General features: G+C 55.6%; 215 protein-coding genes and 2 pseudogenes (1 of these 217 cut by a window edge). 101 read left to right on the forward strand and 116 right to left on the reverse strand.

Features of this window, described 5'->3' with window-relative positions:
- The first annotated feature begins 89 nt into the window (after nt 1–89).
- Nucleotides 90–6,929, forward strand: a complete 6,840-nt coding sequence (locus ACJAXR_RS08795; protein ID WP_415057895.1) for a hemagglutinin repeat-containing protein — start codon at nt 90–92, stop codon at nt 6,927–6,929.
- Nucleotides 6,930–7,276: 347 nt separating this feature from the next.
- On the opposite strand, the gene ACJAXR_RS08800 is transcribed toward ACJAXR_RS08795, so the two are convergent.
- On the reverse strand, nt 7,277–8,548 hold the full coding sequence (locus tag ACJAXR_RS08800) for a DUF2254 domain-containing protein (RefSeq protein WP_415057896.1): 1,272 nt from the start codon (nt 8,546–8,548) through the stop codon (nt 7,277–7,279).
- 108 nt (nt 8,549–8,656) lie between these two features.
- Here ACJAXR_RS08800 and gmk point away from each other — a divergent pair, with 108 nt between their 5' ends.
- From gmk to ACJAXR_RS08820, 4 genes are all read left to right on the forward strand, one after another.
- Nucleotides 8,657–9,277, forward strand: a complete 621-nt coding sequence (gene gmk, locus ACJAXR_RS08805) for a guanylate kinase (RefSeq protein ID WP_415057897.1) — start codon at nt 8,657–8,659, stop codon at nt 9,275–9,277.
- A gap of 87 nt (nt 9,278–9,364) precedes the next feature.
- Nucleotides 9,365–9,622, forward strand: coding sequence for a DNA-directed RNA polymerase subunit omega (gene rpoZ / locus ACJAXR_RS08810; RefSeq protein ID WP_339843943.1), 258 nt, complete (start codon nt 9,365–9,367; stop codon nt 9,620–9,622).
- Nucleotides 9,623–9,686: 64 nt separating this feature from the next.
- Complete coding sequence (gene spoT / locus ACJAXR_RS08815) at nt 9,687–11,870, forward strand: bifunctional GTP diphosphokinase/guanosine-3',5'-bis pyrophosphate 3'-pyrophosphohydrolase (RefSeq protein WP_415058203.1); 2,184 nt, start codon at nt 9,687–9,689, stop codon at nt 11,868–11,870.
- Between the two features lie 18 nt (nt 11,871–11,888).
- A complete protein-coding gene (locus ACJAXR_RS08820; RefSeq protein ID WP_415057898.1) occupies nt 11,889–12,269 on the forward strand; it encodes a RidA family protein in 381 nt (126 codons plus the stop codon).
- A gap of 38 nt (nt 12,270–12,307) precedes the next feature.
- Here the strand turns inward: ACJAXR_RS08820 and ACJAXR_RS08825 are convergent, their stop codons facing one another.
- A complete protein-coding gene (locus tag ACJAXR_RS08825; RefSeq protein WP_415057899.1) occupies nt 12,308–12,733 on the reverse strand; it encodes an OsmC family protein in 426 nt (141 codons plus the stop codon).
- Nucleotides 12,734–12,913: 180 nt separating this feature from the next.
- Here ACJAXR_RS08825 and ACJAXR_RS08830 point away from each other — a divergent pair, with 180 nt between their 5' ends.
- Nucleotides 12,914–14,236, forward strand: a complete 1,323-nt coding sequence (locus tag ACJAXR_RS08830) for a PQQ-dependent sugar dehydrogenase (protein WP_415058204.1) — start codon at nt 12,914–12,916, stop codon at nt 14,234–14,236.
- 10 nt (nt 14,237–14,246) lie between these two features.
- Here the strand turns inward: ACJAXR_RS08830 and ACJAXR_RS08835 are convergent, their stop codons facing one another.
- Entirely contained in the window at nt 14,247–15,089 is an 843-nt protein-coding gene (locus tag ACJAXR_RS08835; protein WP_415057900.1) for an NAD-dependent epimerase/dehydratase family protein, read from the reverse strand.
- A gap of 153 nt (nt 15,090–15,242) precedes the next feature.
- On the opposite strand from ACJAXR_RS08835, the gene ACJAXR_RS08840 reads away from it, so the two are divergent.
- From ACJAXR_RS08840 to ACJAXR_RS08850, 3 genes are all read left to right on the forward strand, one after another.
- Entirely contained in the window at nt 15,243–16,163 is a 921-nt protein-coding gene (locus ACJAXR_RS08840; protein ID WP_415057901.1) for a hydrogen peroxide-inducible genes activator, read from the forward strand.
- 16 nt (nt 16,164–16,179) lie between these two features.
- Entirely contained in the window at nt 16,180–18,261 is a 2,082-nt protein-coding gene (gene recG / locus ACJAXR_RS08845) for an ATP-dependent DNA helicase RecG (RefSeq protein WP_415058205.1), read from the forward strand.
- A 135-nt stretch (nt 18,262–18,396) separates the two neighbouring features.
- The gene (locus ACJAXR_RS08850) at nt 18,397–19,800 is read left to right on the forward strand and encodes an HDOD domain-containing protein (protein ID WP_415057902.1); all 1,404 of its coding nucleotides are present in this window, start codon (nt 18,397–18,399) and stop codon (nt 19,798–19,800) included.
- Nucleotides 19,801–19,893: 93 nt separating this feature from the next.
- Here ACJAXR_RS08850 and ACJAXR_RS08855 read toward each other — a convergent pair whose 3' ends face one another.
- From ACJAXR_RS08855 to ACJAXR_RS08865, 3 genes are all read right to left on the reverse strand, one after another.
- Nucleotides 19,894–20,166 carry an HU family DNA-binding protein gene (locus ACJAXR_RS08855; RefSeq protein WP_415057903.1) on the reverse strand — a complete coding sequence of 91 codons (273 nt, stop codon included), beginning with the start codon at nt 20,164–20,166 and terminating at the stop codon, nt 19,894–19,896.
- Nucleotides 20,167–20,375: 209 nt separating this feature from the next.
- Entirely contained in the window at nt 20,376–21,530 is a 1,155-nt protein-coding gene (locus ACJAXR_RS08860) for an FAD-dependent oxidoreductase (RefSeq protein WP_415057904.1), read from the reverse strand.
- A 22-nt stretch (nt 21,531–21,552) separates the two neighbouring features.
- Nucleotides 21,553–21,720: a rubredoxin gene (locus tag ACJAXR_RS08865; RefSeq protein WP_150276514.1), complete on the reverse strand. Its 168-nt coding sequence runs from the start codon at nt 21,718–21,720 to the stop codon at nt 21,553–21,555.
- 148 nt (nt 21,721–21,868) lie between these two features.
- Between ACJAXR_RS08865 and ACJAXR_RS08870 the strand changes: the two genes are divergently transcribed.
- From ACJAXR_RS08870 to phoR, 4 genes are all read left to right on the forward strand, one after another.
- Entirely contained in the window at nt 21,869–22,387 is a 519-nt protein-coding gene (locus ACJAXR_RS08870; RefSeq protein WP_415057905.1) for a chorismate--pyruvate lyase family protein, read from the forward strand.
- 38 nt (nt 22,388–22,425) lie between these two features.
- Nucleotides 22,426–23,304 carry a 4-hydroxybenzoate octaprenyltransferase gene (ubiA, locus tag ACJAXR_RS08875; RefSeq protein WP_415058206.1) on the forward strand — a complete coding sequence of 293 codons (879 nt, stop codon included), beginning with the start codon at nt 22,426–22,428 and terminating at the stop codon, nt 23,302–23,304.
- Nucleotides 23,305–23,394: 90 nt separating this feature from the next.
- Nucleotides 23,395–24,084: a phosphate regulon transcriptional regulator PhoB gene (gene phoB / locus ACJAXR_RS08880; RefSeq protein ID WP_415057906.1), complete on the forward strand. Its 690-nt coding sequence runs from the start codon at nt 23,395–23,397 to the stop codon at nt 24,082–24,084.
- Between the two features lie 74 nt (nt 24,085–24,158).
- Nucleotides 24,159–25,451 (forward strand): phosphate regulon sensor histidine kinase PhoR, encoded by a 1,293-nt coding sequence (gene phoR, locus ACJAXR_RS08885; RefSeq protein ID WP_415057907.1) that lies wholly within the window; start codon nt 24,159–24,161, stop codon nt 25,449–25,451.
- Nucleotides 25,452–25,486: 35 nt separating this feature from the next.
- Here phoR and ACJAXR_RS08890 read toward each other — a convergent pair whose 3' ends face one another.
- Complete coding sequence (locus ACJAXR_RS08890; RefSeq protein WP_415057908.1) at nt 25,487–26,404, reverse strand: response regulator; 918 nt, start codon at nt 26,402–26,404, stop codon at nt 25,487–25,489.
- A 394-nt stretch (nt 26,405–26,798) separates the two neighbouring features.
- Between ACJAXR_RS08890 and ACJAXR_RS08895 the strand changes: the two genes are divergently transcribed.
- From ACJAXR_RS08895 to ACJAXR_RS08905, 3 genes are read left to right on the forward strand one after another with little or no spacing between them, the layout of a single operon-like run.
- Nucleotides 26,799–27,191 carry an acyl-CoA thioesterase gene (locus ACJAXR_RS08895; RefSeq protein WP_415057909.1) on the forward strand — a complete coding sequence of 131 codons (393 nt, stop codon included), beginning with the start codon at nt 26,799–26,801 and terminating at the stop codon, nt 27,189–27,191.
- A 38-nt stretch (nt 27,192–27,229) separates the two neighbouring features.
- Nucleotides 27,230–27,790, forward strand: coding sequence for a TRAP transporter small permease subunit (locus ACJAXR_RS08900; protein ID WP_415057910.1), 561 nt, complete (start codon nt 27,230–27,232; stop codon nt 27,788–27,790).
- Nucleotides 27,790–29,157, forward strand: coding sequence for a TRAP transporter large permease (locus ACJAXR_RS08905; RefSeq protein ID WP_415057911.1), 1,368 nt, complete (start codon nt 27,790–27,792; stop codon nt 29,155–29,157). The genes ACJAXR_RS08900 and ACJAXR_RS08905 overlap by 1 nt, the downstream gene beginning before the upstream one ends.
- Here the strand turns inward: ACJAXR_RS08905 and ACJAXR_RS08910 are convergent, their stop codons facing one another.
- Nucleotides 29,158–30,258: a TRAP transporter substrate-binding protein gene (locus ACJAXR_RS08910; RefSeq protein WP_415057912.1), complete on the reverse strand. Its 1,101-nt coding sequence runs from the start codon at nt 30,256–30,258 to the stop codon at nt 29,158–29,160.
- A gap of 54 nt (nt 30,259–30,312) precedes the next feature.
- Entirely contained in the window at nt 30,313–32,487 is a 2,175-nt protein-coding gene (gene uvrD, locus ACJAXR_RS08915) for a DNA helicase II (RefSeq protein WP_415057913.1), read from the reverse strand.
- A 179-nt stretch (nt 32,488–32,666) separates the two neighbouring features.
- Between uvrD and ACJAXR_RS08920 the strand changes: the two genes are divergently transcribed.
- Nucleotides 32,667–35,525, forward strand: a complete 2,859-nt coding sequence (locus ACJAXR_RS08920; RefSeq protein WP_415057914.1) for an EAL domain-containing protein — start codon at nt 32,667–32,669, stop codon at nt 35,523–35,525.
- 17 nt (nt 35,526–35,542) lie between these two features.
- Here the strand turns inward: ACJAXR_RS08920 and zwf are convergent, their stop codons facing one another.
- A complete protein-coding gene (gene zwf / locus ACJAXR_RS08925; RefSeq protein WP_415057915.1) occupies nt 35,543–37,009 on the reverse strand; it encodes a glucose-6-phosphate dehydrogenase in 1,467 nt (488 codons plus the stop codon).
- Between the two features lie 109 nt (nt 37,010–37,118).
- Here zwf and hexR point away from each other — a divergent pair, with 109 nt between their 5' ends.
- The 4 genes from hexR to ACJAXR_RS08945 all read left to right on the forward strand — a co-directional run bounded on the left by hexR (nt 37,119) and on the right by ACJAXR_RS08945 (nt 41,657).
- Complete coding sequence (gene hexR / locus ACJAXR_RS08930; RefSeq protein ID WP_415057916.1) at nt 37,119–37,994, forward strand: transcriptional regulator HexR; 876 nt, start codon at nt 37,119–37,121, stop codon at nt 37,992–37,994.
- A 210-nt stretch (nt 37,995–38,204) separates the two neighbouring features.
- On the forward strand, nt 38,205–38,552 hold the full coding sequence (locus tag ACJAXR_RS08935; RefSeq protein WP_415057917.1) for a response regulator: 348 nt from the start codon (nt 38,205–38,207) through the stop codon (nt 38,550–38,552).
- 221 nt (nt 38,553–38,773) lie between these two features.
- A complete protein-coding gene (locus ACJAXR_RS08940; protein WP_415057918.1) occupies nt 38,774–39,907 on the forward strand; it encodes an ATP-binding protein in 1,134 nt (377 codons plus the stop codon).
- 160 nt (nt 39,908–40,067) lie between these two features.
- The gene (locus ACJAXR_RS08945; protein WP_415057919.1) at nt 40,068–41,657 is read left to right on the forward strand and encodes an ABC-F family ATPase; all 1,590 of its coding nucleotides are present in this window, start codon (nt 40,068–40,070) and stop codon (nt 41,655–41,657) included.
- A 3-nt stretch (nt 41,658–41,660) separates the two neighbouring features.
- Here the strand turns inward: ACJAXR_RS08945 and ACJAXR_RS08950 are convergent, their stop codons facing one another.
- Nucleotides 41,661–42,374 (reverse strand): DUF1294 domain-containing protein, encoded by a 714-nt coding sequence (locus ACJAXR_RS08950; RefSeq protein ID WP_415057920.1) that lies wholly within the window; start codon nt 42,372–42,374, stop codon nt 41,661–41,663.
- A 407-nt stretch (nt 42,375–42,781) separates the two neighbouring features.
- Here ACJAXR_RS08950 and ACJAXR_RS08955 point away from each other — a divergent pair, with 407 nt between their 5' ends.
- Entirely contained in the window at nt 42,782–43,165 is a 384-nt protein-coding gene (locus tag ACJAXR_RS08955) for a hypothetical protein (RefSeq protein ID WP_415057921.1), read from the forward strand.
- Nucleotides 43,166–43,235: 70 nt separating this feature from the next.
- Nucleotides 43,236–43,430 carry a PA3496 family putative envelope integrity protein gene (locus ACJAXR_RS08960; protein ID WP_415057922.1) on the forward strand — a complete coding sequence of 65 codons (195 nt, stop codon included), beginning with the start codon at nt 43,236–43,238 and terminating at the stop codon, nt 43,428–43,430.
- A gap of 22 nt (nt 43,431–43,452) precedes the next feature.
- On the opposite strand, the gene ACJAXR_RS08965 is transcribed toward ACJAXR_RS08960, so the two are convergent.
- Nucleotides 43,453–44,388 (reverse strand): LysR family transcriptional regulator, encoded by a 936-nt coding sequence (locus ACJAXR_RS08965; protein ID WP_415057923.1) that lies wholly within the window; start codon nt 44,386–44,388, stop codon nt 43,453–43,455.
- Nucleotides 44,389–44,528: 140 nt separating this feature from the next.
- Here ACJAXR_RS08965 and ACJAXR_RS08970 point away from each other — a divergent pair, with 140 nt between their 5' ends.
- The 15 genes from ACJAXR_RS08970 (at nt 44,529) to ACJAXR_RS09040 (ending at nt 58,008) form a co-directional block, all read left to right on the forward strand.
- Nucleotides 44,529–45,944, forward strand: coding sequence for an acetyl-CoA carboxylase biotin carboxylase subunit (locus ACJAXR_RS08970; protein ID WP_415057924.1), 1,416 nt, complete (start codon nt 44,529–44,531; stop codon nt 45,942–45,944).
- Nucleotides 45,945–46,019: 75 nt separating this feature from the next.
- Entirely contained in the window at nt 46,020–47,831 is a 1,812-nt protein-coding gene (gene oadA / locus ACJAXR_RS08975) for a sodium-extruding oxaloacetate decarboxylase subunit alpha (RefSeq protein WP_415057925.1), read from the forward strand.
- Nucleotides 47,832–47,860: 29 nt separating this feature from the next.
- Nucleotides 47,861–48,793 (forward strand): sodium-dependent bicarbonate transport family permease, encoded by a 933-nt coding sequence (locus ACJAXR_RS08980; protein ID WP_415057926.1) that lies wholly within the window; start codon nt 47,861–47,863, stop codon nt 48,791–48,793.
- A 9-nt stretch (nt 48,794–48,802) separates the two neighbouring features.
- On the forward strand, nt 48,803–49,105 hold the full coding sequence (locus ACJAXR_RS08985) for a P-II family nitrogen regulator (protein ID WP_415057927.1): 303 nt from the start codon (nt 48,803–48,805) through the stop codon (nt 49,103–49,105).
- A 163-nt stretch (nt 49,106–49,268) separates the two neighbouring features.
- Nucleotides 49,269–49,760, forward strand: a complete 492-nt coding sequence (gene purE, locus ACJAXR_RS08990; RefSeq protein WP_415057928.1) for a 5-(carboxyamino)imidazole ribonucleotide mutase — start codon at nt 49,269–49,271, stop codon at nt 49,758–49,760.
- An 11-nt stretch (nt 49,761–49,771) separates the two neighbouring features.
- Nucleotides 49,772–50,854 (forward strand): 5-(carboxyamino)imidazole ribonucleotide synthase, encoded by a 1,083-nt coding sequence (locus tag ACJAXR_RS08995; protein ID WP_415057929.1) that lies wholly within the window; start codon nt 49,772–49,774, stop codon nt 50,852–50,854.
- Nucleotides 50,855–51,001: 147 nt separating this feature from the next.
- Nucleotides 51,002–51,937 carry a curved DNA-binding protein gene (gene cbpA / locus ACJAXR_RS09000; protein WP_415057930.1) on the forward strand — a complete coding sequence of 312 codons (936 nt, stop codon included), beginning with the start codon at nt 51,002–51,004 and terminating at the stop codon, nt 51,935–51,937.
- Nucleotides 51,934–52,245 carry a chaperone modulator CbpM gene (locus ACJAXR_RS09005; protein WP_415057931.1) on the forward strand — a complete coding sequence of 104 codons (312 nt, stop codon included), beginning with the start codon at nt 51,934–51,936 and terminating at the stop codon, nt 52,243–52,245. The genes cbpA and ACJAXR_RS09005 overlap by 4 nt, the downstream gene beginning before the upstream one ends.
- Before the next feature lie 31 nt (nt 52,246–52,276).
- On the forward strand, nt 52,277–52,807 hold the full coding sequence (locus tag ACJAXR_RS09010; RefSeq protein ID WP_415057932.1) for a DUF3299 domain-containing protein: 531 nt from the start codon (nt 52,277–52,279) through the stop codon (nt 52,805–52,807).
- 106 nt (nt 52,808–52,913) lie between these two features.
- Nucleotides 52,914–53,849, forward strand: a complete 936-nt coding sequence (locus tag ACJAXR_RS09015; protein WP_415057933.1) for an alpha/beta fold hydrolase — start codon at nt 52,914–52,916, stop codon at nt 53,847–53,849.
- 3 nt (nt 53,850–53,852) lie between these two features.
- Complete coding sequence (gene tsaA / locus ACJAXR_RS09020; protein WP_415057934.1) at nt 53,853–54,560, forward strand: tRNA (N6-threonylcarbamoyladenosine(37)-N6)-methyltransferase TrmO; 708 nt, start codon at nt 53,853–53,855, stop codon at nt 54,558–54,560.
- Nucleotides 54,561–54,738: 178 nt separating this feature from the next.
- The gene (locus ACJAXR_RS09025) at nt 54,739–56,223 is read left to right on the forward strand and encodes a diguanylate cyclase (protein WP_415057935.1); all 1,485 of its coding nucleotides are present in this window, start codon (nt 54,739–54,741) and stop codon (nt 56,221–56,223) included.
- Complete coding sequence (locus ACJAXR_RS09030) at nt 56,216–56,569, forward strand: DUF3301 domain-containing protein (protein ID WP_415057936.1); 354 nt, start codon at nt 56,216–56,218, stop codon at nt 56,567–56,569. Before ACJAXR_RS09025 ends, ACJAXR_RS09030 begins: the two co-directional genes overlap by 8 nt.
- Nucleotides 56,570–56,638: 69 nt before the next feature.
- Nucleotides 56,639–57,646, forward strand: coding sequence for a CobW family GTP-binding protein (locus ACJAXR_RS09035; RefSeq protein WP_415057937.1), 1,008 nt, complete (start codon nt 56,639–56,641; stop codon nt 57,644–57,646).
- Nucleotides 57,643–58,008 carry an NADH:ubiquinone oxidoreductase gene (locus ACJAXR_RS09040; RefSeq protein WP_415057938.1) on the forward strand — a complete coding sequence of 122 codons (366 nt, stop codon included), beginning with the start codon at nt 57,643–57,645 and terminating at the stop codon, nt 58,006–58,008. The genes ACJAXR_RS09035 and ACJAXR_RS09040 overlap by 4 nt, the downstream gene beginning before the upstream one ends.
- Before the next feature lie 13 nt (nt 58,009–58,021).
- On the opposite strand, the gene ACJAXR_RS09045 is transcribed toward ACJAXR_RS09040, so the two are convergent.
- The 21 genes from ACJAXR_RS09045 to rpmH all read right to left on the reverse strand — a co-directional run bounded on the left by ACJAXR_RS09045 (nt 58,022) and on the right by rpmH (nt 77,616).
- Nucleotides 58,022–58,531, reverse strand: coding sequence for a DUF192 domain-containing protein (locus ACJAXR_RS09045; protein ID WP_415057939.1), 510 nt, complete (start codon nt 58,529–58,531; stop codon nt 58,022–58,024).
- 378 nt (nt 58,532–58,909) lie between these two features.
- A complete protein-coding gene (gene cfaB, locus ACJAXR_RS09050) occupies nt 58,910–60,094 on the reverse strand; it encodes a C17 cyclopropane fatty acid synthase CfaB (RefSeq protein WP_415057940.1) in 1,185 nt (394 codons plus the stop codon).
- 111 nt (nt 60,095–60,205) lie between these two features.
- On the reverse strand, nt 60,206–61,573 hold the full coding sequence (glmU, locus tag ACJAXR_RS09055) for a bifunctional UDP-N-acetylglucosamine diphosphorylase/glucosamine-1-phosphate N-acetyltransferase GlmU (protein ID WP_415057941.1): 1,368 nt from the start codon (nt 61,571–61,573) through the stop codon (nt 60,206–60,208).
- Nucleotides 61,574–61,698: 125 nt separating this feature from the next.
- The gene (locus tag ACJAXR_RS09060; RefSeq protein WP_415057942.1) at nt 61,699–62,145 is read right to left on the reverse strand and encodes a F0F1 ATP synthase subunit epsilon; all 447 of its coding nucleotides are present in this window, start codon (nt 62,143–62,145) and stop codon (nt 61,699–61,701) included.
- Between the two features lie 42 nt (nt 62,146–62,187).
- Nucleotides 62,188–63,564 (reverse strand): F0F1 ATP synthase subunit beta, encoded by a 1,377-nt coding sequence (gene atpD, locus ACJAXR_RS09065; protein WP_415057943.1) that lies wholly within the window; start codon nt 63,562–63,564, stop codon nt 62,188–62,190.
- A gap of 47 nt (nt 63,565–63,611) precedes the next feature.
- Complete coding sequence (atpG, locus tag ACJAXR_RS09070) at nt 63,612–64,475, reverse strand: F0F1 ATP synthase subunit gamma (protein WP_415057944.1); 864 nt, start codon at nt 64,473–64,475, stop codon at nt 63,612–63,614.
- A gap of 74 nt (nt 64,476–64,549) precedes the next feature.
- The gene (atpA, locus tag ACJAXR_RS09075) at nt 64,550–66,094 is read right to left on the reverse strand and encodes a F0F1 ATP synthase subunit alpha (RefSeq protein WP_415057945.1); all 1,545 of its coding nucleotides are present in this window, start codon (nt 66,092–66,094) and stop codon (nt 64,550–64,552) included.
- A 15-nt stretch (nt 66,095–66,109) separates the two neighbouring features.
- Nucleotides 66,110–66,646 carry a F0F1 ATP synthase subunit delta gene (locus ACJAXR_RS09080; RefSeq protein WP_415057946.1) on the reverse strand — a complete coding sequence of 179 codons (537 nt, stop codon included), beginning with the start codon at nt 66,644–66,646 and terminating at the stop codon, nt 66,110–66,112.
- A gap of 12 nt (nt 66,647–66,658) precedes the next feature.
- Nucleotides 66,659–67,129: a F0F1 ATP synthase subunit B gene (locus ACJAXR_RS09085; RefSeq protein WP_415057947.1), complete on the reverse strand. Its 471-nt coding sequence runs from the start codon at nt 67,127–67,129 to the stop codon at nt 66,659–66,661.
- Between the two features lie 103 nt (nt 67,130–67,232).
- A complete protein-coding gene (atpE, locus tag ACJAXR_RS09090) occupies nt 67,233–67,472 on the reverse strand; it encodes a F0F1 ATP synthase subunit C (protein WP_150276449.1) in 240 nt (79 codons plus the stop codon).
- A gap of 65 nt (nt 67,473–67,537) precedes the next feature.
- On the reverse strand, nt 67,538–68,392 hold the full coding sequence (gene atpB, locus ACJAXR_RS09095) for a F0F1 ATP synthase subunit A (protein WP_415057948.1): 855 nt from the start codon (nt 68,390–68,392) through the stop codon (nt 67,538–67,540).
- Nucleotides 68,393–68,405: 13 nt separating this feature from the next.
- Nucleotides 68,406–68,810 (reverse strand): F0F1 ATP synthase subunit I, encoded by a 405-nt coding sequence (locus ACJAXR_RS09100; RefSeq protein WP_415057949.1) that lies wholly within the window; start codon nt 68,808–68,810, stop codon nt 68,406–68,408.
- Between the two features lie 169 nt (nt 68,811–68,979).
- The gene (locus ACJAXR_RS09105) at nt 68,980–69,840 is read right to left on the reverse strand and encodes a ParB/RepB/Spo0J family partition protein (RefSeq protein ID WP_415057950.1); all 861 of its coding nucleotides are present in this window, start codon (nt 69,838–69,840) and stop codon (nt 68,980–68,982) included.
- Nucleotides 69,841–69,861: 21 nt separating this feature from the next.
- Nucleotides 69,862–70,665, reverse strand: coding sequence for a ParA family protein (locus tag ACJAXR_RS09110; RefSeq protein WP_415057951.1), 804 nt, complete (start codon nt 70,663–70,665; stop codon nt 69,862–69,864).
- A 9-nt stretch (nt 70,666–70,674) separates the two neighbouring features.
- Nucleotides 70,675–71,328, reverse strand: a complete 654-nt coding sequence (gene rsmG / locus ACJAXR_RS09115) for a 16S rRNA (guanine(527)-N(7))-methyltransferase RsmG (protein ID WP_415057952.1) — start codon at nt 71,326–71,328, stop codon at nt 70,675–70,677.
- Nucleotides 71,325–73,220, reverse strand: coding sequence for a tRNA uridine-5-carboxymethylaminomethyl(34) synthesis enzyme MnmG (gene mnmG, locus ACJAXR_RS09120; RefSeq protein WP_415057953.1), 1,896 nt, complete (start codon nt 73,218–73,220; stop codon nt 71,325–71,327). Before mnmG ends, rsmG begins: the two co-directional genes overlap by 4 nt.
- A 442-nt stretch (nt 73,221–73,662) precedes the next feature.
- Nucleotides 73,663–75,033 carry a tRNA uridine-5-carboxymethylaminomethyl(34) synthesis GTPase MnmE gene (gene mnmE / locus ACJAXR_RS09125; RefSeq protein WP_415057954.1) on the reverse strand — a complete coding sequence of 457 codons (1,371 nt, stop codon included), beginning with the start codon at nt 75,031–75,033 and terminating at the stop codon, nt 73,663–73,665.
- Between the two features lie 85 nt (nt 75,034–75,118).
- Nucleotides 75,119–76,831, reverse strand: a complete 1,713-nt coding sequence (yidC, locus tag ACJAXR_RS09130; RefSeq protein ID WP_415057955.1) for a membrane protein insertase YidC — start codon at nt 76,829–76,831, stop codon at nt 75,119–75,121.
- Nucleotides 76,828–77,076, reverse strand: coding sequence for a membrane protein insertion efficiency factor YidD (gene yidD, locus ACJAXR_RS09135; RefSeq protein WP_415057956.1), 249 nt, complete (start codon nt 77,074–77,076; stop codon nt 76,828–76,830). The genes yidC and yidD overlap by 4 nt, the downstream gene beginning before the upstream one ends.
- Nucleotides 77,069–77,467, reverse strand: a complete 399-nt coding sequence (rnpA, locus tag ACJAXR_RS09140) for a ribonuclease P protein component (RefSeq protein ID WP_415057957.1) — start codon at nt 77,465–77,467, stop codon at nt 77,069–77,071. Before rnpA ends, yidD begins: the two co-directional genes overlap by 8 nt.
- A gap of 14 nt (nt 77,468–77,481) precedes the next feature.
- Entirely contained in the window at nt 77,482–77,616 is a 135-nt protein-coding gene (rpmH, locus tag ACJAXR_RS09145) for a 50S ribosomal protein L34 (RefSeq protein WP_150276439.1), read from the reverse strand.
- A 575-nt stretch (nt 77,617–78,191) separates the two neighbouring features.
- Here rpmH and dnaA point away from each other — a divergent pair.
- From dnaA to gyrB, 4 genes are read left to right on the forward strand one after another with little or no spacing between them, the layout of a single operon-like run.
- Nucleotides 78,192–79,706, forward strand: coding sequence for a chromosomal replication initiator protein DnaA (gene dnaA, locus ACJAXR_RS09150; protein ID WP_415058207.1), 1,515 nt, complete (start codon nt 78,192–78,194; stop codon nt 79,704–79,706).
- A 52-nt stretch (nt 79,707–79,758) separates the two neighbouring features.
- Nucleotides 79,759–80,862, forward strand: coding sequence for a DNA polymerase III subunit beta (gene dnaN, locus ACJAXR_RS09155; protein WP_415057958.1), 1,104 nt, complete (start codon nt 79,759–79,761; stop codon nt 80,860–80,862).
- A 15-nt stretch (nt 80,863–80,877) separates the two neighbouring features.
- Nucleotides 80,878–81,984 carry a DNA replication/repair protein RecF gene (recF, locus tag ACJAXR_RS09160; protein ID WP_415057959.1) on the forward strand — a complete coding sequence of 369 codons (1,107 nt, stop codon included), beginning with the start codon at nt 80,878–80,880 and terminating at the stop codon, nt 81,982–81,984.
- A gap of 7 nt (nt 81,985–81,991) precedes the next feature.
- Nucleotides 81,992–84,406 carry a DNA topoisomerase (ATP-hydrolyzing) subunit B gene (gyrB, locus tag ACJAXR_RS09165; protein ID WP_415057960.1) on the forward strand — a complete coding sequence of 805 codons (2,415 nt, stop codon included), beginning with the start codon at nt 81,992–81,994 and terminating at the stop codon, nt 84,404–84,406.
- Between the two features lie 277 nt (nt 84,407–84,683).
- Here the strand turns inward: gyrB and ACJAXR_RS09170 are convergent, their stop codons facing one another.
- The 7 genes from ACJAXR_RS09170 to glyQ form a co-directional block, all read right to left on the reverse strand.
- Entirely contained in the window at nt 84,684–84,911 is a 228-nt protein-coding gene (locus ACJAXR_RS09170; protein WP_415058208.1) for a helix-turn-helix domain-containing protein, read from the reverse strand.
- Nucleotides 84,912–85,135: 224 nt separating this feature from the next.
- Nucleotides 85,136–85,723: a hypothetical protein gene (locus ACJAXR_RS09175; RefSeq protein WP_415057961.1), complete on the reverse strand. Its 588-nt coding sequence runs from the start codon at nt 85,721–85,723 to the stop codon at nt 85,136–85,138.
- Nucleotides 85,724–86,439: 716 nt separating this feature from the next.
- Nucleotides 86,440–87,615, reverse strand: a complete 1,176-nt coding sequence (locus ACJAXR_RS09180) for a PilT/PilU family type 4a pilus ATPase (protein WP_415057962.1) — start codon at nt 87,613–87,615, stop codon at nt 86,440–86,442.
- Nucleotides 87,616–87,654: 39 nt separating this feature from the next.
- The gene (locus tag ACJAXR_RS09185; RefSeq protein ID WP_415058209.1) at nt 87,655–88,389 is read right to left on the reverse strand and encodes a lysophospholipid acyltransferase family protein; all 735 of its coding nucleotides are present in this window, start codon (nt 88,387–88,389) and stop codon (nt 87,655–87,657) included.
- On the reverse strand, nt 88,390–88,926 hold the full coding sequence (gmhB, locus tag ACJAXR_RS09190; protein WP_415057963.1) for a D-glycero-beta-D-manno-heptose 1,7-bisphosphate 7-phosphatase: 537 nt from the start codon (nt 88,924–88,926) through the stop codon (nt 88,390–88,392). It lies immediately after the preceding gene.
- Nucleotides 88,927–88,945: 19 nt separating this feature from the next.
- Nucleotides 88,946–91,003: a glycine--tRNA ligase subunit beta gene (glyS, locus tag ACJAXR_RS09195; protein WP_415058210.1), complete on the reverse strand. Its 2,058-nt coding sequence runs from the start codon at nt 91,001–91,003 to the stop codon at nt 88,946–88,948.
- Nucleotides 91,000–91,947, reverse strand: coding sequence for a glycine--tRNA ligase subunit alpha (glyQ, locus tag ACJAXR_RS09200; protein WP_415057964.1), 948 nt, complete (start codon nt 91,945–91,947; stop codon nt 91,000–91,002). The genes glyS and glyQ overlap by 4 nt, the downstream gene beginning before the upstream one ends.
- A 107-nt stretch (nt 91,948–92,054) precedes the next feature.
- Here glyQ and ACJAXR_RS09205 point away from each other — a divergent pair, with 107 nt between their 5' ends.
- The 3 genes from ACJAXR_RS09205 (at nt 92,055) to ACJAXR_RS09215 (ending at nt 93,939) form a co-directional block, all read left to right on the forward strand.
- Nucleotides 92,055–92,651 carry a DNA-3-methyladenine glycosylase I gene (locus ACJAXR_RS09205; protein ID WP_415057965.1) on the forward strand — a complete coding sequence of 199 codons (597 nt, stop codon included), beginning with the start codon at nt 92,055–92,057 and terminating at the stop codon, nt 92,649–92,651.
- 89 nt (nt 92,652–92,740) lie between these two features.
- A complete protein-coding gene (locus ACJAXR_RS09210; RefSeq protein WP_415057966.1) occupies nt 92,741–93,628 on the forward strand; it encodes a lysophospholipid acyltransferase in 888 nt (295 codons plus the stop codon).
- A 32-nt stretch (nt 93,629–93,660) separates the two neighbouring features.
- Nucleotides 93,661–93,939, forward strand: a complete 279-nt coding sequence (locus ACJAXR_RS09215; protein ID WP_415057967.1) for a PilZ domain-containing protein — start codon at nt 93,661–93,663, stop codon at nt 93,937–93,939.
- A 19-nt stretch (nt 93,940–93,958) separates the two neighbouring features.
- Here ACJAXR_RS09215 and ACJAXR_RS09220 read toward each other — a convergent pair whose 3' ends face one another.
- The 5 genes from ACJAXR_RS09220 to def all read right to left on the reverse strand — a co-directional run bounded on the left by ACJAXR_RS09220 (nt 93,959) and on the right by def (nt 99,697).
- A complete protein-coding gene (locus ACJAXR_RS09220) occupies nt 93,959–95,407 on the reverse strand; it encodes a TrkH family potassium uptake protein (protein WP_415057968.1) in 1,449 nt (482 codons plus the stop codon).
- A gap of 38 nt (nt 95,408–95,445) precedes the next feature.
- Nucleotides 95,446–96,819 carry a Trk system potassium transporter TrkA gene (trkA, locus tag ACJAXR_RS09225; RefSeq protein WP_415057969.1) on the reverse strand — a complete coding sequence of 458 codons (1,374 nt, stop codon included), beginning with the start codon at nt 96,817–96,819 and terminating at the stop codon, nt 95,446–95,448.
- Nucleotides 96,816–98,168, reverse strand: coding sequence for a 16S rRNA (cytosine(967)-C(5))-methyltransferase RsmB (gene rsmB / locus ACJAXR_RS09230; protein ID WP_415057970.1), 1,353 nt, complete (start codon nt 98,166–98,168; stop codon nt 96,816–96,818). Before rsmB ends, trkA begins: the two co-directional genes overlap by 4 nt.
- A complete protein-coding gene (gene fmt, locus ACJAXR_RS09235) occupies nt 98,165–99,118 on the reverse strand; it encodes a methionyl-tRNA formyltransferase (protein ID WP_415057971.1) in 954 nt (317 codons plus the stop codon). The genes rsmB and fmt overlap by 4 nt, the downstream gene beginning before the upstream one ends.
- A gap of 66 nt (nt 99,119–99,184) precedes the next feature.
- The gene (def, locus tag ACJAXR_RS09240) at nt 99,185–99,697 is read right to left on the reverse strand and encodes a peptide deformylase (RefSeq protein WP_415057972.1); all 513 of its coding nucleotides are present in this window, start codon (nt 99,695–99,697) and stop codon (nt 99,185–99,187) included.
- A 139-nt stretch (nt 99,698–99,836) separates the two neighbouring features.
- On the opposite strand from def, the gene ACJAXR_RS09245 reads away from it, so the two are divergent.
- From ACJAXR_RS09245 to aroE, 5 genes are all read left to right on the forward strand, one after another.
- Nucleotides 99,837–100,862: a LysM peptidoglycan-binding domain-containing protein gene (locus ACJAXR_RS09245; RefSeq protein WP_415057973.1), complete on the forward strand. Its 1,026-nt coding sequence runs from the start codon at nt 99,837–99,839 to the stop codon at nt 100,860–100,862.
- Nucleotides 100,863–100,923: 61 nt separating this feature from the next.
- Nucleotides 100,924–102,045 carry a DNA-processing protein DprA gene (gene dprA / locus ACJAXR_RS09250; RefSeq protein ID WP_415057974.1) on the forward strand — a complete coding sequence of 374 codons (1,122 nt, stop codon included), beginning with the start codon at nt 100,924–100,926 and terminating at the stop codon, nt 102,043–102,045.
- Nucleotides 102,046–102,163: 118 nt separating this feature from the next.
- A complete protein-coding gene (locus ACJAXR_RS09255; protein ID WP_415057975.1) occupies nt 102,164–102,721 on the forward strand; it encodes an L-threonylcarbamoyladenylate synthase in 558 nt (185 codons plus the stop codon).
- A gap of 18 nt (nt 102,722–102,739) precedes the next feature.
- Nucleotides 102,740–103,663 (forward strand): oxygen-dependent coproporphyrinogen oxidase, encoded by a 924-nt coding sequence (gene hemF, locus ACJAXR_RS09260; RefSeq protein WP_415058211.1) that lies wholly within the window; start codon nt 102,740–102,742, stop codon nt 103,661–103,663.
- Nucleotides 103,663–104,469: a shikimate dehydrogenase gene (gene aroE / locus ACJAXR_RS09265; RefSeq protein WP_415057976.1), complete on the forward strand. Its 807-nt coding sequence runs from the start codon at nt 103,663–103,665 to the stop codon at nt 104,467–104,469. The genes hemF and aroE overlap by 1 nt, the downstream gene beginning before the upstream one ends.
- Nucleotides 104,470–104,571: 102 nt before the next feature.
- Here the strand turns inward: aroE and trpA are convergent, their stop codons facing one another.
- Together trpA and trpB are read right to left on the reverse strand one after the other, a co-directional pair.
- Nucleotides 104,572–105,387, reverse strand: coding sequence for a tryptophan synthase subunit alpha (gene trpA, locus ACJAXR_RS09270; protein WP_415057977.1), 816 nt, complete (start codon nt 105,385–105,387; stop codon nt 104,572–104,574).
- Nucleotides 105,384–106,595 (reverse strand): tryptophan synthase subunit beta, encoded by a 1,212-nt coding sequence (gene trpB, locus ACJAXR_RS09275; protein ID WP_415058212.1) that lies wholly within the window; start codon nt 106,593–106,595, stop codon nt 105,384–105,386. The genes trpA and trpB overlap by 4 nt, the downstream gene beginning before the upstream one ends.
- A 101-nt stretch (nt 106,596–106,696) precedes the next feature.
- On the opposite strand from trpB, the gene ACJAXR_RS09280 reads away from it, so the two are divergent.
- From ACJAXR_RS09280 to ACJAXR_RS09295, 4 genes are all read left to right on the forward strand, one after another.
- Entirely contained in the window at nt 106,697–107,578 is an 882-nt protein-coding gene (locus ACJAXR_RS09280) for a LysR family transcriptional regulator (RefSeq protein ID WP_415057978.1), read from the forward strand.
- Nucleotides 107,575–108,630, forward strand: coding sequence for an aminopeptidase (locus ACJAXR_RS09285; RefSeq protein WP_415057979.1), 1,056 nt, complete (start codon nt 107,575–107,577; stop codon nt 108,628–108,630). The genes ACJAXR_RS09280 and ACJAXR_RS09285 overlap by 4 nt, the downstream gene beginning before the upstream one ends.
- A 5-nt stretch (nt 108,631–108,635) precedes the next feature.
- Nucleotides 108,636–110,594, forward strand: coding sequence for an acetoacetate--CoA ligase (locus ACJAXR_RS09290; RefSeq protein WP_415057980.1), 1,959 nt, complete (start codon nt 108,636–108,638; stop codon nt 110,592–110,594).
- Nucleotides 110,595–110,737: 143 nt separating this feature from the next.
- Nucleotides 110,738–111,748 carry a zinc-binding alcohol dehydrogenase family protein gene (locus tag ACJAXR_RS09295; RefSeq protein WP_415057981.1) on the forward strand — a complete coding sequence of 337 codons (1,011 nt, stop codon included), beginning with the start codon at nt 110,738–110,740 and terminating at the stop codon, nt 111,746–111,748.
- A 48-nt stretch (nt 111,749–111,796) separates the two neighbouring features.
- Here ACJAXR_RS09295 and dkgB read toward each other — a convergent pair whose 3' ends face one another.
- Nucleotides 111,797–112,597: a 2,5-didehydrogluconate reductase DkgB gene (gene dkgB, locus ACJAXR_RS09300; RefSeq protein WP_415057982.1), complete on the reverse strand. Its 801-nt coding sequence runs from the start codon at nt 112,595–112,597 to the stop codon at nt 111,797–111,799.
- Between the two features lie 181 nt (nt 112,598–112,778).
- Here dkgB and ACJAXR_RS09305 point away from each other — a divergent pair, with 181 nt between their 5' ends.
- Nucleotides 112,779–113,822, forward strand: coding sequence for an NAD(P)H-dependent flavin oxidoreductase (locus ACJAXR_RS09305; RefSeq protein WP_415057983.1), 1,044 nt, complete (start codon nt 112,779–112,781; stop codon nt 113,820–113,822).
- A 5-nt stretch (nt 113,823–113,827) separates the two neighbouring features.
- Here ACJAXR_RS09305 and ACJAXR_RS09310 read toward each other — a convergent pair whose 3' ends face one another.
- Both ACJAXR_RS09310 and ACJAXR_RS09315 read right to left on the reverse strand, forming a co-directional pair.
- Nucleotides 113,828–114,001, reverse strand: coding sequence for a hypothetical protein (locus tag ACJAXR_RS09310; protein ID WP_415057984.1), 174 nt, complete (start codon nt 113,999–114,001; stop codon nt 113,828–113,830).
- The gene (locus ACJAXR_RS09315; protein ID WP_415057985.1) at nt 113,998–114,471 is read right to left on the reverse strand and encodes a hypothetical protein; all 474 of its coding nucleotides are present in this window, start codon (nt 114,469–114,471) and stop codon (nt 113,998–114,000) included. Before ACJAXR_RS09315 ends, ACJAXR_RS09310 begins: the two co-directional genes overlap by 4 nt.
- Before the next feature lie 371 nt (nt 114,472–114,842).
- On the opposite strand from ACJAXR_RS09315, the gene ACJAXR_RS09320 reads away from it, so the two are divergent.
- From ACJAXR_RS09320 to ACJAXR_RS09365, 10 genes and pseudogenes are all read left to right on the forward strand, one after another.
- Complete coding sequence (locus ACJAXR_RS09320; protein WP_415057986.1) at nt 114,843–115,967, forward strand: methyl-accepting chemotaxis protein; 1,125 nt, start codon at nt 114,843–114,845, stop codon at nt 115,965–115,967.
- Nucleotides 115,968–115,979: 12 nt separating this feature from the next.
- On the forward strand, nt 115,980–116,348 hold the full coding sequence (locus tag ACJAXR_RS09325; protein ID WP_415057987.1) for a response regulator: 369 nt from the start codon (nt 115,980–115,982) through the stop codon (nt 116,346–116,348).
- Nucleotides 116,349–116,369: 21 nt separating this feature from the next.
- Entirely contained in the window at nt 116,370–116,696 is a 327-nt protein-coding gene (locus ACJAXR_RS09330) for an STAS domain-containing protein (RefSeq protein ID WP_415057988.1), read from the forward strand.
- A gap of 23 nt (nt 116,697–116,719) precedes the next feature.
- Nucleotides 116,720–118,930: a chemotaxis protein CheA gene (locus ACJAXR_RS09335; protein WP_415057989.1), complete on the forward strand. Its 2,211-nt coding sequence runs from the start codon at nt 116,720–116,722 to the stop codon at nt 118,928–118,930.
- 28 nt (nt 118,931–118,958) lie between these two features.
- Nucleotides 118,959–120,617, forward strand: a complete 1,659-nt coding sequence (locus tag ACJAXR_RS09340; RefSeq protein WP_415057990.1) for a methyl-accepting chemotaxis protein — start codon at nt 118,959–118,961, stop codon at nt 120,615–120,617.
- Between the two features lie 12 nt (nt 120,618–120,629).
- Nucleotides 120,630–121,184, forward strand: coding sequence for a chemotaxis protein CheW (locus tag ACJAXR_RS09345; RefSeq protein WP_415057991.1), 555 nt, complete (start codon nt 120,630–120,632; stop codon nt 121,182–121,184).
- Nucleotides 121,185–121,297: 113 nt separating this feature from the next.
- Nucleotides 121,298–122,104, forward strand: a complete 807-nt coding sequence (locus tag ACJAXR_RS09350; RefSeq protein ID WP_415057992.1) for a CheR family methyltransferase — start codon at nt 121,298–121,300, stop codon at nt 122,102–122,104.
- Nucleotides 122,101–122,680, forward strand: a pseudogene (gene cheD / locus ACJAXR_RS09355) (chemoreceptor glutamine deamidase CheD). Before ACJAXR_RS09350 ends, cheD begins: the two are co-directional and overlap by 4 nt.
- Entirely contained in the window at nt 122,592–123,662 is a 1,071-nt protein-coding gene (locus ACJAXR_RS09360) for a protein-glutamate methylesterase/protein-glutamine glutaminase (RefSeq protein ID WP_415057993.1), read from the forward strand. The pseudogene cheD and the gene ACJAXR_RS09360 overlap by 89 nt, the downstream one beginning before the upstream one ends.
- Before the next feature lie 67 nt (nt 123,663–123,729).
- Nucleotides 123,730–123,897: a hypothetical protein gene (locus tag ACJAXR_RS09365; RefSeq protein WP_415057994.1), complete on the forward strand. Its 168-nt coding sequence runs from the start codon at nt 123,730–123,732 to the stop codon at nt 123,895–123,897.
- A gap of 1,153 nt (nt 123,898–125,050) precedes the next feature.
- Here ACJAXR_RS09365 and ACJAXR_RS09370 read toward each other — a convergent pair.
- The 11 genes from ACJAXR_RS09370 to ACJAXR_RS09420 all read right to left on the reverse strand — a co-directional run bounded on the left by ACJAXR_RS09370 (nt 125,051) and on the right by ACJAXR_RS09420 (nt 133,384).
- Nucleotides 125,051–125,365, reverse strand: a complete 315-nt coding sequence (locus ACJAXR_RS09370) for a hypothetical protein (protein WP_415057995.1) — start codon at nt 125,363–125,365, stop codon at nt 125,051–125,053.
- 57 nt (nt 125,366–125,422) lie between these two features.
- On the reverse strand, nt 125,423–125,827 hold the full coding sequence (locus tag ACJAXR_RS09375) for a hypothetical protein (protein WP_415057996.1): 405 nt from the start codon (nt 125,825–125,827) through the stop codon (nt 125,423–125,425).
- Nucleotides 125,802–126,158, reverse strand: coding sequence for a hypothetical protein (locus ACJAXR_RS09380; protein WP_415057997.1), 357 nt, complete (start codon nt 126,156–126,158; stop codon nt 125,802–125,804). The genes ACJAXR_RS09375 and ACJAXR_RS09380 overlap by 26 nt, the downstream gene beginning before the upstream one ends.
- Before the next feature lie 40 nt (nt 126,159–126,198).
- Entirely contained in the window at nt 126,199–126,972 is a 774-nt protein-coding gene (locus ACJAXR_RS09385; protein ID WP_415057998.1) for an SDR family NAD(P)-dependent oxidoreductase, read from the reverse strand.
- A gap of 86 nt (nt 126,973–127,058) precedes the next feature.
- The gene (locus ACJAXR_RS09390; RefSeq protein ID WP_415057999.1) at nt 127,059–128,426 is read right to left on the reverse strand and encodes an ATP-binding protein; all 1,368 of its coding nucleotides are present in this window, start codon (nt 128,424–128,426) and stop codon (nt 127,059–127,061) included.
- Complete coding sequence (locus ACJAXR_RS09395) at nt 128,423–129,085, reverse strand: response regulator (protein WP_415058000.1); 663 nt, start codon at nt 129,083–129,085, stop codon at nt 128,423–128,425. The genes ACJAXR_RS09390 and ACJAXR_RS09395 overlap by 4 nt, the downstream gene beginning before the upstream one ends.
- 9 nt (nt 129,086–129,094) lie before the next feature.
- A complete protein-coding gene (locus ACJAXR_RS09400) occupies nt 129,095–129,715 on the reverse strand; it encodes a hypothetical protein (RefSeq protein WP_415058001.1) in 621 nt (206 codons plus the stop codon).
- Nucleotides 129,712–130,578, reverse strand: coding sequence for an SDR family oxidoreductase (locus tag ACJAXR_RS09405; protein WP_415058002.1), 867 nt, complete (start codon nt 130,576–130,578; stop codon nt 129,712–129,714). Before ACJAXR_RS09405 ends, ACJAXR_RS09400 begins: the two co-directional genes overlap by 4 nt.
- Nucleotides 130,562–131,239: a TenA family transcriptional regulator gene (locus ACJAXR_RS09410; protein ID WP_415058003.1), complete on the reverse strand. Its 678-nt coding sequence runs from the start codon at nt 131,237–131,239 to the stop codon at nt 130,562–130,564. The genes ACJAXR_RS09405 and ACJAXR_RS09410 overlap by 17 nt, the downstream gene beginning before the upstream one ends.
- On the reverse strand, nt 131,236–132,714 hold the full coding sequence (locus ACJAXR_RS09415; protein ID WP_415058004.1) for an AMP-binding protein: 1,479 nt from the start codon (nt 132,712–132,714) through the stop codon (nt 131,236–131,238). Before ACJAXR_RS09415 ends, ACJAXR_RS09410 begins: the two co-directional genes overlap by 4 nt.
- On the reverse strand, nt 132,701–133,384 hold the full coding sequence (locus ACJAXR_RS09420) for a thermostable hemolysin (RefSeq protein WP_415058005.1): 684 nt from the start codon (nt 133,382–133,384) through the stop codon (nt 132,701–132,703). The genes ACJAXR_RS09415 and ACJAXR_RS09420 overlap by 14 nt, the downstream gene beginning before the upstream one ends.
- A gap of 153 nt (nt 133,385–133,537) precedes the next feature.
- Here ACJAXR_RS09420 and ACJAXR_RS09425 point away from each other — a divergent pair, with 153 nt between their 5' ends.
- The 4 genes from ACJAXR_RS09425 to ACJAXR_RS09440 are packed head-to-tail and all read left to right on the forward strand — an operon-like array spanning nt 133,538 to nt 136,462.
- Nucleotides 133,538–133,864, forward strand: coding sequence for an ArsR/SmtB family transcription factor (locus ACJAXR_RS09425; RefSeq protein WP_415058006.1), 327 nt, complete (start codon nt 133,538–133,540; stop codon nt 133,862–133,864).
- Nucleotides 133,861–134,295: a YeeE/YedE family protein gene (locus ACJAXR_RS09430; protein ID WP_415058007.1), complete on the forward strand. Its 435-nt coding sequence runs from the start codon at nt 133,861–133,863 to the stop codon at nt 134,293–134,295. The genes ACJAXR_RS09425 and ACJAXR_RS09430 overlap by 4 nt, the downstream gene beginning before the upstream one ends.
- Nucleotides 134,296–134,297: 2 nt before the next feature.
- Nucleotides 134,298–134,720 (forward strand): DUF6691 family protein, encoded by a 423-nt coding sequence (locus tag ACJAXR_RS09435; RefSeq protein ID WP_415058008.1) that lies wholly within the window; start codon nt 134,298–134,300, stop codon nt 134,718–134,720.
- Entirely contained in the window at nt 134,717–136,462 is a 1,746-nt protein-coding gene (locus ACJAXR_RS09440) for a SulP family inorganic anion transporter (protein ID WP_415058009.1), read from the forward strand. Before ACJAXR_RS09435 ends, ACJAXR_RS09440 begins: the two co-directional genes overlap by 4 nt.
- 15 nt (nt 136,463–136,477) lie before the next feature.
- Here the strand turns inward: ACJAXR_RS09440 and modC are convergent, their stop codons facing one another.
- The 4 genes from modC to ACJAXR_RS09460 form a co-directional block, all read right to left on the reverse strand.
- Nucleotides 136,478–137,554, reverse strand: coding sequence for a molybdenum ABC transporter ATP-binding protein (gene modC, locus ACJAXR_RS09445; RefSeq protein ID WP_415058010.1), 1,077 nt, complete (start codon nt 137,552–137,554; stop codon nt 136,478–136,480).
- Nucleotides 137,551–138,261 (reverse strand): molybdate ABC transporter permease subunit, encoded by a 711-nt coding sequence (gene modB / locus ACJAXR_RS09450; protein ID WP_415058011.1) that lies wholly within the window; start codon nt 138,259–138,261, stop codon nt 137,551–137,553. The genes modC and modB overlap by 4 nt, the downstream gene beginning before the upstream one ends.
- Nucleotides 138,258–139,052 (reverse strand): molybdate ABC transporter substrate-binding protein, encoded by a 795-nt coding sequence (modA, locus tag ACJAXR_RS09455; RefSeq protein WP_415058012.1) that lies wholly within the window; start codon nt 139,050–139,052, stop codon nt 138,258–138,260. The genes modB and modA overlap by 4 nt, the downstream gene beginning before the upstream one ends.
- 64 nt (nt 139,053–139,116) lie before the next feature.
- The gene (locus ACJAXR_RS09460) at nt 139,117–139,893 is read right to left on the reverse strand and encodes an SDR family oxidoreductase (protein ID WP_415058013.1); all 777 of its coding nucleotides are present in this window, start codon (nt 139,891–139,893) and stop codon (nt 139,117–139,119) included.
- Between the two features lie 208 nt (nt 139,894–140,101).
- Here ACJAXR_RS09460 and ACJAXR_RS09465 point away from each other — a divergent pair, with 208 nt between their 5' ends.
- Nucleotides 140,102–141,718, forward strand: a complete 1,617-nt coding sequence (locus ACJAXR_RS09465; RefSeq protein WP_415058014.1) for a methyl-accepting chemotaxis protein — start codon at nt 140,102–140,104, stop codon at nt 141,716–141,718.
- Between the two features lie 241 nt (nt 141,719–141,959).
- Here ACJAXR_RS09465 and ACJAXR_RS09470 read toward each other — a convergent pair whose 3' ends face one another.
- The 6 genes from ACJAXR_RS09470 to ACJAXR_RS09495 all read right to left on the reverse strand — a co-directional run bounded on the left by ACJAXR_RS09470 (nt 141,960) and on the right by ACJAXR_RS09495 (nt 147,098).
- A complete protein-coding gene (locus tag ACJAXR_RS09470; protein ID WP_415058015.1) occupies nt 141,960–142,283 on the reverse strand; it encodes a hypothetical protein in 324 nt (107 codons plus the stop codon).
- A 61-nt stretch (nt 142,284–142,344) separates the two neighbouring features.
- Nucleotides 142,345–143,085 (reverse strand): TSUP family transporter, encoded by a 741-nt coding sequence (locus ACJAXR_RS09475; RefSeq protein WP_415058016.1) that lies wholly within the window; start codon nt 143,083–143,085, stop codon nt 142,345–142,347.
- 66 nt (nt 143,086–143,151) lie between these two features.
- Nucleotides 143,152–143,937 carry an SDR family oxidoreductase gene (locus tag ACJAXR_RS09480; protein ID WP_415058017.1) on the reverse strand — a complete coding sequence of 262 codons (786 nt, stop codon included), beginning with the start codon at nt 143,935–143,937 and terminating at the stop codon, nt 143,152–143,154.
- Nucleotides 143,938–143,954: 17 nt separating this feature from the next.
- On the reverse strand, nt 143,955–144,887 hold the full coding sequence (locus ACJAXR_RS09485) for an SDR family oxidoreductase (RefSeq protein WP_415058018.1): 933 nt from the start codon (nt 144,885–144,887) through the stop codon (nt 143,955–143,957).
- Nucleotides 144,880–145,713, reverse strand: a complete 834-nt coding sequence (locus ACJAXR_RS09490; RefSeq protein WP_415058213.1) for a bile acid:sodium symporter family protein — start codon at nt 145,711–145,713, stop codon at nt 144,880–144,882. Before ACJAXR_RS09490 ends, ACJAXR_RS09485 begins: the two co-directional genes overlap by 8 nt.
- 56 nt (nt 145,714–145,769) lie before the next feature.
- The gene (locus ACJAXR_RS09495) at nt 145,770–147,098 is read right to left on the reverse strand and encodes a flavin-containing monooxygenase (protein ID WP_415058019.1); all 1,329 of its coding nucleotides are present in this window, start codon (nt 147,096–147,098) and stop codon (nt 145,770–145,772) included.
- 101 nt (nt 147,099–147,199) lie between these two features.
- On the opposite strand from ACJAXR_RS09495, the gene ACJAXR_RS09500 reads away from it, so the two are divergent.
- On the forward strand, nt 147,200–148,192 hold the full coding sequence (locus ACJAXR_RS09500; RefSeq protein ID WP_415058020.1) for an AraC family transcriptional regulator: 993 nt from the start codon (nt 147,200–147,202) through the stop codon (nt 148,190–148,192).
- Here the strand turns inward: ACJAXR_RS09500 and ACJAXR_RS09505 are convergent.
- The 3 genes from ACJAXR_RS09505 to ACJAXR_RS09515 are packed head-to-tail and all read right to left on the reverse strand — an operon-like array spanning nt 148,153 to nt 150,550.
- On the reverse strand, nt 148,153–149,097 hold the full coding sequence (locus ACJAXR_RS09505; RefSeq protein ID WP_415058021.1) for a biotin-dependent carboxyltransferase family protein: 945 nt from the start codon (nt 149,095–149,097) through the stop codon (nt 148,153–148,155). The two genes, ACJAXR_RS09500 and ACJAXR_RS09505, sit on opposite strands and share 40 nt — an antisense overlap.
- Nucleotides 149,094–149,801 carry a 5-oxoprolinase subunit PxpB gene (pxpB, locus tag ACJAXR_RS09510; RefSeq protein WP_415058022.1) on the reverse strand — a complete coding sequence of 236 codons (708 nt, stop codon included), beginning with the start codon at nt 149,799–149,801 and terminating at the stop codon, nt 149,094–149,096. Before pxpB ends, ACJAXR_RS09505 begins: the two co-directional genes overlap by 4 nt.
- Nucleotides 149,798–150,550 carry a 5-oxoprolinase subunit PxpA gene (locus ACJAXR_RS09515; RefSeq protein ID WP_415058023.1) on the reverse strand — a complete coding sequence of 251 codons (753 nt, stop codon included), beginning with the start codon at nt 150,548–150,550 and terminating at the stop codon, nt 149,798–149,800. Before ACJAXR_RS09515 ends, pxpB begins: the two co-directional genes overlap by 4 nt.
- 83 nt (nt 150,551–150,633) lie before the next feature.
- Between ACJAXR_RS09515 and ACJAXR_RS09520 the strand changes: the two genes are divergently transcribed.
- Complete coding sequence (locus tag ACJAXR_RS09520) at nt 150,634–151,320, forward strand: type 1 glutamine amidotransferase domain-containing protein (protein ID WP_415058024.1); 687 nt, start codon at nt 150,634–150,636, stop codon at nt 151,318–151,320.
- Nucleotides 151,321–151,394: 74 nt separating this feature from the next.
- On the opposite strand, the gene ACJAXR_RS09525 is transcribed toward ACJAXR_RS09520, so the two are convergent.
- Nucleotides 151,395–151,559: a DUF1328 domain-containing protein gene (locus ACJAXR_RS09525; RefSeq protein ID WP_415058214.1), complete on the reverse strand. Its 165-nt coding sequence runs from the start codon at nt 151,557–151,559 to the stop codon at nt 151,395–151,397.
- A 117-nt stretch (nt 151,560–151,676) separates the two neighbouring features.
- The gene (locus ACJAXR_RS09530; RefSeq protein ID WP_415058025.1) at nt 151,677–152,516 is read right to left on the reverse strand and encodes a BON domain-containing protein; all 840 of its coding nucleotides are present in this window, start codon (nt 152,514–152,516) and stop codon (nt 151,677–151,679) included.
- A 153-nt stretch (nt 152,517–152,669) separates the two neighbouring features.
- Here ACJAXR_RS09530 and ACJAXR_RS09535 point away from each other — a divergent pair, with 153 nt between their 5' ends.
- The 3 genes from ACJAXR_RS09535 (at nt 152,670) to ACJAXR_RS09545 (ending at nt 156,497) form a co-directional block, all read left to right on the forward strand.
- Complete coding sequence (locus tag ACJAXR_RS09535) at nt 152,670–154,016, forward strand: sigma-54-dependent transcriptional regulator (RefSeq protein WP_415058026.1); 1,347 nt, start codon at nt 152,670–152,672, stop codon at nt 154,014–154,016.
- Nucleotides 154,013–155,788, forward strand: a complete 1,776-nt coding sequence (locus tag ACJAXR_RS09540) for an ATP-binding protein (protein WP_415058027.1) — start codon at nt 154,013–154,015, stop codon at nt 155,786–155,788. Before ACJAXR_RS09535 ends, ACJAXR_RS09540 begins: the two co-directional genes overlap by 4 nt.
- A 91-nt stretch (nt 155,789–155,879) precedes the next feature.
- Nucleotides 155,880–156,497, forward strand: a complete 618-nt coding sequence (locus ACJAXR_RS09545) for a DUF4136 domain-containing protein (RefSeq protein ID WP_415058028.1) — start codon at nt 155,880–155,882, stop codon at nt 156,495–156,497.
- A gap of 12 nt (nt 156,498–156,509) precedes the next feature.
- Here the strand turns inward: ACJAXR_RS09545 and ACJAXR_RS09550 are convergent, their stop codons facing one another.
- The gene (locus ACJAXR_RS09550; protein ID WP_415058029.1) at nt 156,510–158,000 is read right to left on the reverse strand and encodes a helicase HerA-like domain-containing protein; all 1,491 of its coding nucleotides are present in this window, start codon (nt 157,998–158,000) and stop codon (nt 156,510–156,512) included.
- A 33-nt stretch (nt 158,001–158,033) separates the two neighbouring features.
- Nucleotides 158,034–158,582, reverse strand: coding sequence for a cupin domain-containing protein (locus ACJAXR_RS09555; protein ID WP_415058030.1), 549 nt, complete (start codon nt 158,580–158,582; stop codon nt 158,034–158,036).
- Between the two features lie 137 nt (nt 158,583–158,719).
- Here ACJAXR_RS09555 and ACJAXR_RS09560 point away from each other — a divergent pair, with 137 nt between their 5' ends.
- Nucleotides 158,720–160,261, forward strand: coding sequence for a GNAT family N-acetyltransferase (locus tag ACJAXR_RS09560; protein ID WP_415058031.1), 1,542 nt, complete (start codon nt 158,720–158,722; stop codon nt 160,259–160,261).
- Here ACJAXR_RS09560 and alr read toward each other — a convergent pair.
- Genes alr through ACJAXR_RS09575 form a run of 3 tightly spaced genes read right to left on the reverse strand, consistent with a single transcriptional unit; the run spans nt 160,230 to nt 163,026 of the window.
- A complete protein-coding gene (gene alr / locus ACJAXR_RS09565) occupies nt 160,230–161,321 on the reverse strand; it encodes an alanine racemase (protein WP_415058032.1) in 1,092 nt (363 codons plus the stop codon). The two genes, ACJAXR_RS09560 and alr, sit on opposite strands and share 32 nt — an antisense overlap.
- 57 nt (nt 161,322–161,378) lie before the next feature.
- Nucleotides 161,379–161,753 carry a RidA family protein gene (locus ACJAXR_RS09570; RefSeq protein ID WP_415058033.1) on the reverse strand — a complete coding sequence of 125 codons (375 nt, stop codon included), beginning with the start codon at nt 161,751–161,753 and terminating at the stop codon, nt 161,379–161,381.
- On the reverse strand, nt 161,728–163,026 hold the full coding sequence (locus ACJAXR_RS09575; protein WP_415058034.1) for a D-amino acid dehydrogenase: 1,299 nt from the start codon (nt 163,024–163,026) through the stop codon (nt 161,728–161,730). Before ACJAXR_RS09575 ends, ACJAXR_RS09570 begins: the two co-directional genes overlap by 26 nt.
- A 151-nt stretch (nt 163,027–163,177) precedes the next feature.
- On the opposite strand from ACJAXR_RS09575, the gene ACJAXR_RS09580 reads away from it, so the two are divergent.
- The 3 genes from ACJAXR_RS09580 (at nt 163,178) to ACJAXR_RS09590 (ending at nt 166,608) form a co-directional block, all read left to right on the forward strand.
- The gene (locus tag ACJAXR_RS09580) at nt 163,178–163,672 is read left to right on the forward strand and encodes an Lrp/AsnC ligand binding domain-containing protein (protein ID WP_415058035.1); all 495 of its coding nucleotides are present in this window, start codon (nt 163,178–163,180) and stop codon (nt 163,670–163,672) included.
- Between the two features lie 61 nt (nt 163,673–163,733).
- A complete protein-coding gene (locus tag ACJAXR_RS09585) occupies nt 163,734–165,035 on the forward strand; it encodes an NAD(P)/FAD-dependent oxidoreductase (RefSeq protein ID WP_415058036.1) in 1,302 nt (433 codons plus the stop codon).
- A 133-nt stretch (nt 165,036–165,168) separates the two neighbouring features.
- Nucleotides 165,169–166,608, forward strand: coding sequence for a methyl-accepting chemotaxis protein (locus ACJAXR_RS09590; protein ID WP_415058037.1), 1,440 nt, complete (start codon nt 165,169–165,171; stop codon nt 166,606–166,608).
- A 307-nt stretch (nt 166,609–166,915) separates the two neighbouring features.
- Here ACJAXR_RS09590 and ACJAXR_RS09595 read toward each other — a convergent pair whose 3' ends face one another.
- Entirely contained in the window at nt 166,916–168,250 is a 1,335-nt protein-coding gene (locus ACJAXR_RS09595) for a ribonuclease J (protein ID WP_415058038.1), read from the reverse strand.
- 64 nt (nt 168,251–168,314) lie between these two features.
- Nucleotides 168,315–169,187 carry an alpha/beta fold hydrolase gene (locus tag ACJAXR_RS09600; RefSeq protein ID WP_415058039.1) on the reverse strand — a complete coding sequence of 291 codons (873 nt, stop codon included), beginning with the start codon at nt 169,185–169,187 and terminating at the stop codon, nt 168,315–168,317.
- A 219-nt stretch (nt 169,188–169,406) separates the two neighbouring features.
- Between ACJAXR_RS09600 and katG the strand changes: the two genes are divergently transcribed.
- Nucleotides 169,407–171,602, forward strand: coding sequence for a catalase/peroxidase HPI (gene katG, locus ACJAXR_RS09605; protein WP_415058040.1), 2,196 nt, complete (start codon nt 169,407–169,409; stop codon nt 171,600–171,602).
- Between the two features lie 106 nt (nt 171,603–171,708).
- On the opposite strand, the pseudogene ACJAXR_RS09610 reads toward katG, so the two are convergent.
- From ACJAXR_RS09610 to ACJAXR_RS09670, 13 genes and pseudogenes are all read right to left on the reverse strand, one after another.
- Nucleotides 171,709–172,053 (reverse strand): annotated as a pseudogene (locus ACJAXR_RS09610) (PhzF family phenazine biosynthesis protein); the annotation flags it as partial.
- A 52-nt stretch (nt 172,054–172,105) separates the two neighbouring features.
- Complete coding sequence (locus tag ACJAXR_RS09615; protein ID WP_415058041.1) at nt 172,106–172,708, reverse strand: methylated-DNA--[protein]-cysteine S-methyltransferase; 603 nt, start codon at nt 172,706–172,708, stop codon at nt 172,106–172,108.
- 75 nt (nt 172,709–172,783) lie between these two features.
- Nucleotides 172,784–173,506 carry a phosphate signaling complex protein PhoU gene (gene phoU / locus ACJAXR_RS09620; RefSeq protein ID WP_415058042.1) on the reverse strand — a complete coding sequence of 241 codons (723 nt, stop codon included), beginning with the start codon at nt 173,504–173,506 and terminating at the stop codon, nt 172,784–172,786.
- A 30-nt stretch (nt 173,507–173,536) separates the two neighbouring features.
- On the reverse strand, nt 173,537–174,433 hold the full coding sequence (gene pstB, locus ACJAXR_RS09625) for a phosphate ABC transporter ATP-binding protein PstB (RefSeq protein ID WP_415058043.1): 897 nt from the start codon (nt 174,431–174,433) through the stop codon (nt 173,537–173,539).
- A gap of 11 nt (nt 174,434–174,444) precedes the next feature.
- Nucleotides 174,445–175,722 carry a phosphate ABC transporter permease PstA gene (gene pstA / locus ACJAXR_RS09630; RefSeq protein WP_415058044.1) on the reverse strand — a complete coding sequence of 426 codons (1,278 nt, stop codon included), beginning with the start codon at nt 175,720–175,722 and terminating at the stop codon, nt 174,445–174,447.
- On the reverse strand, nt 175,715–177,103 hold the full coding sequence (pstC, locus tag ACJAXR_RS09635) for a phosphate ABC transporter permease subunit PstC (RefSeq protein WP_415058045.1): 1,389 nt from the start codon (nt 177,101–177,103) through the stop codon (nt 175,715–175,717). Before pstC ends, pstA begins: the two co-directional genes overlap by 8 nt.
- A 151-nt stretch (nt 177,104–177,254) precedes the next feature.
- Entirely contained in the window at nt 177,255–178,301 is a 1,047-nt protein-coding gene (locus ACJAXR_RS09640) for a substrate-binding domain-containing protein (protein ID WP_415058046.1), read from the reverse strand.
- Between the two features lie 127 nt (nt 178,302–178,428).
- Nucleotides 178,429–179,658: a nucleoside recognition domain-containing protein gene (locus ACJAXR_RS09645; RefSeq protein ID WP_415058047.1), complete on the reverse strand. Its 1,230-nt coding sequence runs from the start codon at nt 179,656–179,658 to the stop codon at nt 178,429–178,431.
- 18 nt (nt 179,659–179,676) lie between these two features.
- Nucleotides 179,677–180,558, reverse strand: a complete 882-nt coding sequence (locus ACJAXR_RS09650) for an N-acetylmuramoyl-L-alanine amidase (RefSeq protein ID WP_415058048.1) — start codon at nt 180,556–180,558, stop codon at nt 179,677–179,679.
- Between the two features lie 83 nt (nt 180,559–180,641).
- Nucleotides 180,642–182,393: a GGDEF domain-containing protein gene (locus ACJAXR_RS09655; RefSeq protein ID WP_415058049.1), complete on the reverse strand. Its 1,752-nt coding sequence runs from the start codon at nt 182,391–182,393 to the stop codon at nt 180,642–180,644.
- Between the two features lie 65 nt (nt 182,394–182,458).
- Nucleotides 182,459–183,295 (reverse strand): endonuclease/exonuclease/phosphatase family protein, encoded by an 837-nt coding sequence (locus ACJAXR_RS09660; RefSeq protein WP_415058215.1) that lies wholly within the window; start codon nt 183,293–183,295, stop codon nt 182,459–182,461.
- Between the two features lie 57 nt (nt 183,296–183,352).
- Entirely contained in the window at nt 183,353–183,997 is a 645-nt protein-coding gene (locus tag ACJAXR_RS09665; RefSeq protein WP_415058050.1) for a thiol:disulfide interchange protein DsbA/DsbL, read from the reverse strand.
- 170 nt (nt 183,998–184,167) lie between these two features.
- Nucleotides 184,168–184,776: a c-type cytochrome gene (locus ACJAXR_RS09670; protein ID WP_415058051.1), complete on the reverse strand. Its 609-nt coding sequence runs from the start codon at nt 184,774–184,776 to the stop codon at nt 184,168–184,170.
- A gap of 272 nt (nt 184,777–185,048) precedes the next feature.
- On the opposite strand from ACJAXR_RS09670, the gene yihA reads away from it, so the two are divergent.
- On the forward strand, nt 185,049–185,711 hold the full coding sequence (gene yihA, locus ACJAXR_RS09675) for a ribosome biogenesis GTP-binding protein YihA/YsxC (RefSeq protein ID WP_415058052.1): 663 nt from the start codon (nt 185,049–185,051) through the stop codon (nt 185,709–185,711).
- A 224-nt stretch (nt 185,712–185,935) separates the two neighbouring features.
- Here yihA and polA read toward each other — a convergent pair whose 3' ends face one another.
- Nucleotides 185,936–188,677: a DNA polymerase I gene (polA, locus tag ACJAXR_RS09680; RefSeq protein ID WP_415058053.1), complete on the reverse strand. Its 2,742-nt coding sequence runs from the start codon at nt 188,675–188,677 to the stop codon at nt 185,936–185,938.
- A gap of 89 nt (nt 188,678–188,766) precedes the next feature.
- On the opposite strand from polA, the gene ACJAXR_RS09685 reads away from it, so the two are divergent.
- Together ACJAXR_RS09685 and ACJAXR_RS09690 are read left to right on the forward strand one after the other, a co-directional pair.
- The gene (locus ACJAXR_RS09685; RefSeq protein ID WP_415058216.1) at nt 188,767–189,054 is read left to right on the forward strand and encodes a DUF2782 domain-containing protein; all 288 of its coding nucleotides are present in this window, start codon (nt 188,767–188,769) and stop codon (nt 189,052–189,054) included.
- 9 nt (nt 189,055–189,063) lie between these two features.
- Entirely contained in the window at nt 189,064–190,017 is a 954-nt protein-coding gene (locus tag ACJAXR_RS09690; RefSeq protein WP_415058054.1) for a homoserine kinase, read from the forward strand.
- On the opposite strand, the gene znuA is transcribed toward ACJAXR_RS09690, so the two are convergent.
- Nucleotides 190,018–190,947, reverse strand: a complete 930-nt coding sequence (znuA, locus tag ACJAXR_RS09695; RefSeq protein ID WP_415058055.1) for a zinc ABC transporter substrate-binding protein ZnuA — start codon at nt 190,945–190,947, stop codon at nt 190,018–190,020.
- 82 nt (nt 190,948–191,029) lie between these two features.
- On the opposite strand from znuA, the gene ACJAXR_RS09700 reads away from it, so the two are divergent.
- The 9 genes from ACJAXR_RS09700 (at nt 191,030) to ACJAXR_RS09740 (ending at nt 201,091) form a co-directional block, all read left to right on the forward strand.
- Complete coding sequence (locus ACJAXR_RS09700) at nt 191,030–191,524, forward strand: Fur family transcriptional regulator (protein ID WP_415058056.1); 495 nt, start codon at nt 191,030–191,032, stop codon at nt 191,522–191,524.
- The gene (znuC, locus tag ACJAXR_RS09705) at nt 191,521–192,300 is read left to right on the forward strand and encodes a zinc ABC transporter ATP-binding protein ZnuC (RefSeq protein WP_415058057.1); all 780 of its coding nucleotides are present in this window, start codon (nt 191,521–191,523) and stop codon (nt 192,298–192,300) included. The genes ACJAXR_RS09700 and znuC overlap by 4 nt, the downstream gene beginning before the upstream one ends.
- Nucleotides 192,293–193,078, forward strand: a complete 786-nt coding sequence (znuB, locus tag ACJAXR_RS09710; RefSeq protein ID WP_415058058.1) for a zinc ABC transporter permease subunit ZnuB — start codon at nt 192,293–192,295, stop codon at nt 193,076–193,078. The genes znuC and znuB overlap by 8 nt, the downstream gene beginning before the upstream one ends.
- Before the next feature lie 119 nt (nt 193,079–193,197).
- Nucleotides 193,198–194,193 carry a ligase-associated DNA damage response exonuclease gene (locus ACJAXR_RS09715; RefSeq protein WP_415058059.1) on the forward strand — a complete coding sequence of 332 codons (996 nt, stop codon included), beginning with the start codon at nt 193,198–193,200 and terminating at the stop codon, nt 194,191–194,193.
- Complete coding sequence (locus tag ACJAXR_RS09720; protein ID WP_415058060.1) at nt 194,193–195,788, forward strand: ATP-dependent DNA ligase; 1,596 nt, start codon at nt 194,193–194,195, stop codon at nt 195,786–195,788. Before ACJAXR_RS09715 ends, ACJAXR_RS09720 begins: the two co-directional genes overlap by 1 nt.
- The gene (locus ACJAXR_RS09725; RefSeq protein WP_415058061.1) at nt 195,778–198,252 is read left to right on the forward strand and encodes a ligase-associated DNA damage response DEXH box helicase; all 2,475 of its coding nucleotides are present in this window, start codon (nt 195,778–195,780) and stop codon (nt 198,250–198,252) included. The genes ACJAXR_RS09720 and ACJAXR_RS09725 overlap by 11 nt, the downstream gene beginning before the upstream one ends.
- Nucleotides 198,249–198,896, forward strand: coding sequence for a ligase-associated DNA damage response endonuclease PdeM (pdeM, locus tag ACJAXR_RS09730; protein WP_415058062.1), 648 nt, complete (start codon nt 198,249–198,251; stop codon nt 198,894–198,896). Before ACJAXR_RS09725 ends, pdeM begins: the two co-directional genes overlap by 4 nt.
- Before the next feature lie 98 nt (nt 198,897–198,994).
- Nucleotides 198,995–200,209: a putative DNA modification/repair radical SAM protein gene (locus ACJAXR_RS09735; protein ID WP_415058063.1), complete on the forward strand. Its 1,215-nt coding sequence runs from the start codon at nt 198,995–198,997 to the stop codon at nt 200,207–200,209.
- Nucleotides 200,210–200,218: 9 nt separating this feature from the next.
- Nucleotides 200,219–201,091 (forward strand): TIGR03915 family putative DNA repair protein, encoded by an 873-nt coding sequence (locus ACJAXR_RS09740; protein WP_415058064.1) that lies wholly within the window; start codon nt 200,219–200,221, stop codon nt 201,089–201,091.
- A gap of 4 nt (nt 201,092–201,095) precedes the next feature.
- Here ACJAXR_RS09740 and ACJAXR_RS09745 read toward each other — a convergent pair whose 3' ends face one another.
- The 5 genes from ACJAXR_RS09745 to ACJAXR_RS09765 all read right to left on the reverse strand — a co-directional run bounded on the left by ACJAXR_RS09745 (nt 201,096) and on the right by ACJAXR_RS09765 (nt 205,035).
- Complete coding sequence (locus ACJAXR_RS09745) at nt 201,096–201,722, reverse strand: SCO family protein (RefSeq protein ID WP_415058065.1); 627 nt, start codon at nt 201,720–201,722, stop codon at nt 201,096–201,098.
- Complete coding sequence (cyoE, locus tag ACJAXR_RS09750) at nt 201,719–202,624, reverse strand: heme o synthase (protein WP_415058066.1); 906 nt, start codon at nt 202,622–202,624, stop codon at nt 201,719–201,721. The genes ACJAXR_RS09745 and cyoE overlap by 4 nt, the downstream gene beginning before the upstream one ends.
- Nucleotides 202,625–202,698: 74 nt before the next feature.
- Nucleotides 202,699–203,739: a COX15/CtaA family protein gene (locus ACJAXR_RS09755; protein ID WP_415058217.1), complete on the reverse strand. Its 1,041-nt coding sequence runs from the start codon at nt 203,737–203,739 to the stop codon at nt 202,699–202,701.
- Nucleotides 203,740–203,744: 5 nt separating this feature from the next.
- A complete protein-coding gene (locus tag ACJAXR_RS09760; RefSeq protein WP_415058067.1) occupies nt 203,745–204,347 on the reverse strand; it encodes a hypothetical protein in 603 nt (200 codons plus the stop codon).
- Nucleotides 204,340–205,035: an SURF1 family protein gene (locus ACJAXR_RS09765; protein ID WP_415058068.1), complete on the reverse strand. Its 696-nt coding sequence runs from the start codon at nt 205,033–205,035 to the stop codon at nt 204,340–204,342. The genes ACJAXR_RS09760 and ACJAXR_RS09765 overlap by 8 nt, the downstream gene beginning before the upstream one ends.
- Before the next feature lie 112 nt (nt 205,036–205,147).
- Here ACJAXR_RS09765 and ACJAXR_RS09770 point away from each other — a divergent pair, with 112 nt between their 5' ends.
- On the forward strand, nt 205,148–205,360 hold the full coding sequence (locus tag ACJAXR_RS09770; protein WP_415058069.1) for a DUF2909 domain-containing protein: 213 nt from the start codon (nt 205,148–205,150) through the stop codon (nt 205,358–205,360).
- A 46-nt stretch (nt 205,361–205,406) separates the two neighbouring features.
- On the opposite strand, the gene ACJAXR_RS09775 is transcribed toward ACJAXR_RS09770, so the two are convergent.
- The 4 genes from ACJAXR_RS09775 to coxB are packed head-to-tail and all read right to left on the reverse strand — an operon-like array spanning nt 205,407 to nt 209,621.
- A complete protein-coding gene (locus tag ACJAXR_RS09775) occupies nt 205,407–206,297 on the reverse strand; it encodes a cytochrome c oxidase subunit 3 (protein WP_415058070.1) in 891 nt (296 codons plus the stop codon).
- A gap of 29 nt (nt 206,298–206,326) precedes the next feature.
- On the reverse strand, nt 206,327–206,890 hold the full coding sequence (locus ACJAXR_RS09780; RefSeq protein WP_415058071.1) for a cytochrome c oxidase assembly protein: 564 nt from the start codon (nt 206,888–206,890) through the stop codon (nt 206,327–206,329).
- Nucleotides 206,891–206,903: 13 nt separating this feature from the next.
- Nucleotides 206,904–208,487, reverse strand: a complete 1,584-nt coding sequence (gene ctaD / locus ACJAXR_RS09785) for a cytochrome c oxidase subunit I (protein WP_415058072.1) — start codon at nt 208,485–208,487, stop codon at nt 206,904–206,906.
- 9 nt (nt 208,488–208,496) lie between these two features.
- Complete coding sequence (coxB, locus tag ACJAXR_RS09790; protein WP_415058073.1) at nt 208,497–209,621, reverse strand: cytochrome c oxidase subunit II; 1,125 nt, start codon at nt 209,619–209,621, stop codon at nt 208,497–208,499.
- Between the two features lie 430 nt (nt 209,622–210,051).
- Here coxB and ACJAXR_RS09795 point away from each other — a divergent pair, with 430 nt between their 5' ends.
- Nucleotides 210,052–210,699: a hypothetical protein gene (locus tag ACJAXR_RS09795; RefSeq protein ID WP_415058074.1), complete on the forward strand. Its 648-nt coding sequence runs from the start codon at nt 210,052–210,054 to the stop codon at nt 210,697–210,699.
- 3 nt (nt 210,700–210,702) lie between these two features.
- Here the strand turns inward: ACJAXR_RS09795 and ACJAXR_RS09800 are convergent, their stop codons facing one another.
- Nucleotides 210,703–210,969: a YheV family putative zinc ribbon protein gene (locus ACJAXR_RS09800; RefSeq protein WP_415058075.1), complete on the reverse strand. Its 267-nt coding sequence runs from the start codon at nt 210,967–210,969 to the stop codon at nt 210,703–210,705.
- The gene (gene prlC / locus ACJAXR_RS09805) at nt 210,966–213,008 is read right to left on the reverse strand and encodes an oligopeptidase A (RefSeq protein WP_415058076.1); all 2,043 of its coding nucleotides are present in this window, start codon (nt 213,006–213,008) and stop codon (nt 210,966–210,968) included. Before prlC ends, ACJAXR_RS09800 begins: the two co-directional genes overlap by 4 nt.
- 127 nt (nt 213,009–213,135) lie before the next feature.
- On the opposite strand from prlC, the gene ACJAXR_RS09810 reads away from it, so the two are divergent.
- The 4 genes from ACJAXR_RS09810 to amt all read left to right on the forward strand — a co-directional run bounded on the left by ACJAXR_RS09810 (nt 213,136) and on the right by amt (nt 219,570).
- On the forward strand, nt 213,136–213,678 hold the full coding sequence (locus tag ACJAXR_RS09810; protein WP_415058077.1) for a gamma carbonic anhydrase family protein: 543 nt from the start codon (nt 213,136–213,138) through the stop codon (nt 213,676–213,678).
- Nucleotides 213,679–213,749: 71 nt separating this feature from the next.
- Complete coding sequence (locus ACJAXR_RS09815; protein WP_415058078.1) at nt 213,750–214,814, forward strand: GGDEF domain-containing protein; 1,065 nt, start codon at nt 213,750–213,752, stop codon at nt 214,812–214,814.
- 159 nt (nt 214,815–214,973) lie between these two features.
- The gene (locus ACJAXR_RS09820; protein ID WP_415058079.1) at nt 214,974–215,996 is read left to right on the forward strand and encodes an NADP-dependent oxidoreductase; all 1,023 of its coding nucleotides are present in this window, start codon (nt 214,974–214,976) and stop codon (nt 215,994–215,996) included.
- A 187-nt stretch (nt 215,997–216,183) separates the two neighbouring features.
- On the forward strand, nt 216,184–219,570 hold the full coding sequence (gene amt, locus ACJAXR_RS09825; protein ID WP_415058080.1) for an ammonium transporter: 3,387 nt from the start codon (nt 216,184–216,186) through the stop codon (nt 219,568–219,570).
- Nucleotides 219,571–219,582: 12 nt separating this feature from the next.
- On the opposite strand, the gene ACJAXR_RS09830 is transcribed toward amt, so the two are convergent.
- The 4 genes from ACJAXR_RS09830 to ACJAXR_RS09845 all read right to left on the reverse strand — a co-directional run bounded on the left by ACJAXR_RS09830 (nt 219,583) and on the right by ACJAXR_RS09845 (nt 224,381).
- Complete coding sequence (locus ACJAXR_RS09830; protein WP_415058081.1) at nt 219,583–220,290, reverse strand: sensor histidine kinase; 708 nt, start codon at nt 220,288–220,290, stop codon at nt 219,583–219,585.
- Entirely contained in the window at nt 220,287–221,891 is a 1,605-nt protein-coding gene (locus ACJAXR_RS09835; RefSeq protein WP_415058082.1) for a tetratricopeptide repeat protein, read from the reverse strand. Before ACJAXR_RS09835 ends, ACJAXR_RS09830 begins: the two co-directional genes overlap by 4 nt.
- Before the next feature lie 90 nt (nt 221,892–221,981).
- On the reverse strand, nt 221,982–222,641 hold the full coding sequence (locus ACJAXR_RS09840) for an oxidoreductase (RefSeq protein WP_415058083.1): 660 nt from the start codon (nt 222,639–222,641) through the stop codon (nt 221,982–221,984).
- Nucleotides 222,642–222,719: 78 nt separating this feature from the next.
- A complete protein-coding gene (locus ACJAXR_RS09845; protein WP_415058084.1) occupies nt 222,720–224,381 on the reverse strand; it encodes a long-chain-fatty-acid--CoA ligase in 1,662 nt (553 codons plus the stop codon).
- 233 nt (nt 224,382–224,614) lie between these two features.
- On the opposite strand from ACJAXR_RS09845, the gene ACJAXR_RS09850 reads away from it, so the two are divergent.
- The 3 genes from ACJAXR_RS09850 (at nt 224,615) to ACJAXR_RS09860 (ending at nt 227,510) form a co-directional block, all read left to right on the forward strand.
- On the forward strand, nt 224,615–226,510 hold the full coding sequence (locus ACJAXR_RS09850; protein WP_415058085.1) for an alkaline phosphatase family protein: 1,896 nt from the start codon (nt 224,615–224,617) through the stop codon (nt 226,508–226,510).
- Between the two features lie 106 nt (nt 226,511–226,616).
- A complete protein-coding gene (locus ACJAXR_RS09855; protein ID WP_415058086.1) occupies nt 226,617–226,808 on the forward strand; it encodes a CsbD family protein in 192 nt (63 codons plus the stop codon).
- Nucleotides 226,809–227,084: 276 nt separating this feature from the next.
- Complete coding sequence (locus ACJAXR_RS09860) at nt 227,085–227,510, forward strand: DoxX family protein (protein WP_415058087.1); 426 nt, start codon at nt 227,085–227,087, stop codon at nt 227,508–227,510.
- Here the strand turns inward: ACJAXR_RS09860 and ACJAXR_RS09865 are convergent, their stop codons facing one another.
- The 3 genes from ACJAXR_RS09865 to ACJAXR_RS09875 all read right to left on the reverse strand — a co-directional run.
- On the reverse strand, nt 227,511–227,741 hold the full coding sequence (locus tag ACJAXR_RS09865; RefSeq protein ID WP_415058088.1) for an anti-sigma factor: 231 nt from the start codon (nt 227,739–227,741) through the stop codon (nt 227,511–227,513).
- Entirely contained in the window at nt 227,735–228,340 is a 606-nt protein-coding gene (locus ACJAXR_RS09870; RefSeq protein ID WP_415058089.1) for an RNA polymerase sigma factor, read from the reverse strand. The genes ACJAXR_RS09865 and ACJAXR_RS09870 overlap by 7 nt, the downstream gene beginning before the upstream one ends.
- A gap of 498 nt (nt 228,341–228,838) precedes the next feature.
- On the reverse strand, nt 228,839–230,686 hold the 3' portion of the coding sequence (locus ACJAXR_RS09875) for a sigma 54-interacting transcriptional regulator (protein WP_415058090.1). 75 nt of this gene lie beyond the right edge of the window; the window shows 1,848 of its 1,923 coding nt (coding positions 76–1,923); its start codon lies beyond the right edge, outside the window; it ends in the stop codon at nt 228,839–228,841.

Consider the following 230,686-nt stretch of genomic DNA (forward strand, 5'->3'; position numbering starts at 1 on the left):
ACTCTTCAATAATTAAAGGTAACACACTGCAGATTACCGCCGGCATACTAAGTATCGCAGGAGGCGGGCAACTTGATTCTGTCGGCACCATGTTAATTGATGTAAATACATTACTAATGCCTGTTAAATCTACCATTTTAACTGGGGGCATGAGTAGTTTCATTTTAGGCAACAATCTTATTAACAACGGGATAATTCATTCTAAAGATTCGCTAACAATAAGTTATAATACAGCGCCAGTGATATATTTTATACAAAATCGCCTAAGCAGTTCCATATCTGCAATCAACACATTGAATATCACAGGCGCTGATTTTTACAATTCGGGGATAGTTTATTCGGGGCTTGCCACATCAATTATTAGCCCTAATAACCTCGAAAACTATGCATCAGGAGAAATAATCTCTGGCGGCAATGTGACACTCACTAGCAGCTACTTTAATAACAATAATAAAATTGTGGCTGAGAAAAATATTATAATATCATCCACTGATTTTAATAATCAGATAGCAGGTGGAGATACTCGCATATTAATTAGTACTGAGGCGCAAGCAAATTTCGTTTATGACCCGTGGCCGACTCCTTGCCCTGATCCATGTGTACTTTTTGTTACATCAGAGGATGGCGTTAAATTAGAGCTGGGTATTAATCAGTCACGCAATTATTCCCGAAGCTGGACCGAAACACAGAGCTATAATGGTAATGTTCCTAATGATAAAAATCGCCCACAAATCACATCAACAACCGGCGATATTACTATATCTGACTTTACGAGAGGACTTAACCTAGCAGGCATAATTTCAGGTGTAAATGTAAAGCTTGAACCGGCTACAGTTTCTAACACGGGCTTTACACAGTTTAAACATGATGCTTATTCACTTAGAAGTATTACTAAAACAGAAACGTATACAGATACAATTACATGGAGCGGTACTTTTGGGGCGATATCCACGTTTTCGAATAAGTATCTGGGCATAGCTGACTCCAAACTTCAGTATACAACATTTCTTTCCAATTCTGGGATATATGCTAGAGATACATTTACATCTATCGCGCCTGGCCTTATTTTTTCTATAGAGAGTGACATTACTGGAAGCGATGACACAAACGTTGATACGACTTCTAACATTGACCCCGCATCAGCAACGTCAGCGAGCAACATAAATGTAAGTACAAATACAGCAGTATTTCCAATAACAATTGACCCATTATTTCTTGCGCTACCGTCCAGTCCCAATGGTTTTTTCATCACGAGTAAAAACCCTTCCTCAGGATACTTAATAGAAACTAACCCACTGTTCCAAGTAGGATCGACTTTCGGAGGATCCGACTTCTTCGTTCAACGTTACGGCTTTGATCCAGAAGTATTACAAAAACGTTTAGGTGACGCTAACTACGAAGCGTACTTAATTCGGCAACAACTAATTTCTCAAACCGGCAATAATATGCTGGCCGGCTATGAAACTGAAGCAGTCTTGCTGCAAAGCATGATGGAGCAAGGTGCTGACGAAGCATTACGGCTCGGATTTATTTGGGGTACAAATCCAACACTCAAACAATTAGCTGATTTAACTACTGACATAGTGTGGATGGTAGAGGTTACTATTAATGGTGAAAAGGTTCTGGCACCAAAAGTATTTCTGTCTCAAAATACAAAAGACAATATTTTAAGCGGTGCCGTCATTGCTGCAGGCAATATTGATATTAGCGTAGCATCCTTTAACAATACAGGCGGCACTGTTGCTGCCAACGAGAAACTGGCAATAACGGCGGTTAATAATGTTACTAACACCAGTGGCAAAATAATAGGAGGGGATGTATCACTCGTTTCGACTGAAGGTAGCATTATCAACCAAACGTGGTCTGAAACGACAGGGGGCGAAGGCAATACCAACACAATTATAGGCCGGACTGCCTCAATAGAATCCCGGAATACATTATTATTAAGTGCAGAAAAAGACATCAAAATCCTCGGTGCTACCCTTACATCCGGTGGCAAGGCAGCGTTAAAGGCAGGCAATGATATTATTGTCGATACCATTGTTGACAGGACCTCGACTAGTTCAAGTAGTGGCAGTAATAACTCTGCTACTTCTACTACAACAACTACTGTAAAAAATATTGGATCAGCATTAACGTTTGGAAGTGACTTAGCACTCGAGAGTGGAAACCAAACAACAATTGCCGGCAGTGTTCTAGAAGTGAATGGTAACCTTGATGTCGATGCTAACGGTGGCTTCAGCGTAATAGCACGGCAAGACAGTGTAACCACCAACACCATTGAATCTACAGCAGGCATGGGTGTAGGTGGAGGTGTCTTTGGAAGTGAAACAACTACAACTGATAATTTTGTTGGCACTAACGCAGGATCTACATTAGTGGTAAAAGGAAACGCCAATATTGACTCAGACGGTACATTTTTACTTCAAGGCTCCGATGTCAATATCGACGGCAATGCTGATATTAATGCAGTAGGCGGCATTAGTATTTTGGACGGTCTGGATGAAGTAAAAACTACGACCGTGACACAGACCACCGCATTCTTGAAAGGAGAAGGGAATGCTGTTTCAGATGTTATGAGTACAGCTAGCTCATCTGCAAAATCCTTAAACGCTGACGCGGCCACATCGGCTAATGCCATAGCTGAATCAGATCATGATTTTAAATTACAAGAAACAACTACAACCACAACCAATTCGGGTAGTAAAACCAGCGTTGCCAGCACACTCAATGTCAAAGGTAATTTAAAAGCAGAAACAGCTGGCGCGCTCACTGTTCAGGGCTCAGTTATCGATGTGGGGGGTGATGCCACATTAGCGGCTGACCGTGTAGAAGTGCTAACTGGCCGAAATGAAACCTGGGATGAGACTGTAACGGACAGAACCAGTGTTGGTTTTTTTGCAGAAAATGACGCTGCCGCAAATGCCGGTACTGAAACAGAAGCTAATGCTAACGGTGTACTAGCCACCAATGCTGGTGCATCAGCGACGGCTAATGCATCTGCGTCATCTGTCGGAACAATGGGCGTACTGATTGAGCAAGATACCTCAACAAACTATGCTTTAACTAACAGCAAATCGGTTATCAAGATCGGTGGTAGCGGGTCTATTACTGCCGCGAATACTGCAAGATTTGTTGGTGCTGAAATTGAAACAGGTAAGGCGTTAACTATTGTTGCCACCGATATTATCAACGAAGCGGCAATCGATGTTATAGAAACAACATCGACAAGTAATCGGGATCTAGTCGGGGTTTACCTCAGTGGCCAAGCGAGTGCTCAAGCAAGCGCTGAAGCCAATGCCCAAACAGGCTTAGTAACAGGCGTAGATGGAAGTGTTCAGGCGTCAGCCGAGGCTGAAGCTGGAGCAGGCCTCCGTTATAACAATCAGTCCAGCACTACATCGCAAGGCAGTACTACAGTTGTAGGCAATAGCTTCAAGGCAGGTACTGACTTTTCCAGAACAGCCACAAACTTAATTGTAGATCAGGCAACGGATATCGAAGCCACTCGCGATTTTAACCAATCGGCTAATGTAATTCGTGATGAAGCAGTTCAAGACACAACGTATTCAACCAGTGATACGAGCGAACATGATGCAAGAATTGGTGTTTATGCAGGCGCTAAGGTAGAGGCTGGCGCTGAAGCAGGCATGTCTAGTGTTGGAATGCAGGGTGGGTCATCTGACGCGGGTGCTGAAGCCGGCGCTGGCTTGCAAGCGCAGTATGAAAATGAATATTCGTATTCTTCATCAGAATCCACAACAGCTGTCACCAGTCGATTTAAAGCAGGTGGCAATATTAATTCGACTTCTAAAGAGGCAACAACGTTAGTCGGTGCCGAGCTTATAGCGGGCGGGGACATTAATATCAACGCTGGATCTTTTGATTTTCTAGCGGCAGAAGATACTTCAACCAGCACCAGAGATTCTAGCGAGGTGTCAGTGGATGGCAAAGTTTCTCTTGCTGGCTCGGTTGGAGCAAAGCTAGATGCATCGTATGGTGGTGGTTCTGATACGGAATCGTCTAGTAAAGCACGTGTTGGAACAGTGACAGCTAGTAATAATCTCAACATTACAACTAAAAAGGATGCAACCTTCGTTGGCACCAATATGGAAGCTGGTAATCAAGCAAATCTCGATGTGGGAGGAAGCTTAGATGTCCAAGCAGCGAGAGACACCACATCATCGTCGGGCAGTAAGGCTAACGTCAGTCTATCAGTAAGTTCGACAGTAAAAGATCAAAGCGTTGGCATCGGTGGCGGGTATGAAAACAATGAAAGTAGCAGCAGTACCGCTGTGGTCGGCATCATCAAGTCCGGCGCTGGTGGCACCCAAATTAAGTCAGCGGGCGATGCGACTTTCGAGGGAACTCAATTTGCTTCTGACGGCGATACGTCATTGTCTGCGGGCGGCGCTGTCAACCTCAATGCTGCAAAGAATACAACGTCAGACGTTAATTTTGAATTTTCTGGCGACGCGGGCAAGGGTAAAGGCGGAGATGTAGAAGGGGTTGTTGGCGGTGGTGTGAGCGTTGCGGATAGCACCGCCTCAACAACGGTTGGGATTCAGTCGCTCGGGTCAGTATCGATAGTCGCTAAAAATATTAATAATCAAGCTGCGGACATTAACTCTACTAACGGCACAGAAACTCTGACCGGCATAGTGACTAATACCGAAGCTGAAAATAGCGAGTTTACTTTTGGCGCTGAGGCGCGTATCAAATCAGGTGGGGATTCACCAAACAACACTGGAACCCCAGGAGCTACGCGTTCTGGCCCTGACGGCGCCGATATCAGTTCGGCAACACGTCCTCGTTCTGGTGGTGGCGAACTCAGTCCGGCAACGCGGCCTCGCTCTGACGGTGGCGAACTCAGTGCGGTAACGCGGCCTCGCTCTGACGGTGGTGAACTCAGTCCGGTAACGCGGCCTCGCTCTGACGGTGGTGAACTCAGTCCGGTAACGCGGCCTCGCTCTGAGGTCGTCACGGACCGCACAGCAAATACGATTCAAACCTCAACTCCTGTTTCACCGTCTAGTGATTCCATACCCTCTATTGCTAGCGCTTCTTCTAATCAATTACTCGCTAACAATTCGACTTCGGTTGATATCAATGTCGTTCCCAGCACGCCTTCTGCGCCAATAACGCCCAAAGCAGCTGATCCAGCGGTCCCCGCTGTTACGTCTACCGAGACAGTAAATCCCAATGTCGCTAATCAGATTGTCCCGGCTGTTACGTCTACTGAAACAATAACGCCCACAGTGGTTGATCCCGTGGCCCAGGTCGTTGGGTCTACCGAAACGGTTACACCAAATGCAGCTGATCCAGTTGTACCGGCTGTGACGCCTACTGAGGCAGTAAACCCCAATATAGATGCTCCAGTTGTCTCGGTTGTTACGTCTACCGAGACGATAACGCCTCCAGCAGTTGATCCAGTGGCCCCGGTCGTTGCGTCTACCGAAACGGTTACACCCAAAGCAGCTGATCCAGTTGTACCGGCTGTGACGTCTACCGAGACAGTAAATCCCAATGTCGCTAATCAGATTGTCCCGGCTGTTACGTCTACTGAAACAATAACGCCCACAGTAGTTGATCCCGTGGCCCAGGTCGTTGGGTCTACCGAAACGGTTACACCAAATGCAGCTGATCCAGTTGTACCGGCTGTGACGCCTACTGAGGCAGTAAACCCCAATATAGATGCTCCAGTTGTCTCAGTTGTTACGTCTACCGAGACGATAACGCCTCCAGCAGTTGATCCAGTGGCTCCGGTCGTTGCGTCTACCGAAACGGTTACACCCAAAGCAGCTGATCCAGTTGTACCGGCTGTGACGTCTACTGAAACAATAACGCCCACAGCAGTTGATCCCGTGGCCCAGGACGTTGCGTCTACCGCCACGGTTACACCCAAAGCAGCTGATCCAGTTATACCGGCTGTGACGCCTACTGAGACAGTAAACCCCAATATAGATGCTCCAGTTGTCTCAGTTGTTACGTCTACCGAGACGATAACGCCTCCAGCAGTAGATCCAGTGGCCCCGGTCGTTGCGTCTACCGAAACGGTTACACCCAAAGCAGCTGATCCAGTTGTACCGGCTGTGACGCCTACTGAGACAGTAAACCCTAATATAGATGCTCCAGTTGTCTCAGTTGTTACGTCCACTGAGACGATAACGCCCAAAGCAGCTGAACCCGCTGACACTGAAACGGTCCATGGTGTTTCTAAAAAGATTGTAGACACCGTTAGAGCCATTCCAAAGGGTCAGCGACCAGATCCTTCTACCTACCTAGCCAAAGAGACAATCGATAATCAATTGGCAGAATTTGACGGTGGTGCATCTTACCTTGTGTCTAAAGCAGCATTCGATCGTTTCAGTAAAGGCAAAGATAACGTTGGCCGTCCAGATGGCCAGTTCGTTATGTCAGGGAAACAACTGGACGCATTATTACTTAAAGCTGATGGGGATTTGGCGCTGATAGAAAAAGAGTTGGGCATCCCGGAAGGCTCATGGCAAGGTCAAGAATTCGTAAGGATCGACATTCCAGATCCACGGTCATTGTCACTACGCTTACCCGATGGCAACGAGAGCGGCGCTAATGACTTGTGGGTCCCAGGCGGCAAGTTACCAACGGGCCAGCTAGAGGCCGTCGTTAATCAGATACCGACGGGGTCTTATACTGAAACCTCATTAACCGCATCGGTACAAAAGCTGAAAGATAACGCTGCTGCTGCCACCGCGCCTACCAAATCGGTCACGCCTCAACCGGCTGATCCAACTGTCACTGAAACAGTCGCTAATGAATCGGGTACTCCAGATAGCGAGGGCACTGGATTGAGAGCGCGTGATCGGCTAAGAAAATCTGTACTAGCTGCCGAGGGATGTGTTGAACAAACTTTGGAGGATGGCCAAGTAATATGCATACAAGCTGAATAGCTTTTTCAGTCAAAGTGCTTTATTTGCTAATATTCAATCCAATCTGAAGTAAAAGGTATCGGCTAAATGAAAATCATATCAGAGCAAGCTTGGTCTTATGTGCTCTTCGATAATGGGACGCACTGGATATTAACGTTCTTACTGGGGGGCCCTGTTGAGATTGACGTCAGCGTCCGCCTCGAAGATGACGAAATCATGAAGATAAAACAGGATGGTTCGTTTTTATCTCAGCTACTGGAGAAGTTTAAAGCGAATCGTTCCCATTATCGTGACCGTGAGGTTAGACCGCCCGTATGGCCCTAGCAAGTCAAGTGAACACATAAAATAACCTCACCTACAGCACCGTTTCAATAGACACGGTGCCCGGCGACCAGATCACCCAACCGCTGACGATCATCCTCTAGCACCATTGCCAACTCGGCGTGCCTGAGCGCAAACAGCGCCTGCCGCCGAGCGCTACGCGCCAGTTCGACGCCCTGTCCGGCCAGCAGCAGCAATCCCTTTTGCAATCTCATCTGCACCTCGATTAGGCTGCCACCGTCACGTGCAATCGGCGCAAATATGTCATCGAACAGGTCATCGAGCTCCAATGTCGGTACGTGTACGCGCGGGTAAATGGGTGCAACCTGCATCTCGGCGACGCTCTGCTCTGAATAGCAGGAAAGAATCCTCACAGCACGCCCAAGCACATCGATCGCGGTACCAGGATCGTTGACTGCAGGTGAAAGCGCACGCGAGGCAATTTCTGCGAGAACGGAGAGACCAAAGCGCGGATCCTGCTTGAAGGACCGGTCATTGCCCAGAGTGAATGCGCCATATACTGCCTCGTTTGACTCGTCGGCCTTATCGCCCCCCACACCATCGATCCAGGCAAGCACCCGCGGCTGGCTGACGAAGGCTCCAGGCAAGCAGGAAACCCATATCCTCCAATCGTGCGCCTCCGCCAGACGCGACAACTCGACCATATCCAGATGCTGGATCAATCCGGTTGACTGCGCATAAACCGGCCGGGCAGAGTCCGGGGGTACGTCCTGAGCTCCTCTAATCGTCACCCCACCCAGTCCCGGATTACATATACGCTCCTTAAGAGCGGCAAGAGTGACTGTCTCGACCCGCCCAATGGTGTCGCCCACGCGCCCAAAATGCGACAGATGCTCAATCCAGCGCAAAATAGTGATTACTATAAGCAAGATAACCACTAGGGTGGCCAGAAAAAGGATGGCCCTACCGCTATCGTCATAGGTACCGGTACTCAGAGCCGTGATCCCCACCAGGCTGAACAGAAAGCTGCCGATGAAGGTGCCCAGCACATTCTGCGTAGTCGTATCCTGCATCAGCAAGAGGGTGGCCCTGGGCGAAGCTGTATTGGTTGCCGCGCCATAGGCCATCACCATAATACTGAGCGAAAAGGTGGTCACCGCCAGCATGCTCGAAGCAAGAATATTCAGGATGTCGCCGACAGCGTTCTGGCCCAGACTAAGATCGACCCAAGCAGGCAGAGCGCCTTCCAGCGCGGCAGCGGCCAGAGCCGCGCCGACACCGAGTAGGGCAAAAAGGGTAGCGCGCACCCAGAGCGTGCGCGTCCACTGCAAAGCCAACCACTGCCATTTGGAAATCATGTCTACTCCTCTCGCGGAACCGTCGGCAACGCCACATGACGGCAGGGATCAATGTCCCTATAATCGTGCCCATCATTCTAGCCGTTAATCTGCAGGACATCCTGACCAATGACTCACGCCACCGGCACCCTGTATATCGTCTCCGCTCCGTCCGGCGCCGGCAAAACCAGCCTGGTCAAGGCACTTATCGATCAACTCGACAGCTTGCGAGTGTCTGTTTCGCATACCACCAGAGCTATGCGCTCCGGGGAAATCGACGGCGTGAACTACCACTTCACCAGCCGCGAAAGCTTTCTTGCTCTCGTGACTCAGAGCGATTTCCTTGAGCACGCCGAAGTGTTTGGCAATTTGTACGGCACATCGCAGAGCGCTGTAGAAAAAACCTTGGCGCAGGGCAACGACCTGATCCTGGAGATCGACTGGCAGGGCGCACAGCAGGTCCGCAGGGCAATGCCCGATTCCAAATCAATATTCATCCTGCCCCCCTCGCGTACTACTCTGCGTGAGCGCCTAACAAACCGCGGCCAAGACGAGGAAAGCATCATAGACGGGCGCATGGCATTGGCCGTTGACGAAATCAGTCACTATGTCGAATACGACTATCTGGTGATCAATGATGATTTCAATACCGCCCTAGATGACCTTAAGTCGATACTGCGCAGCGCCCGACTCAATATCGGCCACCAGGAGGATCGATATCAGGAACTATTGACGGCGCTCTTGTCATAGTGCCTGTCAATTCAGTACACTGGCTGGTCCTGCGTTCCGTTCTTGGGCGCCTCTCGTTTAGATAGTCAAGCCGTTCCGGAGTACACCATGGCCCGCGTTACTGTAGAAGACTGCCTGGAAAATGTAGAAAACCGTTTTGAGCTGGTCATGTTGGCCACCAAGCGTTCGCGTCAGCTTGCCACGGGCGGCAAAGAGCCCAAGGTTGCGTGGGAGAATGACAAGCCCACAGTTGTCGCACTGCGCGAAATAGCAGCAGGTCTGATTTCCAACGAGATACTGGCGCAGGAAGCGATTCAGGATCAGCAGGAGCCGCTGTACTCGATGGAATCCGACCTCGAGGAGTAACTCCTTGGGCAGGTCGATGTCGGACCAGACCCGCACGTCAACGAAGGGCGTAAAAGCGCCCTCCATGCGGGCTCCGGAAGGTATAGACACTGATGTCCCTGCCGGCACATCGGGGATAGAGGCGTTTGTCGAGCGCTTGGCGAACTACCTCGAGCCGGACCAGATCAATCTGGTCCGTCGCGCCTATTACTACGCCGAACAAGCCCATGACGGACAGACACGACGCAGTGGCGAAGCTTATGTCACGCATCCTCTTGCAGTAGCCCATATTCTTGCCGACATGCACATGGACCATCAAAGCCTGATGGCTGCCATGTTGCACGACGTGATCGAAGACACCGGTATTCCCAAGGATGCTCTGGTCGCACAGTTTGGTGAAACAGTGGCCGAGCTAGTCGATGGCGTCAGCAAACTGACCCAGATGACCTTCGAAACCAAGGCTGAAGCCCAAGCAGAGAACTTCCAGAAAATGGCTCTGGCTATGGCTCGGGATATCCGCGTGATTCTGGTGAAATTGGCGGACAGACTGCATAACATGCGGACTTTGGATGCCCTAGGGGCCGAAAAACGTCGACGCATTGCCAAGGAAACCTTGGAAATATACGCCCCGATTGCGAACCGGCTCGGCATGCACAATCTGAGCACCGAATTCGAAGATTTGGGATTCAGGGCGATGTACCCGATGCGTTCGGACCTGATCCATCGTGCAGTACGTAGCGCCCGGGGCAACCGCAAGGAACTGCTGAACAAGATTCTCGACTCGCTGCAGAACTGCCTTGAGCGCGAGGGATTGCCCGGAAAGGTCATGGGTCGCGAAAAGCACCTGTTTGGCATCTACCAGAAGATGCGCGGCAAACGCAAAGCATTCCACGAAATAATGGACGTCTATGCCTTCCGTATTATCGTCGACAAGCCTGATACTTGCTACCGGGTGCTTGGCGCAATTCATAGCCTTTACAAGCCATTTCCAGGGCGCTTCAAGGACTATATAGCAATTCCCAAGGCAAATGGTTACCAGTCCTTGCACACCACCCTTTTCGGCATGCATGGGGTACCCATCGAGATCCAGATCCGTACCGAGGAAATGGAGGAGATGGCCAATAATGGCATCGCCGCGCATTGGGTTTACAAATCCAAGGATGAGGTCATCAACGGCCATCATGCGCGTACCCGGCAGTGGCTCAAGGATGTACTCGAACTTCAACAGAACGCGGGCAGCTCGCTGGAATTCATCGAGAATGTGAAGATCGACCTGTTTCCCGACGAGGTTTATATATTTACTCCCAAGGGCCGCATCATGGAGCTGCCTAAAGGCTCTACACCGGTTGATTTCGCCTATGCAGTGCATACCGACGTGGGCAATAGCTGCATCGCCTGTCGGGTAAATCGCCGGCTTGCACCCTTATCCGAGCCACTGGAAAGCGGTCAGACGGTAGAAGTGATTCGCGCGCCTGGCGCACGCCCCAACCCAGCCTGGTTGAGCTTTGTCATCACTGGCAAAGCGCGCAGCAATATTCGACATTTTCTCAAACATCAACGCCACTCCGAGTCCATCACACTGGGAGAGCGGCTACTGGATAAGGTTCTGGCAAGCTTCGACACCAGCCTGACGGCGATCCCTGAGAGCAACATCAAACAGGTCCTGAAGGACTGCAAGGTGGAGCTGATGGAAGATCTACTAGCCGATATAGGCCTGGGCAACCGCATGGCCTATGTGGTTGGGCGCCGTCTTCTCGCCAGCGAAGGTGCAATCGACCCCGAGTCGAAAAAACCCACCGCCGCGGAACCCGGCAGAACAACCGAAAAACCTCTGTCCATTCGCGGTACCGAAGGCCTTGTTGTCAGCTTTGCCCGCTGCTGTAATCCGATTCCGGGAGACCCTATAGTAGGTTACCTGTCCTCCGGCAAGGGCATGGTCATCCATCAGGAAAATTGCAGCAACCTGGCGGAGAATCGTCACAGTAATGAAAAAACCTTGCATCTCACATGGGATAAGGACGTGAGCGGCGAATTTACCGTCGAGCTTAAGGTCGAGCTGGAGAATGAGCGTGGCATCATCGCGCAGCTCGCGGCGGGTATCACCATGGCCGATGCAAGTATCGACAAAATCAGCGTCGACGAACGCGACGGACGTGTTAGCGTCGTCCAACTGGTAGTGCGTGTCCGCGACCGCCTCCACCTTTCAAAATTGATAAAGCGCATACGAACCTTGACCGGCGTGATGCGCATCACACGTCTCAAAAACTGATCCGACATCGGAGATTCAATGAACAAACAAGTCATCACGAGTGACCGGGCACCTGCTGCCATTGGTCCCTATTCCCAAGCCATGAAAGTGGGCAATACTGTTTACCTATCGGGTCAGATTCCTCTGGACCCGGATACCATGGAAGTGGTTGAAGGGATGGAGCGTCAGATCTGCCAGGTGTTCGATAACCTGACTGCGGTTGCTGAAGCCGCCGGTGGCAGCCTGCAGGATATCGTCAAGTTGAATATCTTCCTCACCGATCTTACCCACTTTGGTCTGGTCAACGACGTCATGACTCGCTATTTCAAACAGCCCTATCCTGCCCGCGCCGCCATCGGCGTCGCGTCTTTGCCCAAGGGTGTGCCAGTAGAAATGGACGGCATCATGGTCGTCAGCTAAACAGCCCTTCATCGACGAAAGGCTGTCGTCCTCGGATGTCAGCTTTTCAGCTTGGCATCAAGACTGATATCGGCCTTTAACAGCTTGGAAATCGGGCAGCCACTCTTGGCCTTGCCGGCAATCTCAGCAAACTCCTTCTGCTCAATCCCGGGAATCGCCGCGCTCATGCGCAATGCCACGGCGGTCACTGCAAAACCATCGGCCTGCTTGCTCAGCGTGACTACCGCTTGTGTATCAATACTGTCCGGCGTATAGCCTGCCTCGCCCAACAGCATGGAAAAAGCCATGGAGAAGCAACCTGCGTGGGCTGCACCGATCAGTTCTTCCGGATTGGTTCCTGGCTCATTCTCAAACCGGGTATTGAACCCATAGGGGTTGGCTTTAAGTGCCCCGCTTTCGGTAGAGATGGTGCCCTTGCCTTCTTTCAATAAACCCTGCCAATGGGCTGATGCTGACTTATTCATCTATTTCTCCTCGTATGGCGAGTGACCCGATGACCGATTGGCCAACTGACGTCTTGCAAAATGAGGCCTGCCGGGTGAATGTTGTCACCCTAGACAGGTCAGTTATAGAGGTTGCTGCGCCCCTCCAACAAGCTGAACCTTTTTTCCGGTCACCCTATATACCGACAAGGTAATCCCGTGATTAATTCCCCACGACTCACTCTTTCCCTTATCGGCATAGTGCTGACACTGACTGGCTGCGGCTCTCAACCAGCCCTGCCGATCAGCTCTGGCATGGGTCCCCACCCGGCTTTACCGGAGCCAGAGGGCGGCTTATTGCCAACGGTTAATATCGCTCCGGCAGTCGGCTGGCAGGGCGATGCAAAGCCGCAGACAGCGCCAGGGTTGCAGGTTCAGGCGTTTGCCAAAGGGCTGGACCATCCGCGCTGGCTGCATGTGCTACCCAACGGCGATATTCTGGTGGCGGAAACCAATGCACCAGCCAAGCCTGATGGCAGCGGCAGCGTCAAGGGCTGGGTGGCCAAGAAAATAATGACCAAAGCGGGCGCAGTGACGGTGAGCGCCGATCGCATCAGCTTGTTGCGCGACAGCGACGGCGATGGGCTGGCGGACCAACGCACGGTATTTCTCGACAACCTGCACTCGCCCTTCGGTATGGCCCTGGTGGGCAACAATCTCTATGTTGCCAATACCGACGGTATTATGCGATTTCCCTACCAGACCGATCAGACACAGATAACGACTCCAGGTGAGCTGGTGACCATGCTACCCGGCGGTCCGATAAATCATCACTGGACCAAGAACCTGATTGCCAGCCCCGACGGCAGAGTGTTGTACGCCGCCGTGGGTTCTAACAGTAATGTGGCAGAGAATGGGCTGGAAGCGGAGCAGGGACGCGCGGCCATCTGGGAAATCGATCCTGCCAAAGGCAGCAAGCGACTGTTCGCATCGGGTTTGCGTAACCCGGTTGGCATGGCCTGGGAGCCTTTCAGTGGCGCACTTTGGACCGTTGTAAACGAACGCGACGAACTGGGCAATGATTTGGTACCGGACTACATGACCTCGGTCCAGGACGGCGGTTTTTATGGCTGGCCTTGGAGTTACTTCGGCCAGAATATGGATGGCCGCGTCAAGCCGGCTAATCCATCTCAGGTCGCCAGCGCGCTGGTACCCGATTACGCTCTCGGCGCCCATACTGCGTCACTGGGCCTAAGCAACGCAGTCGGTAGTCGTCTGCCGGCCCCGTTTATCGAAGGGCTGTTCATTGGCCAGCACGGCTCATGGAATCGCAAACCGCACAGCGGCTATCAGGTGCTCTTTGTTCCCTTCAAGGAAGGCCGTCCGAATGATGCGCCCTATACTGTACTGGATGGCTTTCTCAATGGTCAGGGAGAGGCGCAGGGCCGCCCGGTCGGCGTGGTCATCGACGGGCAGGGTGCGCTACTGGTGGCTGACGATGTCGGTAATGTGATCTGGCGAGTCAGCGCCGCCACGCAACCCTGACTCCCAATCATCAGGTCTTGAGCAGCTCGGCGTAGCCTTCGCGAAAGCTCGGGTACTGCGGCTGCCAGCCTGACTCCCGGGCCAATTCGTTGCTGCAGCGCTTACTGCCGGAGCGGGTAGACACCGCACCGTCTGTCTGCAGGCTGGTACCCAACTGTTCGGCCAGCCACGTGGTGACATCAAACAACGCGGCCGGCTCATTATCGACCCCCAGATAACAGGGCGCCAACAGTTCCTGTTGATCAGCCTGCGCCAACAGATGCGCAAGTAAACCTGCGGCATCATCGCGGTGAATGCGGTTGGTGTACTGAGCAGGCTCCTCTGGCACATGCAGTCCGCCACGTACTTGCTCAATCAGCCTATTGCGGCCCGGTCCGTAAATACCTCCCAGACGCACAACACTCGCCGGCACGCCACTGCGCAGGGCCACATCTTCAGCGGCAAGCAACTTTATTGCGGTCGGCGAATCAGCCAATGCCCGGCTGTTCTCAGTAACCCATTCTCCTTCCGATTGCGCATAGACGCCGGTACTGGAAACCTGCAGCAGAAAGTTCAATTGCTGACTACTACTCTGAGTCCACGCCAGCACGTGCTCCAGCCCCTCGACATACAGCTGCTGATACAGTTCTGCATCGCGATTACCAGCCGCTGGGCAGTAAACCAGGTAATCGACCTTGGCGGGCCAATCGGCAGGTTTCTGCGCCTGGGTCAGATCAGCCGCAATCGGCATAATACCTGCCGGTAACTGCGAAGGATCACGTCGTAACCCGTACACCTGCCAGCCGCGCGCTAAAAGCTGTTGACCCAGCGCTGTGCCCAGATCACCACAGCCAGCAATAACGACATGCTTCATAACCACCTCTCCCATGATTTCCAGTACCACACTTTACCAGCCTGAGCCGTGCAAACTACCTCACATACAGAGCCATCTGATTGTTTTACTCTATCGATCAAAGAGCTATGCTAGAGATCATCTTTCCAAGCTCCCAGCGCAGGCCGCGACGTCATGACCTTGACCGAATTACGCTATATAGTGACCCTTGCCCAGGAACAGCATTTTGGCCACGCCGCCGAGCGCTGTCATGTGTCTCAGCCGACGTTAAGCGTGGGCGTCAAGAAGCTGGAAGACGAACTCGGCGTCATGATATTCGAGCGCAGCAAAAGCGCCGTGCGGGTCACTCCAGTAGGCGAGCGTATCGTTGCCCAGGCGCAAAAGGTACTGGAAGAATCGCTGGCAATACGCGAACTGGCCACCGCCGGCAAAAATCAACTGTCGGCTCCGCTGAAAGTCGGTGCGATCTATACCATTGGACCTTACATGTTTCCGCATTTGGTTCCGCAACTGCACAATGTTGCACCCGAGATGCCACTCTACATCGAAGAAAACTTCACCCATGTATTGCGCGACAAGCTGCGCAATGGCGATCTGGATGCGATTATTATTGCATTGCCATTCAACGAGCCTGACGTCCTGACCAGACCCCTCTATGACGAACCGTTCAGCCTCCTCATTCCGGCGAATCATCCCTGGGCCAACCGCGAACACGTAAGTCTTGAAGAGCTAGACGACAACAAACTGCTGCTGCTGGGTGAGGGCCACTGCTTCCGTGATCAGGTACTCGAAGCCTGTCCGACCCTGCGTAAAAGCGACGAACAAATGCGCCAGACCACAATCGAGTCGAGCTCGCTGGAAACCATCAGGCATATGGTGGCGTCCGGTATCGGCATGACGGTTCTGCCCATGTCCGCCGCCGACGATCGTTATTACAGTTCCGACCTGCTGGTGACCAAGGCATTCAAGACACCCGCGCCCTATCGAACCGTTGCGATCGCCTGGCGGGCCAGCTTTCCTCGCCCCAAGGCCATAGAAATACTCAGCGATTCGATCAGGCTGTGCTCTGTCGGTCAGCCGCAGGCGCGTAAATAGCCGTGTGCCCTTCCCTGTGACTGTTCTGGAAAGGACCTCTCTGACGGTGTTCAAGGGCGTCGGCCCGGCGCTGGCAGAAAAACTGACCAAGCTCGGATTGAGCTCGGTACAGGATGTCCTGTTTCACCTGCCACTGCGGTATCAGGATCGCACCTGCGTCACACCGATCGGCGCCTTGCGACCTGGTATGGATGCGGTTATTGAGGGCGTGGTGCAAGGTACCGATGTCGTCATGGGCAGGCGTAGAAGCCTTCTGTGTCGATTACATGACGGTACGGGCGGGCTGAGTCTGCGCTTTTATTATTTTTCCGGTGCACTGAAGACCAATCTTGAGCGCGGGAGTCATTGGCGCTGCTACGGCGAGGTCCGGCCAGGTGCGTCCGGTCTGGAAATTTATCACCCCGAACTGCAAAGCCTGGATGTGGCCACTGAATTGCCGGTCGCCGAGACGCTGACGCCGATTTATCCGAGCACCGAAGGGCTATCCCAGCAACGGCTGCGTAGCCTGAGCGAGGCGGCGCTGGCCTGGCTCCAGCAAGGCAACAGTCTGACCGAACTGCTGCCTCCGAAACTGCTGCAGGAATACCATCTGGCCCCTTTGCATGCTGCTATCAATACCCTGCACCGGCCGCCGCCGTCCGTGGATCTGCAGGCGCTTGAGGATGGCCGTCACTGGGCGCAGCATCGCCTAGCATTCGAAGAGCTGCTTGCCCACCAACTGGCCATGCTCCGTCTACGCGCCCAGATCCGCCGCAACGAAGCACCTGCGATGCCGCCCGCCAAAGAGCTACCCAGCCTGTTTCTGGCACGCCTAGGGTTTCCCCTGACTGGCGCGCAGAAACGGGTCGGCCACGAAATTACTACCGATCTGCAACAACGCCAACCCATGTTACGGTTGATCCAAGGCGATGTTGGCTCTGGCAAGACCGTTGTTGCTGCAATGGCCGCACTGCAGGCACTGGAAGCCGGCTGGCAAGTGGCCCTGATGGCGCCCACCGAGATTCTCGCCGAGCAACACTTCAATAATTTCAGCGCCTGGCTGGGACCCCTCGGCATATCCGTCGCGTGGTTGGCAGGCAAGCTCAAGGGCAAAACGCGCCTCAACCAAGTGCAGCTGATCGCTACCGGTGATGCCGCCATGGTCGTCGGTACCCATGCGCTGTTTCAGAGCGAAGTGCACTTTCATAATCTAGGGTTGGTGATCATCGACGAGCAGCACCGGTTTGGTGTGCAGCAACGCCTGGCACTGCGGGACAAGGGAGCAGCTGGTCGGTTCGCGCCGCACCAGCTGATCATGACCGCCACACCCATCCCACGGACTTTGGCAATGAGTGCCTATGCCGACCTGGACACGTCAGTGCTGGATGAGCTGCCTCCTGGGCGAACCCCGGTGAATACCGCTCTGGTGTCAAACAGTCGCCGCGAGGACGTTATTGAGCGGGTGCGCATAGGCTGCGCGGAGGGTCGTCAAGCCTACTGGGTCTGCACTCTGATCGAAGAGTCCGAGCAGTTACAGGCTCAGGCAGCAGAAGGTACCTGGCAGTTGCTACGCGAAAGCCTGCCAGAGCTCTCCATCGGCCTGATTCATGGCCGCCTGAAGCCCGCCGAAAAAGCCGAAATAATGAGCGCGTTCAAGGGCGGCGATCTACACCTGCTGGTAGCCACTACCGTCATCGAGGTCGGGGTAGACGTACCCAATGCCAGCCTGATGATCATCGAGAATCCAGAACGACTGGGACTGGCTCAACTACACCAGTTGCGTGGCCGCGTGGGACGCGGCAGCATCGCCAGCCATTGCGTGCTGCTTTACCACGCCCCCCTTTCGGCACTCGGTCGCGAGCGGCTGGGTATCATGCGTGAAAGCACTGACGGGTTTGTCATAGCGGAAAAGGATTTGCAGCTGCGCGGGCCCGGCGAAGTACTCGGCACCCGGCAGACCGGTGTGGTGCAATTTCGGGTGGCCGACCTGGTGCGCGATGCTGATCTGCTCCCCCGGGTACAGCAAGCTGCGAGCCTGATGCAACAGAACTATCCCGAGCGCTGCCAATTGTTGATCAACCGCTGGCTGGCTGCGGGACAGGATTTTGCCAGGGTGTGATTCAGCGCGTAGTCCGCTGGACGCACCGCAGACGCGACCGTGCTAGTATCTTGGAAACGCTAACAAACGATACCGGTTCATGCAGATGCGACGACAGGATTCGCGCCTTCGGAACCCGACTTAAGGAACGTGCCAATGAATACACCTGCTGCATCGGCGCAAGCCAGCGCGAGTCTTCCACACCTGATCGAGAAGCTGCTGCAACAACAGGCCATTGAATATCAGCTGCGACCCACGCCGCTGCACATACCTGAAAGCCAGCAGGTTCAGGCCTGTCTGTTATGCGATTCGAACGGCACTGTCCTGGCTCTTTTTCCCAAGAACCATCTGCTGGATCTGAAAAAAGCCGGTGCGCTGCTCAGTCGTGAACTGGAGCCAGTCCGCGCAGCGCAGTTGCAACGCATTCTTGCCAAACATCAGCTCAATCAGTTACCGGGGCTGCCGCTGCTGTTCAGCTCTCCCTGTGTGGTCGAACACAGTCTTTTGTCACAGCCAAGCCTGTGGCTCAGCAGCGGCCTCAGTGGCTGGAGTCTGGAGCTGGATCAGCAGGCCGCGCATATATTGCTGGCCAAGGCCAGCGCCGCGCATTTTGCTGTGCCTCTTGCCGATCTAAACGTCCTTACCAACGATCCAGATCAGGACGGACAGGATCTCAGCCGCGCGGTAACCAACTTTACCGCCCTGCGCATGCGCCAGCGCCTGGAAGAGACCATCGAGATCCCGCCCTTGCCCGCTACTGCGCAAAAAGTCATGAAACTGCGAGTCAATCCAGACGTCGGCATCGAAGAGCTTGCGGATGTGGTGGAAACTGATCCAAGTCTGGCGGCTCAGGTGGTCAGCTGGGCATCATCACCCTTCTACGCAGCACCTGGAAAAATACGCTCCGTCGAGGATGCGATCGGACGGGTACTTGGCTTTGATCTGGTCATCAACCTGGCGATCGGGCTGGCCCTGGGTAAAACGTTCAAGCTGCCCAAGGATGGTCCAGAAGGCGCGACCGGTTACTGGGAGCAGGCGATCTATACTGCCTCCGTCATCGAGGGTCTGGCAAAAGCCATGCCTCGAGCTGCGCGCCCCGAACTGGGTCTGAACTACCTCGCCGGCCTACTGCATAATTTCGGCTATCTGGTGCTGGCTTATATCTTTCCGTCGTATTTTCATACTATTTGCCGGCATCAGGAGGCCAACCCTCATGTCCAGCCGCACCTGATTGACCAGCACTTGCTGGGCGTCAATCGGGATCAGATCGGTAGCTGGTTGATGCGTTTTTGGGACATGCCAGTCGAAGTCTCTACTGCCATCCGCTATCAACATAACGCGAACTATGCAGGCGACGATCATGTCTATGCCAACCTGGTCTATCTCGCCCAGGCTCTGCTTCAGGATCAAAACATCGGCGAAGGCGCGCCTATGCCGATACCCGCGAGTCTACTCGCGCGGCTTGGTTTGTCTGCGGAAGATGCGACTGAGGTGGTTCACAAGGTTCTGGATGCGCGGGATGCATTGCGTACGCTGGCTACGCAATACCAGCAAGGCTAAGACAGGGGCAAGGTTCAATCCCTGCGCCGGGCAAACCTCGGCAAAAGGCCGTCCAAGGGCTTGGCATAACGGACGGCCTCCGGACTGGGCGAATCAGTTAACCGATTCTTTCAGACTTTTACCAGGTTTGAAGGACACGGTGTTGCTGGCTTTGATATCGACAGGAGCGCCAGTTTGCGGGTTCTTCCCGGTACGGGCACCACGGTGGCGTTGCAGAAAAGTACCAAAGCCTACCAGGGTAACGGTGTCCTTGCGACTCAGGGCTTGACTGATTTCGTCAAGTACAGCGTTGAGCACACGGTTTGCCTGGTCTTTGGTCAGGTCAGCTTTGTCAGCAATAGCTGCAGCGAGATCCGGTTTACGCATATGAAGCCTCGTCATGTTGTTTTTGTTTTTTCACCGCTGCATCCGCACAACGGGTGCCTTGCCGATCAATGCTGGTTGGCAGGGCCTGTACTGCGTTGGCAGCATGGCACGACTCAGCATGATGTGCCAGTCGTATAGCCTGCGGCCTGTGCGGTGTTACACTGTTTTCCGGACAAAAGGCAATATGCCCTATCAAATTACCCGACCTGTCAGGCTAGCCAGGCCGGTAATTGACGATTTAACTGCAGTTTTTCACTGACAGCTGTACCGGACAGAGCGTAACCGTGCAGCGTGCCTTCTGCATCGTGAAAAACCGCGCGAATATTCTGGCCCTCACCACTGACCGTCCATAGACCACTCGTCGTGGATACCGGTGGCGAGACCACCAACGGACATACCGGCGTTTTGACCATAACCGGCATTGCCGGATAAGTGACCTCAGTGGGCTGACCGGTCAGCGTGCGTGCCAAAGCACGGGCGCTTGTCATTAAAGGCATGACATACATAAGCTGCAAGCCCATGACGTCGGCGCAATCGCCCAGTGCATAAATATGGGGATCCGATGTGCGCAACATTCGGTCAACATGAACGCCGCGGCCGCAAAGAACGCCCGCGTCGCTGGCAAGCGCAGTGTTGGCCAACAAGCCAATGGCCGACAGCACCTGGTCAACTTCGACCTGGCTTCCATCGTCCAGCACCAGATCCAACACTGATCCGGAGGGTCGTACCGAAGCAACCGAGCGCCCAAGATGAAATCTTACTCCCAGATCCTCAAGCGCACGCTGAACCGGAGCGGCCACTTGCGCCGGAACCAGCCCGGCCATCAACTGTGCATCCGGTGCTATGACCTGGACTTCCAGGCCGCCTAACGCCAGATCGTTGGCAAACTCGCTACCGATCAGACCGGCGCCAATAATGGCTACCCGCTCGCGGCCCTCGAGTCGCTGACGAAATCGAGCATAGTCAGCTAGATTATTGATCGACAGCACGTGCTCGTGCATCTCCTCAGCCAGAGGCAACAAGCGCGGATGGGCACCACATGCCAGCACCAGATCACCGTAGTCATACGCGCCTGACGATGTCTGCAATGTGCGCTGCTGAGCATTTATATGCGTCACCTGGCTGTGAGTGATGATCCGCGCGTCCAGTTGCGCGGCCATTGTCACAGCATCCTGCATGGCCAGTTCGTCAGCCTGCTTGCCCTTGGCAAAGCCGTTGGAAAGCAGGGGTTTGGAATAGAACCGGCCATCGTCAGCGGTTATTAGTATCAACTCCCGCTGACCGTCCAGTTTGCGAAACTCTTTGGCCAGGTTGTAGCCGGCCAAGCCGGTCCCCAGAATGATCAGCGGCGCATTATCGGGCACATCAAACTCCTTCAGTAAAAGCTCAGCCCATCTCGATCATTTCAAAATCTTCCTTACCGACACCGCAATCCGGGCATTGCCAGTCTGCCGGCACATCTTCCCAACGCGTACCTGCCGCTATGCCCTCATCCGGCCATCCTTCTGCTTCGTCGTAGATGAAACCACATACAACACATTGCCACTTCTTCATGCAGCTATCCTGAAAAAAGGTTTTAAATGGAATACCCTGACACTACCGCAATTGCCGCGGCACGCCAAGGGTGCATCCCTCAGCGGGCCACCTTACATTCATGCTAACCTTGTACCTTCGATCAATTGTTCTGTGAAGATGTTACGCCGTGACCCTGCCTGACTGGTACGTTACCCCCCTTCATCCTTCACCCCCGGCTAATCCGCTGCTGGACTGGCTGTGTGACCAGCACTCGCTGACAGCACGACTGGAGGCAGCTGGCAACTGCGATTTTGCAGTGGAAGTCCTGCATCAGGGGGTCGAAGAGGCCCGGACCGACGAGGCTGCGGCGCTGGATCTGAGCAACATGGAACCGGTCTGGGTACGTGAAGTTCTCCTGCATACGCGGGGCGCAGCGCGGGTGTTTGCTCGCAGCGTTGCCCCACTGCGGTTGCTCGAAAAATCGAGCCTGGACCTGCAACAACTGGGCACCCGCAGTCTGGGTGAGCTACTATTTGGCACCCCAAATATCAGTCGTGGCTCCCTAGAAATCAGCCTCTACCCGGCCGCCTGGCTACCGGCGGATTTGCGCCAGGAGTCATGTTGGGCCCGACGCTCACTGTTCAGCGACGGCAAGCTGCATCTGCTGGTCTGTGAAGTATTTTTGCCGGGCTGGCCGCCAGCCTGAACACCCACGCTCTCGGAGAAACTCCCGTGTCCGGCCTGATGATGACCCTAGCTGCCCGCATCCACCCCCGCGCCCCAGACTTCATCCAGCTGATGCGCCTGAACCGCCCTATCGGTACCTGGCTTTTGCTTTGGCCAACACTCTGGGCCCTGTGGCTGGCAGCCGATGGTTTGCCCAATATCCGCGTGTTGGTGATATTTATCCTCGGTGTAGTCCTGATGCGTGCCGCCGGTTGCGTTATCAATGATTTCGCAGATCGTCATATTGATGGCCATGTAACCCGTACCCTAGGTCGCCCTCTGGCTACCGGCAAAATCAGTGCGCGAGAAGCACTGATCACGTTTGGAATACTGGTGGCGATCAGCGGGCTTCTAGTCATGCTGACCAACGGCCTGACATTTTTTCTGTCATTGGGTGGTCTTGCTCTTGCCGCTCTGTACCCCTTCTGCAAGCGCTTCACCTTTTACCCTCAACTGGTTCTCGGTGCTGCGTTTTCTTGGGCGATCCCCATGGCGTTCGCGGCCCAGACCGGCGAATTACCGCACACCCTATGGCTACTGTATCTGGCCAATCTGATCTGGACTGTCGCCTACGACACCGAATACGCAATGTGCGATCGCGAGGACGATTTGAGGATTGGGGTAAAATCGACTGCCATTCTGTTCGGTGAAGCAGATCGCGCCATTATTGGCATTCTCCAGGGCCTTACCCTCCTCTGCCTGCTGGTGGTCGGTGCGCGCTTCAACCTGGGTCTGTACTTCCACCTGGGGCTAATCGGTATGCTCGGCGGATTCGTCTGGCAACAATGGCTGATTCGCGATCGCCAACCTCAAGCCTGTTTGCGCGCCTTTTTATCCAACCATTGGGCAGGCATGGTGGTGTTCATAGGCCTCGCGCTGGATATGATGTTAGGTTGATTCATTGACCTGCCACATCGAGGTCACACAACTGCAACAAAAGTGTTATCTAATCGTTGCATCTGAGATCCAGCAACGGATGGTGATTCCATGGCAGGCAAGACCATACTGATAGTCGACGACGAAGCGCCCATACGCGAAATGATCGCAGTAGCGCTGGAGATGGCCGGGTACGACTGTGTTGAGGCGGAAAATACCCAACAGGCGCATGCCTGCATCACTGACCGTCAGCCGGACCTGATCCTGCTCGACTGGATGCTTCCCGGCACCACGGGCATTGAACTGGCCAGGCGACTCAAGCGCAACGAACTGACCGCTGATATTCCGATCATCATGCTGACGGCCAAGGGCGAGGAAGATAACAAAATCCAGGGCCTGGAAATGGGTGCCGACGACTACATAACCAAACCGTTCTCTCCTCGCGAACTGGTTGCACGACTGAAGGCTGTCCTGCGTCGTGCCGGCCCCCCAGATAGCGACTCGCCGCTTGAAGTCGACGGCCTACATCTTGATCCGGCCAGTCACCGCGTCACCATTGATGATCAGCCAGCTGAAATGGGTCCCACCGAGTACCGCCTTCTGCAATTTTTCATGACCCACCAAGAGCGGGTATATACCCGCAGCCAGTTGCTAGACCAGGTATGGGGCGGCAACGTCTATGTCGAGGAGCGAACCGTCGATGTGCATATCCGACGCCTGCGCATAGCCCTGGGTGAACACTATGAGTATCTGGTGCAAACGGTACGCGGGACGGGATACCGTTTCTCGACCAAGGGCTGATTCCTGTATCCTAATGTGCCTCGCCTTGATCACCAGGCAATGGTCGATTCGGCCAAACAAAGGAGAATGAGGGTTTGCGCACACACTGGGCCGGCAGAGCTTTCAAGACACTATTCTGGGTGTTGCTAGCAAGCGCCTTGGTAGGCCTGTTGATTAATCAGATTGCCTGGGCACTGGTGGCAGGGCTGGTCTTATATCAGGCCTGGCATTTACGCCAAATGATTCATTTCCAGCAGTGGTTAGACGCCGGTCGAAATGAGCTGCCTCCCGAAGCTCGGGGTCTGTGGGGTGATATTTTTGATCGCATTCACCATATCCAGCGCCGTGACAGTCGGATGCGTGGCAAACAACAATTGGTGATCGACCGTATACAAGCATCCACCGCAGCACTCAGCGATGCTGTGGTCATGGTCGATACCAAGGGTCGGCTGGAATGGTGGAACCGTGCCGCAGAAAGATTACTGGGGCTGCGCGCACCGGACGACAGTGGCCAGCACGTTACAAATCTATTGCGCGATCCCCGTTTCGTTGAGTATTTCGAAGCCAACCACTTTGGCGAACCGCTGGACATTGCTTCCCATCTGAATCTGAGTACCCGCCTTCAGTACACGATTACCCAATACGGCGAGGGCGAACACCTGATGGTGGTAAGGGACACCAGTCGGCTGCACAACCTCGAGCAGATGCGCAAGGATTTCGTGGCCAACGTCTCCCACGAACTGCGCACGCCGCTGACAGTCATCGTCGGCTATCTGGAAACCCTGCAGGACTCCGACGAACCAATAAATCCGCGCTGGAAGCGGGCTTTGCAGCAAATGGAGCAGCAATCCCGGCGTATGCAGAATCTGCTGAACGACCTGCTGCTGCTGGCTCGCTTGGAAAACGAAGATCGCACTATCGAGCAGAGACCCGTCGATATCAGCGAGATGCTGAAATCCATTACCCAGGACGCGCGAGCCCTATCCGCAGAGCGAGGGCATCAGATCATTCTGGAAACCGGCAGTGGCATAAAACTGAGTGGGGCAGATGCGGAGCTGCGCAGTGCTTTTTCCAACCTGGCTTTCAATGCAGTCAAGTACACGCCGGACCAGGGTGAAATCCGCCTATGTTGTTGGCTGGATGAACAAGGCGCACATGTGAGCGTCGGCGACAACGGCGCTGGCATCGCCGCTCAGCATATCAATCGTCTGACAGAGCGTTTCTACCGTGTGGACTCCAGCCGCAGTACTCATACTGGCGGAACCGGTCTCGGCCTGGCCATTGTCAAGCATGTTCTGCTGCGTCACGACGGACGCCTGGATATCAGCAGTACCGTCGGCAAGGGTAGTACCTTCACATGCCATTTTCCGGTAAGCCGGCTCGCCTGATTGTCTTGGAGATCTGTATCAGCACGCACGGGAAATCAGGCACTGGGCGAATAATGCTTTTGCGCACTGCCCGAGGCGATCAGTCGTGACAGGTAATCGAGCTTCTGCGGATCCTGATCGACAAACTTGAGCGTGACCTTGAGCCATTCGCAATCCATATTCGGCTCCATAGACGACACCCCATGCACATAGGCGTTAATTCGCGCTACGGATTTATCCGAGTCCTGCTCCAGATCCAGAACTCCGCTCTCGAAGACCCGGGGTATGTAATCGCTGCGCCGCACAACCACCAACGCATCACGCAAACTCAGGGTCTTGACCACACAGGCAAACTGTTCATTAGCCAGCCGGAGCTGAGCTTGACCGCGCACGTGCTGAGTGATCTGCCGATCCCGGGAGTCGGTGGTGTCGGACTCCGTGCTACCAGATTCGCTGATCGCACTTTTGATAACCGGAGGTGGCGCAGGTGTAGCGGGCGTCTCGGCTTTGCGGCCGCCCATCAAGTGGGCTATCGAATCCTGCGCGGCGCCACCACCTGCTTGTGTCTGACGACCCTGAAGCAGCTGCAATTTACCACTGCGATGTAGTGCCTTCTTGACCTTCGCCGCAAGCTGCTCATTGGAAAATGGCTTGCCGATAAAATCGCTGACCCCGGCTTGAATCGCCTCGATAACGTTTTCCTTGTCGCCGCGACTGGTCACCATGATGAAAGGCGTTTTCTCCGATCCCGGCTGACCGCGGAACCATTGCAGCAGTTCCAGTCCGCTCATCTCGGGCATTTCCCAGTCGCAGAGAATCAGGTCAAACGCCACTCTGCTGAGCGTTTGTTGCGCCTTGCGACCGTTCACTGCCTCTTCGATCTGCAAGCCGGGAAACTGACTGCGCAATGCTTTTTTTATAAGGTCACGGATGAAGGGGGCATCATCCACGACCAGAGCCGACACTTTAGCCATCTGATTTCTCTTCGCCTGATTACCCAACTAGCTTAGCGCAGACCATCTGTAAACCACAGGGCACAAGTTGAACCTTTGCTTAAAGTAGCCGTTGCGGACGTCAAGGAAGAGGTGTTTATAAGCAGAGGCTTCCAGCTTGACTGTATTGGGCAAATCCGGATGACGAGCCCAGTGATGCATGTCAGGCTCGATCGCAGCTCGATTGGCTCACAGCACATAAGGCATCACAGTAGCGAGGCTCTGCAATGTCGCGCCTCAACACCAGTCTGTTGCTCGGCAGACAAACATTGAGGCGCAGCCATCAATCCCTTACCATAGGCAGGTTTTGTGAATGTCAACGACCATTCACAGTCTGTGTGACTACAAAATTACAATGAGAAAAACCGAGCAATTCATGCAAGAACTAGACAAGGACCCGGTGCCAGCGGGGGAGCTAGCATTGAAGATTACTGCACTGCCCCGTGACAGCAACAGCTTCGGCGACGTCTACGGTGGCTGGTTGGTTTCCCAGATGGATATGGCTGGCACCAGCACCGCCTCGAGATTGGCGCGCGGCCGAGTAGCCACCGTAGCCATAGACCGCATGGGCTTTATGGTGCCCGTGCCCGTCGGCGCTCAACTGGCTTTTTACTCCGATGTACTGGAAGTCGGTCGTAGCTCGGTAAAAATGGCGGTTGAAGTGTGGAGTGAAGACCTCTCCCATGACGGCTGTCGCAAGGTAACCGAAGCCATCTTCGTATTCGTCGCGATCGATGATCGTGGTCGTACGCGGGTCATACCTTCCTGATCAGCCGGACTCACCGTTGCATCACTACCGGGTAACTCATGCCAGGTCTCTCTGCATCCCACTGGCTGACACTAGCCACTCGTATCGACAGTCTGAACGGCTGGCTTGGCCGATCGCTGGCCTGGCTTAGCTTGGTCATAGTTATGTTAACCGGTGCGGTGGTATTGATGCGATACGGCTTTGGCATCGGCAGCACGGCTCTACAGGAGCTGGTCATGTACGCTCACGCACTGGTATTCATGGGCGCTGCAGCCTGGGCGCTGCAGCGTGACGCTCACGTCAGAGTCGATATTTTCTTCCGTCGGATGTCTGCGCGCCGCCAAGCGCTGGTTGACCTGACTGGCGGGCTCTTCTTTTTGCTGCCCATATGCCTGTTTCTGGCCTGGAACTGCTGGGACTATGTGGCCGTTTCCTGGGCACGCAATGAACGCTCGGTGGATGCCGGCGGCTTGCCGTGGTTGTATCTGCAAAAGAGCATCATCCTGCTGCTGGTCGCCAGTCTTTTGATTCAGGCTGTGGCGCAGACCATCAAGACACTGTGCGTATTGAACGGCACCTTGTTCAGCCATCTTCCCGTCCGGCACGAGGAACACGTGTAATGCCCGAGCTGATGGCTATTGGTCTCTTTGTTTGCCTCTGTCTGGCGTTGATGTTGGGTTATCCAGTGGCCTTTACCCTGGGCGGCATATCCTTGCTCTTCGCTTCGGCAGGCGTGGCGATGGGCCTGTTCGATCCCAGCTTCTTTGGTGCACTGCCCAGCCGGCTGTATGGCACGATGAATAATCAGACGCTACTGGCGGTACCCCTGTTCGTGTTCATGGGCGTCATGTTGGAAAAATCGAAAGTGGCCGAGAAGCTGCTCGAATCCATGTCGCAGTTGTTTGGCGGCCTGCGCGGCGGGCTGGCGTTTTCTGTCCTGTTGGTCGGCGCGTTACTCGCAGCCAGCACCGGGATTGTGGGGGCTACCGTCGTGACCCTCGGGCTGCTTGCATTACCGACCATGCTGCGGCGCGGTTACGATCCCGCACTGGCCACCGGCACTCTGGCCGCCACCGGCACGCTTGGACAGATTATTCCCCCCTCGATTATTCTCGTGCTGCTCGGGGATGTGTTGTCCAATGCCTATCAGCAGGCCCAGTTGCGCATGGGCATCTACTCGCCTGACACCGTCACTGTTGGGGACTTGTTTATCGGCTCGCTGCTGCCTGGTTTGCTGCTCGTTGGGCTCTACTTGTTGTATCTGATCGGAGTAGCTCTCTGGCAACCGAGCAAAATGCCAGCGCTGCCAGCAAACGAACGCGGCAAGATAAACTGGGTCGCGCTACTGGCCAGCCTACTACCCCCGCTTCTGTTAATCGCGGCCGTGCTGGGCTCGATCCTTGGCGGCATCGCCACACCCACAGAAGCTGCGGCAGTGGGTGCGCTCGGCGCGATGCTACTGGCTCTGCTGAATGGCCAGCTGTCGGTCGTACGCTTGCGCGAGGTCAGCAGAGCGACTACCGAGATCAGTGCCATGGTGTTCATGATTCTGATTGGCGCATCAATCTTCTCGCTGGTGTTTCGCGGTTTCGGCGGGGAAGAGATGATTCATAACCTATTCCAACAGCTACCGGGTGGTGCTTTTTCCGCGACACTGCTGGTGATGCTGGTGATATTTCTACTCGGCTTTATTCTTGATTTTATCGAGATTACTTTTGTCGTAGTGCCCATCGTCGGGCCAGTTTTGCTGATGATGGGCATTGATCCGATCTGGCTTGGGGTAATGATTGCGCTCAACCTGCAGACATCGTTTCTAACACCACCCTTCGGCTTTGCCTTGTTCTACTTGCGTGGCGTCACGCCTACGGAGGTGCCCACTTCGGCAATTTACCGTGGCGTGCTTCCATTCATCATTATCCAGATTATCATGCTGGGCATTGTTGCGCTTTGGCCCGGACTGGTGACTTGGCTACCAGGGCTACTCTGATCAGCTGCGCAACCCGTACATAGCCCCTTCACTGATCGCGTGATAGGCCCAGACCTTTTCTCTGAAGGCTTCCATCGAATCCCAGACGCGCTGATTGAGCGGGTCGGCACCAGCAGTGTCCTTCAGCACGTCGGCGGAAAGCTCGCGCAGACGCTCGAGAACTTCATCGGGCAATCGTCGCAGCTGAACGCCATGCTCGTTGACCAGCGTTTGCAACGCGTCGGCGTTGCGCCGCGTGTACTCGTCCAGCATGAACTGATTGGTAGCACGGGCGGCCTGACGGACCATTGCCTTGAGATCATCGGGTAGTTGCGCAAAAGCCTGCTCGTTAATGCTTAATTCCAACACCGCGCAAGGCTCCTGCCAACCAGGGTAATAGTAATATTTCGCGGCCTGATGCAGGCCAAAAGCCAGATCGTTATAGGGGCTGACCCAGTCGGTGGCATCAATCACGCCATTGCGTAATGCGCTAAAGATTTCACTGCCTGGCAGGTTTACGGTCGTGGCGCCAGCACGGGCGAGCACTTCGCCACCGAAGCCGGGCATGCGAATTTTCAGGCCGCGCAGATCTTCCAGGCTGTTGATCTCTTTGTTGAACCAACCCGCCATCTGCACGCCGGTATTGCCACAGGGCAGCGGTAGTACGCCACTGCTGGCGTAGGCTTCCTGCCAGAGTGCCAGCCCACCCCCTTCATATAGCCAGGCGTTCATTTCCTGAGCATTCATACCAAAAGGGACCGCCGTAAAAAAAGGCGCTGCAGCACTTTTGCCTTTCCAGTAATAGGCGGCACTATGGCCCAGTTCGGCAGTGCCACTGGACACCGCATCGAATACCTCAAGAGCGGGTACCAGCTCGCCAGCCGCAAACACCTGTACCGTCAGGCGGCCCTCAGACAAGGCATTGATCGTCTCGGCAAAGTGCTCGGCAGTGGTACCCAGACCGGGAAAGTTCTTTGGCCAGGACGTCACCATCTTCCAGCGGAAACGCTGCTGTGGCTCGGTCGTGTTTTTGCTGTCCGGGGTGCTGTTGTCCTGGCATGCGCTCAACGCAACCGCGCCAAGGCCCAGTCCTGCAACAGTCAGAAGTTCACGTCTTTTCATTCTTATCCCCTGGCGCAGCAGGGCAAACCTTGCTGCCAATACAGTTAAGGTTAGTTATAGCGCCTGCAGCTTGGCGTAGGCCACCATCAGCCACTTGCTGCCTTCATCATCAAAATTGACCTGTATACGCGCCTGGGCGCCCTGGCCCTCGTAATTCAGCACCACACCCTCACCAAAGAGCGTATGGATGACCCGCTGGCCCAGTGCAAATCCGGTGTTTTCGGTTGCTTCTGCGGCGAACATGCCCGTCTTTGCCGGGCCGAACGGGCGACTGATTTGATTACCCATGCGCACTTCACGAATCAGCTCGGAAGGAATTTCGCGAACGAAGCGCGACACCTTGTTAAAGGTCTCACTGCCGTAGAGCCGTCGAGTCTCGGCCCAGGTGATGACCAGCAGTTGCATTGCCCGGGTAATACCAACATAGGCCAGGCGACGCTCTTCCTCTAGGCGCCCGGGCTCCTCCAGACTCATCTTGTGCGGAAACAGACCTTCTTCAACACCGGCCAGAAAAACCAGTGGAAACTCCAAACCCTTGGCGCTGTGCAGCGTCATCAATTGCACGCTGTCCTCAAAACGATCGGCTTGGGTCTCACCGGCTTCCAGGGAGGCATGGGAAAGAAAGGCCAGCAATGTGTCGCCCTCCGCTTCCTCGTCAGCTTGGTCATTCTCGAATGCACGGGCGGCAGAAACCAGCTCTTCCAGGTTTTCGATTCGAGCCTGAGCCTTTTCACCCTTTTCGTTTTCGTGGAAGCGCAGCAGGCCACTCTGTTCAATGACTTGCTGGGCCATGCTGTATAAAGGCACGCCCTCGACCCGCACGGTAATCTCTTCGATCAACTCACAAAATGCCTGCACTGCATTAGCAGCGCGGCCGGGCAGCCCTTTGTTATCAAGCAGATCGCACGCGGCCTGCCACATGGAGACGTCTTGCTGGCGGGCATGCTGGCGAAGCGCTTCAATCGTTTTATCGCCAATACCCCGCGTCGGCAGATTGATAATACGTTCCAGCGCGCCGTCATCACCGCGGTTAGCAACCAAACGCATATAGGCCATTGCGTTCTTGATCTCGGCACGCTCGAAGAACCGCTGGCCCCCGTATATACGGTAGGGAATGGCCGCACGCAGCAACGCTTCTTCGAGTACCCGGGATTGAGCATTTGAGCGATACAAGATAGCGATTTCACTGCGCGTCATACCGTCCGATACGGCCTGATCAATGCGCTCGACAATAAACCGCGCTTCGTCCTGCTCATTGAATCCGGCGTAGACCGAGATCGGCTCGCCTTCACTCCCTTCAGTCCACAGTTCTTTACCCATACGTCCAGCATTTTGGGTGATGAGCGCGTTGGCCGCTTTAAGTATACAGGCCGTAGAACGGTAATTCTGCTCAAGACGAATCAGTTCGGAATGAGGGTAATCGCGCTGAAACTGATAAATATTTTCAACCTTTGCACCGCGCCAGCCGTAAATTGACTGGTCGTCGTCACCTACAACCATCAGGCTCGGACTCTTTCCCGCGATCAGCCGCAACCAAGCGTACTGAACTGCGTTGGTGTCCTGAAACTCGTCTACCAGCATATGCTTGAAGCGTGCCTGATACTGCTCGCGCAACGAGTCGTTGTCGCGCCAAAGTTCCAGCGAACGCAGTAGCAGTTCGGCGAAATCCACTACGCCGGCGCGGGCGCAAGCTTGCTCATATCCCTGATAAATACGCAGCATGGTAGTCAGAAATACATCGCCCGCAGGCTGAATGTGCTGCGCACGCAAGCCCTCGTCTTTCTGCCCGTTGATCCACCATTGGGCCTGTCTTGGCGCCCACTGATTCTCGTCCAGCCCCAGTTCGCGGATGACCCGCTTGACAATACGTAACTGGTCATCACTGTCGAGAATCTGAAATTGCTCTGCCAGCCCGGCTTCACGCCAGTGGGCACGCAGTAACCGATGCGCCAGGCCATGGAAAGTGCCCACCCACATGCCCTGGGGCGAGATGCCGAGTAACTGCTCGATGCGATGGCGCATCTCATGGGCCGCTTTATTGGTAAAGGTGACCGACAAAATGCTCCAGGGCGAGGCCTTTTCGACCTCGACCAGCCAGGCAATACGGTGCACTAATACGCGGGTCTTGCCCGACCCAGCGCCAGCCAGAACCAGTTGCTGCCCAGGGGCGGCGGTCACCGCCTGGCGCTGAGCGTCGTTGAGAGAATTAAGTAGATGCGAAATATCCATAGGCACATTCTACCAGCCCACGCAGCAAAGCCGGAATAAATGGCTGTAAAGCGCAGCCTAGACGCCTTTTTTTGATTTATAAAGCGGCTTTGGGCTGTGCCGAGCTTAAGCTGTGGTGTAGGGTAATCACCTATCTAAAACAATAAGATCTAGCCAGTTCTCAGGGGAATCACGTCACAATGACGTTTGTGCCACTATCACAATCAACGGTGCATCGGCAGGGCTTGGATGTGCGCACGCCTGACATACTGTTTGCCTACGCTCGACTCCCGCAGTGGCTGATCCTGCTTAATGCTGTAGCGATGATCCCGCTGCTGTGGGGCTACACCGCCCATGCCCCCCTCCTTGTATGGGTCGTAATCGTTGCCATCCTGACCCTGCTGCGCTTATTGCTGGTGCGTCATTATCAGACAGGCTCAGGTACACAACGTGCTCGTCTGCGCTGGCCGGCAATGCTCTACCTTGGCAACCTAGCATCCGGCCTGTGTCTGGGATGGCTGCCGATCGGCTTGGTACCCGTTGAAAATCTCATGCTCCAGGCACCCACGTACGCCCTGACTTTGGGTATTACACTTTGCGTCAGCGCGATCTATGCTTACCGCTTAAGCAGCTTTCTGGCTTTTGCAGTGCCCGCATTGCTAATGCCAAGCCTGTACCTGTTGGCGCAGAGCGACCCCGCCAGCCCTTACTGGGGGCTAGCGGGGTCGATTCTTTTCTGCTGCCTGGTTGTGGGGGCCGTGTTTGTTAACCGCGCAATAGGTATTGCCCTGCAAGCCAGCCTGCATAACGAGTCACTAGTGGAGCGGCTGGAAGAAGCTCATAGCCGAGCTGAAGCACTTAACCAACAACTGACCCATGAGATCCAGCAACGACGCCAGGCCGAGCAGGGGTTGCGTGATAGCTATGGGGTGCTGGAGGAGCGAGTGGCCTTGCGTACGGCCGAGCTGGAAACGGCCAGCACCGCGCTCAAGTCCAGCGAAACGCAACTGAAACTGGCAATGGAAGCCAGTCAGCTCGGACTCTGGGACTGGAATCTCGATACCGACAGCGTCGCCCATTCTCACCTGGAAGAAATCTTTGGTCTGCCCCCCGAGTCGGTTGGCTTCATGCGTACAGACCTCTCGCCGCGAGTACATCCAGACGATACGGCACTTGTGCGTGAAACACTGGTCCAGCATATGAAGATGCTGACACCGTCCTACCGCATCGAGTACCGAATCAAACATGCGGAAGGCCGCTGGATATGGGTTGAAGACAGTGGCAGTGCTGTCGAGCGCGATGCCAATGGTCGCGCGCTCCGCATGATAGGCACCCGACGTGATATCAGCGCTCGCAAAATCCAGGACGAACAAGCGCAGCTCGCCGCCACCGTATTCGAGGCAACCGCTGAGGGTGTTTTCATTCTCGATACGGATTTACGGATCCTCAGGATCAATACCGCGTTCAGCGCTATCACCGGCTATGCCGCTGAAAAAGTGCTCGGCCAACCGATTGCCGACACCAATAAAACGACCAAGAATCAGGTCAGCTACAAAGCCCTGGTAGAACTGCTGCAACGCAGCGATCGCTGGGAAGGCGAACGACTCAGCCAACGGCGCAGCGGCGAACTTTATCCGCAATGGCTTGAGCTCACCGTGGTGCGAAACAGCAACGGCATTATCACTCATTACGTCGGGTTTTTTGCTGATTTGAGTGTGCGCCGTCAAACCGAAGAACAGTTGCAGTACCTGGCCAGCCACGACAGCCTGACCGGACTGGCAAACCGCAGTCTGTTCACCCAACGGTTACACGAAACGATCGCCCGGGCGAGGCCGGAGAACCTGAAGATGGCGCTGATGCATGTGGATCTCGATCGTTTCAAGCATATCAATGACACCTTAGGGCACTCTGTGGCCGACGAACTGCTGCGCCAGGTTGGGGTGCGCCTGCGCGAGGTGACTCCGGCCACCGATATGCTGGCACGGCTATCGGCTGACGAGTTCATAATTATCATTGAACAGGACACCAGCCACGCACGTCTGAAACATAGGGCTGATCTGATTCTTGACTATCTTCGCCTGCCGCTGACCATCAATGAACATGAGCTGGTGGTTACTGCTTCCATCGGCATCAGCCAGTTTCCCGAATCAGCCCAAGACAGCCTGGTACTGATCACCCAGGCAAACCAGGCTATGCAACATGCCAAACATCTGGGCGGAAACAGTTTTCAGTTTTTCACCGGCCATCTGCCCAGCTACAGTCTGGAGCGGCTGCAACTGGAAAATCAACTGCGCAAGGCGCTCGACGATGACCAGCTGATCGTCCACTACCAGCCCAAGCTGCAACTGGCTAATGACCGCATAAACGGTGCAGAAGCCTTGGTGCGCTGGGAACATCCGGAGCAGGGTTTGTTGATGCCCGGGGCGTTCATCGAGATCGCCGAACAAACCGGCATGATCGTCGCGCTGGGTGATGCGGTACTGAACAAGGCCTGTATGCAGGCAAGCGAGTGGTATCACCACGGACCCAGCCCAATCTGTATCGCCGTCAATCTATCGGTACAGCAATTACGCCAGTACAACTTCGCCGAGCGGGTTCAGCAGATTCTCACCGACACTGATCTGCCAGCGAGCATGCTGGAGTTCGAGCTGACCGAAAGTATGCTGCTCGAACACACCGACGCCGTTTCGGAGAACATCTCGCGTTTGCAGCAAATGGGCATTCGACTGGCGATCGACGACTTCGGTACCGGCTACTCCTCCCTCGCCTATCTCAAGCGCTTCCCGATCTCGACGCTGAAGATTGACCGCACATTCGTCGGTGAACTGGAAGAGAAGGCTACGCAGAGCCCGCAAAATAGAGACGCCGCAATTATCCGCGCAATCATCGCGATGGCACACAGCCTGGACCTGATTGTAGTAGCTGAGGGTGTCGAGCACGACGGCCAGTTGGCGTTCCTCAAGGACAATGGGTGCGACGAAGTGCAGGGCTACCTGATCAGTCGGCCGGTACCGGCATCTGCATTTACCGCACTATTGACGGAAAGCGTCGAGGCATGAGGATATCAGTACTCCCCTCAGCGCTGGTCAAGCCAGCGATGGCCCAACCGATCCAGCAGGCTGTCGGCCGCTACCGGCCCCCAACTGCCGGCTGCGTAGCGCTTGGGTGAGCGATAGCAGTCTTCCCAGCCTTGAATAATCGGATCAACCCAGCGCCAGGCAGCTTCTATCTCATCGCGCCGCATGAACAAAGTTGCATCACCGCTGATTACATCCAGCAACAGCCGCTCATAGGCATCCCAGCGGCGGCTCTTGAACGCTTCGGCGAAGTTCAGGTCTAGGTCCACATCCTGCAGGCTCATCCCGCGACCCGGACTTTTCGCCATCAAGGACAATCGGATGCTTTCATCCGGCTGTAGCCGTATGACCAGACGGTTGTGCGCCGGCTTCTCGCTGCCCTGACCAAACAAACGATACGGCACTGGTTTGAACTGGATAACAATCTCGGACTTGCGCTGCGCCAGACTTTTGCCCGTGCGCAGGTAAAATGGCACACCGGACCAGCGCCAGTTATCAACCTCTGCCTTGAGCGCCACAAAGGTCTCGGTGTTGCTGTCGTGGTCCACGCTTTTTTCAAAATAATAGGCGGGTAACTTCTCGCCGGCGCGAATACCGCGGGAGTATTGGCCGCGCACAGTCCGATCCTGCACATCAAGGCCGGTAATCGGACGCAGCGCTTCGAGTATTTTCAACTTCTCGTTGCGCACCGCCTCGGGCTCGAAATGCACCGGTGCTTCCATGGCCACCAAACAGAGCAACTGCAGCAGATGGTTCTGCACCATATCGCGCATCGCACCGGCATTGTCGTAATAGCCACCGCGATTTTCCACACCCACAGTTTCCAGCACACTGATCTGCACGTGGTCTATGTGGGCATTACGCCACAAGGGTTCGAACAGCGAGTTGCCAAACCGCAATGCCAGCAGATTCTGTACCGTTTCCTTGCCCAAGTAATGATCAATACGGAAAACCCGGGACTCGTCGAACACGGCGCCGATACCATCATTGATCTGATTGGCCGTGTCCAAGCTTTGACCCAGGGGTTTTTCCAGCACGATTCGGGCGTGCTTGTCAGCCAAACCAACGGATGCAAGATGCTGCGCGGTAGCCGCAAAAAGCTCGGGCAAGGTAGCCAGATAAAATACCCTGACCCGGTCTGGTCGGGCGGCAAGCGACCTGGCCAGGCGCGGAAACTCCACTCGCTGACTCGCATCTAGGGTCATGTAATCCAGACGGTCAGCAAAAGTGCTCCAGATAGCCGGATCAAAATCCCCGGACGCCACATGCTGCCCCAGGTGACGCCGTACCAACTGCCGATAACTGGTCTCATCGTGTTGCGCACGAGCCAGAGCAAGCACCCGACTATCGGGATGCAAATGTTTGTCGCGGTGCAAATAATACAAGGCCGGCAAAAGTTTACGCAGAGCCAGATCCCCGGTTCCGCCAAAAACCACTATGTCGCAAGGTTCGCTGAGTTGCGTCACCACAGGTGTTCTCCCGAGTAAAGCAGGGGGACTGCTTTTGTAGTATAACTACAAGGATAAGACTTGACCGACGTCAGCCTACCACGAAGCCAGAACCCATGAAGTCCACGTGAACCTGCTCCAGCATATCGCCGCCAGTCGCCAGCAGCTGCGAAAATCCGAACTCAAGGTCGCCGACCATGTGCTCAGTCACGCGGCCGACGTAATGCACTCATCGATGGCCGACCTGGCACGGGAAGTGGGCATCAGCGAGCCAACTATCGTGCGATTTTGCCGGGCCATTGGTTGTACCGGTTTTCAGGATTTGAAACTGCGCCTGGCGCAAAGTCTGGCCGCCGGGGCGAGCTTCGGGCAGTTTTCCATCAGCGAAGACGATAACGTGGCGCAGCTCTCGCACAAGATCTTCGACACCACTCTAGCGACACTGATGGACGTGCGTGAACAGCTCGATCCGCTCACGCTAGAGCAGGCGATTGATGCGTTAAGCAACGCTAGGCGAGTCGAGTTCTACGGATTCGGGGCGTCCGGCGCAGTGGCCAGCGATGCTCAGCACAAGTTCTTCCGACTTCAGGTATCCACCGCAGCCTATTCGGACCCGCACATGCAAGCCATGTCGGCGGTTACCCTGGGTCCAAAGGATGTCGCCGTGACCATTTCCCAGACGGGACGGACCAAAGATCTGCTTCACTCGGCGGCACTGGTCAGAGAAACCGGTGCCACGCTTATCAGCCTCTGCCCCAGTCACACACCGCTGGCCGAACTTGCACAGATTCACATCGCCATTGATGTGATCGAAGATACTGATATCTACACACCCTTGTCGTCGCGTATCGCGCACTTGGTCGTCATCGATGTGCTGGCCATGGGTATGGCCATGCGCCGAGGGCCGGCGCTGGTCAATCACTTGAAAAGCGTGAAGCGCAGCCTGCGGGCTCTGCGCCTGACACATAAAGCCGGGCAGCGGTCTGTGGATAGTTCAGAGTAGCCTCCGTTCGTAGACTCCGACCCTTCAGATGACGCCGCGCGCCAACCTTAGTCTGGCTGTTTCCCTTCCTCCATGATCCGAAGTAACAGGGCCGGACATGACTTTTTGTTGAACGCCTGCGGTTTAAAACGATCCCATTCATAAGCGACAACGATCATCCAGAGATGTCAGCGCAAGCGGCATCTCCATATACAATATTATGGTACGTAAATGATCCGAATTTTGATCGTAGAAGACGAACCCGTTATATCAATGCTCCTGGAGGAAATGCTGATTGATCAGGGCTATGAAATAGCGGCAATTGCTTCGAGCCTAGAGCAGGCCAAGGCATTTGCTGCATCGCTCGAGGTAGACGCTGCACTGCTGGATGTGAACCTGGGCAGTGACGAAGTGTTTCCAGTCGCGCACATACTGCTCGAGCGCGCAGTGCCCTTCGCTTTTACGACTGGATATGGACCCGCAGGATTACCGGCAATGTGGAAGAGTCAACCTGTACTCAGCAAGCCCTACGATACTCAATCACTTGTCGACACCCTGTTACAACTGACTCGCAGATAAGTGAACGTCTAACGCGTCGCCACCAGATGTGTCAAAAAATGCTTCCTTTTTAGGCAACAACTGGGAACAATCCCCCAAGAGCAAAGGGGTAGATCCCGGCCTAGCGGCTACTCTGTTTTAGAGTTCACATGAGGGTGTATTGCGACGCCCAATCGGCGACACGTTGCACGCACGCAATATGCATCTTTATGCCCACTAAGCCCCCATTTTCAGGTCTTGCCATGACGTCTTCGACCAGCACAGAAGCCAGTAGCGTCGATAACTCCGCGCATCCAGATAATGCAATGCACAGCCGATCAGAGCTTGTGCTCGCGGTGAACGAAGCCGATAACCTCCTCGACGCTCTGAGCAATTCGCAGCTCGACCTGGCTGGGCTGGTTACGTGCGACGCCTCTGCGGTCATCGTCAATCAGGCAGTGGTATCCCTGCGCGGCGACTGCGAGTCTCTGGCGCTAGAGATACTGAACACACTGCATAAGGCGGATGACTCAGGCGTGTTCCACAGCAATCACGTGCAAACGAAAATATCCAGCGGTGCCGGTGTTCTGGCAATCCGATTCTGCCCGCCCGAGGACGGATGGTTACTCTGGTTTCGCAAGGACCAACAACACTGGATTGAATCAGACATCGGCATTGCAGCAACGCTGCGTGCCGACCTGCTTGCAGCCTGTCTGCAGCGCGCAACCATGGCCAGCCGGGTGCAACAAAAACTGATCTCCACGCTGGCGCACGACCTATGCAATCCGTTGCAGTCCATTACCATGTCAGCCGCGCTACTAAAGCCGCAAAGTCAGCGTGATACCGACCTGAGCAGGCATATCATCGCCGCCGGAAAGCGGCTGGAACGGCTGATCGGTCAGGTGCGCGACCTCAATGAGCTGCAGTCGGGCAAACGGATCAGTGTCAATCCGGTGCCAACCGACCTGTCCGCGCTGGTCAACTCGGTTCTGAAGGATGAACAAACCCTATATCCGGAGCTGATCCTCAAGACCGACATCGAGCCTTCCATTAAGGCCCTGGTGGATGCCCAGCGCTATGCCGAGGTCATCGCGCACCTACTTGGCAATGCCAGCCAACAGAGCAAACCCGGCACCGCGACCACGCTCCATCTGCACACCAATGACGAGAACAGCCATCTGACCATTACCAGCGAGGTTGAGCCGGTGACCGCAGAGCAGATGGCCGGGCTGTTCCGACCGAGCGCTGGGGACGGTCGGCTGCTTGACCAGAGTAGCCTGGGCATGGGGCTGTATATATGTGGCGCTATTGTGCAAGCGCATAACGGCTCAGTCAGCGCCGAACAGGCCGAGGGTTCGATCACCTTCTGTCTATCGCTGCCTCTCATAGCTCCCTGACAGCCGCCCGACACTTAGATCTCGCAAGCGATGGGCACCCGTTACGCCTGTCGGACGCCCCTGTCAATGACGCAGCTTAGCCAGTACAATACGCGACCCGCTTTCCCGGCCTTGTATGCCGTTCGGCAGCGACTCCATTCTTTTCCCGCAGGACATTCTTTTGATCTCTACCGCCAATATCACCATGCAGTTTGGGGCCAAGCCTCTTTTCGAGAACGTGTCAGCCAAATTTGGCGGAGGCAACCGTTATGGACTGATCGGCGCCAATGGTTCCGGCAAGACCACCTTCATGAAGATTCTCGGCGGCGATCTTGAGCCCTCGGGCGGCCAGGTCATGCTGGAGCCCAACGTCCGTCTGGGCAAGCTGCGCCAGGACCAGTTCGCCTATGAGCATTACAGCGTGCTGGACACGGTGATCATGGGCCATGAAGAATTGTGGACCGTTCACGCCGAGCGCGACCGGATCTACTCCCTGGCGGAGATGAGCGAAGAAGACGGCATGAAGGTCGCAGAGCTGGAAACAGAGTTCGCCGAAATGGATGGCTACACCGCAGAGGCACGCGCCGGCGAGTTGCTGCTGGGCCTGGGCATTCCCCTGAACCAGCACAGTGGCCCGATGAGCGAGATAGCACCGGGCTGGAAACTCCGGGTTTTATTAGCTCAGGCGCTGTTTTCCAATCCTGAAGTGCTGCTGCTGGACGAACCGACCAACCACCTGGATATCAACACCATCCGCTGGCTGGAAACGATTCTGACCACGCGTAACAGCACCATGATCATCATTTCTCACGATCGGCACTTTCTCAACAGCGTCTGCACTCACATGGCCGACCTGGATTTTCGCGAACTGCGCCTGTTCCCCGGTAATTATGACGAGTACATGACCGCGGCGACACAGGCCCGTGACCGCCTGCTCTCGGACAATGCCAAGAAGAAAGCGCAAATTGCCGAACTACAGACCTTCGTTAGCCGCTTTTCGGCCAACGCATCCAAGGCCAAGCAGGCTACCAGTCGAGCCAAGCAGATCGACAAGATCCAGCTGGACGAGGTCAAACCCTCAAGCCGGATCAGTCCGTTCATTCGCTTTGATCAGAACAAGAAGTTGCACCGTCAAGCTGTCATCCTTGACAAGGTCAGCCAGGGTTTCGACGGCCAAACCTTGTTCAAAAATCTCAGTCTGCAAATAGAAGCAGGCGAGCGGGTGGCGATCATTGGGCCTAACGGTATCGGCAAAACTACCTTGCTGCGTACCTTGGTCAACGAGCTGACACCCATGTCCGGCACCGTCAAGTGGGCCGAAAGTGCCGATCTGGGCTATTTCGCCCAGGAGCACGCTGACGACTTCAAAAACGACTGGACCCTGTTCGACTGGATGACACAGTGGACGACCGGTGGCGAACAACTGGTGCGCGGTACGCTGGGCCGCATGCTGTTTTCCAATGATGACATTCTCAAATCGGTGAAAGTGATCTCCGGTGGCGAGCAAGGTCGCATGCTGTTCGGTAAATTGATCCTGCAGAAAGCGAACGTCATGATCATGGATGAGCCTACCAACCACCTGGATATGGAATCCATCGAGGCCCTGAACCTGGCTTTGGAGAACTATCCTGGCACGCTGGTCTTCGTCAGCCACGACCGCGAGTTTGTCTCCAGCCTGGCAACGCGCATCATAGAACTGAATGAAAATGGCATGACCGATTTCAACGGTACTTACGACGATTATCTGCGCGAACTGGGTGTGGCGGTCTGAGCTTCAGCCACCGATCAGTCGCGTCAGATATAGCCCCTCGAATAGCAGCCTGTCAGCCCAGAAAAGCTGATGTGCTGCGACTACCAACCAAAAAACTGTTTGATAAGAGGCCTTGCGGGTCTTGTGTCGGAATATCTGCTGGGCGATTAACGCACCCGGCCACCCCCCTAGCAGTTCCGCCAAATGCAGCAGGTTTTCCGGGGTACGTTGCAAGGACTGCTGTGCTCGACGCTTGTCGGATCGGTACATGAAAAAGCTGACCAAACTGACACTGCAATACGCCGCCAGAGGCCCTATCCAGCCCAATTGGCTGTATAGCGCCAGTGAGCCGAGCAACGGCAGAATGCAAAGCAGACACCAGATCACCAACTTGGGCACCGGATGCTGTATGCCGATATTGGCCTTAAGGCGTTTGGATCGGGTACTGCGTGGTGCAAAGCGAAGCGATTGTTGTCGATTGCCCGAGCCAATCGTACGAGGATTGATTCGGATCGACGGCTGATCAATGCTGAGCCCTTCCCTGCGCATATGGGTCGCCCGTAATCTGCCCTTTTCATCCTTGCCTGCGAGATACAGAACGCTGTCGCCCTCACTTGGACGGGCATCACCCCTCATAACCGAGATATGCACAAAGAGTTTGGGTCCGCCACCCTTCGGCTGTATAAATCCAAAACCCTTGCCGTCATCCCAGTTCAGTAACCTGCCCCGTTGCTCCATCAACTTATCCTTATCTGCTTTGCATCCCGAATCAATATTGTGCTCCAGTATCGGTTATCCGCAAACTAGCTGCGGACCTACTAGCCAACCAACACGGTCGGTAGAGGCACATAGCGAAACATTAAATCGTAGTGACCAACCTTTCACGACATCGGCATCACGGAACTTTTACCCTTAAAACTCCCTCCAAAATAGGCTAGGAAACAACACAGGCCGACCATCATGAACACCCCCTCCAATAACCATGGAAGAGCTCCTTACACAACCTGGCGAAAAGTATATGAACGAATCCTGGCAGGCATTCTTCAAAAACCTCTTGATCAGCCAGCGTTATGAACCCTGTGAGCCCCATGTTCGCGAGACATGAAACAATGCCTGGTAAGTCCACTCGATTGGGAGGCGTCATCGTGAATCCAGAGCAACAATTAATCGAACAATACCTAGTTGCCGCCCTAGCTCATGCGTTGAGTATCGCCACGCCAGAAATCAGCGGGCTCCGTGCTGTAGTGCCCATGACAGAAGCTCAAATCGAACCCTCCGGGATTCATGTGGTATGGATATTTGATTGCAGGCGCAGCCTTGCGCTGGCGTTGGAAGATGGCTGCGCCAGACTGTTGTATCAATTGAGTGCGACTGCCATGCGCGAGGCCCGGATGCAGATCGACGGCATCGATGTGAAGATGCACTTCGATACCGAGGAGGACTGTCTGAGGCAGAGCCACGGCAACTGGGACTCGCGTCTCTCCCTCCAGCACTACCCCGCCCGCCAGCTGCAACCCTCGTTACCGTAATACGCCTGTCATGCCTGGTCGGCGAAGATGAATATCCTTAACGTCAATTTTGGAATCGGAGGATATTGCGATGAGTTACAGCCAGGAAATGTCAGACGAGAGCACCGGCAACATGCGCAGACAGCGCCGCCAGCAGGAAGACCGCAAGCGCATGGGCTACCGCCGCGCTATCGAGCAATATCGCGAAAGCCAGGCGCTGCATGCACTGGTGTGTGATTTTCCTGAGCTGACGGAGTCCCGCCACACAGGGCTCTGGTTACGCTGAACCGCCCAGACCGAGGGCTAAATCAGCCGGTGAAACGTTCGGCCAGCGTGCGTATTAATGCTCGCTCGGTACGTAGAAAGTCGAGAAAGGCCTGGGCCACCGGGCTTAACCGCTTGCCTCTGGCGTGGACAGCACACCAACTGCGGTAAAGCGGCAACTCGGTAAAGCTCAGACATACCAACTCACCGCTGCGAAGAAACGGCGCAGCCCCGTGCTCGGAAACCAGCGCCATGCCAAGTCCGGCGATCGCTCCCTGAATCAGGCTCTCGCCTGAGCCGATCTGCATCTGCTGCTGCAAATGTACGCGCTTCTCCTGCAGAAAATCATCGCCGGCCTTTCGGGTTCCAGAACCAGGCTCACGTTGCAGCACCATTACCTGCTCCATTTCCGCCAACGCCAACCTGGGCTTTCCCGCTAGAGGATGACTAGGGTTCGCAACCGCAATGATGGGATTATTCAGAAAAGGGAAAAATTCCAGTGCCCTATCCTCCGGCACCAGACCCATGAGTACGACATCATCCTGATTGTCGCGCAGACGCTGGATAACCTGCGCTCGGCTGGTCACCTCAAGACGAAAGATCACCCCCGGGTAACGACCGCGGAATGCCGCAAGCAGATGCGGCGTCAGGTACTGAATACTACTGACTACGGCCAGCCGCAGTTCGCCCTGGAGACTACCCTGCAAAGTGGAAAGACTCATGTCGAGACTCTCCAGCCGGGTGAAAATATCATCGCTGGCTGCAAGCAAACTGGTTGCAGCTTCTGTCAGATAGAGCTTGCGCCCAACGTACTCGAATAAGGGCTGGTTTACTTGCTCCTCGAGCTGGCGAACCTGCTGGCTGACCGCGGACTGGGTCAGGGCCATTTCTTCTGCGGCGCGGCTGAAGGACTGGTTGCGGCAAACCGCCTGGAACACCTGAAGTTGCCGCAAAGTCATTCGCAAAAGCGATCTGCGCATGCGGGTGTATCCTCTTTATAGCGTTATCAGAATTATATATAAGTAATTACTAATAGATAATCCAATATTTATTCATTTCTCTTGTTGCTCGCTCTGGCGTAATTTAACTTCATCCGGTCATCACCAGGAGGACGCAGGACGTGATCAAGAAAATTCTCATAGCCAACCGTGGCGAGATTGCTGTTCGTATCGTGCGCGCCTGCGCCGAAATGGGCATCCGCTCAGTCGCCATCTATTCCGAAGCCGATCGCTACGCCCTGCATGTCAAGCGTGCCGACGAAGCCTACAGCCTGGGCGACGACCCGCTCGCGGGCTATCTCAATGCCCGCCAGCTGGTCAACCTGGCCGTTGAGACTGGATGCGATGCCTTGCATCCCGGCTATGGATTTCTCTCTGAAAACGCCGAACTGGCGGATATTTGTAGCCAACGAGGTATCAAATTCATTGGCCCATCCGCAGCGGTTATCCGCGGTATGGGTGACAAAACCGAAGCCCGGCGCAGCATGATCAAAGCTGGTATTCCGGTCACACCGGGTACCGAAGGCAACCTGGCTGATCTCGCAGAGGCTTTGACCCAAGCCGAGCGGGTAGGTTATCCGATCATGCTCAAGGCGACGTCCGGAGGCGGCGGACGCGGCATCCGCCGCTGCAACGATCGCAGCGAGCTTGAGCAAGCCTGGCCGCGTGTCATTTCTGAAGCCACCAAGGCATTTGGTTCAGCCGACGTATTTCTGGAAAAATGCATCGTCAATCCCCGGCACATCGAAGCCCAGATTCTTGCTGACAGCCACGGCAACACCGTGCACCTGTTCGAACGTGATTGCTCCATACAGCGGCGGAATCAGAAACTGATCGAGATTGCCCCCAGCCCACAGCTGACACCCGAGCAACGGGCTTATATCGGTGATCTGGCAGTACGTGCAGCCCAGGCAGTCGGCTACGAGAACGCAGGTACCGTGGAGTTCCTGCTCGCCGAGGGCGAGGTGTACTTCATGGAGATGAACACCCGGGTGCAGGTGGAACATACCATCACCGAACAGATCACTGGTATCGATATTGTCCGCGAGCAGATTCGCATTGCCTCCGGCCTGCCCTTGTCGGTCAAGCAGGAGGACGTCCAGCACCGCGGCTTTGCAATTCAGTTTCGGATCAACGCCGAGGACCCTAAGAATGACTTTCTACCCTCCTTTGGCAAGATCACCCGTTACTACGCGCCTGGAGGTCCCGGTGTGCGAGTGGATACAGCTATTTATACCGGCTACAGCATTCCGCCCTACTACGACTCGATGTGTTTAAAGTTGATTGTCTGGGCATTGACTTGGGAGGAGGCGCTGGACCGCGGCTTGCGCGCCTTGGACGACATGCGCCTGCAGGGTGTGAAAACCACTAGTGCGTATTACCAGGAGATTCTGCGCAATGAAGAATTCCGTAGCGGCGTGTTCGATACCAGCTTCGTCGAGAGCCACCCAGAACTTACCCGCTATTCGGTCAAGCGTAAACCCGAAGAACTGGCACTGGCGATTGCCACGGCCATTGCCGCGCACGCTGGACTATAAATAATCACTGCACATTCCAAGCTTCGAGCTGCGTCGCCCAACCCGCTCACAGCTAGCCGCTAACGAGGAATCAAGATGAGCACTACACGCAAAATTACCGTTACCGATACTATTCTGCGCGATGCCCACCAGTCGCTGCTGGCCACTCGCATGCGCACCGAAGACATGCTGCCAATCTGTGGCAAGCTTGATCAGGTGGGTTACTGGTCCCTTGAAGTCTGGGGTGGCGCGACCTTTGATGCCTGTATTCGCTTTCTCAAGGAAGATCCCTGGGAGCGCCTGCGCCAGCTACGTGAAGCACTGCCCAATACGCGCCTGCAAATGCTGCTTCGGGGTCAGAACCTGCTCGGTTATCGGCACTACAGCGACGATGTCGTGCGCGCTTTTGTTGCTAAAGCAGCGAATAACGGCATCGATGTATTCCGCATATTCGATGCGATGAATGATGTGCGCAATCTGGAAACCTCGATCAAGGCGGTCAAGGACGCAGGCAAACATGCACAGGGCACCATCGCCTACACCACCAGTCCGGTGCATACAGTCGAAGCCTTTGTGAAGCAAGCAAAAGCCATGGAAGCGCTCGGCTGTGATTCGCTTGCGGTCAAGGACATGGCTGGACTGCTGACGCCCTTTGCCACAGGCGAACTGGTCAAGGCACTGAAATCCGAGCAGTCACTTCCGGTGTTCATCCACTCCCACGACACCGCTGGCATGGCCGCCATGTGTCAGCTCAAGGCCATCGACAATGGCGCCGATCATATCGACACAGCTATCTCCAGTATGGCCTGGGGTACCAGCCACCCGGGCACAGAGTCCATGGTTGCTGCTCTCAAAGGTACGCCATATGACACCGGCCTGGATCTGGAGCTGCTGCAGGAAATCGGTATGTACTTCCATGCCGTGCGCAAGAAGTACCATCAGTACGAAAGCGAGTTCACCGGTGTGGATACCCGTGTGCAGGTCAGCCAGGTGCCGGGCGGCATGATGTCCAATCTGGCCAACCAACTCAAGGAACAGAACGCGTTGAACCGGATTCAGGAAGTTTTCGAAGAAATCCCACGGGTACGCGCCGATCTCGGTTTTCCGCCGCTGGTCACCCCGACATCGCAAATAGTAGGCACCCAGGCAGTATTCAACGTACTAGCCGGCGAGCGCTACAAGACCATCACCAACGAAGTGAAACTGTACCTGCAAGGCCGTTATGGTCAGGCTCCTGGTAAGGTGAACACTGATCTACAGCGCCGAGCGATCGGCAACGAAGAGGTGATTGACGTGCGCCCGGCAGATTTGATCAAGCCGGAGATGGATAAATTACGCGGGGAAGTAGGCACTTTAGCGCAAAGCGAAGAAGATGTGCTGACCTACGCTATGTTCCCAGACATTGGCCGAAAGTTCCTGGAAGAGCGCGCTGCCGGCACTCTTAAGCCCGAAGCGTTATTACCTGCTCCTGGGGTATCAGGCAAGCCGATGGTCGAGGACGGAGCACCTACCGAATTCATCATCGACGTGCACGGCGAAACCTATCGGGTGGATATCACCGGCGTCAGCGTCAAGGGCGATGGCAAGCGGCATTTTTATCTGAGTCTCGACGGCATGCCCGAAGAAGCGGTGTTCGAGCCATTGAATACCTTTAGCGGAACTGGCGGTGGCACCCAGCGCAAACAGGCAAACCAGCCCGGTCACGTGACAACCAACATGCCGGGTAACGTGGTCGATGTGCTGGTCAAGGTCGGTGATACAGTCAAGGCAGGTCAGGCCGTGTTAGTCAGCGAGGCGATGAAAATGGAGAGCGAGATTCAGGCGAGTATCGGCGGAACAGTCAAGGCAGTGAATGTGGCCAAGGGCGACCGGGTCAATCCTGGCGAGATTCTGATTGAAATCGAATAGGGCATAGAAGCCGCTTACCTGGAGGCAGCATGGGTTTTGATCCGATAGTCCTGTTTTTTATCTTCGGCCTGATCGCCGGTCTGGTCAAAAGCGAGCTGAAGCTCCCTCCGGGGCTCTACGACACGCTTTCCATTCTCCTGCTGTTGGCGATTGGTTTGCATGGCGGCGTTGAGTTGGCAGCCCAGGCCAGCCCAGCGCTCCTGGGTCAAACGCTCGCCGTACTGGCCCTGGGTATTGCTCTACCGCTGCTGGCCTTCCCGCTGTTACGCGCACTGCGCTTTCCTCGAGTGGACGCAGCGAGCATTGCAGCCCACTATGGCTCCGTCAGTGCCGGTACCTTCGCTGTTGTCATAGCCTATCTGCTGGCCCGCGACATTGTGTTCGAGAGCTACATGCCGCTGTTCGTAGCGGTACTTGAGGTGCCCGCTATCATTGTCGGTATTCTGCTGGCAAAAGGCATACGCCGCGACACGGATTGGAAAGCGCTAAGCCATGAGGTCTTTCTGGGCAAAAGTATCATGCTGCTACTGGGTGGCCTGATTATTGGGGTGCTGGCTGGCAAAGAAGCCATAGCACCCCTGTCTCCGCTGTATACCAGCATGTTCAAACCGGTACTCGCGTTCTTTTTATTGGAAATGGGGTTGATCGCATCACGTCACCTGGGCAGCCTGCGTACTACCGGTCCACGATTGGTGATTTTCGCGCTAGTGTTTCCGCTCATTGGCGCAGTCACTGGCGCGCTGCTGGGCACCGCACTTGGGTTGACGGTTGGTGGCGTTACCGTCCTTGCAACGCTCGCGGCCAGCGGCTCCTACATCGCTGTACCCGCAGCAATGCGTCTGGCATTACCCGAAGCGAATCCTGCGCTCTCGCTCACTGCATCACTGGGCATCAGCTTTCCGTTCAATATACTGATCGGTATTCCCCTTTATCTATCGTTGGCCGAATGGCTGGCCAACTGAGGAGCACCCATGAGCATGTCAACCCGTACCCTGCTCACACTGATCTGCGAAGCAGCCCTCGAAGCCCGGATTCTGAAGGACTTGGAGCGTCTTGGCGCCCCTGGCTGGACGCTATCGGATGCACGCGGCAGCGGCGCCCGTGGCGTGCGCAGCGCTGGCTGGGACAACGATGGCAACATTCGTCTGGAGGTTGTCTGTGGCCGCGAACGTGCCGAACAGATAGTCGCCCATCTGCAGGAACGCTATTACAATAACTACGCAATGATTTGCTACCTATCGGACGTAGAGGTACTGCGACCGCAGAAGTTCTGATATTTATAGATTCGGGTTATACTATTCGGCTTCATATAAATAGCAGGCCGCACCCGACAGCCGGGAACCCGATCTGCTCCGCCAAGCCACGCCAGTTACTCTGTCGTGGCTTGTTGGTTTTTGCCGTCGACCGGCGGCACAACAGCAAGCGAGGCACCGATAGATGACCGCATTGGTTGGCGTGATCATGGGCTCCAAGTCAGACTGGTCCACCTTGAGCCATACGGCCGATATGCTCGAACAACTGGGTATTCCCTATGAGGTCAAGGTAGTGTCTGCTCACAGAACACCGGATCTATTGTTCAAGTACGCTGAAGAGGCGGCCAGCAGGGGGATAGAAGTAATCATCGCTGGAGCCGGAGGTGCCGCACACCTGCCGGGCATGTGCGCGGCAAAAACACATTTGCCGGTACTGGGTGTGCCTGTCCAATCCTCAATGCTGTCGGGTATGGACTCGCTGTTATCCATTGTGCAGATGCCTGCTGGCGTTCCAGTGGCGACACTGGCCATCGGCAAGGCCGGAGCCATCAATGCCGCCCTGTTGTCGGCGAGTATCATTGGCGCCAAGCACCCGCAATTTCACCAGGCACTCCAGGATTTCCGTGCCCAGCAGACCGACAATGTGCTGGATAACCCCGATCCACGCCAGGGCTGAGGAATACTATTATGAAAATTGGCGTAATCGGTGGCGGCCAACTGGGTCGCATGCTGGCATTGGCGGGTACCCCGCTCGGTCAACAGTTCGCATTTCTGGATCCAGCGCCAGATGCCTGCGCGCAAGCACTGGGAGAGCATATCCGGGCGGACTACAGTGACCGGGATCATCTGCGCCAACTGGCCGATGAGTCAGACGTGGTGACGTTCGAGTTTGAAAGTGTGCCTGCCGAGACGGTCGCCTTTCTCTCCCAATTCGTACCGGTCTTTCCCAACGCCGAATCCTTGCGTATCGCTCGCGACCGCTGGTTCGAGAAATCAATGTTTCAAAACCTGGGTATACCCACACCTGAGTTCGCTGACATTCAGTCTCAGAACAATCTGGATGCTGCCGTCACACGCATTGGTCTACCTGCCGTATTAAAGACCCGCACGCTCGGTTATGACGGCAAGGGGCAGAAGGTTTTGCGCCATCGCGATGACGTGACGAGCGCTTTCGCCGAGCTGGGCAGCGTGCCTTGTATCCTCGAGGCGTTCGTACCGTTTTCCGGCGAGGTCTCCCTGATCGCCGTGCGCGGTCGTGACGGTGGCACTGCATTCTATCCGCTGGTGCACAACACTCATGAAGAGGGCGTTTTACGCCTGTCAGTGGCAAGTACTGATCACCCCATGCAGACCCTGGCCGAAGAATATGCTGGCCGAGTGCTCCAGCAGTTGGATTATGTCGGCGTACTGGCCTTTGAGTATTTCGAAATTGATGGTGGCTTGAAAGCTAACGAAATCGCCCCGCGCGTGCACAACTCCGGCCATTGGACTATCGAAGGCGCCGAATGCAGCCAATTTGAAAATCACCTACGGGCGATCGTGGGATTACCCCTGGGCTCCACGGCCAAGTTGGGTGAAAGCGCCATGCTCAATTTTATTGGCGAAGTACCCGCGATCGAAAAGGTCACGGCGATCAGCGACTGCCATTTGCACCACTATGGCAAGGCCTTCAAGATCGGTCGGAAAGTCGGACATGCCACCCTGCGCTGTCCAGATGCGAAGACCCTGGCGTCTCGTATTGCAGAGCTTCAGCAGCTGATAACACCCTGATCCAGAAGGGGAGCGACTACAAGCGCCCCCCTTCCAGAGGCCGTCTGCTTGGCCCACGATCCAAGAAGTATCCGCCCTTTATCCTGCAACATGCTCTATGCTCGGCATTGGGATTATCAGTGTGCTCGATGACAGCAGGCGACCTACATGGAATTCAAGGACTACTACGCTACGCTCGGCGTAGAACCGGAGGCCGACGACAAGACCGTCAAGACGGCTTATCGTAAACTCGCGCGGCAATATCACCCCGATGTCAGCAGTCTCCCGGGCGCCGAGGACAAGTTCAAGGAAGTCGCTGAAGCCTATGAGGTGCTCCACGACAAGTCGAAGCGAGCCGAATACGATCAACTGCGTCAGGCCCGTCAGCAACGCCAGCATTTCACCGGCAAGCAACACGGAAATTCTTCCAGCTCAGCTGAAAACAATCAGGACTTTGCCGATTTTTTCGAGTCCATGTTCGGCAATGCGCGGGCACGTCATTCTGGCTTTGACGACAATCACTTTGCCCAAAAGGGCCGCGATGTGGAAATAGAAATGCCGGTATTTCTCGAGGAAACCCTAGAGGACACCACCAAACCTGTCGAGTTTTTGCTGCCGTACCGTGACGAACACGGACGTATGCAGGAGCTGAAGAAATCGCTCAAGGTCAAAATTCCCGCGGGCGTCAGTGATGGCGAACGCATCCGGGTGAAAGGCCAGGGAGCACCCGGTACAGGCAACGCGGCAAACGGCGACCTGTACCTGCATATTCGCCTTGTGCCGCATCCACTGTTTGATGTGGAAGGCCACAACCTGATCATCACAGTACCGCTTGCACCCTGGGAGGCCGCACTGGGCGCAAAGGTGACTGTCCCTACACTGAACGGTAAGATTCAGTTAACTATTCGGCCGAACAGTCAGTCTGGCCAGCGTCTGCGAATCAAGGGCAGAGGTCTCGTGCGCAAACAGCATCAAGGCGATCTGTTTGCGATATTGAAAGTAGTCATGCCCGAGCATGCCGACGAAGCAGCTCGAAAACTGTGGACTCAACTGGCCGATACGGTCAAATTTGATCCACGCGCCGACTGGAGCCAAGCCTCATGAACAGCGTAACCCGTGTGCATGTCAGCTTCGCAGAACTATGTCAGTGTGTCAGCGTCAGTGAGGATCGGGTACTCAGCCTCATAGTCGAGGGCATAGTCACTCCAACGGTGGGTGAGTCCCCGGACGAGTGGGAGTTCGACAGCGGCTGCGTTACCTTGGTGCACAAGGCTGCGCGTTTGCATCGTGATCTAACCGTGGAGTGGACGGACATACCGCTGATTCTAAGCCTGCTCGACGAAGTCGAGCAATTGCGCTCGGATAATGCTCATCTCAGACAGCGTCTGAATCGTTTCATCCACGACAACTGATTTACTACTTCCATTAATCTTGAGTATTGCCATGCGTCTGTTTGCGCTTCTGTGTTGCAGTTTCATGCTATCAATGCCGGCTAATGCCACACCCCGGACCGTTGACTGGTTGGATCTTCTGCCTGAAGAGGACTACCAGGCCATGCTCGACATGCCAGAGATAGGCCATGCCGGCAGCGAAGACGCACCTGCGGATTTTGCCTCCGGAATGCGCCAGCGCGATGACAGCCTGCCAGAAGTCATGTACTCGACCCGCGTAGTAGCCGACCTCGATGGCCAGGAACTGCGACTTGCCGGATATCCGGTTCCCCTTGAGATGAATGAACGCGGGCTCTACACGACCTTCTTTCTGGTGCCGTATGCCGGCGCCTGCATTCATGTCCCGCCGCCGCCGCCAAACCAGATCGTTCTGGTGGAGTATCCGCAGGGTATTGCCATCGAAGATATTTACGAGCCATTCTGGATGACCGGAACCTTGCTGGTTGACCAGACCAGTAACGCACTCGCCGATGCCAGCTATCGATTCAGCGCTGACAAGGTGTGGGTCTACGACGGAGAGTGAAACTGCAGCCGTTCATAGCCCTTTCGGGTGGGTTCCAATAACGCTAAATCCGGTATGATATCGTTTTGACTCTAGGGTCGTCGGACGTTCTGATGGAGCTGTACAGATGGAATCACTGATTGGTTTTTTGGGGCTGGCAGTACTGATCATTGTCTATTTACGCCGCTGGTTGCTGCGTCGTGAAATACCTCAACAACAGGGAGCTTCTTTCGAGGGCGAGCTATTTACTGTTGGTCAAGCCACCGTGGCCCGCGCTACTTCACGGCAGCCGCCGAAAGTCAGCGTTATCGTTATGCCCGGCTTCATGGAAAACTTCCTGTACTTCACCGAGTATTATGCTGACCCGTCGATTGAGCTGATCCTTATCACCAGCGCCGACTACCATGTGCCGGCACTCAATCTCCGTGCTACCGTTCCCGCATGGAGCGAGACCCCCAAGTCAGCCCCAGGTTCGATAGCCTATGATGCAGCGGTACTCAATCTGGCCTTGCGCCACCTGGTCAGCACCGACAATGTCCGCGTGCATGGTCACTCCCGCGGTGGTGCAGTTACTCTGGAAGCAGCGCGCCAGGCGTCGGACTTGTTCGAGAATATCGAGGTGATTCTGGAAGCGCCCGTCCTGCCTCAAGGTAAGCCCTACGCTCCCCTGCCGCCGATAGCCCGCTGGTTTGTACCTTTCTACCTGCCCATGTGGCAGCAACAGCCTATTTCTTCGCGCAATCGCCCGTTATGGGGTCCGCTGGATAATCAACGCAAGCGTGAGCTGATCATGGGCTTGCCATTCAATCCCCGGCATTGCTCTACCATGCTCGTCAATCTCAAAGACATGGCCCATTGGATGGATCATAACGACAGTGATATCTACCAGCATGTGAAACGCGGCGCGATACTGATACCCGGTAAGGATCGGATATTGCGCGCCGATGCAATGCGATCCAGTGCTCATCAGGCCGAAAGTCTACAAGTGATCGAAATAGAGGGTGGTAGTCACTTCGTAATAACGGATAACCCCGATTCGATCCCGCCGCTGTCGCTGGGCTGATCCGTGAGCTATAGCTTTGACCCCATCGGTATAGTGCACTCGTGCTTTCATGAGAAGTTTGCCATACCGCGACAACCCAGCCTCGCAGTAGCGGCCCGGGGCGTTCTCGAATTGTATCCCCCTTACGATAAACCAGAGGCTCTAGCGGGACTAGAAGAAGTCAGCCATCTTTGGTTACTATTTGTCTTCCATGCTGCTCCATCCGGCCCAGATCATTTACGAGTCAGGCCCCCGCGCCTGGGTGGCAACCAGCGTGTCGGTGTATTTGCCAGCCGGTCCACCCACCGGCCCAATCCACTGGGCCAATCGGTTGTCCGACTCGACAGTATCGAACCGGGACATTTGCTGATTTCAGGTATCGACTTGCTCGACGGCACACCTGTGCTCGATATCAAACCCTATGTACCTTACGCAGACAGTGTGCCGCAGGCGCATAACGGTATGGCGGCAACGGTGCCCGACCTGATACCCGTGACCTGGGATAATATCGCTTGGCAGGCTGCGCGCGAGCACGCCGAACGTTTGCAACAGCCGGTTGTCGAGCTAATAGAACAATGCCTCGCGCAAGATCCCAAGCCGGCCTACCAGAGACCGACTGCGGAACGCCACTACGGCGTCCGTTTCTGGGATCTGAATATTAGCTGGCATTATCCTCAGCCTAACTGCATACGGGTGTTGTCAGTCAAACAACAGCCGAGCGTCTCAGTCTGAGTTGCAAACCATTCGCGCTTAATCGACATCAGCCCTAACCGCGACCGAGCGCTCAGCAACAGCTATACTCGCCCAATAAATGCGTTATAGGTAACCCCATTTGCTGTACTACTCACCCATGCTGTTGGGCCTATGTTTGCTGTTTGCCGTAGCAATTGCGTCAACGGCCCTATGGCGTATGTCTCGTCCCTATTCTGGCCCTGGGTTCTGGATGGCCGGCAGTTGGTCGCTGATCGGCGGTATCATGCTGTTTATCGGCTTCATCTTGACCGGTAGCCCAATATTGAATGTGCTGGGCAACGCGGGACAGTTGGCAGGCGAGGCATTGTTCCTACTGGGCATTTTCCGCTTTATGGGTCGACCCTTACCATGGTGGATTGTACCCCTCAGTGTCAGCCTGATTGTTCTGTTCAATATCCATTACTGGATGTTCAGCGGCAATTCTGACTTTCTCATGGGAGTCTATTCGACGATTGCCGGCTTGTTGCCGATACAGGCCATTTGGCTATTGTTGCGTGAGAAGTCGGATCCCGCCACGCGTCCGGCCCGTCTTCTCGTCGGTATCAGTCTGCTGATTTATTCCGGTGTTACCCTGGTACGCGGCGTTTTGGGCTATCACGACTGGTGGCAAGGCTCGCCCTATGTAAATCCGTATGAGTCGTTCAGTTACCTGCTGCCCTACAATTTCGCCATCCCTGCTTTGGTCATGGGTTTTATCGGGGTTACGCTGATGACCATGCAGCGCATCCTTGCCAACAGCCAATTGCACGCCGAGCAGGCGCGGAGTAATGCCATGCGCTTCGAGCGCTTGCTTGGCGCCTCTACATCCGCCGTCATGATCGTCAAGACCGGACTCATTCAGGATGCCAACAAACGCCTTGAAGAGCTCAGCGGTCTATCGCGCAAACGCTTGTCTCAACAACCGGTATTAACCCTATTCCCCAGCCAGAGTCACGAATTGATTCAGGATCATCTCTCACGCCCCCAAGCCAGCCAATTGGACGTTGATGCACTGCACGCCAGTGGCCAGCATTTCCCAGCCGAGATAAGCATTGCTCCACTCAGCGACGAAAGCGACGACTTGGTGTTGGAAATTAGGGATGTCACCCATCGCAAAGCGTTGGAAGAACAGCTGTTATTGCTTGCTACCCAGGATTCATTAACCTCTGCGCTAAATCGCCGTGCATTCAATGCTCAGGCGCAACTCGAGCTCAAACGAGCGGACCGCTATAAGCGCCCGTTGAGTCTCGCAGTACTCGATCTGGACCATTTCAAACGTATCAATGACGAGTATGGCCATTTGGCAGGCGACCAGGCCCTTCAACAATTTGCAGATCTCTGCCGCACTCTGATGCGTCAGGGTGATATCTTCTCTCGCTTCGGTGGCGAGGAGTTTGTACTGCTTCTAGCGGAGACAGATGCGGCAGCGTCCATACTGTTGCTCGAACGCCTGAGGGAGGAGTTCAGCGCATTGGTTATGCACCAGGGTACGGAGTCCTTCGGTTTGCAGGTCAGTGCTGGCGTGGCATCCTGGAGACCGGGTGATACACTCGACAGCCTGTTTAAACGCGCTGACCAAGCCTTATACAGGGCTAAATCGAGTGGACGTAACCGCGTCGTGCTCTGGACAGAGGACCTTCATAAGGGGACCGCAGATGTTTGACTTGAGGCACGTGGCTCTTCTGATGCTGATGGGTCTTATCGGTGCTTGGATCTGGCGTGGTTTTGGCCTACGCGACCAGGCTCTGATCCTGGTGCGGCAACATTGCAAACAGGCTGACGTACAGTTACTCGACGAGAGTATCTATCTGAACAAATTGCGTATTGGGCGTAGCAAAGGACTGCGCCTTGGGATCGTTCGCCACTATGGGTTTGAATTCACGGTCACTGGCGAGCGGCGTTATAACGGCTATATCGAACTGTACGGGTCGAGACTACGACATATCGAGCTGGCTCCGCACCCGTTTCCCGGCGGCGGTCCTGCTGTTGCCTATGGCTCGCTGGAGTAAGAGCTACTTCGAGCTTTTGTCTCTTGGTTCCACGTGGAACCCCCCGATGCCAAACGGTATGCTGTCGCCATGAGCCAAACACCCCTTATCGAAAATGTCCCGACGCACCTGATTGCCGGCCCATTGGGCTCAGGTAAAACGACTTTGCTGCGCAATTTGATGAAGCAACGTCCTGATAACGAGCAATGGGCGATTCTGATCAACGAGTTTGGCGAGGTCGGCATCGATGCAGCGCTACTGAAAACCTCAGACTCTGGAATTCAACTGGCTGAAATACCGGGCGGCTGTCTATGCTGCGTCAACGGCGTGCCCTTCCAGGTCGGCCTGGGTCGACTGCTACGCAAGGTTCGCCCTCATCGCCTGTTCATCGAGGCATCAGGTCTTGGCCATCCACAGAACCTTCTGCAACAATTGGCGGCACCGCCTTGGCAGGGTACGCTCGCATTACAGCCGCTGGTGATGGTGCTTGACGCACCAAAACTAGTCTCCGGGCACAAACTGGTCCCGGCTCAACAGCAAGCACTGCCTCTGGCCGGTCTAGTTGTACTGAATAAAGCAGAAAATCTGTCGTTGCATGAACGATCCTGGCTAGCTGATCAGTTACTACCCACCCCCAGCATTTTTTGTCTACAGGCTAATCTGTCGTTAACACAGCTGCCGCACGCACCAACACCATCACTGCATACCGCGCCCCAAGTAATGTCCCACGATAGCGTGCCACCAGGCGAGATCTGGCGTGATGCCCTGGACTGGCACTGCCTAGCTAGGCAACACGGGGATTACCACAGCATCGGCTGGAAGATGCACCCGCACGCAACCTTCAGGTTTACAGCGGTGAATGACTGGCTTGCCTCCTTCCAGTGGCAAAGAGCCAAAGGCGCGTTACATACGGACGAGGGCTGGTTCACGTTCAATGGCCTGGATGGCAACATCGGAGAATGGCGCGTAAGCGAATGGAGGCAGGACAATCGGCTGGAGCTGATTGCTACAGCCCCCCTCAACCACGATAAACTTGAACACGCTTTGCGCGCTGCACTCATTCTATCGCCTGTATCAGACTCAAGGACCTGGCCATGAGAATACCTGCTCTCTTTTTCGCCGTTTCGATGATCCTCTTCAGCCCTCAAGTTCTGGCCGAAGCCTGCATCATCACGTCCGACGATGATGAACTCCCGATTCGCATGTGCCAGCAAAATATAAGTATTCCTGAAACGCTGTTCGTCAACAGCTTCTGCCAACCACAGATTCCTGATCGCCGTTTTGACATTACGTTGCTAGACACCTGTCCGGAAGGCGCCTATGGCATCTGCCGAGGAGCCAAGGCCCAAGGCGTGGCCTATGAGCAATCGATTCATTACTACAGTGATCCAGCAGATGCACCGGTTCTGAAGGGTTATTGCGAGCAGATCAGCAAGGGTGTGTGGCAAGGTCCACAGTAATACGGATGCTCAATCACTCACGGGGCGCCGACACTCTGGCAAACGCGTCCAGAGCCAGCACCTGACCCACTGCTAGCGACAAAGTGTCAGCGGTTCCCGCAGGCACTTCCAGTACAAATCGTACAGGTTGAGCCGCGTGGTATATCTCGCAAGGCAGGGTTCTACAGGGCGGTACCCGACGAAATATCTGCGCTATCCTGCCGTTCTGGTCGATATATACCAGGTCCAGACTAATAAGCATATTTCGCATCCAGATTGCTGGACGAGTTCCCTCGGGGAAATCAAACAACATACCGGTTCCCACCGCGAGCGCGGTGCGTCCCATCAATCCCTCACGGCGCGAGTCAGGGTCGGCCACATACTCTACCTGGAAAAGACTTCCTGCAAGATCCAACTCCACTACCGGCGTTGTACCTGATTGAGCCGCTGCAGAGCCTGCCATGATCGCGATTGCCAGGCATCGGATTAGCCATGCACCGAAATAACCAGCCTCTTTGAGCATAACCAACAAACGTGGCCTCACAGGTTATCCTTCAACAGGTTCTGATAGAACATATCGCCTGGAGCGAGGTGTATCTGCTCAAGAGCCGAGACCTGCATCTCGTTGGGAAGAGGTGCTTCACCTTCAGCGCACTTTCTGCTGTCGCATTGCGCTCTGGCGCTGCCCGGTAAGTACCCAGCTTGAACAGCTGAGATGGCAGTGGCTGGCCATCGATCATGCGCGGCTGCTTCATCAATACATTACCTTCGACGTCCATCAGATACCATGGTAGTGGGCTATCAATCTCTATTTCGTCTTCTTTAAGAGGTATCAATGTCACCCCGGTTCTTCATCACCTGTATGCGATAGGCAGCCAATTTAGCACATTGCCGCTATTCGACTATGCTCCTGTAAGCCTATTCAGGAGTAGATATCGGCCCGGGTCCAGGGTAAATCGTGATGCCCGTCGGAATATGGCTTCACCGCCAGAATCTGGTGGATATTGATCCAGTTCTTGCGAAACCCATAAGCACAACCTGCAAGATAGATGCGCCAGATGCGCAGGGCCTTGTCTGATATCAGTTTGCTTGCATCTTCAAGCGACGCTTCGAGATTACTACTCCAGTGTTCCAACGTAAGGGCATAGTGTCGACGAAGACTTTCCACGTCGACTACTTCGAGTCCCTGTTCTGACATTTCAGCAATAGCCCTGGACAAGTGCGGTAACTCGCCGTTAGGGAAAACGTAACGTCTGATAAATTTTCCCCCACCTCGGCCAACAGGTCGGCCATCTGTGTGCTTGGCGGTGATGCCGTGATTCATGATCAGACCACCAGGTTTGACCTGTTCATGCAGAGTGCAGAAATACTCAGCAAGATTGGCATGCCCCACGTGCTCAAACATACCGACACTGACAATCTTGTCGAATTCCTCTTGGCCGGGTAAATCACGATAGTCCTGAAGATGCAGGTCAATCATGTCATCAAGGCCTGATTCGGCGTTCTTTTCCCGGGCCAGTTCCAGCTGGGCCTTGCTCAGGGTAATGCCATAGACACTAACACCGTAATGTCGCGCAGCATGACGTGCCAGACCGCCCCAGCCACAACCGATATCAAGCAGACGTTCCCCTGGTTGCAATCTTAGTTTGCGGCAGAGATGATCAAATTTGTTTAACTGAGCCTGCGCTAGACTATCATCCGGGCTGCGAAAATAGCCGCACGAGTACGCCATCTCCGGATCAAGCCAATGCTGATAAAATTCGTTGGAGAGGTCGTAATGGTAGGCAATAGCTTCGGCATCTAGGACCTTGTCATGTGCAGTGTGTTCCATCGTCGCTGGGGTGTCTTCGTTGACCGTGCCCGAGCTGAGTTTGTCGGCGATCTCCATGAACGTCATAATCGGCCCCTGGATATCCAGGCGGCGGTCAATATAGGCCTCGCCCAGTATGTCCAGACTTAGATGGGCAAGTTCTGCCAGCAGTTGCGGATCAATGATTTCCAGGGTGACAGCAGGATTGGGGCTCAGATCAAGACTGGGCCCGTTAGTGATAGCAAGCCGCAAGGGGAGTTGCAGTTTACTGAGGCTATCAGAAAGTTGTTCCAGCATCGGAAAATCTCCACCATCTATTCCTACTCCTATTATCAATATAGGACACTATCGGCGAGGATGTATTCATTCTTTGACCGCTGGGGCAAAAGCCCCTAGGTTCAACGCTGTCTAATCGGATTTTTTCAGGGGGCGCTGCCAGTTTTCTATCGTTCGCTGGCGACTGCGCCCTACTGCAAGCGCGCCCGTTGGTACATCCTGGGTAATCGTTGAGCCCGCACCTGTGGTAGCCCCGGCACCCACTTTGAGAGGTGCTACAAGCGCCGTATTGGAACCGATGAATACGTTGTCGCCAATATGGGTAACAAACTTGTTTACCCCGTCGTAATTACAGGTAATGGTGCCTGCCCCAATGTTGACCTGCTCTCCCACCACCGCGTCACCTAAATAGGAGAGGTGATTGATCTTCGATCCAGCACCTATATCGGCCTTCTTAGTCTCAACAAAATTGCCTACCTTTGCACCACGACCAAGGCGTGTACCTGGACGCAGACGGGCATATGGACCAATGTCGCATCCTTCACCAACGTCGGCGCCATCAAGATGACTAAACGCCTTGATCACACTGCCACGGCGTATCACGCTGTTGCGGATAACGCAGTTGGGACCGATCTCGACGTTGTCCTCGATGGTGACAAGCCCCTCCAGCACCACATTGATATCCATGAAGATATCGCGCCCAACCACAACATCACCGCGCACGTCGAGCCGCGCCGGATCCGACAGCGTTACTCCTTCGGTCATCAAGCGCAGTGCCTCGCGCGCTTGAAAAGACCTTTCCAGAACAGAGAGTTGTTGACGGTTATTGGCGCCCATCACTTCCACTTCATCTTCGGGCTGCGCAACCTCGATGCCCGTCTTGCTAGCGACCGCCAGCGCCACCACGTCGGTGAGGTAGTATTCCCTCTGAGCGTTGTCATTTGACAAACTAGTCAGCCAGTCCGCTGCTTGTTTGCCCGGCAACGCCATGATTCCGGTGTTGGCTTCAGTAATCAGTAGTTGCTTGGCACTGGCATCCTTTTGCTCAACGATGGCTTGAACCTGTCCTGCCCCATTACGAACAATGCGGCCATAACCTGTGGGATCGTCCATCGTGACGGTCAATAGACCCAATGTGCTTGAGCCTGCTTGATTACTCAATCGTTGCAGTGTATCGCTTCTGAGTAATGGCACATCGCCGTACAACACGAGGATCTGATCAGCATCAATGATGTATGGAAGTGCTTGCGCAACAGCATGACCAGTACCCAGCTGCTCACCCTGAAGCACCCAGTTCAGATCATTGCCATCCAACGTCTCACGCACCAGGTCGGCACCATGCCCTATAACTACATGGATGAGTCGCGGCGAGAGTGCTCGTGCACAATCGATAACGTGTCCTAACATCGACTTGCCTGCCACCGAATGCAAGACTTTAGGAAGCGCGGAGCGCATACGTGTGCCTTGTCCGGCAGCGAGAATAACGATGTCCAATATCATAGGAAAACCATAACTAAGAAAAGTGTTTGGAGGATAGCAAATTACTGACAGCTCGCATGTAGCAGATCGTCGGCAAAGCTCAGGCACAAAAAAGGCAGCCTGGGCTGCCTTTTCTGCTTGTCATCTTATCCGCGGTTGTTAGGCGCTCTACCACCGTATTTCTTGCGTAATTCCTGGACTGTACGCAGCTGAGCTGCGGCCTCGGCCAAGCGAACGGAGGCAGTTCCATAATCGAACTCGGCGCCTTTCTCGCTCAACGCTTTTTCTGCGGCTTTTTTTGCTTCTACAGCAGCAGCTTCGTCAATGTCGCCGGCGCGAACAGCCGTGTCGGCAAGCACCTTGACCATGCTCGGCTGAATCTCAATAAAGCCGCCTGAGATATAAAATATCTCTTCGCTGCCATCTTGTTTGATCACCCGAACCGGGCCCGGCTTCAGATCAGTAAGCAACGGCGTATGGCCGGGCAGAATGCCCAAGTCACCCATATTGCCGTGCGCTATGACCATCTCCACCAGACCTGAAAACAGCTCTTCTTCCGCGCTAACGATATCGCAGTGCACTGTCATAGCCATTTCATTGCCTCGATTCTGCGCCCGCTTTCGCGGGCGCTCGCATTACATTTTCTTCGCTTTCTCGATGGCTTCATCGATAGTGCCGACCATATAGAACGCCTGCTCTGGCAGGTGGTCAAACTCGCCATCCAGAATGCCTTTAAAAGCACGGATGGTGTCCTTGAGCGAAACATACTTACCCGTTGCACCGGTGAAGACTTCGGCTACGAAGAATGGCTGCGACAGATAGCGCTGGATCTTACGAGCGCGGGCTACCAACTGCTTGTCTTCTTCAGACAGCTCGTCCATACCCAGAATCGCAATAATGTCCTTCAGCTCCTTGTAGCGCTGCAGAACGTACTGAACACCGCGGGCAGTATCGTAGTGCTCCTGACCAATCACCTGTGGATCCAGCTGACGGGAGGTGGAGTCCAGTGGATCAACTGCAGGATAGATACCCAGGGATGCGATATCACGAGACAATACCACGGTCGCGTCAAGGTGCGCGAAGGTGGTCGCTGGCGAGGGGTCGGTCAAGTCGTCAGCTGGTACGTATACCGCCTGGATCGACGTAATGGAGCCCTGCTTGGTGGAGGTAATACGCTCCTGCAGCACACCCATCTCCTCGGCCAGAGTCGGCTGGTAACCTACCGCTGAAGGCATACGGCCCAGCAGTGCGGATACCTCGGTACCGGCCAAGGTGTAACGGTAGATGTTGTCAATAAACAACAGTACGTCACGTCCTTCCTCACGGAACTTCTCGGCCATGGTCAGACCAGTCAAAGCGACGCGCAAACGGTTTCCCGGAGGCTCGTTCATCTGACCGTAAACCAACGCTACCTTGTCCAGAACGTTGGAATCCTTCATCTCGTGATAAAAATCGTTACCTTCACGAGTCCGCTCGCCAACACCAGCGAACACAGAATAACCACTGTGCTCGATTGCGATGTTACGGATCAGTTCCATCATGTTGACAGTCTTGCCGACACCGGCACCACCGAACAAACCTACTTTACCACCCTTAGCGAATGGGCAGATCAGGTCGATAACCTTGATGCCGGTTTCCAGGAGTTCGTTGGAGCTGGCCTGGTCCGCGTAGGAAGGTGCAGGACGATGGATGCCCCAGCGCTCTTCTTCGCCAATTGGACCTGCTTCGTCAATCGGGTTACCTAACACATCCATGATCCGACCCAGGGTCTTGACACCCACCGGTACAGAAATGGCTGCGCCGGTGCTGGACACCGCCAGGCCGCGCTTGACACCTTCGGTGGTACCCATTGCGATGGTCCGTACAATGCCATCACCGAGCTGCTGCTGAACTTCAAGGGTTAGGCCCTTTTCGTCTACCAGCAACGCGTCATATATCTTCGGCACGCCGTCGCGTGGGAATTCCACGTCGATGACGGCACCGATGATTTGAACGATACGTCCGCTACTCATGTTTGGTTCCTCTAAGTGGTATGAAACCGCTATCGTCTGACCGGGTCTCAGGAGACCGCCGCGGCGCCGCCGACGATTTCCGAAATTTCCTGGGTGATCGCTGACTGACGAGCCTTGTTGTATATAAGCTGCAGGCTATCGATAATATCGCCCGCATTATCAGTCGCACTCTTCATCGCGATCATACGTGCCGCCTGTTCGCTGGCGTTGTTCTCGATCACTGCCTGATACACCTGCGACTCGATATAACGGGTCAACAGTTTATCCAGCAACTCATTTGCGTCTGGCTCGTAAACATAGTCCCAATGACCCTTGAGTTCCTCTTTATCAGCGGGAACCAATGGAATCATCTGCTCCACCTTAGGCTGTTGCACCATGGTGTTGACGAACGAGTTGGAGACCAGATACAGACGATCGATTCGACCTTCGTTGTAACCATCAAGCATCACCTTGACGCTACCAATGAGATCGTTCAGCGAGGGCTTTTCACCCAGGTTGTTGATTGCCGCGACGACGTTGCCGCCGTAGGTGCGGAAGAACGTGGAGCCCTTGGTGCCGATAACGCACAACTCGGTCTCGACGTTACGATCACGCCACTCTCTCATGTTCGTAATAAGAGCCTTGAACAAATTGGAGTTCAGGCCCCCGCACAGACCACGATCCGTACTTACCACGATATAGCCTACCCGTTTTACTTCACGCTCTTGCATGAACGGGTGACGATACTCGGGGTTGGCATTGGCCAAATGGCCGATAACCTGACGAATGCGCTCAGCGTAGGGTCGACTGGCTGCCATGCGCTGTTGTGCTCTGCGCATTTTGCTGACCGCCACTTTCTCCATGGCGCTGGTGATCTTCTGAGTACTCTTAATACTCGAAATTTTACCGCGTATCTCTTTTGCGCCTGCCATGTCTCACCTTTCAGGTTAGCCTGCGGCCAGATCGCACGATGCGGAGCCTGAACTCGTCAGGCTCCGCGCTCGGCTTACCAGCTCTGGGTCGCCTTGAAGTTCTCGATGCCAGACTTGATACCGGCTTCGATCTCGTCGTTGTAGTCGCCCTTCTCGTTGATCTTGGCAACCAGCTCGGCCTTGTCACGCTTGAAGTAGGCCAGCAGCGCCTTCTCGAACGCGCCGATCTTGTTCATCTCGACGTCTGTCAGGAAGCCTTTTTCAGCTGCGTAAAGAACTATGGCCATTTCAGCAACCGACATGGGTGCATATTGGCCCTGTTTCATCAGTTCGGTTACGCGTTGTCCGTGCTCAAGTTGCTTTCGGGTAGCCTCATCGAGGTCGGAAGCAAACTGTGCAAAGGCCGCCAGTTCACGATACTGAGCCAGCGCAGTACGAATACCACCGGACAGTTTCTTGATGATCTTGGTCTGAGCAGCACCACCTACGCGGGATACCGATACACCAGCGTTAACCGCCGGGCGGATGCCTGCGTTGAACAAGTTGGATTCCAAGAAGATCTGGCCGTCGGTAATCGAAATCACGTTGGTCGGTACAAAGGCGGATACGTCACCAGCCAGTGTTTCAATGATTGGCAGAGCAGTCAACGAACCAGTCTTGCCCTTCACTTCACCGTTGGTGAGCTTCTCGACATAGTCAGCCGAGATCCGCGATGCGCGCTCCAGCAGACGGCTGTGGAGATAAAACACGTCGCCGGGGTAGGCTTCACGACCTGGTGGACGTCGCAGCAGCAGGGAAATCTGACGATATGCCACTGCCTGCTTGGAGAGATCATCATAGACGATCAGAGCGTCTTCACCACGGTCACGGAAGTATTCTCCCATGGTGCAACCAGAGTAAGGAGCCAGGAACTGCAGAGCAGCAGGCTCGGATGCTGAAGCCGCAACGACGATGGTGTTGCTCATCGCGCCGTTCTCTTCGAGCTTGCGTACAACGTTGGCGATGGTCGACTGCTTCTGACCAATGGCTACGTAGACACACTTGATGCCGGAATCTTTCTGGTTGATGATCGCGTCGATCGCAATAGCCGTCTTACCTGTCTGACGGTCACCGATGATCAGCTCACGCTGGCCACGGCCGATCGGGATCATGGCGTCGATTGACTTGTAACCAGTCTGAACTGGCTGGTCTACCGACTTACGCCAGATCACACCCGGCGCCACTTTCTCTACTGCATCGGTCAATTTAGCGTCGATAACGCCTTTACCGTCGATCGGGTTACCCAGGGCGTCAACAACGCGACCGAGCAATTCCGGACCTACCGGGACTTCTAGAATACGACCGGTACATTTGGCGGTCATACCCTCAGCGAGACCCAGATAGTCGCCCAGCACGACCGAGCCCACGGAGTCCTGCTCCAGGTTCAATGCCATACCGTATACGCCACCGGGAAACTCAATCATTTCACCGTACATCACATCAGCAAGGCCGTGAATGCGCACGATACCGTCAGAAACACTGACGATGGTGCCAACATTGCGAGCCTGCGAAGACACATCGAGTTTTTCGATGCGCTGCTTGATAATTTCGCTAATTTCGGAAGGATTCAATTGCTGCATGCCATGTCCCTCAAATCAGGATTTCAACGCCTCGGCCAGCTTATCCAGCTTGCCGCGGACCGAACCGTCGATGACCAAGTCACCCGCACGAATCAACACACCGCCTATCAAGGCCGGGTTGATGGTCACATGAGGAGTTACTGTCCGGTCTAACCGCTTTGATAATGCGGTTGCCAGCGTTTTCTGTTGATCGTCGCTCAGCTCAAAGGCGGATTCCACCTCTACTGCCACGCGGCGATCGTGTTCTGCCTTGTGCTGCTCGTAAAGCTCGGCAATTACCGGGATCAGGGGCAAGCGATCATGATCGGAAAGCGTTCTGACAAAATTGCCGAACCCCTCGTCAATATGACCTTCACACACCATGAGCAGGTCGTCCGCTTTGCGCTCATCGGTCAAGCCGGGATTGCGCATCCTCTGAGCAAAAGCGTCATCTTCGACCGCCGCTACCGCCAACGCTAGCATACCCGACCAGGCATCCAGCATATTGGCAGAAGAAGCGAACTCGAACGCCGCCTTTGCATAAGGTCGAGCTAGCGTATTAATAGTAGCCATCGCTCGCCTCGCTTAGAGTTGTGCGGCCAGTTTGTTAACCAGCTCACTGTGTACCTTGGCATCCACTTCGGATCCCAGAATCTGCTCAGCACCTTGTACAGCTAGCACAGCTACCTGGACACGGAGTTCATCCTTGGCGCGATTTACTTCCTGTTCGATTTCAGCCTTGGCAGCTGTAATCAAGCGTTCACCTTCGGAACGTGCCTGGCCTTTCGCTTCCTCAATAATGAGGTTGGCACTCTTGTTGGCTTGCTCGATGATCTGAGTAGCCTGTTCCTTGGTTTCACGCAAGGTCTGGGAAGCTTTCTCCTGGGCTAGGTCCAGGTCACGCTGGGCGCGGCCAGCCGCATCCAGGCCTTCGGCGATTTTTTTCTGGCGTTCATGCATGGCTTGCGTGATCGGCGGCCATACATACTTCATGGTGAACCAGACAAAAATAGCGAAGGCAATCGTTTGACCAAACAGCGTCAGATTAATATTCACAGCGATTTACCTCGTGCTATTCGTTGAGTCCCGGATATATCGATCCAGATGATGTTTCGGCGAGATACTTGTAATAAGTATCCCCACCGAAGATCAAACTGAATTAAGCGGCAACGCCAGGGGCAACAACGAAGATCAGGTACATCGCGATACCAACACCGATCATTGGCACGGCATCGAGCAGACCAGCCATAAGGAAGGTCTTGGTTTGCAACTGCGGACCCAGCTCAGGCTGACGGGCTGTAGATTCCAGCAGCTTGCCACCCAACAGGGCGAAGCCAATACCAGTACCCAGAGCGCCCAGACCGATCATGATGGCGGCAGACATGATTACGAGTTCCATAATTACTCCTAAAGTTCAAGGTTGCAGTTCAAAGTTTGTGATTGATTGAACACGGTTCAAGTGGGTCAGTGAGCATCCTCATGAGCGCCACTCAGGTACACCACAGTCAATACCATAAAGATAAAAGCCTGCAGCGGAATTACAAGAATATGGAAGATGGCCCATGGCACATTCAACCCCCATTGGAGGTAGAAGGGTAACAGGGCAATCAAAATAAACACGACTTCACCGGCATACATGTTGCCGAACAGTCGCAGTGCCAGACTCAAAGGCTTGGTCAATAAGCCAAGGATTTCCAGGAACAAGTTGAACGGAATCAGAGCCCAGTGCTTGAAAGGCGTGAAGGAGAGTTCCTTGATAAAACCGCCAAACCCCTTCACCTTGAAACTGTAGTAAATGATCAGTATGAAAACGCCAAGGGAAATGCCAAAAGTACCATTAGGATCAGCAGTGGGAACAATCTTGAAGTAGTCCAGACCCAGAACACTTGCTAGACCAGGGATATAATCGACGGGAATCCATTTCAGCGAATTCATGAGAAACACCCAGACGAAAATTGTCAGAGCCAGGGGAGCAACGAGTGCATTGCGGCCATGAAACGTATCCTTGACCACACCCTGTATAAACTCGACAACCATCTCAACCATGTTCTGGGTTTTACCCGGAACACCCGCAGTCGCGGTTTTGGCTACCATACGAAAAACAAACAGAAAGACCAGACCCATGAAGACCGACCAGCCAAGGGTATCAACGTGAAACGCCATGAATCCCATGTCTGATGCTTCAACGCCACTTTTTGCCATCGTCCAGGTGGTTTGCTCCACAATAGTGCCATCCGCGCGCACATATTCTGCTGGCAGCTTACCGTAAGTCAGGTTCTGCAAATGATGCTGGATATAATCCGCTGAAGAAGTTGCCATATTTGCCTCAAACTCAATGCTTTTGAAAACGTCGGACGATGAGTAGTGCGCTGGCCCCCACTGCCAGTACCGCGAGATAACCGGCAAACACCGCGGTCGGCTCCATAGGATCAACACCTACCCACACCAGCACAAAAAGTGCGGCTGTCAAAATTATCTTTCCTGCCTCGCCGGAGTAAAACTCCTTGACGATGACACGTGCCGATCGGGCCCCGCTATAGCGATAGACCCGATACGCAAAATAGATGTTGGGGAGTAGGGCAACCAGCCCCCCGAGCAAGCCGGAATATCCGGCCACATGACCCTGGAAAACCCACAGAATCAAAGCTGCCAACACGGCAACCACAGATTGCAAAAAAAGCACCGGAAAAGCGGGCAATTGGCGAAACGGAATTTTGTTGGGCGTTCTTGCGTCCATACAACCGCCTCGCGGGAGTAACTTTTTGCTTCTTTTCATGATGCTGATTGCAACACACTGGTGCATTTACGTCTGCTAAATAGCGCGAGGAGTATAGGTTGAAAAAAGTTCAGGTTCAACAGTAACCGGTAAAATGCACCGGTATAGCTCACTACCCGATTAATGCATATTACTTAATATGCATAAGAACGCCATCAAGCTCATCCAGTGAGCTGTAACTAATAACCAACTTACCTTTGCCCTTGGCCCCATGCTGGATACTGACAGCGGCACCAATGCGCTCAGCTAGATCCTGTTCCAGCCTCTCTATATCGGGATTGACGCGGGTATCCCCAGGATCACGACGGGGATTGAGCCATTGCCTGACCAAGGCTTCGGTCTGGCGGACGGTTAATCCTTTGGCAACCACCTGACGGGCTGCCTGAGTCTGCTGTTCTGCTGGCAGACCTAGCAAGGCCCGGGCGTGGCCCATTTCCAGGTCGCCCCGTTCAAGCAGGAGCTTGACATCTTCCGGCAGTGACATAAGACGTAACAAATTGGTGATACTTACGCGGGACTTACCTACGGCGTCTGCAACCTGTTGCTGGGTCAGTTGAAATTCCTGCTGCAGACGTTGCAGTGCAATACCTTCTTCAATCGGATTGAGGTCTTCACGCTGTATATTTTCAATTAACGCCATAGCGATGGCGGCTTCGTCGGGCACATCGCGGATAACGGCGGGGATGGAATCCAGACCCGCCTGTTGCGTCGCGCGCCAACGACGCTCGCCGGCGATAATCTCGAATCGACCGTCGGCGATGGGTCTGACCACGATAGGCTGCATAACACCCTGCACACGGATCGAATTAGCCAGCTCTTCCAACGCTTGTGGATCCATGTCTCGACGCGGCTGGTACTTGCCACGCTGAATCAGATCAACGGGCAAGTCCTTAAGCTGTTGCTCCTGGGCTTCAGTGTCTTTACCGGTACTGTTAGGTTGCCCCAGCAAAGCATCGAGTCCCCGCCCCAAGCCGCGTTTCTTGACCGCCATGCGTCTATCGTCCTTTTTTGATTAGTCGTTCGCGCTCGCCTGGGCGGTTGCCCGGGCAGCCTGCTTATTGCGCCTCACTACTTCGCCGGCCAGTGCCAGATAGGCTACTGCACCGCGGGACTGCTTGTCATAAGTAAGCGCTGGCATACCAAAACTGGGCGCCTCGGCGAGACGAACATTGCGAGGGATGACTGTCTGGTAAAGCTGCTCACCAAAATGACTGGTTAGCTGAGCCGACACATCCAGCGTCAGGCTGTTTCTCGGGTCATACATGGTACGTAACAATCCCTCTATCTTCAGGGATGGATTGAGTACCGTAGCAATGCGCTGAATGGTATTTACCAATGCCGACAAACCTTCCAACGCATAATATTCGCATTGCATAGGTATGATTACGGCGTCTGCTGCGACCAGTCCATTGACGGTCAGCATATTCAGTGAGGGAGGACAGTCGATCAACACGAAATCGTAATTATTGCGTGCCGAGGCCAGCGCATAACGAAGACGACTTTCTTTCATCTTCATCGCTAGCAATTCGACCTCTGCGGCTGTGAGATCGCCGTTGGCTGGCAGCAGATCATAACCACCCGTTTCCGATCGTTGCATTGCCTGGTTAAAATCACAACGGTCTGTGAGCAATTCGTAGATTGAGTTCTCAAGATCGGCTTTGTCGATACCGCTGCCCATAGTCGCATTACCCTGAGGGTCAAGATCAACCAGAAGCACCTTGCGTTTAGTTGCTGCGAGCGAAGCTGCCAGGTTGATACACGTGGTGGTCTTGCCGACACCGCCTTTCTGGTTGGCTATTGCCAATACCTTGCCCACAATGATCTCCTATCCGTTCACGGCCTGAACCTGGCGTCGTAGTATCAGCAAATGTCGGCTGCCCTGGCAACCCGGCACAACTAACCGAGTACTCTGCTCTACGTCGAAATCGACCGGCAAAGCTGCCAACTCCTCATCCGGGTATTGTCCTTTCATCGCCAGCCAACGGGTTTGTGCGTGACTCAGATGACGGGTCATCTGAGTAAAGTCAGCTAGCGAACTGAAAGCTCGCGAAACAATACCATCAAAGACGTCCTCGGTCTGGAAGGCTTCGACTCGTCCCTGCGTTACTTTCAGATTAACCAATCCCAACTCGAGTTTCACCTGGGTCAGGAAGCGCGTTTTCTTACCATTGCTATCCAATAACATGAAACTCGTTTCTGGTCGCATGATTGCCAGAATAATACCCGGCATTCCACCACCACTACCCACATCGAGCCAATTACGACCCTCGATGAAGCGCAGAATACTCAGACTATCTAGTAGATGTCGGCTGACCATTTCGTCCGGATCGCGCACAGCGGTTAGATTATAGGCCTTGTTCCATTTATGCAGCAGTTCAAGATAAGCAAGCAATTGCTGACCCTGTGTCTCTGTCAATGGGATACCAAGCTCCGTGGCTCCTCTACTCAGTTCGCCTGCATGGTCAGACACTGTATTCAAGCCTCACGCGCAAGACTGGTGATTGCAGCACCGCGTTTCTTCAGATGTATCAGTAGCAAACTGATAGCTGCTGGGGTCACACCCGGTATTCGTGAGGCTTGTCCCAGCGTTTGCGGGCGCACATCAGCGAGTTTATGCTTTATCTCATTAGAGAGGCCGTTCAAAGCCAGGTAATCCAGACTTTGTGGCAGCTTTGTCTGCTCATTTTGCCGCAATCGATTTATTTCTTCCTGCTGACGCTCGATATAGCCCGCGTATTTAGTATGAATCTCGACCTGTTGAGCCACATCAGCAGCAATATCTACTTTTCCGGTCAGCTCGCAGAGTGTTTGATAATCTACTTCAGGCCGTCGTAAGAGATCGAGCAAACTGTATTCGTGATTCAAAGGCGTCAAAAACGTATCAGCAAAGGCTATACCAGCATCACTTGCTGGTTGAACCCAGGTACTACGCAGTCGCTGGTGTTCGAGATCAATCGCTTCGCGCTTTGCGCTAAAACTGGCCCATCGGTGGTCGTCCACCAGGCCTATTTCGCGACCTTTTTCAGTCAAACGCAAATCGGCGTTATCTTCGCGTAGCACAAGACGATACTCAGCACGCGAGGTGAACATACGATAGGGTTCGCGAGTACCCATGGTGATGAGATCATCAACCAGAACACCGATATAGGCTTCATCACGGCGTGGACACCAGGCTTCTTGGTCAGTTGCTCGCCGAGCGGCATTCATGCCGGCAAGCAGGCCTTGTGCTGCGGCTTCCTCGTAGCCTGTTGTACCGTTAATCTGCCCAGCAAAAAACAGTCCACCAATGACCTTTGTTTCCAGCGAATACTTCAAGTCCTGTGGATTGAAGTAGTCATACTCAATGGCATAACCAGGGCGCAGAATATGCGCGTTTTCCATACCCTCAATGGACTGCACAACCTGTAACTGCACATCGAAGGGCAAGGAGGTAGAAATTCCATTGGGATACAACTCGTGGGTTGTTAATCCCTCGGGCTCAATAAATACCTGGTGTTGATTCTTATCGGCAAAGCGATGGATCTTGTCTTCAATCGATGGGCAGTAGCGCGGACCAATACCCTCGATTACACCCGTGTACATGGGTGAACGATCGAGGTTGTTTCGGATGATCTCGTGGGTACGCTCGTTGGTATAGGTTATCCAGCAATTGACCTGCTGCGGATGTTCTTCCACGTTGCCCAGAAATGACATTACCGGTAGCGGCGTATCACCTGGTTGCGCAGTCATCTTGCTGAAATCAACCGAACGTCCATCAATCCGCGGAGGAGTGCCTGTTTTCAGGCGATCTACCCGCAGCGGTAATTCACGCAGACGCTTGGCTAAAGTAATAGCTGGAGGATCTCCAGCGCGACCACCCGAAAAGTTATCCAGACCAATGTGGATCAAACCGCCAAGAAAGGTCCCTGTGGTCAATACCACGTTCTGTGCATGAAAACGCATGCCCATCTGGGTTACGACACCACACACCTGGTCATTCTCAACAATCAAATCGTCACAGGCCTGCTGAAATATCCACAGATTTGGCTGGTTTTCGAGTATCTCGCGAATGGCTGCTTTGTACAGAATCCGATCTGCCTGAGCCCGAGTCGCTCTGACCGCCGGACCTTTTCTGCTGTTGAGAACCCTGAACTGTATGCCGGCGCGATCTGTGGCCTTGGCCATGGCGCCGCCTAGTGCATCGATTTCCTTGACCAGATGGCTTTTGCCAATACCGCCTATGGCCGGATTGCAGCTCATCTGTCCCAGTGTTTCAACGTTGTGGGTAAGCAAAAGTGTCTTTACACCCATACGGGCAGCTGCCAGTGCTGCCTCGGTACCGGCATGCCCCCCGCCCACCACGATCACGTCAAAACGACTTGGGAAATTCACAGCTAACCTCATTCCAGGCTCTCGCCGGGATTGTAAAAGGGCGCTGATTATAGGGCCTGGGACAGAAAAATACAGCCTTGAATTGGCTGTTTTTTGAACAACGGCTTTTGACCGTAATCAGGCTAGCTATCAATAGATTATAGAAAGAAAAGATTTAAAAAGCTTAATATTGTTAATGCTAATGGTGAAGCCATTATCTGTGGGTAAGCCATAAATATTTATATATTTCATATAGTTAAAAGCAAAGAAAGGTTGTGTGTTTCCTGCAGTGAGATGGGTTCTTTTCGGGTGGTTTACCTGTGTATAAGTAGCTATGTTATGCACAGGCTATTTCAGGCACACTTTATACACAGCTATTTGACCCAGTCTTAAGGGCACTTGTACACAATGTTTATGCCAAGGTTTTTAAGGACGAAGGAATCTTTGTTGCCCATCAGTGAAGCTATTTGCCGATACAGAAGCTCGAGAATATGCGCCCCAGCAGATCGTCAGCGCTGAATTCGCCGGTGATGCTACCCAGAACCTGCTGGGCCATCCTCAGATCCTCTGCGAGTAATTCTCCAGCGCCCGCTGTGGTCAGTTGCCAATGGCCGTGCTCGAGCAGCACACTTGCCTCGTCCAGCGCTTCAAGGTGCCGTCTGCGTGCACTGAACAGGCTTTCGTTGGTCTGGATGTAGCCCATGCAGCTTTTCAAGTGTTCACGCAGCATATCTACCCCTTCGCCGCTGCGTGCGCTTAAACGCAGAGTAACGGTCCCATCGTCAGCCTGATGCTGACCAATGGTTTCGTCGGTGAGATCGATTTTGTTCAGTACTAGCGTTACTTTTGCGGGGTCCGGTGGTGTAGTAAGAAATTCAGGCCAAAGCTGATCCGGATGGCGAGCTTCGGGTTGTGAAGCATCGACCATCAATAAAATGCGATCGGCATCAGCTATTGCAAGCATTGCTCGCTCGACGCCAATTCGCTCAACCTGGTCCTGAGTATCACGCAATCCTGCAGTATCGAAAATATGCACGGGCATGCCGTCAATATGGATGTGCTCGCGCAGGATATCCCGGGTTGTTCCGGCTATATCTGTAACAATCGCGCTATCCTTTCCTGCCAGGGCGTTGAGCAGGCTGGACTTTCCCGCGTTTGGCCGGCCAGCAATGACAACTGTCATACCATCGCGCAACAATGCCCCTTGACCCGCTTCTCGTTTTACGCCCTGCAGCTGTTCGCGTATTGCTTGTAGTTGGCCAAGTACGTGACCATCCGCCAGAAAATCTATTTCTTCCTCAGGAAAGTCGATCGCGGCCTCAACATAGATACGCAGGCCAATAAGGGCTTCAGTCAGGGCATGCACGCGTGCGGAAAAAACGCCCTGCAGGGAATGTAAGGCGTTGCGCGCTGCCTGCTCGGAGCTGGCCTCAATCAGATCGGCAATAGCCTCAGCCTGGGCTAGATCAAGCTTGTCATTCAGGAAGGCTCTTTCACTGAACTCACCGGGCCGAGCCGGTCTGGCCCCGGCATCGAAACAGGCTTTCAATAGCAGATCCAACACCACGGGACCGCCATGGCCCTGTAGCTCAAGCACATCTTCGCCGGTAAAGGAATGCGGTCCGGGGAAGAACAGTGTCAGGCCCTGGTCTAGCGCATGATTGCCATGCCAGAACGTACCGTAGTGGGCGTGTCTTGGCCTTGGCTGCAATCGACTGATGTTCTGGGCTACCTGGAGTGCGTGAGGGCCTGATACCCGCACAATGCCGACGCCACCTTGTCCTGGGGGAGTAGCGATAGCAGCAATGGTATCGGTGTGATAGCTGAGGCTCATGGGTCGGCTCCGGTTGGTCGCGTTGACTAGATGACTCACAGCAAAACGCCCCGTAATCGGGGCGTTTGCTTGGACCTGTTTATGGTCAGTTCTTGGCGGCAGCGCCTTTTTCGATCTGCCTGGTAATGTACCACTGCTGAGTAATCGACAGCATATTGTTGACTACCCAATACAACACCAGACCGGCCGGGAACCAAAGGAAGAAGAAGGTAAAAACGATTGGCAACATCTTCATCACCTTGGCCTGCATCGGATCAGGAGGTGACGGGTTTAACTGCTGCTGAATGAACATCGTCGCGCCCATCAAAATCGGCAGGATGAAATAAGGATCCTTTAGAGACAAGTCAGTGATCCAGCCAAGCCACTCAGCTTGACGCATTTCAACACTTTCCATCAGGGTCCAGTACAGAGCAATAAACACCGGCATTTGCACCAGAATGGGCAGACAGCCACCCAACGGATTGATTTTTTCCTTCTTGTACAACTCCATCATGCCCTGGGACATTTTCTGTTTATCGTCGCCATGCTGTTCGCGCAATGCTGCCAGTTTGGGAGCAACGCGACGCATGTTGGCCATTGAACGATAGCTTGTGGCTGATAGTGGGAAAAAGATCAACTTTATCAGCAGCGTCAGCAGGATGATGCTCCAGCCCCAGTTGCCGACGAATCCATGGATGAAGCTCAGTACCCAGAATAACGGCTGGGCAATCCACCAGAGAAATCCATAGTCGACTGTCAGTTCCAGGCCTGGAGATATCTCTTCCAGGCGATCTTGGATTTTGGGGCCTGCATAAAAATCAGCGGAGATGGTTGCTTGCGCCCCAGCAGGCACCACAGTGGCTGGGCTGGTAAAGCCAACTATGTAATTTCCGGAGCTATCTTTGCGTGTCTGATACACGTGCTGTTGGTCTGCAGGTGGCACCCAGGCACTGACGAAATAGTGCTGAAGCCAGGCAATCCAACCGCCGTTGACTGTCTCACGCAGAGCTGCGTCGTCCATATCGGAGAACTTGACCTTAGTGTAAGAGTCATCAGCACTCCAATAAGCCGCTCCCAGATAGGTTGCCATACCTGTTGCGCTGGAGCTTGATGGATCAGGACTTTGATCGCGTTTGATCTGACCGTAAAGATTACCGCTCCAGGTATCGCTACTCTGGTTATTGATCAGATAGTCGATTTCAACCAGATATTTACCGCGGGTGAAGGTGAAGCGCTTGATGTAATCAATTCCAGCGTCTTCGTAGCGTAGGTCTACTACGACCTGGTTTTCATCACCCAAGCTGTAATTCTGCTGTCGCGAGCTATACAAGGGACGGCCGGTGGGTCGAGCGTCAACGCCATTTTTGCCGGTTAACCCACTCTGTGCCACGTAGGTCATGCTGGCAGAACGCTCTAGAATCGGAAAGGGCAGGTCAGGACGATCTTTGCGTACCGGGTATTGCGGTAATGAAAGATCAACCAGGTCGCCGCCACGTGGATCGATTGCAACGAGCAAAGTATCCGTTTCGATCCTGATTAAATTACCGTTGGCTGCGGTTGTCGTCGGGGCCTCGGGCACTGCTTCTGTAACGGCTTCCAAAGCAGTGGGAACATCGTCGGCAGGACCGCTTGAAGTTGTGTTCACCGCAGCAGCCGGTACATCAGACGGTAGACCGTTGGTAGACGAAACGTTTGCCGTTTGACTGGTGACGGCGACGTCAGGCAGTTCAGTTTGCCCGTAGTCGTTGTTCCACTGCAGGACCATGACATAGGAAATCACGAGCAAGGCAGCTATGAGGATATTTCGTTGCATGTTCATGGCTTGTTCATCTGAGAAGAATGATTGGCAGTGGCAGGCGGTACAGGATCGTAACCCCCGGCGTTCCAGGGATTACAACGTCCAAGTCGTTTCGCACTCAACATACTTCCACGCAGCAGGCCATGGGTCTCTATGGCCTCTTGAGCGTAGCAGGAACAGGAAGGATAGAAACGACAATGACTAGCCATCAGCGGGCTGATAGCGTAGCGGTAAACCTTGATCAGTCCGATTGCGACATTACGCATTGGATGATGGGGGTCCAGATTGGCGTGAACGGGGTGGCTTGTCAGCAGACTTTGCCAGCTTGCGCCACATGCCTTGGTACATTTCGTGAAGCGCAGCGTTATCAAGTTCGCCTAAGCCCTTTCGGGCCAGGACGACGATGTCCAGGGTGCCTAGTTCAGACTTATTTAGTCTGAACGATTCACGGGCGATACGCTTGACTCGATTTCGATCAACCGCGCGCCGAACACTTTTCTTGGCAATGACCAAACCAAGACGTGGGTGACCCAAATCATTGGGTCTGGCCAGCAGTAAAACGCAGGCTCCCGACGTCTTGCGGGTGGCTCCATCGAATACGATCTTGAATTGTGCAGACGTGAGAAGTCTGAATTCAGTTTCGAAACCGTGATCCACCTGTTCTGCCGAACTTAAGCTGACAGGCGCTTGCGGCCTTTGGCCCGGCGACGTGCCAGTACGTTGCGACCGTTAGACGTAGCCATGCGAGCACGGAAACCGTGGTTACGCTTGCGCTTCAAAACGCTGGGTTGAAATGTTCTTTTCATCTTCGGATACCTGATTGATTCACGTTAGAGCAATGAGCCCCTTCAAGGGACCGGCAATTCTAGAGAATAACCAGGTGTAGGTCAATTCGATTTAGTGCTGTATCTCATTAAAAACAATATAGAAAAGATCTTTTATTAAAGACTAATGATGTTAATGCTAATGGTAACCCGAGTTTCTGTGGGTAACCTTAATTAGTGCATGTAATTCAGTTAGTTACACGGGTGATTAGTCTGTGTGGAAACGGTTGTCGGATGGGTTCTCATGATGTGCGCTTCTTGTGGATAAAAGGGCACTCTGTCCACAGGGGGTTTTATCCACAGGAATAGTGCCCTGTTGTTAACAGAACTCCTTGCCATCTGTACACAGGCCTCAGGGCCCATTTATTCGGATAAAAAGGTCTTAAATCCTTATTTTTATCTTTGAAGATATCTGTTCTCGGCTTCGCATTGTCCTATCGGAAAGCCGGGAAGAGTGTGGATAACTTGCACCTTAAGAGGCTAGAATGGACTCTGGTTTTAATCGGTTGAGTGAGCAGGTCGTTCGCTTTTCCAGCATCATAATAATGTCGTTCCTAATGGAAGGACCGGGAGAATTCGTGTCGGTTGTACTCTGGCAGCAATGCATCGATTTTCTGCGTGATGAGCTACCATCCCAAGAGTTCAATACCTGGATTCGACCACTGCAGGTCGATGGTGATCAGGTTGAGCTGCGTCTTTATGCCCCCAATCGTTTTGTACTCGATTGGGTCAACGACAAGTATCTGAATCGTGTACAGGAGCTCCTTGACGACCTGTCCCAGGGTCAGGCTCCTTTAGTATCACTGCTCATTGGTAGTCGTCGTGCGGCCTCTGCTGCGGTTGCGTCACGCTCAATGCCGGCTCAATCGGTGGCGGCCTCACAAGATACCGTGAAGACCGCTAGCGTACCGGTTATGCCGCGTACCCAGGTTATTGCCCAGGGCTTTCAGCCTCAGCCCCAGCAGGGTCAGCATGCGCGTATAGAAGATGACGACCCGCGACCACCTCAGCGCGCGGACCAGGGCGGGCCGAGTTCGCCGGTTATAAAACACACCAGTTACCTTAATCGCAGTTTTACCTTCGAGAATTTTGTAGAAGGTAAATCCAACCAGTTGGCTCGTGCTGCAGCCTGGCAGGTGGCAGATAACCCCAAGCATGGATACAACCCGTTGTTTCTATACGGTGGTGTGGGTTTGGGCAAAACTCACCTGATGCATGCAGTAGGTAATCATCTTTTAAAGAAGAATCCGGCCGCCAGGATTGTTTACTTGCACTCTGAGCGTTTCGTTGCGGATATGGTCAAAGCGCTGCAGATGAATGCCATCAACGATTTCAAGCGCTACTACCGGTCGGTCGATGCCCTATTAATCGATGATATTCAGTTTTTCGCAAAAAAAGAGCGCTCTCAGGAAGAGTTTTTTCATACCTTTAATGCATTGCTTGAGGGTGGTCAGCAGGTGATCTTGACCAGTGACAGGTATCCCAAGGAGATCGATGGTCTCGAGGAGCGACTCAAGTCGCGCTTTGGCTGGGGTCTGACTGTCGCTGTTGAGCCGCCCGAACTCGAGACACGTGTTGCTATTTTGATGAAGAAAGCAGAGCAGTCACGGGTTGATTTACCCCATGACGCAGCTTTCTTTATAGCGCAGCGTATTCGGTCGAATGTCCGGGAGCTTGAAGGTGCATTGAAGCGAGTCATTGCCAGCGCGCATTTTATGGGCCGCGATATAACTATTGAATTGATTCGTGAATCCTTGAAAGACTTGCTCGCACTGCAAGACAAGCTTGTCAGTATCGACAATATTCAGCGCACTGTTGCTGAGTACTACAAGATCAAAATGTCGGACATTCTCTCCAAGCGTCGGTCGCGCTCCGTCGCCAGGCCGCGGCAGGTAGCCATGGCCATGGCCAAGGAATTGACAAACCACAGTTTGCCTGAGATTGGGGACGCTTTTGGTGGCCGTGATCACACCACTGTGCTGCACGCCACGCGCAAGATTGCGGAATTACGTGAAACCGATGCGGACATACGCGAAGATTATAAAAACCTGCTGAGAACATTGACCACTTGAAGGTCAAGCAACCGGCATCCGTTTCCATACTGCACGAGGTCGAAGGAAGACAATGCAATTCACCATTCAGCGCGAAGCCCTGTTGAAACCCTTGCAATTGGTGGCCGGGGTCGTTGAACGTCGTCAGACCTTACCCGTCCTGTCGAATGTTCTACTGGTAGTGGATGGAAACACTCTGTCGCTGACCGGTACCGATTTGGAGGTCGAGTTGGTTGGTCGTATTCAGCTTGAGGAGGCTGCCGAGGCGGGCGAAATTACCGTGCCGGCGCGCAAGCTCATGGATATATGTAAATCGCTTCCTGATGATGCGGCGCTTAGTTTTAAACTGGAGGATAATAAAGCGGTTATTAAGGCAGGGCGTAGTCGCTTTACTCTCGCTACCCTACCCGCTTCTGACTTCCCCAATGTTGAAGAGGGTCCTGGCTCGATGAGCTTCTCTGTCAATCAGAACAAGCTACGTCGTTTGATTGAGCGCACCAGTTTCGCGATGGCCCAGCAAGACGTTCGTTATTACTTGAATGGCATGTTGCTTGAGATCAACAAGGGTCAATTGCGTGCGGTGGCAACAGACGGCCATCGTATGGCTATGTGTACGCTCGATGCTGATATTGACTATCAGGAGCGCTACCAGCTTATTGTGCCACGCAAAGGCATTCTTGAACTTGCTCGATTGCTAGGCGAGGCTGATGACCTGGTGAGTATTGTTTTGGGCACTCACCATATCCGCGCGACTACGGGTGATTTTACTTTCACCTCCAAACTGGTTGACGGTAAATTCCCCGATTATGAGCGTGTGCTCCCTCGGGGCGGTGACAAGATTGTTCTGGCGGACCGTCAGGTACTGCGCAATGCGTTCAGTCGTACTGCTATTCTCTCCAATGAGAAATACCGAGGCATTCGTCTGATGTTGAGTGACTCGTTACTCAAGATCCAAGCTAATAACCCAGAGCAGGAAGAGGCAGAAGAAGATATTGCGGTTGATTACACCGGCAGTGCTTTGGAGATAGGCTTTAATGTGAGCTATCTTTTAGACGTAATGAATGTGTTGAGTAACGAGCAGGTCAAACTGATCTTGTCCGATGCTAACAGCAGTGCGTTGGTGCAGGAATCCGAATCAGACGACAGCGTTTATGTCGTTATGCCAATGCGTCTGTAGGTAAATCGTTACTTCATGCCCCTCAAGCGTTTATCAGTCACTGCGGTGCGTAATCTGCACCCGGTGACACTTTACCCTTCTCCTCATGTCAATCTCATCTGCGGCGACAACGGTAGCGGTAAGACCAGCCTTCTTGAGGCAATCCATATTCTTGGTCTTGCTCGCTCCTTTCGCAGTACCCGCCTTCAGCCTGTCATTCAACACCAGCATGAGTCGTGCACAGTTTTCGCTGAGCTTGTTCTTAATAATGGTGTCACGACCTCCATGGGTATTACTCGGAGCAAACAAGCGGATTATGAGATCCGAATAGATGGGCAAAGTGTGCGCAGTACTGCCCAGCTTGCGGAGACATTACCCTTGCAACTTATCAATCCGGATAGCTTCCGCTTGCTTGAAGGTGCGCCAAAGCAACGAAGACAGTATCTTGATTGGGGAGTGTTCCACGTGGAACATCAGTTTTTGGGTAACTGGCAGCGCCTGCAAAAAAGTCTCAAGCAGCGGAATTCGCTGCTTCGACGTGGTAGAATTGAACGTTCACAACTGGCTCCTTGGGAGGCTGAGTTAGTGATTGCTAGTGAGCGTATCGACGAGTACCGGCGTATTTATATAGCTAAGTTAAAGCCAGTGTTCGAGGATGTATTGTCCCGTTTGGTCCTATTGGATGAGCTCACCTTGAGTTATTTCCGGGGCTGGGACAAGGACAAGCCCTTGCAGGACGTGCTTAACACCCAGTTTGAGCGAGATTGTCAGCTAGGTTATACGCAAGCGGGTCCGCAACGTGCGGACTTGAGACTGAGAATTAAAGGCATGAATGCTGCGGATGTTCTATCTCGGGGGCAGCAGAAATTAGTCGTTTGCGCTCTCAAAATTGCGCAGGGTTATTTGTTAAAGGAGCGTGGGCGTCAACAGGATTGCGTTTTTCTGGTTGACGACCTGCCTTCTGAATTAGATGAAAATCATCGTAAGGCCTTATGCAAACTGCTCGAGGGCCTTAACTGCCAGGTTTTTATCACCGGTGTAGAAGCAGAACAGCTCGACCGGTACTGGCAGGATGAAACATTATTGACCATGTTCCACGTGGAACATGGACACATTGTGCAGACCGAACGTTGTCTGGAGTGACGAGAAAATGACCGAAAATAGAGCCTACGATTCATCAAGCATCAAGGTCCTTAAGGGCCTTGATGCGGTGCGAAAACGCCCCGGCATGTACATCGGTGATACAGATGACGGAACAGGTCTGCACCACATGGTATTTGAGGTCGTTGATAACTCGATCGACGAAGCGCTTGCCGGACATTGCACCGACATAACGATCGTGATCCATACGGATGAATCCATTACCGTGCGCGATAATGGCCGTGGTATTCCGGTAGATATGCACGAAGAAGGCGTATCTGCGGCCGAGGTCATCATGACCGTTCTTCACGCTGGCGGTAAGTTCGACGACAACAGTTACAAGGTTTCTGGTGGTTTGCACGGCGTTGGCGTATCAGTTGTGAATGCGCTCTCTGAAGAGTTGATTCTGACAGTCCGTCGTTCAGGTAAGGTATGGGAGCAATTGTATGTTCACGGGGTGCCTCAGGAGCCACTGAAGGCCGTCGGCGATACGGAAAATACAGGCACCCAGATTCACTTTAAACCCTCAGCTGAAACCTTTACGAGTATTGGGTTTAGCTGGGATATTCTAGCCAAACGGCTACGCGAGCTCTCATTCCTTAACTCGGGCGTGGGTATAAATCTATCCGATGAGCGCTCTGGCAAAAAAGAGCTATTTAAATACGAAGGTGGACTGCGCGCATTCGTTGATTATCTCAACGTCAATAAATCTACAATTAATTCGGTGTTTCACTTTGATTTCCAACGAGAAGATGGCATTGCTGTCGAAGTGGCAATGCAGTGGAATGACAGCTTTAACGAAAGTATCCTGTGTTTCACCAATAATATTCCCCAGCGGGATGGTGGTGCTCACTTGGCCGGATTTCGTAGCGCCCTGACTCGCACCCTAAATAGCTACATCGAACAGGAAGGCTTGCTCAAGAAGCTCAAGGTCAGCACATCCGGTGATGATGCACGGGAAGGTTTAACCGCGATCATTTCGGTTAAGGTGCCAGATCCCAAATTCTCCTCGCAGACCAAGGACAAGCTGGTCTCTTCCGAGGTGAAAACCGCTGTTGAGCAGGAAATGAACAAGGCGTTTTCTGACTACTTGCTTGAGCGGCCGAACGAAGCTAAGGCAGTAGTTGGCAAGATGATTGACGCGGCGCGGGCCCGTGAAGCTGCGCGCAAAGCGCGCGAAATGACGCGCCGCAAAGGTGCTCTGGATATTGCAGGGCTACCCGGTAAGTTGGCAGATTGTCAGGAGAAAGACCCTGCACTGTCTGAACTTTACATAGTGGAGGGTGACTCCGCAGGTGGTTCAGCGAAGCAGGGACGTAATCGCAAAACCCAAGCTATATTGCCGCTCAAAGGCAAAATCCTCAACGTAGAGAAAGCCCGTTTCGACAAGATGATCTCCTCCGCTGAAGTAGGCACGCTAATCACTGCTTTGGGTTGTGGTATTGGCCGTGATGAGTTCAATATCGACAAACTGCGTTATCACAACATCATTATTATGACTGACGCTGACGTAGACGGTTCACACATCCGTACTTTGTTGCTTACGTTTTTCTTCCGGCAGATGCCATTGCTTATTGAGCGCGGTTATATTTACATTGCCCAACCGCCGCTCTACAAAATCAAGAAAGGCAAACAAGAGCAATATCTGAAAGACAATGACGCCTTAGAAGAATATCTGACCCAGTCCGCACTGGAAGATTCTTATCTGTTTGTCAACGAAGATGCTCCAGGTATTACTGGCGAAGGGCTCGAACGTATAGTTCAGGAATTCAGAGCGGTGATGAAAACCCTCAAGCGCCTGGCACGCTTGTACCCGCTGGAGCTGATGGAGCACTTTATATATCTGCCCCGGTTAAGCCAGGAGAATCTGGCAGACAAAGTGTTTATGGACAACTGGGTTACCCAGTTTGAAACCATGGTTAAGACGGGTGAAAAGTCCGGTCAGCAATACCAGGTCAGCTTGCACGAGGATCGCGAGCGGCGTTTGTGGTTGCCGGAAGTCGAGACCATTTCCCATGGTTTATCCAGCTACGTCACTTTTAACCGTGACCTTTTCGCCAGCAACGATTATCGATCGATGGCCGTATTGGGCGAGAAACTGCAGAGCCTGCTTGAAGAAGGGGCTTATATGCAACGCGGAGAAAAGAAAAAGCCTATTACTCATTTCAAGGAAGGTTTGGAATGGATGATGAGTGAGACCGCTCGCCGGCACACTATTCAGCGATATAAAGGGCTTGGCGAAATGAACCCCGACCAGTTGTGGGAAACTACAATGGACCCGGATAGCCGTCGTATGCTGCGCGTTAATATTGAAGACGCTATTGCTGCAGACCAGATCTTCAATACTTTGATGGGCGATCACGTAGAGCCACGTCGTGAGTTTATTGAAACCAATGCGCTGGCGGTATCAAACCTAGACGTGTAATTTTTTTGTAGGTGGGCAAAGTTATTTGCCCATTCGGCGAGAGTTATGTGGGTCGGCCAAAGTTAATGTCCGCAGTACGGACTAGAAAACCCTAAGTAGATTTACATCTGCCGGGGGTTTTTTTTCTAGCGGATGCATTGGCTGTGAATAAAGCTACGTACTCACCTAGATCGATGGCGCGCACATAGTAGGCACTTCTAGATTCTAGCTATTCGCCAAATGAGGCCTCATTGTGTGCGTCATCCAGCGTAGAGTCAGAGGTACTTTTTAGAATTGGTTAAACATTTCCGCTTGGTGAGCAACGCTGGGTAAGCCATGCTCTGGTCTTGCAGTACTTGCGTGCATTGGCACGTCGGTCATCGCACTGGTTACCTGCCTGCTCTGCCTTGTAACGGCCAGCATAGCTCTTGCGTCTAACTTCTCGGCTGACGGTCGATGGATGTGCGTCTGTTCGTTTGGCTATGCCTGACTGAGGCATTCCAGAAGCCCATCCTGCTTCAATCAGGTAACGTTGACTCTAAGTCAGTTGCCGGTAAAGTACAGTCATTTGCGTTTGAATCCTTTGGTGTGGGAACCTGGATTGTACCGGTAGTTGGCTCTCTGCCTACGGTTTCAAGTGTTGCACTTATTCTATGAATTCAGGGGTTGATAAAAAATCACTTTACATTAACTCTTTTTTTAGAAATGAATATCATATGTTTTACTACATATGGTTCAAAATAGACGTTACTACATAAGCACTAGTTCACGGGGCGATTCCAAGGTAATTTCAGGGGTGCCGTCTTGCAACTTAACGGTGCCGATGGCGCAGATCTGGCTATCAACTAAATTGCTGGAAAGCGCGCGCCCAAATTTATCTCGGTCGTCAGCCCAGATCACAATGGATAGGCGATCTCTGACAGGATATTTCGCACCAATATTGATCCAAGTAGGGCCGCCCTTGATGTCTGGTAGATACGCATATTCTGCAACATTCCCGATCACGGCAATACGTTGATCTTCGTAATCTTTAGCCAAAGACCATTTAGTAGGTGAATCGCATGATGGATTTAAGCCTATAGCAGCTCGTCCTGGCACTTGATAATCATCTACCTCACCGGTGGCTTGCATAGGTACTTGAGCTGTAGGCGGTTGTACTGATATCTCTAACCGTGATGCAGGAGGGCTCACGTCAATTGATGCGTCATCATAAAAGGCTGTGGGACTTGGTCTAGGTTTGTTGTTAGTACTAGTAAAGATATAGACGCAGACAGCGACGAATACTCCAATAATGGCTATAAGCGTCCAAGTCTTTTTTATAATTGTGTTATTTGTCATATATAAAACCTTCGTATGTTTGTTGCATGAGTTTTACAAAACGTAGGCTATTATTATTCCGTTTCACTTCGCCGAACGTTATCATTAATTCTCGTTTTTAATGCTCTACCGTATCAGTGTGGTTGCGGACAGCCTTCAGCTGCCTACTCAAGAATCGGTCGACGTAAACAAGATTAGTTGAACGCTGACGATTGCTACGTTGGTTTTTGAATTTCTGTTCAATACAACGCTGTTAACATTCTGGCTGATTGCTTGTAGCTCTATCCTTAAAGCCTAACACCTTCTAACCCGATACGGCCAAAGCGCTACGGCTGTAGAATTTTACCCCATGTTTCGAATGCGTCTCAGCTGTTTGACATTCGTAAACACCGTTAAGGTGACGGCTTCAAGGTGACTTGGCAACGGTGGCACGCTAGCGAATGGTTCTTGCAGCAAAAATGGCCGATTTACTAAGGATCTTGTGTTTCTCAAGGAATATTACTAATGGCGGTCATTTTGTCGAGAAATGCCAATTGATATAACTCAACTATGACATTTACTCTGCCCATTTACTTCGTAACCCATTGATTTTAAAAGTCTGTAAAACGACATCTTTATAGCCTGTCGACATTTACCCAGCCATTATATTCCAGGGGCTGGTTTTTTTATGAGTCATGACGTCTGAAATCCGCCGCTAAATCTACACTAAGCTCCGGCTGATTCACAACGTTCGAAGTTTAGAGGAAGTCGTCTGTCAGATCCGAGTCGAAGGTGGGGGAAAGAGCCAGCTCTGACGGTTGTACTTTTAGCTTCTCGGCTTCAACTGACTTGGCTGCATGGGCATTTGATGCTTCCATTTTCACCCGTAGAACCAAGTCATTGCGCGAGTCCGCCAGGCGAACCGCTTCCGCAAGCGTTATTGCTTTCTGCGTAACCAGCTGAAATAGATGCTGGTCGTAAGTTTGTAGAGCCTTGTCGTCGGTCGCCCGCGCCATGGCCGCGCGAATGTCCTGGGTTTCTCCACGGGCAATAAGGTTGATGATATAGGGGGTGCGCACAAGGACTTCAACAACGGGTATACGCTTTTTGTGTATACCTTGTGCCAAGCGTTGACCGATGATGGCTGCAAGATTCAACGATATATCACCTAGAATCTGCTGGCGGGCATCTTCCGGAAACATGTTTGCCATGCGGTCCACTGCCTGAACGGTGTTGGTTGCATGCATGGTGGCTAGCACCAGATGCCCTGTCTCGCTGTAATGCAGGGCATGCTGCATGGTTTCGCGATCACGGATTTCACCGATCATGATGACGTTTGGCGCTTCGCGGAGCACATTATGCAGCGCGTCAGTGAAGCTATGGGTATCCAAGCCCACTTCGCGCTGGTCAATGATCGATTCCTTGTGATGATGCAGGAATTCAATTGGATCCTCTATGCAGACGATATGCCCGGCGCGGTTGGTATTACGGTAGTCCAGCATGGCAGCCAGGGTAGTGGACTTGCCTGAGCCGGTCGATCCGGTAATCAGGATAAGCCCTCGATCGAGCATGACCAGCTTTTCCAAAACCGGTGGCAAGCCCAATTCGCTGAAGCTGGGGATTTGATCGTTTATATAGCGCACAACCATCGCCACTTCACCGCGCTGAAAGTATACATTTGCGCGAAAGCGGCCAACGTCGGCTATGCCGACTGCCAGGTTCATTTCCAGATCACGTTCGAATTCAGCCGTTTGGCGTTCGCTCATGAGCTTGTGCGCCATCAGCTTAACAGCACCCTTGGCTAGAGGCTCGGAACTTAGGCGCACATAGCTACCGTCACACTTGGCAGTGGGCGGTGCGCCAACGCTGAGGAACAGGTCAGAACCCTTGAGTTCTGCCAGGCGGCGCAGATAATCGTCGATATCCATGGTCATAAAGCCTCCTGGTAACGGTAACGCTGCGCAGTTATATCTTCAGGCTTGGACAGTCGGCGCTAGGGCATGGTTTATCCACGCTTCGCTTCGTTTGTTGAGCTCTACGATAGCACGCGGATCCTTGCCCTTGGGATACAAAGCAGGACCGATCATGACCTTTATGGTACCGGGCTTCTTGCCCCAGCCGACCTTTGGCCAGAATTCGCCAGCATTGTGCGCCACAGGTATGACAGGCGCATCGTTGGCACAGGCAAGCGCTGCGCCACCCCGGGAAAACTTGACAGTCTCACCGGGCAATCTGCGAGTGCCCTCTGGAAATACCAGAATCCAGATACCATCTGCCAGACGTTGACCACCGATCTGGCTGAGTTGTTTCAATGAGTCGAGGCCCTTTGTACGATCAATCGCAATAGGTTTGGCCAGCGCAAATGCCCATCCGAAGAAAGGCACATAGAGCAGTTCTTTCTTGATCACTTGGGTCTGGGGACGAAAAATCTGCTGTAGAAAGAAGGTTTCCCAGGTGCTCTGATGATTGGCCAGCACCACTCCGGGCTGATCGGGAATATTATCCAAGCCGCTCACTTCGTAGCGAATACCGACCAGATGGACGGTCAGCCAGATCGCCAGTCGGCTCCACCAGCCGACGATCAGCGTATATCGCCAGCGATACGGTAAAAAGGGCGCGATGATCAACATCAACAGACCCCAGATTCCAGCGCTGGTTGCCAACAGAAAGTAGAACAGGACGACGCGTAAGGGCATCAGTGACATGATTCAGTTATCCAGAAGGTAATCGGCCACGGCGGCCAGGTTATCAAACACCTGCGTGCCGGCAGGCAGGGGTTGGAGTGCCGTTTTTTGCCCCTTGCCGGTTCTGACCAGGTAGGGCTTGCAACCGACGGCAATGCCGGCTTCCAGGTCACGCAAGCTGTCACCCACAACGGGCACGCCAGCGAGCTCGATATTGAAATGTTCGGCAATCTGCACAAACAGACCGCTGCGCGGTTTACGACAATTACAGCGGTCGTCAGGACCATGGGAACAGAAGCGGATTAAGTCGACTTTGCCCCCCTGCTCTGCTACCTGTGCCTGGAGTGCGTCATGCATCTGCTGCAACGCAGATTGGTCGAAATAACCGCGGGCCAATCCCGATTGATTGGTTGCCACGGTAACAATCCAGCCGTGTCTACTTAGCCGGCCGATGGCCTCGATGGAGCCCGGTATCGGGATCCACTCAGCCAGACTCTTGACGTAGGTGTCGGAGTCCTCGTTGATGACGCCATCGCGGTCCAAAACAATCAGTTTGCGCATACTCTCACCTGTTCTGGGATCAACCCAGCAAGGAGATGTCGGCTACGCCCAGAAACAAGCCGCGAAGGCGAGCCAGTAGGGCATAGCGGTTTGCTCTCACTTGTGCATCCTCGGCGTTGACCAGTACCTGATCAAAGAAGGCGTCAACAGGTTCACGCAATGTGGCCAGGTGCTCTAATGTGGAGCTGTAATCGCGGCTGGAAGCCAATGGCGCAACTGTTTGCTCGGCGGCGGCAATGGCGTTGGCAAGGGACCGTTCGGCAGGCTCGACCAGAAGCGGCTGGTCGATCTGTGGGCTGACCTCCATCTCTGCCTTCGCCAGCAAATTGGACACGCGCTTGTTGGCAGCAGCCAAAGCCTGGGCTTCGGGGAGACGCCGGAAATGCTGCACTGCCTGCACTCGCTGGTCGAAATCCAACGGTGACGCAGGGGCGACAGTCCGCACTGACTGATACACGGCAACATCAATGCCTTCGTCCTCGTATCGGGCACGCAGGCGATCAAACACAAACTCTTGCACTTGAGATGCGAGGTCCGGTGTGACCGTGATCTTTTTTGCATATTGCTCAACGGCGAAGACAAGGGCGGTAGTCAGATCCAGTTCCAAGCGTTTCTCGATAAGGATACGCACCACACCGAGAGCCGCACGTCGCAGGGCATAGGGGTCCTTGCTGCCAGTGGGTAGCATGCCGATGGCGAAGATACCCACGAGGGTGTCGAGCTTGTCTGCCAGGGCCACTGCGGAGCCGGTGAGTGTTGTAGGTAACTCTGCGCCGGCACTGCGGGGCATGTATTGCTCGTTCAGAGCCAGGGCGACGTCTTCCGGTTCGCCGTCATGCAGGGCGTAATAATACCCGGCAATGCCCTGCAGCTCGGGAAACTCGCCCACCATTTCAGTTGCCAGATCGCATTTGCTCAGCAGGCCTGCACGCGCTGCGCGATCAGGGTCCCCACTGATTCGAGCGGCAATGAAGCGGGCCAGTCCAGCGACTCTCAGCGCCTTGTCGTACACGCTACCGAGCTGGGCCTGAAATACCACGTTGGCCAGTTGAATATTGCGTTCTTGCAGCGAGTTTTTCTTGTCCTGACGGAAAAAGAACTCGGCGTCGGTCAGGCGCGGACGCACGACCTTTTCATTGCCTGAAATAATCTGTGCTGGATCGCTGCTAACAATGTTGGCGACGGTGATAAAGCGCGGCAACAGCTTGCCATTGGCATCGAGCAGGCAGAAGTACTTTTGGTTGTCCTGCATGGTCGAGATCAGTGCTTCCTGCGGCACCTCGAGGAAACGCTCTTCAAAACTGCAGACCAGTGAAACCGGCCATTCAACTAGCGCGGTGACTTCGTCGAGCAGACTGTCAGGCATGATCGCGGTCCCCTGCTCCGCCGCTGCGAGTTCTTCGACTCGCTGGCGTATGATCTCGCGGCGTTCGGCAAAATCGGCAATTACATAAGCATCGCGCAACTGTTCGGCATAACGGGCTGGCGTGGTAATGAGCACCGGGTCGGGATGGTGAAAGCGGTGGCCGCGTGAACTGCGGTCAGCCCTTTGGCAGAGAATCTCGGCAGGTACGATAGAGTCGCCCAGAAGCATGACTAGCCATTGGGTGGGACGCACGAACTCGGTCTTGCCGGCGCCCCAGCGCATTCGTTTGGGAATAGGCAAAGCGGCCAGAGCGTTGTCGATTATCTCAGGGAGCAGTTGAGCGCAAGCCTGACCAGGAATGGTCTGCACATAGCGCAGTTTTGGACCACTGCTATCCAGTTCGGATACGTCCACGCCACACTTGCGCGCGAAGCCTTCGGCCGCTTTGGTGGGATTGCCATCAGCATCGAATGCGGCCTGAACAGGGGGGCCGTCCATTTGATTGCTGCGATCGGGTTGCTGGGTATCGAGTTGATCGACCAGTACCGCGAGTCTTCTGGGGGCCGCGTAAAAGCGCGCTGCAGTATAGTTTAGGCCAGCCTCTTGCAGGCCTTTTTCAACGCCGCTCAAAAAGGCTTCGGCTAGACGTTTGAGTGATTTCGGGGGCAGCTCTTCGGTGCCCAGTTCTACCAGAAAGTCCTGCTGCATTATTCGGCCTCCTTGAGTTTGGCGAGAACTTCATCGCGCAGTTCTGCCGTCGCCATCGGAAAACCGAGGCGCGCACGCGCAAGCAGATAGCTCTGGGCAATAGCCCGTGACAAGGCACGTACGCGCAGAATATAGCGCTGCCGTTCGGTCACCGAAATGGCTCTGCGAGCATCCAGGAGATTGAAGGTGTGGGACGCCTTGATGACCATCTCATACGCGGGCAAGGGCAGCTCGGTGACCATTAAACGATTGGCCTCGCACTCGTAGAAGTCGAATAGCTCCAGCAGTTTTTCCACGTTGGCGTGTTCAAAGTTGTAGGTCGATTGCTCCACTTCATTCTGGTGGAACACGTCGCCGTAGGTCACCTTGCCGAACGGACCGTCGGAGTACACCAGGTCGTATACCGAGTCCACACCCTGCAGATACATTGCCAGGCGCTCCAATCCGTAGGTGATCTCGCCCGTGACCGGATAGCATTCAATGCCGCCAACTTGCTGGAAATAGGTGAACTGCGTCACTTCCATGCCGTTTAGCCAGACCTCCCAGCCCAGACCCCAGGCGCCCAGAGTCGGCGACTCCCAGTTGTCTTCGACAAATCGTACGTCGTGTACGCTGGTATCGATACCGATATGATTCAACGAATCCAGGTACAGCTCCTGCATGTCGGCCGGATTGGGCTTGAGTACAACCTGAAACTGGTAGTAATGCTGCAACCGGTTCGGATTCTCGCCATAACGACCGTCGCCCGGGCGTCGGCTGGGCTGCACATAGGCGGCGTGCCACGCCTCAGGGCCAACGGCGCGCAGGAAAGTGGCGGTATGAAAGGTGCCGGCACCCATTTCCATATCGTAGGGCTGGAGCAGTACACAGCCTTTTTCTGCCCAGTAACTTTGCAGGGCAAGGATCAATCCTTGGAAGCTTTGGGTGGCTGGGTTGGTCTGAGTCACGTTATCTGTCCGAATTGGCATTTTAAGAAAGGGCGCAGTATACAATCAGACAGGCCTGGACATACAGGAGTGGAGCCTTGGCAACGCATCACAAACAAGGAGAGAGGATGAATTCGGTGGCAGAATCGACGGTGCGGGCCTGTGCAAGATGTGCTTGGTGTTCCCAGGACCCGGTCTACCAACGCTACCACGACACCGAATGGGGCGTTGGGGAGTACAGCGCTCAACGGCTTTTTGAAAAGCTGTTGCTGGATGGATTTCAGGCGGGCTTATCCTGGATTACAGTTCTGAAAAAGCGCGACCGCTACCGCCAGGTGTATCGGGGTTTTGACCCGCATTTCATGGCACAGCAAAGCGATGATGATCTGCTCGACCTGCTTGAAGACTCCGGCATCATTCGCAACCGGCTTAAGGTCAAGGCCGCTCGGCAGAACGCACAAGCCTGGTTGCGTCTGTCTGAGCAGGGTGATCCAGGCAGGTGGCTCTGGCAGTTTGTCGGGGGCGTTCCGCGGATTAATAGGTTTGCCGACATGAGCCAGGTACCGGTCACCACAGACCAGGCATTGGCGATGAGCAAGGCCTTGAAGAAAGCGGGCTTCACTTTCGTTGGGCCAACCATCTGTTACGCTTTCATGCAGGCAACCGGTATGGTGATGGACCACACGCGGGATTGTTTTCGTTATGCCGATCTGGCTGGGCTCTGAGCTCCAGGCTTTTCTGGCGTACCTGATGTTATGTTTCTGAGCCGTTCTTATACGGCTACAATAGATTTTTCGGACAGTTGGGGGTATCTGTGGAGCGGCTCAAGGGCGCAATCATCATTGGTTTTCTCAAGGTGTTTTCGCTGCTGCCGTTCAAGTTGGCCCAGCAATTGGGAGCCGTTGCCGGTTGGCTGTTGTGGATTACACCAAATCGCTCCCGCGAAGTCGTGCGTATCAACTTGCGTCACTGCATGCCGGAGATGCCCGAGGATGAACGCGAGCAACTGGTGTATCAGACATTGCTGGACAGCGGCCGCAGCTTCGCCGAAAGCGCCTGCGCCTGGATGTGGAAGCCCGAGAGCAGTTTATCGTTGGTGCGGGAAGTTGAGGGTGCTGACCTTTTGCATGCTGCGCTTGAGCGCGGCAAAGGAGTGGTCTGTATCACCAGTCATCTGGGTAATTGGGAGGTACTAAATCACTGGTATTGTTCGCAATGCTCACCGGTGATTTTCTATCGACCGCCGAAGCAGGCTGCTGTTGATGCGCTGTTACGGCGCCAAAGAGCGCAGTTGGGCAACAAGGTCGCGCCATCTACCCGAGAAGGTATTGCCATGGTCATGCGTGAAGTACGCCGTGGCGGCGCGGTAGGCATCCCCGCCGATCCAGAGCCTGCTTTGAAAAGTGGCGTCTTTGTCCCCTTTTTCGCGGTCGCGGCATTGACCAGCAAGTTCGTCCCGAATCTACTGCGCGGTAGCGAGGCCAAGGCATTATTTCTGCATTGTCTACGGCTGCCCCATGGGCAGGGCTTCAAAGTGATTGTGGAAGAGGCCCCCGAAGCCCTTTACAGTAGCGATGTAGCGCAGGCAACGGCAAGTATGAGTGCGGTTATCGAGCGTTATGTGCGACGCTGGCCTAGCCAGTATATGTGGAGCATGAAGCGCTTCAAGAAACGCCCGCCGGGCGAGCAGAAATGGTACTGAGCTAATTGCGACTATCTGACAGGAACTAGAGCATGGCAAACCAGAGGCAATACCCTCGCACCCCGATGAAATGTAGGATCCGAATCAGTCATCCGGATTTAGGCGATGTTTACGGTCAGACGCGCGACCTGTCTGACGGTGGTGTATTCGTCGAGAATCCGCACCTCGCTGGGCTTCCTGCGGGAACAATCGTCGAAGGGCAGGTTCAGGACATGCCCTTTGAAGCTCCAATCCTGAAGATGATCGTGCAGCGCTGTATTAGCGGCGAAGGCGCCGGGCTTGCGTTTGTCGACGAGGAAGAGCCCCAGTAGCCTAGGTTATGCTGGCTTTTTATCGCGCCCAGAACATAGGGGTAAACAGCACCAACAGGGTAAACACCTCAAGGCGACCCAGTAGCATTGCAAAGCTGAGTATCCATTTTACGGTCGAGCTGAGTTCGCCGTAATGCGTAGAAACTTCGCCCAGCCCCGGGCCCAGATTGTTCATGCAGGCGGCCAGTGCCGAGAAAGCAGTGACGAAATCCAGACCGGTGCTTAACAGGATCAAGAACATGATCGCAAAGGCGAACACGTAGACCGCACAAAACCCCCATACTGCCTCTATCACCCGGTCCGGTACCGGCTTGTTGCCCAGCTTTACCGGGAACACACCATTAGGGTGAATCAGCTTTTTGGTCTCACGTGTACCCTGCTTGTATAGCAGTAATACGCGAATCACCTTCATTCCTCCGCCGGTAGAGCCGGCACAGGCACCAATAAAGCTGGCATACAGCAACAGGAATGGCAGCACAGTCGGCCAGGCTGAAAAGTCCGTTACACCAAACCCTGTGGTAGTGGCTATTGAAACGCTTTGGAACGCAGCGAAACGGATGGAGGTCCAGACATCGTAATGCTGAAAATTGATCAGCACCGCACAGCAAACAATGAACAACGTAGCCAGAATCAGGACGTAGGCACGGCACTCGGGGTCAAGCCAGTAGTTGGCTATTGAACGGAACCGCCAGGCAAGAAAATGCAGGCCAAAGTTGATCCCTGAAATGATCATGAACACGATGCAGATGAATTCGATTAGCGGGCTGTCAAAATAACCAATGCTCGCATCGTGGGTTGAGAAGCCACCGATGGCGACCGTCGAGAACGCGTGGCTCACGGCGTCGAATAGACTCATGCCAGCAGCCCAGTAAGCCAGCGCGCAGGCCAGTGTGAGACCTGCATAGATGTACCAGAGTACCTTGGCGGTTTCGGCGATCCGCGGGGTCAGCTTGTTTTCCTTCAGAGGCCCCGGCATCTCTGCGCGGTACAACTGCATACCACCGACGCCAAGCATCGGCAGAATGGCAACTGCCAGCACGATAATCCCCATACCGCCAAACCACTGGAGTTGCTGCCGATAAAACAGCAACGAGCGCGGCAAGGTATCCAGTCCGGTTATCACGGTGGCTCCGGTGGTAGTCAGACCGGAGAAAGACTCGAATACCGAGTCGGCAACACTCAGATCCGGCATGTCGATCAGGTACAGCGGCACAGCACCGAACAACCCTAGAACCAGCCAGAACATCACTACGATCAGATAGCCGTCACGAATGCGCAGTTCGTTTCGCTGGTGGCGTGCAGGTAGCCAGATCAGCAGGCCCGATACAGCGGTGATGGCAAAGGCTACCAGAAAGGCTTCCAGCGCTTGCTCGCCATAAAATAGACCGACCAGGGCGGCCGGTAGCATGCTGGTGGAAAACAGCATTAACAGAATGCCGATAATGCGCTGGATCTGGGTGTACTGCATGCGCGGTTACCTGCAAGCCAGGGTCAAGGGAGTCATCATCAGAAAAACGTCAGGCCGACCTGAAACAGGCGCTCGACGTCGCGGATGTGCTTCTTGTCGATCACGAACAGAATCACATGGTCCTCGGATTCTATAAGAGTGTTGTCATGGGCAATCAGCACCTCCTCGTTGCGCACGATGGCGCCGATGGTGGTGCCCGGTGGCAAGTCGATCTCGCCGATAGTTCTACCGACGACCTTGGAAGAGCGTGCCTCACCATGGGCGACAACTTCGATTGCCTCGGCGGCTCCGCGGCGCAGGGAATACACGTTGACGATGTCGCCGCGTCTTACGTGAGTCAGCAGGGTGCCGATTGTCGCCTGTGAGGGCGATATGGCAATATCGATCTCGCCTCCCTGCACCAGATCCACGTAGGCCGGATTGTTGATCAGCGCCATCACCTTGCGCGCGCCCAGTCGTTTGGCGAGCATCGAAGACATGATGTTGGCTTCATCATCGTTGGTCAGCGCGCAAAAAATATCCACATCCTTGATGTTTTCTTCCAGCAGTAGCTCTCGGTCCGAGGCACTGCCGTGCAGAACGATGGTTTTGTCCAGGTTCTGCGACAGATAATCAGCCCGCGCCTTGTTCTTCTCAATGATACGGACCTGGTAGCGGTTTTCGATCGCTTCGGCTAGGCGCTCGCCGATGTTGCCGCCGCCAGCGATCAATACCCGTTTGTAGTTCTTTTCCAGTCGGCGCAGCTCACTCATGACCGCACGAATGTCGTGGGTAGCCGCCAGGAAAAACACCTCGTCATCGGCTTCGATGATGGTGTCGCCCTTGGGGATGATCGAGCGGTCCTTGCGGTAGATTGCCGCGACCCGTGTATCCACCCCAGGCATGTGTTGGCGCAAAAAACGTAGTTCCTGGCCGACCAAAGGCCCGCCGTAATAGGCTCGCACCGCGACCAGCTGAACTTTGCCGTCGGCGAAGTCCAGTACCTGCAAAGCGCCCGGATGTTCGATAAGCCGTTTCACATAGGTGGTGACTGCCTGCTCGGGGCTAATCAATACGTCGATTGGTATTGCTTCGTTATGGAACAGGCCGCCCCGTGTCAGATAGGCCGATTCACGGATGCGGGCAATCTTGGTGGGCGTACGAAAGAGCGTGTAGGCGACCTGACAGGCGATCATGTTGGTTTCATCGCTACTGGTCACGGCAATTAACATGTCGGCGTCGTCAGCCCCAGCCTGGCGCAAAACCGTTGGAAATGAACCCCGCCCCACTACAGTGCGAATATCCAGCCGATCACTCAGCTCACGCAGGCGCGTGTTGTCGGTATCGATAACGGTAATGTCGTTGGCTTCACTTGCCAGCTCGGCGGCCAGGCTGCCACCCACCTGACCCGCGCCGAGAATGATGATCTTCATAGTGCGGACGTCCCCTTGTCTTGCGCAGTGTAGCTGTTGGCACCGGGGCTGGCGCCAACTTTAAGCAGTTTGGCCAGATAGAAGCCGTCATGACCAGCTTGGTCCGGTAGCAGCTGTCTGCCGTGCGGCTGCTGCAGACCGTACGGACCTTCCAGCGTTAACTCTTGGGCCTGTGGCTGACGCTGCAGAAACGCAGCGATAACCTCACTGTTCTCCTCGGGTAGTACCGAACAGGTGGCATACACCAGAATGCCGTCAACATCGAGCGTTTGCCAGAGCGCATCCAGCAACTCGCCCTGCAATAGGGCCAGCGGGGGTATGTCTTCGGCTTGGCGCGTCAGTTTGATATCGGGGTGGCGACGAATAACACCGGTGGCGGAACAGGGGGCGTCCAGCAAAATTCGCTGAAAGGGTTGGCCGTCCCACCAGGCTGCCAGGTCGCGCGCGTCTGCCGCCTTGAGTACCGCGGTAAGTCCGAGGCGCTGAAGGTTTTCACGCACGCGTTGCAGTCTTCTGGGCTCCAGATCCAGTGCGACCAGCTCTTGTAGAGAGGGCACCTGCTCCAGGACCTGACAGGTCTTGCCTCCGGGTGCGCAACAGGCATCCAGCACCCGCTGACCGGCGGCAGCGTCTAACAGTGGCGCAGCAAGCTGGGCGGCTTCGTCCTGCACACTGACTTCCCCAGCGGCAAAGCCGGGTAAGCGTTGAACGTCGCAGGAGTGTTCGAGTGTGATCCCCTGTGCGCTGAACGGAGTGGCGTGGGCGATGAAGCCGGCATCCATGAGTTTCATAAGGTACGACTGACGCGTGATGCGCCGCTGGTTAACCCGCAGGGTCATGGGTGGATGCGCGTTATTCGCAGCGCAAATGGCCTCCCAGTGCTCCGGCCATGCCTGTTTCAATCGCTTTTGTAGCCAGCGTGGGTGGGACAGGCGAATGGTCGGGTCGCGCTCAAGCGCGGGGAGCAGCTCGGCATGCTCGCGCTGGGCCCTACGCAGTACAGCATTGAGCATGCCTTTGGCCCAGGGCTTTTTCAGCGCTTTGGCGGCATTGACTGTCTCGTCGATCGCAGCGTGAGCCGGGATGCGCGTGAATAATAATTGGTAGAGACCCACGAGAAGAAGAGCATGCAGGTCGCGATCAGCTGTTTTGAGCGGCTTTTCCAACAGGGCGTTGGCCAGACCATCAAGGCGCTGAAACCAGCGTGCAGTGCCAAATGCCAGCTCCTGAGCCAGACCCTGGTCGCGTTCCTCTACGTGCGCTAGCTGAGCCGGCAGGCTGGTGCCCAGAGATGCTTTGCCGGCCATTACTGTAGCCAGCGCATGTGCGGCAGCCAGTCGTGGGCTCACAGGCTGCTGCCTAGCTGGCTGCCGGGCGCAAACTGATCCCGTCGTGCGTTGTACAGGTCAGCGAAGGACAGTGGCTTGCCCCCGGGTAGTTGCAAGCGGGTCAGACGCAGCGCGCCGGTTCCGCAGCCGACCAGCAGTCCGGCCTTGCTGCACTCCAGAATGCGCCCTGGAGCGCCGTGGTCCTCGGTTACTGTGGCTGCCAGAATCTTCAGTGTTTTTTCTTGCCAGATTGTATGGGCCTGAGGCCAGGGGTTAAACGCTCTGATCAGCCGGTCCAGTTCGATTGCTGGCCGCTGCCAGTCAATCTGCGCATCGGCCTTGGTCAGCTTGTGGGCATAGGTGGCAAGTGCGTCGTTCTGCCGTTCGGGACGAGCACTGCCTTGGTCCAGTAGTGCTATTGCTTGAAGTACCGCTTGCGGTCCTAGCGCTGCCAATCTGTCATGCAGGTTTCCTGCAGTGTCACCAGTCGAGATTGGCGTGGTCACTTTTAGCACCATGGGGCCGGTATCCAGTCCTGCTTCCATCTGCATGACGGTCACGCCTGTTTCACTGTCACCCGCCTCGATCGCACGCTGGATCGGTGCGGCACCGCGCCAGCGTGGCAACAGCGACGCGTGACTGTTGATGCAACCCAGCCTGGGCATATCCAGTACTGCCTGAGGCAGAATCAGGCCATAGGCGACGACCACCAGCAGATCCGCGTTGAGCGCCGCCAGTTCTTGTTGTGCCTTGCTGTCGCGCAGGCTGGCAGGCTGGTGCACAGGTAACCCGTGTTGCAGGGCCAGTTCCTTGACGGCGCTGGCATGCAGCTTTTGCCCCCGTCCTGCGGGCCGATCTGGTTGGCTGTAGACGGCGACGATATTAAGGTCGGCATTCAGCATGGCCTGCAGGTGAGCCGCGGCAAATTCGGGCGTGCCAGCGAAAACAATGCGAAGGGTGGAAGAGTTCATTCTGCTCCTGGTGCGGCTAAACAAAAAGGCTTGCCGAAGCAAGCCCTTGCGTTCCCAACCGATGCCTCAGGCATTAGCCTGCTGCTTGTGTAGCTTTTCCAGTTTCTTGCGAATCCGGTCGCGCTTGAGGTTGGACAGATAATCGACGAACAGCTTGCCGTTCAGGTGATCGCATTCATGCTGAATACACACGGCGAGTAGACCTTCGCAAATTTCTTCAAACGGCTCGCCATCGCGGCCTACAGCGCGCACGCGAACACGTTCTGGCCGCGTAACCGTTTCATAGAAACCTGGAACCGACAAACAACCTTCCTGCATCTCTTCGAGATCGTCGGTCAGTGGCTCCAGTTCTGGGTTGATAAATACCCTCGGTTCACTATTGTCTTCGGATAAATCAATGACCACAACGCGCTCGTGAACATTGACCTGACTGGCCGCAAGTCCGATGCCAGGTGCTTCATACATGGTTTCAAACATGTCATCCACCAGTTGGCGGATTCGGTCATCAACCAGATCGACTGGCTTGGCAATAGTGCGCAAGCGGGGGTCGGGAAATTCTAGGATATTTAATATGGTCATGTCAGTTTGTGATGCAGTTGTGGAATATATCTAATTTGTGCTGCTAAGATGATGAGCAGCTTGGAATTAACACAGGTCTGGCATATTCGAGAATGCCTTCAGACCGGATGCTGGCCTCTATAATAAAGGGATTCATGTCATGAGGAAAACATTAGTCGGCCTTCTCTTGCTCTCATTGAGCTTTTGGGTGCAGGCACAAGAGCCGGTATTCAAGGATGGTCACCCGCAAACGTACCAAGTGGTCAAGGGAGATACCCTGTGGGACATCTCCGGACGCTTCCTAAGTCAGCCTTGGAAGTGGCCTGAAGTCTGGCACGCCAATCCGCAAATCAGCAACCCACATTTGATTTACCCAGGTGACATGATCTCGCTGGTCTACATCGACGGTCAACCCCGGCTTACTGTAGGGCGCGGTCAGGGCGGTACTATCAAGTTGTCGCCAGCGGTTCGCTACACGCCTATTGCTGAAGCTATTCCGACTATTCCCCTGGAAGCAATTGATGCATTCCTGAACGCCGGGCGCATTATTGATGACGCAAGCGTGTTGGAAGGTGCTCCCTATATTCTTGGTGGCGAAGCAGGAAGCGTCGTTGTTGGCGCCGGTAGCCGGGTTTACGCCCGCGGCCAGATAGACCCCGCTATTCGGGCAATGGGTATCTTTCGTCGAGGCCAAGCTTATGTTGATCCGGTCACGGGCGAGTTTCTGGGTATTCATGCTCAGGAAATCGGTAACGGCGATGTGGTCGACATTCAGAAGGACATAATCAGCCTGGATGTGACGCGCAGTAATCAGGAAGTGCGCGTCAACGATCGTTTGTTGCAAACTGAAGAGCGTCCAATCACTTCGACGTTCTTTCCCTCGGAGCCAGCCAGCAAGATCGATGGTTTGATTGTTGGCGTGCCCAACGGCGTTACCCAGATTGGTTTGTACGATGTGGTGATTCTCAACAAGGGTGCCCGCGAAGGCCTGGAGCAGGGCAGCGTACTGTCCATCTTCAAGGCTGGCGAGGTCGTTCGTGACCGCATTCAGAACGAACGTGTGCAGTTGCCTGACGAGCATGCTGGTATGGTTATGGTCTTCCGCGCCTACGACAAGATGAGCTATGGCATTGTCCTGGATGCGAGCCGGCAGATGTCTATTATGGACAGGGTCCGCAATCCCTGAGTAACCGAGTCTTGCTGGCATTGCCCCCCCGGTAGTGTCCGCATCTGATCAAGGATGATCAATGTCATTGTCTTCGTCTTCCAGCCTGCAGGCGTGGCTGACCCTGTCATTTTTGGACGGGGTTGGACCGCGCACAATGGCTCGATTGTTGCAAAATTACCCCTCTCCTGCCGATGTTCTGGCTGCCGATTTGTTAGCCTTGCAATCACTGGGTCTGCGTCCGGCAACGTTGAATGTTATTCAGCGTTATCAGCAGGGCGATGTTGTGCTCTCCCGCCGGCTGGACGCTGTCCACCAATGGCTGGAACGCCCCGGTTGCCAAGTCCTTTGTCTGGACTCGGCGGATTATCCCGCGTTACTGCGACGCATTCCTGACCCTCCGCCGATCTTGTATCTGCAGGGCGATGCACGTCTGCTGCATGATCCGCAACTGGCCATGGTCGGCTCCCGTCATCCGGGCCCACACGGTGCAGCGACGGCTCGCCAGTTTGCCCGCAGCTTTACCGAAAACGGTCTTCTGATTACTAGTGGCATGGCCCTGGGCATTGATGGGGCCTGTCACCAGGGTGCGCTGGATGCCGGCGGGCAAACGATAGCGGTATGGGGCACGGGGCTGGACAATTGCTATCCGAAGCGACATCGAGCGCTGGCCAGCGCCATTGTCGAACAGGGCGGACTGCTGGTGTCAGAGCAACCACCTGACGCTTTTGCTCAGCCGGGGCAGTTTCCGCGGCGTAACCGTATTATCAGCGGTCTGAGTCTGGGAACGCTGGTGGTCGAGGCAGCAATGAACAGTGGCTCACTCATCACCGCACGCTTGGCTCTGGAGCAGAACCGTGAGGTCTTTGCCATGCCCGGCTCTATCCACAGTGTGCATGCCCGTGGCAGTCATCAGTTGCTGCGAGAAGGTGCGCATCTGGTCGAAACGATCAGCGATGTGCTCGAAGTATTGCGTTTACCCTTACTTGCAGCGATTGATTCTGCGTCGGCTAACCGTCCAGAAACAGCTCCGGCTGCACCGCGGAGTCCGCTTTGGCCCCATCTGGGTCATGTCCCCGTCAGTGTTGACTGGCTGGGGCAGCGGAGCGAAATGCCAGTAGAGCGTGTTATGCAGGAGTTGATGGATTTGGAACTTGAGGGCTTGGTCCAACACACATCGCACGGATATTCTCGGCTGATCTGAACAGTCACCCTTGAGCCGTAGGCGCCGCTCGGCTACTGTCTCACCTCGCGAACTTATTCAGAGCACCTCCTAAGCCGGCAATGCCCGCGGGGTTGCCATGGGCATTGCAGGAGGCGACATGTTAGCGCGTTGGCGATTGGTGCAACTTAACCGGATACTGCACGCCGGAGGCGTCATTGCCTACCCGACCGAAGCGGTTTGGGGACTTGGCTGTAACCCCTGGAAGGCAGACGCGGTTGAGCGTCTACTTGAGCTGAAAGACCGACCCGTCAAAAAAGGCTTGATTCTGGTGGCGGGTGATATCGAGCAGTTCGATTTCCTGTTGTGGGATCTCCCCGACGGTCTGCTCGCCAAGCTGCAGCTGTCTTGGCCGGGCCCCAATACCTGGTTGGTACCTCACCGCGACCGTTTGCCACCCTGGATTACCGGGGTGCACCAGACAGTCGCACTGCGCGTCAGCGACCATCCCTTGATCCGCCAGATGTGCGCTATTACCGGGCCACTGGTGTCCACCTCAGCCAACCCGAGCGGACGCCCCCCGGCTCGCTCGCGGCTGCGCATCGAACAATATTTTCATCAGTCGCTGGATGCGCTAGTACCCGGCGCCTTGGGTGATAAGCGTAATCCCAGTATCATCCGTGACTTGCAGACAGATCAGATCATCCGCCTAGCCTGAGGTAAGCCTGTGAAAGATATGCCCGATGCCAATGCTGTGGCCGCCGTCCAAGACTATCTCATGGGTCTGCAGGATCGCATCTGCACTGCCCTTGAGGTCGCCGATGGTTCCGGCCGCTTTGCTGAGGAGCTGTGGGATCGCCCTGCTGGTGGTGGGGGCCGCTCGCGCATACTGGAAAAGGGCGGCCTGCTAGAAAAAGGCGGTGTAGGTTTCTCCCATGTATTTGGTGATGGCATGCCGCCTTCCGCCACCGCCCATCGCCCTGAACTCGCGGGTCGACATTTTCAGGCCATGGGGGTATCGCTGGTAATGCACCCGGAGAACCCCCATGTGCCCACCTCTCACGCCAACGTGCGCTTTTTCATCGCTGAAAAGGCGGATGCGGACCCGGTCTGGTGGTTTGGTGGTGGCTTCGATCTGACGCCGTATTATGCTGTCGAGGAGGATTGTGTTCATTGGCATCGGGTTGCACGTGAAGCCTGTGAGCCTTTTGGTGCTGAGGTTTATCCGCGCTACAAGGCCTGGTGTGATGAGTATTTCCATCTCAAGCACCGGCAGGAGCAACGGGGTATAGGTGGTCTGTTTTTCGATGATCTGAACGTGTGGGGCTTTGAACGCAGTTTTGAGTTCATTCGAGCGATTGGTGATGCTTACCTGGAAGCTTATTTGCCGATCATCGAGCGTCGGCGGGATGCGCATTTCACTGCCGAGCAGAAAGCGTTTCAGGAGTATCGGCGTGGCCGCTACGTCGAATTCAATCTGGTCTACGATCGCGGCACGCTCTTTGGATTGCAGACGGGCGGGCGCACGGAGTCGATTCTGATGTCGTTGCCGCCGGTGGTGCGCTGGGATTACAACTGGCAAGCCGAGCCAGGGACGCCGGAGGCGCGCTTGACCGATGAGTTTCTTGTGCCCCGCGACTGGCTCAAGGGTGTTAACTGATGGATCGCTATGCAGTGATCGGTAATCCGATAGGACACAGCAAATCGCCGCAGATTCATCGGCTGTTTGCCGAGCAGACGGGCGAACAGATGTCTTACGAAGCGCTGTTGGCCCCGATCGATGACTTTGCCGGGACATTGCGCTCTTTTTTGTCAGATGGGCTTGGTATCAACGTTACCGTGCCTTTCAAGGAGCAGGCCTGGGCGCTGGTTGATCAGCATACGTCGGCCGCTCAGCGCGCCGGTGCGGTTAATACCATACAGCGTCAGGCCGATGGCAGCCTGCTGGGTGATAATACCGACGGCAAAGGTCTGGTACGTGATATTCAGCATAATGCCGGGCTGTCCCTGGCAGGACTCAAGATATTACTCGTTGGCGCTGGCGGCGCCGCACGGGGAGTGATTCAACCTATATTGGCCGCGGGACCAGCGCAGCTATGCATCGTTAATCGCACGGTGAGCAAGGCTGAGGCGCTGGGAGCGTTATTTATTGACTTAGGCCCGGTCAGCGCAGCGGGCTTCCAGTGGATCGAAGAGCCTGTTGATCTGATCATCAATGCTACCTCAGCCAGTCTCGCCGGTAATCTGCCTGAGATCTCGCCCAAACTGATTCGCCCTGGTCATACCTGGTGTTACGACATGATGTACGCCAACGAACCTACCCCTTTCAATCGCTGGGCAGCCGAACAGGGTGCGGAACGCTGTCTGGATGGATTGGGGATGTTGGTAGAACAGGCTGCAGAAGCATTTCTGTTATGGCGCGGAGTTAGACCTGAGACAGCACCCGTACTGGCAGCGCTGAGGTAGGATTTGGCGAGGAGACTGCTCTGGGAACGTCAGTCTCACCTCGACAAAATCGTCAGCCGAAACGCCCGACCGAGATGCAACTCGGCGTCTCGGCCTTCTGCATTAACCCTTGCGCGCTCCCTGCACCGCTGCTGCCAGATCTGATACCAGATTCAGCACGAGCTTGACGCCCTGCTCCGCCGATTCCGCATTAGCGATGCAGTCGACCAGTGCCGAGCCAACCACCACCCCTTCGGCATCCAGTGCAAAACGGGCGGCCTGGTCAGGGGTGCGTACACCAAAGCCAACGCATACCGGCAAATCGGTCTGTTGCTGAATCGCGCCAATGGCGTCGCGCACAGTAGCGTTATCCGCCTGGCCTACTCCGGTCACGCCATTGAGCGATACGTAATAGAGAAAACCGCTGGCGTGATCCAGTACGGCGGGCAGACGTTTGGCATCGGTGGTCGGCGTGGCCATGCGGATCATGTCAAGTCCGGCTTCGCGGGCCAGCGGGCCCAGTTCACTGTCGTGCTCTGCTGGTAGGTCAACAATCAGCAGACCATCTATTCCGGCTTCTAGGGCATCACGCATGAAGTTCTCTGGGCCATAGCGGTAGATAGGATTGTAGTAACCCATTAGCACCAGGGGTGTGGTCTGATCCCCAGCACGAAACTGGCGAACCATTTCCAGTGTTTTCAGCTGCGTCTGTCCGCCTTTGAGGGCGCGCACAGCACCTGCTTGGATTGTAGGGCCGTCGGCCATCGGGTCGCTGAAGGGCATCCCCAGCTCGATGATGTCCGCCCCTGCAGCCGGTAGCTGCTTGAGCAGCATCAGGCTGGCATCATAGCCGGGATCGCCGGCGCAGATGTAGGTAACCAGAGCGGCGCGATCGGCTTTTTTCAGTTCGGCGAAACGGCCGGCTAAACGGGACGTCATGCCTTTTCCTCCATCAGACGCAATACGGTTGGCATATCCTTGTCGCCACGCCCCGAGAGACAGACGATCATCAGGTGATCCTTGGGCAAGAGAGGAGCACGCTTGGCCACTTCGGCCAGTGCGTGAGCTGTTTCCAACGCAGGAATGATGCCTTCCTTACGGCAACAGACGTGAAACGCCTCGAGTGCTTCGGTATCGGTTACAGCGGCATAATCGACGCGGCCCTGTTCATGCAACCATGCGTGTTCGGGGCCAATACCTGGATAGTCGAGACCGGCTGAAACCGAATGAGCATCGGTGATCTGGCCGTCATTGTCCTGCAGCAGATAAGTGCGATTACCGTGTAGCACGCCGGATACGCCGCCCTTCAGGCTAGCAGCATGCTTGCCGCTGTCGAGACCCTCGCCCGCCGCTTCCACACCAATCAGCTGGACGCTGGGATCATCAAGAAACGCATGGAATAACCCCATGGCATTGGAGCCGCCGCCGATGCACGCGACCAGGCTGTCGGGCAGACGCCCTTCACGGACCAGAATTTGATTCCGCGCTTCGCGTCCAATAACCGCCTGAAACTCGCGGACCATGGTCGGATAGGGATGCGGACCGGCGACAGTGCCGATCATGTAAAAAGTATTCTCGACGTTGGTCACCCAGTCGCGCAGGGCCTCGTTCATTGCATCCTTCAAGGTGCCGGTGCCCGAGGTCACAGGCACAATCTCGGCGCCCATCAGGCGCATGCGCGAGACGTTGTCCCGTTGGCGTTCGATATCAGTGGCGCCCATGTAGACGACGCAAGGCAGACCGAAGCGCGCAGCAACAGTCGCGGTGGCAACACCGTGCATGCCGGCACCAGTTTCAGCGATAATGCGTGTCTTGCCCATGCGTTTGGCGAGTAACACCTGACCGATGCAGTTATTGATCTTGTGCGCGCCGGTGTGATTCAGCTCTTCGCGCTTGAAGTAGATCTTCGCACCACCATAGAGTTCGGTCAGTCGCTCGGCATAATACAGCGGGCTTGGACGGCCGACGAACTCGGCCTGAAAACGATCCAGTTCGGCGAGAAAATTCGGCTCGGCGAGGGCGGTATTGAAAGCCTCTTCGAGATCAAGAATCAGGGGCATCAGGGATTCGGCAACGAAGCGACCACCGAAGGAGCCGAATTGGCCTTGGGCATCGGCGCCGCGAGTAAAGGGGCTGGTGTTTTGCATAGTCATTTACCTCTTTTGGAATGCGCCCACTTTAGGTTAGGCAAGAGCAGAAAAAAACCGATAATATAGCTTCAATATGTGAGAAAAAGTGACATGTCGCCATGAGTCGAGACCTTCCTTCCCTTAACGCTCTGCGGGTTTTCGAGACCGCAGCTCAACTGGAAAGCGTGAGCCAGGCGGCAGAAGTGCTGCATGTTACCCATGGCGCGGTGAGTCGGCAGATTCGCATGCTGGAGTCGGAGTTGGGGGTGGTGCTGTTCGAGAAAGCCGGGCGGGGTGTGCAGCTCACCCCTGCTGGTCGTCGTCTGCGCGATGTCAGCCGTGAAGCGCTGGACAGTTTGCGTGCTGTTTGTGCTGAACTTAGCCAGGACCAAGCCAGTGCGCCCTTTTTGCTTGCCTGCCCCGGTAGCCTGCTGGCGCGCTGGTTCATTCCGCGCCTGGATCGGTTGAATGCCGAGCTACCGGCGCTGAATCTGCACCTTTCGGCCAGCGAAGGCGAAATGGATCCACGTAAGCCCGGGGTTAGCGCTACGTTGCTGTTTGCCGAGCCACCCTGGCCGGCGGATATGCAGGTGTATCCGTTGTTGCCCGAACGTATCGGGCCGGTATTCAGCCCGCGCTATGTCCGTGCGGCACTATTGGAGCGTCAGCCAGCCAAGGCTCTGGTAGACGAGGCACTGTTGCATACACTATCGCGGCCCAGTGCCTGGACAGATTGGGCTATGGCAAGCGGACTAACGCCCCAGCGTCTGCGTCAGGGCCAGGGTTTTGAGCATCTATACTACCTTCTCGAGGCGGCTCTTTCGGGTCTTGGCGTGGCTATTGCGCCCCAGTTGTTGGTGGCCGACGACATTGCCAGTGGCAGGCTGCTCGCACCCTGGGGGTTTGTCGAAACGTCCAACCAGTTGGCGCTGTGGAGTCCGGCGCGCCAACCGCAGACACAAGTCCGCCAATTGGCGCAATGGCTGGAGGCCAACCTGTGAGATCCAGGCTGGTCGTCATTCTGTTCATACTATTGCTGGGCGGTTGCAGCAGCATCGCTTTCGTCCAGCAATCCTGGCAGGGCCAGCGGGAGGTGATGGCGCTCAGTGTGCCGATCGTTGAACTGCTGGAAAGCGCGGAGACCGATCCCGCTTTAAAGACGCGTCTGGCCGAAGCGCTGGCCGCCCGCCGATTCGCCAGCGCAGCGTTGGGGCTGCCCCACAATCTCAGCTATACCCGCTATAGCGCTCTGCCCCGACCCTATGCCTTGTGGAATCTGTTTGTCACGCCCGAACTCTCCCTTGAACCAATCCAGCACTGTTATCTGATGACCGGATGTCTTGCGTATAAGGGGTATTTTTCCCGAGATGCCGCTGATGCGGCAGCGCAAGACTGGCAACGACAGGGTATGGATGTGTTTATCGGTAATATTCCGGCCTATTCGACTTTGGGTTGGTATGACGATCCGCTGCTCAGTTCCATGCTGCACTGGGATGATGACTACGTGGCCCTGACGTTGTTTCATGAGCTGGCGCATCAACAGTTCTATCTGAAAGACGAGACTGCGTTCAACGAGTCGTTCGCCAGCTTTGTCGGACAGGAGGGTTTGCGCCAGTGGCGAGCCAACAACGGGTTGCTACCACCGGATCCGGCCCTGGAAAGGCAACAGGCAGAATTCAACGCGCTGATCATTGCCGCCCGCGAGCGTCTACAAATCATCTATTCGATGGATCTTCCAGATCCGGCCATACGCGTTGCAAAGGTGCAGGAGATTGCACGGCTGCGCACTGGTTACCAGCACTGGCGCGATGAAAAATGGCAAGGCAGTAGCCGCTTTGATAGTTGGTTCGATGGCGAGCTGAACAATGCCAGCCTGTTACCATTTGGGCTTTATGACCAATGGGTGCCAGCATTCACCGAGTTATTCCGCCGTCAAAATGCCGACTGGCAGCGCTTCTACCGGGAGGTCGAACGCCTCGGTAACCTGGCGTCGGATGAGCGGCTGGGCCAACTCGCTGCGTTAACTGATCTCGACTCAAACAGCGGAGAATAGTACCGATGACTTTGCCTGCCATACTGCACACACCGGGCGAGCATGCGATGACACGCAGCCACATGGCCCGCTATCAAGACTGGCTGAAAGCTGCTGGATCGTCACCGGGTACCGGTTATCAGAGCCTGCATGCCTGGTCGATCGCGGATATCGAGCGCTTCTGGCAAAGCATCTGGGATTACACCGGCGTGGTCAGCGTCAGCACATCTGGCCCCGTGCTGGATGACCATGCCCTGCCGGGCGCACGCTGGTTTCCCCAGGCGCACTTGAACTTTGCCGAGAACTTGCTGCGCCACGCATTGCGCGGGGATGGTGCACGACCCGCCCTGCACGCCCGCTCCGAAACCCGTGCGGATTTTACCCTGAGTGCTGCCGAGCTGCTTGGTCAGGTCGCAGCGCTAGCGGCCTGGATGCGTGGAGTGGGTATACAGCCAGGGGATCGCGTAGCGGCAGTGGTGGCAAATATTCCCGAAGCGATCATCGGCATGCTTGCTTCGGCGAGCATCGGTGCTGTGTGGTCTTCGGCGTCGCCGGATTTTGGTACATCGGGTATTCTTGATCGTTTTGGCCAGATCGAACCCAGACTGCTGATCTGCGTGAATGGTTATGGATATGGCGGCAAGCTATTTGACCGTACGACGCAGGCGTTGGAGCTTCAGCGGCAAATGCCATCGGTAGAGCAGCTGCTGATGATCCGCAATGTGGTGGATATTGCGCTGCCTGAGAGCGCAGTGGACTGGCAGGTGGTGCAACAGGCTCACGCCGGCGCGCAGCCAGTTTTTGCGGTACTGCCCTTCGAGCATCCGCTTTACATTCTGTACTCCTCGGGCACAACCGGCGTACCCAAGTGCATCGTGCATGGTGCCGGCGGTACGTTGTTGCAGCACAGCAAGGAATTGATGCTGCACGGTGATCTGGGGCCGGATGATGTATTGTTCTACTTCACCACCTGTGGCTGGATGATGTGGAACTGGTTGGCCTCAGGTTTATTGACCGGTGCCGAACTGGTGCTGTTCGATGGTAATCCGGGTCATCCGGACATGAATACCCTGTGGCAATTGGCTGAGGACTATTGCGTCACGCATTTTGGTACCAGCGCGAAGTTTCTCGGTGGCTGCCGCAATGCCCATTTGCAGCCCGGTCAGCAATATGATCTTCAGCCCATGCGAGTCCTGTTTTCCACCGGCTCCCCATTGCTGCCCGAGGATTACGATTGGGTTTATCAGAAAGTAAAAGCAGATTTGCTGTTGGCCTCTATCTCCGGCGGCACGGACATCGTCTCCTGTTTTGTCGGCGCGACACCGCTGTTACCTGTGCGTCGAGGCGTGATCCAGTGCCGCATGCTGGGCATGGACGTGCAGGCGTTCAATGATGCTGGCGTGGCTGTCATTGGCGAGCGCGGGGAGCTGGTCTGCCGCCAGCCGGCGCCGTGCATGCCACTGGGTTTCTGGAAAGATGAAGACGGTAGCCGCTACCGTGCAGCCTACTTCGAGCGGTTTCCCGGCGTTTGGGCCCATGGCGACTATATCGAATTTGACGCCGAGGGTGGCTGCATCATTCACGGCCGCAGCGATGCTACCCTAAACCCTGGTGGTGTGCGTATTGGTACAGCAGAGATCTATCGTCAGGTAGAAACGCTTTACGAAATTGCCGACAGTCTGGTGGTTGGTCAGGATTGGGAAGGTGACGTACGCGTCGTTTTGTTGGTTGTCATGAACGCAGATCAAGTGCTGGATGAGGTGCTGCTCAAGCGCATTCGTCAGCGCATTCGCGAACACGCCAGCCCCCGTCATGTGCCAGCGCGGATCATCCAGATCGATCAGGTGCCCTACACCCGCAGTGGCAAAAAAGTAGAGCTTGCTGTTGCGAAGCTGCTGCGTCACGAGGTGGTTACCAATCGGGAGGCGCTGGCCAACCCCGAGGCCCTCGACCAGATCGCTATGAATCAGCTGCTTTGGCAATAGCTTATTGCTCAACATTGTTGCGGATTTCCTGGGCCACAAACCCCTGTTTACGGTGCTGCAACAGGCTGCCGCTTACGCTGGCTTCCCTGTCAGTGGCTCAGGGTTCAGAATGAACTGCCCATTAAATTGCCTTGGAGCCAGATATGAAAGCTGTTGGATATCAGCAAGCCGGTGATGTGAACCGGTCAGACGCGCTGCTGGATATTGAGTTACTTCGCCCCGAGCCCGGCTCACGTGATCTTCTGGTCAAGGTGGCCGCTGTGTCGGTCAACCCGGTAGATGCCAAGATACGCCTTACCCGTCCCCCGCTGACCGGTGCATTCGATGTGCTCGGCTGGGATGCGGTTGGTACGGTAGAGGCGACAGGTAAGGAGGTTACTGCGTTCAAAACCGGTGATCGAGTGTTCTACGCTGGTGCCATTGATCGGCCTGGCAGCAACGCCGAATATCATCTGGTCGATGAGCGTATTGTTGGGCGTGCTCCGTCGAGTCTGAGCGACGCGCAGGCCGCTGCTATGCCGCTGACCGCCATCACTGCGTGGGAACTGCTGTTTGAACGCCTAGGCATGATTGAAGGCGGCGGCACGGGGCAAACGCTGCTGGTGATTGGTGCTGCAGGCGGTGTGGGCTCAATCCTGGTTCAGCTGGCGCGCCAGCTGACCAAGCTGACTGTGGTTGCTACAGCTTCACGACCGCAGAGCGTGCAGTGGATCAGTGATCTGGGCGCTCATCACGTGATTGATCACAGCCAGCCCATGTTGGCGCAATTGCAGGCCAAGGGCATAGAGCAGGTTGAGCTGGTGGCCTCGTTAACCCATACGGCAGAGCATTTTGACCAGTACGTGGAGTGCTTGGCGCCCCAGGGGAAACTGGGTCTGATTGATGACTTTGACAGTCTGGATATTCTCAAGCTCAAACCCAAGAGTCTGTCATTGCACTGGGAGTTCATGTTTACCCGTAGCCTGCATCAGACGAAGGACATGATCGAACAGAGTCGATTACTCAACCGGGTCGCTGAATTGGTCGATCAAGGCACCTTGCAAACCACCCTGGGTGAGCATTTTGGTACCATAAATGCGGCCAACCTGCTCAAGGCCCACCGCCTGTTGGAAAGCCACCAGTCACGCGGCAAGATCGTGCTGGAAGGCTTTTGACGTGCTGGGCGGCGGTCTGTCCTGTGCTGACCGCCGCCCAGGGGCAGGTTAATCCCAGGCCGGCGCAAAATCCGGATCGGCAATTCGCTCGCCGCGGTCCAATGCGGCAATAGCTGCCACATCTTCTGGGCTGAGCTGAATATGGGCTGCGTCCAGGTTGGCCTGCTGATGGGCGCGTTTGGTCGAGGATGGAATCACCACATACTCGGACTGCAACAGCCAGGCAAGTGTCACCTGGGCCGGGGTGATCTGATGGGCGTTAGCAATTGCCTGGAGTACCGAGTCCTGCATCACCTTGCCCACGGCCAGCGGCATATAAGCAGTCAGCTGGATACCCTGCCCACGGGCGAATTCGGCAAGCTTGTGATTGTGCAGGAAGGGATGGATCTCGACCTGATTGGTCGCGATGTTTTCCGCGCCGACCAGATCAATGGCCTGGGTCAGATGGTTGATGGTGAAATTGGATACCCCTATGGCGCGGGTCAGTCCCTGCTCGCGGGCCTCGAGCAACATCGGCAAATACTCTTCCATGGGCACCTTGTCTTCTGGCGAGGGCCAATGGACCAGGGTCATATCGACCTGATCGACACCGAGTTTGTGCAGGCTTTCCTGCAGGCTGGCAATCAGTTTTTCGGGCTTCAGGTTGGTGATCCAGATCTTGGTGGTAACGAAGAGCTCTTTACGCGCGATGCCGCTGGCAGCGATGGCTTGGCCGACTTCCTTTTCATTATCATAAATTTGCGCGGTATCGATATGGCGGTAGCCAAGTTCGAGCGCGGTGCCGACCGCATCAATGACCTCTTGACCCTTGAGGCGAAAAGTACCAAAACCCAATGGTGGAATCGTCATTTTGTTTCTCCCAATAGATGGCTGACATATATATTCAACTACACCATAGACCAGTAGCACCCCGTTAAGAGTTCCCGCCAAGAGATCCTTTATTTGACGAACGATGGGAATCCGGATGGCAACAGGAATTTATATGCATCCAGGCTGTACACTGTGATTTGTCGTCGATGAGGAGTAACCGATGAGTACGCACCCTTTGCTGGGCACCCAGCTACCCATTATTCAGGCTCCCATGGCTGGCGTTCAGGATAGCAAGCTGGCTCTGGCGGTATGCCGTGCGGGCGGTTTGGGCTCGATTCCGGCCGCCATGCTGAGTCCTGATGCACTGCTCGCAGAACTGGCCATTATGCGAGACCAGGCTCCCGGACCTTGGAACGTGAACTTTTTCTGCCACACCTCGCCGCTGCCCGACGATCAGCGCGAAGCCGCCTGGCGTAAAGCGCTGGTACCCTATTATCAAGAGCTGGGGCTGGATATAGCCAACATCAGAAGTGGTGGCGGAAGACGCCCCTTCGATGCTGAAACGATGGAGCTGCTGCGCGAATACAAGCCGCCAGTGGTCAGCTTCCATTTTGGCTTGCCGTCGGTCGAGCTGCTGTATGAACTAAAAAGCTTGGGCAGCAAGGTGATCTCCTCGGCGACCACAGTCGAGGAAGCGCTTTGGCTGCAAGCCCACGGTGCTGATGCAGTGATCGCCCAAGGTCTGGAGGCAGGTGGCCATCGGGGTATGTTTCTCACCGAGGATGTAACTAGCCAGGTTGAGACTTTCGCACTATTACCGCAAATTATCAGCGCTGTGCGCATACCTGTGATTGCTGCTGGCGGTATAGCAGATGCCGCTGGTATACGGGCAGCGATGTCTCTTGGCGCGGCGGCAGTTCAAATTGGTACCGCTTATCTGCTGTGTCCCGAGGCTGACACCAGTCCGGTGCATCGGGCGGCACTGCAGAGCGAAATGGCCTCGCACACGGCACTGACCAATCTGTTTTCCGGCCGACCGGCGCGGAGTATAGTCAATCGTGTTATGCGTGACCTAGGGCCGATGAGTGCCTTGGCGCCTGCTTTCCCTCTGGCCGGAAGCGCCATTACACCCTTACGCGGCGCGGCGGAAAAGCTCCAAAGCGGAGACTTTTCACCGCTGTGGGCGGGGCAGAACGTACAGGGCTGTCAAACGATATCGGCTACCGAGCTGACCCACACAATGATGGGCGCAGCTAACGCCTAGATTATTCAGGTGACCGGTAAGCCGACCCACTGACGCAGCTGGCTGAGTTGAATCGGATCATCATCAAGCCCTGTTTCCAGAGCCGCAATGCGCATGATCACCCGATCCTTGCGCAGGCTGCTCTGGGGTAATTTGAACAGAGCGCCGATCAACTCACGAATCAGGAATGGCAACTTCAAATTGATCTTGATGCGATTGCCGAACTCAGGCGCAAAACGCTGTAGCAGTGCATCCAGTTCAGAATCCTCAAGTTGCTGCCATAGTTGAGGAATTTCTGTATTGCGCAGAGAGTCGCCATTTCGCCAAGCCGGCAAAGACTGACGGCAGATCTGACTGGCCCGGCGTCCACCGACTGGTGATGCGCCAGGCGGGTCAACGCCTTTGCCAGTGAGGTCTGCTGTTGCATCAGATGGTCGGCTTTTTCACGCAGTCGTGCATCAAATAATACTGGGCCGGTGCGTGCCAGGCGAATCGCAAGCTCTATGCTACTGGCCAAGCCTAGCTGGCAAATAGCCTGCTCTGCGCTCAGGCAGTCAAAATCGTTTTCTGTCCTATTATCGCTGTTGGCCTGACGGATTAGACCTGCCAGCAGCGTGGGCTGCAGCCATGCCAGGCGGACCAGATCCTGTTGATTACAGTCGCTGCTCAAGGCAAGCACTGCCTGCTGATCTTCGGGTCGACTCCAGGGAACGAAGAGGGTCTGCCCAAATTTTTTTTGCCGAAATAATGGCAAAGTGCTATCATAGATTTTTATGACAAAAAGCTACATAACAAACCTTTAGAATCAAAACGGTAAGAGTCTTCTTCGCTTTCGTTGAGATTGCGCAGAAGAACAGCGGCTGAAGTTGCAATATCAAGCCCCCTCACCTCTGTATCTAGGTTTTTCGTTCGAGTAGTGCACTTTGATGAAGGACGTCTCCTATCGTTGTACATGACAATAAGCTCGGTTTCTCCCTCGAGCGGCATAATTCCCTCGCCCTGATCTGGCCGGCCCTGGCGATTACCGCGCTGGGCAATAGCTTGCTTATTGCCCTGGCTGGCCTCCACGCGCTGACCCTGCTGGCCGTCTTTCTCCTGCTCGCTTGCGGCACCGGCGCCAGCGTTTGCATGGTCCGTCAGCACCGTCGACTGATCGAACAGGCTGCGAGCCAGGCACTTGGCCACGCCCAGCAGCAATTCCAAGTCGCCAGCGCGGAGATGGCAGCCAGCGGCTTACAAGCCCTGTGCCTTGAAGCAGTGCCGATTTGGGCCAAACAGGTGGAAAGCTCGCGCAGCCAGACTGAACAGGCCATCGTCGCCCTGAGTAACCGTTTCTCCGGTATCTACACCAAGCTGGAAGAAACCGTGCAGGCCTCGCAACAGGCCGCCGGTGACCGGACAGGCGACACTCAGGGCGGCGCATTGATGGTGCTGAAGGAAAGCGAGATCGAACTTACCCGCGTGATTGATTCCCTCAAGGGCGCACAGCTGAGCCGCGACCAAATGCTCACCCAGGTGCGCGGCCTGACCGACTACACCGGCCAACTCAGAAGCATGGCCAGCGAGGTGGCGGCGATTGCCAAGCAAACCAACCTGTTAGCGCTGAATGCCGCAATCGAGGCCGCCCGTGCCGGCGAAGCCGGCCGTGGTTTCGCCGTGGTAGCCGATGCGGTACGCAACTTGTCGAGCCTCTCTAGCGAAACCGGGCAGAAGATGTCGGCCACCGTTGACATCATCAACAGCGCCATCGCTCGGCTGGTCGAGGTGACGGATAACACCGCCCTGAGTGACAGCCAGTCGGTCGTCACGTCCGAAGCCAACATTCGCCATGTACTGGATCGCTTTAACAACATTATGCAGCGCCTGTCTAGCTCGACCGTTCGGCTGCAGCAAGAGCGCGCCGACATTCGTGGCGAAATCAGCGAGGTGTTGGTTGCCCTGCAATTTCAGGACCGGATCAGCCAGATTCTCATGCATGTGCGCAACAACATGGATGCTTTGCACAGCCACTTGCAGCAATGTCAGCACAATCCGGATCGGCTCCAGATTGATGCTCAGGCCTGGCTGGCGGAGATGGAATTGACCTATACCACCGATGAACAGCGCCAAGTCCACAATGGCGGCAGGTCCAGCTTAGCCAAAGAACAAGAAATCACCTTTTTCTAGTAGGAGAACAGCATGGCTAAAACCGTAATGGTCGTCGACGACTCCAGCAGCGTACGCCAGGTTGTCAGTATTGCCCTTAAGAGCGCCGGCTACGCGGTGATCGAGGCTTGCGATGGCAAGGACGCGCTGGCCAAGCTAAACGGGCAGAAGATCCACCTGATGATCAGCGATGTGAACATGCCCAACATGGACGGTATCACCTTGGTCAAAGAGGTGAAGAAGTTGGTCAATTACAGGTTCACCCCGATCATCATGCTGACCACCGAGTCCCAGGAGGCCAAGAAGCAGGAAGGTCAGGCGGCCGGGGCCAAGGCCTGGGTGGTCAAACCTTTTCAGCCAGCGCAGATGTTGGCCGCCGTATCCAAATTAATCCTGCCTTAACCGGCAGCATTCGGAGGCCTTATGACTATCCGTGCGGAAATGAAAAACGGCATATGCCAACTGCAAATCGAAGGCGAGATGAGCATTTATACCGTCGCCGAACTCAAGGCGCAGTTGCTGCCCCACTTAGGCCTACCCGGCGAACTGGAAATCGACCTGTCCAAGGTCAGCGAGCTAGATGGTGCCGGTTTGCAGCTGCTAATTCTGGCCAAGCGCGAAGCCACGCGCGTCGGCATTATCTTGCGCCTGGCCTGGCACAGCCGCGCGGTATTGGAAGTTTTCGACCTGTGCAACCTCGCCGCTTTCTTTGGCGATCCTCTGATTATTTCCAATTCAGCCACTCGCTGACCTCAGCGTAAAAGGTATTCAGCGTGAGTATAAATCTCGATCAAGCCCTGCAAACCTTCATTGCCGAAGCCCGCGAGCTGCTGCAGGATATGGAAGCGTCGCTGCTGCGACTGGAGAGCGAGCCGGACGACAGTGACACCCTGGGGGCCATTTTTCGCGCTGCGCACACCATCAAGGGCTCGGCCGGCCTGTTCGGCTTGGAGCCTGTCGTTGGCTTCACCCATATAGTCGAAGACGTGCTAGATCGCGTGCGTGACGGTACGGTAGTCATCAACAGTGAACTGGTCGCGCTGTTGTTGGAATGCGGCGATCATATGCTGGAACTGGTCAACGTGGTTGCCGCTCAAGGTGGCCAGCTAAATACCCCAGCGCAGGATCGGGAAAGCGCCCTGCGCCAACGCCTGCAAGCCTACCAGGGCGGTTCGCTGGAACCACCCGCCACACCCGTTGCGCTGTTCAATGCAGATAATCTGACCCAGGTATGCGGTGATGCCGGTGTGGCCTCCGATCTCTGGCACATCTCCCTACGCTTTGGCCAAGAGGTGCTGCGCAACGGCATGGACCCACTGTCGTTCCTGCGCTACCTCAACAGTCAGGGCGAGATCGTCCGCATCGCCACCCTTGCCGATGCTATGCCGGAGGCCAAGGACATGGATGCTGAGGCCTGTTACCTAGGCTTCGAAATTGATTATCAGACCACGGCGGACAAAGCGGCAATCGCCGAAGCCTTCGACTTTGTGCGCGACGATTGCCTGATCCACATACTGCCGCCGCACAGCAGGCTCGCCGAATACATCGAGCTGATCGATCGGCTACCGGAAGATGCGACCCGTCTGGGTGAACTGCTAGTCGGCAGCGGGGCCCTTACCCCGCAAGAGCTGGAAGAAGCCCTGCACGAGCAGCGCGTGACTACCGAACCAAATAATCCGACGACACTCTTGGGTGAAATTCTGATTAAGCAGCGCTCGGTCGAGCCAGCCTTGGTGCAGGTCGCCCTGAGCAAGCAAAGCCAGATCCAGGCGCACAAGAGCAAGGAGAGCCGCTTCGTCCGCGTCGATGCGGACAAGCTGGACGAACTGATCAATCTGGTCGGCGAGCTGGTGATCGCTGGCGCCGGCGCCAGCCTGCTGGCGCAGCGCTGCCAAGACGACGCCCTGCAGGTAGCCACCTCAGTCGTATCCGGGCTGGTGGAAGACATCCGTGACAGTGCCCTGTGTCTGCGGATGGTGCCGATCGGCGAGACCTTTAACCGCTTCCAGCGAGTGGTGCGCGATGTTAGCCTCGAACTGGGCAAGGACATCGATCTGCAAATCAGCGGTGCCGACACTGAGCTGGACAAGACCGTGGTGGAAAAGATCGGCGATCCGTTGATGCACTTACTACGCAACGCCATGGATCACGGCATCGAGCCGCCCGAGGTGCGCCTGGCTGCAGGCAAGCCGGCCAAGGGTCGCCTGAGCCTCAACGCCTACCACGATTCTGGCAGCATCGTCATCGAGATCGCCGACGACGGCGCCGGACTCGACCGCGAGCGCATTCTGCAAAAAGCCCTGGAGCGTGGCCTATTCGCGCCTACTGCGATCCCCTCGGATCAGGACATCTATAACCTTATTTTTGAACCGGGATTTTCCACAGCGGCCGCCGTAACCAACCTCTCGGGGCGCGGCGTGGGTATGGACGTGGTCAAGCGCAACATCACCGCGCTGCGAGGCAGCGTGGACCTCGACAGCCAAGCAGGCCAGGGCACCAGGGTACGCATCCGCCTGCCACTGACCTTGGCGATCATCGATGGCTTTTTGGTTGGCGTCGGTCAGGCCAGTTACGTGGTGCCCCTGGACATGGTGCAAGAGTGCCTCGAGCTGACCGAAGAAGATCGTCAAACAACCCGTGGGCGCAACTACCTGAACTTGCGTGGCGCAGTGCTGCCGCTGGTGTACCTGCGTGAGCAATTCAACGCGGACGGCCGTTCGGGCCGGCGCGAGAACGTGGTGGTGGTGCGATGCGGCGGGCAGAAAGCCGGCCTAGTGGTGGACGAACTGCAGGGCGAACTCCAAACCGTGATCAAGCCGCTGGGCAAGCTGTTCAGCGCCCTGCGCGGTATCAGTGGCTCGACCATCCTTGGCAGCGGTGCAGTGGCCTTGATTCTCGACGTATCGTCGCTGGTGCAGCAGATCGCTCAGAAGGAAAGTCAGAACGTCTCACAACAACCCAGAACATCCGAGCTTGCTCACTAATCTCAGCATTATTGAAGGACTATACAAGATGAAATGGATTAACAACCTCAAAGTCGGCGTCAAGCTTATCGGGGCCTTTATCATTGTCTCGGCCATCACCGGCCTGGTCGGCTGGGTGGGTATCAATAATATGGCGACGCTCAGCTCCCTGGCGGACGATATGTACGAAAGGGAACTGCTTGGCTTGTCCTATGTGAAGGAGGCCAATGTGCAACTGATCAATGGTGGCCGGGCGGTGCGCAACCTGCTTCTGGCCAGCTCCCTGGAAGAACGCCAACAGTTAATAGCGAGAATCGAGCAATACGCCACCGCCGAAAGCGAGAATATGGAGAAGGTTCAACAACTCTTCAAGTCTGATAAGGCCAAGCCGATGCTCGCCCGCTATGCTGAAGTTGCTGCCGAAAGGACCTCCTTGACTCAGCAACTGCTGAGCATGGTCGCCAATGAGTCTCTGCAGGAGGAGCGTGCGGCGGTGGTATTTGTCCAAACCCAGTTGCGTCCATCGGCAGACCAATTGGATGAAATCCTCACCCAGATGAGCAAGTTAAAAGAGGAAAATGCGGCAACCGCTGCAGAAGAAACCACAGCAATTTATGAGAGTAGCAGGAACATGATGATTTTCCTGGTGGTCGCTGGTGTGATTACCGGACTGCTGCTGGGATTCTTCATTGCTCGTGCTATTTCGCGACCGCTCAATAATGCAGTGGCCATCGCCAACCAACTCGCCGAGGGTGACTTAACCGCCAAGATCAAGGTTAGCTCAACCGACGAGACCGGCATGTTGCTCAGCGCAATGCAGAATATGGCCGGCAAGCTGGTGCAGATCATCGGCGAAGTAAACAATTCCGCCGATAACTTGGCCAGTGCCTCCGAACAGGTTAGCGCCACCGCCCAGTCCATGAGCCAGGCCACCAGCGAGCAGGCGGCCAGCGTCGAGGAAACCAGCGCCTCTATCGAACAGATGAGCGCCAGCATCAACCAGAACACCGAAAACGCCAAGGTCACCGACGGCATGGCCAGCAAGGCCGCCAAGGAGGCCAGCGAAGGCGGCGAGTCGGTACAGCAGACGGTCGCCGCAATGAAGCAGATCGCCCAGCGCATCGGCATCATCGATGACATCGCCTACCAGACCAACCTGCTGGCGCTCAACGCCGCCATCGAGGCGGCGAGGGCCGGCGAGCATGGCAAGGGCTTTGCGGTAGTGGCGGCAGAGGTGCGCAAGCTGGCCGAACGCAGCCAGGTGGCGGCCCAGGAAATTGGCCAGCTGTCTTCCAGTAGCGTGGAGTTGGCGGAAAAAGCCGGCAAACTGCTCAGCGAAATGGTGCCCTCGATCAACAAGACCTCCGATCTGGTGCAGGAGATCAGCGCGGCCTCGGAAGAACAATCCTCTGGGGTGGCGCAGATCAACACGGCCATGACTCAGCTCAACCAGATCACCCAGCAGAATGCTTCCAGCAGCGAGGAACTGGCCGCTACCGCCGAAGAGATGAGTAGCCAGGCCGAACAATTACAACAGGCGATGAGCTTCTTTACGCTGGACGTCGCAGGCGGCCAACATAAGGCGGCAGCGCTCAGGGCGCCGGTTTTTGACAGAAACCTGACACAGACCGCGAAGCACCAACCCCGCACGGCGGCCACTCGTAACGCTGAAAGCAGCTACGAAGAAGCCGAATTCACGCAGTTTTAACTGGAGGTCAGCATGGGCGCATTGGTTATAAACACTCGATCCGAGGCCGTCCTCCAGGAGCAGGAGGAGGCGCAATACCTGACCTTTATGCTGGGCGGCGAAATGTTTGCCATCGGCATTCTCGGTATCAAAGAGATCCTCGAGTACGGCAACCTCACCAGCGTACCGATGATGCCCGCCTTCGTCCGCGGAGTGATTAATCTGCGCGGTGCGGTGGTGCCGGTGGTGGATCTTTCGGCGCGTTTCGGACGGCACAACTCCGAGGTCACACGGCGATCGTGCATCGTCATTATCGAAGCCCGCTCTGAGGAAGGAGACCCCCAGGATGTGGGGCTGATGGTGGATGCCGTTTCGGCGGTGCTGGAGATTCCCGCCAGCGAGATCGAACCGGCGCCGAGTTTTGGCGCCAAGATCCGCGCTGACTTTATCAGCGGCATGGCCAAGGTGAACGACAAGTTCGTCATCGTTCTCAACGTCGATCGGGTGTTATCGGTCGATGAGATGGCCAGGTTATCTGCGGTTGACACACCGACGGGTGCCGCGCTGGCTAGTGGCTCCGCAGGCTGATCATCAGCCCTGAGCGAGGCGCACGATGCGCCTCGCTCAGGATTGGATTTCATTGCAACGCCCCTATAAGGATGTTTGATCACGAATGCACAAGCGCTTAAGGATGTTTGATTATGAATGCACAAGCGCTCACAGATGGCGAGTTCCAGCAGTTCCAAGCCTGGCTTTATCGTGCCGCCGGCATCAACCTCACCCCCGCGAAAAAGGCGCTGGTTGCCGGGCGCCTGTTCAAGCGCCTGAAACAACATCAACTGAACAGCTATAGTGATTATTTTCAGTTGATCATGGGTCATGGTGGCACTGCGGAACTGCAGATTGCCCTGGATTTGCTCACCACCAACGAAACCTATTTTTTCCGCGAGCCCAAACATTTCGACTTTCTGCGCGAGCACGTATTGCCCAAGGTCAAGCCGGACAGAACCTTGCGTCTGTGGAGTGCCGCCAGCTCCTCCGGTGAGGAGGCTTATAGCCTGGCCATGACCCTGGCCGATGGCCTTGGCAAGACCCCCTGGGAAATCATCGGATCGGATATCAGCACTAAAGTGCTGGCTAAAGCCCGCAGCGGTCACTACCTCATGGAGCGTGCGCACAGCATCCCTCAGCCGTTACTGGTCAAGCATTGCCTGAAAGGCACGGGTAGCCAAGAAGGCACTTTTCTGCTCGAGCGCAGCCTGCGCAGCCGGGTGCATTTTATGCCGATCAATCTCAACGAAACGCTGCCTAATATCGGCGAGTTCGAGGTGATCTTCTTGCGTAACGTAATGATTTATTTCGATCAGCAAACCAAGCAACAGGTGGTCGCGCGCATGTTGCCACTGCTCAAGCCTGGCGGCTATTTCATCATCAGCCATTCGGAAAGTCTGAACGGCGTCAGCGATGCCCTGAAAATGATCAAGCCCTCGATTTACCGCAAGCCATGAATAAACCCATTGCCGGCACAGAGGTTCTCTTACAGCCCGGGGAGTTCTATTTCGGCGGTGCTGCCACACGCATTCGTACCCTGTTGGGCTCCTGTGTTGCCATCACCATGTGGCACCCGTCGCGCAAGATTGGGGGCATGTGTCACTACATGCTGCCGAGCCGGCAGAAGCCAAGCAGGCCGCTCGACGGGAAATATGCCGACGAGGCCATGGCGCTTTTTATGCTGGAGGTGGCCCGCCACCACACACACCCAGAGGAATACCAGGTCAAGTTGTTCGGGGGCGGAACTATGTTCCCAGGTTACAGCGAGAAAACCAATATTGCCCTGAGCAATGTCAGAGCCGGACGCAGGCTGGTAAAGCAGCACCATCTGCAGGTGCGCGCAGAGGATTTAGGCCGCAACGGCCACCGCAATGTGATCTTCGATATCAGTAGCGGCCATGTCTGGGTCCGCCATCAAAAATTTATCGAGAGCTAAAAGCGCCTATGAAGAAAATCAAGGTTCTACTGGTCGACGACTCCGCCGTGGTGCGCCAGGTAGTGTTAGCGCTGCTGGAGCGCGAACCGGATATTGAGGTAATAGGCGCCGCATCCGACCCCCTTTTCGCCATGGAAAAAATGGCCAAGGAGTGGCCCGACGTGATAGTGCTGGACGTGGAAATGCCGCGCATGGACGGCATCACTTTTTTGAAGAAAATCATGACCGAACGGCCGACCCCGGTGGTGATCTGCTCATCGCTCACGGAAAAAGGCGCGGAAACCACGCTGCAGGCGCTAGCAGCCGGGGCAGTGGAAATTATTACCAAGCCCAAGGCTGGTCTGAAAAATTTCCTTGAAGAATCCGCCGCCGAGCTGGTGGGTGCGATCAGGGCCGCCGCGCAGGCCAATGTCAAACATCTGGTCAGGCGCGCCGGAGCGCTTGCGCCGGTGGCCAGCAAACTGAATGCTGACGTCGTTCTTTCCGCATCCAAGGGTCAGGCCATGGCGCAAACCACCGAGCGGATTGTCGCCATCGGCACCTCCACCGGTGGCACCCAGGCGTTAGAGCTGGTGCTGACCGCGCTGCCGCGCGTTTCTCCGGGCATCGTGATCGTGCAGCACATGCCGGAGAAGTTCACCGCCTCGTTCGCCGCACGCTTGAACGGGCTGGCGCAAATAGAGGTGCGCGAAGCCAAAAACAATGACCGGGTGATTCCCGGCCTGGCCCTTATCGCCCCCGGCGGCAAACATATGCTGCTCAAGCGCAGTGGAGCCTACTACCACGTCGAGGTCGTCGATGGCCCACTGGTTAATCGCCATCGTCCCTCCGTGGACGTGCTCTTTCGTTCGGTGGCTCAATTCGCCGGGAAAAATGCTGCCGGCATCATCATGACCGGCATGGGCGATGACGGCGCCCGTGGTTTGAAGGAGATGCGAACGGCCGGGGCTCGAACCTTTGCCCAGGACGAGGCGAGTTGCGTGGTGTTCGGTATGCCGAAAGAAGCCATCAAGCTGGGTGGCGTTGATCAGGTCATCGCCTTGGGCGACATCCCCAGAGTGATCATGAACAGACAATAGAGGTCGTAAGCATGACGATCCCAGCTTCACCGAGATTCCGTTCACACAGAATCCCGGACACCCTCCCATGTTGCTTTTTCAGAATCGAATTTACGAGTTGACGCCGGATATCGGCCTCTACAAGGCCAAGCCGCAGCGTCGGTGTGACAACCAACTACATCCCCATGCCATGACTTTGATCCAGATCGTTGTTCTGGCTCGGCCCGTTCTTCACAAGGTCGATTTGCTTGGCTAACCGCAACCGCCCCCGCCATCTTTGGCAAGCTGCGCCACCAGCAACGCGGACAACGTGTCGCGCTGCTCAGCCAATACCCTTTGCTAGCGCTCTCGGTGCTCTTTGTCCTCAATCAACTGCTTCTGGGATTCCTTAGCCGCCGCCAATACAGCTGGACTGATCTCAGCCCGCAGCCGCTCAATCGTTTCCGCAAAAAACGAATCACTTCACTGCCGATGACTTCAGAAGCCCATGCGTGTCACTGATCGCGGAGTGTTTTACACCCAATATTATGACCTGTCGGGCGGTCACACCTAGAGCTCTTCGTATAGCTCAGTCTCAAAACGGGCGTTTGGATGGTCGGCCGGCGCACATGGTGTTCGCCACTCATACACCCAGGAGCGAATGCGTGAACTCCAAAACCTGGGCTTCATGCGGGCAGACGGCCTTGTGACTGTATCTTAGGAAATGGTCCATTTGCACCCATAAATTATGGAAATTTACCTACGATAAAGACCAGAATGTACAGACTCAAATGGACCTATAAAGAACTTCCTGACCCGCCAGCCAGTCCGCTTAGACGTTGGTTTTTGCAGCTGGATGGGGCTGGACCGATCTGGATAGCGGTGCTAGTTTGTTTCGCCCTGATGGCAGATTTTCAGCTTAACCGGCAGCCAGGAAGCCCGCTAGCGATTTTCCGGGTCATCTAGACCGGCTTATGCGCTGACGGCATCATCGTCTTCCTGACTTCTTTTGAACTCACTGCCGCTCACTATGAGCGAACAGCCGGCCGGGTATACCGTGAGCGCGACGGGATGCGGTGTCAAAAGCTGAGGCGGTTCTGCGCAGTCGCCTAGTCGATCTGGCCCAAAGGGAGGCCGATTACACAGATCGCCTCCAGCATCTGCGCATAAACCAAAATGTTTTGCATGCGGCAGAATTGACCTTGCTGTCCAAAAGTCGTGAGGCCAAAACACATTCTCCGGCTTCGTGTTCAGGAAAACGCCGGAGGTGGTTTACCAAATCGCCGTCCAGCTTTAAGGGCTTTGGAATTCCGTAGCACTCAGCTGGCCTGTAGCCGCACAGACAGCATCTACGCCCCTTCTGACCAGCCCGGATTCGCCGTAGGCAGCAGTGTGAAGAAGCCTAGCGCCTAAAGCGCTGTAGGCGCGAACTAGCGCGAGTCGTTAATGTAGGCAGACTGGGTTTGAGAAATAATATCCAGTAGTCGCCCGGCTTGCTCGTGTTCCTTGATCTCCTGCTTCAAGCGCACTTGGTGGTCCTGCTTGCGCCGCCGAACATCTTCACGGGTGGCCAGCAAAAGACCGCCGATCAATAGTATAGAGGCGATAAAGGCAGTCAGCCAGATCAGCAAGGCGCGGCTTCTTTCTGCCAGATGCTGCTGCCAGAGCGGTCTTATATCACGCCAGACCAGAGCCATCGCAGAGGGATTTCCCTGGTCATCCAGGCGTGACTGAAAATCTTCCAACGGGACGCTTGTGAGCAGATGGTGCCGGCCATTCAGAGTCAGCTCGGCACTGCCGTCCTAGCCCAGGGCCTGCGTCACGGAAGCGTTGGAGAGCCAGTTCAGCGCTTCAGGGCGTGACGATTGACTCAGCCACCAGGGACTGCCTTTCAACTCAACCAGGCCGGCCTCGTCCTGGCCGAGTAGGATATCTTCCAGCAGGTGTCGGTTGAGTAATAGCGCCAGGCTAGCCTGCAACTCTTCATCCAGCTGCTGCAGCTCCGGCACCATGCCAAATCCGACCTCCAGGATAGCGATGACGTCTATGCCAGAACGGGCGGCGTCGGTAATGAGCACGATGCCGCTCATGCTGGAGCCATGAAGGTCGGTTTTCATACCGCTCAGTGCCAGACCTTGCTCTTGCACCAGCTCTACCATGGGGCGTATACCCACCAGGCTGTCACCCCACTGGTCGGGTTGGTGCATGCGCAGCAGGCTGATGGCATCGGGCGCCAGATGCACATGCAGTTGATTGGCACCGGCCTCCTCGAGTATCCGCCAGGAGCCGGATCAGCCGCAGGGTATCGGGATCTTCTGCCAGACTGTTGGCCGCCATCAGCGCCTGGCGTCGTACAGCCTGTTGCGACTGCTCAACGGCCATGCGCTGGATCTCGGACTGGGCATGCAGTTGTTGCTGCCACAGGGAGTCACGTTGATTGCGATCCGACCAGGCAAGAAAAACAAAAAACAGAGCGAGCAGAATGACCCCGGTTATCAGCAAGTGACGCTCATTGCGTCGCAAATCAATCCGGGGCATTGGTCTATGAGTCCTCTAAAAGTGCCTGTTTTCTATCGATTCACAGACTATTGCACAAATGGCCGCCATCTACATTGATCACGGTACCGGTTATAAATGAGCCGGCTTCGCTGGCCAGTAGTAGCAACGGGCCACTGAGTTCTTCCAGCTGACCCAGCCGACGCATGGGTACCTGTTGCTTGATGTACTCCTGGCCCTTTTCTGACTCGAAATAATCGTTGTTCATTTCCGTGCGGAAATAGCCGGGTGCAATCGCGTTCACCCGGATCTTGTCCCGGGCCAGTTCGATGGCCATTGCTTTGGTCAGTTGTACCACGCCGGCCTTGGCTACAGCGTAGTGGCTAAGACCTTGCCCGACTCGTAGGCCCAGAATCGAGGCAATATTGATAATACTACCGCCCTTACCAGAACCTGCCATGGCGACGGCGGCGCGATGAGCCACGCGCCAGGCGCCATCCAAATTGGTGTCCAGCATACTGCGCCAGTTACCTTCGGTCATTTTCAGGAAAGGCACACCCGCACCGATTCCGGCATTGTTGACCAATATATCCACAGTGCCGAATTGAGCTTCGGCGGCAACGAAGCCCGCATCGATGCTGTCGGAGTCGGTCACGTCCATGGTCACAGCCAATGCCTCATGGCCAAGATCCTTGAGTTCTTGAACCAGTTTATCCAGGCGTTCGGCGCGGCGTGCGGCCACTACTACGCGCGCACCTGAGGCCGCCAGCAAGCGTGCGAAATGGTCGCCCAGGCCACTCGATGCGCCCGTAATCAGTGCGGTTCTGCCGGCGAGGTCAAAACGTTGTTCAGTCATCTCTGTGTCCTTTGCTGATAGTTAGCCACAGAGTATCAAACAAGCCAGCCACAGGCTTCAGCATGTTGTGGTGGGGGTGATAGTGATTAATCAATGGGCAGGCGTATATTCACTCGCAAGCCGCCCAATGTACTCCTGTCGAGTTCGATTTGCCCCTGATGCCGTTCCACTACCCGTTGCACAATGGACAGGCCCAATCCGGCGCCCGGGTGATCGCTCTGGGTATAAAAACGCTCCACCAAACGGGAACGCTCGGCGAACGGCACACCGGCGCCACTGTCTTCGATGCTGAGCAAAAGATGTTGCCTGGGCTGTAGCTGCAATGTCAGATCAAGCTGGATGGTGCCATCTTCCGGGCAGTGCTGTATGGCATTGCCCAGCAGATTCTGCAGCAGCATGCCCAGGCTGCCCGGTTCCATCTGCAGGGTCTCTGGTAGCGCTGGGTCGGTGTTGAAGAGCAGTTCCTGACGTTTCTTCAGTGCCAGGGGCAGTAACTGAGCCAGCTCGCTACGACAGGTTTGCTGTAGAGGCACCGGCTGGCAATCGCGCTGTTGCTCATCGGCCAGTCGCGCCAGAGTCAGCATCTGGCCGACTAGCCGGGTTGCCCGCTCGACGCCGGCATGCAGGTAGCCTAGTGCAGCATCCCGCTCGACGGGATCGATGGCTGCGCGTGCGTTGTCAGCGTGAATCTGCAATATGGCCAAGGGTGTACGCAGCTCATGGGCAGCGTCGGCGATAAAGCGTTGTTCGCGGGCAAGTAATTGTCCCAGTTGGTCGAGCATGCGGTTGAGGGCTGCCTGCATGGGTTCCATTTCGACTGGCAGATCCATGACCAGCATGGGCTGCAAACTGTCAGGATCGCGTTGGCGTATTTGTTGTGCCATGCGGTCCAGAGGTTTCAAACCGGAACCGATGGCAAGCCAGACCAGCAGAAGCATCAGCGGTATGCCGATCAGGTCGGGTATCAGGGTCGAGCGTACGATCTTGCTAACCAGTTCGCCACGCACGTCTTCGCGTTCTCCGACCCAGATGGCTAACTGCTGCTCGGTATCGAGCAGCACGTAACGGCGCCAACGCTCTTCTCCTTGACCTAGATTGCTGAAGCCGGGTTGCCAGTTGTCCTCGCTGCTGGCCGGAACGTTGAATGATCGAGCGATGATGCGACCATCGGCGTCACGTACCTGGTAAGCCAGTTTGCTTTCATAGCGGTGGCCTAGTGCTGGTTGTTGGCTAGCTGATTCATTCAGTGCCTGTGCCAGTTGCGCATGGTCGATCTGCGCCTGGGGTAAGCGCAACAGCCCCTGCAAGACTCGAGCGCTCTGCCCTAATTGCGCATCGAACAACTCTTCGACCTCGTGGGCGGCATCGCCGTAACTGACCGCACTGAGAATCAACGATCCACACAACAGCAGACCCAGAACGCGCAATACGATGCGTTGGCGGATGGAGTTCATGCTTGACGCTCGATCATGTAGCCGACGCCGCGCAAGGTACGGATCAACTCGGGGAACAGTTTACGGCGCAGGTGATGGATGTGGACTTCGAGGGTATTGCTGTCCACTTCCTCGTTCCAGCCATACAGCACCTGCTCCAGTCGATCCCGGGTGAGTACCCGGTCAGGCTGGGCGATAAGCTCGTGTAACAGCACGAATTCCTTGCGTGAAAGGTTGACCACTGCGCCTGCTAGGGTCACCCGCTGGTTCTGCGGATCAACGATGACCCCCCGCAGGTTGATCAAGGGTTCGGCGCGCCCGTTGCTGCGCCTGAGCAAAGCGCGCAGCCGCGCTTTGAGTTCGGCACTGTCGAAGGGTTTGGTCAGATAGTCGTCAGCGCCGGCATCCAGGCCCGCTATACGGTCCCTAACGCCATCCCGGGCGGTAAGTATAAGTACGGGCACGCTGTTATGACGATCGCGCAGTGCTTTGAGCACCTGCAAGCCATCCATGCCCGGCAAGCCCAGGTCGAGAATCGCCAGATCGAAAAGTTCGCTGCTCAGGGCGTGCAATGCACTGGTACCGTCCTGTAACCAGTCGAGGGTGTAGCCCTCGGCTTTAAGCGCAGTCAATATGCCCTCGCCGAGGGATCTGTCATCTTCAACCAGCAACAGTCGCATGTAGTGTACTCAGAGTGTTTTCAGCAGCTTAAGGATATCCCGCTGACGGCCCTTGTCGGCGAGCTCCCGGCCTGGTCTGGATGGCGCTGCCTGGGCTTTGAGGAGGGCTGGTCTGGCTTCAGCATAACGCTTTTGGCCAATCAGGTAATCCGCCCAGAAATAGTTGCTGTCGATCCCGTCGGGATTCAATGCCAGGGACTTTTGCAGTAGTTCGGCGGCTTTTTCGTCGTCGCCGAAACCGATCGGCCAACCGGGCACCTTATGATAGAGCGTGCCGAGGCTGGTGTAGGCAGAGCCTTGCAAGGCGCCAGGCTCCAACGTCAGAGCCTGCTCCAGTTGTACTTTGGCTTCCTTGACCTTGTTTAGTGCGCCGAGCCCGCCTTCGGCGCCAGCCCAGCTACTCAAGATAATACCCTGCCAGATATGCGCTTCAGCGCTGTCTGGGTGCGCCAGGGTCAGCTGTCGCGCCTCGGCGTCCAACTGAGCATAGGCCTTGGGTTGCTCGTTGACGGGCAGTTCATAATTGATCTGCGCCCAGCGCTTTTGCAGGTCACTGACGTCCGCAGCCTGAGCGGCAATACTCAGACCCCAGAATGCAGCTGTCAGGGCCAGTTGGGTGAAAAATTTCATGGTTTTTGCTCCAGGGGTGACGTGGGTAAAGGATTGTCTGTAACGGGGGCACCTGCCACAGAAGTGCCTGCCGCAGCACAGGGTTTGGCAAAATGTTGAATGGTAGTGAGCTGGCCGCGCAAAGCCTTGTCCAGCAATGATGGCAGCAGACTGTTGAGTCGCACAAACAGACGCTCGGGCCAGCCCAGATGAACTTCGCGCAAATCGTGCTCGAGTGCCTTGACTAGATGTGCGGCGACCCACTCGGGACTGTCCATGGCTACTTTCAGTTTGCTGTTCATGGCTTGAACTTGCGCGCTATTCATCTCCGTGCGGGTGGCTCTGGGTGCTAAATAGAGGACGCCCACACGGGTGTCAGCCAGCTCGCGACGCAGTGCCTGGGAAAAGCCGCGCAGCGCGAACTTGCTAGCGCAGTAGGTGCTGAAACCGGCGTAACCGATAGAGCCGAAGGTCGAGCCGACATTGACCACGCAGGCCTGTGGTGCGGTTTTCAGCAGCGGCAACAAGGCGCGGGTCAGTTGCAGATTGGCGGTCAGATTGAGGTCAATCAGATCGGCAATCGCTGCGTCGTCCATCGATTCGAATAAGCCGAAGTGGTTCACTCCGGCCGCGTTTATCAGGAGATTGAAGCCTGGCAGTTGCCGCGCTGCAGCGACCACTCGGGCACGGTCTTTCGGGTGTCGCAGATCAGCTTGCACGCAGGTGACCTGCGAACCATAACGACTTTCCAAGGCGGCCAGGGCAGCTGTTTGACGACCCACCAGCATGATGCGCGCACCCGTCTGGCAAAGCGCTGCGACCATAGCCTGACCCATGCCGCCGGTGGCCCCGGTCAGCACAACAACACTATCCCGCAAGCGCATGGGGTACCTCCAGCGAGCCGGGCAGGCTGCGGAACATCTCTGCATACAGACGGTAGATAACCTTTGCAGTATGGATGACCGCTTCCTGATCCTGCGGATCATCCAGACGATTGACCAGCTGTTCAAAGAATTTCATGTGTTCCAGGTCAAGCGAGCCGTGAGAGCTTAAATAGCTGAATGCCTTGTTGGGCAACCCCAACCCCTTCTGCAAGCTGTTGGCGGCCTGGGTAGCCAGGGCAATACTGGTGCCTTCCAGGACGAATATCATGCCCAGCATCGACACCGGATTAAGCCGGTTGATGCGGTCATACATGGTGCTGACCATCAGTTCTGTTGCTAGTGCTGGCTGGCCATGACGCACCGCTTCGGCATCCGCACTGCAGGCGAGCAGGTCATTCAGGATCCATTCCTGGTGGCCCAGTTCTTCTTCGATGTACTCGGCCATGGCGTTGCGAATCCATTCTTGCCTGGCGCTCAGCCGTGCGCCACAGGCCATGAGTAGCGGCACGGTATGGCTGACGTGGTGGAAGGCCTGAGTCAGAAACGCGATATAACTGTGGCGTTGGACTTGTCCGGTCAGGGCTGCCTGAATAAGCGGTGAAGCGAACAGGTAGTCGCGCTGGGTCTGCGTGCTCTGGTTTAATCGATCAAAAAAAGTCATGCGTTCAACTCCTCGGGTGTCAGGCCTCGCAGAGCCTGGTGGTAATGTTGGGAAATGGCATTGCGGCGCAGTCGGCCATTGCTGGTCAACAGGCCATTAACGGCAGTAAAGGGGTGTTGGATAACCAGCCAGTGGTGCACTCGTGCGTACCCAGGTAAGTCGGCGTTCACTCGAGCTATGGTTTCTTCGATCTGGGCGTCGGTGACCTGCGCATTGCGCTTCACCAGTAGCGCCAGGTTGGCCGGCAGGGCTTCGCCATAAACGAAGGCCTGGGCGATGGCCGGTTGACTGGTGAGTTCGGCCTCGACCCATTCCGGATTGACGTTGCGGCCAAAGGCGGTAATGAACTGGTTTTTCTTGCGGCCCAGGATGGTTAGAAATCCCTCATTCAGACGGCCGATATCGCCGGTGGGCCAAGGTGAAGCCACGGGCACGGGGTCTCCCAGATAGCCCAGAGGACCGTTGCCGTGCACCAGGACTTCGCCATCTTCAGCCAGGCTGATCTGTACATGCGGTAATGCAGTGCCTACGGTGCCGGGTTTGTGCTGTGAGGGACGATTCAGACAGACCACAGAGGCGCACTCGGAGAGACCGTAGCCTTCGAAAACAGGCCAGTTGAATCGAGCGGCCTGGTCCAGCAGCGACGGTGCTATGCGTCCGCCGCCGACGGCGATAAAGCGTAGGCTGGCAGGTGGCTGAAGCCCAGCCTGGGCGGCTTGCAGCAAACCCTGAAGCAGCTGCGGTACCAACACCAGAGTGTGCGGTTGAGTGTCGTGCAGCACCTGCATCAGGGGGCGTATATCCAGCGTATTGTTGCGCACGCCGGTGTTTTTCGGCAGATGAATACGGGCGCCTGCCAGTAACGCGGCATATACGCCGATATTGTCCAGCAGTACCCCGAGTGGCAGCAGTACCAGGTGGCGCTCGGGTGTGACTTCGGCGCAGGCGGTCTGCAAGCTCAGTGCCACCGTCATCAATGCATCCGCGGCCAGACACACCCCTTTAGGATGTCCGGTAGTGCCGGAGGTGAAGGTAATCTTGCAGGTGCCTTGGGGCAAATGGGCAGTCTGGTTGGCTGTCGTTGCGGGTGCCAGGCGCTGCCAGCCCAGGCGGGTGCGACTGAAGCCTTCGTCCTGTGGATTAACGTTGGCGGGCAGAGTACCGATTATGCTATCGATGACGGCACTATCCAGCAGGTGACGCACTTGTCCGGCGCTGAAAAAGGGCGGTATTGGTACGCACACCAGGTTGCTGTTGAGTAGGGCAAGATCCCAGAGAATCCAGTCGTTGCCGTTCTCCAGAGCCAGCGCGACCCGGTGGCATTCACCGCCCATCAACTGCTGGCTGCGTTGGGCGACGAGACCTGGCAGCTCGCCATAGGTCACACTGTTTTTGTCGTCGATCAGGGCCGGCACATCGTATTGACCGGCTGCATGGCGGTCGAGTACCTGCCAGAATGAGTCAAGCGCTGACATGGGCCAGTTCCTCCTGTTGCGCGTACATGAACCGATAGCCCAGTCGGGCAAAGGCATCTCGCTGGATCAGTTGCGCCAGGCCTTCCGGAATATAACCCGCCATGACCCGGGGTCGAGTTGCGTAGTAACTGCCCCAATCGGCCTGTTGCTCACCCAGACGCTCAGGGTCCGCCAGGCCCAGGTCGATCGGGCTCAGATTCAATCGCTGAAAACTGTTGAGTAGCATTGCCGTGCCGGTAAAGACGACCCAGGTGAATCCCTGTGCGGCAAGGTAATGGGTCAATGCCGTGATCAGCATGCGTGCGGCGCCTGGGGCCAGTGCCGCCAGGTTGCCTACTTCGACCACCTGTGGGTGCTGCACTGGCATGCCGCTGCGCAGTCGTATCAGGGTGCTGGCCGGCAGATCGAGGTATTGCTCAAGAAAGAGTGGGCCGGCGCTCGCTGGTCGCAGGCCTACAACCGCTTGCAACAGATCATTGCGATACAGTCCAAGTAGTTGCGGCATGAAATGCTTGGGGTCGGCGCCGTAGGTCTCGGCAAATCGGCGGGTTACAAAGGCCTCCAGCTCCCTGCGTCGAACGGCAGTTCGGTCTTGATCGTCGACCCGCTTCAGGACATGTTGACGGTCGAAGGTGGCCAGCGGTAGTACGCAATCCAGCAGGTTTGACATGGGTTTCCTCCAGTGATGTAGAGGAGGATGGGAGACGAACCTTAATATTCGCTTAAGCCCGAAAGATCAATTGATCGAATTGCAGAAAATAGCCATGAACACATTATATTTATATATAATGTGTTCATGGCAGATTAATACGGATTACTTACCATGCAGCTTCCGGCTGAAAGAATAGATCTGCAGCGTTTGCAGGGCGCTGCAGACAGGGCTCAGGCCCTGCTCAAGGCCCTGAGCAATCGGGATCGGTTGATGCTGCTCTGTCAGCTTGCCGAGGGCGAGCGTAATGTCGGCGAACTGGAGGCCAGTGTTGGCATCGCACAGCCCACCCTGTCCCAGCAACTGGGCGTGCTGCGGCGTGAGGGTTTGGTTGCTACGCGGCGCGAAGGTAAGCAGATCTATTATCGTATTGTGAGTGTTGAAGCGCGTGCTGTGATTGACACGCTTTATCAGCTGTTTTGCCTGGAGGAGGTTCTATGATCGTTGATTGGGTGAGTTTTACCCCTTGGAGCGCCCTGCTTGGCGGCGTCATGATAGGGCTGTCCGCAGGCATGTTGATGCTGCTCAACGGCAGGATCGCCGGTATCAGTGGCTTGGTCGGCGGTTTACTGGCTGGCTCCCAGGACGGTAATGGCGAGCGTCTGGCGTTCGTCGTCGGGCTGGTGGTGGCGCCCTTGTTGTATTGGGCGGTTCAGGAGCGGCCAGCCATACTGATCGAAGCGGGTCCGCTTGCGCTGGTGAGCGCAGGCCTGCTGGTCGGTTTTGGCTCGCGACTGGGTTCGGGGTGCACCAGTGGGCACGGTGTGTGCGGCTTGGCTCGACTTTCGCCACGCTCTTTGCTGGCAACACTGAGCTTCATGGGCGCCGGTTTCATCACCGTCTACGTCCTTCGCCATGTATGGGGGGGTTGATAATGCGCTTACTGACCGCGTTGCTGGCGGGTCTGATATTCGGTTTTGGCCTGATTATTTCGGGCATGGCCAATCCGGCCAAGGTGCTTGGATTTCTTGATCTCTTCGGTCGCTGGGATCCCTCCCTGGCGCTGGTCATGCTGGGTGCGATTGCTGCGGCCTTTGCGCCCATGCAATGGATACAGCGCTCGGGTCACACCCTGAGGGGCAAGCCGGTGACGTTACCGGTAACGCGACAGATCGACCGACGATTGATTGTTGGTAGTCTGCTGTTTGGCACCGGCTGGGGTATCGCCGGGTTCTGCCCCGGCCCTGCTCTGGTCGCGGTCGGCGCTGGAATGCCCCAGGCGTTCGTGTTTGTACTGGCTATGTTGGCTGGCATGTTCCTGCTACAACTGTACGAGCGCCGAGTGAGTGCTCGATGATCGACAATCCTCGTCTGCAACCGCCGGGCGATACCGGTTTGCTCGGCTGGTTGCGACATTACCGGCTGGCCTGGCTGAGCGGTGATCTGACCGCCGGCCTGGTGGTCAGCGTGATGATCATCCCGCAAAGCATGGCCTATGCGATGCTGGCTGGCCTGCCGGTCCAGATAGGTCTGTATGCCAGCCTGCTGCCGTTGTTAGCCTATGCGTTGTTAGGTAGCAGCATGAGCCTTTCGGTTGGGCCGGTCGCCGTGACCGGCCTGATGACCGCGACGCTGCTGGCACCCCTTGCTGTAATAGGCAGCGGCGAATATCTGCAAATGGCTATATGGCTGGCGTTGTTATCGGGCGTGATGCTCCTTGCCGTGGGGTTGTTGCGGTTGGGTTTTCTCGCCAATTTCCTCAGTCACCCGGTTATCAGCGGTTTTATCAGCGGTGCGGCGATCCTGATTGCCGTCAGTCAATTACCCCATCTGTTTGGTCTGTCCGCCCTGCCCAGCGGCCCTGAGCAACTGCTTGAGAGTTGGCAGCCGGCCAATTCGCTAGTACTGGGAATGGGATTGATATCGCTGACCTGGCTGATCTACGCACGTAGCTTATTGACCGGTCACCTGAAGGCGTTGGGAGTTCCGGCTGTGGCGGCGACGCTACTAGCCCGTCTGGCCCCAATCGTCCTGGTTATCACTGCCCTGCTGGTGACGGTGGGTGGCGATCTGGCCGAACGTGGCGTGCCGGTGGTGGGTTTTCTGCCCGCAGGCTTGCCCTCGTTTTTCTGGGCAACTCCTGACTGGTCCGATTTGCGTTCGCTGCTTTTGCCGGCGGCGTTGATCAGCCTGGTGACCTTTGTCGAAAGTGTCTCGATTGCGCAGTCACTGGCCCGGCGTAAGCGCCAGAGTATCGATGGCAATCGAGAGTTGTTGGCCCTTGGTGCTGCCAATCTGGGCTCCGGGCTGACCGGCGGTTTTGCGGTTGCCGGCGGCTTCTCACGCTCGATAGTCAATATTGAAGCCGGCTCCAATACCCCTCTGGCCGGGGTGATCGCGATGCTGATTATTGGGCTCATCCTGTTGACCATTGCGCCGCTTTTTGCGCATTTGCCGCTGGTAATACTGGCTGTGGTGATTCTTGTCGCCGTCACCCCGCTGATCGATGTGGCGAGCCTAAGACGCGCATGGCGTTATGATAGAGCCGAGGGTCTGACACTGTTCAGTACCGCTGCGGGGGTATTGCTGCTGGGGATCGAGGGCGGTATTGCCCTGGGCATCTGCCTGTCGATTGCCGCCCAGCTATGGCGCGGCAGTCGACCGCATATTGCCGTGGTTGGCCGGGTGCCGGGTACACAAGAGTTTCGTAATACCAAGCGTCACCTGGTAGAGACTGAGCCACACCTGCTGGCTTTGCGTATCGATGAGAATATCTTTTTCGCCAATACCAAGGCGATCGAGCACGCGCTTTACCAGGCGCTACGTGATTATCCCGATACCCGCGAAGTGCTGCTCATATTGTCTGCGGTTAATAACATCGACAGTACCGGTTTGGACATGCTCAGCGAGCTGACCGAAGGCCTGGCCGAAAAAGATATCCACTTGCATCTGGCCGAGGTAAAGGGTCCGGTAATGGATAATCTGGAAGAAACGGACTGGATTAATCAGCAGGTGGGCGAGGTGTTCCCAAGCACGCATATCGCGTTCAATACTCTGGGTAGCCAGAAACGTCCGGCCAGCAATGATCTTGAAGCATAAGCGGTTCTGCACGCTTCAGTTGATGTCCCTGGGTGCCAGCGCGACTGATTTCATGATCGCATGGCAATCATCGCCCACAGCCAGCCCGAGTGAGGCGACCGAGCGGCAGGTTATCCGGGCGAGCAGGCTTTCATCGCCCATACGCAGTGCCACCATCGCGTCACTGCCATCGCGGGAGGATATTGCGCTGATGGTACCGCGCAGAATATTCATCGCTGACAGCCCGGTTGGGCGATTGCAGGAGAGAATGACATCCTGCGCCTCGATGCGCACGCGCAGCTGCGTGCCCAGGCTGGCGCACTGGCGCGGTATGAACAGCGCGCCGCCGGAGGTGGTCAGCTCGCTCAGGCCATCGGCATGATGGGCTGTCAGGGTTCCGCTCAGAATCGCACCCGCATCACGCAGGCCAAGGGCTAGCTGAGGGTCGCTCAAGACCTGCGCGACAGCCCCAACCCCAGTAACGCGTCCGGCCGCCAGGGTAACAACCGTAGTAGCTAGTCGTGCTACCTCCGAGAGGGAATGGCTGACGTAAAGCAGGGGTATCTTCAGCTCGTCTCGCAGGCGCTCGAAATACGGCAGGATCTCCGCCTTGCGCGTCTCGTCGAGTGCTGCCAGAGGCTCATCGGCGAGAATCAGCTCCGGGCCGCAGAGTAGCGCCCGTGCTATGGCAACGCGCTGCTTTTCGCCGCCCGACAGGGTCGCTGGGCGTCTTGCGAGCAGCGTCCCGATGCCGAGCATGTGAATGATTCGCGCCAGATCGGCCGGGGGTGCATCGGGAGAGGCGAAGCGGCGGCCATAGAGAATATTCTGCTCTACGCTCAGGTGCGGAAATAGCCTGTCGTCCTGAAACACGTAACCGATCCGGCGCTTGCGCACCGGCAGGCTGATGCGGGCGCTAGTGTCGAGCAGTACCCGGCCGTTGAGTTCGATTCGACCCGTTTCGGGTCGTAGCAAACCGGCTACCGCATTGACGATGGTACTCTTGCCAGAGCCCGATGCGCCAAAAAGCACCGTCAGGCCCGGTGGTGCCTGGAACCTGGCATCCAGGGTGAAGTCGCCCAATTGCTGTTGAAGTGTCACGGTGAGGGTCATTTTCCGGCAATTCTCCGCGCCACACGTTGCGCCATGATTTCCGACATTAGCAGAGCGCCCATGGCGATGATGACTGACACGATCGCCAGCCGCGCTGCCATGGGCTCGCCACCGGGCACCTGTAAAAACGCATGAATGGCTGACGGGATGGTCTGGGTCTGGCCGGGAATATTTGAGACGAAGGTAATGGTTGCACCAAATTCGCCCATCGCTTTGGCAAACGCGAGGATAGCGCCGGCAATCACGCCGGGCAGGATCAGTGGCAAGGTGATGGTCAGAAATACCCAGCCATGCCCGGCGCCGAGGGTACTGGCGGCCTGTTCCAGCTTGGGATCGACCGCTTCAATGGCCAGTCGCATAGCCCTCACCATCAACGGAAACGCCATGATCGCGGCGGCCAGGGCGGCGCCGGTCCAGTTAAACGCCAGCACAACGCCGAAACTGTCGTCCAGCCACTGACCAATAGGGCCGCGGCGACCAAAGCCGATTAGCAACACATAGCCGGTTACAACCGGGGGCAGGATCAGCGGTAAATGCACCAGACCATTCAACAGTAGCTTGCCGGGAAAACGCCAGCGAGCCAGTGCATAGGCGGTTAGCAGGCCCACGGGTAGACTGAGCAGCGTGGCCCAGAATGAGACCCGTAATGACAGAGCGACTGCCTCCCATTCTGCCGGCCCGAGCCAGCCTGTTACGTTCGCAATCAATCCAGCACCATGAAGCCATCAGTCTGGAAAATGCCCCGTGCCTTGTCGCCGCCCAGGTACGCCAGGAAATCAACTGCGACCTTGCTTCGGTTGTTGCTCAGAATGGCAACAGGGTAGACGATGGGCTCGTGGGTGTCTTCGGTAAAGGTGCCGACTACGCTGACCCTGGACTCGGCCCGAGCGTCGGTGGCATATACAATGCCGTAGGGCGCTTCGCCGGAGGCCACCAGATTGAGTGTTGAGCGTGCGTTATCCGACTGGGCAACACGGGCCTCCACGCTGTTCCATTCACCCAGAGCGGTCAACGCCGACTTGCCGTAAATACCCGCTGGCACGGCATCCACCATCGCCATGGCGAGACGGTTACCACCCAGCAGACCAGCCAGATTAACCCCAGGCACCAGCTCCACTGGCTCGACATTGCGGCCATAGGCAATCAACACCAGGCGATTGCCGAGCAGGTTACGACGGCTTTGTGCGTCGATATCACCCGATGCCTGCACCGCATCCATCCACTCGCTGCTGGCGGAGATAAACAGGTCGGCTGGCGCGCCCTGCTGTATCTGCCTGGCCAGTAACGAGCTGCCGGCATAGGACGCCACGGCGGTGTTACCAGTATCCTCCTGCCAAGCGCTGAATACTTTTTGCAAGCTACCGCCGAGACTGGCTGCAGCGAACACCACCAGATCCTGTGCCGAGGCGTTAGCCGGCAGCAAGAGACAGTTAAGTAGCAGGAAGGCCAGCAACCTGCGGATCATGCGTAATGGACGATCCCGTTCACCCCCCTGCATTGACAACACCCCTTGGCTAGAAGCACCAAGGCTAACCGCAGGATGGAGCCTGCGGCAAGGCGATTCAGAGCTGGCGGGCCAACTTGTCGCGCAGCCGTTCCGGATTGTTGCCTGCGGCTTTATCCAGTTCTGCCAGTTCCTCCGGCACATACCAGTGCAGGGTGTCTGACTGGTAGGCTTCCCACACGACCTTGGCCACCTCGATGGCCTCTATTACGCGGAACGCGCCCGTGTCTGATGCTGCTGCCAGCATTGTGTCATCCGGCATGCCGGTGCGGATCAGACCGGGCAATACGTCGGCTACGCGAATATCATGTCGGCGGAATTCATTGGAAAGCGCTTCGGTCAGTCCCTTCACCGCATGCTTGGTGGCCGAATACACGGCAATCAGCGGCATACCCATGGTCGCCGACGATGATGAGGTAGTGAAACACAAGGCATTGGGCGTGGCTTTCAGAAGCGGCAATGCAGTGTGAATGCCATTGAGTACGCCGACAAAATTGACCTGTACCAGGCGCATTTGCTCCTCGAAGGGAATCTCGTCAAAAAAACCGCGCATGGCGATCCCGGCGTTGTTGAACAGAATGTCCATGAGTCCGCCAGTGGCTGCATCGAAGGAATTGATCGCCTGCTCGTAGGCGATCTTGTCGCTGACATTTAACTGCCCTATCAGGCAATTATCTGCACCCAATTCGGCCTGCAGCGCCTCCAGACCGGCCTGATTCAGATCGAAAGCGCCAATAAACCAGCCCTGCTGCTGAAATAAACGTGCGGTTTCCCGTCCCATGCCAGACGCGGCACCGGTAATGAAAATCGACTGACGACCTGTGGCTTCTGGCATGGGTTGGCTTCCTTGGCGGTGACGGTTTACGCAATTAACCAATCAACGTTAGCACTCTTCGCGATGCCTGGGACCTAAACGCTAGTTTGGCTGATCGTATGGCAATCATTTTGATTATGGGCTGCAAAAGCACTAAATAGACGGCCTGTCACGGCAATGTCACATCCCGGGAATACCCTTCGGAAGCCTAACCCGTAGTGAGGTGATTATGCTTTCCACAGTCCGCACCCGCATCCTGTGTTTTTCATTTCTGTCCGTCAGCGCCCTGGCGGCATTGGCGGTATTGTCGCTGCTGATCATCAACGAAGCAGAGAGCGCTTCAGAGCGGCTGATTACCGCCGGGCTTGAGGAATCATGGATGCTCGAAGATCTCGAACAGGACCATCGGCGGCTACAGGATCTGGCTTACAAGATTAAAGCCCAGCTACTGCTCTGGGATGAAATCACCCCCACATTTGATAGTTTGACGGGCTCGCTACCCCTGTACTGGCAAGTGATTGAGCAAAGTCCGCAACTCAGCGAGTGGGCGGCTGACAACCAGGACAGCTTTCAGGCTGTATTAGGCCTGCTAGCCAAAATCGAGCCGGGCATTCGCGAGAAAAGCTATTACAGAGTGGGTCAGGTCGTGGATTTTGATCTGTTTCCGGCATTGGAACCGATGCTCGCCGCTATCGAGCAACGCAAGCGCGCCAGTCGCAATAGTATTCAAGAAGACTCTTCCCAGTTGCTGGCCTATCTCGACAAGCAACAAACGTTTCTACTTATCGGCTCTGGGGTCTTTCTGATAGCGATTATTCTCATGACGCTGTGGCTCAGGCAAACGGTTATCGTCCGGTTGCAGAAGATTGAAAGTGATATCAAGAAAATGGATGACACTTCGGATCTCAGTTGCCCCCCGTTGGTCACGGGAGAGGACGAGGTTGCCGGGGTCGCACGTGCTTTGAACGGTCTGGTCGGCCGGTTCGATCAGTTTATCGGGGACATCCGCCATTCGGCTGCAGGCTTGAATCAACGCTCCGCCACGCTGGACACCCAGGCGGAAGCAGTGCAGGCGGCTTCAGAGACAACCCGTGAACAGATTGAAGAGGTTAATCACTCGATGGGTGCTATAGCGGGACAGGCATCGGAGATCGAGTCGGCCACGGAGCTTTCAGCCGCCACCATACGCGAGGCAGTACTGGCTAATGGGCAAGTTCAGCAGGGCTTGCAGAGCAGCGAAGCAGCCGCCAACAACGCCATCGAGGTGATTGTGCGGGTGTCGAGCTCTATCCAGGCGCTGGGCGAATCGACCAGTAAAATCCAACAGGTGATTGGCGTCATTGCCGCGGTTGCCGACCAAACCAACCTGCTGGCGCTGAATGCTGCGATTGAAGCGGCGCGAGCGGGCGAGCATGGTCGCGGTTTCGCCGTCGTTGCAGACGAGGTGAGAACCCTCTCCCAGCGAACCGCCGATTCGACTCGCAATATCCGCCAGTGGGTGCTTGATCTGGTCGACGGTGTCAGCGGCGTGAATGCGCTGCTGGGTGAAATGAGTGCAGCCGGGGCAGACAATCGAACCAACCTGGATCAGCTGAAAACCCATCTGACCCGACTGGCTGACCAGTTCGTTGAAATGGAAGCCAGTAGCCATCAAGTTTCACGTTCGGTCTCACTGCAGCGCGACGAGCTCAAGCTGATCAAGCAACGCTCAACCATGCTGAGGGAGAGCTCTTTGTTGCTGATGGGCAGCGTGAACCATTCCAGAGAGGTCAGTGAGTCGTTGCGCCAGGACTCCCTGTCGATGCGTCAGTTGACGGAGCGGTTTCGCTCTGCGGATGCAGTGTGATTTTTTAAGCATGCTCAGGCAGGTTACAACCAGTAGCCAGCTCAACAGGTCACAAAGCCACCTGCCCGGGCTGCAAACAGGAAGTTGGTGGCATTGTCGCAGTCGGCACTAGTACAACTTTCCTGCTAGCGGGGCCTGCCGCAAGAGCGTGTGACTATGTAGCTTGTGGCTGCCTGCCAGAGGCGAGTCCGCTTCTAATGCAAGGGACCGTCAGTTTGGCAGCTAGATTAATAATGCCGAGTCAGCCGAAATGGTCCTGCATCCATTCAAACAGGGTGGTGCTGCTCAGTGTAGCCAGATCAATCTGTTTAAATTCGCCACCAACCGTTTCTTCGCGGGTGACGAACTGGTAGAGCACTATGCCTGGCTGCTGGTCATGCAGGATCAGATTGATGCGGCGCTGGGTGCGCAGGCAATCGATGGTCATGACATCAGCGGGTATTCCTGCGTCGCGCATGCCGCGGCGGACTTCCACTACCGGATTGATGTGCTCGTGCGTTGACTGGATCCGGTTATGGGCCTCATTGGCCAGGTCAGACAGGGTTTTCAAGGGGGCTTCAGTCATTGGCTGAGACGCTCTGGCTGAGGGGAAAGTACGGTGCAGTTACTACTGCGAATCGAGACTATCACGTAGCCGCCTTGAACATCAGCAACGCGCCGGTTATCGCCAATAAGCTATAAACCAGTTGCCGAAAACGCTGCTCATTAAGCCGGTGATGCAGATATTCGCCCAGTAGCACGCCCACAACCAGAAGCGGCAGATAGAAGACCAGACGCGGCAGGCTTGGAAGCAATGTACCGTCAACCAGAAACAGCAATGACAGACACGAGTTCAGCGTGAACCACACCACCAGCAACGTGGCGCGCATGCGGCTTTTGTCCAGCTGGATGCCGCCTAATGCATAAACCAGCAGAGGGCCGCCGGAAGCGAACAGGCCGTGTGTGATGCCGGCGCCGAAGGTCAGTGCGCGGCTGAGCATCAGGCTGTGCGGCACGATCTGGATGCCGCGGGCCATACGCCAGAGCTCGCGGCTGGCAAACCATAGCACCAGCGCGCCAAACAGCAGCTTGAGCAAAGAATCTCCTAGCCAGGGCCGCAGTCCGTAGCCCGTCAGTGTGCCCAGTAACATCAGCGGCAGGACCAGTTTGAGCAGCACAGGCCAGAAGATATGCTGGCGATTGCGCCAGACCAGATAACCGGTCATCAACACGTTCAGGGGCACCACCACCGGCAACATTGCCGGAATGGGCAGGATCAGCGCACCTAGGGAGAGAGCAATCACCAGACTGCCGAAGCCGGTAATGGCTTCAACGGTGTAGGCCAGCAGAATGAAAACACCTAGCCAGATCCAGGGGTCAAGCAGCATGGTGATGCCTTTTCAGGTTGTGGCCGGGATTGTCGAGATTGATCTTGGCTCGCGGGTGGGCGTTGATCAACGCAGTTCTCCAGCAAAACGCTTGCGTACCTGGCGCAGATATAACGAGGGCGCAATACGCCAAAGCAGGCTACCCAAGCGCGAGATCGGTTCAGGCAGAATCCAGCGTTTGCGTCGCTGCAATCCCTGGTCGATCAGTTCGGCCATCCATTCGGCGCTGCGCATGCTACCGACCATCGAGCGTGGATGCTTTGCGGTGTTGCCATCACGACCCAGCGCATGATTCTCGATAGGTGTGTCGAGAAAGCTGGGGTAGGCCATGAGTATATGGATGCCATCGGCTTCCAGCTCCAGGCGTAGCACCTCGAAGAATTGGGTGAGGGCACTTTTGGCGGCGCAGTAGGCAGCACGGCCGGGTACCGGCATCCAGCCAGCCATCGAGCCAATGCAGACAATCTGACCGGCAGACTCGCGTAGCAGCGGCAACGCTGCCATGGTCAGTTCTACCGGGCCTTGCCAGTCCACAGCCATAACCTTGCGAAACACCGCCGGGTTGGTTTGGTGCGCGGGTGAGCGGTGGGTAATGCCGGCGTTGTTGACCAGCAGATCGAGACGACCGAAGCGATCGCGTACCTCATCAATCAGGAATCTAATATCAGCTGCCTGGGTAATATCGGTGGTGACGGTCAGCACCCTTTCCGGATCAGCCAACTCCTCGGCGCGGGCGGCCAGTCCTGCCGCATCAATGTCGGCCATTACCAGACTGTGGCCCGCCGCGAACCAGTGACGGGCCATAGCCCAGCCGAGGCCCGAAGCGGCGCCGGTGATCAGGGTGACATGCATGTGTTGCCTTCTCCGTGTCAGGGTTTACGCAACCCATTGCACTTGATGAAATAGTCAAAGGTCTCGGCGGATGTTTTCGCCAGGGAATAGCCAAACTCCTCTTTCAACCGCCGATTACTCAGTACCGGTCGATAGCGCAGAAAATTCACCTGCTCCGGCCCGGTGGGTTTGCCGCGCCATTTTGCAATCTGCAGGCCTGCCTTGACCAACCATACGGGTAATCTGAGAAGTGGCTTGTTCATACGGCGGGCGATATCCGCCATGGTCAGCGCACCGTCCCCGGCCATATTGTAGATGCCGACCTTGTCTTCGCTAATACCCATCTCCATAGCGCCAATCACGTCCTGGTCCCAGATGAACACGAAGGGCGAATCGCTGCCCCTGAGGGCCAGGATGCGCGGGGCCATGAACAGGGTGGTGATCTGATTGCGGGTATCGGTGCCCAGAACTGTCCCCGGACGGAAGATCAGTTGCTGGAGTTGTGAATGCGTGTTTCGGAAATCGGCGAGCATTTCTTCGACCTGTCGCTTGTGATCGGAATAGGCGAATTCGGTATTGCCGCGCAGGGCGTCCTGTTCGTCAATCCACGCAGGATTGTCCGCGTGGTAACCGTAGGCGGCGCCTGAACTGGTCAATGTCAGGTGGTCTACGCCCGCCTTGCTGCAGCACTCGAGGACGTTGCGGGTGCCATTGACGTCAATATCGAAATCCCGAGCGCGGTCCTTCGATGCTTGAAGAATGGACGCCAGGTGAACCACGTGAGTAATGCCCTTCTCCTTCAGCACATCGGCCAGACTCGGATCGCGCACATCCAGCGCGGTGACCGGAAAAGCCAGATCGTCGCGGCTGCGGATGTCGGTGCCGACCACGTGGTAGTGAGCCGCCAGCCGATTACCCAGCTGATGGCCGATATAGCCGGCAGCGCCGGTAATGAGTATGCGTTTAGTCATGTGCAGTGCGCGCCCAGATCTGTGAAAGAGTGATGCCGGACACCAGGTGCCAGACGCCCCAGAACGCGGTGATCAACATCATACCGCCGGCCTCCGGGAAAAATGTGAAGAGGATGACCAGACCCAGCCCGGAGTTCTGTATGCCCACCTCCATGGTCACGGCTCGGCGGTCGGCCACCGGCAGTTTGAGCAGCACGCCCATGCCGTAGCCCAGGGACAGGGCCAGCAGATTGTGGGCGACCACCAGCCAGAAAAAGCTGTGGAAGCGCTCCAGAAACAGGCCGAAGTTGTTGGAAAACGCGATCGCCACAAAGCCCAGGAAGACCAGCAACGAGATGATGCGCAATGGCTTCTCGCTACGTTCCACCAGCCCCGGCAGTTTGCGTCCGGTGACCATGCCCAGCACCAGCGGTAGCGCCAGCACCAGCAACACCAACAGCAGGATGCCGCCCGGCTCCAGGGTGATCTGGGTCAGGTATTCGCGGGTGTGCGGGTTGAGCCAGCCATAGAAGGCAAAGTTCAGAGGCGTCAGCACCGTGGCAGCCAGGCTGGAGACCGCCGTCATGCTGACCGAGACCGCCACGTTGCCGCGGGCCAGCCAGGTCATGATGTTGGAGAAGCTGCCGCCCGGGCAGGAGGCGACCAGAATCATCCCCAGCGCCAGCTCGGCATCGATCTTCAGTGCCCAGGTGAACAGGCAGGTGGCTAGAGGTAGCAGCAGGAACTGGGCAAACAGCCCCGCCAAGGGTGCAATGGGCGCCAGGGCAATACGCTTGAAATCCTCGAGGCGCAGGCTCAGCGAGACGCCGAACATCATGCAGGCCATGATGACATTGAGCAGAATCAGGCTGGCCGGGTCGAACTCGATCGGCAGCGCGCCGCTCACGCTGTGGGCGCCGGCTGGGGTTCTTCAGCACGCAGACCACTATGCAGCTCGGTAATGTGCTCGGCCAGAGTCTTCAGGTACTCATCCTTGTTCACGTAGTAGGCCATGCGGGCCAGCTTGATGTAGTCATAACCGCCATCCAGGGTCACGCCGGCGCGGGCCTGTTTGATCTTGTCGAACCGGTTGGCCGCTTCTGCATTCTGCTGGCGCTGCTGGATATACAGCGCCACCAGCCGCGCCTGTTGATTGCGCCCCTCCCAGCCCAGACCGGCCGCCTCGATCATGCCCATCATGAACAGGTTGTCATACTGCGGATGGAAGACGTTCATATAAAGCTGCGGTGCGTCCTGGCCAGCGGGCCAGTTCAGGTGAGTGCGGTCGATGAAGGGATAATCAAGCAGGTATCCAGTGGCCATCAGAATCAGATCATAGTCGGCGCTTTCGCCATCGATGAAAGTCACGGTGTGGCCGTCGACCTGACTTATATCGCGGCGCGCCTTGATATCGCCATGACCCAAATGGTGCAGTACCAACGAATTGACCACCGGGTGTGATTGGTACATGCGGTAATCCGGGTCCGGCAGTCCGTAATCGGAGGGTTTGCCGACGATCATGCGGATCATCGCTGCGTCCATGCGCTGCTTCAGCGGGCGCGGCAGCTTGAGCTTGCCGCCCAGCGTATCAATGGGTCGGCCCTTGATGAATTTGGGCAGGAAGTAATAACCGCGCCGAAGGCTGATGTCTACTGATGTGGCGTGGTGTACGGCGTCCACGGCGATATCGGCGCCGGAGTTACCACAGCCGACGATCAACACACGTTTGCCATTGAAAACGGACGGACTTCGATACTCGGAAGAGTGCATCAGCTCCCCGGCAAACTCACCGGGTAGTGCGGGCATGTTGGGTGTATGCAGGGTGCCATTGGCGATCAGTACGCCGTCGAACAATCTCGATTGCTGCGCGCCATTGCATTCGCTGATCAGGCGCCAGCCGCTGCCCGCGGGCTCCATGCTGATCACACGCGTTGCGAACTCGTACTGCGACTTGAGATCGAAATGCTCGGCGAAGTCGCGGAAGTACCGGCGCAGTTCCTTATGGTGTGGGTAGAAGGCGACCGATTCACGCATGGGGAACTCGCTGAACTCGGTCATGCGTTTGGACGAGATCAGGTGCGCGGTCTCGTACATGGTGCTATGCGGATTATCAATATCCCACAACCCACCCACGTCGCTGTGCAGCTCGAAACCGGTGAAGGGAATGTCGAGTTTCTGAAGATTGCGGGCTGCGGCCAGGCCCATCGGGCCGGCGCCAATCACTGCATACATGGATGCTACCTCGGGAGTTTTTGTTGTTATGCTTGCCAGTCTAGTGGATGCGCCCTGAGGCGTATCGCACCAAACAGGACAAAGGACCGGCAATTCAGGCCATGCGCGACACTTCTGAACACAGCGTGACGCCGCTTTACAGTCAGGCAATAGTGCAGGCTGCAGAGCGTCTGGGACTGGTGCTGCCTGCGGCCTTGCTGGCTGAGTTGCGGCCCGGTCAGCGGGTGCCGCTGGCTCGCCAGGATGCTCTGTGGGAGGCGTTTTGCGCTGCCAGCGACAATCCACTGGCGGGTTTGCGCCTTGGCCTGGAGATGCAGATCGGCCATCTGGACAGTGCCGGCATGCTGCTGGTGACCTCCGATACACTCGGAGAGGCGCTGGAGCAGCTCATCGAATACGCACCGGTCATCGGCGATGGCGGTGAATTCAGCCTGCGTCACAGCGCGGATCAGGTGTTCATTGATTACCAGCCAGACCTGACGGTGCGTCAGGCCGAGCGAGTCGAGGCCGTGTTTGCCAGCCAGCTTAACCTGACCCGCTGGTCGACCGGCGGGCGTTTTCAGCCTACGGGGCTATGGTTTACCCATACCCCACTCACCCAGCCTGAGGCGTATGCGCAGCTGATCGATTGCCCGCTGCACTTTGGCGCGGCACATAACAGCCTGGGATTTTCGGCAGAACAGTTGCAGTTGCCTTTGATTCAGGCCAACGGAGCTCTGCGTGAGCATCTGCGGCAATTCGCCGACCAAACGCTGGCCGCCCTTGGCCAGCACAGCCTGACTGCCGAGGTGCAGCGCCTGGTGCGCCAGCACCCGCGCTGGGGCAAGGAGCGAATGGCCGCCGAACTGGATCTCAGCAGCCGGCATCTCAATCGTCTGCTAGGCGAAGAAGGACCCTCATTTAAAATCCTGCGCGAGAGCGTTTTGCAGCAGATGGCCTGCCGGGCATTACGTGATGATCAACGGGTTGCTAGGATTGCCGAGGATCTGGGATTTTCTGATGAAGGCGCTTTTGTCAGAGCCTTTCGCCGCTGGCAAGGGGCCACACCTGCCCGTTATCGTGACGCCACAGATGGCAGCGGTGCCGCCAGCTGACCAAGCAGATCTAAATGCTGACGCTTGGCCGCCTCCGACCCGATAGTCTTCATCATCACCTGTGTGCCTGCCGGACATTGCGCCAGGCGTGCGCAAGCCTGTGGCGTCAGCGTACCCAGACACGGATAACCGCCGATGGTTTGGCGATCGTTGAGTAGCGCGATGGGTTGGCCATCCGGCGGGACCTGAACGGCCCCCAGCGGGAGGCCTTCGGATACCATGCCGGCACCCTGATAATGCAGGATTGGCCCGTTAAGGTGAACACCCATCCGATCAGCACGGGAATCGATCTGCCAGAAACGGTTGAAGGCATCGAACAGGCTGCGCCCGGAAAATCCGCTCAGCCGAGGGCCGGGCAACAGCGCAAGCAGGGCCGGTATCGAATAATCCGGTATCAGCGCCGAGGGAAGCATCAGCACAGGTCGATGATCTCCGGCAAAGGTCAGACAATCGCCGCTGCGCAACGGCTCGCCTTCGCCATTCAGGCCACCCAATTTTTCCCGCCGCACAGTTGACCGGGAGCCAAGGATCCTCGGTGCGAAAAAGCCGCCCGGTGCAGCCAGATAGCCGCGAACACCGGTAATGGGCGGATGAAAGATCAGTTGCTGACCCCGGCGCATTACAAAGCTGCGCCAGGGTATGAGGGGTGCCTGGTCAAGGGTTGCGGCCAGATCAGCGCCGGTCAAGGCAAGAGTGCTGTCCTGCTGACAGTGCAAGGTCAGACCGCCCAGGGGTATTTCTATTACTGCGCAGTCTGGATCATTACCCAGCAATCGATTTGCCCAGCCAGCCGCTATCCAGTCCAGTGCACCGCCTTGGGTAACACCAATATGTCGCACGCCGAACCGGCCAAGGTCCTGCAGCTGCGCGAGTCCTAACGTGCGTTCTATAATCAGCCTGTTCACGCCATAGATTCCATGGGTGTGTCGTCACCGCCCTGGCGCAGGAACTCGGTGCGGTCAATTGCTACGAAACGCACCTTGTCGCCGGGCTGCAGCAGGCTGTAGCCTTCAAGGCCAGGGTCGAACAACTGAACAGCGGTGCGTCCCAACAGATTCCAGCCGCCGGGCGACGCTAGCGGATAGATTGCTGTTTGGTGTTCGGCAATAGCCACACTGCCCGCAGGCACCGATTGTCGGGGAGTCGTCAGGCGCGGTGCGACCAGCGCAGGGTCGAGCAGCCCCAGATAGCCGAAGCCGGGGGCGAAGCCCAGGGCAAAGACCCGGTAGACTCGCGCGCAATGCGCTTGGATAACGGCTTCTTCACTCTGCCCCTTGAGTTTCGCAATACGCTGTAGATCCGGGCCGACCCGCGCGTCGTACCACACGGGTACGTTATGTCGGGCGCCACTGGTGTCGCTCTGTTCCGGCTGCAGATTATGCAGGGCGCGCCCCACTAGATTCCGGGCCTTGCGCTCATCCAGCTGCTCTAAATCGTAGTGCAGCATCAAGGTCGTGTAGGACGGCACCAGATCGATCAGCTGCGTACCGAATGCGTCGCGCAACCGATTAGTCGCACTGAGCAGCCAGGGCACGTTGGATTCGTCTACCTGATGGAACAAGCGGATCAGCAACACATCAAGCCCGATAGTCTCGAGCCAGTAAATCATCGGCCCGCGGCACTCTGCAGCGCTGCACGGATCTGCTGTATAGCCGCCAGTGCGGCGGGATTATCGCCATGCACGCACAGTGTATCGGCCTGCAGCTGCAGCATGCTGCCATCGGTTGTGGATAATGGCTGGCCTGTGGCGATCTTCAGTGCCTGGGCGACCACGGCCTCATGGGTCAGGTGGATGGCGCCGGGACGTTCTCGTGGCACAAGATGGCCCTGGGCGTCGTAGGTTCGGTCGGCAAATGCCTCAAACAGCAGGCCGACACCATGTTGTGTAGCGATTGCTTCTGCCTCGCTGTTGTCACGGCGGGCCAGCAGTACCAGCGGCAAGTCCGGACTATACGCGGCGACTGCGCGTATGACCGTATGCAGTAGCTCCGGGTCGCGCATCATGTCGTTGTAGAGTGCGCCGTGGGGTTTCACATAGGATACGGTCGCGCCTTGGGCCCGGCAGATGCCATTGAGGGCCCCGATCTGGTAGTGCAACAGATCTTCTACTTCGCGCGGCGAGCAGCTCATCGAGCGGCGACCAAAACCGGCCAGATCGGGATATGCCGGGTGTGCACCGATGCGCACGCCATGCTTGACTGCCAGGCTTACGGTGCGCCGCATTACGCTAGGATCGCCGGCATGGAAGCCACAGGCGATGCTGGCGCAGTCGATGTGTGGCATCACCTCCTCGTCCAGCCCCATTTGCCATGCGCCGAAGCTCTCGCCCATATCGCAGTTGAGCAGTAACGTCTTCATACAAGCTGTCCTTGGTCAGATTGAACAAACTAACCCAGAATGAGTCAAACAGCCAAATGCCACACATTTGCTAAAGGAATGTCATGAAGATATTGATGGTACTGACCTCGCACGATCAGCTGGGTGACACCGGTAATAAGACGGGTTTCTGGCTCGAGGAGTTCGCCGCGCCCTATTACGTCTTGCGTGACGCCGGTGCAGAGGTAGTGTTGGCCTCGCCCGCCGGTGGTCATCCGCCGCTGGACCCCAAGAGCGACGAGCCTGATGCACAAACGGATGCGACGCGTCGTTTTGCCAAGGATAAAGAAGCACAGGGCCATCTGGCCAACACCCACCGACTGACTGAAGTCGAGGCCGGTGATTATGATGCGGTGTTCTACCCCGGTGGTCACGGTCCGATGTGGGATCTCTACCGTGATACCCAGTCAATAGCCCTGCTTGAAGCCTTCCTGCAGGCGGACAAGCCGATTGGCGCGGTGTGCCACGCACCGGCTGCTTTGTTGCAGGCCCGATCCGCCTCTGGCGAGCCGTTGGTCAAGGGTCGTCAGGTGACTGGTTTCTCGAACTCCGAGGAAGAAGCGGTAGGCCTGACAAAGGTGGTGCCGTATCTGCTTGAGGATGTCTTGCGTGAGCGCGGCGGACTCTACAGCAAGGGTGACGACTGGGCGTCCTACGTCAAAGTCGATGGTAATCTGGTGACGGGTCAGAATCCGGCCTCATCGGAAAAAGCCGCTGAAGCCTTGCTGGAGCTGTTAAATCACAGCAAATGATCCAGTGGCAATGACAAAAAACCGCTACCTCACAGTAGCGGTTTTTTTATGCCGGTAGACCGTACAAATGCTGTCTAGACGCGTGGTTTGCGGCCCATTACGAGAGACACCACGAACAGCACCAAAAAGACCAGGAACAGAATCTTGGCGATCCCGGTTGCGGTACCTGCAATGCCGCCAAAGCCCAAGACTGCAGCAATAATGGCGATAATAAGAAAGGTAATTGCCCATTTCAATATAGCTATTTCTCCTTGAAATATGCAGCGAATCGGGACGATTCTGAATCGCCAAAAACAGGGTCCTTGAGCTTTATCCTAGGCTCTCCTGCTTGTTGGTTAACGCATATCTGATTTAGTTCAGCGTAAGACGTCAAGTGCCTCGGCATCGACATTGTTCACGCCGCGGATGCCCTGTGCGATTTCGATTGCCAGTTCCCGACTTTGCTCGCTATCTACTGAGCCGCTAAAAGTTACGTCGCCAGCGCGCGACGTGACCGAGATGTTCACGCCATCGAGGCTGCGGCTGAACAGTAGGCTTGATTTGACCTTGCTGGTAATCCAAACGTCGCTGACGGCATCTGCAGCACCTTCGGCAGCCTGTCCTGCAGCTTGCTGGGCCCGCACCGCAGTCCCCGGCTTATCGGTAATGGCCAAGTTGTTGCGCACTTCGAGCACACCGCGGGTATTGCGGGCTAATCGTTCAGCCAGTTCCCGGGCGGCATCGCTATCAACTGCCCCGGTCAGGGTCACCACGCTGTTGTGGGTATCGACATCGATATCCAGGCCTTGAGTGTAACGATTCCACAGCAGCTTGGACTTTACTGCCGCGGTGGTGGTAGCGTCGTCGAGACTGTTAGCCAGGCTGGTTCGCCGCGCATTGCTTCGATCGACATTGGTATCGATGGCAATCTGATTGTCGACCCGGTCGATACCTTCGATGCTCAGCGCGACCTGTTTAGCCAGATTTCGGTTTACTCCGTTCTCGACTGTCCCGGTCAGCACCGCTGTCTGATCTTCCACCGCTACCTGAATGCGAAAGGGGTTCAGATGGCGGTTCAATGCAAAGGCGGTAGCGACCGAGCCTTCCAGTCTTGCTTCAGCAATATCGTTATTTGGGTTGGTCTGGGCATGGGCTGGTGAGAGTGCAAGTACGCCGGCAGTTGCCGTGGCATAGGCTAGGGCTTTCAGCTTGTGCATGGATATCTCCCTATTATGATGCGTGAAATCATAGCTTAGACGGCCATGGACTGGTCCGCCTACACCCCGGAAATCTAGGGTTAATATCAGCTCGCCATGCAATTTGCACGAATGTTACACTCGGCAAAGTAATATTTATTCTGGAGCGCAGTCATGGATACAGCGGATCAAAACAGTGGACGCATTCTTCTGGTCGATGATGAAGCGGCAATCCTGCGCACTTTTCGCTATTGTCTGGAAGATGAAGGCTATGAGGTAGCCACCGCGAGCACGGCGGCGAATGCCGAGGAGGTCTTGCGTCAGCATGTGTTTGACCTGTGCTTTCTGGATTTGCGTCTTGGAGACGACAGCGGCCTGGATCTGTTGGCGACCATGCGCACGCAAGCGCCCTGGATGGTGGTGGTTATTGTTACCGCGCACTCGGCGGTCGATACGGCGGTCGATGCGATCCAGGCGGGCGCCTCGGATTATTTGGTCAAGCCCTGCGGTCCCGAGCAACTGCGCATGAGCGCTGCCAAGCAGCTCAAGGTGCGGCAGTTGGCAGCGCGACTGGAACTGCTCGAGGGCCAGATGGGCCAGTCCGAACACGTTATCGAGTCCCACTGCCCGGTGATGATGACCGTGCTCGATACGGCGCGCCAGGTAGCCGTGACCGATGCCAATATTCTTATTCTGGGGGAGTCGGGTACCGGCAAGGGCGAACTGGCCCGCGCGATCCATGGCTGGAGCCGACGGGCGAAAAAGAATTTCGTTACCATTAACTGCCCATCATTGAGCGCCGACCTGATGGAGAGCGAATTGTTCGGCCATGTTCGGGGCGCCTTTACCGGAGCCAGCGAGAATACGCTGGGCAGGGTCAATCAGGCGGATGTTGGTACTTTGTTCCTTGACGAGATCGGTGATTTTCCGCTGGCCTTGCAGCCCAAACTGCTGCGTTTCATTCAGGATAAGGAATACGAGCGTGTCGGTGATCCGTTCACTCGGCGGGCGGATGTGCGCATTTTGGCGGCGACCAATCGCAATTTGTCGGCGATGGTTAAAGCGGGTGAATTTCGTGAAGATCTGATTTATAGACTAAACGTGATCACCTTGACTGTCCCGCCGCTGCGCGACCGTCAGGATGACATTGTGCCCCTGGCGGAGCGTTTTCTGGCGCGTTTTGTGAAGGATTACGGTACCCCGGCCAAAGCCCTCAGCGAAGAGGCTATAGAGAGTTTGCGCGGCTATAGCTGGCCAGGCAACATACGTGAGCTGCGTAATGTCATGGAGCGCGCGAGTATCATTTGTGCGGACAAAATGGTGGGTGTCAATCATCTTGGTTTCACTGGTCCGACAGTCGTTAACGCGCCACGAATCGGTTCCGAGATGACTCTGGACGATCTGGAGAGTGCGCATATTGCTTCGGTGTTGGCCAATAGCGAGACACTTGACCAGGCCGCCAGGACGCTGGGTATCGATGCCTCGACGCTGTATCGAAAGCGCAAGCAGTTAGCCTTGTGAAGCTGCGAAGCAGGCTTTTTCTCGGCATCAGCGGGTTGCTCGCTGTGGCCTTGCTGGGTCTGGTTCTCGGTCTTTACAGTGTATTGCAACTGACCGATGCGCGGAACGGGGTGATGAGTCGCAATCTAAGTATCATTGAGTCCAGCCAGGGATTGGGGCAGGAACTGAGCACCCAAGTCACATTATTACTGGCCGAAAACCTTGATCGTACCGCTCTGGCCACATCTGACCAATCCTTTAAGGGCTGGCTGGACGGTGCGTCAATCAGCGTGGTTGATCAGCTTGACCGCGAAGCCATTACCGCTATCCAGTTAAATTATGCTGCGTTCCAAAAGATCCTGCAAAGGCCTTATGCTGGCCGTAGCGAGTTCTCGCAGAATGTTGAACTCGCTGCAGTGATCGCGGCCATGCGTAACCGGATAAACGCGGTCCAGAACCGCTATGTCGATAACGTCAAGCGCTCAACGGTTGAGATGCAGGGCCGCGCAACACTGATTGCCACACTGCTGGGTCTGGTGATTATTGCGGTATTGCTTATAGGTCTGGTCATTGCCAATAGCTTCGCACAACGAATTGGACGCCCCATCGAAGCGTTGGCTCGCGCTGCAGATCGCATCGGCAAGGGTGACTTTCGGGTCATGCTGCCTATCTCAAAGATTGCCGAATTGCGGGTTCTCAGCCGGCGCTTCGGGCTCATGGCGGACTCTCTGCAGTCGTTTAAGAACAGCGATCTGGCGGCGCTGCAAGCGGGGCAGAAGCGGCTGAAGGCAGTGCTTGATAGCATGGATGGCGGTTTGTTGATCTTCAATCGCGACGGTTCTCTGGAACATGTCAATCCGGTGGCGCAGCGTCAGCTTGGCTGCGCAGAGCAGGATCTAGGTCTGCGGTTGGGTGAGCTGCTTGATTATCCAGAATTGGACGAACAGCTGTCCCGGGTTTTGCAAGGGGACACGCGTGAAGAAGGCGAGCAGGATCTTCGTGTGGTGGCAGGAGGTGAGCCGCGGGTACTCAGTTATAGTCTCTCTTCGGTCAGCAATGATGAAGGCTGTGTGCTCTGCGCCGTTATGGTGTTGCGCGATGTCACTGATCAGCGTGCCTTCGAGCGGGTTCGCAGCGAATTTGTATTACGTGCCTCCCATGAGTTACGTACGCCCGTTGCCGGTATGCACATGGCATTTGCTCTTTTGCGTGAGCGCCTGAAACTGGCTGATGACGGACGCGAAGCTGACCTGGCGCAGACAGTGGATGAAGAAATGCGCCGGCTGGTCCATCTGATCAATGAACTTTTGAACTTCTCACGCTATCAGAGCGGATTGCAAAAGATTGAACCGGCTCCCTGCGATGTCGAAGGTTTGTTGCTTCAAGCGCATCACCGCTTTGCCAGCCAGGCGCTGGAGCAGGGTATAGATTTCGAGGTCGAGTTGAGTAGTGAGTTGCCTGGCGTCGATCTTGATCATCTGAAAATCAGCAGGGTACTGGATAATCTGATTGCCAACGCTCTGCGTCACACGAAAAAAGGTGGGCATGTTACCTTGCAAGGAAGACGCAAGGCTGACCGGCTGGTCATGCAGGTCGAGGACGATGGCGAGGGTATCCCTTACAGCCAGCAAGCGCGTGTTTTTGAGCCCTTCGCCCAGGTAAGCCACAAGCGTGGCGGTGTGGGCCTGGGATTGGCCTTGTGCAAGGAAATCGTGCTGTTGCACGGCGGCAGTATAGGAATGGAATCGACGCCAGGCCACGGATCGCGTTTTATCTTTTCGCTACCGCTTTGAAGCTCCCATCCGGCTGAGTAGTTCGGACAGCTGAACCAAAAACCGGGATTCGAGTCGAAAAGGACAAGCCCGTTAAAATGAGGTACCGCTCATGCTGCCTTTACGATTGTCTGATGTGCAGACGAATACATGCGTTATTGCCCCGGTGCGGTCTGGCGTACTGATCGTCGTCTTTGCCCTGCTGCTAGTGGCCTGCCAGACCGCTCCTGTTGAGCGCGATTACGATACCAGTCGTGATTTTACCCAGTACCGAACCTGGAGCTGGGCTGAGCAGGCCATCACTTACACGCCCGCGGAAGATCCGCGGGTACGTAGTGATCTGACCAGCCAGCGCATTCGCAATGCCGTTGGTGATCAGCTCGACGTGCGTGGCCTGCGGCCGGCCAGGGAAGACCTGTCTGCCAATTTGCGTGTTCAGGTGAACGTGATCAGCGAGGAAAAAGAAGATCAGGTGACGACTAGCTTTGGTGGCTCAATTGGCTACTGGGGATGGGGTTGGGGTGGCGGACCGTCTTATACCCAGTCACGCTCAGTTGATTATCAGATGTTGACGCTGCAGGTCGATTTGCGTGATGCGAGTGACGGCCAGTTAGTTTGGCGCGGTAGTGACGATCAGCAACTATGGGATGCGTCACAACCGCCAGCGGAACGCGCGCTGCAGATCCGTGAAATGATCACCCGCATTCTCAGCGGCTATCCTCCGCCCTAACTGACTCCGCAATCAGCGGCCCTTGAACGATCCCAGCAGGCCCCTCACGATCGCGCGGCCAAGCTGGCTGCCGAGACTGCGCATGGCACTGCGGCCCAGGGATCCGGCCATGTTTTCCAACCCGGACTTGCGGGTTGACCGAGCGGGGGCACGTTCACGATTGGCCTGCTGCTGGGTTCGAGTGCTGGCGGTCTCGTTCGAGAGCGCCTGTTCAGCTTGGCGTCGGAGTACTTCATAGGCTGAATCGCGGTCCAACTCCTGGTCGTACACGCCGGCCAGAAGTGACCGGGTCAGCAGTTGGCTTCGCTCATCGGTGGACAACGGCCCCATCTGGCTCGCCGGGGGGCGCACGAGGATGCGCTCCACAGCACTTGGCACGCCCTTTTCATCCAGCACTGATACCAAAGCCTCGCCTACCCCTAGCTCAGTGATTACCTGTTCGGTATCCAGTTTCGGATTGGCTCTGAATGTTTGTGCAGCGCTGCGTACTGCTTTCTGGTCACGTGGGGTGAACGCGCGTAGCGCATGTTGTATCCGATTGCCGAGCTGGCCGAGGATGGCTTCGGGAATATCCAGCGGACTTTGGGTGATGAAATAGACGCCTACACCCTTGGAGCGAATCAAGCGGACTACCTGTTCGATCCGGTCGACCAGGCTCTTGGGTGTATCCTTGAACAGTAGATGCGCCTCGTCGAAGAACAGCACAAATCGTGGTTTGTCGGCGTCGCCCACCTCGGGTAGCTGTTCGAAGAGTTCGGATAACAGCCACAGTAGGATGCTTGAATAGGCCAGTGGCGCATCGCGATAGAGTCGGGAGGCATGCAGAGTGTTAACCACTCCCCGGCCCTGCTCGTCGGTTTGCAGGAAGTCTTCCAGGGTAACGGCTGGCTCGCCGAACAGGCGCTCGCCGCCTTCGCCTTCCAGGCTTAGTAGCGAGCGCTGAATGGCGCCAATACTGGCTGGGGAAATGTTGCCATATTGCGGGCCTATCTCGGCGCGATGCTGGTTCAGGTGTGACAGCATGGCGCGTAGATCCTTGAGATCCAGCAGCAACCAGCCGTTGTCGTCCGCTACGCGAAAGAGTATCTGTAGCACACCGCTTTGGGTCTCATTGAGGTTCAACAGTCGTGCGAGCATGACGGGACCAAAATCGGCCAGAGTCAGCCGCAAAGGATGGCCATGCTCGCCAAACACATCCCAGAAAACCGTCGGTGCACCGCGCATCTGTAAATTTGCTAGCCCGGTCTGGCCTGCCCGCTTGGCAAGCTTGTCGCCCATTACTCCGGCCTTGGCTATACCGGAAAAGTCACCTTTGATATCGGGCACCAGCACAGGCACACCCATGTCGGAAAAACTCTGCGCCAACACCTGCAGGGTGATGGTTTTGCCGGTACCGGTCGCGCCGGCAATCAGGCCATGGCGGTTTGCCATCCGTGGGCTGATGACCACTCGTTGTTCGGTATTGGCGCCAATCAAGAGTTCAGGCGTGGTGTTATCAGACATGGGTATGGCTCCAGCGGCGGGTTAATCCCCGACTCAGAAGTTTGCCGGCGTAGTCGCGCTGACCAGTACGCAGGGTACGTCGAAGGGGTTGCGGAAACGATGGGGTTGGCTACTGTCGAAATAGTAGCTGTCACCGGTATCGAGTATGTAGATCTCACTGGCCACGGTGACTTCGAGTTGGCCTGCGACGACAGTGCCTGCTTCTTCGCCTTCGTGGTTCAGCATATCCGGTCCGGTATCCGAGCCAGGCGGATAAATCTCGTTGAGAAAGGAAAAGGCGCGATTGGGGTGGCCCTTGCCGACTAGCTTCATTGTGACCTTGCCAGCTCCGATATCCAGTAGCTCGTCGGCACGGTAGATGACCTTGCGCGGGTTATCCTGGTCTACTTCGAGAGAGAAAAAGTCCACCAGCGACATCGGTATGCCGGACAGCACTTTTTTCAGGGAGCTGACCGAGGGGCTGACGCTGTTCTTCTCGATCATCGATATGGTGCTGTTTGTTACACCAGCGCGTTTAGCCAGTTCACGCTGTGACAAGCCTTTGAGCTTGCGGATGGTTTTCAGGCGGGCACCTACGTCCAATATCGGATCCTCTTGTTTCATGGGGCAATGAATGAATTAAATCATTGCATGACTGTTCAGAATTTACAACGGAGCAGAGGGGTAGCTTGAACACCTGCTATTATGGGGTCGTTTAAGCTAACAGAGAGGCGCGTGGTATGGATCTTGAAGACCTGCATTTGACCTTGCGGACCCTAAAGCCCAGCGATTATCCGCAGCTAAAGGTATTGATGGACAAGGTTTATGACGATATCGGCGGTGCCTGGCCAAAGAAGACCATCAACCGTCTGATCGGTGATTTCCCGGATGGTCAGCTGGCCATCGTGGACGGCAAGAAATTGATCGGCGTAGCCCTCAGTGTGATGGTCGATTACGACATTTTTTCTGATCCGCACAAATACGCAGACCTGATTGGTCAGACCGACATTATCCCCAACAAGGAAGATGGCGACGCGATATATGGTCTGGATGTTCTGATTGATCCAGAGTACCGGGGGCATCGTTTAGGTCGGCGGCTTTACGAGGCGCGTAAGGAGTTGTGTCGCTCGCGCAATTTGCAGGCAATCCTGGCTGGAGGACGCATACCCGGTTATCACGAGCACGCGGACGAACTCAAACCTACAGAATATATCGAAGCGGTGGATCGCAAGGAAATTCATGATCCGATCCTCTCCTTCCAGCTAGCTAATGATTTCCAGGTCAAGCGTCTGATGCGGCGCTATCTGCCGGAGGACAAGAAGTCCATGGGATATGCGACGCTGCTGGAATGGAACAATATTCTCTACGAGCCGGTCGAGCAGCTACTTCAGATTAACCGTAACCAGGTACGGGTGGGTGCAGTGCAATGGCAGATGCGGCGTTTTGTCTCGGTGGAAGCGGTGCTTGAACAGGTCGAGTATTTTGTTGATGCCCTGTCGGATTATCAAAGCGACTTTGCCGTTTTTCCAGAGCTGTTCAATGCCCCTTTGATGGGACTGCGAAACCAGACTGATGATATCGAGGCGATCCGCTTCCTGAGCAGCTTTACCGAGCGTTTTCGGAATGAAATGTCGCGCATGGCGGTGAGCTACAACATTAACATTGTCGCCGGCTCCATGGTTGAGGAAGGCGAAGATGGCCGTCTATATAACGTGGCATATTTATTGCGGCGCGACGGTACTGAAGAGCGCCAGGCGAAACTCCACATCACACCGCAGGAGCGGCGCGACTGGGTGATCGAAGGCGGTGATGAACTGGCAGTATTCGAGACGGATGCCGGCCGCGTCGGCATTCTGATCTGTTACGACGTCGAGTTTCCCGAGCTCGGCCGCCTGTTAGCCGATCAGGATATGGATCTGCTGTTTGTGCCATTCTGGACTGATACTAAAAACGGCTATCTGCGGGTTCGTCACTGTGCCCATGCACGGGCGATCGAGAACGAATGCTACGTTGTGCTGTGCGGCAGTGTCGGTAACGTACCCTCGATTGAAAATCTAGGCATTCAGTACGCCCAATCTGCGGTGTTCTCGCCATCGGATTTTCCGTTCCCGCATGATGCGGTACTCAATGAGACAACGCCGAATACCGAGATGATCTTTTTTTCGGACCTCGACTACACACGCTTGAAGCTGGTGCGCAACGAGGGCTCGGTCACCAACCTAAAGGATCGGCGCACGGATCTGTTCAGTCTCAAGTGGCGGAAGCAGAAAAAGAAGAAGTGAACCGCCGCGGCACCCGGTTCAGGTTGCAGAACAGCTGATAGGCGATGGTCCCGGCGTGAGCCGCCACTTCGCTGGCATTGAGCCCTGCGCCCCAGAGTCGTACCGCGCTACCCAGGCCGCTATGGGGCAGGTCGGTCAGGTCCACGGTCAGCATGTCCATGGACACGCGGCCGATCAGTTGGCTGCGCTGGCCGTCGATCAGCACGGGCGTGCCGTCAGGTGCTTGCCGGGGATAGCCATCGGCGTAGCCTATGGCGACCACTCCCACACGAGTCGGACGCCGGGTAATAAAGCGTGAGCCGTAGCCTATGGGTTCACCGGTTGGCAGCTCGCGTGTCGCAATGACTTTCGATTGCAGTTGCATCACTGGCTGCAGCTTGTCGGCGTGGGTCTGGGGGAAATCGAATGGCGTGGCGCCGTAGAGCATGATGCCCGGTCGCAGCCAGTCATTGTGCGCCTGCGGCCAGGCCAGAATACCTGATGAGTTGCACAGGCTTACAGGGCCTTGAAGGCCTGATGTTGCGTTGTGGAACGTCGTGATTTGCTCTTCGGTTCGGCCGGTTTCTGGCTCGTCCGCACGGGAAAAGTGGCTGATTTTGGTCAGGCTGGCGACCTGACTGCTCGCCTGTAGTTGCCGCCAGACCAAGGGGTATTGTTGCGGTGCAAAACCGACCCGATGCATTCCGCTATCCAGCTTGAGCCAGATATGCAATGGCTCAGTCAGCGTTGCGGCCAACAGATCCTCGACTTGCCACTGCTCATGCACCACCGCCCAGAGCTGATGCTCAACGATCAAGGGTAATTCACTGGCCTCGAACCAGCCCTCAAGCAACAGAATGGGTTGGGTGATACCGACTGCGCGCAGTTGCAGCGCTTCCTCTATGCAGGCAACGGCGAATGCATCGGCCTCGGGCGCCAGCGCCTGAGCACATTCCAGCGCTCCGTGGCCATACGCGTTGGCTTTGATCACCGCAAGGGCACGACTCCCTGACAGGCTCTTGGCGAGCCGGTAATTGTGGCGCAGGGCATCAAGGTCTATTACGGCATGGGCAGGTCGCATTGGGAGCTTCTTGTCGGCAAACGCGGGGCCGGCAAGCCCCGTCAAAGGTTTAGATTATCAGACTGGGGCATCTTTCGGGACAGCCGCAATGACTGACATTTCAACCAGAATCTCCGGCTCGCACAGCTTTGCTTCAACCGTGGCCCGCGCGGGTGCGGTGCCGCTGGATAACCATTGATCCCAGACGCTATTCATCGCAGCAAAGTCGGCGTCAATATCCTTCAGGTAAATGGTCACCGACAGAATGTGCGTCTTGTCCGTGCCTGCCTGCGCCAGCAGTTTCTCGATTTCGCTGAGGGTGCTTCGTGTCTGTTCGCTTGCGTCTTTCACCAGATACTCATCCGCAGCGACCTGGCCCGTAAGGTACAGGGTATTTTGATGGATAACGATCTGGCTCATCCGTTGATCAGTGTGCAGACGCTGTATCGACATGTCGGCGAATCTCCTTGGGGGTGGTGTAGCGGGATAGCGTCAGACCCTCGGTGCTGATCGCAGGTTTGCGCTCGCTGACCAGGTCGGCAAGCAGTTGGCCAGAACCGCACGACATGGTCCAGCCCAGTGTGCCATGTCCGCTGTTCAGATACAGATTGCGTCGTGAGGTAGCGCCGATAACGGGTGTGCCGTCGGGCGTCATCGGACGGAATCCGGTCCAGAAGGTCGCCTCTTCCAGTCGGCCACCCTCGGGGAACAGATCGGTGACGACCATTTCCAGCGTTGCCCGTCGCCTGGACTGAAGGCTGGCGTCGAAACCGGTGAGCTCGGCCATGCCGCCGACACGAATGCGATCGTCAAAGCGGGTCATGGCGACCTTATAAGTCTCGTCCATCACGGTTGATACCGGTGCCATGGTATCCCTGGCCACCGGCAGGGTCAGTGAGTAGCCCTTGACTGGATAAACCGGCAACTCGATACCCAGGGGTTTGAGCAACTGGGGCGTGTAGCTGCCGAGCGCGAGCACGTAACTGTCTGCACGCATAATCGCGCGATCGGTCGCGACGCCGACGATGCGCTCGCCATCGTCGAGTAAACGCTGGATATGGCAATCATAGTGAAAGATAACACCGAGCTGGCGACACTTTTCGGCCAGGCGCGTAGTGAATAAATGACAATCCCCCGTCTCATCATTGGGTAGCAGCAGGCCGCCGACAATTTTCTGGGCGCTGGGCTTGAGTCCGGGTTCATGCGCGATGCAGCCAGCTCGATCAAGCAACTGATAGGGTACGCCGCAGCTTTCCAGTACCTGAATATCCTTGCTCACCGCGTCGAGTTGTTGCTGGCTGCGAAACAGCTGCAGTGTGCCTTGCTCGCGGTGTTCATACGCCACACCGGTATCGCGGCGCAGTTCGACCAGGCAGTCACGACTGTACTCTGCCAGACGCATCATGCGTCCCTTGTTCACGGTATAGCGTGCCTGGGTGCAGTTGCTGAGCATCTGCATCATCCATCGGTACTGGTGCGGGTCGGCCGTGGGGCTGATGGCCAAGGGTGCGTGTTTGGCCAGCATCCACTTCAGAGCTTTGAGCGGGACGCCTGGAGCAGCCCAGGGCGACGAGTATCCAGGCGAGATCATCCCGGCATTACCAAAGCTGGTTTCCAGGCCGGCGCCTGGCTGGCGATCAATCACGCTGACCTGATGGCCGGCGCGGGCCAGATACCAGGCACTCGTGACCCCAATGACCCCACTACCCAGAATCATGACGTGCATGCTCGACCCCCATCGTTACTACCAATAAAAAAAGAATTGTCGCTTTGGGCGATATTGTTATTCTAGTGCTAATAAAATGGTGTCTTGATTTGAATAATTCTGAAATTGCAGGTTAAAAAACTGAATATTAAAAACTAAAAAGAGGTTTCTATTGAAAACACGCAGGGCTTCGAGCCGCGAGCTGGACAAGATCGACCGACACATACTGCGGCTGCTGCAAGCGGAGGGACGCATGTCGTACGTAGAACTGGGTGAGCGGGTCGGATTATCTACCACGCCGTGCATGGAGCGGGTCAAAAGGCTGGAGCGGGAGAAGTTTATTCTCGGTTATGGCGCACGCTTGAATCCACAAAAACTGGAAGCCAGCCTGTTGGTATTTGTCGAAATCAGTCTCTCGTCGAAATCGGCGGATATTTTCGATGAGTTTCGCCGGGCGGCGACAAAATTACCCCATGTACTGGAATGCCATCTAGTGTCGGGGGACTTCGATTATCTGATCAAAGCGCGAATATCCGAAATGGCGTCCTACCGCACTCTGCTGGGCGATATTCTGCTCAAACTGCCCGGAGTGCGTGAATCGAAGAGCTACATCGTCATGGAAGAGATAAAGGAGAGCCTGGCGATCGCTGTACCTGAAGCTGAATAATGTTTATCCTTATGTAAATTTTTATTTACACACTTTCGTCATATATCAAACGGACGCCGCTATGCTTGACCATTCGCCACAACAGACCCCTGCGCCATCCTGGTACCGCGCTACTGCCAACCTCGATCTGAGTTGTCCGCCGCTTGCCGGCGCGATTGAAGCTGATGTGTGCGTTGTGGGTGGTGGCTATACGGGTGTTAACACGGCAATAGAACTGGCTGAGCGGGGGTTGCGCGTTGTGTTGCTGGAAGCTAGCCATATTGGCTGGGGCGCCAGCGGGCGCAATGGTGGCCAACTGATTCGCGGCGTTGGTCATGGGCTCGAGCAGTTCACCAATGTCATCGGTGAAGCGGGTGTGCGCGAGATGAAGTTAATGGGGCTGGAAGCCGTGCAACTGGTCAAGCGCCGGATAGAGCAGCATGGCATCGATTGCAATCTGGTCTGGGGCTATTGTGATTTAGCCAATAAAGCGCGGCACATGGACGATTTTCGCGCCGAAATGGAAGAGCTCCGATCACTCGGTTATTGTGCCGAGATGCGCCTGATTGATCCCCAGGATATTCGACAGGTAGTCGATTCGGATTTTTACCTCGGTGGCATGACCGACATGGGTTCCGGACATCTGCATCCACTCAATCTCCTGCTGGGCGAAGCCGCTGCAGCGCAGCGTCTGGGTGTGCGATTGTGCGAGCAGTCCCGCGTTACCCGTATCGAGTACGGATCGCGAATCAAGGTGCATACCGACGCCGGCACCGTCAGCGCGGGGCAGTTGGTGCTTGCTGGCAACGCCTACTTGGGTAACCTGCAGCCGCAATTGAGTGGCAAGGTGCTGCCCGCCGGCAGTTACGTAATCGCCACCGAGCCGCTTGATGAAGAGCTGGCGCGCAGTCTTATCCCGCAGAATATGGCCCTCTGCGACCAGCGCGTGGCGCTGGACTATTACCGCCTCTCAGCGGATAACCGGCTTTTGTTCGGCGGCGCGTGCCATTACTCCGGGCGAGATCCGAAAGATATTGCCGGCTACATGGGCGCGAAGATGCGGCGGGTTTTTCCGCAGCTGACCAAGGTCAAGATCGAATACCAATGGGGCGGGATGATTGGCATAGGTGCTAACCGGCTGCCACAGGTAGGCAAACTTGCCGATCACCCCAACGTCTTTTACGCCCAGGCCTACGCTGGGCATGGCATCAATGCCACGCACCTGGCAGCCAAACTGCTCGGCGAAGCGATCACAGGTCAGGCCAGTCATGGTTTTGAGTTGTTTGATCGTGTGCCGCACATGACCTTTCCCGGGGGCAAGCATCTGCGCGCTCCGCTGCTGGCGTTGGGCATGATGTGGGCGCAGATGAAGGAAGTGTTCTGAGCGCATTTATCCGCTAGTTTGACCTCTTTGTCGCTGCGTTTTGCCTGCCTTTGGCCGATACATATAATGGGTGTTTAATTTCGCCGGCCGGCACCTGTCGCCGGGTTAATGGCCGCAGCGTTGGGAGCAGTCGATGAATCACGGTTTTCTTGGGCACTTCATGCCTGCAGGATTGACCCTACAATTGGAAATCCTGCAGGCGCGTACGCTTGCTTTCAGCGGTATCTGTTCAATAGTCGTGGCTCTGTACAGCGGTATCAAGTGGTGGCACCTGGGTAATGATGCCCTGGTCACGGGCTCTCTGGTATTGCTGTTGGGCATGCCGATGGTGTTGCTGGCGCTGCGCAGTGGTGTTGTTCCTGTTGCGCTTGCAGCCAATGGTGCGCTCGCTTTGGCGACCGCCTACAGCACTCAACTGATCTATCAGCTCGGTGGGCTGCAGTCAGCCCATATCATCTGGCCAGCAGTCATGATTGTGTTGGCCTATTTGCTCAGCGGTTATCGCAGCGCCGGTTTCTGGAGTCTGGTACAGCTGATCTTCGTTTTCTGGCTGATCTATCAGCAGCGCAGCGGCGCAGTCCTGCCGACGTTCGAGCTGAGTCCCCGCGATGCGATGGTCAACACCTATTCCGGTTTCCTACTGCCACTGCTGACCCTTTGGTTAGCACAGTGGTACACCCTTAAATTACGCCGCGAAGCACTCGAGGAAGCGCAGCAGGGTATTGTCGAGGCTCATGAGTTCGGGCGGCGTGCAGCGGGGCAGGAACAGCAGCTCACCGCTCTAGTAGATGAAGTGCGTACCAGTGCAGCCGACCTCCTGCAGATGGCTGATCAGTTACAACTCACGTTGCGTAATATTCGCGAGCGCTGCCAGAGTATCGATCGGGATGCTGGCCAGCAGGCCGATGCCATGCAGCAGCTCGATGAGGCGGTGCAACAAGTACTGCAGGAGGTTGATGAAACTCACCTGCAGATGCGGCAGCTCGAAGTGCAAACGGTCGATAGTACACGTCAGGTGCAGCGCTGCGCTGACAGCATGGGCGAGGCGGAAGTCAGCATGCTGGCAATTCAGCAGAGCAACAGGCATATAGCCGATGCGATGCAGCAGATCACGGCAATTGCAGATCAGACCAACCTGCTGGCGCTGAACGCGGCGATCGAAGCCGCCCGAGCCGGGGAACAAGGACGCGGTTTCGCAGTGGTTGCTGACGAGGTTCGCAGTCTGTCACAGCGCAGCAACAAAACGGCCGGTACGGTTCACAGTGTGCTCAACGAATCACGCGGTATTGTCGAAACCGGTGTTGCCGAGGTCTCGGGCGCGGGCGTGGCCATGCTCGAAAATGTCGAATGGACCATGAGCCTTTCTCGCAGTATTGGCTGTCAGCAGGCTTTGCTTGGTCAGGCCCATGACCGGTTGATAACGGTGCGCAGCCAGAGTGCTGAGCAGCGTGCCGCCAGTGAACGCCAGCGTCTGGCCAGTAGTGAACTGCTGGATGCCCAGGAAAACCTTAGCCAGCTTGGCAACAAACTCGGCGAGATTTCACAGTTATTGCACAGTCGGGTAAAAGGTTAGCTGGGTAGCTCATTTGAGCCCTTGCCTTGAGATAGACCTGACAAGGCCTGCACACGCCTGAAAATGGGTCCCCGCGTTCGCGAGGATGACGTTATTAGGCCGCACGGTGCCAGGGGAAAATACGCCAGGTGTACCAAAACACCGTCATTACCGCGCAAGCGGTAACCCATTTTGACTTTCACTAGGCCGGCACCGAGGGTCTTGTCGTTCGCCCGAAGGTTACTTCAGCCGCTGATATATCGTCATTCCCGCGCACGCGGGAAGCCATGTTGACCTTCGTTTAGTCAGCACTGGTGACTATTCCATCTCAGCGCTGAATATCGACCAGACCCCAGGGCAGTGTGCCGACCTTGCGCGGTTGACCGCTGAGATCGATCAGGTCACCGTTGGATGGCAGCAGCCCGCCGAGGCCCAGGGTGCGGCCAAAGTGCATATGAGCCTGTTGGTGATGGTGCTCACCATGCACCGGCAGCAGATATTTCGCTTTCAGCCAGCCGTACAGCTGACGAAGATCTTCCTGCGGAGGGTGACCCGAGGCATGGATGGGTGCCGTATCATCATCTATTACCGTCACGCCCTGCTCTTTCAGGCCGGCTTTGATGCGCGCGAGTGCCTCTTCGTTGCCTGGAATCAGACGCGAAGAGAACAGCACAGTATCCCCTGGATCAAGAGTGAGGTGCGGATGATTGCCGCCTGCCAGGCGTGCCAGGGCTGCGGCAGGTTCGCCTTGACTGCCAGTGCAAACCCATAGCTGTTGTTCCCGTGGCAAATAACCGAGCTCCCAGGGCGAGATAAATCCGGGGCGTGCTTGCAGATAGCGTTCTGCCCGGCCCGCAGCCTGCATGGTCACCAGGCTGCGACCCAGTAGCGCGGCATAACGACCGCCATCGAATGCAATGTCGGTTAGGCTTTGCAAGCGGGCGAGATTGCTGGCAAAGCAGGTGACGATCACCCGCTGCTTGCACGGCCGAATAGCATCCTGAAGGCCATTCTGCACCTCGGCTTCAGAACGGCTGGCGCCGGTGTTGGGTGCGTTGGTGGAATCGCCAATGATCACGTCCACGCCAAGACGGCCCAGGCTTTGCAGCCGTCCCTGTGCGGTCAGCTCGCCGATTAGAGGTTGCGGGTCGAGCTTCCAGTCGCCGCTGTGATACAACCGTTTGCCGGCGACATCCAACATGATGGCGTTGGATTCCGGGATGGAATGGGTCACCGGGATCCACTCGGCCTGGAATGCACCGATGCCGATCGGCTCAAGGGGCTTGATCTCATGCAGGCGGGGCCACTGCTGCTTCGGGTCGAGCTTATTACGGATCAATCTAGCGGTGAACCGAGTGGCATACAGGGGACAATCCAGTTTTTGCCACAGATGCGCGATGGCGCCGATATGGTCCTCATGGCCATGGGTGATCAGCAGAGCAGTGAGCTTGATATCGTACTTGTCCAGTGCGGCGAGACTGGGCACTGAGACCCTATTGTTGCCGCCTGGTGCGGCAGACAGTGCAAAGCCACAATCGACTGCAATCCACTCCCCGCCGGAGCCAAACAGATAGAAGTTGGCACCAAACATACCCGCCCCACCTAGCGCCAGGAAAAAGGGGCCGGTCTGGCGATGCAGCTGATCAAAGGTGGGGTTGGACATCAATTTCTCCGGCGGATAAGAGGCTTCAGCTTAGCAGCCGGATGTTATCGCATACCAGCAGGCCTTAGCCTGCTGCGTGCAGGAATGCGTTCAGATGCTTGGCTACCTCTTCGGGTTGTTCTTCATGCACGAAATGTCCGGCTTCGATCTCCTGTACCTCGATCCGATCAAAGCAGTCCTCGATGTTACTCAGGTAGGTCGGGATGATCACCGGATCCTTGTTGCCGTATATATAGAGGGCGGGCATGGGCCATATATGTTCGGTGAGCCCACCCCATCGTTTGGCATCATTTTCAAATTCGCGGTAATAGTTTGCCGCAGCTCCGGCGGTACCGGGAATGCGGTACATACGAATATATTCGGCGATCGAGTCTTCGGGTAAGGGCTTACCCCAGCCGCCGAGGAAGAACCGTAACCAAGTTTCTTCGTTGCCCGGAATCATTGCTTCGGCGAGACCTGGCGCCTGCTGGAAATGTTGATACCAGTAGGCCTTGCTCCCCTTGGCTTTGACCTGCTCGGCGACGGCCATGTTGCCCTTGAGATTGTTGATCAGGGCCATGTTCATGATCACCATTTTTTCTACTCGATGGGCCACAGCCAGCGCGACTTCCTGAGCGACCACCCCACCCCAGTCATGACCTATCAACTGAAACTGTTCGATACCCAGCTGGTCCAGCATGGCGACTACATCCTGCGCCAGCGCCTGCTTACTGTAGTGCGTCTGGCCGGTGGTGCGCTCGCTATCACCAAGTCCGCGCAGGTCCGGCGCAATAACGCGCAGGCCCGGCTTCAAATGGCGAGCCATATGCTCCCAGGTATAAGAACACTCCGGCCAGCCATGAATCATGACTACCGGCGAGCCGCCGGCATCACCGCCCTCCCGATAGGTAAACTGACCGCGAGAGGTGTTGAGATGCTGGGGCTCGATGAAAAACATGCTATTGCTCCTGACTGGCAAGTATCGGCTGACCTGAACAATGTAGCCTATTCACGTTTTTTCATCAGGCCTCTCTCCGCGAAGTCGCGGCACATTTGCGTGCCGCTACTTAACTTACTGGCCTATAAACGCTATTAGATAATCCTATTTCATTTAATGTCCGTCACAGCCCAGACTCATTTCATCATATCGATATGAACACACCAAGGAAATATCATCATGTCCACAGAGGCAAAATGTCCCTTTTCCGGCGGCGGTGCAAAACTGGCTGAGCTGGGCAATAAAAACGCCGATTGGTGGCCCAACCAACTGGACCTGAAAATCCTCCACCAGCAGTCCGAGAAGTCGAACCCTATGGGCGCAGACTTCAACTACGCCGAAGAATTCAAAAGCCTCGACCTGCATGCCGTGATCGAGGATCTGATCGCGCTGATGACCGACTCCCAAGATTGGTGGCCAGCAGATTACGGTCATTACGGTCCGTTTTTCATCCGCATGGCCTGGCACAGCGCCGGTACCTATCGCATCTATGATGGTCGCGGTGGCAGTGGCTCGGGCTCACAACGCTTCGCACCGCTGAACAGCTGGCCGGATAATGGCAATCTGGACAAGGCGCGCCGGTTGCTCTGGCCGATCAAGCAAAAATACGGCCGAAAGATTTCCTGGGCGGATCTGATTGTGCTTACCGGCAACGTCGCGCTGGAAACCATGGGCTTCAAGACCTTTGGATTTGCTGGTGGGCGCGTCGATATATGGGAGCCTGAAGAGGATATTTCCTGGGGTCCGGAAAGAGAGTGGCTCGACGACAAGCGCTACACAGGCGATCGCGAATTGGCTAATCCCCTGGCTGCTGTCCAAATGGGTCTTATTTACGTCAATCCAGAGGGTCCAAACGGCACGCCGGATCCCCTTGGTTCGGCGCGCGACATTCGTGAGACCTTTGCCCGTATGGCCATGAACGACGAAGAAACTGTTGCACTGACTGCTGGCGGCCACACCTTTGGCAAGTGCCACGGTGCAGCTGATCCTGGCCAGTACACCGGTCCTGAGCCAGAAGCTGCGAGCGTTGAAGAACAAGGTTTTGGCTGGACCAACAGCTTTGGCAGTGGCAAGGGTGGTGACACCATTACCAGTGGTCTGGAAGGCGCCTGGACGAATAATCCGATCCAGTGGGACAACGGTTATTTCGAGAACCTGTTTGGTTACGAGTGGGAGCTCACCAAGAGCCCGGCGGGTGCGCATCAATGGACGCCCACCGACCCTGCTGCGAAACAGACCGTGCCCACCGCACACGATTCGAGCAAGCGTGAGGCGCCGATGATGTCGACAGCAGATATGGCGATGCGCATGGATCCAGCCTACGAGAAAATCTCGCGCCGCTTCATGGCTAATCCACAGGAGCTTGCCGATGCCTTTGCCCGCGCCTGGTTCAAGCTGACGCACCGCGACATGGGCCCGGTTGTACGTTATCTAGGCCCGTTGGTACCTCAGGAAGAGTTGATCTGGCAAGATCCGATACCGGCGGTTGATCATCCCCTCGTCGATGAGCAGGACGTCGAGTCTTTGAAAAAGACTATTCTTGCATCTGGCCTGTCGGTTTCCGAGCTGGTTGCGACTGCCTGGGCGTCAGCCTCCACATTCCGTGGCAGCGACATGCGCGGTGGTGCCAATGGTGCGCGGATCCGTCTTGCACCGCAGAAAGACTGGGAAGTGAACCAGCCTGAGCAATTGGGTCGAGTACTGGCCAAGCTGGAAGGCGTAGGCAAGGCATTTAATGAGGCCCAGTCCGGCGGCAAGAAAGTCTCGCTGGCCGATCTGATCGTGCTTGGCGGTAGTGCTGCGGTTGAGGCAGCAGCAAACGAAGTGGGTCATGTTGTGAAGGTACCCTTTACCCCTGGTCGCACAGACGCCTCGCAGGAGCAAACGGATACGGGCTCCTTTGAGCCGCTGGAGCCAGTTGCTGACGGCTTTCGTAATTACACCCGAGAGGGATTTCAGGGCTCGGTTGCTGAGCGGCTGGTTGATAAGGCGCAGTTGCTGTCCCTGAATGGTCCGGAGATGACTGTACTACTGGGTGGTCTGCGCTCGCTGGACGCGAATGTGGGTCAGCTGCAACACGGTGTCTTCACCAAGCGCCCCGGTACCTTGAGCAATGACTTCTTTGTCAATTTGCTGGACATGAGTACCAAATGGGAAAAGTCAGCTGCCTCTGCAGATGTAATGGAAGGACGGGACCGGGCGACCGGCGAGCTGAAGTGGACCGGTACCGTGGCTGATCTGGTGTTTGGTTCCAACTCACAGTTGCGTGCACTTGCCGAGGTGTATGCCTCCAGCGATGCGCAGCAGATGTTTGTGCGTGAGTTCGTTGCCGCCTGGACTAAGGTGATGAATCTGGGCCGTTTCGACTTGGCATAATCTGCCATTAAAGGCCCCAGGGCCCTGCACTATCTAGCCTCTGGCCGTTGCGGAATCGACCGCATCGGTTGGAGGCTTTTTGCTTTTGGCAATGTGCTGGAGTTCGTCATAAGTAAACCGTCCCGCTGATACAGGGTTGAATCTGCCCGCCTACCCAGATGGTCGTACCCGCGCGCTCTACCCAGACTCTCCCGCGGCGGCCGATAGCCGTCCCCTGACTCGACACATAACGTTCGGGTAGTTGACCCTCGGCAATCAACCACTGTGCCAAACTAGCATTCAGACTGCCCGTGACCGGGTCTTCTGCATACTCCTCGCCCATGAAAGCACTGACCTCGACATCAGCCTCGGCCTCTGTCCATTTTCTCAATACGCCGACATTAATCCCGGCCAACGCCGAATAGTCAGGGCGTAACGCCAGCACTTCATCGCGCGTGGACAACATCACGGCGAACACATCCACCTGCTGAAACAAAAAGGGTACGGACATAGCGGTTACCTGGTCAGATCTCGGGTAACGAATTATCGGCAGGCATGAATCCGTTGGTCATACTGTCCGCTTCGCGCGCGAGCAAAGTACGTTTGCGTTCAATACCCCAGCGGTAACCCGAAAGCGCACCGTCCTGGCGGACCACGCGATGACAGGGAATAGCGACGGCGATCCCGTTGGCGGCACAGGCTCCGGCGACGGCGCGGGCGGAGGTTGGTTGATCGATATGCCGGGCAACATCGGCATAGCTCATCGTCTGACCAGGCGGTATCGCCCGCAGTGCTTGCCATACCTGTTGCTGAAACGCGGTGCCGCGAATATCCAGGGGGAGGTCGAGATCGATGCCGGGGGTCTCCACCATTGCTATGACGCGTGCGATTATACTTTTGTAGTCGGCCCCGGCATTGATCATAGACGCCGCCGGGAAGCGATCCTGCACGTTCTGTATCAGCTGAGCAGGCTCGTCGCCGAGAATAATACAGACCACACCCTTGAGACTGGAAGCGACCAGAACTGCGCCAAGGGACGTATTGTCGACCACAAAGTACAGCTTCTCACGACTACATAGTGAGTCTTCAGGGGGTGTCGCAGGGCGATGAAAGGGGTGTTGGTTCACGGTGATTGCAACCTACTGAGCCCAATAAGAGATCCCGGAGCGTAAGCCGCCGGGATTGCTACAGGGGGCCGCAGTTCAGCGACCCACGACTTTTTCTGCTTCTTCTACAGGAGTGTGTCTTACATCCTGACCCTTGACCATAAAGATCACATTTTCAGCGATATTACAGGCATGATCGCCGACTCGCTCCAGCGAGCGCAAAATCCACATGACTGACATGCAGCGGGATATGTTTCGGGTATCTTCCATCATGAAGGTCAGCAGACTGCGAGTCGCTGCCTGATACTCTTCGTCGACGCGCTTGTCTTCCTTCATGATCCGCAGGGCCTGGGTAGAGTCTAGCCGAGCGAAAGCATCCAAGGCGTCGCGCAACATGCTGATGACGTGATCACCGATGTGTCGGACTTCCAGGTAGCCCCGTGGCGCTTGTCCCTCTTCGGCTAGCTTGATGGCGAGTTTGGCGATTTTCTTCGCCTCATCACCTACCCGCTCCAGGTCAGCAACCATCTTGATAACGGAAATAATCAGACGCAAATCCCGTGCGGTAGGCTGGCGGCGAGCGATAATCAGCGTTGCCTCCTCGTCTATGTCCATTTCCATCCGGTCTACTTTTTTATCACCGGTACGCACTTCTTCAGCCAGCTGGCCATCGTTGTTGATCAGCGCTTGGATAGCCCGCTCAACCTGCGATTCGACCATCCCGCCCATTTTCAGGAACTCGGTTTTCAGATCCATCAGTTCATCATTGAACTTGTTGGAAATGTGATCGCCGTACACCTCGTGTTGTTTATCTGTCATCACGCTTCTCCAGTGTCCAATAATCCAGGGTTAGCCAAAGCGACCAGTAATATACGATTCGGTAAGGTCGTGCTCCGGGGAAGTGAAAACCTTTGTGGTTTCGTTGACTTCCACCAGATGCCCCAAATGAAAATAGGCCGTACGGTGGGATACGCGCGCTGCCTGCTGCATGGAGTGGGTGACGATAACGATTGTGTAGCTTTCCGACATCTCGGCGATCAGCTCCTCCACCTTGGCGGTGGCGATAGGGTCCAGTGCCGAGCAGGGCTCATCCATCAGAATGACCTCTGGGCTTACGGCGATGGCCCGGGCAATACACAGACGCTGCTGCTGACCGCCGGACATGCCTGTAGCCATTGCATCCAGACGATCCTTGGCTTCATTCCACAGGCCAGCCTTGCGCAAGCTGTTTTCGACGATCTCATCCAGGTCCGATTTACGATTCGCCAGGCCGTGGATTCGTGGACCATAGGCGACATTGTCATAAATGGATTTAGGAAACGGATTGGGCTTCTGGAACACCATGCCGACTCGCGCACGCAGCTCCACCACATCGTTCTTGGAATGATAAATGTCTTCGCCATCGAGCATCAGCTCGCCTTTGACACGGCAGATGTCGATGCTGTCGTTCATGCGGTTCAGGCAACGTAAAAAAGTCGACTTGCCGCACCCCGATGGACCGATGAAGGAAATTACCTCGTTGCGTGCGATGTCCAGGCTGATGTTCTTGATCGCGCGATCTTCCCCGTAAAATACTTCGACATTGCGAAGCTTGAATTTGGGGTCTTTCGACAAGGGCTTGCCAACCGTTTTGCCTTCTTCGACATGGATACTTTCGCGTGTCGTTTCGACTACCGGATCTTGAACTGGGATAACGGTTTCTTTGCGCATTCCAGCCTCACTGGTAATGGTTTGATTAATACTCATAGATATCTCCTTTACCACCGGCGTTCAAGACGTTTACGTAACCAGATAGCCAATGCGTTCATACTGATCATGAAAGTAAGCAGAACCATGATGCCGGCCGATGCCAGTTCTACAAATCCCTGTTCTGAGCTGCTTGCCCACAAATAAATCTGCACCGGCAGAACGGTCGCGGAATCAAAAAAGCCATCCGGTACATCGACAATAAAAGCGACCATGCCGATTAACAGCAGTGGTGCTGTTTCGCCCAGCGCTTGCGCCATGCCGATAATCGATCCGGTCAACATGCCCGGCATCGCTAGCGGTATCACATGGTGCAAAACCACCTGCATCTTTGACGCGCCGATGCCTTCTGCGGCCTCGCGAATGGAGGGCGGCACGCTCTTGATTGCCGCTCGGCTGGAAATGATGATCGTCGGCAATGTCATCAAAGCCAGTACCAGACCCCCCACTACCGGCACTGAGCGCGGCATACCGAACAGGCTGATAAATACGGCCAGACCAAGCAGACCAAAGATGATGGAGGGCACGGCGGCCAGATTGTTGATGTTCACTTCGATAAAATCGGTGAGCTTGTTTTGTGGCGCGAACTCTTCAAGGTACACCGCTGCTGCAATTCCCATGGGGAAAGAGATCACCAGGGTAACCAGCATGGTCAACAGGGAGCCAACAATGGCCCCCAGGATGCCAGCATTGCCAGGATTACGGGAGTCGCCCCCACTGAACAGGGTGTCGTTGAAGCTGGTGCCGATAACCCCTTTTTCCATCAGCTGATCGACCCACTGTTGTTGTCGCTCCGATAGACGGACACTGTAGCGGGGGTTGTCAGCATGTTTGACGTAAACCGACACCTGATCGTCTGCCTGGAATACAAAGGTCTCGGTGGTGTTGAGTAGCTCCGGGTTAGCCCGCAGCCGATCACTGACATCATTGGCGGCAAAACTGCCTACGAGTTTAGCGAGTTCCCGCCTTTGTGCTGCACTCTCAACACCGGGTACTTGCTCCTGCAGTGCGGTGATGATGGGTGCTGAAAAGTCAGCCATCGAGCGTTGATCTGCATCGGTTGGGTCGGTCAGGTACATCTGCTCGGAGTCCAAGCGAACATCTAGGGTGACCGTGGTTTTGATGAAGCCGGTATGGCCCTTGTTGATGATGTCCGCAAACAGAATGAACAGCGATGCCAGCGCAATAAATATCGCCACCATGCCGTAAACACGAAATCGGCGTTCCTTACGATAACGCTTTTTCAGTGATTGGCGGACTCGCTCCGCCTGAGAACGTTGATCAGTCATACTGTTCCCTATATTTACGAACGATTTTGAGGGCTACCACGTTGAGTGCGAGGGTGACGATAAAGAGCAGCGCGCCCAAGGCAAAGGCGGAGAGGGTCTTGGCACTGTCAAACTCCTGGTCACCCACCAGCAGGGTAGCAATCTGCACCGTTACCGTGGTCACCGAATCCAGGGGGTTGGCTGTGAGATTGGCCGCCAGACCTGCTGCCATCACCACAATCATGGTTTCACCGATAGCGCGCGATGCTGCGAGCAGAATCCCGCCGATAATGCCGGGTAGCGCTGCCGGGAAAATAACTTTCTTCATGGTTTCGGACTGGGTCGCACCCAGGGCCAACGAACCGTCACGCATCGCCTGAGGCACTGCGTTGATCACATCGTCTGATAGGGACGAGACAAAAGGGATAATCATGATACCCATCACCAGTCCTGCCGCCAGCGCACTTTGTGACGAGGCTTCAAGACCAACCATACTAGCCAGGTCGCGAATGAAGGGTGCCACCGTGAGAGCGGCAAAAAAGCCGTAAACCACTGTCGGTACGCCCGCGAGCATTTCCATTAGTGGCTTGATGACTGAGCGTGCCCGCTTGCTGGCGTATTCAGACAGATATACGGCAGAAAGCAGACCGGTGGGTACGGCTACCAGCAGTGCTATGGCCGAGATCAACAAGGTGCCGGTAAAGAGCGGGATAACGCCAAAAGCGCCCTCCGAACCGATCTGATCGATCCGCAATGCGGTTTGCGGGCTCCATGTTGTGCTGAACAAAAAGTCAGTAATGGGGACTCTTTCAAAAAATCGCAGGGTCTCGAAAATGACCGAGAAGACAATTCCCGCGGTAGTCAGTACTGCGACTGCCGCGCACAGGAAGAAAATCCAGCGCAGGGTTCTTTCAACGTTTTCCCTGGCATTGATATGTGGCACTACACGGGTCCAGGCAAAGGCGGCGCCCAATACGGCGATAAGCACCACCAGCACAGCCTTGAAATTACCACTTCGATCCTGCAGAGCCTCCAGTACGCTGGCGGCGGCGGCAATATGTGCGGGCACGTTATCAGCGTTCAGTTTGCCAGTGGCCACGTTGCTGATCTGCGACAGTATGAGGCTGGCTCTACCGGCAGATTCGGGCATGACCTCCTCGGGCATCGATGCGATGACCATGCCCTGAATGACCTTGCCTTCAAAGGCAGCCCAGACGGCCAGCACGATGAGCGCGGGTATCGCGCACCACAGGGCTGCACGCGCTGCATAATAAAAAGGCAAAGCTTTGAGATTTCGGATGCCGCCAAGCGGCTGGGCTACTGCCCTGGAGCGCATAAGTGCCAGGCTGTAGGCAACAGGGGTAAGCACCAAAATCAGCAGTAAAAGATGGGCCGTTTGCATAACAGTCTCTGTGTTGATGGCGTAATGTGGCTAGCTACAGCGTGTAGTTTGCCAGCTTGCGGAGCAAAAATAATCACGCAAACGCAATAAAAGAACGCGAGCTAGGTAGCCCGCGTTCTTTTGTGTCATCCCTGACCTGTTCAGCAGAAGTTTACAACTCATTACCGGTCATCGGCTGCAGCTCTTTGACTGCCTTGGCGACGGTCATGCGAGTTTCGCGCAGATTTGGAATCAGGCCGACTTCGACTAGATAGCCGTTGTCACCCCAAGCGCCTTCGCTGGTGAACTCGGAAACGTACTCCTGGATACCTGGAATAACACCTACGTGAGCATTCTTGACGTAAAAGAACAGTGAGCGGGCTACCGGATACTCTTCGCTGGAAATCGTCTCAGGCGTTGGCGTGACACCGTCTACCGTGACAGCGTGTATCTGGCTTTCGTTTTCCATCAAAAAGCTGTAGCCGAAGATACCCAGAGTGCTCTTGTCCTGCGCCAGACGCTGAACGATCAGGTTATCGTTTTCACCGGCTTCAACGAAGGGGCCATCTTCACGCATGCTGTGACAAGCGGTCTTGAAGGCATCTTCTTCCATCGCTTTGATGAAGCTGAAGCCTTTGCAGCCGCCTTCCATCGCAATTTCAACAAAGGCGTCACGGGTACCGGACGTTGGGGGTGGCCCCATTACGTTGATAGCCATGTTTGGCAAGCTGGAATCGATATCGCTCCACTTCATATAGGGGTTGGCAATCAGTTTGTCGCCGCCCTTGGGATCTGGAACGCTTTTGGCCAGAGCCAGATAGACCTGCTCCAGACTCAAATTCATTTTGTCTGTTTCGTTGGACTGGGCGATAACAATACCGTCAGCTCCGATACGGACTTCAGTGATGTCTTTTACGCCGTTGGCCTGACAGCTATCAAATTCGCTTTTTTTCATACGGCGGGAAGAGTTAGTGATATCCGGATGCTGTGTACCAACGCCCTGACAGAACAGCTGCAAGCCACCGCCGGAACCAGTGGATTCAAGCTTCGGTGTAGGAAAGTCGGTGTTACGACCAAATCGCTCGGCAACAACGGTTGCAAAGGGATAAACAGTGGATGAGCCAACGATGTTGATGGTATCGCGAGCCATGGCCGGGGCTGATACAGCAGCAATGCTAACCGCCAGTGCTGCAGTGGTAAGAGCTGTCTTCAATTTCATCACATGTGTCTCCATTTTTACGTTATGTACCGGATTTGTTTCGCCGATGGGAGAACAGTAATGGGTCAGTGTGACAGCCTTGTTACGGCGACTGAAATAGTTGCTTGGTGTTCAAGGTGGGTTGCTCTTAACCAAAGAACCAATAGCAAACGCCAATCGCGGTCAGCATGCCGGCGACATCGGCCAGTAGTGCACAGCCCAGACCGTGCCGGATTCGTGTAATACCGACCGCGCCAAAGTACACCGCGATCACATAGAAAGTGGTTTCCGTACTGCCCTGAAACGTCGCCGCCAGTAGTCCGGCAAAGCTGTCGACGCCGAAGGTATCCATGGTTTCGATCATCATGGCCCGCGCACCACTGCCAGACAGGGGTTTGATGAACGCGGTCGGTAGGGCATCTATGAAGCGGGCATCCCAACCCATACCCGCCACTGCCCAGCGAACGCCGTCGAGTCCGGCATCGAGCACACCGCTGGCGCGCAGGGCGCCGACCGCGACCAGCATGGCTACCAGGTAGGGTAAAAGTGAAATGGTGAAGCTGAAGCCCTCTTTGGCGCCTTCAATGAATGTGTCGTATACATTGACCTTGCGCAGCGCGCCAATCACCAGAAAGGCGATAACGATACCGAATAGCGTTAGATTGCCGACCAGGCTCGACGTGGCAGCCAGCGCCTGCGCAGACATACCTGCCAGCGCAGCCAACAACAAACCCAGAGCAAGTGCGCCGCCTAGCAGATAAGCCAGCACTACGGGATGCCAGAGCTTCAGACGCTGCATCAGTGCCACGCTCAACAGGCCAACAAGACTCGATGCACAGGTAGCGAGAAGGATTGGCAGAAACACTGACGTAGGTTCTGCGGCGCCCTGTTGCGCTCGATACATGAAGATGGTGACGGGCAACAATGTCAGCGAAGAAGCATTGAGTACCAGAAACAGGATCTGCGCATTGCTTGCTGTGGTTGTGCTGGGATTGAGGCTTTGCAGTGAGTGCATGGCCTTGATCCCGATCGGCGTGGCGGCATTGTCCAGACCGAGAATGTTGGCAGCAAAGTTCATGCTGATATGCCCGAGCGCCGGGTGCCCGCTGGGTACTTCGGGCATCAATCGACTGAACAATGGATCCAGAACACGGGCCAGCAGGCGAATCAGGCCAGCTTTTTCGGCAATGGCGAGAAATCCCAGCCATAACGTCATGGTACCCACTAGAACGAGAATAATCTCGACGCTGAGGCGGGCCATATCAAACAGTGACGCGACCAGGCGGCTGAATACCTCAGCATCGCCCATCCCCAGCCATTGCCAAAGCGCTGCGGCGAAAGAGACAAGGAAAAAGCTCAGCCAGATTCCGTTAAGCATAGGGCGGTAAGTTCTTTTTCATGGGCTGGCACAGGGAGGCAGAGTTGACTCGGACACCTTGGCTAAGGTGCGAAAATCGGGAGTACACCATAAGGACGAATCAGTTGACGTAGGAACCATTGCAGCCAGAATTGCTGCTGTTTCCGGATCCGGCAGACCATCATGAGTAGCGGGTCGAAAACGCATCTGAAATGCTGCAATTACATTCTGCGTTACCTTGGTCTGATCTGCTGGAGCGGCCGAGGGCTCGGACCCAAGACTATAGCCAAACACCTGCAGCGCCATCTGAAACCACTGCAGAGGGGGGGTGTGCTGGCCTAGCTCTTTTCTTTGTCGGTCCACCTCGGCTGGATCCGGCCAGATGGCGACGCCAGCCTCCGCAAGCCGGTACCAGGGGAACAGGGGGCCGGGATCGACCTTGCGCTGGGGTGCAATGTCACTGTGACCAAGGACCCGATCCGGACTCAGTTGGTGGCGTTGCAATATGTCGCGTAAAAGTGGTATTAGCGCGTCGATCTGCTCTTCTGGCCAGGGATGCCAGATACGTCCTGCTGGACTGTCAGTATAGCCAGGATGCACGATCTCAATGCCGATGGTCGAGGCATTCAGCCAGGTTCGCCCCTGCCAGTTGCTGTCGCCCGCATGCCAGGCACGACGTGATTCTGGTACCAGCTGGTAGACGGTGGGCGGTGCCTCGCCAATCAGGTAGTGACTGCTGACATCGCCCAGCGTCAGCTGATGTAGCGAGCGGGCAAGACCGGAAGAGGTGTAATGAATAATGACATACTGCACGCGGCTGTCATGGTTGAGCGAGGTATAGCGGGTATCGACCACCGGCCCTCGGGCGCAACCGGCTAGCAGTAATCCGATTGCGAGCATTGTCAGAAGTGTTTTGACCATGTAACTCTCACTCCAGACTTTCGGCCATCTTGGCTAGTGCAGTGGGGCGTAGCCTAGCATGCCAGGGATGACTGGGTGATATTTTAGTCTGCCTGCATTACCTGATTGCGGCCGTCGCCTTTGGCTCGATACATCGCCTTATCGGCCCGCTCAAATACCTGATCGAGGGTGTCATCCTGGCGGAAATCGGTAAAACCGATCGAGATCGTGATGGTGACGCGTTCATTCTTGAAGTGAAATGGACTGTTTTCAATGCCGTTGCGCAGCTCTTCAAGAACGGTAGCGGCTTTTTCCACGGTAGTGCCAGGCATGAGAATCACAAACTCCTCACCGCCAAAACGACCAATGAAATCAGACTTGCGCAGGCGCCTGGACAGCTGCTGGGCGATCAGTCTCAGCACCTTGTCCCCGGAGAGGTGGCCAAACTGATCATTCACCCGCTTGAAATGGTCAACATCGAGCATCACCAGCAGCAGCTCACCACCATAACGCTGCCAGCGCTCGTATTCCTCTTCCATGCGCTTTTCCAGGCCCGCTCGGTTGGGCAAGCCGGTCAAGGTGTCTATTAGTGCGCGTTCGCGCTGCTCTTCCAGATGATTGCGGAAAGTGGTTGCCTCGATTTCCATTACCCGGATGCGATCAGTCATTGACTTCAGCTGTCCAGCCACCTGCTCTTCACGGTCAGTGTGGAGGCAGCGTGATTCTTCGACGTTCACTAGTAACGCATTAAGCTTGGTTTCGACATTAGCCTTGAGGGCTTCCAGATTGGTGGCATTGCTCACGTCGCTATGCAGACCTTTCACCTGATCACGAATCGTTCCTTCCAGTGCCTTGCCCGCCTCAAGCGAACCGGTATAGGCCACGTGAGCCTGTTCGAGATTGCCATGGAACTGTGCCAATCGGCTATTGAGTTGTTGCAGGTACAGTTCAAAGTCCTGTTGACAGCTTTGTTGAGCACCCAGAACCAGCGTTGACAGATCATCCAATGCGGCGGCCAGCTCGTACCAGTTGAGCCCTCCGGAGATGCGTTCACGTAACTGATCGGCCTGTAGGCGTTGTTTGTCCAGTATCTGCAGCTGAGTTAGAACGTTGATTAATATTGTTTCGATATGGGCCGCAGCCTGGGAATAGTTTTTTTCCTCCCCGCTCAGATTACCAACAACTGAAGTGCCTTCAACGCACTGCTCGTCGTCTTCGGTTTGCTCGTGAGCCCACTCAATGTCGGGGATCAGGGCGTCGTGCCCCACAATGTCGGCCGCTGGCGCCTCGGGCTCAGAAAGCCCATCTGTTTTAGCCGGCTCGAGTAGCCCAGGAATCTTGTCCGCCGGGGCGCTCGCGGGTTTGAAAAGACGCGCAAGAAATCCGCCAGAGCCATCCGTAGCGGGCGCTTTCAATACATCCGCCTGCGCACTGACAATATCGGCAATCAGGGTCTGGATACTTGAGGTGTATTCGATAGGCGTACCGATTCGACGGGCGAGCTTTTTTAGTGTGGCGTTGATATCGCTGGGTAAATTACGCTGCTGAAGCTGGCGTACGAGCATTCGAAGCGAGGTGCCTATCTGGCGCAGGCGTTCTTCGCGAGCGTTGTCGGCGGCCAGGACCGCACGCTCAAGGTCGGGCATCAGCTCGGTCAGCAGGTGGGGAGGTGCGTCGCTGCGTAGGGCATTGCGCAACTCTTTCAGGCGCTTGTCGAGCAATGGGTCCAGGCCGTCGGCGGCGATACTGACCCTTACTAGAGCACGTTTGAGCAATTCAGGCTCGAAGGAAGACTCGGAGGCCGATGCTTTATCTGCGCTGCCAGTCGTCCGGACGATATTGTGAGAATCGGTCATGAGTGCACCTGCACACGGGGTACCGAAAGATTATATTGAAAAGGGGGGCTCTGGCTAGGATCCGTTCAGGTAGGTTGCGAGCCCTTTCTGATTTTTGTCGCGCACAGTTCCGGGGGGAGGCGAATGTGCATCGCTACCGGTAAGTGGTCTGAGATGGGTTGAGCGAGTACATCAACCTGTTCGATGCTGAGGCTGGGGCTGATCAGGATGTGATCCAGTACGCGCGCAGGCTTCCAGCTGGGATAGGTCCCTGGGAGGCTTGCAGTATGCAACTGGCTACCTTTAAGGGGGGAATGTTCGAGCAAATCCTCTGCGTGGGTGTTCATATCGCCCATCAGCACGACATGCTTGTGGTCAGCGATACGCTCGCGGATATAGGCAAGCTGATTTGCCCTGCCACGTGTACTCAGGGCCAGATGCATCATCACTACCAGCAGGGAATTCTGACCCTCACCAAAACTGGTCAGAATCGCACCCCGCCCAGGCAGAATACCAGGCAGCTTGTGGTCTTCAAGATAGTCTGGGGCGAAGCGACTGAGCAAACCATTGGAATGCTGGGCAAAACGACCAAGATTACGATTGAGCTGCTGATACCAATAAGGAAACTGGCCTTCCCGGGCCAGATGTTCGACTTGGTTGAGATAGCCTGAGCGCAGGCTTCCGCCATCGACCTCCTGCAGGGCGACCAGATCAAAATCACTGAGCACCCGTCCGATCTGACCAAGGGTGTTATGCCGCCCAGCGGCCGGCAGCAGATGCTGCCAACTGCGAGTCAGGTAATGCTGGTACTTCTGGGTGTTGATCCCTACCTGAATATTGAAGCTCAGGAGCTTGAGAACGTCGGGTAGCGGGTCCCCGTGGGCGGTGCAAAGCTCATTTGTCTGCAAATTCCCCGGCAACATCTGTCCGTGTAGGGAGCGCCGACGGGGAGGATTTCCGGACTTGGCCATAGGCTTGTCTCAGAGGGTCTGGCGTTCGCGAGCAATAAGGAATTCGGCGACTTCAAGCATGTTATCGAAGCCGCCAACCATGCCGCCTTCGATGCGGTACTTGCCATTAACAATCAGTGTCGGGACGCCCGTTGCACGATAGGCTTTTGCCAGACGTCCAGCCTCTGACAGCTTGCTGCGTACCCCGAAAGAGGACCATGCTTTCTCGAATTGCTCTTCAGTAATGCCGTAGGGTTCGAGAAATTTGATCATCTCTGCTTCGCTGGCCAAACGCTGTTTTTCGATATGAATGGCGTTGAAAATGGCCTTGTGGGTCTCTTCCAGCTTACCGAGGCTTTGGACAGTGTAGAACAGTTGGGCGTGAGTATTCCAAGTGCCCCCGAACAACGCAGGCACCTCGCGGAAAGAGACGTCGTCCGCCAATCCCTTCTTCCACTCATCGAGTACAGGCTCAAACTGGAAGCAGTGACCGCAGCCGTACCAGAAAAGTTCGGCTACCTCGATCTTGTTTGGGTCCTGGGTCGCGGCGGGTGAAGCCAGTTCAATGTAGTGTTCGCCTGCTTTGAAGTTGGCTGGCGCGTCTGCTTCCTGAGCCTGAAGCAGAGTAAAACTACTCATTAACCAGATTAGCCCTGCTGTGATTAATATGCGCATGTTTCATTCCCTGTGTTGTTTGTCATGATGCCGACTTCAATGGGACAGGTCGGTACCCGAAAGGTTCATCGATTGGGGCCCTGCACTGGCCTTTCTACTTAACAACAAAAAGGGTGACCTAAGCCACCCTTCAAGTGAAATCCGCAGATATGCCCGGCAATATAGTCAGGTTACCGCAGGCCCTGAACATAACTGGAAACTGCCTCGATATCGCGATTGCTCAGGCGCCCGGCGATGGTGCGCATAATCATGGCGTCGCCATCATTGTTACGCACGCCTTCGCGGAAATTGGTCAGCTGCGTTGTGATGTATTCCGCATGCTGCCCGGCAAGACGCGGGAAACCCGCAGGGTCATTACCCTTGCCGGTAGGCGAATGACAACCGGTACAGGCTGGTAGACCGGTTGCCAGATCGCCGCCACGGTAGATCTCCTGGCCGCGGACAGCCAGATCGGCATCAGCGACGCCCATTGTTGGTACCTGAGCATCATAATAAGCAGCGATGTCACGCAAATCTTGCTCATTCAATGGGTCAAGGATGCCTGTCATCTGTACGATGACGCGGCGGCCTTCCTTGACATCCATCAGCTGCTTGTACAGGTACTTTTCGCCCAAAGCGGCTAGCTTGGGGAAGCTGGGCATGACGCTGTTGCCATCACCGCCGTGGCAAGCGGCGCATGTAGCGACCTTGCCTGCACCGGCTTCAGCGTCACCCTGAGCTGCATGGGCCGCACCGGCCATACCGAGGGTCAACACCAGACTAATGAGTAGTTTATTCATCGGTTAATCCAATTACGGCTGAAAGAGGGGCAAATCTGACCTTCCGGCTTTATCGCCGTGTTAAACCGGACAGCTTGCCTCGTTTATCCCGAACGTGACATCAGAGCAACGCAGCGGAACGTGGTGTCCCATGCTATCCGTCGCCTAGAAGCGACGCAATGTCTAGAATGTCGCAGTAAGCTTTCGCGATATAAAACCGCAGCAGTATATACTAAGCTGATGCCCAAGGTGAATGTCATCAGCCAATCGACAGTAGCATAACGGATCTTCTCATGCCCTCAGCAACACCCCTTGTATCCCTCTGCCAGCAAGCCACTTTTATCAAAAGCGCCAGCCAGGTCGAGCAGTGCCCCCTCGACCGTGGTTACGAGGTCGCTTTTGCCGGACGCTCGAACGCGGGCAAGTCGAGCGCATTGAACACGCTGACCCATGCCCGCTTGGCCCGGACCTCGAAGACGCCCGGTCGTACCCAGCTGATCAACTTTTTTGGCTTGGATGAACAGCGGCGGTTGGTCGATTTGCCCGGTTACGGCTACGCGAAGGTTCCGTTAGCGCTAAAAGAACACTGGAAGGAACACCTCGACGCCTATCTTACGGGTCGGGAGTCGCTGGCTGGACTGGTATTGGTGATGGATATTCGCCATCCCCTATCGGACTTTGATCGGATGATGCTTGAGTGGAGCGATGTAACCGGTCTGCCGGCCCATATTCTGCTCAGCAAGGCCGACAAGCTCGCCTACGGAGCGGCCAAGAACGCGCTGTTGAAGGTGCAGACTATCGTGCGCAAGGAATATGGCAACCGGGCCACTGTGCAGCTGTTTTCCGCACCCAAGCGTCAGGGTTTGGAGGAAGCCTACGAGATACTCGAGAGCTGGCTCTTTACCGACGAAGATGAGGAGGAGCAGGAATCAGTGCCGGGCGATAACGACGCATAATTTCCGGGACTGAATGACAGACAAAAAAAACTCCGGATCTCATATGGGGAGGGAAGATCCGGAGTTCAAGAATCGGGCTGTGCTAAGAAATATTCGCCCGACATTCTGCCAACACTAAATCACATCTAGAAAGATGAAAGGCTTGACTGGCCATTCATCTGTTTCGACCTAGCATCACTTGGTTAAGTTCAAAGCTTTGATGAGAAAAGAGGATTTATTTTTCATTAGTGCGCTTCGTCCCAGTTATTGCCTACGCCAACGTCAACCACGAGCGGTACATCCAACTCGGCTGCATCGGCCATATGCTGCTTTAGCCCCGCACTTACTTGCTCAACAAGATCCTTTCTGACTTCCAGAACCAGTTCGTCGTGTACTTGCATGACCACACGGGCGTCGAGACCTGTCTCCGTCAGCCACTGCTCTACGCTGACCATTGCCCGTTTGATAATGTCCGCAGCGGTACCTTGCATCGGCGCGTTGATCGCGGTGCGTTCGGCACCTTTGCGCATGGCCTGGTTCTTGGCATGGATTTCGGGTAGATACAGGCGGCGACCGAACAATGTTTCGACATAGCCTTGTTCTCCAGCCTGGGCCCGGGTGCGCTCCATATAGTCAAGCACGCCTGGGTAGCGGCTGAAGTAGCGGTCGATATACGCTTGAGCCTGCTTGCGGTCGACATCAATTTGCTTGGCCAGGCCAAAGGCACTCATACCGTAAATGAGACCAAAATTGATGGCCTTGGCGCTGCGCCGCTGATCCATTGAGACGGCGTCAAGCTCGACGCCGAATACCTCGGCCGCGGTTGCCTTGTGCACATCCAGGCCATTTTTAAAGGCATGCAACAGGCCTTCGTCCTTGGCCAGGTGAGCCATAATGCGTAACTCGATCTGCGAGTAGTCGGCCGCCATCAGCTTGTAACCCTGGGGCGCAATGAAAGCTTGACGAATACGGCGACCTTCCGCGCTGCGGATAGGTATATTCTGCAGGTTAGGATCCGACGAGGAGAGTCGGCCGGTGGCCGTGACAGCCTGATGGTACGAGGTATGAATGCGCCCTGTACGGGCGTTGATCTGCTCGGGCAACCGATCGGTATAGGTGCTTTTCAGCTTGCTCACCGTTCGGTATTGCATGATGACCTGTGGCAGCGGGTAGCCCTGCTCAGCGAGCTCAGCGAGGACCGCTTCGGCGGTGGAAGCCTGGCCCTTGGCTGTTTTGGATATGACTGGGATCCCCTGTTTTTCGTAGAGGATGACGCCCAGCTGTTTTGGCGATCCAAGATTGAATTCCTCCCCGGCCAGTTCGAACGCCTGGCGCTCCAGCGCGACCATTTTTTCACCCAGTTCCAGGCTCTGGATCCCCAGTAGATGTGCATCAACCAGTGTGCCGCAACGTTCTATGCCGGCCAGTACCGGTACCAGGGGCATCTCGATATCCTGCAACACGCTGGCTAGCGTGGGTTGGTCAGCCAGTTTGGCCCAGAGTGTCTGGTGCAGACGCAAGGTGACGTCGGCATCCTCGGCAGCATAGGGAGCCGCCTGTTCAAGGGCTATCTGATCGAAGGTCAGCTGCTTGGCGCCCTTGCCCGCGATGTCCTCAAAGCGCGTCGTCCCATGGCCCAGGTATTTCAGCGCCAGACTATCCATGTCGTGACGTGTCGCAGTGGAGTCCAGTACATAAGACTCGAGCATGGTGTCGAATGCGACACCATGAACGTGGATGTCGTAATGGGCCAATACGTTGATGTCATACTTGGCGTGCTGTGCAACCTTGGGCTTGTCGGCGTCTTCCAGGAGCGGTTTGAGAGCGGCCAGTACACGGTTAAAATCGAGCTGTTCGGGCACACCCATGTAGCTGTGCCGCAGGGGGATATAAGCGGCTTCGTATGGGCTCACGGCTAGCGAGATCCCTACCAGCTCGGCGAGTTGGGCGTGGACGCTAGTGGTTTCAGTGTCGAAAGCGAACAGGGGTGCATTCTTTAATTTTTCGAGCCAGCGCTCAAAGTCGTCCCAGGCAAGAATGGTTTCGTAGTGAGGCTCAACCTGCTTTGTATGCTTTGGCACCGCACGTGCCATCCCTGCGGCCTTGTCTTCCCGGAGCAAATCGTCGATCCAGCTCTTGAATTCCAACTCCCGATACAGTTCAACCAGTACTTTTCGGTCGGGCTCGCGGGGCATCAGCTCGTCGGCGCGCAGTTCCAGTTCGACATCGATCTTGATGGTTGCCAGCTGGTAGGACAGGTAAGCCATCTCCCGATGCTCTAGTAGCTTTTCTGGCAGCTTTTTGGCACCGCGGATAGGCAGTTCGGGCACCTTGTCGAGGTTGGCATAGATCAGATCAAGACCACCGCCTATACCGGCGACAAGGCCTACCGCGGTCTTTTCCCCGACGCCGGGTACGCCGGGAATATTGTCAGACTTGTCGCCCATCAGCGCGAGGAAGTCGATGATGCATTCTGGCCCGACGCCGAATTTTTCTTTTACACCCGCAATGTCCAGCACGGTGCCACTCATGGTATTGACCAGCGTTATGTGCTCGTCGACCAGCTGTGCCATGTCCTTGTCACCGGTCGATATGACCACGGGACAGCCCGCAGCGGCGCTCTGTCGTGCCAGCGTACCAATCACATCGTCTGCTTCGACACCGTCGACGCACAGCAGCGGCAGCCCCAGTGCGCGCACACACGCATGCAACGGCTCTATCTGCCCGCGCAGGTCGTCAGGCATGGGTGGCCGCTGGGACTTGTAGTCTTCGAATAAGTCATCGCGAAAGGTCTTGCCCTTGGCGTCGAACACCACCGCGAAGGGGCTGTCGGGATATTGCCGGCGCAGGCTGTTGAGCATGTTGAGCACGCCCTTGACCGCTCCGGTGGGTTTTCCGTTCGAGGTCATCAGTGGCGGCAGAGCATGAAAGGCTCGGTACAGGTATGAAGAACCATCAACCAGAATGAGGGGGGCTTGATCAGTCATGCTTCAGGTCAACTTTCCGTGGCTAAAAGAGTCTAGAATGAGTGGGTCGCAATACAATAGTCACATCACAACAGGACAAGACTATCATGATACGCACACTAGGCCGCGCATTGGCCGTTACCGGTCTGGCGCTTGTTATGAGCCAGGCAGTAATGGCTCAAGCCCCTGTTACCGCTGAGCCGGATGTTGTCATTCGTCAGGAAGGTAATCGTACCGTAGAGGAATACCGGGTAAACGGCTTTCTTTATGCGATCAAGGTTATCCCCAAGTCAGGCCCGCCCTACTATTTGGTTGCAGTGGATGACGAGGGCAACTTCATGCGCTCTGATCAGCCCGAGGGTATGCGTATCCCTTCCTGGAAGATATTCGAGTGGTAGGTTGAGCCCATGTCCGTATTCACTCCTCTCAGCCAGAATGAGCTGAGCGCCTTCCTTGAGCCGTTCGGACTAGGTCGGCTGGTGTCGTTCGAAGGTATTAGTGCAGGCACCGAGAACAGCAACTTCTTCGTCAGCTGTGAGCAGGGTGAATTCGTTCTGACACTTATAGAACGGGGCCCTGTAGATGATTTGCCATTCTTCGTCAGCTTGCTCGATTGCCTGCATGCAGCCGATCTTCCTGTGCCATTTGCTGTGCCGGACCAAGAAGGACGTAAGCTGCATCGGTTGAATGACCGTCCGGCGCTTTTACAGCCGCGGTTGCCCGGAAAGCACGTAAAGGTGCCCAATGCGCGCCAGTGTCAGGAGCTTGGCAAAGTATTAGCGCAGCTGCACGCAGCCACTAGCCGCAGTGATCTGACTCGTCAGAGTGACCGGGGCCTGGCCTGGATGGAGCAACAAAGCCGTGAGGCGCTGGACGAACTGGACTCACCTGAGCGTGAGCTTGTTGAGCCACTGGGCTCCGTGATGCAGCGCCTGCTGACAGACCGCCCGCCGTTGCCGAAAGCGATTTTGCATGGGGATTTGTTCCGCGATAACGTGCTGTTCGAGGGGCCCAACCTGACTGGTTTGATTGATTTCTATAATGCAGCCAGCGGTTGGGCGCTTTATGATCTGGCGATCTGCGTCAATGACTGGTGTCTCGACGAGCATGCTCATCTTAATCCGCAACTGGCCCAGGCCATGCTTGCGGGTTATGCGTCGCAGCGGCGGTTTCTCGCGGTTGAGGCAGCGCACTGGGCCGATATGTTGCGTTTGGCTGCTCTGCGTTTCTGGCTGTCACGGCGGATCGCAGCGGCCACTCACCAGGATCAACCCGGCGTGCTGGTAAAGGATCCAGACCACTTCATGCAAGTGCTGGAAGGCCACCGTGAGGTGGCCGTGCAATTACCGCTCGCGCTCTGATCAGAGCGTTTCCAGACAATCGGCCAGGGTACCTGCGATAGCTTCTATGGTCAGCGCGTAGCCCTCGGGGCCGATATCAATGGCGTCGCCCAACGGATCCAGAACGCCTATGCTCACGGGCAATCCCTGGGTCAGGCTGTTGACCAGTCTGGGGGTGAACTGTGGTTCGGTGAATACGCAGCTCGGGCCGGCAGTCTGCAATTGCTGGCGTAACAAATTGACGTGTCGCGCGCCCGGCTGCACCTCGTGGGAAAGGCTGAAGATTCCCCACGGACGCACTCCGTAGTAATCCTCGAAGTAGCCGTAGCCATCGTGGAATACAAAATAGGGTTTGTCTTTCAATGGAGCCAGGCGCGCTTGCAAGGCTGTGTCCATGGCGGTTAGACGCTGCTCAAAGGTCGCCAGATTGGACTGAAGCAAGTCGATTTGTTGCGGATACAGCTCTGACAGGTCGGCAGCCATCTTTCGGGCCACGATTCTGGCATTGGTCGGTGACAGCCAGATGTGCGCATCGAGACTGCCATGGTTGTGGTGGTCACTATGCTCCTGTTTGCTGGTTGTCGATTTCTGCTCTGGCTGGAAGTTGTGTGACTGTAGCTGCTCTCTAACGGCCATTTTTGGAACATGCAACAGGGCAACAGCATTGTTCTGGCGCTCAAGAATATCCTCCAGAAATAGCTCCAATTCAGGTCCAATCCAGTAAATGCGCTCCGCTTGTGCCAGTGCGAGCCTGTCGGAGGGACGCAGCGCGTAGGTATGTGGTGATGCCCCGGGCTCCATCAGTAGCCCGGGGTTGTCGATGCCATGCATCACCGCTGCAGCTATCTGTTGAAGGGGTTTGATCGTGGTCAGCACCCTGGGTGATTCCGCAGCCTGGGCAGGGGTCAAACCCAGCCAGCACAGCAGGCAGAAAAATACGCGCAATCGCATGGTCATACCTCCGGATATAATATTGTTATATGATAACAGCACTAAGACTGTTGCATAGATACTCTTCAAAGGCCGCCCCGCGATGTCAGACCCGAGCATGCCGAACGATCCTCACCAACCCCACGACCACAGCGCGTGCGTCAGCGGCGCGCTGGAATCTGCCGAAAACCTGTGTGAGCGGGCCGGGGTCCGCTTCACCGCGCTGCGCAAGCGCGTTCTCGAGCTGGTCTGGGCCAGCCACAAGCCGCTTGGTGCCTATGACATACTCGATACTCTGGCCCGTGAAGATGGCCGCCGCGCTGCTCCACCGACGGTATACCGTGCCCTCGATTTTTTGTTGGAGCAGGGTTTGGTGCACAGAATCACGTCGCTGAATGCTTTCATGGGTTGTTCCAGCCCAGAACACCGTCACCAAGGACAGTTTCTGATTTGCCGCCAGTGTCACGTTACGATCGAGCTCGATAGTGCCGGGATTCGTCAGGCCATAGCGAACAGTGCCGATACCGCGGATTTTCAAATCGAGGCTGAAACAGTCGAAATTACGGGTTTGTGTGCATACTGTCAGGCGGCAGCATGAGCGATCCGTTACTGGAACTAACCCATGTCAGCCTGCGTCTGCAAGGCAACATGATCCTCGAGAACGTGAGTTTGACCGTCAGACGTGGCGAAATAGTGACGCTCATTGGTCCCAACGGTGCAGGCAAGACCAGCCTGGTGCGCGTGGTGCTCGGATTGCTCAAGGCTGACTCAGGATCTGTGGTGCGAGAGCCGCGGCTGCGAATCGGCTATATGCCGCAGAAGCTGCAGGTGGACGCCAGTCTGCCCCTAACGGTTCTGCGTTTTCTGCTGCTCTCACCCGGTTCTTCCCATGGGCAGGCGTTGACCGCATTGGCAGATGTGGCAGCAGCCCATCTATCCGACAGGCCATTGCAGCAGGTGTCTGGCGGGGAGTTGCAGCGGGTGTTACTCGCCAGGGCGTTGTTGCGAAAGCCTGACCTGCTGGTGCTGGACGAGCCGGTGCAGGGTGTTGACGTCAACGGCCAGGTCGAGTTGTACCAACTGATCAACACGCTGCGCGATCGCTATGGCTGCGGCGTACTGATGGTATCCCATGATCTGCACCTGGTCATGGCGACTACCAATACGGTGGTCTGTATTAACCGCCATGTTTGTTGTTCCGGACATCCGGAGCAGGTCAGCACCGATCCGGCTTTCCTTGCCCTGTTTGGCGAGCGTGCCAGTGCGCTGGCGGTCTACAGCCACCATCACGACCACGCCCACGATTTGCACGGCGAGGTGGTTGAAGGGGCCCCCCACGAACACCGACACGGACCCGATTGCGATCATGCCTGATTTTCTGCTTTATGCTCTGCTAGCGGGGCTCGGTCTGGCCATCACTGCAGGCCCGTTGGGCTCGTTTGTGGTGTGGCGACGCATGGCCTACTTTGGCGACACGCTCGCCCATTCCGCGTTACTTGGCGTTGCGCTGGGTATCCTGCTGGAAATCAATCTGACGGTTGCCGTTACGCTGGGCTGCGTTCTACTGGCCGTATTACTGGTGGCACTGCAGCACAAACAATGGCTGGCTAATGACACGTTGCTGGGCATTCTGGCGCATAGCACCTTATCTTTGGGTCTGGTTGTACTGGCTCTCTCGGATAATGTGCGCGTTGATCTGATGGCCTATCTGTTCGGCGACTTGCTGGCGATTGCTCGCGTTGATCTTTACTGGATGCTGGGTGGATTGTTGCTGGTCAGTATCGTACTGGCCTGCCTTTGGCGCCGACTGCTGTCGATCACAGTGCACGAAGAGCTGGCGCGGGTCGAAGGACTGCCGGTGACGGCCATCAGGTTGGCGCTGATGTTATTGATCGCTATCGTGATCGCCGTCGCGATGAAAATCGTTGGTGTACTGCTGATCACCTCGCTGCTGATCATCCCTCCCGCAGCTGCCCAGCGTCACGCCCGAACCCCCGAGCAGATGGCGGCGAGTGCGAGCCTGATAGGCTGTCTGGCAGTACTGGGCGGCCTGGCCTTGTCGTGGCACCTGGACACACCCGCAGGTCCGTCGATCGTGGTCTCTGCTGCCTTGATCTTCATGCTGTCCGTATGCGTACCGCGGCGGGCCTAACTGTCTGTCAGCTCTGGCGTTTCACCGAGCTGTTACATCTGCTGTAACAGCTGGGCGATCCCGTTGTTCCATTTCTCGGATAGGCTGGCATCGACACAGACCAATGAGCGCCCTGCTGTATGCATGATCCTCTAGTGATTCCCACTGAACACGGGCTGTATTGTCCTGCCGGTAATTTTCATATCGACCCCTGGCGCCCAGTGACCACAGCCGTGATCACCCATGCCCACGCTGACCATGCTCGATCCGGACATCAGCTTTATTACGCCCAGCGCCAGAGCGTACCGATCCTTCGCCACAGACTGGGCGAACATCCGTTCATCGGTCTTGAATATGGTGAACAGCATCGTTTTGGCCCGATCACCCTGAGTCTGCATTCAGCCGGTCATGTGCTGGGCTCGGCGCAGGTGCGAGTAGCCCATGACGATGGTCGGGTATGGGTCGTCAGCGGTGATTACAAGCGCGATGCTGATCCTACCTGTGCTCCTTTCGAAGTCGTGCCCTGCGATACTCTGATTACCGAAGCGACCTTTGCCCTACCCTGCTACCGCTGGCCCCCGGTCCACGTGGTGGGTCAGCAGATATGGGATTGGTGGTCCGACAACCCGGATCGGCCGTGCATCCTGTTTACCTATGCCTTTGGCAAGGCGCAGCGGGTATTAGCTGCGCTGGCCCAACACACCGATCGTACTGTTTATCTGCACGGCGCAATGGTGGCACTGACCGAGTTATATCGTGAGGCTGATGTAGCAATGTTACCGACCCAGCCGGTATCCAGCCTGCCGCGGGATGAAACCTTCAACGGTCAGTTGATTCTGGCCCCGCCGTCGGCGGCTGGATCGCCCTGGATGCGGCGTTTCAAAAATGCCAGTACCGGTTTTGCTTCAGGCTGGATGCGCATTCGGGGCAACCGCCGTCGGCGTGGATACGATCAAGGTTTTGAGCTCAGTGATCATGCCGACTGGCCGGCTCTGCTTGATACCATCCGCGATTGTGGCGCGAGCACGGTGCTGACCACCCACGGTCGCAGCGATGATCTGGTGCGCTATCTGCGCGAACATGAGGGCATCGATGCCCGCGCACTGACCACCTTATACGGCGATGAGGACGACTGATGCAGGCTTTTGCCGATTTGTATGCCGAACTCGACGGCACTACCCGGACTCAGGTCAAGCTGGACGCTTTAATGGCCTATTTTCGCACCGCGCCGCCAGCCGATGCGGCATGGGCGGTTTACATACTGTCTGGTCGGCGAATGAAACGTCTGATTGGTCCGCGCAAATTACGTGAGTGGCTGGTTGAGGTAACCGGGTTGCCGGACTGGCTAGTGGAGGAAAGCTATCAGCATGTGGGTGATCTGGCCGAAACCATCAGCTTGTTAATGGAAGATGGTAGCCAGCGCGAAACCGTCGAAGGGGCGCTGGCTAGCTGGATCGAGCAGACCATTGTGGGTCTGCGCAAGTTGGAAGAGCCTGAACAGAAAACCCATGTGCTTGCACACTGGCGCAGTCTGCCGCGCCGGGCCTGCTTTCTCTACAACAAACTACTCACCGGCAGTTTACGCGTTGGCGTATCCCGCGGGCTGGTTGAGCGCGCGCTGGCGGCTCTGGGTGATCTGCCCCGGGCATTAGTTGCCCGGCGTTTAATTGGTGATTACGAGCCCACGGCAGCTTTCTTTACCGCTTTATTCGACCAAGAGCATCGAGAAGAACGCGAAGGTCAGCCCTACCCATTTTTTCTGGCTTCGCCGCTCGAGAATGAGCCGCAAATGCTCGGAGATGTGCAGGACTGGCTTGCGGAATGGAAGTGGGATGGTATTCGTGCGCAATTGATCGCCCGACCCGGTGGTACTTGGCTCTGGTCGCGCGGCGAGGAGCCGATGAACGGGCGTTTTCCGGAGGTGGAGACAGCAGCAGTGAACTTGCCGGAGGTGGTGCTCGATGGCGAAATTCTTGGCTGGGATACTGCGGTACTCCCCTTCTCGCAAATGCAGCGGCGTATCCAGCGCAAAACCCTTGGCGAGAAACTGCTGCGTGAGGTGCCGGTGATCTTTCTTGCGTACGACATACTGGAATATCAGCAGCAGGACTGGCGAGAGCGACCGCTGCGCGAGCGCCGCGCTCTGTTGGAAACGCTACTGGCAGACAGTGGACAGACAGCTATCCGCATCAGCCCCAGGATCAGCGCGGCTCACTGGAGCGCACTGGCTATTGAGCGCGAAAGCAGCAGAGAGCGCATGGTTGAGGGGCTTATGCTTAAGCGAATGGACAGCCCCTATCGCAGCGGCCGAACTCGGGGTGACTGGTGGAAATGGAAAATTGAGCCACTGACCATTGATGCTGTCCTGCTCTACGCCCAGCCCGGACACGGCCGCCGGGCCAATTTATATACTGATTACACCCTGGCAGTGCGCGATGGCGACGCCTATGTACCCATCGCCAAGGCCTATTCAGGTCTGACGGATAAGGAAATTCAAAAGCTTGATCACTGGATACGCCGCAATACTGTAGAAAAGTTTGGTCCGGTGCGCTCGCTTAAACCTGAGCATGTGCTGGAAATTGCTTTCGAGGGTATTCAGTCCTCGCCGCGACATAAGTCTGGTATTGCTCTGCGCTTTCCACGCATCGCGCGTTGGCGCCAAGATAAACCGGTGGCCGAAGCCGATACGCTGGAGCAGGTAAAAGACCTGTTGCGTCTCTATGGCGCCTAAGGCTACGCCAGATGGGCTTGCTGCGGTCGAGGCCTGGTTTGCTGAACAGGGCTGGACCCCCGCGCCATTTCAGCGTGAGGCCTGGCATGCATTTCGTAGCGGTCGCAGCGGGCTTATTCACGCATCAACTGGCTCGGGTAAGACCCTGGCAGCATGGTTGGGTCTGGTGTCTGATGCGCTGGAAAAACCGATTCGCAGCGGCGGCCTGCGCGTTCTCTGGATTACGCCACTCAGAGCACTTGCCAACGACACCGCCGGGCACTTGCAGCGGGCCGTTGATGCCTTGGGCCTGGACTGGAAGGTCGAAACCCGTACCGGTGACACCTCTGCCAGTGTGCGCGCACGGCAGCGACGCAAACTACCGGAGACTTTGGTGACCACACCGGAAAGCCTCTCGGTTCTGCTTTCCTATCGCAATGCCGAGGAGAGCTTTAAACATCTGGATGCGGTAATAGTCGATGAGTGGCACGAGCTACTGGGGAATAAGCGTGGCGTGCAGTTACAGTTGTGCCTGGCCTGGCTGCGTGGCCGGCATCCGCAGTTGGCGGTCTGGGGGCTGTCGGCGACGCTCGGCAATCTGGACGAAGCTATGGCGGTGCTGCTCGGTGAGGGCGCTGAACCGGGTGTGCAGATCGCCGGCGCCCAGAGTAAGCCGCTTAGCATTCGCGGGCTATGCCCGGTCAGTGTCGAGCGTTTTCCCTGGGCCGGCCATTTGGGGCTGTCGCAGCTTGATGGTGTGCTGGATTATCTGGGTGAAGGCAAGACCTCATTGTTATTCACTAATACTCGATCCCAGGCTGAGCTCTGGTTTGAAGCTATTATTAAGGGGCGTCTTGAGTGGGTGACCGAGCTCGGTCTGCATCACGGCTCGATTGACCGCGCAGTACGGCGGCGTATCGAGAACGGTTTGCGTCAGGGTGATTTCCGCTGCGTGGTCTGCACCTCGAGTCTGGATCTGGGTGTGGACTTCTCGCCGGTGGACCGGGTAGTGCAGATCGGCAGCCCCAAGGGGGTAGCGCGGCTGATGCAACGAGCCGGTCGTTCGGGTCATCAGCCGGGTGCCGCCAGTGAAATTCTATGTGTGCCCAGTCACGCGCTGGAGTTGGTAGAGATTGCCGCTGTGCGCCGGGCCTGGAAAGCAGGACAAGTTGAGGCGCGTCGGCCACTGCGACTGAGCCTGGATGTACTGGTACAGCATTTGGTGACGTTGGCGGCGGGCCCGGGTTTCAGCGCTGAATCGATGTTCGCGGAGCTGCGAAGGACTCATGCGTTCGCCGATCTGGACGAAAAGGTTTTCACCTGGTGCTTGATGTTCATCACTCAGGGTGGGCCTGTGCTTGAGCATTATCCGCAATTCCAACGGGTGGTGATGTGTGATGGCCGTTATACGGTCGAAGACACGGGTATAGCTCGTCGTCATCGGCTGGCGATCGGTACTATCACCAGTGATGCGCAAATCCAGGTGCGTTTTATGAAGGGCGGCAGCCTGGGCAGTATTGAGGAAACCTTTATCGCTCGGCTCAAGCCGGGCGATGTGTTTCTATTCTCCGGCCGCGCACTGGAGTTGGTCAAGGTGCGGGACCTGGTTGCCTACGTACGTCTGGCGAAAACCCGGAGGCATAGTGTGCCGCGCTGGTATGGCGGACGCCTGCCTCTATCCAGCGAATTGGCCGACAGCGTCCTCGATATTTTTGAAGAGGTACAGGCCGGGCAGTACACCGACGCGGAGGTACAAGCTATTGCCCCGGTGCTGGAATTGCAAAAGCAACAATCGGCTTTACCCAGCCGCTCGCGACTACTGGTCGAGCGCTGTAGCTCGCGCGAGGGCGAGCATCTGTTCGTTTACCCGTTCGCTGGGCGGTTGGCCCACGAAGGTCTGGCGGCGGTACTGGCCTGGCGACTGGGGCAATGGGTTCCAGCTACTTTCTCGTTGTCGGTTAACGATTACGGCCTTGAGTTGCTTACCTCGGCGAAGCTGCCTGAGCTTTCAGAGGCAGACTGGCACTCACTGCTCAGCCCTGAGCACTTGCTGGATCATGTGCTTGCGTCACTGAATGCAGGCGAACTGGCGCGTCGTCAGTTTCGCGATATTGCCCGAGTCAGCGGTCTGGTATTTCAGGGCTTTCCCGGTAGCGGCAAGAGCGACCGACAATTGCAGGCATCCAGTGGCCTACTCTATGACACCTTGTTGCGCTACGATCCTAACCATCTGTTGCTCGCGCAGGCCAGCCGAGAAGTGCTTGAAGATCAACTGGATATTCAGCGGTTGAAGCGGGTACTGGATCGAGCCTCTGGCCAGGAAAAGATACTGATATCAATCGAACGCTTTTCGCCATTGGCATTTCCGCTTTGGGTCGAGCGTCAGCGTAATCGAATCAGTACGGAAGGCTGGCGCGAGAGGGTCCAGCGTATGATAGTCAGCCTGGAAAAAAATGCCGCGCGACAACCGAGAAAGCGCTTGTGAGTCGCACTTTGAATTGGCAATTAGCGGACGCCGACGTAGTACTGCATGGCGACCGGGCCTTGTTTTATCCGGCGGAGTCCTCGCTTCTGGTTGCTGATACCCATTTTGGTAAGGCTGCTTTGATGCGACGCCGCGGCTTGGCTGTGCCCAGCGGTCAGAGCCGCGATGACCTGCAGCGTTTGAGTGCATTGCTGCAGGTTTTTTCGCCACGAAGGCTTATTGTCCTGGGTGATTTTTTTCACCACCGGCCCGTGCCTGGTGAGCCGTTTCTGGATATATTTCCCGAATGGATGGCGCAGCATCGAGCGGTGTCGGTTGAAGCTGTCGTGGGCAATCACGACAGGCACGCGGCCGGAGTAGATGTCGGATTACTGTGGCACGATCATCTGGATCTGGGACCCTTTCGTCTGCGCCACGAGCCCGAGGCGGTGCCAGGGCGCCACGTGCTAGCAGGACACCTGCACCCGGTATTGACGTTGCAGGTGGCGGCCGATCGGTTACGCGCGCCGGTATTCTGGTTCCGCGAGCAGGTCAGTGTTCTACCCTCCTTTGGGGCGCTCACCGGAGGCTGGGATTTGCCGCGCACGTTTGCAGGAAAAACGGTACTGGTGGTCGAAGGCGAGCTGTTTCCGGGCCCGGATTAACGCATCCGCTCTTTTGTTATGTAATGCCCTGCGCAGGTCGGTTGAGCAAATACTCGACAAAGCTTATGCTGTATTTATATACAGCATAAAGGTGTGACATGGAGCTGATTGAAAAACTCACGATTCTGGCCGATGCAGCCAAGTACGATGCGTCCTGTGCCAGTAGCGGAGCGCCCAAGCGCAGCTCTCGTGGAAAGGACGGTATCGGTGCGTCAAATGGTATGGGGATTTGTCACAGCTATACTCCGGATGGCCGCTGCGTATCATTGTTGAAAATCCTGCTGACTAATTTTTGCCTGTATGACTGCCAATACTGTGTAAATCGTCGCTCCAGCGATGTGCCGCGGGCGCGCTTCATGCCTGAAGAGGTGGTCAAGCTGGTGCTGGATTTCTACCAGCGCAATTACGTCAGCGGTTTGTTCCTCAGCTCGGGGATTATCCAGTCACCGGATTACACCATGGAGCAGTTGATCCGTGTAGCCAGGCTATTACGCGAGGACCATCAGTTTCGTGGCTACATTCATCTCAAGACGATCCCCGAGGCTGATCCGGCTCTGATTGAGGAGGCCGGACGTTATGCTGATCGGCTCAGTGTCAATATTGAGCTACCCAGTCCAGACAGCTTGATCCGCCTGGCGCCAGAAAAGCAGATGGGTAGTATTACCGGGGCGATGGCGACAATAGACAATGCCTCCAACGAGTCGCGTGCAGACAAACGCGCACCTAAATTTGCGCCGGGTGGGCAGAGCACACAGATGATCGTCGGCGCCGATGCCAGTGACGATAGTCGTATATTGCATATGGCTGAATCGCTGTATGGCGACTACCGCCTACGCAGGGTCTACTATTCGGCGTTTAGCCCAATTCCCAACAGCCCTTCATCGGTGCCTTGCCAGGCGCCACCTTTGCTGCGCGAGCATCGGTTGTATCAGGCTGACTTCTTGCTACGTAGCTACGGCTTCAAGGCGAGTGAGCTGATCGGTGTGCAGGGTAATCTGCCTTTGGATATCGACCCCAAATTAGCCTGGGCGCTGGTCAATCGGTCGTTGTTTCCGGTTGATCTTAACGTGGCCGAGCCCGCCATGATTGCGAGAGTGCCAGGCATTGGATTGCGCTCTGCGCAACGTATTGTCAGTCTGCGGCGGCTTAAGCGCATACGTTTTGAAGATCTACTGCGCATGCGATGCGTGATGGACAAGGCGCGACTTTTTATCGTTACCAGTGATTATCGTCCGCGTCAGGATACAACCGAATCCAGCCAACTACGCCGACAATTGAGCGATCAGCCCGCACAGATGGCCCTATGGGCCTGAGGTAGCAATATGCTTGTGTTGTGCTGTGAGGATAACTTTGAGCGCTGGCGAGATCAGGCCAGGACTCTACTGGTTCAGGGCGTAGCGCCCCATGCCGTGGTCTGGGAAGATGAAGATAATCGCCAGTTGTTTGCTGCTGAGCCACTACCTGCCTATGGCGACGGTATAAAAACCCTGCGGGTACCTGCCCAATTGCTGACGAAGCTAGAAAATGCGGCACGTTACCGCACGCCGGGGCGCTGGAATGTGCTTTATCGGATTCTCTGGCGGGTAGTCAAAGGTGAGCGTGAGGCTATGCTGGCCGGTGATCCGGACGGTAGTGAACTGCATCGACGCATCAAATCGGTCAGTCGAGAGGCGCATCATCTGCATGCGTTTCTGCGTTTTCATCCCCTGCCAGCTGGAGCCGATCTGGACTATGTTGCCTGGCATGAACCGGCACATGACATTCTCGCCAGTGCCAGCATGCATTTTGCTGAGCGCCTTGGACGTCAGCGCTGGTTGATTGCCACCCCCCGCGACGGGGTCTGGTATGACGGCCAGCAATTGCACTATCGCCAACCCTGCCCGCCAGGTTGGCTGGCACAGGCCGAAGCGGTACGAGGCAAGGATGATGCGCTATGGGAGACCTACTATGCCAGCATCTTCAATCCAGCACGTCTCAATCCCAGGGTGATGCAGGGTCACATGCCGCTGCGTTTCTGGAAGGGGCTGACTGAGGGTAAATTGATCCCGGTATTACTCAGCAAGGCGCGGGCAGGTGCGCAGAAAAATGGCCAGGCCGACGGCGTAGCGGCAAAAAAAGGTAAGGTTATTCGACTGGCCGGTGATGAGGCCGTTATCGGTGAGCCCGTAAAAGCCCCCATAGGGGGCGACATATGATTGCTCAGGGATTCATGATTCGTGGCAACCATAGGCTCAGTTCTGCGGCCTTGAATGGTGGGCGTATAAAGCCAACGTACTGGCCTTCAGCGTTGATCATAACTACCTGGCCGCTGTGATCGACCAGATAGTTTTCTTCACTGGTATCCGGCGGTATATAAGCGATCGAGAGCGCTTGGGCTAGTTTAGCCAGCTCTGCCGGCTCGCCGGTGACACCCTTGAATTCGGCATTGAAATACCCTAGATACTCGGCCAATTGCTTAGGTGTGTCTCGCTCTGGATCAACACTGACCATGGTCACCTGCAGCGTGTCCTGAGCCACCTTTGGCAATGCCTGAACAACTGCACGCAGATCGGCCATGGTGGTGGGGCAGATGTCAGGACAGAAGGTGTAGCCAAAAAACAACAGATCCCATTGTCCAATCAGATCCTGTTGAGTCCAAGCTGCTTCGGTCGATGATTGCAGGGCCACTTGCGGCAGACTGCGCGGATTATCGAATAGAAAGATGCCGGCATTAGATAGCACATCGCGATCCAGTGGCACCTGCCGATTGACCTTGGCCACCACTGCGCCTAGTACCAGAGCAATAACTGCAACTGTAATCAGTACGGTCTTTTGCACGCCACTCATAGCCATCCTGCGACTCCAACATAATGATCTACCAGCAGCGCAACGAACAACCAAAGCAAATACCAGAGTGAGAATTTGAATGTCTTGATCGCCGCATGTGGCCGACTGTCGCGCCACAATGCCCAGGCCCAGTCGATGAAGCGCACACCCAGCACCAGTGCAGCGGCGAGGTATATCGGACCGCTCATGTGAATGACAAATGGCAACATGCTGACGGCCAGCAGGATGAAGGTGTAGAGCAGAATATGCAGTTTGGTGTACCGCTCGCCGTGTGTTACCGGCAACATGGGAATATCAACCTTGGCATATTCGGCTTTACGATGGATCGCCAGAGCCCAGAAATGCGGCGGGGTCCAGGCAAAGATAATCAACACCAGGAGCAGTCCTTCGGCATCGATTTGACCCGTCACTGCGGTCCATCCCAAAAGCGGTGGTGCGGCGCCAGCGAGGCCGCCAATCACGATATTCTGGGGTGTGGCTCGCTTGAGGAACAAGGTATAAATGACTGCGTATCCGAGTAGCGAGCCCAGGGTGAGCCAGGCAGTGACCGGATTAATCCAGGTCAGCAGAATGGCCATGCCACCGACGCCCAGTATCAGCGCGAAGACCATGGCACTGATTGGGTTAAGGCGTCCCTGTGCCATCGGACGACGCTGTGTGCGCGCCATATGTATGTCGATTCGGCGGTCTACCAGATGATTGACCGTGGCCGCCGAACCAGCGCAGAGCGCTATACCCAGATTACCCAGTACCAGGATGGTCCATGGCACCATGCCCTCGGTCGCCAGCAGCATGCCGATGGCTGATGTGATAATCATCAGCGCCACTACCTTTGGTTTTGTCAGTTCCAGGTAGTCTCGCCATAGAGCGCCTGCGGGGGCCGTATCGGTCAAGGTCGTCATAAAAGCTTCCCCAGAACGCCTCGGCGTTCGTCATTGTTTGAATTATTGGTTTGGTCGTCAGTATGCGCCAGGGTTCAACGGCTTGCCAGCGTGCCGGCCGAACTGTCAGTACTGAAATAAACGTCCCTGGGCGGTGCGCGCAAGCGGTAGTTGATGGCAACCATAACCAGTAATAGCACCGCGCCTACGGCGTTATGAGCGACAGCGACGATTAACGGAAGATGCAGTAGCACATTACTTATGCCCAAACTGATCTGTACTGCCAGCACGGCTACCAGCAGGCTTGCCAGCCCGCCAAGTCGTACCTGTGTCAACCGCCAGGCTAGCAATAGCAAGACGATGCTGGTTACCAGAGCTCCGATACGATGGGTTAAATGGATTGCCGTGCGGCCTTCGCCTTCGAGTATGCCACCAAGGTAATTTGGACCTATTTCGTGGAACAGATGAAATCCTGCCGCAAAATCCATCTCGGGCCACCATACGCCGTGGCAGGTTGGCAGATCCACGCAGGCGAGTGCTGCATAATTGGTACTGGTCCAGCCCCCGAGCGTGATCTGTCCGATCACGACCACCAACGCGAAACGGGCAAAATAGCGCACACGCACGATCGATTTGCGTGGTGATACCGCGTTGTACCGCCCTGACAGACGCAGCGAAAGCAGTAGTAAGAGACTCAGGGTAGCGAAGCCACCCAGCAGATGGCCCGTTACAATCTGCGGCCATAATTTTAAGGTTACTGTCCACATGCCAAAGGCCGCCTGACAGATGACTAGCAGTAGCAAACCGAAGCTCAAGCCAACAGCATATCCCGGAAGTCGCCGGTGACGAAGACTGTTAAGCGCCAGACCGAGGATAAGTAAACCCAAGGCGCCAGCGACATAGCGATGAATCATTTCTGCCCAGGCCTTGAATACTTCCACAGGCTCGTTGGGAAAGCGTGTCTCGGCAAGCTGGATTGCATCCGCCGATTGAGGTACGCCGAGAAAACCATAGCAACCGGGCCAATCAGGACAGCCTAGCCCGGCATGTACCAGCCGGGTATAAGCGCCAAGAATGACAACAACGAAGCCTAGGGCCAGTGCGCACAGGGCCAAAACGTAACCAGGTTTACGCATGCTCATTAGCCTACCTTGGAAACTTTCAATAAGTGTTTAAGGTCATCCAGCAATTGTTTGCCGGGCTCGTCTACAGCTTGATGCAATATTACTCTACCAAGGGGGTCTATGAGCCATAGCTGCGCGCCTTCGCGCCATTCCGGAGGGTGGGATGTTAGACTGCGGCGATAGGCATCCGGGTCAAGTCCGGTCTGCTGCATCCGCGGATATTCTCGCTCCAGGCGCTCGCGCAGCGCATCTGGCACCGGCTCACCCAACGCAACCAGATGTTCAACGCGGCCAGCTTCACGCCCCAGTGCGACGTTAATCTGTCGGGCCTCGTTAAGCAGTTTTAGACATGTTTGGCCGCATTCTCCAGCGGCTGTCACCACCAGTCTCCAAGGGGAGCCATAGCCTACGGGTTCGATCGCCAGTTGCCAGTCATCAATTACAATTGCCGGCTCGATCAGGTCCGAACGATTAGTCTGGCTATCGGGAATACCCACGCCCAGTTTGGCCATAAGGCCTGCGAGGAATATGGGTCCCAGTACGACGGCGAAGATGGCCAGCAGCTTGAGCTGACCGTGAGGTTTTCGCTCTGGCGCAGGTGATTGTTCCCTGTCATGCATTCGTTTCGTTCTCCGGGGATTCGGGCCGAAAACCGGCCCAGACAAAGAGTGCCAGCAGGGCCAGTGCCAATGCAAACCATTGCACCGCATAAGCAACATGCTTGCTGGAAGTCATGGGTAGCGCCGGCCAGTCTAGCGTCAGCGCCGCGTCACTGCCGGTTCGCAGGCGCGCCATCCAGGGCAGCAGGGATTGGCTGCTGGCCGCGTTCATTGCTTTTAGGTCCACGCTGGTAATCAGCTTGGGCCAGGTGGATTGAACGTTGGTATCACCGAGGGTGAAGCCCGCCTCGGCCTTTGGCAGTGCCTCGGCGTCCAACCGCTGGATCCCCTCGGGAGTAACGACTCGCGGGGTTTCACGGCGGTCAGGCCAGGCAAGCCAGCCTCGATTGACCACAAGTTCAAGGTCAGAGTCGATGTCTTTGAACCGCTGCAGGACTTCCAGACCAGCCTGGCCGTTGCGGGTGCGATTATCCAGTAGCCAGATGTGCTCGGGATCAAACACCCCTTGGATCTGAAGCGGCATCCATGCGCGATCGTCCGCATTTTGGAGGGTTTGGACTGATACGGCCAGGGCGCTGCGACTTGCGTCCATCTGCGCCTGCATCTGACGTTTTTCTTCGCCACGATCGAGCTGCCAGAAGCCAAGAGCGATTAGCGCAGGTAAAAAGAATGCAACAAATGCAGTCATGGCCCAGCCGGGTGCAAATCGCGTTGTGGTGGAGGAGATATCAGACATGGCAACCTTGAAGAACTGCAGGGTTTATAATGGTAAAACCCTTCACATTCATGGATCTTCTATTATGTGGTTAAAACTGGTCATCGTGGCCTTGCTGCTGGCTATTCTCGTCAGTCTGTTCGGCGGATTGTTCTTTCTGGTCAAGGATACGGGGGCAGAGCGGCGTCTGATAACGGCATTGAGCGTGCGTATTTCGCTCACCGTCGCGCTGATGCTGCTGATTGCCTACGGATTCTGGTCAGGGCAATTCGTCTGGAACACGCCGTGGCTTCACTAACCACGCTGCTATGAATTGTGGCCCGGAGTCCGGGCCACAATTGCGGTCAGAAAATGTAGACGAAAATAAACAGACCCACCCAGACCACATCGACAAAGTGCCAATACCAGCTGGCTGCTTCAAAGCCGAAATGCTGCTCCGGTGTGAAGTGACCTTTGAAAATACGAACCAACATGACCGACAGAATAACGGTACCCATGAATACGTGGGCGCCGTGAAAGCCGGTAAGCATGAAGAAGGTCGATCCGTAGATGCCGGAATCCAGGGTAAGGCCCAGATCGTTATAAGCATGGAAGTACTCTGCAATTTGCAGCCCCAGGAAGACCAGGGCGAGTGCCACGGTCAGTCCTAGCCATGCTTTCAGCGCGGTGCGTTTGTTTGCCCGCAACGCATGGTGAGCAAAGGTCACGGTCACGCTTGAGGTGATCAGAATGATGGTATTGATCAGCGGCAACTGCCAGGGACTGATGATTTCCTTCGGTCCCGGGAATAGGCTTGGATCAGGGTTGGCCATCAATGGCCAGACATATTCGAAGTTTGGCCAGAGCATATTGGCGACGCCCTTGTCTCCGTCGCCGCCTAGCCAGGGGCCAGCAAAGGTGCGAGTGTAGAACAGCGCGCCAAAAAACGCAGCGAAGAACATGACTTCGGAAAATATGAACCAACCCATGCCCATGCGAAAGGAACGGTCCATTTGCGCGCTGTACAAGCCTTCGTGACTTTCCTTGATGACATTGCCAAACCAGCCAAACATCATCCAGGTAAGTATAAGCAGGCCGGCGATCATTATCAGCTGACCGCTTTCCCCGTTATTGATCATCAAGGTGCCGGCACCGTATACCGATGCCAGCAGACCAATCGACCCCACTATCGGCCATTTGCTCTGCGCCGGTACGTAATAAGCTTCGTGCGTTTCGTGTGCTTCGTGACTCGCCATCTCTTGTTCTCCTTATCAGGCAGTCAAATTCAGTTGCTGTGCACCGCCGCCACGTCGGGACCGGCCATGCGTTCAGTGATATCGAATAATGTGTAGGACAGGGTCAGACGATGTACGTCCTGCGGCAACTCCGGGTCAACAATAAAGCGTACTGGCATTTCCACAGTCTCACCTGCCTGCAACGTCTGCTGGGTAAAGCAGAAGCATTCGGTTTTGTGGAAGTAAGCAGCAGCTTTGGATGGGGACACGCTTGGAACGGCTTGAGCCACCATCTCTTTATTGGTCGGATTGTGCGCAGTAAAGAGCATTTCACGTGTTTCACCGGGATGCAGCACGATTTCACTGCCCTGTGGACCGAACGACCAGACCATGCCCTGAGCATTGGTTGACAGGAACTGCACGCGTATTGAGCGGGCCTCATCCACTGTCTGGCCATTGTCTTCATAGGCTGTTTTATTGGTTTTACCGTTAATGCCGAAGGCGTCGCACATCACGTCATAGATCGGCACCAAGAGGAAGCCGAAACCGAACATCCCGACCACCAACAACAGTAGGCGGCTGACCAGACGCTTTGTGCTCATTCCTTCACGCATTACAGGCATCCTCCTACTTCACTTCCGGTGGTGTGCTGAAGGTGTGATATGGCGCAGGCGATGCCACTGTCCACTCTAGACCCTCAGCACCATCCCATGGTTTGGCGGCCGCTTTAGGTCCGCCCTTGATGCACTTGATCACGATGAAAAGGAACAACAACTGAGTCGCCCCGAACATGAATGCGCCGATAGACGACACCATGTTGAAGTTGGCAAACATCATGTTGTAGTCCGGAATTCGGCGCGGCATTCCTGCCAGACCAATGAAGTGCATTGGGAAGAACGCTAGGTTCATACCGATAAAGGACATCCAGAAATGCGTCTTGCCCAGGACTTCGTCATACATGTGGCCGGTCCATTTGGGCAGCCAGTAGTAGGCAGAAGCAAAGATGCCGAATATCGCGCCTGGTACCAGTACGTAATGGAAGTGGGCTACGACGAAATAGGTGTCGTGATACTGGAAATCAGCAGGTGCAATCGCCAGCATCAAGCCCGAGAAGCCGCCAATGGTGAACAGAATCACGAAGGCGATGGCAAACAGCATGGGCGTCTCGAAGGTCAGTGATCCACGGAACATGGTACTGACCCAGTTGAACACCTTGACGCCCGTAGGCACAGCGATCAAAAGGGTGGCATACATGAAGAACAGTTCGCCGGTTAGCGGTATGCCGACGGTGAACATGTGGTGAGCCCAGACAACGAACGACAGAAACGCGATTGCGGCGGTGGCGTATACCATCGATGTATAACCGAACAGAGGCTTACGCGCGAAGGCCGGAATAATCTGGCTGACCGCGCCGAAAGCCGGCAGGATCATGATGTACACTTCGGGGTGTCCAAAGAACCAGAAAATATGCTGGAACATCACTGGGTCACCGCCACCTGCAGCGCTGAAGAAACTGGTGCCGAAGTTGATGTCCATCAGCATCATGGTCACCACGCCCGCTAGTACCGGCATGACGGCAATCAGCAGGAAGGCAGTAATCAGCCAGGTCCAGACGAACAGTGGCATCTTCATCAGCGTCATGCCCGGCGCGCGCAAGTTGATGATGGTCGCGATAATGTTGATCGCGCCCATGATCGAACTAATGCCGGCAAGGTGGATAGCAAAGATGAAGTAGGTCACGCTCGGGGGCGCATAGGTAGTGGATAGAGGGGCGTAGAATGTCCAGCCGAAGTTGGGACCGCCGCCTTCCATAAAGAGTGTGGAAACCAGCAGACTAAATGCAGCGGGCAACAGCCAGAAGCTGAAGTTGTTCATGCGCGGCAAGGCCATGTCCGGAGCCCCGATCATCATCGGGATCATCCAGTTGGCCAAGCCTACGAACGCCGGCATTACTGCGCCAAATACCATGATCAGGCCATGCATTGTGGTCATCTGGTTGAAAAACTCAGGCACAACCAACTGCAGGCCGGGTTGGAAGAGTTCAGCGCGAATTACCATCGCCATGGTTCCGCCTAGTAGGAACATGGCAAAGCTGAACCACAGGTACATCGTACCGATGTCCTTGTGGTTGGTGGTCAGTACCCAACGCATCGGGCCCTTGGCCGGACCATGCGCATGGTCGGCGTGATGATGATTGATCACTGCACTCATGATGGTCTCCTATTGGCCGTCTTTGAAGTTGAGAATATCCAGCGGACTGACGATTTCGCCAGTGTCATTACCCCACGCATTACGCTCGTAGGTGATAACCGCTGCAATATCGACTTCAGACAGCTGGCCGCCGAACGCAGCCATTGATGTACCGGGTTTGCCGTTGACTACGATATCGATGTGAGCAGGAATATCGTTAAGTGCAATATTGCTGCCCTTGAGTGCAGGGAAGGCAGGCGGCATGCCGCTTCCGTCTGGCTGGTGACATGCTGCGCAGTTGGTTAAGTAAACGCGCTCGCCACGCTCCATGAGCTCGGCCAGTGACCAATCCTTGTCGCGTAGTTCGGATTCGGCTGCTGCAGCTGCTTTTTTATCGGCCAGCCAGGTGTCGTAGTCTTCCTGTGTTCTGGCGTCGACAACGATGGGCATGAAGCCGTGATCGCGACCGCATAGTTCGGTGCACTGACCGCGATAGATGCCGGGCTCGTCGATACGGGTCCAAGCTTCGTTGACGAAACCCGGAATGGCATCTTTCTTGACTGCCAGAGCAGGGACCCACCAAGAGTGAATTACGTCTGCTGAAGTGATCAGGAAGCGGATCTTCTTGCCGATGGGGACCACCATAGGCTCGTCTACTTCCAGCAGGTAGTTTTCACCCTTTTCAGCCTCGTTGTTGATCTGCTCGCGTGGAGTAGTGAGGTTGCTGAGGAAGCTGACATCTTCGCCAAGATATTTATACTGCCAGCGCCACTGGTAGCCGGTGACCATGATGTCGACGTCGGATTCTTCCGTGTCGTATATATCGATCAGGGTTTTCGTCGCGGGCACTGCCATGCCGATGAGAATCAGCAATGGAATCACGGTCCAGAGGACCTCCACCGAGATATTCTCGTGAAATGTCGCGGGTACTGCACCCCGGGACTTGCGGTGCATGAACATCGACCAGAACATCACGCCAAAGACGATGACGCCGATAACGACACAGATCCAGAAGATCAGCATGTGGAGGTCGAATACCGACCGACTGATGTCGGTCACGCCCTGGCGCATATTGAATGCCCATCCGGCGCTTACTGTGCCACTGAGAGTCAGCAATAGCAGACCACCCAGCCAGGCGCTTGCATGTCGCAACATTCCCGGTTCCCCTTATTTTTTTTATCATTTCTGGAGTGGGGGGAAGGGTATTTATGTCGTCTTCAGGACTTGATAAACACGGATGTCGCGCTTTTATTGTCCCCGCCATAAGGCAGGAACGAAACAAGGCGGCTGGCCCCCCAAATAACTGCCAGACTGGTCGAGTATAGACCTGACAGGTCTTAAGGCAATCCCCTATCTATCTATTTTTTGTTGTTTGTCAATATTATGTACGTGAGTTTGTGTTACCGCTACGCGTTATTCAGGCCTCTGTAGCAAGGTGAACCCGTGGATCGCCAATTTGGTCTAATGCCTCGAAATCGAGCCACTTTGACGATATCAATAAGCTCTGCTAGGTTGACTGCGACATTCTGATACATTCCTACAGCCGCCTTGCAGCCGCCTCGCAGCTGCGTTACCGGAGTCATCGATGAATATTGTCGCATTGCGCGAGCGCATCACTCTGGCTGAACAGCATGAGATGACCGAATCCACCTTGTGCTCCTGGCTTGAGGAGCGCCTGCCGACTCTGCATCCGGCCATTGCAGCGGCCTGTGAGCATGACATCAACAAGCTGATGGGTTTTGTGCGGGGTTATATTTGCCAGGTGCCAGATGTTCTGGAGGCGGCTCAGGCAGTGGCGATTCAGGCGCAAATAGGCCCGCAGTTGCTGCCGGTGCTGAAGATGGCTGAAACCTTCTTCGTGCAACCGCCAGATCTGCCGTCGGATCATTGCGGACTCCTGTCTTTGCTGGACGAGGCCTATCTTGCGCATCGTCTGCTCGAAGAGGTTAATGACCGCTATCTGAGCCATGGTGGTGGTCAGTTGGTGCCGTTGGATACCACCCGCGCCAGTTTGATTGCCCACCACCTGCTGGAAGACTCTTTCGCCAACAAGCTTGATGCAATGGTGCAGGTCACGGTTGATGGCTTGGTGCCCGATAGCATTTTCCAAGGGCCGAATTTCAGTGAGTACAAGCAGCGCATGCATGTCGAAGGTCAGCGCTCGCTCTGGGAGGAGTGGCCTTGTATGTCGCAACAGCTTGGCATCGAAATCAAGCTGCGCGACAGTCTCTGAGGTCTACTGCTTCTTTTTCAGTTTCGGATTAGGGAAAAACTGCACTGTCTGGGACTTTTTCTCCGGGGCTGGTTTGGCCTTGTTGACCCGTGTGGGGACTTCGCGCGGAACTGCATTACCGCGCTCGTCCAGTGTATCGGCATAGCCGCAACTAACGCACTCGCGCGCGGGTCTGCCGTCCTCGTCGAATGTCCGAATGGTATCCATTGCGGTGCAGGCAGGGCAAACGGCGCCGGCGATAAATCGCTTGATAACAGTCTCTTCGCTCATGCTGCTTCTCCAGTCAGGCCGCTGTGTCGCAGGAGCGCATCGATACTTGGCTCACGGCCGCGAAACGCGACAAATAGCTCCATTGGCTCGCGGCTACCGCCCTTGGCGAGTATGTTGTCGCGGAAGGCTCTGCCGGTATCGGTATTGAGTACGCCTTCATCCTCAAATCGCGAGAAGGCATCGGCCGAAAGTACCTCAGCCCATTTGTAGCTGTAATAACCTGCGGCATAACCGCCCGCAAAAATATGGCCGAAGCTATTCTGGAATCGATTGAATGCCGGTGGACGAAACACTGCCACTTCATCGCGTACAGTATCGAGGGCCTGCTGCACGGTCAGACTTGGATCCTCGCGGCGGTGCAGCAAAAAGTCAAAGAGCGAGAACTCGATTTGACGCAGCATGCCCAGTCCCGACTGAAAGTTGCGTGCGGCAAGCATCTTTGCCAGCAGGTCTTGCGGAAGTGAAGCGCCGGTCTCGAAGTGGCCGGAAATCAGTGCCAACCCCTCGGGCTCCCAGCACCAGTTCTCCATGAACTGACTCGGTAGCTCTACCGCATCCCAGGCTACTCCGTTTATACCGGATGCGGCGGGGTAGTCGACCTGTGTCAGCAAGTGATGCAAACCGTGCCCGAACTCATGAAATAAGGTAGTGACCTCGTCATGGGTCAGTAACGCGGGCTTGCCGCCCACGGCCGGGGTGAAATTGCAGACGAGATAGGCAATTGGCCGCTGCAGCTGGCCTCCGGGGAGTTGTCGACGGTCACGGCAACCGTCCATCCAGGCCCCACCTCTCTTCTGGCTGCGTGCGTATAAATCGAGGAAGAACTGGCCAGTGACCTCGCCGTTCTCGATAACCTCGAACAGCCGTGCATCCGGATGCCAGCGATCAAACTCCTGAGTTTCGCGCAGTTGTATGCCGTAGAGCTTCTCGACCACGCCGAACATGCCTTGCAGGACCCGATCGATCGGAAAGTAGGGTTTGAGCTCTTCCTGCGAAATCGAGTAGTGATGCTGCCGCAGCTGTTCGCTGTAGTAACCCATGTCCCAGCTTTGCAGGTCCGCACAGCCATTGCCCGCGGCGAATACCCTAAGTGCCTCTAGGTCCTGCTCGGCAAAGGGTTTGCTGCGCTGGCCCAGATCACGCAGAAAACTGACCACTTGGTCAGTGCTGTCAGCCATCTTGGTTACCAGTGACAGCTCTGCATAGTTGGCGTAGCCGAGCAGTTCTGCCAACTCTTGGCGCAGGCTAAGAATCTCGTCGATCAGCGGCGCATTGTCGTTTTCGCCAGCAAGGGGTCCCTGGTCGGAGGCCCGGGTACTGTAAGCGGTATAGACCTCTTCGCGCAGTGCGCGGTCGTGTGCATAGGTCATCACGGCAAAGTAGTTGGGAAACTCCAGATTGACCACCCAACCTTCCAGTTCTTGTGCTTCTGCGGCTTGACGCGTTTGAGCCATGGCAGACTCGGGTAGTCCGTCAAGGATGCTTGAATCGTTTATATGACGGCTCCAGGCATGGGTTGCGTCCATCACTTGATTGGAGAAGCGGCTCTGCAGGTCGGATAAACGCAGTTTCAGATCGCCATAGCGTTTTTGCTGGGCCTGGGGCAAGGCAATGCCGGACAGGCGGAAGTCACGCAGGGCGTGCTCGATAATGGTTTTTTGAGTCTGGTCCAGCATGGCAAATTCTGTGTTATCAGCCAGTTGTTGGTAGGCTTCAAAAAGTTTCTGATTCTGGCCCATTTCGGTACTGAACTCGCTCAACAGCGGTAAACAACTGTTATAGGCCTCTCGCAGCTCTGGGGTATTCATGACGCCATTAAGATGACCGACAGGTGACCAGGCGCGCGACAAGTTTTCGCCCATATCATCCAGAGGCTCAATCAGGGTGGCCCAGGTCCATTTTTCCGGAGCATGATCGAGCAGGTGTGCTAGTTGCGTCCGGCTGTCTGCCAGCACCTGCTCAATGGCAGGCTTCACATGCTCAGCACGGATGCTGCTGAAGGGCGGCAGGTCATAGGGTTGCAGCAGAGGGTTGGACATTATGTTGGGTATCCTGTTGGGTGCATTCTGGGCCAATGTTCAGCATGATATGAAACACCCTGCGCTTTCGCACGGCTACTCATTTTTATTAATGGTATCAAGAGCTTTCCCCAATGGAGAACAAACCATGCAGATTCGTGCTTTCCGTGGCAAGGAACCGATTTTCGGCCAGGCTGTATTTCTTGATCCTACGGCGGTAGTGATTGGCGACGTCGAGTTGGGCGACGACTGTTCGGTGTGGCCAAGCACGGTCATTCGCGGCGACATGCATCGTATTCGCATAGGTGCCCGCACCAGCGTGCAGGATGGCAGTGTGCTGCACATTACCCATGCCGGGCCGTTTAATCCCGATGGTTATCCTTTACAGGTCGGCGATGATGTGACCGTCGGTCACAAGGTTTTGTTGCATGGTTGTACGATTGGCAGCCGGGTATTGATCGGCATGGGCAGTATCGTGATGGATGGCGCGGTTATCGAGGATGAGGTCATCCTGGGGGCGGGCAGTCTGGTGCCGGCCAGGCAGACACTTGAAACGGGTTTTCTTTATATGGGCAGCCCTGCTCGACAGATACGCCCTTTGACCGAGAAGGAGTTGGGTTTTTTTACTTACACTGCGGGCAATTATGTTCGACTGAAAGATGAGCATATTGCTGCTCTCAGCACCGACTGATGTTGATGTGATGGATGTCCTGCGCTGCTACACTCAGTGGGTATTCAGCAACAGGGATGTCAAATAAAGAGATGCGAAGTTTGAACGACCGCAACCGTGCCGAGGGGCAGTCTTCGGGAAACAGTGGTCTGGCTAATGCCGATCAGCGCTCTCTTCTGCGCCTGATTTTTCTAACCACAGGGATTGCCCTAGGCTTCTTTTGCGTCTTGCAGGCTCTCGAGGGCCGATACCTACTGGCAACTTTCGAATTAGGGGCCACTGCGTTGCTTCTCTGGGCGTCCGCACGGATTACAGCCGCGCGCAACGTGACCTTGTGGATCTATGTCTTTCTCTTGCCATTGTTCTGCTTCCTGATCTACATATTGAGCATGCCAGGCGCATCGGTTACTGCTTTTGTCTGGGTCTATCTGGTGCCAATGTTGTCCTATTTGCTACTGGGCCGTAAGGCTGGATTCGTCCTTGCCGCGCCGTTCATCACGGTGGCGACCGGGTCTTACCTGTTGCGCTCTGGCATTCCGCAAGGGCCCTCTGGGTGGATTGATCTGGGTAATGCTGTACTGTGCGGTTTGCTGGTGATTGTCTTCATGCATTTGTATGAGGTACGTCGGGCAGGGGCTCAACGTGCTTTGCAGGACATGGCGGAAACCGATGCGCTGACCGGGGTGGCTAATCGTGGGTATTTCCAGTCCTCTCTGGAACGCAGTGTTAAGGCAGCCAATCGCTCCCAGTCGCCTTTTGTGCTGGTAATACTGGATGTGGACCTGTTCAAGGAAGTGAATGATCGATGGGGGCATGACGCGGGCGATGCCGCGTTACAGCATATCTGTCGCTGTCTGCTGGGGCGTTTGCGGGAGACGGATGTGATTGGCAGATTGGGTGGCGAGGAATTCGGTATCCTGCTTGCCAATACCGATAGAGATGCTGCGATGCCATTGGTAGAGGACTTGCGAGAATCTATAGCAAGTACCTGTCTGAGCCACGAACACATCAACATCGCTTTGTCGGCCACCTTCGGTCTTGCCCAGTGGCCAATTGATGGTGAAAGCCCATCGATGCTGTATCGCAGCGCGGACCGCAGGCTGTATCAAGGCAAAGCCCGAGGGCGTAACCAGCTAGTCAGCCGGGATGAGGCTTGAGCAAACGCGTTGCAAAACAGCTTCGCGCTGCCAATTGTCTTGGAATCAGCCCGGTGAATAGTACCGCCGCAATCGTGACATCCGCCCGCGCTGGTCTATCATCCCTGGGTCAGGGGCTTTTCAGCCCCCTTTTTTGTTTCCGTCAATTCGAGGTTTTTCATGTCTGACAACGCTAATCGCAAAGTAGTGCTTAACAAACGGCCGCAAGGTGAAATCGCGAATGACGACCTGGTCATTCGCGAAGAGCCTGTGCGCGACCTGAAAGACGGGGAAGTGTTGCTCAAGACATTGTGGCTGTCACTGGACCCCTACATGCGTCCGCGCATGAACGATAGCAAGGGTTACATGGACCCGATCGAGATAGGTGCGACCATTGTGGGCGAGAGTGTTGGTCGCGTGGTTGAATCCAAGTCCCCCAAATATAGCGTCGGCGACGTGGTTACCAGCTACTCTGGCTGGCAGGAGTATTCGATCATTTCCGGTGATGCGCCAATGGTCTACAAGATTAAGGATCAGGGCGTACCACTGCAGGCATATCTTGGCGTCGCGGGCATGCCTGGACGTACCGGTTACTGCGGTTTGACCCACGTGGGTAAGCCCAAAGCAGGCGAAACCGTAGTGGTCGCCGCTGCATCCGGCCCTGTTGGTACCGTGGTCGGCCAGACCGCCAAGCAGATGGGTTGCCGGGTAGTGGGTGTGGCCGGCGGCGAGAAAAAGTGCCGTTATGTTGTCGAAGAGCTGGGCTTTGATGCCTGCATTGACTACAAGGGCGGCAATCTGGAAGCCGATCTGAAAGCGGCCTGCCCGGATGGTATCGATGTGTACTTCGAAAACGTTGGCGGTGCTGTTACTCGCGCTGTAGCCAAACTGCTCAACAGCGGTTCGCGGGTGCCGATCTGTGGTTTTGTGTCTGCCTACAACGCTGAAGATGCCAGCAAGGTCGAGACGCCTTTCCACGTATTTGGCGCGATGGAAGAGCCGCCAGAGCACCGTTTTTTCCTGGTGACCGAATGGCAAGACCAGCATCAGGAAGTCACTGCCCATCTAGCTGAACAGATTGCCTCCGGTAAGCTCAAGTACAGCGAGACGGTCGCCGAAGGTCTGGACAACGCCGTTGAAGCATTCAAGGGCATGCTGAACGGCAAGAACTTTGGTAAGCAGCTGGTGCGCATCGCTGACTGATTGGCGGTATTGCTCCTCGGCCGGGTGGCGTTCTGCCGCTTGGCCAATAGTGGTACACATTCTGCATCATCCTGCACTGTACTGAGCCGATGCGCCTCTGGCGCATTAATCATGCGCTTTTATAGTGCTTCAGCAATGATCGCGCGCTATCAAAGTGCCATAGCTGGTTTGGCTTGCAGGTGCCGCGATGTCATTAGATATGTTGGACGTACTTTGGGTCGTGCTTTGCGCGGGACTTGTCTTCAACATGCAGCTGGGTTTTCTGTGTCTAGAGGCGGGATTGACGCGCAGCAAGAACGCCATCAACGTGGCGGTCAAGAATATGACCGACCTGAGTGTGGCGATTATTCTTTACTGGTTGTTCGGATTCGGCCTGATGTTCGGGGCGAGCGAGAACGGCTGGGTTGGTAGTGGTTTTGTCATGTTGTCCTTTACGGACACCTGGCAATCGGCCTTTTTCCTCTTTCAAGCCATGTTCTGCACTACAGCGGCAACCATTGTTTCGGGTGCAGCGGCTGAGCGTATGCGTTTTAGCGCGTATCTGGTGGTCACCATGCTTGCCGCCGGACTCATTTATCCCCTTTACGGTCACTGGGCGTGGGCGGGAACCTTCAGTGATGGCGTCGGCTGGTTAGCTGAGAAGGGCTTCGTTGATTTTGCCGGTTCCACCGTTGTTCACAGCGTGGGTGGGTGGATTGCGCTGGCTGTGATCTTGGTTCTCGGACCGCGTGAAGGTCGCTTTGATGTGGATCGCAACGGCCGCAGCCTACCGGGCTCCAATTTACCGCTGGCGATGCTCGGCGCACTGCTATTGCTGTTTGGCTGGTTCGGCTTCAATGGCGGCAGTACCTTCAGTTTTGATAACCGTGTTCCGGGGATCATCGCCAATACAGTCCTCGCTGGAATGGCGGGTATTATTGGGGGAATGCTGTTGTCCTGGCTGCGCTGGCGGCTGGTGGATCCCGTCTATCCTCTTAACGGGCTGATAGCCGGGATGGTAGCCGTTACCGCAAGCGCCCACGTGGTCGACGCTGGTGCGGCGCTGCTGATCGGCTTGGCCGGCAGTTTCATCATGTATCTTGCCGATCGTTTGCTTTTTCGGCTGCGCATAGACGATGCAGTGGGTGCGGTGCCAGTGCACTTGGCTAGTGGTATATGGGGCACGCTGGCGCTGGCCCTGTTTGCTGACACGGAACAGCTAGGAACCGGATTGGGACGCTGGGAGCAGTTTCTGGTACAGGGAGAAGGTGTGATAGTAGCCGGTCTCTGGGCATTCGGTCTGACCTGGATTGTGCTGAAGCTGGTCAACCGTGTTTTGCCCCTGCGAGTAACGCCGGACGAAGAGCGTATGGGACTCAATGTGTCTGAACATGGCGCTCGCACCGAGCTTATCGAATTGCTCGAAGCCATGGCGACGCACCAGCACGATGGCCATTTTGCCCAGGAAGTTCCGGTCGAGCCTTTTACCGAGGTTGGCCAGATAGCGGGGCAGTACAACAAGGTTATTCGCGCGCTGCAAAATGCCGTCGGGATGACTCAGTCGATCATCCGGGATATACGGGACGGAATTATCACGTGCTCACCCGAGGGTGTTCTGGCCAGTTGTAATCCTGGTGCTGAACGTTTGTTTGGTTTGTCCTCAGCCGAGTTGATGGGTCAGCCACTGCACCGGTTGGTAGCTGAGGAAGGCTGGACCGGTCTGCCGCGTCCAGACAGCGTAGGCGAGCTGAAACAGGAAGTACTGTTCAGCCGTAATGGACACGAACAGTTCGTGGCTGAGCTGACCGTCAGCCGCGGCGCATTCGATGACCAGGTGGTGACCTGCATGATTCGCGATATTACCGAGCGCCGTCGCATCGAGCAGCAGCTGCATCAGGAAAAGATGCTGGCCCAGGTGACGCTGGCGTCGATCGGCGATGGTGTGATCACTACCGGACCGGATAGTCGCATCTGGTATATCAACCCGGTAGCGGAAAAGCTCACCGGCTGGGAGCGCGCCGAGGCCACCGGTCGTTCGCTTGATGATGTTTATCGCCTGTTCGATGAAATCAGCGGGGCTGCTTTGGGTAATCCAGTGACGGCGCTGTTGCGCCGTTATCGCCAACCGAGGCCCACACAGGAAGGTGTGGGCCTCACGCTGCGCCGCCGCGATGGCAGCGACGTTGCCATTCAGGATGCGGTTGCCCCCATCCGGGATGATGAAAGCAGGATTATTGGGGCTGTGTTGACGTTCCGTGACGTCACCGTCAATCGTCGGCTGGCGCGTGAACTGTCGCATCAGGCCGCTCACGACACGCTGACAGGTCTGGCTAATCGGGCTGAATTCGAGCTGCGAGTAGCCGCAATTCTGGCCTTACCCCTCGCCGAACGGGGTGAGCAGGTTTTGTGTTACATGGACCTTGATCAGTTCAAGATCGTCAATGATACCTGTGGGCATGCGGCGGGCGACGAACTGTTGCGGCAGTTAAGCAAGCTTTTCCAGGCGCGCATTCGCAATACTGACCTGCTCGCGCGTTTGGGCGGCGATGAATTTGGCCTGTTGCTTACTGGTTGTCATCTGGAGGAGGCGCTGCCCATCGTTGACGGCATGCGTGCCCAGGTCGAGGAGTTTCGTTTCAGCTGGGAAGGTAAAACGTTCGCCATCGGCGTGAGCATAGGACTTGTACAAATCGCTCCGGGGGAAACCCTTGGCCGACTGCTGAGCGCTGCCGACAGCGCCTGCTACGCCGCCAAGGACGCCGGCCGCAATCGTATCCATATTTATCAGGCTGACGACGAGCAACTGCTCGAGCGGCGAGGCGAGATGCTATGGGTCAACCGCATCAGACAAGCGCTGGATGAAGATCTGCTACGCCTTTATGTACAGCGGATCATGCCGGTCGCCGGCACTACATCGAGCCCGAGCTTCGAAGTCCTGGTGAGAATGCTGGGTGACGACGGCAGCGTGATCCCCCCCGGCGCATTCATGCCTGCCGCCGAGCGATACGCCCTCGCTACCGCGATCGATCGCTGGGTAGTAGGCAATTTTTTAGCATGGATCGGGGATTACTGTCGGCGTCAGCCGGATAATCAGAGCAACTTTTCAATCAATTTGTCAGCGGCGTCTCTGGGTGAGGATAGCTTCCTCGAATTCGTGCTGGCAACGCTTGCACGACATAGCGTGCCGCCAAAGTGCATTTGCTTCGAGATTACCGAGACCAGCGCCATAGCGAATCTCAGTCGTGCGGTGGTTTTCATGCAGAGGCTTAGGTCGATTGGTTGCCGATTCGCACTCGATGACTTCGGGTCAGGGTTATCCTCATTCGCCTACCTTAAAACACTTCCGGTGGATTTCCTGAAAATCGACGGTGTGTTTATCAAGGATATCGAAACGGATCCGATTGCCCGGGCAATGGTGTCAGCAATTAATACGATCGGGCATGAGATGGGCTTGCTGACGGTCGCCGAGTTTGTTGAAAGCGAAGGTATTCTGCGCTGCCTGCAGGAACTCGGGGTTGATTATGCGCAGGGCTATTACCTGGGTCGCCCGCAGCCCTTGACCGACATCGAAGGAGTGCGGATGATGCCGCGCTGAGCACTCTCGCCATCAGGGCAAATAAATGCGGAATTCCCCGCCGCCCAAGGTGCTGTCGTTGCGCAGTTCAATACGACCCTGCACGCCGTTACGTTGATGCAGCTCAGCGATGCGTTGACCGAAGTACAAACCTAACCCCGTACTCCCGGTGCTCATGTTGATACCCAGCACATAATCGGACTGGTGCTCGATCATGCTTGGCGGGTAGCCCTGGCCATCATCGCCAATAGCGATTACCAATTGATCGTCTTCGCTCCACGCTTTCAAGTGAATAGCTGACTGCGCGTAACGGATGGAGTTGTTGATCACGTTACTCACCACTGAGCCAACCAGCTCGGTATCGAGAAAGGCCATCAAACCATCCTCTTCGACTTCGTAGGTGCCGATAATGTGACGCGATTGCAAAATCTCGTCGTGTCGGGCCAACTGCTCCTGGAGAAAGTCCTCTACTTCGATCCAGTTCGGGCGCATGGGCAGCTGGTTGACCCCCAGTTTGTAGAGACCGAGCATCTGCACCAGCATGCCATTAAGGCGTAGGGACTCGTATTCGATCATCCCGCGCTCGGCGGGCTTGTTCAGTTCTGGTGGCAATTCAACGGACCACTTCTCATAGGCCTGCATGAGCATGGCAAGAGAGTTCTTCATGTCGTGCACGGTTGAAGCAATTACCGTTGAAAAGTCCAGGCTATGGGATGAGTCGTTCTGCCCCTTGTCGCTCATAGTCCAGCCACAGTTGCGCAGAGTTTTTCGTAACGGGCGTAGCGGTGATCTGTTGACGGTATATTGCTGACCTGCGTCAGGCACTCCTGGCACTCTGTTTTTAACTCAGTAGCGGGTTCAATCAATAAGAGTCTCAGCAGTGATTGAGCGGTATTCAATGCAATACTGATGTTGCGCGGCTGCAACTCACGCGCTTGTCGGAATAACTCAAGTGCCTGAGGAAACTGTTTTTGCTGATATGACCGGATGCCTTTGCTGTTCAGTCCCTGCACTTGAACACAGACATTGAGGATGGCCGGATTGCTTGTTTGTCCGGCGATGGCATCCATTATCTTCTTATCGTCGCCGTACATCTCGGCGCAATTCGCCAGAATATCCTCGGCCTTGTCTGTATGGCCGAGTTTTTGGAGCTGGGTCGCGATCTCAAGGGCAATATTGGCAGAAAAGAACGTCGGGAGGTCTGCCATCTTGGCGCTAGCCTCTGCTATCAGTTTGTCGGCTGCCGTCTGGTCACCTGACTTGGCTAGAGCTCCAGCGTGCACGAGGTGCGCGCGAACTGCGAGCGTTTGATCATCTTTCCAGGTCTTGCTCAGATCACCCAGGGTCTGGCGAACTTCGAGCAGAACTTTGTATCCTGGCGATGCATCACCTGTTTGCTCGGTCAGACTGGATGCCAATTGAAGGTGGTTTTCGGGGTTGCGAAACTGCGAGTTTCGCCCCAGATCAACTGCCTGTCTGAATGCTCGTACTGCCTTGTCATAATCGCCATTGGCTTTTGCCATCTTGCCCAGTTCATGTTGTCGCTGCAGGCTGTGGGGCGAGATGCGTAAACCTTGCTCTAGGTAGTCCTGGGCTTTATCTGTCGCCCCTCGGGCAGCATGAACCGCTGCCAGGCCATCGAACAACGCCGGTAGCATAGGAAACTGACTGATAGCGGAGGTGAACAGTTCTTCTGCCTTGTCTAGTTCGCCACGGTCCAGCCAGTGATTGCCAAGTAGCACCAGTGCCCAGGGCATGGGACGATCGGCGATCAGCTCGGCCAGCATGGATTCCAATTCGGCATGCTTGCCGAGTGCTTTCAGGGCGCCTGCCTTGTACCGCTGGCACTGCGGTACAAAACGCTTGTTGTCTTCCATTACTTGACCGCAAGCTGCCAGCACCGTTTGTTGATCATGGCGGGCCAAGGCATCAAGGATTGGCTTGAGTGCCAGCTTGCGCTCCACCAGCTTGTCCAGTCTTTGTTGCAGGCTGGCGCGATTAAAGGGCTTGGTCAGGTAGGCATCAGGTTCACACTCCAGGGCACTCATGACCATGGCTTGACTGCTTTCGGCGGTGCACATCACAAAGATGCAGTGCGGGCTGATCAATCCGGCATGATGCAGCTCTTCAAGCACCTGCTGACCGTTTTTGCCGGCGCCCAGATTGTAATCGTGCAAGATTACGTCGTAGGCGGTGTTCCGGCACATGGCTATGGCATCTTCACCGCGAGCGGCCGAGTCGACATCCTTTATTGCCATCAGGCGCAGCATTCCCGTCACAGAAGTACGAAACTCGGAAAAGTCATCTACTACCAGAAAGCGTTTTTTGCTGTAGTCGATCATATTCCTATCCGTTTAGCCTCGGGCTTATTACGACAGTATAGCTGGCGACCTGATCATTCGGGGTACGGCAAATCGCCATACTCGCGTTTGTCAGAGAGGGCGCCTGATTTGATCTGACTCTATCACCTGCACACCCTGTTTGGGCTCCAGCGCTGCGTTCAGCATCGTAACGGCTACATCGCGTGTGCTGACTGCCTTGTAACGTGCAGGTATAAGGGGTTCAAAGCGTCTAGCGAGCCACAATCCAATACTTTCCCCAGGGCGAAAATCGGTGCGTTTTTCGCCATTCAACAGTGAGGGCCGCACATGGGTCAGAGCGCTGAAACCGAGTGCTTCCAGATCCATTTCGGTTTCGCCCTTGGTACGCAAATAAAGCGATCGAGAATTTGCATCTGCGCCTAATGATGAGTTGAAGACAAACACCGGTGCACCACAGTGCCGGGCCAGCGCGGCCGTCTGAAGGACGTAATCGTGATCGACTCGACGAAATTGTTCCTGTGATCCGGCTAGTCGACGTGTGGTACCCAGTGCGCATAGCACCGCGTCAGCCTCCCACCAAGGTGCCTCTGACGGGAGTGCATCAAAATCAATCAGGGGATTGTGCAAGCGCTCATGGATTGCTAAAGGGCGCCGGGTTGGCGCAATCACATGCTTGATCCGTGGATGCCCCAAAGCCAGCTGAATCAGATGGCTGCCTACCAGCCCGGTCCCCCCCAGTATAAGAACCGAAATCGTTGGTTGTTCGCTCATGGCAGCTCCGTCAGATGGTTGCGGCTAAGAAGTGCATGCTGTCACTGCCAGCAATGCACTCTGTTTATTGCTTGCGACTCAGGTCCGGCCAGCCCATTCCTCCTCCTGCAGTGTGCGCCACAGAATCTTGCCGGTAGGCGATTTGGGCAGGCTGTCAGCGAAAGTAATCTGTTTCGGGCACTTGTAGGCAGACATATTCGTCTGGCACCAGTCCATGATCTCTTCCGGCGTCACGCTCTCGTGACCGTCTGCGCGGACGACCACCGCCTTGGCGGTTTCGCCCCGGCGCTCATCTGGCGTAGAGATGATGCATACTTCCCGGACTGCGGGGTGTCCGTATAGCAGTGATTCCACTTCCGCTGGCCAGACTTTGAAGCCGGAAGCATTGATCATTCTCTTGATTCGGTCGACGAGGAAGAAATAACCGTCCTCGTCGTAGTAGCCAATATCACCCGAGCGGAAGAAGCGTTTGCCCTCAAGCTCGATAAAGGCTTCAGCGGTGGCGTCGTCTCGGCGCCAGTAGCCGCCAAATACCTGTTCACCATGCAATACGATCTCCCCCGGTTCCCCCACGCCAACCTCCTGCAGACTGTCGACATCAATGATACGTGAGTCCACCCCGATGATCGGAATGCCTAAACACTGTGGCTTAGGGGCTTCTGGCGGGTTCATGTGGGTGGCGCTGATGGTTTCGGACAACCCATAGCCTTCGGCATAGTGCAGGCCGGTTTTTTTATGCAGCTTGGCCGCTACAGCAGCAGGCATGGCCGCGCCGCCACCGCCGATTCCTTGCAAGCTACTCAGATCGTAATCATCGATGGTCGGCTCGGACAGCAGGTCGACCACCATAGTCGAAATATTTCGCCAGCCGGTGATGCCATGGTCCTGAATCAGCTGCGCAGCAACTTTACGATCCCAGCGGGTCATCACCACCTGAGTGCCACCAATATAAATGGCGCTGTTCATGCACACCTGCATGCCGGTCACATGGAACATCGGTACCGATACCAGTTGCACGCTGTTGTGTTGGGCGTTGCCCCATACGGAGCAGTACACAGTGGTCGCCATTGCGCTGTGGTGCGTATGTACGCAGCCTTTGGGGTTACCGGTGGTGCCGGAACTATAGGGGATAACGCAGTTGTCGTTCGGCCCGGCGGTCAGCGGGCCTGGGAAGTAAGCTGCAGTCAGAGCATCCTGCCAACGGGTCACACCTGCCAGTTCGGGTGCTGGTCCCTGGAGCAGCACCGCATCGGGTAGCTCCAGATTGGTGGGCTCAACAATATATTCGCCGTAGGCGGTGGCAATCACTTCGCGTAGCGAGCCGACCCCTATGAGCCCATCGAAATTGTCCAGCAGCTCGAGCCCGCTCAAGGCCACGGTGGCTTCGGTATCGGCTATCAGGTATTCCAGCTCGGCTTTGCGGTTCATTGGGTTGACGGGTACCACCACGGCATTGGCGCGCAGGATGGCGTAGAAACCAATCACAAATTGTGGGCTGTTCTGCATATACAGCAACACCCGGTCCCCAGCCTTTACGCCAGCTTCCTGCAGGTATCCCGCCAGTGCCTCGGCCTGACGCTCCAGTTCGGCATAGCTCAGCGCGGTACCGTAATAAAGAATCGCCGGGTGCTGCGGATAGCGTAACGCCGCTACGGTCAGGTTGCTGTACAGGCTGGTCTGGGGTAGTTCGAGATGATGGGGAACCTGGTCGGGCCAGACGCTGTAGTGGCGGTCGAACATAGTTGGATCTCTCTTGAGCGGGGAAGTAAGGAATGCAGGCTAGCTGCACAGCCGCAGTCTGGGAATGGACAGTCGCCGTGGTGTTGACTGATCATAAGTTACAGCTTGATGTGCATTAGAGTGGCACATTCAGCAGTCAGGTAATATTCTTCGATTCCATTCGCTTCAACCCGGCGTTTCTTCAAGTAGTTCGAGACTGTATGCCTGCAAACGATACTCAAGTGCTCCCCGTTATGCTTGTTGGTCCGCTCCTGCGACGTCTGGAGCCTTCCCGTCTGCTCATCTGGCTGGTGGCGAGCAGGCCTTTGCCGATGGTGCTGACATTACAACGCCCGGGGTGTGATGACGTCATTGAAATCGCCACTGACGGTCCCTTTTGCCAGGTGATCCCGCTCGGAGCCCACGCGTTTGTTCATCTGCTGGAAGTGATGCTGAAGGAGCCGCTACCGGTTGATACGATTATCGGCTACGACCTGCATTGGGGCGAAGAGGATGATCGTCAGCATTTGGGTAGTGCGTATCCGCATTTGCTGCATACGGACAGGGATCGGCCTTCATTCATGATTGCCGGTAGCAATCGTACTCTGTTGCACGGCTCCTGCCGCAAGCCGCATTTCCCCTGTGCTGACGGGCTTGTACGCGCGGATGGCTGGCTAGCCGAGCGCCTGGACCAACCGGAGCAGCGGCCCGCCTGGTTGATGATGAGTGGTGATCAGGTATACGTGGACGACGTCGCAGGGCCAATGCTTCACGCCATCCATCAACTGATAGAGCATCTGGGCTTATTCGATGAAAAACTTGAGGGCGCCACGGCCGCTGATAGCCAGGCCCTTTATCGTAGTGAGCAGAATTTTTACCAGCGCGAGCAGCTCTTGCCCGACATACACGTTAATGTTCCGCTGCGAGAACGGTTTTTTGGCGGGGCAAGAAAACCGGTATTTACCTCGGCCAATGCTCACAACCACCTGATGACGCTGTCTGAAATGTTCGCGATGTACCTGTTGGTCTGGTCCCCGGTACCTTGGACGCTGGTTAACCTAAAAGCCCCTTCGTTCGATGCTGAAAAGGTTGATTATTACGCTCGGGAAAAAGCCGCTATTGATGAATTTGTCAGTGGCTTGCCGCAGACCGCACGACTGCTTGCGCACTTACCGAGCTTGATGATATTCGATGATCATGACGTTACCGATGACTGGAATCTGACTGCCGATTGGGAGCGTATTGCCTACGGACATCCCTTCTCGCGCCGCATCATTGGCAACGCGCTGGAGGCTTACCTGCTCTGCCAGGCCTGGGGGAATGATCCGCAGCAGACACGCGAGCCGCTGCAACAGCTTGCTGTCCTGCTTGGCAATGCCTGCGTGGGCGGCTGGCTGGACTGCTCTGCCCAGAATGCTTCTATTGATCAGGTGCTGGCCTTTCAGGACTGGGGGTATGAAGTGATAGGCACGCCGCATCTTATGGTGCTGGACACGCGTACCCGACGCTGGCGCAACAGACGTCGACCCGGACAGCCGTCGGGCTTGATGAACTGGGAAGCGCTGAGCGAGATGCAGCAGATGCTGCTGGACAAAGAAGCAGTTGTTATTGTTTCGGCGGCACCGATGTTCGGTGTAAAGTTGATCGAAGGTATCCAAAAGCTGTTCACCCTTTTCGGCAAGCCGCTATTGGTGGATGCGGAAAACTGGATGGCCCATCGCGGCGCCGCCAACGTCATGCTGAATATCTTCCGCCACTCCCGCACCCCGGCTAACTTCGTTGTGCTCTCCGGTGACGTGCATTATTCATTCGTCTATGACATCTCTATTCGAGACCGCGATCATGATCGGCATCCGCATATCTGGCAGATCACTAGCAGTGGTTTAAAGAATACCTTTCCCCAGAACTTGTTGAACTGGTTTGATCGTCTCAACCGCTGGCTTTACGCTCCCTGGTCGCCACTCAACTGGCTGACCAAGCGCCGTCGCATGCGCGTCACTCCGCGCGATCCTGACCGCGCTAAAGCTGGGGAAAGACTCTGGAATGGCAGTGGGATCGGTCTTTTGCGGATGGACAGCGGCGGTCGGCCAGTGGAAGTAAAGCAACTGGACGCGCGCGGGTTCGAGGTAGAGTTTCTGCAGCGCGACTGACAATGTGCAGCTGATCGGGTGCGCAAGCGCTAGCGGTGAACCGAAAGACAGTTTGAATGTCTCAATCAGACACGGTCGAATTCCGATCGTCGTCAGGAGCGCCGTCATGACCAGCACCACAGACAAGATCAAGGGTACCGCTAACGAAATCATTGGTAAGGGCAAGCAGGCAGTAGGCAAGTCGGTCGGTAACGAGAGTCTGCAAGGTGAAGGTATCGCTCAGGAAGTCAAAGGCCAAGCACGGAATCTGAAGGGCGATGCCAAAAAAGCGTTGAAAGACGGTGTCGATAAAGCCTGATCTATTATGTACAGTTATTGGGATAGGCTTGGCACCAGCGGGTTGACGCTGGTGTCTTCTTCAGCAGGCAATATCCCGAGCATCTTTTTTGCATCGAATCCCCAGTAAAGCCTCCCCCGTCAAACACCTAAGTAACTATTATCGTGTTTGAGTATTAGCAGCCGACCATAGGGCTGGCCTATTTACTTGAATGGCTGCTCAATCCACATTAATCTAGCGATTTATTTGAGCGATCGCTCATTAATTTCGGGCCTATGCCTATCAGGAGACGAATAAATGAAAGCATGGTCATTGCTGGGGTTGCGAATATCAATGGGTTGGCTGCTCGTTGTGTGGGGCGCGGATAAGATTTTCAATACGGAGCACGGTATTGCCGTGGCAGAAAAGTACTATTTTGGTTTGATTGCTTCTGAGGTTATTTTGCCTTTTGCCGGGATACTGCAGGTCATAATCGGATTGGTCGTGGTGCTAGGTGCCATGCGTCGGTGGGCTTATACAATTCAGCTTCTATTCAATACCGCTTCGTTATTGGCAGTGGCAACGTCAGTCATCGATCCCTGGGGTTGGTATCTGGATGGCAGCAACGCATTATTCTATCCGTCATTGATCATATTCGCGGCCAGCGTTCTGTTGATTGCCTTTATGAACGAAGATCGCTTCTGTGTGGACGCAAAGCGACTCGAAAGCCAATCAGCGGGCTGATCAATTGCGTTCTTCCTTTTCCAGCGCGGCAAGCACACGAGCTATGTCCTGTGGCTGCGCCGGTAAAGGTAGGGATTTGAGAACCTCAGACGTCAGACTCAACTGCTTGATGTAACGGCGACAATGCCGACACATGCCAATGTGCATCATGACCGCCATACGCGAATTGAAACTCAGTTTGTGATCGATAATGTCCGAACCCATCTCCGACATTTCCCAACAGCTCAACATGTGCCTTCCTCCTCAAAGTGATTCAGCATGGAGTGCATGGTCTGCCTGGCGCGATGCAGCAGAACGCGGATATTACCTTCGCTCATAGCTAACTCCTCAGCGATCTCAGCGAAGCCGAGCCCGCCCAGTTCGCGAAGCATAATTACTCCGCGCTGCGCTAGCGGGAGGCGATGCAAATGCTTGGTGATACATTCCTGCAATTCGGCTTCAGTCAGGAAGGAGTCGGGCGTGTCGTGATGCCAGGTATGGGGCAGCGTCTGCCAGGCGCCACTTTCCTTGAATCGGTTTGCAATGGGTGACCCCAGATCCTCACCCCATGATTCGAGAGATGTTTCCCGGTGATGCTTGCGCAGTAGCGCCTTGGCCTCATTCAAAGCAATGCGTGTTAACCACGTTCTGAACTGGCTGCGTCCTTCAAACGTATTAATTGCAGCCAGCGCCTTGATCCAGGTGTTCTGAACCACGTCATTTGCAAGGTCTTCGCCTACCAGCGGCTTGACCATCAGCAATAGAAATCCCTGGTGGAGAGATACCGCGATTTCGGCTGCTCCGGGCTTCTGATTCCTCAGATCTTCAATTAAGGCTGACTCTTCAATCATGGGGTTGAGTGTTTCCCTAAAGCGGTTGGATGGTCCGAATACGCATTTGTTACCTTTCGGAGGCCAATACGGTACATGGAAGAGAAGTTGCCTAAATTGGCTGCATTTTACTAGCCACAAGGCTTGTGGCAAATTGGTAGATCAGGGAGGAACTCGACTAGTATCGGTTATCCACTCTAGATATAGGCACAAAAGACGAAATTGAAGAAGGTCGGATTTGACCGTTAGCCGCGTTACAACGCTTCCTTCCACAAATCCTGCTCTTTCAGATCACGTTACCGAAGATAACTTAACCTCTGAAGCCCTGTTTTCTGTGGAAGGTGTCAGCGGCTCCAGTATTGCTGTGTTGGTTCAGGCCGGGCCTTTTGCCGCTACGACACGCTATAGAGTGGGCCACATTGTGATCAGCTCGATATCGCAACTTTCTCTCATATACAAATGGCTATTTTCGTCGCGGTTCGGAATAAAGCTCAATACGACACGACAATAGGGCAAAAGTTAATGGGACTTGAATGTTCTGGCGTCGATATGCCAGCGGCGTAGCCGCGAATACAGTGAAGCCGGTTTCATGCCCAGCAGGGCTGCAGCGCCTTCGCGCCCAGCCACTTTACCCTTGGTCTGGCGTAAGGCATTGAAGATGTTTTCCCGTTCGCCCATGCGTCTTTCCTGATCAGTCAGGACTAGTCTAGAGACCAACTCTGCCTTTACTGCTGTCTCCGAACGGTCGATGCCCTGTGATCCGCCGACGGGTATCTCGATATGCAGCTTGCCCGCTGCAGAGACAATAATTGCCCTCTCGATGATATTTTCTAGCTCACGGATATTGCCAGGCCAGGAGTAGCTCTGCATTTTTTTTAGATCGGCCAACGACAAGGCCATCGCTGGCTTTTTGAGCTTCTTGCAGGCCTGCTCGATCAGGTGTGTGGCCAAGAGTGGGATATCCTCGACGCGATGGCGCAGCGGCGAGGACTCGATCGGAAAGACATTCAGCCGGAAGTACAGGTCCTCGCGGAACAGTCGCTCCTCTACATCGCGACGCAATTGCCGGTTGGTCGCGGCGATAATGCGCACATCCACGCTACGAGTGCGGGTGTCGCCCACTCGCTCGAATTGTTGATCCTGCAATACGCGTAGCAGCTTGCCCTGCAGATCAAAGGGCAGCTCGCCTACCTCATCCAGAAAGATGGTGCCTCCGTCGGCCAGTTCGAATCGGCCCGGCCGATCTGCAGTCGCCCCGGTAAAAGCACCACGAACATGGCCAAAAAATTCGCTCTCGAACAGGTCCCGGGGAATGGCGGCACAATTCACCCGGATCAGTGGGCGCTGACTACGTGTGCTGCTCTGATGGATGGCCCTGGCGATCAACTCCTTGCCGGTTCCGGACTCACCGGTGATCAATACCGGGGCGTCGGTTGGCGCGACCAAACGAATCTGGCTGATACAATGTTTGATCGGCTGACTGCGGCCAATAATCTGCTGATAATTATTCTCGGCGCGGATCTCTTCCTGGAGATAGGCGTTCTCCATTTCCAGACGTTCCTTGAGTGACTCCACCTCCGCCAGCGCCAAGCGCAGACGTTTTTCCGCTTCACGTCGTTCGCTGACGTCGCGAAACATCACCACCGCGCCGACCAGACGACCCTCGTCACGAATCGGCGTGCTCGTGTACTCCACCGGAAAGTGGCTGCCGTCCTGGCGCCAAAACACTTCGTTATCCACGACGTGGACGATGCCATCATTGAATGCTGCATAGATCGGACAGCTTTGGCTGGGGTAGTGACTACCGTCCTGATGGGTATGATGGAACACCGAATGCGCATCTCTGCCGATCAGTTGTCCTTCCTCCCAGCCCAGCATCTTTAATGCGGCCGGATTGACGAAGGTGGTGTCACCTTCGGCGTTGACGCCATAAATACCTTCACCTGCGGCGCTGAGAATCAGTTGATTGTCTCTCTCGATTTCCTTGAAAGCGCCTTCGATGCGCTTCCATTCCAGTAAGCCCCCACGCTGGAGCCAGTGCCGCTCTGCCTGTTCGCGCTGCCGCAAAACTTCACTCGCATCGAACATCACCAGCAATAGCCTTGAATGACCTTGATCCATAAAGTGCGAAGCGAAGATTTCAACTGCCAGGTGCTGCTTTTCCCCAAGCGTCAATGACAGGTCGCCACTGTAGTAATGCCCCTTGTCCATACAGGCCTGGGTCAAGCTGATCATGCGTGGCAGGTCATGGCCAAAGAGTGACGAGCAAGACCTGGCCAGCACTTCGGTGCGCGACCGCTTCAACATGGCCAACATGGCCCGATTGCAATCGAGCACACGATCATCCAGTGGGTCACAACACATCAT

Origin of the sequence: Halopseudomonas sp., from assembly GCF_047631575.1 — a bacterium.
Lineage (GTDB): Bacteria > Pseudomonadota > Gammaproteobacteria > Pseudomonadales > Pseudomonadaceae > Halopseudomonas.

Coding starts and splice junctions, on each gene's coding strand:
- glmU (WP_415057941.1), bottom strand. CDS start 61,573: ATGATATTGGACATCGTTATTCTCGCTGCCGGACAAGGCACACGTATG.
- ACJAXR_RS09040 (WP_415057938.1), top strand. CDS start 57,643: ATGAGAATACCTGCTCTCTTTTTCGCCGTTTCGATGATCCTCTTCAGC.
- ACJAXR_RS09570 (WP_415058033.1), bottom strand. CDS start 161,753: ATGTCGATACAGCGTCTGCACACTGATCAACGGATGAGCCAGATCGTT.
- ACJAXR_RS09345 (WP_415057991.1), top strand. CDS start 120,630: ATGGGCGCATTGGTTATAAACACTCGATCCGAGGCCGTCCTCCAGGAG.
- ACJAXR_RS09720 (WP_415058060.1), top strand. CDS start 194,193: ATGCAGGCTTTTGCCGATTTGTATGCCGAACTCGACGGCACTACCCGG.
- ACJAXR_RS08935 (WP_415057917.1), top strand. CDS start 38,205: ATGATCCGAATTTTGATCGTAGAAGACGAACCCGTTATATCAATGCTC.
- ACJAXR_RS09860 (WP_415058087.1), top strand. CDS start 227,085: ATGAAAGCATGGTCATTGCTGGGGTTGCGAATATCAATGGGTTGGCTG.
- ACJAXR_RS09465 (WP_415058014.1), top strand. CDS start 140,102: ATGCTTTCCACAGTCCGCACCCGCATCCTGTGTTTTTCATTTCTGTCC.
- ACJAXR_RS09865 (WP_415058088.1), bottom strand. CDS start 227,741: ATGTTGAGCTGTTGGGAAATGTCGGAGATGGGTTCGGACATTATCGAT.
- ACJAXR_RS09205 (WP_415057965.1), top strand. CDS start 92,055: ATGAATTCGGTGGCAGAATCGACGGTGCGGGCCTGTGCAAGATGTGCT.
- ACJAXR_RS09600 (WP_415058039.1), bottom strand. CDS start 169,187: ATGTTTTTCATCGAGCCCCAGCATCTCAACACCTCTCGCGGTCAGTTT.
- phoU (WP_415058042.1), bottom strand. CDS start 173,506: ATGACAGATAAACAACACGAGGTGTACGGCGATCACATTTCCAACAAG.
- ACJAXR_RS09755 (WP_415058217.1), bottom strand. CDS start 203,739: ATGCGTAAACCTGGTTACGTTTTGGCCCTGTGCGCACTGGCCCTAGGC.
- ACJAXR_RS09425 (WP_415058006.1), top strand. CDS start 133,538: ATGCAGCTTCCGGCTGAAAGAATAGATCTGCAGCGTTTGCAGGGCGCT.
- ACJAXR_RS09585 (WP_415058036.1), top strand. CDS start 163,734: ATGCTTGACCATTCGCCACAACAGACCCCTGCGCCATCCTGGTACCGC.
- ACJAXR_RS08800 (WP_415057896.1), bottom strand. CDS start 8,548: ATGATTTCCAAATGGCAGTGGTTGGCTTTGCAGTGGACGCGCACGCTC.
- ACJAXR_RS09835 (WP_415058082.1), bottom strand. CDS start 221,891: ATGATCGACTACAGCAAAAAACGCTTTCTGGTAGTAGATGACTTTTCC.
- ACJAXR_RS09440 (WP_415058009.1), top strand. CDS start 134,717: ATGATCGACAATCCTCGTCTGCAACCGCCGGGCGATACCGGTTTGCTC.
- ACJAXR_RS09715 (WP_415058059.1), top strand. CDS start 193,198: ATGCATGATCCTCTAGTGATTCCCACTGAACACGGGCTGTATTGTCCT.
- ACJAXR_RS08820 (WP_415057898.1), top strand. CDS start 11,889: ATGAACAAACAAGTCATCACGAGTGACCGGGCACCTGCTGCCATTGGT.
- ACJAXR_RS08895 (WP_415057909.1), top strand. CDS start 26,799: ATGCAAGAACTAGACAAGGACCCGGTGCCAGCGGGGGAGCTAGCATTG.
- ACJAXR_RS09005 (WP_415057931.1), top strand. CDS start 51,934: ATGAACAGCGTAACCCGTGTGCATGTCAGCTTCGCAGAACTATGTCAG.
- ACJAXR_RS09595 (WP_415058038.1), bottom strand. CDS start 168,250: ATGTCCAACCCCACCTTTGATCAGCTGCATCGCCAGACCGGCCCCTTT.
- ACJAXR_RS09535 (WP_415058026.1), top strand. CDS start 152,670: ATGGATACAGCGGATCAAAACAGTGGACGCATTCTTCTGGTCGATGAT.
- gyrB (WP_415057960.1), top strand. CDS start 81,992: ATGACCGAAAATAGAGCCTACGATTCATCAAGCATCAAGGTCCTTAAG.
- ACJAXR_RS09530 (WP_415058025.1), bottom strand. CDS start 152,516: ATGCACAAGCTGAAAGCCCTAGCCTATGCCACGGCAACTGCCGGCGTA.
- ACJAXR_RS09105 (WP_415057950.1), bottom strand. CDS start 69,840: ATGGCGGTCAAGAAACGCGGCTTGGGGCGGGGACTCGATGCTTTGCTG.
- ACJAXR_RS09515 (WP_415058023.1), bottom strand. CDS start 150,550: ATGAAGACGTTACTGCTCAACTGCGATATGGGCGAGAGCTTCGGCGCA.
- ACJAXR_RS09820 (WP_415058079.1), top strand. CDS start 214,974: ATGTCTGACAACGCTAATCGCAAAGTAGTGCTTAACAAACGGCCGCAA.
- ACJAXR_RS09670 (WP_415058051.1), bottom strand. CDS start 184,776: ATGAATAAACTACTCATTAGTCTGGTGTTGACCCTCGGTATGGCCGGT.
- hemF (WP_415058211.1), top strand. CDS start 102,740: ATGCCCGATGCCAATGCTGTGGCCGCCGTCCAAGACTATCTCATGGGT.
- ACJAXR_RS09380 (WP_415057997.1), bottom strand. CDS start 126,158: ATGCCCCGGATTGATTTGCGACGCAATGAGCGTCACTTGCTGATAACC.
- ACJAXR_RS09330 (WP_415057988.1), top strand. CDS start 116,370: ATGACTATCCGTGCGGAAATGAAAAACGGCATATGCCAACTGCAAATC.
- ACJAXR_RS09490 (WP_415058213.1), bottom strand. CDS start 145,713: ATGGCCTGCATGATGTTCGGCGTCTCGCTGAGCCTGCGCCTCGAGGAT.
- ACJAXR_RS08855 (WP_415057903.1), bottom strand. CDS start 20,166: ATGCGTAAACCGGATCTCGCTGCAGCTATTGCTGACAAAGCTGACCTG.
- ACJAXR_RS09080 (WP_415057946.1), bottom strand. CDS start 66,646: ATGGCTACTATTAATACGCTAGCTCGACCTTATGCAAAGGCGGCGTTC.
- ACJAXR_RS09665 (WP_415058050.1), bottom strand. CDS start 183,997: ATGCGCATATTAATCACAGCAGGGCTAATCTGGTTAATGAGTAGTTTT.
- ACJAXR_RS08900 (WP_415057910.1), top strand. CDS start 27,230: ATGCCAGGTCTCTCTGCATCCCACTGGCTGACACTAGCCACTCGTATC.
- trpA (WP_415057977.1), bottom strand. CDS start 105,387: ATGACGTCCCGTTTAGCCGGCCGTTTCGCCGAACTGAAAAAAGCCGAT.
- ACJAXR_RS09725 (WP_415058061.1), top strand. CDS start 195,778: ATGGCGCCTAAGGCTACGCCAGATGGGCTTGCTGCGGTCGAGGCCTGG.
- ACJAXR_RS09520 (WP_415058024.1), top strand. CDS start 150,634: ATGAAGATATTGATGGTACTGACCTCGCACGATCAGCTGGGTGACACC.
- atpE (WP_150276449.1), bottom strand. CDS start 67,472: ATGGAACTCGTAATCATGTCTGCCGCCATCATGATCGGTCTGGGCGCT.
- ACJAXR_RS09360 (WP_415057993.1), top strand. CDS start 122,592: ATGAAGAAAATCAAGGTTCTACTGGTCGACGACTCCGCCGTGGTGCGC.
- ACJAXR_RS08980 (WP_415057926.1), top strand. CDS start 47,861: ATGGGTTTTGATCCGATAGTCCTGTTTTTTATCTTCGGCCTGATCGCC.
- ACJAXR_RS09215 (WP_415057967.1), top strand. CDS start 93,661: ATGGCAAACCAGAGGCAATACCCTCGCACCCCGATGAAATGTAGGATC.
- cbpA (WP_415057930.1), top strand. CDS start 51,002: ATGGAATTCAAGGACTACTACGCTACGCTCGGCGTAGAACCGGAGGCC.
- ACJAXR_RS08960 (WP_415057922.1), top strand. CDS start 43,236: ATGAGTTACAGCCAGGAAATGTCAGACGAGAGCACCGGCAACATGCGC.
- ACJAXR_RS09845 (WP_415058084.1), bottom strand. CDS start 224,381: ATGTTCGACCGCCACTACAGCGTCTGGCCCGACCAGGTTCCCCATCAT.
- znuB (WP_415058058.1), top strand. CDS start 192,293: ATGCCTGATTTTCTGCTTTATGCTCTGCTAGCGGGGCTCGGTCTGGCC.
- aroE (WP_415057976.1), top strand. CDS start 103,663: ATGGATCGCTATGCAGTGATCGGTAATCCGATAGGACACAGCAAATCG.
- ACJAXR_RS09295 (WP_415057981.1), top strand. CDS start 110,738: ATGAAAGCTGTTGGATATCAGCAAGCCGGTGATGTGAACCGGTCAGAC.
- ACJAXR_RS09305 (WP_415057983.1), top strand. CDS start 112,779: ATGAGTACGCACCCTTTGCTGGGCACCCAGCTACCCATTATTCAGGCT.
- ACJAXR_RS08985 (WP_415057927.1), top strand. CDS start 48,803: ATGAGCATGTCAACCCGTACCCTGCTCACACTGATCTGCGAAGCAGCC.
- alr (WP_415058032.1), bottom strand. CDS start 161,321: ATGCGACCTGCCCATGCCGTAATAGACCTTGATGCCCTGCGCCACAAT.
- ACJAXR_RS09385 (WP_415057998.1), bottom strand. CDS start 126,972: ATGACTGAACAACGTTTTGACCTCGCCGGCAGAACCGCACTGATTACG.
- ACJAXR_RS08920 (WP_415057914.1), top strand. CDS start 32,667: ATGACGTTTGTGCCACTATCACAATCAACGGTGCATCGGCAGGGCTTG.
- ACJAXR_RS09560 (WP_415058031.1), top strand. CDS start 158,720: ATGGATCTTGAAGACCTGCATTTGACCTTGCGGACCCTAAAGCCCAGC.
- ACJAXR_RS09405 (WP_415058002.1), bottom strand. CDS start 130,578: ATGCGCTTGCGGGATAGTGTTGTTGTGCTGACCGGGGCCACCGGCGGC.
- purE (WP_415057928.1), top strand. CDS start 49,269: ATGACCGCATTGGTTGGCGTGATCATGGGCTCCAAGTCAGACTGGTCC.
- ACJAXR_RS09245 (WP_415057973.1), top strand. CDS start 99,837: ATGAGGAAAACATTAGTCGGCCTTCTCTTGCTCTCATTGAGCTTTTGG.
- ACJAXR_RS09290 (WP_415057980.1), top strand. CDS start 108,636: ATGACTTTGCCTGCCATACTGCACACACCGGGCGAGCATGCGATGACA.
- atpG (WP_415057944.1), bottom strand. CDS start 64,475: ATGGCAGGCGCAAAAGAGATACGCGGTAAAATTTCGAGTATTAAGAGT.
- ACJAXR_RS09840 (WP_415058083.1), bottom strand. CDS start 222,641: ATGAGCGAACAACCAACGATTTCGGTTCTTATACTGGGGGGGACCGGG.
- ACJAXR_RS09800 (WP_415058075.1), bottom strand. CDS start 210,969: ATGAGCGAAGAGACTGTTATCAAGCGATTTATCGCCGGCGCCGTTTGC.
- ACJAXR_RS09400 (WP_415058001.1), bottom strand. CDS start 129,715: ATGAAATTTTTCACCCAACTGGCCCTGACAGCTGCATTCTGGGGTCTG.
- dprA (WP_415057974.1), top strand. CDS start 100,924: ATGTCATTGTCTTCGTCTTCCAGCCTGCAGGCGTGGCTGACCCTGTCA.
- ACJAXR_RS08905 (WP_415057911.1), top strand. CDS start 27,790: ATGCCCGAGCTGATGGCTATTGGTCTCTTTGTTTGCCTCTGTCTGGCG.
- ACJAXR_RS09775 (WP_415058070.1), bottom strand. CDS start 206,297: ATGGCGAGTCACGAAGCACACGAAACGCACGAAGCTTATTACGTACCG.
- ACJAXR_RS09745 (WP_415058065.1), bottom strand. CDS start 201,722: ATGAGTGGCGTGCAAAAGACCGTACTGATTACAGTTGCAGTTATTGCT.
- ACJAXR_RS09420 (WP_415058005.1), bottom strand. CDS start 133,384: ATGTCAAACCTGCTGGATTGCGTACTACCGCTGGCCACCTTCGACCGT.
- ACJAXR_RS09855 (WP_415058086.1), top strand. CDS start 226,617: ATGACCAGCACCACAGACAAGATCAAGGGTACCGCTAACGAAATCATT.
- ACJAXR_RS09410 (WP_415058003.1), bottom strand. CDS start 131,239: ATGACTTTTTTTGATCGATTAAACCAGAGCACGCAGACCCAGCGCGAC.
- ACJAXR_RS09255 (WP_415057975.1), top strand. CDS start 102,164: ATGTTAGCGCGTTGGCGATTGGTGCAACTTAACCGGATACTGCACGCC.
- oadA (WP_415057925.1), top strand. CDS start 46,020: ATGAGCACTACACGCAAAATTACCGTTACCGATACTATTCTGCGCGAT.
- pstB (WP_415058043.1), bottom strand. CDS start 174,433: ATGAGTATTAATCAAACCATTACCAGTGAGGCTGGAATGCGCAAAGAA.
- dnaN (WP_415057958.1), top strand. CDS start 79,759: ATGCAATTCACCATTCAGCGCGAAGCCCTGTTGAAACCCTTGCAATTG.
- ACJAXR_RS08795 (WP_415057895.1), top strand. CDS start 90: ATGTTAATTGATGTAAATACATTACTAATGCCTGTTAAATCTACCATT.
- katG (WP_415058040.1), top strand. CDS start 169,407: ATGTCCACAGAGGCAAAATGTCCCTTTTCCGGCGGCGGTGCAAAACTG.
- ACJAXR_RS09470 (WP_415058015.1), bottom strand. CDS start 142,283: ATGACTGAAGCCCCCTTGAAAACCCTGTCTGACCTGGCCAATGAGGCC.
- gmhB (WP_415057963.1), bottom strand. CDS start 88,926: ATGCGCAAACTGATTGTTTTGGACCGCGATGGCGTCATCAACGAGGAC.
- ubiA (WP_415058206.1), top strand. CDS start 22,426: ATGATGACCCTAGCTGCCCGCATCCACCCCCGCGCCCCAGACTTCATC.
- pstC (WP_415058045.1), bottom strand. CDS start 177,103: ATGCAAACGGCCCATCTTTTACTGCTGATTTTGGTGCTTACCCCTGTT.
- ACJAXR_RS09325 (WP_415057987.1), top strand. CDS start 115,980: ATGGCTAAAACCGTAATGGTCGTCGACGACTCCAGCAGCGTACGCCAG.
- yidD (WP_415057956.1), bottom strand. CDS start 77,076: ATGCGTAATGTCGCAATCGGACTGATCAAGGTTTACCGCTACGCTATC.
- ACJAXR_RS09015 (WP_415057933.1), top strand. CDS start 52,914: ATGGAATCACTGATTGGTTTTTTGGGGCTGGCAGTACTGATCATTGTC.
- ACJAXR_RS08890 (WP_415057908.1), bottom strand. CDS start 26,404: ATGGCTAAAGTGTCGGCTCTGGTCGTGGATGATGCCCCCTTCATCCGT.
- znuA (WP_415058055.1), bottom strand. CDS start 190,947: ATGCGATTGCGCGTATTTTTCTGCCTGCTGTGCTGGCTGGGTTTGACC.
- ACJAXR_RS09395 (WP_415058000.1), bottom strand. CDS start 129,085: ATGCGACTGTTGCTGGTTGAAGATGACAGATCCCTCGGCGAGGGCATA.
- dkgB (WP_415057982.1), bottom strand. CDS start 112,597: ATGACGATTCCACCATTGGGTTTTGGTACTTTTCGCCTCAAGGGTCAA.
- ACJAXR_RS09795 (WP_415058074.1), top strand. CDS start 210,052: ATGAATATTGTCGCATTGCGCGAGCGCATCACTCTGGCTGAACAGCAT.
- ACJAXR_RS09655 (WP_415058049.1), bottom strand. CDS start 182,393: ATGACCGATTCTCACAATATCGTCCGGACGACTGGCAGCGCAGATAAA.
- ACJAXR_RS08840 (WP_415057901.1), top strand. CDS start 15,243: ATGACCTTGACCGAATTACGCTATATAGTGACCCTTGCCCAGGAACAG.
- ACJAXR_RS08965 (WP_415057923.1), bottom strand. CDS start 44,388: ATGCGCAGATCGCTTTTGCGAATGACTTTGCGGCAACTTCAGGTGTTC.
- polA (WP_415058053.1), bottom strand. CDS start 188,677: ATGACTGATCAAGCCCCCCTCATTCTGGTTGATGGTTCTTCATACCTG.
- coxB (WP_415058073.1), bottom strand. CDS start 209,621: ATGTTGCGACATGCAAGCGCCTGGCTGGGTGGTCTGCTATTGCTGACT.
- yihA (WP_415058052.1), top strand. CDS start 185,049: ATGCCCTCAGCAACACCCCTTGTATCCCTCTGCCAGCAAGCCACTTTT.
- atpD (WP_415057943.1), bottom strand. CDS start 63,564: ATGAGTAGCGGACGTATCGTTCAAATCATCGGTGCCGTCATCGACGTG.
- ACJAXR_RS09350 (WP_415057992.1), top strand. CDS start 121,298: ATGAATGCACAAGCGCTCACAGATGGCGAGTTCCAGCAGTTCCAAGCC.
- dnaA (WP_415058207.1), top strand. CDS start 78,192: ATGGAAGGACCGGGAGAATTCGTGTCGGTTGTACTCTGGCAGCAATGC.
- spoT (WP_415058203.1), top strand. CDS start 9,687: ATGCGGGCTCCGGAAGGTATAGACACTGATGTCCCTGCCGGCACATCG.
- ACJAXR_RS09010 (WP_415057932.1), top strand. CDS start 52,277: ATGCGTCTGTTTGCGCTTCTGTGTTGCAGTTTCATGCTATCAATGCCG.
- trpB (WP_415058212.1), bottom strand. CDS start 106,595: ATGCAAAACACCAGCCCCTTTACTCGCGGCGCCGATGCCCAAGGCCAA.
- mnmE (WP_415057954.1), bottom strand. CDS start 75,033: ATGAGCCTCAGCTATCACACCGATACCATTGCTGCTATCGCTACTCCC.
- ACJAXR_RS09375 (WP_415057996.1), bottom strand. CDS start 125,827: ATGCACCAACCCGACCAGTGGGGTGACAGCCTGGTGGGTATACGCCCC.
- ctaD (WP_415058072.1), bottom strand. CDS start 208,487: ATGAGTGCAGTGATCAATCATCATCACGCCGACCATGCGCATGGTCCG.
- fmt (WP_415057971.1), bottom strand. CDS start 99,118: ATGAACTCTTCCACCCTTCGCATTGTTTTCGCTGGCACGCCCGAATTT.
- ACJAXR_RS09660 (WP_415058215.1), bottom strand. CDS start 183,295: ATGTTGCCGGGGAATTTGCAGACAAATGAGCTTTGCACCGCCCACGGG.
- ACJAXR_RS09060 (WP_415057942.1), bottom strand. CDS start 62,145: ATGGCTATGACAGTGCACTGCGATATCGTTAGCGCGGAAGAAGAGCTG.
- ACJAXR_RS09340 (WP_415057990.1), top strand. CDS start 118,959: ATGAAATGGATTAACAACCTCAAAGTCGGCGTCAAGCTTATCGGGGCC.
- ACJAXR_RS09025 (WP_415057935.1), top strand. CDS start 54,739: ATGTCTCGTCCCTATTCTGGCCCTGGGTTCTGGATGGCCGGCAGTTGG.
- ACJAXR_RS09100 (WP_415057949.1), bottom strand. CDS start 68,810: ATGGACGCAAGAACGCCCAACAAAATTCCGTTTCGCCAATTGCCCGCT.
- ACJAXR_RS09475 (WP_415058016.1), bottom strand. CDS start 143,085: ATGCTGCTTGACCCCTGGATCTGGCTAGGTGTTTTCATTCTGCTGGCC.
- ACJAXR_RS09035 (WP_415057937.1), top strand. CDS start 56,639: ATGAGCCAAACACCCCTTATCGAAAATGTCCCGACGCACCTGATTGCC.
- ACJAXR_RS09780 (WP_415058071.1), bottom strand. CDS start 206,890: ATGCGTGAAGGAATGAGCACAAAGCGTCTGGTCAGCCGCCTACTGTTG.
- gmk (WP_415057897.1), top strand. CDS start 8,657: ATGACTCACGCCACCGGCACCCTGTATATCGTCTCCGCTCCGTCCGGC.
- ACJAXR_RS09435 (WP_415058008.1), top strand. CDS start 134,298: ATGCGCTTACTGACCGCGTTGCTGGCGGGTCTGATATTCGGTTTTGGC.
- ACJAXR_RS09545 (WP_415058028.1), top strand. CDS start 155,880: ATGCTGCCTTTACGATTGTCTGATGTGCAGACGAATACATGCGTTATT.
- cyoE (WP_415058066.1), bottom strand. CDS start 202,624: ATGACGACCTTGACCGATACGGCCCCCGCAGGCGCTCTATGGCGAGAC.
- ACJAXR_RS09815 (WP_415058078.1), top strand. CDS start 213,750: ATGCGAAGTTTGAACGACCGCAACCGTGCCGAGGGGCAGTCTTCGGGA.
- modA (WP_415058012.1), bottom strand. CDS start 139,052: ATGCAGGGGGGTGAACGGGATCGTCCATTACGCATGATCCGCAGGTTG.
- ACJAXR_RS09850 (WP_415058085.1), top strand. CDS start 224,615: ATGCTTGTTGGTCCGCTCCTGCGACGTCTGGAGCCTTCCCGTCTGCTC.
- ACJAXR_RS09280 (WP_415057978.1), top strand. CDS start 106,697: ATGAGTCGAGACCTTCCTTCCCTTAACGCTCTGCGGGTTTTCGAGACC.
- ACJAXR_RS09495 (WP_415058019.1), bottom strand. CDS start 147,098: ATGTATGCAGTGATTGGCGCCGGCCCGATGGGCCTGGCCGCAGCCCGC.
- ACJAXR_RS08995 (WP_415057929.1), top strand. CDS start 49,772: ATGAAAATTGGCGTAATCGGTGGCGGCCAACTGGGTCGCATGCTGGCA.
- ACJAXR_RS09645 (WP_415058047.1), bottom strand. CDS start 179,658: ATGCTTAACGGAATCTGGCTGAGCTTTTTCCTTGTCTCTTTCGCCGCA.
- ACJAXR_RS08865 (WP_150276514.1), bottom strand. CDS start 21,720: ATGAAGAAGTGGCAATGTGTTGTATGTGGTTTCATCTACGACGAAGCA.
- ACJAXR_RS09365 (WP_415057994.1), top strand. CDS start 123,730: ATGTTGCTTTTTCAGAATCGAATTTACGAGTTGACGCCGGATATCGGC.
- modC (WP_415058010.1), bottom strand. CDS start 137,554: ATGACCCTCACCGTGACACTTCAACAGCAATTGGGCGACTTCACCCTG.
- pxpB (WP_415058022.1), bottom strand. CDS start 149,801: ATGATTTACTGGCTCGAGACTATCGGGCTTGATGTGTTGCTGATCCGC.
- prlC (WP_415058076.1), bottom strand. CDS start 213,008: ATGTCCAACCCTCTGCTGCAACCCTATGACCTGCCGCCCTTCAGCAGC.
- ACJAXR_RS09690 (WP_415058054.1), top strand. CDS start 189,064: ATGTCCGTATTCACTCCTCTCAGCCAGAATGAGCTGAGCGCCTTCCTT.
- ACJAXR_RS09870 (WP_415058089.1), bottom strand. CDS start 228,340: ATGATTGAAGAGTCAGCCTTAATTGAAGATCTGAGGAATCAGAAGCCC.
- ACJAXR_RS08825 (WP_415057899.1), bottom strand. CDS start 12,733: ATGAATAAGTCAGCATCAGCCCATTGGCAGGGTTTATTGAAAGAAGGC.
- pstA (WP_415058044.1), bottom strand. CDS start 175,722: ATGACTGATCAACGTTCTCAGGCGGAGCGAGTCCGCCAATCACTGAAA.
- cfaB (WP_415057940.1), bottom strand. CDS start 60,094: ATGCTGGAACAACTTTCTGATAGCCTCAGTAAACTGCAACTCCCCTTG.
- ACJAXR_RS09640 (WP_415058046.1), bottom strand. CDS start 178,301: ATGAAATTGAAGACAGCTCTTACCACTGCAGCACTGGCGGTTAGCATT.
- rpmH (WP_150276439.1), bottom strand. CDS start 77,616: ATGAAAAGAACATTTCAACCCAGCGTTTTGAAGCGCAAGCGTAACCAC.
- ACJAXR_RS09485 (WP_415058018.1), bottom strand. CDS start 144,887: ATGACTAAACGCATACTCATTACCGGCGCTGCCGGCTATATCGGCCAT.
- ACJAXR_RS09770 (WP_415058069.1), top strand. CDS start 205,148: ATGTGGTTAAAACTGGTCATCGTGGCCTTGCTGCTGGCTATTCTCGTC.
- ACJAXR_RS08940 (WP_415057918.1), top strand. CDS start 38,774: ATGACGTCTTCGACCAGCACAGAAGCCAGTAGCGTCGATAACTCCGCG.
- ACJAXR_RS09810 (WP_415058077.1), top strand. CDS start 213,136: ATGCAGATTCGTGCTTTCCGTGGCAAGGAACCGATTTTCGGCCAGGCT.
- ACJAXR_RS09180 (WP_415057962.1), bottom strand. CDS start 87,615: ATGACCATGGATATCGACGATTATCTGCGCCGCCTGGCAGAACTCAAG.
- ACJAXR_RS09590 (WP_415058037.1), top strand. CDS start 165,169: ATGAATCACGGTTTTCTTGGGCACTTCATGCCTGCAGGATTGACCCTA.
- ACJAXR_RS08910 (WP_415057912.1), bottom strand. CDS start 30,258: ATGAAAAGACGTGAACTTCTGACTGTTGCAGGACTGGGCCTTGGCGCG.
- ACJAXR_RS09650 (WP_415058048.1), bottom strand. CDS start 180,558: ATGGTCAAAACACTTCTGACAATGCTCGCAATCGGATTACTGCTAGCC.
- ACJAXR_RS08835 (WP_415057900.1), bottom strand. CDS start 15,089: ATGAAGCATGTCGTTATTGCTGGCTGTGGTGATCTGGGCACAGCGCTG.
- ACJAXR_RS09030 (WP_415057936.1), top strand. CDS start 56,216: ATGTTTGACTTGAGGCACGTGGCTCTTCTGATGCTGATGGGTCTTATC.
- amt (WP_415058080.1), top strand. CDS start 216,184: ATGTCATTAGATATGTTGGACGTACTTTGGGTCGTGCTTTGCGCGGGA.
- ACJAXR_RS09430 (WP_415058007.1), top strand. CDS start 133,861: ATGATCGTTGATTGGGTGAGTTTTACCCCTTGGAGCGCCCTGCTTGGC.
- ACJAXR_RS08850 (WP_415057902.1), top strand. CDS start 18,397: ATGAATACACCTGCTGCATCGGCGCAAGCCAGCGCGAGTCTTCCACAC.
- ACJAXR_RS09460 (WP_415058013.1), bottom strand. CDS start 139,893: ATGCCAGAAGCCACAGGTCGTCAGTCGATTTTCATTACCGGTGCCGCG.
- ACJAXR_RS09760 (WP_415058067.1), bottom strand. CDS start 204,347: ATGCATGACAGGGAACAATCACCTGCGCCAGAGCGAAAACCTCACGGT.
- ACJAXR_RS09735 (WP_415058063.1), top strand. CDS start 198,995: ATGGAGCTGATTGAAAAACTCACGATTCTGGCCGATGCAGCCAAGTAC.
- ACJAXR_RS09765 (WP_415058068.1), bottom strand. CDS start 205,035: ATGACTGCATTTGTTGCATTCTTTTTACCTGCGCTAATCGCTCTTGGC.
- yidC (WP_415057955.1), bottom strand. CDS start 76,831: ATGAACATGCAACGAAATATCCTCATAGCTGCCTTGCTCGTGATTTCC.
- ACJAXR_RS09830 (WP_415058081.1), bottom strand. CDS start 220,290: ATGAGCGACAAGGGGCAGAACGACTCATCCCATAGCCTGGACTTTTCA.
- def (WP_415057972.1), bottom strand. CDS start 99,697: ATGACCATATTAAATATCCTAGAATTTCCCGACCCCCGCTTGCGCACT.
- uvrD (WP_415057913.1), bottom strand. CDS start 32,487: ATGGATATTTCGCATCTACTTAATTCTCTCAACGACGCTCAGCGCCAG.
- ACJAXR_RS09390 (WP_415057999.1), bottom strand. CDS start 128,426: ATGAACTCCATCCGCCAACGCATCGTATTGCGCGTTCTGGGTCTGCTG.
- recF (WP_415057959.1), top strand. CDS start 80,878: ATGCCCCTCAAGCGTTTATCAGTCACTGCGGTGCGTAATCTGCACCCG.
- atpA (WP_415057945.1), bottom strand. CDS start 66,094: ATGCAGCAATTGAATCCTTCCGAAATTAGCGAAATTATCAAGCAGCGC.
- ACJAXR_RS09550 (WP_415058029.1), bottom strand. CDS start 158,000: ATGTCTGATAACACCACGCCTGAACTCTTGATTGGCGCCAATACCGAA.
- ACJAXR_RS09220 (WP_415057968.1), bottom strand. CDS start 95,407: ATGCAGTACACCCAGATCCAGCGCATTATCGGCATTCTGTTAATGCTG.
- ACJAXR_RS09175 (WP_415057961.1), bottom strand. CDS start 85,723: ATGACAAATAACACAATTATAAAAAAGACTTGGACGCTTATAGCCATT.
- ACJAXR_RS08950 (WP_415057920.1), bottom strand. CDS start 42,374: ATGGAGCAACGGGGCAGGTTACTGAACTGGGATGACGGCAAGGGTTTT.
- ACJAXR_RS09740 (WP_415058064.1), top strand. CDS start 200,219: ATGCTTGTGTTGTGCTGTGAGGATAACTTTGAGCGCTGGCGAGATCAG.
- ACJAXR_RS09575 (WP_415058034.1), bottom strand. CDS start 163,026: ATGCACGTCATGATTCTGGGTAGTGGGGTCATTGGGGTCACGAGTGCC.
- znuC (WP_415058057.1), top strand. CDS start 191,521: ATGAGCGATCCGTTACTGGAACTAACCCATGTCAGCCTGCGTCTGCAA.
- atpB (WP_415057948.1), bottom strand. CDS start 68,392: ATGGCAACTTCTTCAGCGGATTATATCCAGCATCATTTGCAGAACCTG.
- trkA (WP_415057969.1), bottom strand. CDS start 96,819: ATGAAGATCATCATTCTCGGCGCGGGTCAGGTGGGTGGCAGCCTGGCC.
- phoB (WP_415057906.1), top strand. CDS start 23,395: ATGGCAGGCAAGACCATACTGATAGTCGACGACGAAGCGCCCATACGC.
- ACJAXR_RS09500 (WP_415058020.1), top strand. CDS start 147,200: ATGCGCGACACTTCTGAACACAGCGTGACGCCGCTTTACAGTCAGGCA.
- rpoZ (WP_339843943.1), top strand. CDS start 9,365: ATGGCCCGCGTTACTGTAGAAGACTGCCTGGAAAATGTAGAAAACCGT.
- ACJAXR_RS09415 (WP_415058004.1), bottom strand. CDS start 132,714: ATGTCAGCGCTTGACTCATTCTGGCAGGTACTCGACCGCCATGCAGCC.
- ACJAXR_RS09700 (WP_415058056.1), top strand. CDS start 191,030: ATGTCAGACCCGAGCATGCCGAACGATCCTCACCAACCCCACGACCAC.
- ACJAXR_RS09480 (WP_415058017.1), bottom strand. CDS start 143,937: ATGCATGTCACCCTGATCACCGGCGCCGCTTCGGGCCTCGGCTGGGCT.